214 protein-coding genes, 4 tRNA genes and 3 pseudogenes (1 of these 221 cut by a window edge) are annotated in these 228,104 nt (G+C 74.4%); 132 read left to right on the top strand and 89 right to left on the bottom strand.

Going from position 1 to position 228,104, the window contains the following annotated elements:
• The 4 genes in view from ACI79P_RS01410 to ACI79P_RS01395 are tightly spaced (each overlapping or abutting the next) and all read left to right on the top strand, a layout consistent with a single transcriptional unit that may run on beyond the window.
• A protein-coding gene (locus tag ACI79P_RS01410) for a TlpA family protein disulfide reductase (RefSeq protein ID WP_456579252.1) crosses the window boundary here: on the top strand, positions 1–397 show its 3' portion. 143 nt of this gene lie to the left of the window's left edge; 397 of the gene's 540 nt are visible here — the last part of the coding sequence; its start codon lies beyond the left edge, outside the window; its stop codon occupies positions 395–397.
• Positions 394–1,581, top strand: coding sequence for a cytochrome c-type biogenesis protein CcmH (locus ACI79P_RS01405; RefSeq protein ID WP_456579251.1), 1,188 nt, complete (start codon positions 394–396; stop codon positions 1,579–1,581). Before ACI79P_RS01410 ends, ACI79P_RS01405 begins: the two co-directional genes overlap by 4 nt.
• Positions 1,578–1,976 (top strand): hypothetical protein, encoded by a 399-nt coding sequence (locus ACI79P_RS01400; protein ID WP_456579250.1) that lies wholly within the window; start codon positions 1,578–1,580, stop codon positions 1,974–1,976. The genes ACI79P_RS01405 and ACI79P_RS01400 overlap by 4 nt, the downstream gene beginning before the upstream one ends.
• The gene (locus ACI79P_RS01395) at positions 1,973–2,872 is read left to right on the top strand and encodes a cytochrome c oxidase assembly protein (RefSeq protein WP_456579249.1); all 900 of its coding nucleotides are present in this window, start codon (positions 1,973–1,975) and stop codon (positions 2,870–2,872) included. Before ACI79P_RS01400 ends, ACI79P_RS01395 begins: the two co-directional genes overlap by 4 nt.
• Positions 2,873–2,886: 14 nt before the next feature.
• Here ACI79P_RS01395 and ACI79P_RS01390 read toward each other — a convergent pair whose 3' ends face one another.
• Both ACI79P_RS01390 and ACI79P_RS01385 read right to left on the bottom strand, forming a co-directional pair.
• Positions 2,887–3,294, bottom strand: a complete 408-nt coding sequence (locus ACI79P_RS01390) for a phage holin family protein (RefSeq protein ID WP_456579248.1) — start codon at positions 3,292–3,294, stop codon at positions 2,887–2,889.
• Positions 3,295–3,390: 96 nt separating this feature from the next.
• Complete coding sequence (locus tag ACI79P_RS01385) at positions 3,391–4,869, bottom strand: phytoene desaturase family protein (protein ID WP_456579247.1); 1,479 nt, start codon at positions 4,867–4,869, stop codon at positions 3,391–3,393.
• 182 nt (positions 4,870–5,051) lie between these two features.
• Between ACI79P_RS01385 and fdh the strand changes: the two are divergent.
• The 3 genes and pseudogenes from fdh to nrfD all read left to right on the top strand — a co-directional run bounded on the left by fdh (position 5,052) and on the right by nrfD (position 10,428).
• Positions 5,052–8,348, top strand: a pseudogene (gene fdh / locus ACI79P_RS01380) (formate dehydrogenase).
• The gene (locus ACI79P_RS01375) at positions 8,345–9,397 is read left to right on the top strand and encodes a 4Fe-4S dicluster domain-containing protein (protein ID WP_456579246.1); all 1,053 of its coding nucleotides are present in this window, start codon (positions 8,345–8,347) and stop codon (positions 9,395–9,397) included. The pseudogene fdh and the gene ACI79P_RS01375 overlap by 4 nt, the downstream one beginning before the upstream one ends.
• On the top strand, positions 9,394–10,428 hold the full coding sequence (gene nrfD, locus ACI79P_RS01370) for an NrfD/PsrC family molybdoenzyme membrane anchor subunit (RefSeq protein WP_456579245.1): 1,035 nt from the start codon (positions 9,394–9,396) through the stop codon (positions 10,426–10,428). Before ACI79P_RS01375 ends, nrfD begins: the two co-directional genes overlap by 4 nt.
• Before the next feature lie 34 nt (positions 10,429–10,462).
• On the opposite strand, the gene ACI79P_RS01365 is transcribed toward nrfD, so the two are convergent.
• The 4 genes and pseudogenes from ACI79P_RS01365 to ACI79P_RS01350 form a co-directional block, all read right to left on the bottom strand.
• Positions 10,463–10,846 (bottom strand): glycoside hydrolase family 15 protein, encoded by a 384-nt coding sequence (locus tag ACI79P_RS01365; RefSeq protein ID WP_456579244.1) that lies wholly within the window; start codon positions 10,844–10,846, stop codon positions 10,463–10,465.
• A gap of 55 nt (positions 10,847–10,901) precedes the next feature.
• A pseudogene (locus ACI79P_RS01360) lies at positions 10,902–12,272 on the bottom strand (glycoside hydrolase family 15 protein); the annotation flags it as partial.
• A 2-nt stretch (positions 12,273–12,274) separates the two neighbouring features.
• A complete protein-coding gene (locus ACI79P_RS01355; protein ID WP_456579243.1) occupies positions 12,275–13,300 on the bottom strand; it encodes an SDR family oxidoreductase in 1,026 nt (341 codons plus the stop codon).
• Positions 13,301–13,447: 147 nt separating this feature from the next.
• Positions 13,448–13,987 (bottom strand): hypothetical protein, encoded by a 540-nt coding sequence (locus ACI79P_RS01350; RefSeq protein WP_456579242.1) that lies wholly within the window; start codon positions 13,985–13,987, stop codon positions 13,448–13,450.
• 108 nt (positions 13,988–14,095) lie between these two features.
• On the opposite strand from ACI79P_RS01350, the gene ACI79P_RS01345 reads away from it, so the two are divergent.
• The 4 genes from ACI79P_RS01345 to ACI79P_RS01330 all read left to right on the top strand — a co-directional run bounded on the left by ACI79P_RS01345 (position 14,096) and on the right by ACI79P_RS01330 (position 16,137).
• Positions 14,096–14,172, top strand: a tRNA-Met gene (locus ACI79P_RS01345).
• A gap of 134 nt (positions 14,173–14,306) precedes the next feature.
• On the top strand, positions 14,307–15,623 hold the full coding sequence (locus ACI79P_RS01340; RefSeq protein ID WP_456579241.1) for a cytochrome P450: 1,317 nt from the start codon (positions 14,307–14,309) through the stop codon (positions 15,621–15,623).
• Complete coding sequence (locus ACI79P_RS01335; RefSeq protein WP_456579240.1) at positions 15,620–15,838, top strand: ferredoxin; 219 nt, start codon at positions 15,620–15,622, stop codon at positions 15,836–15,838. The genes ACI79P_RS01340 and ACI79P_RS01335 overlap by 4 nt, the downstream gene beginning before the upstream one ends.
• An 8-nt stretch (positions 15,839–15,846) precedes the next feature.
• Entirely contained in the window at positions 15,847–16,137 is a 291-nt protein-coding gene (locus tag ACI79P_RS01330; RefSeq protein ID WP_456579239.1) for a GNAT family N-acetyltransferase, read from the top strand.
• 59 nt (positions 16,138–16,196) lie between these two features.
• Here ACI79P_RS01330 and ACI79P_RS01325 read toward each other — a convergent pair whose 3' ends face one another.
• On the bottom strand, positions 16,197–16,706 hold the full coding sequence (locus ACI79P_RS01325; RefSeq protein ID WP_456579238.1) for a VOC family protein: 510 nt from the start codon (positions 16,704–16,706) through the stop codon (positions 16,197–16,199).
• A 101-nt stretch (positions 16,707–16,807) separates the two neighbouring features.
• Between ACI79P_RS01325 and ACI79P_RS01320 the strand changes: the two genes are divergently transcribed.
• Positions 16,808–17,677: a polysaccharide pyruvyl transferase family protein gene (locus ACI79P_RS01320; protein WP_456579237.1), complete on the top strand. Its 870-nt coding sequence runs from the start codon at positions 16,808–16,810 to the stop codon at positions 17,675–17,677.
• Here the strand turns inward: ACI79P_RS01320 and ACI79P_RS01315 are convergent.
• Entirely contained in the window at positions 17,655–18,536 is an 882-nt protein-coding gene (locus ACI79P_RS01315; RefSeq protein WP_456579236.1) for a glycosyltransferase family 2 protein, read from the bottom strand. The genes ACI79P_RS01320 and ACI79P_RS01315 overlap by 23 nt on opposite strands.
• 248 nt (positions 18,537–18,784) lie before the next feature.
• Between ACI79P_RS01315 and map the strand changes: the two genes are divergently transcribed.
• Both map and ACI79P_RS01305 read left to right on the top strand, forming a co-directional pair.
• Positions 18,785–19,555, top strand: a complete 771-nt coding sequence (gene map, locus ACI79P_RS01310; protein ID WP_456579235.1) for a type I methionyl aminopeptidase — start codon at positions 18,785–18,787, stop codon at positions 19,553–19,555.
• 43 nt (positions 19,556–19,598) lie between these two features.
• Positions 19,599–19,916 carry an antibiotic biosynthesis monooxygenase family protein gene (locus tag ACI79P_RS01305; RefSeq protein ID WP_456579234.1) on the top strand — a complete coding sequence of 106 codons (318 nt, stop codon included), beginning with the start codon at positions 19,599–19,601 and terminating at the stop codon, positions 19,914–19,916.
• A gap of 3 nt (positions 19,917–19,919) precedes the next feature.
• Here the strand turns inward: ACI79P_RS01305 and ACI79P_RS01300 are convergent, their stop codons facing one another.
• The 4 genes from ACI79P_RS01300 to ACI79P_RS01285 are packed head-to-tail and all read right to left on the bottom strand — an operon-like array spanning position 19,920 to position 24,691.
• The gene (locus ACI79P_RS01300) at positions 19,920–21,059 is read right to left on the bottom strand and encodes a cystathionine gamma-synthase (RefSeq protein WP_456579233.1); all 1,140 of its coding nucleotides are present in this window, start codon (positions 21,057–21,059) and stop codon (positions 19,920–19,922) included.
• The gene (locus ACI79P_RS01295; RefSeq protein WP_456579232.1) at positions 21,056–22,522 is read right to left on the bottom strand and encodes a cystathionine beta-synthase; all 1,467 of its coding nucleotides are present in this window, start codon (positions 22,520–22,522) and stop codon (positions 21,056–21,058) included. The genes ACI79P_RS01300 and ACI79P_RS01295 overlap by 4 nt, the downstream gene beginning before the upstream one ends.
• Before the next feature lie 19 nt (positions 22,523–22,541).
• Complete coding sequence (locus ACI79P_RS01290; RefSeq protein WP_456579231.1) at positions 22,542–23,714, bottom strand: zinc-dependent alcohol dehydrogenase; 1,173 nt, start codon at positions 23,712–23,714, stop codon at positions 22,542–22,544.
• A 29-nt stretch (positions 23,715–23,743) separates the two neighbouring features.
• The gene (locus ACI79P_RS01285; RefSeq protein WP_456579230.1) at positions 23,744–24,691 is read right to left on the bottom strand and encodes an SRPBCC family protein; all 948 of its coding nucleotides are present in this window, start codon (positions 24,689–24,691) and stop codon (positions 23,744–23,746) included.
• Between the two features lie 104 nt (positions 24,692–24,795).
• Here ACI79P_RS01285 and ACI79P_RS01280 point away from each other — a divergent pair, with 104 nt between their 5' ends.
• Entirely contained in the window at positions 24,796–25,812 is a 1,017-nt protein-coding gene (locus tag ACI79P_RS01280; RefSeq protein WP_456579229.1) for an aldo/keto reductase, read from the top strand.
• Between the two features lie 8 nt (positions 25,813–25,820).
• Positions 25,821–27,164, top strand: coding sequence for an FGGY family carbohydrate kinase (locus tag ACI79P_RS01275; protein WP_456579228.1), 1,344 nt, complete (start codon positions 25,821–25,823; stop codon positions 27,162–27,164).
• Here the strand turns inward: ACI79P_RS01275 and hisN are convergent, their stop codons facing one another.
• Entirely contained in the window at positions 27,165–28,004 is an 840-nt protein-coding gene (gene hisN, locus ACI79P_RS01270) for a histidinol-phosphatase (protein WP_456579227.1), read from the bottom strand.
• Positions 28,005–28,026: 22 nt separating this feature from the next.
• Entirely contained in the window at positions 28,027–28,209 is a 183-nt protein-coding gene (locus ACI79P_RS01265; protein ID WP_456579226.1) for a DUF2795 domain-containing protein, read from the bottom strand.
• Between the two features lie 53 nt (positions 28,210–28,262).
• Between ACI79P_RS01265 and ACI79P_RS01260 the strand changes: the two genes are divergently transcribed.
• Positions 28,263–28,799: a DUF2087 domain-containing protein gene (locus ACI79P_RS01260; RefSeq protein ID WP_456579225.1), complete on the top strand. Its 537-nt coding sequence runs from the start codon at positions 28,263–28,265 to the stop codon at positions 28,797–28,799.
• An 88-nt stretch (positions 28,800–28,887) separates the two neighbouring features.
• On the top strand, positions 28,888–29,601 hold the full coding sequence (locus ACI79P_RS01255; RefSeq protein WP_456579224.1) for a hypothetical protein: 714 nt from the start codon (positions 28,888–28,890) through the stop codon (positions 29,599–29,601).
• A gap of 113 nt (positions 29,602–29,714) precedes the next feature.
• Here the strand turns inward: ACI79P_RS01255 and rsgA are convergent, their stop codons facing one another.
• The 3 genes from rsgA to ACI79P_RS01240 all read right to left on the bottom strand — a co-directional run bounded on the left by rsgA (position 29,715) and on the right by ACI79P_RS01240 (position 33,585).
• Complete coding sequence (gene rsgA, locus ACI79P_RS01250; protein WP_456579223.1) at positions 29,715–30,707, bottom strand: ribosome small subunit-dependent GTPase A; 993 nt, start codon at positions 30,705–30,707, stop codon at positions 29,715–29,717.
• Between the two features lie 23 nt (positions 30,708–30,730).
• Positions 30,731–32,011 carry a 3-phosphoshikimate 1-carboxyvinyltransferase gene (gene aroA, locus ACI79P_RS01245; RefSeq protein WP_456579222.1) on the bottom strand — a complete coding sequence of 427 codons (1,281 nt, stop codon included), beginning with the start codon at positions 32,009–32,011 and terminating at the stop codon, positions 30,731–30,733.
• A gap of 110 nt (positions 32,012–32,121) precedes the next feature.
• Positions 32,122–33,585: an NAD-dependent succinate-semialdehyde dehydrogenase gene (locus tag ACI79P_RS01240; RefSeq protein WP_456579221.1), complete on the bottom strand. Its 1,464-nt coding sequence runs from the start codon at positions 33,583–33,585 to the stop codon at positions 32,122–32,124.
• Positions 33,586–33,723: 138 nt separating this feature from the next.
• Here ACI79P_RS01240 and ACI79P_RS01235 point away from each other — a divergent pair, with 138 nt between their 5' ends.
• Positions 33,724–34,470, top strand: a complete 747-nt coding sequence (locus ACI79P_RS01235) for an SOS response-associated peptidase (RefSeq protein WP_456579220.1) — start codon at positions 33,724–33,726, stop codon at positions 34,468–34,470.
• 1 nt (position 34,471) lies between these two features.
• Positions 34,472–36,025, top strand: a complete 1,554-nt coding sequence (locus ACI79P_RS01230) for a fused MFS/spermidine synthase (protein WP_456579219.1) — start codon at positions 34,472–34,474, stop codon at positions 36,023–36,025.
• A gap of 2 nt (positions 36,026–36,027) precedes the next feature.
• On the opposite strand, the gene ybaK is transcribed toward ACI79P_RS01230, so the two are convergent.
• Complete coding sequence (gene ybaK, locus ACI79P_RS01225) at positions 36,028–36,501, bottom strand: Cys-tRNA(Pro) deacylase (protein ID WP_456579218.1); 474 nt, start codon at positions 36,499–36,501, stop codon at positions 36,028–36,030.
• 196 nt (positions 36,502–36,697) lie between these two features.
• On the opposite strand from ybaK, the gene ACI79P_RS01220 reads away from it, so the two are divergent.
• Positions 36,698–37,393, top strand: coding sequence for a sigma-70 family RNA polymerase sigma factor (locus tag ACI79P_RS01220; RefSeq protein ID WP_456579217.1), 696 nt, complete (start codon positions 36,698–36,700; stop codon positions 37,391–37,393).
• Positions 37,390–37,728 (top strand): mycothiol system anti-sigma-R factor, encoded by a 339-nt coding sequence (rsrA, locus tag ACI79P_RS01215; RefSeq protein ID WP_456579216.1) that lies wholly within the window; start codon positions 37,390–37,392, stop codon positions 37,726–37,728. Before ACI79P_RS01220 ends, rsrA begins: the two co-directional genes overlap by 4 nt.
• A 110-nt stretch (positions 37,729–37,838) precedes the next feature.
• Here rsrA and ACI79P_RS01210 read toward each other — a convergent pair whose 3' ends face one another.
• Positions 37,839–37,913, bottom strand: coding sequence for a 50S ribosomal protein bL37 (locus tag ACI79P_RS01210; protein ID WP_014377707.1), 75 nt, complete (start codon positions 37,911–37,913; stop codon positions 37,839–37,841).
• 173 nt (positions 37,914–38,086) lie between these two features.
• Between ACI79P_RS01210 and ACI79P_RS01205 the strand changes: the two genes are divergently transcribed.
• A complete protein-coding gene (locus tag ACI79P_RS01205; protein WP_456579215.1) occupies positions 38,087–39,136 on the top strand; it encodes a biotin carboxylase N-terminal domain-containing protein in 1,050 nt (349 codons plus the stop codon).
• Between the two features lie 57 nt (positions 39,137–39,193).
• A complete protein-coding gene (locus ACI79P_RS01200; protein ID WP_456579214.1) occupies positions 39,194–39,424 on the top strand; it encodes a biotin/lipoyl-binding carrier protein in 231 nt (76 codons plus the stop codon).
• A gap of 58 nt (positions 39,425–39,482) precedes the next feature.
• On the opposite strand, the gene ACI79P_RS01195 is transcribed toward ACI79P_RS01200, so the two are convergent.
• Entirely contained in the window at positions 39,483–39,980 is a 498-nt protein-coding gene (locus ACI79P_RS01195; protein WP_456579213.1) for a GNAT family N-acetyltransferase, read from the bottom strand.
• 81 nt (positions 39,981–40,061) lie between these two features.
• On the opposite strand from ACI79P_RS01195, the gene ACI79P_RS01190 reads away from it, so the two are divergent.
• On the top strand, positions 40,062–41,543 hold the full coding sequence (locus ACI79P_RS01190) for a sensor histidine kinase (RefSeq protein WP_456579212.1): 1,482 nt from the start codon (positions 40,062–40,064) through the stop codon (positions 41,541–41,543).
• A 126-nt stretch (positions 41,544–41,669) separates the two neighbouring features.
• On the opposite strand, the gene ACI79P_RS01185 is transcribed toward ACI79P_RS01190, so the two are convergent.
• Together ACI79P_RS01185 and ACI79P_RS01180 are read right to left on the bottom strand one after the other, a co-directional pair.
• The gene (locus ACI79P_RS01185; protein ID WP_456579211.1) at positions 41,670–41,921 is read right to left on the bottom strand and encodes a WhiB family transcriptional regulator; all 252 of its coding nucleotides are present in this window, start codon (positions 41,919–41,921) and stop codon (positions 41,670–41,672) included.
• A 281-nt stretch (positions 41,922–42,202) separates the two neighbouring features.
• Positions 42,203–43,228, bottom strand: a complete 1,026-nt coding sequence (locus tag ACI79P_RS01180) for a diacylglycerol/lipid kinase family protein (RefSeq protein WP_456579210.1) — start codon at positions 43,226–43,228, stop codon at positions 42,203–42,205.
• Positions 43,229–43,316: 88 nt separating this feature from the next.
• On the opposite strand from ACI79P_RS01180, the gene ACI79P_RS01175 reads away from it, so the two are divergent.
• On the top strand, positions 43,317–43,799 hold the full coding sequence (locus tag ACI79P_RS01175) for a hypothetical protein (protein ID WP_456579209.1): 483 nt from the start codon (positions 43,317–43,319) through the stop codon (positions 43,797–43,799).
• A 16-nt stretch (positions 43,800–43,815) separates the two neighbouring features.
• Here the strand turns inward: ACI79P_RS01175 and ACI79P_RS01170 are convergent, their stop codons facing one another.
• The 6 genes from ACI79P_RS01170 to sodN form a co-directional block, all read right to left on the bottom strand.
• Positions 43,816–44,598 (bottom strand): HAD-IIA family hydrolase, encoded by a 783-nt coding sequence (locus ACI79P_RS01170; protein WP_456579208.1) that lies wholly within the window; start codon positions 44,596–44,598, stop codon positions 43,816–43,818.
• 10 nt (positions 44,599–44,608) lie between these two features.
• A complete protein-coding gene (locus tag ACI79P_RS01165; RefSeq protein WP_456579207.1) occupies positions 44,609–45,103 on the bottom strand; it encodes an N-acetyltransferase family protein in 495 nt (164 codons plus the stop codon).
• Between the two features lie 103 nt (positions 45,104–45,206).
• The gene (gene pssA, locus ACI79P_RS01160; protein WP_456579206.1) at positions 45,207–46,034 is read right to left on the bottom strand and encodes a CDP-diacylglycerol--serine O-phosphatidyltransferase; all 828 of its coding nucleotides are present in this window, start codon (positions 46,032–46,034) and stop codon (positions 45,207–45,209) included.
• 11 nt (positions 46,035–46,045) lie between these two features.
• Positions 46,046–46,690, bottom strand: a complete 645-nt coding sequence (locus tag ACI79P_RS01155; protein ID WP_456579205.1) for a phosphatidylserine decarboxylase — start codon at positions 46,688–46,690, stop codon at positions 46,046–46,048.
• 39 nt (positions 46,691–46,729) lie between these two features.
• The gene (locus ACI79P_RS01150; RefSeq protein ID WP_456579204.1) at positions 46,730–47,956 is read right to left on the bottom strand and encodes a PP2C family protein-serine/threonine phosphatase; all 1,227 of its coding nucleotides are present in this window, start codon (positions 47,954–47,956) and stop codon (positions 46,730–46,732) included.
• Between the two features lie 192 nt (positions 47,957–48,148).
• Positions 48,149–48,553: a superoxide dismutase, Ni gene (sodN, locus tag ACI79P_RS01145; protein WP_456579203.1), complete on the bottom strand. Its 405-nt coding sequence runs from the start codon at positions 48,551–48,553 to the stop codon at positions 48,149–48,151.
• Between the two features lie 50 nt (positions 48,554–48,603).
• Between sodN and ACI79P_RS01140 the strand changes: the two genes are divergently transcribed.
• Both ACI79P_RS01140 and ACI79P_RS01135 read left to right on the top strand, forming a co-directional pair.
• On the top strand, positions 48,604–48,984 hold the full coding sequence (locus ACI79P_RS01140; RefSeq protein ID WP_456579202.1) for a S26 family signal peptidase: 381 nt from the start codon (positions 48,604–48,606) through the stop codon (positions 48,982–48,984).
• Between the two features lie 122 nt (positions 48,985–49,106).
• Entirely contained in the window at positions 49,107–50,303 is a 1,197-nt protein-coding gene (locus ACI79P_RS01135) for an NAD(P)-dependent malic enzyme (RefSeq protein WP_456579201.1), read from the top strand.
• Here the strand turns inward: ACI79P_RS01135 and ACI79P_RS01130 are convergent.
• The 3 genes from ACI79P_RS01130 to ACI79P_RS01120 form a co-directional block, all read right to left on the bottom strand.
• Entirely contained in the window at positions 50,293–51,732 is a 1,440-nt protein-coding gene (locus tag ACI79P_RS01130; protein WP_456579200.1) for a pyridoxal phosphate-dependent decarboxylase family protein, read from the bottom strand. The two genes, ACI79P_RS01135 and ACI79P_RS01130, sit on opposite strands and share 11 nt — an antisense overlap.
• A complete protein-coding gene (locus tag ACI79P_RS01125) occupies positions 51,729–53,072 on the bottom strand; it encodes an MFS transporter (protein ID WP_456579199.1) in 1,344 nt (447 codons plus the stop codon). Before ACI79P_RS01125 ends, ACI79P_RS01130 begins: the two co-directional genes overlap by 4 nt.
• 138 nt (positions 53,073–53,210) lie before the next feature.
• Positions 53,211–54,032, bottom strand: a complete 822-nt coding sequence (locus ACI79P_RS01120) for an LAGLIDADG family homing endonuclease (RefSeq protein ID WP_456579198.1) — start codon at positions 54,030–54,032, stop codon at positions 53,211–53,213.
• 149 nt (positions 54,033–54,181) lie between these two features.
• Between ACI79P_RS01120 and ACI79P_RS01115 the strand changes: the two genes are divergently transcribed.
• Entirely contained in the window at positions 54,182–54,466 is a 285-nt protein-coding gene (locus ACI79P_RS01115; RefSeq protein WP_456579197.1) for a hypothetical protein, read from the top strand.
• Between the two features lie 9 nt (positions 54,467–54,475).
• Here the strand turns inward: ACI79P_RS01115 and ACI79P_RS01110 are convergent, their stop codons facing one another.
• The 6 genes from ACI79P_RS01110 to ACI79P_RS01085 all read right to left on the bottom strand — a co-directional run bounded on the left by ACI79P_RS01110 (position 54,476) and on the right by ACI79P_RS01085 (position 62,111).
• The gene (locus ACI79P_RS01110) at positions 54,476–55,189 is read right to left on the bottom strand and encodes a metal-dependent hydrolase (protein ID WP_456579196.1); all 714 of its coding nucleotides are present in this window, start codon (positions 55,187–55,189) and stop codon (positions 54,476–54,478) included.
• A 149-nt stretch (positions 55,190–55,338) separates the two neighbouring features.
• Positions 55,339–55,527 (bottom strand): DUF6104 family protein, encoded by a 189-nt coding sequence (locus ACI79P_RS01105; RefSeq protein ID WP_456579195.1) that lies wholly within the window; start codon positions 55,525–55,527, stop codon positions 55,339–55,341.
• A 76-nt stretch (positions 55,528–55,603) separates the two neighbouring features.
• Positions 55,604–59,386: a multifunctional oxoglutarate decarboxylase/oxoglutarate dehydrogenase thiamine pyrophosphate-binding subunit/dihydrolipoyllysine-residue succinyltransferase subunit gene (locus ACI79P_RS01100; protein WP_456579194.1), complete on the bottom strand. Its 3,783-nt coding sequence runs from the start codon at positions 59,384–59,386 to the stop codon at positions 55,604–55,606.
• Positions 59,387–59,527: 141 nt separating this feature from the next.
• Positions 59,528–60,337 carry an ankyrin repeat domain-containing protein gene (locus ACI79P_RS01095; protein ID WP_456579193.1) on the bottom strand — a complete coding sequence of 270 codons (810 nt, stop codon included), beginning with the start codon at positions 60,335–60,337 and terminating at the stop codon, positions 59,528–59,530.
• A gap of 80 nt (positions 60,338–60,417) precedes the next feature.
• Complete coding sequence (locus ACI79P_RS01090; protein WP_456579192.1) at positions 60,418–61,173, bottom strand: ABC transporter permease; 756 nt, start codon at positions 61,171–61,173, stop codon at positions 60,418–60,420.
• The gene (locus ACI79P_RS01085) at positions 61,170–62,111 is read right to left on the bottom strand and encodes an ABC transporter ATP-binding protein (RefSeq protein ID WP_456579191.1); all 942 of its coding nucleotides are present in this window, start codon (positions 62,109–62,111) and stop codon (positions 61,170–61,172) included. Before ACI79P_RS01085 ends, ACI79P_RS01090 begins: the two co-directional genes overlap by 4 nt.
• A 181-nt stretch (positions 62,112–62,292) precedes the next feature.
• On the opposite strand from ACI79P_RS01085, the gene ACI79P_RS01080 reads away from it, so the two are divergent.
• From ACI79P_RS01080 to ACI79P_RS01070, 3 genes are read left to right on the top strand one after another with little or no spacing between them, the layout of a single operon-like run.
• The gene (locus tag ACI79P_RS01080; protein ID WP_456579190.1) at positions 62,293–62,763 is read left to right on the top strand and encodes a universal stress protein; all 471 of its coding nucleotides are present in this window, start codon (positions 62,293–62,295) and stop codon (positions 62,761–62,763) included.
• 12 nt (positions 62,764–62,775) lie between these two features.
• Positions 62,776–63,846, top strand: coding sequence for an adenylate/guanylate cyclase domain-containing protein (locus ACI79P_RS01075; RefSeq protein WP_456579189.1), 1,071 nt, complete (start codon positions 62,776–62,778; stop codon positions 63,844–63,846).
• A 31-nt stretch (positions 63,847–63,877) separates the two neighbouring features.
• Positions 63,878–65,515, top strand: a complete 1,638-nt coding sequence (locus tag ACI79P_RS01070; RefSeq protein ID WP_456579188.1) for an ABC-F family ATP-binding cassette domain-containing protein — start codon at positions 63,878–63,880, stop codon at positions 65,513–65,515.
• 8 nt (positions 65,516–65,523) lie between these two features.
• On the opposite strand, the gene ACI79P_RS01065 is transcribed toward ACI79P_RS01070, so the two are convergent.
• The 4 genes from ACI79P_RS01065 to ACI79P_RS01050 are packed head-to-tail and all read right to left on the bottom strand — an operon-like array spanning position 65,524 to position 69,067.
• Positions 65,524–66,066 carry an N-acetyltransferase family protein gene (locus tag ACI79P_RS01065; protein ID WP_456579187.1) on the bottom strand — a complete coding sequence of 181 codons (543 nt, stop codon included), beginning with the start codon at positions 66,064–66,066 and terminating at the stop codon, positions 65,524–65,526.
• A 1-nt stretch (position 66,067) separates the two neighbouring features.
• Positions 66,068–67,192: an alpha/beta fold hydrolase gene (locus ACI79P_RS01060; RefSeq protein WP_456579186.1), complete on the bottom strand. Its 1,125-nt coding sequence runs from the start codon at positions 67,190–67,192 to the stop codon at positions 66,068–66,070.
• A complete protein-coding gene (locus ACI79P_RS01055; RefSeq protein ID WP_456579185.1) occupies positions 67,113–67,568 on the bottom strand; it encodes a hypothetical protein in 456 nt (151 codons plus the stop codon). The genes ACI79P_RS01060 and ACI79P_RS01055 overlap by 80 nt, the downstream gene beginning before the upstream one ends.
• Positions 67,565–69,067 (bottom strand): long-chain-fatty-acid--CoA ligase, encoded by a 1,503-nt coding sequence (locus ACI79P_RS01050; RefSeq protein ID WP_456579184.1) that lies wholly within the window; start codon positions 69,065–69,067, stop codon positions 67,565–67,567. The genes ACI79P_RS01055 and ACI79P_RS01050 overlap by 4 nt, the downstream gene beginning before the upstream one ends.
• Positions 69,068–69,188: 121 nt before the next feature.
• Here ACI79P_RS01050 and ACI79P_RS01045 point away from each other — a divergent pair, with 121 nt between their 5' ends.
• Entirely contained in the window at positions 69,189–69,959 is a 771-nt protein-coding gene (locus tag ACI79P_RS01045) for an SDR family NAD(P)-dependent oxidoreductase (protein ID WP_456579183.1), read from the top strand.
• Positions 69,960–70,239: 280 nt separating this feature from the next.
• On the opposite strand, the gene ACI79P_RS01040 is transcribed toward ACI79P_RS01045, so the two are convergent.
• From ACI79P_RS01040 to ACI79P_RS01020, 5 genes are all read right to left on the bottom strand, one after another.
• On the bottom strand, positions 70,240–70,374 hold the full coding sequence (locus tag ACI79P_RS01040) for a methionine/alanine import family NSS transporter small subunit (protein WP_456579182.1): 135 nt from the start codon (positions 70,372–70,374) through the stop codon (positions 70,240–70,242).
• Complete coding sequence (locus ACI79P_RS01035) at positions 70,371–71,996, bottom strand: sodium-dependent transporter (protein WP_456579181.1); 1,626 nt, start codon at positions 71,994–71,996, stop codon at positions 70,371–70,373. Before ACI79P_RS01035 ends, ACI79P_RS01040 begins: the two co-directional genes overlap by 4 nt.
• A 220-nt stretch (positions 71,997–72,216) precedes the next feature.
• Positions 72,217–72,291 (bottom strand) — tRNA-Arg (locus ACI79P_RS01030).
• Between the two features lie 70 nt (positions 72,292–72,361).
• On the bottom strand, positions 72,362–73,033 hold the full coding sequence (locus ACI79P_RS01025; protein ID WP_456579180.1) for a DUF305 domain-containing protein: 672 nt from the start codon (positions 73,031–73,033) through the stop codon (positions 72,362–72,364).
• Positions 73,034–73,058: 25 nt separating this feature from the next.
• Positions 73,059–73,778, bottom strand: coding sequence for a DUF3105 domain-containing protein (locus ACI79P_RS01020; protein ID WP_456579179.1), 720 nt, complete (start codon positions 73,776–73,778; stop codon positions 73,059–73,061).
• Positions 73,779–73,933: 155 nt separating this feature from the next.
• Here ACI79P_RS01020 and argS point away from each other — a divergent pair, with 155 nt between their 5' ends.
• The 24 genes from argS to ACI79P_RS00900 all read left to right on the top strand — a co-directional run bounded on the left by argS (position 73,934) and on the right by ACI79P_RS00900 (position 97,561).
• A complete protein-coding gene (gene argS / locus ACI79P_RS01015; RefSeq protein ID WP_456579178.1) occupies positions 73,934–75,595 on the top strand; it encodes an arginine--tRNA ligase in 1,662 nt (553 codons plus the stop codon).
• Positions 75,592–77,085: a diaminopimelate decarboxylase gene (gene lysA, locus ACI79P_RS01010; protein WP_456579177.1), complete on the top strand. Its 1,494-nt coding sequence runs from the start codon at positions 75,592–75,594 to the stop codon at positions 77,083–77,085. Before argS ends, lysA begins: the two co-directional genes overlap by 4 nt.
• Positions 77,082–78,377: a homoserine dehydrogenase gene (locus ACI79P_RS01005; protein WP_456579176.1), complete on the top strand. Its 1,296-nt coding sequence runs from the start codon at positions 77,082–77,084 to the stop codon at positions 78,375–78,377. Before lysA ends, ACI79P_RS01005 begins: the two co-directional genes overlap by 4 nt.
• A complete protein-coding gene (gene thrC / locus ACI79P_RS01000; protein ID WP_456579175.1) occupies positions 78,374–79,447 on the top strand; it encodes a threonine synthase in 1,074 nt (357 codons plus the stop codon). Before ACI79P_RS01005 ends, thrC begins: the two co-directional genes overlap by 4 nt.
• Entirely contained in the window at positions 79,444–80,391 is a 948-nt protein-coding gene (gene thrB, locus ACI79P_RS00995; protein WP_456579174.1) for a homoserine kinase, read from the top strand. Before thrC ends, thrB begins: the two co-directional genes overlap by 4 nt.
• 246 nt (positions 80,392–80,637) lie before the next feature.
• Positions 80,638–82,767 carry a transcription termination factor Rho gene (rho, locus tag ACI79P_RS00990; protein WP_456579173.1) on the top strand — a complete coding sequence of 710 codons (2,130 nt, stop codon included), beginning with the start codon at positions 80,638–80,640 and terminating at the stop codon, positions 82,765–82,767.
• 242 nt (positions 82,768–83,009) lie between these two features.
• Positions 83,010–83,243, top strand: coding sequence for a 50S ribosomal protein L31 (gene rpmE, locus ACI79P_RS00985; protein ID WP_456579172.1), 234 nt, complete (start codon positions 83,010–83,012; stop codon positions 83,241–83,243).
• 84 nt (positions 83,244–83,327) lie between these two features.
• On the top strand, positions 83,328–84,407 hold the full coding sequence (gene prfA, locus ACI79P_RS00980) for a peptide chain release factor 1 (RefSeq protein ID WP_456579171.1): 1,080 nt from the start codon (positions 83,328–83,330) through the stop codon (positions 84,405–84,407).
• Complete coding sequence (prmC, locus tag ACI79P_RS00975) at positions 84,404–85,261, top strand: peptide chain release factor N(5)-glutamine methyltransferase (protein ID WP_456579281.1); 858 nt, start codon at positions 84,404–84,406, stop codon at positions 85,259–85,261. The genes prfA and prmC overlap by 4 nt, the downstream gene beginning before the upstream one ends.
• 23 nt (positions 85,262–85,284) lie before the next feature.
• Positions 85,285–85,926 (top strand): L-threonylcarbamoyladenylate synthase, encoded by a 642-nt coding sequence (locus ACI79P_RS00970; protein ID WP_456579170.1) that lies wholly within the window; start codon positions 85,285–85,287, stop codon positions 85,924–85,926.
• A 168-nt stretch (positions 85,927–86,094) separates the two neighbouring features.
• Complete coding sequence (locus ACI79P_RS00965) at positions 86,095–87,399, top strand: serine hydroxymethyltransferase (protein WP_456579169.1); 1,305 nt, start codon at positions 86,095–86,097, stop codon at positions 87,397–87,399.
• A 4-nt stretch (positions 87,400–87,403) separates the two neighbouring features.
• The gene (locus ACI79P_RS00960) at positions 87,404–88,639 is read left to right on the top strand and encodes a glycosyltransferase family 4 protein (RefSeq protein ID WP_456579168.1); all 1,236 of its coding nucleotides are present in this window, start codon (positions 87,404–87,406) and stop codon (positions 88,637–88,639) included.
• 50 nt (positions 88,640–88,689) lie between these two features.
• Positions 88,690–89,136: a hypothetical protein gene (locus ACI79P_RS00955; protein WP_456579167.1), complete on the top strand. Its 447-nt coding sequence runs from the start codon at positions 88,690–88,692 to the stop codon at positions 89,134–89,136.
• The gene (locus tag ACI79P_RS00950) at positions 89,133–89,378 is read left to right on the top strand and encodes a hypothetical protein (RefSeq protein WP_456579166.1); all 246 of its coding nucleotides are present in this window, start codon (positions 89,133–89,135) and stop codon (positions 89,376–89,378) included. The genes ACI79P_RS00955 and ACI79P_RS00950 overlap by 4 nt, the downstream gene beginning before the upstream one ends.
• A gap of 83 nt (positions 89,379–89,461) precedes the next feature.
• Entirely contained in the window at positions 89,462–90,244 is a 783-nt protein-coding gene (gene atpB, locus ACI79P_RS00945) for a F0F1 ATP synthase subunit A (RefSeq protein WP_456579165.1), read from the top strand.
• Positions 90,245–90,329: 85 nt separating this feature from the next.
• Entirely contained in the window at positions 90,330–90,539 is a 210-nt protein-coding gene (locus tag ACI79P_RS00940) for a F0F1 ATP synthase subunit C (RefSeq protein ID WP_456579164.1), read from the top strand.
• A gap of 25 nt (positions 90,540–90,564) precedes the next feature.
• Positions 90,565–91,182 (top strand): F0F1 ATP synthase subunit B, encoded by a 618-nt coding sequence (locus tag ACI79P_RS00935; protein WP_456579163.1) that lies wholly within the window; start codon positions 90,565–90,567, stop codon positions 91,180–91,182.
• Positions 91,182–92,054, top strand: a complete 873-nt coding sequence (locus ACI79P_RS00930) for a F0F1 ATP synthase subunit delta (RefSeq protein WP_456579162.1) — start codon at positions 91,182–91,184, stop codon at positions 92,052–92,054. The genes ACI79P_RS00935 and ACI79P_RS00930 overlap by 1 nt, the downstream gene beginning before the upstream one ends.
• A gap of 50 nt (positions 92,055–92,104) precedes the next feature.
• Entirely contained in the window at positions 92,105–93,742 is a 1,638-nt protein-coding gene (gene atpA / locus ACI79P_RS00925) for a F0F1 ATP synthase subunit alpha (RefSeq protein WP_456579161.1), read from the top strand.
• Between the two features lie 4 nt (positions 93,743–93,746).
• Positions 93,747–94,718 (top strand): F0F1 ATP synthase subunit gamma, encoded by a 972-nt coding sequence (locus ACI79P_RS00920; RefSeq protein WP_456579160.1) that lies wholly within the window; start codon positions 93,747–93,749, stop codon positions 94,716–94,718.
• Positions 94,719–94,766: 48 nt separating this feature from the next.
• On the top strand, positions 94,767–96,209 hold the full coding sequence (atpD, locus tag ACI79P_RS00915; protein WP_456579159.1) for a F0F1 ATP synthase subunit beta: 1,443 nt from the start codon (positions 94,767–94,769) through the stop codon (positions 96,207–96,209).
• Between the two features lie 231 nt (positions 96,210–96,440).
• Complete coding sequence (locus ACI79P_RS00910; protein WP_456579158.1) at positions 96,441–96,626, top strand: hypothetical protein; 186 nt, start codon at positions 96,441–96,443, stop codon at positions 96,624–96,626.
• Positions 96,627–96,748: 122 nt separating this feature from the next.
• On the top strand, positions 96,749–97,138 hold the full coding sequence (locus ACI79P_RS00905) for a F0F1 ATP synthase subunit epsilon (RefSeq protein ID WP_456579157.1): 390 nt from the start codon (positions 96,749–96,751) through the stop codon (positions 97,136–97,138).
• Between the two features lie 21 nt (positions 97,139–97,159).
• Positions 97,160–97,561 carry a DUF2550 domain-containing protein gene (locus ACI79P_RS00900; protein WP_456579156.1) on the top strand — a complete coding sequence of 134 codons (402 nt, stop codon included), beginning with the start codon at positions 97,160–97,162 and terminating at the stop codon, positions 97,559–97,561.
• 12 nt (positions 97,562–97,573) lie between these two features.
• On the opposite strand, the gene ACI79P_RS00895 is transcribed toward ACI79P_RS00900, so the two are convergent.
• Entirely contained in the window at positions 97,574–98,185 is a 612-nt protein-coding gene (locus ACI79P_RS00895; protein ID WP_456579155.1) for a cob(I)yrinic acid a,c-diamide adenosyltransferase, read from the bottom strand.
• A gap of 298 nt (positions 98,186–98,483) precedes the next feature.
• Between ACI79P_RS00895 and murA the strand changes: the two genes are divergently transcribed.
• Positions 98,484–99,764, top strand: coding sequence for a UDP-N-acetylglucosamine 1-carboxyvinyltransferase (murA, locus tag ACI79P_RS00890; RefSeq protein WP_456579154.1), 1,281 nt, complete (start codon positions 98,484–98,486; stop codon positions 99,762–99,764).
• Here the strand turns inward: murA and ACI79P_RS00885 are convergent.
• A complete protein-coding gene (locus ACI79P_RS00885) occupies positions 99,761–100,090 on the bottom strand; it encodes a hypothetical protein (protein ID WP_456579153.1) in 330 nt (109 codons plus the stop codon). The genes murA and ACI79P_RS00885 overlap by 4 nt on opposite strands.
• Before the next feature lie 99 nt (positions 100,091–100,189).
• On the opposite strand from ACI79P_RS00885, the gene ACI79P_RS00880 reads away from it, so the two are divergent.
• Complete coding sequence (locus ACI79P_RS00880) at positions 100,190–102,208, top strand: protein meaA (RefSeq protein WP_456579152.1); 2,019 nt, start codon at positions 100,190–100,192, stop codon at positions 102,206–102,208.
• Here the strand turns inward: ACI79P_RS00880 and ACI79P_RS00875 are convergent.
• Positions 102,138–102,932 (bottom strand): YqjF family protein, encoded by a 795-nt coding sequence (locus tag ACI79P_RS00875; RefSeq protein WP_456579151.1) that lies wholly within the window; start codon positions 102,930–102,932, stop codon positions 102,138–102,140. The genes ACI79P_RS00880 and ACI79P_RS00875 overlap by 71 nt on opposite strands.
• 69 nt (positions 102,933–103,001) lie before the next feature.
• Between ACI79P_RS00875 and ACI79P_RS00870 the strand changes: the two genes are divergently transcribed.
• Together ACI79P_RS00870 and ACI79P_RS00865 are read left to right on the top strand one after the other, a co-directional pair.
• The gene (locus ACI79P_RS00870; RefSeq protein WP_456579150.1) at positions 103,002–103,772 is read left to right on the top strand and encodes an enoyl-CoA hydratase-related protein; all 771 of its coding nucleotides are present in this window, start codon (positions 103,002–103,004) and stop codon (positions 103,770–103,772) included.
• A gap of 190 nt (positions 103,773–103,962) precedes the next feature.
• Positions 103,963–105,309, top strand: coding sequence for a dicarboxylate/amino acid:cation symporter (locus ACI79P_RS00865; RefSeq protein ID WP_456579149.1), 1,347 nt, complete (start codon positions 103,963–103,965; stop codon positions 105,307–105,309).
• A 49-nt stretch (positions 105,310–105,358) separates the two neighbouring features.
• Here the strand turns inward: ACI79P_RS00865 and ACI79P_RS00860 are convergent, their stop codons facing one another.
• Together ACI79P_RS00860 and ACI79P_RS00855 are read right to left on the bottom strand one after the other, a co-directional pair.
• Complete coding sequence (locus tag ACI79P_RS00860) at positions 105,359–106,267, bottom strand: hypothetical protein (RefSeq protein WP_456579148.1); 909 nt, start codon at positions 106,265–106,267, stop codon at positions 105,359–105,361.
• 46 nt (positions 106,268–106,313) lie between these two features.
• A pseudogene (locus tag ACI79P_RS00855) lies at positions 106,314–106,625 on the bottom strand (EAL domain-containing protein); the annotation flags it as partial.
• Positions 106,626–106,660: 35 nt separating this feature from the next.
• Between ACI79P_RS00855 and nucS the strand changes: the two are divergent.
• The 3 genes from nucS to ACI79P_RS00840 all read left to right on the top strand — a co-directional run bounded on the left by nucS (position 106,661) and on the right by ACI79P_RS00840 (position 109,526).
• Positions 106,661–107,332, top strand: coding sequence for an endonuclease NucS (nucS, locus tag ACI79P_RS00850; protein WP_456579147.1), 672 nt, complete (start codon positions 106,661–106,663; stop codon positions 107,330–107,332).
• Positions 107,333–107,435: 103 nt separating this feature from the next.
• On the top strand, positions 107,436–109,217 hold the full coding sequence (locus tag ACI79P_RS00845; RefSeq protein ID WP_456579146.1) for a 3-hydroxyacyl-CoA dehydrogenase family protein: 1,782 nt from the start codon (positions 107,436–107,438) through the stop codon (positions 109,215–109,217).
• 3 nt (positions 109,218–109,220) lie between these two features.
• Positions 109,221–109,526, top strand: a complete 306-nt coding sequence (locus ACI79P_RS00840) for a hypothetical protein (RefSeq protein ID WP_456579145.1) — start codon at positions 109,221–109,223, stop codon at positions 109,524–109,526.
• Positions 109,527–109,592: 66 nt separating this feature from the next.
• On the opposite strand, the gene ACI79P_RS00835 is transcribed toward ACI79P_RS00840, so the two are convergent.
• The 4 genes from ACI79P_RS00835 to mce form a co-directional block, all read right to left on the bottom strand.
• Entirely contained in the window at positions 109,593–110,837 is a 1,245-nt protein-coding gene (locus ACI79P_RS00835; RefSeq protein WP_456579144.1) for a class F sortase, read from the bottom strand.
• Positions 110,838–110,869: 32 nt separating this feature from the next.
• A complete protein-coding gene (locus ACI79P_RS00830) occupies positions 110,870–112,120 on the bottom strand; it encodes a hypothetical protein (RefSeq protein WP_456579143.1) in 1,251 nt (416 codons plus the stop codon).
• A 203-nt stretch (positions 112,121–112,323) separates the two neighbouring features.
• Entirely contained in the window at positions 112,324–113,655 is a 1,332-nt protein-coding gene (ccrA, locus tag ACI79P_RS00825; RefSeq protein WP_456579142.1) for a crotonyl-CoA carboxylase/reductase, read from the bottom strand.
• 98 nt (positions 113,656–113,753) lie between these two features.
• Positions 113,754–114,224, bottom strand: coding sequence for a methylmalonyl-CoA epimerase (gene mce / locus ACI79P_RS00820; protein ID WP_456579141.1), 471 nt, complete (start codon positions 114,222–114,224; stop codon positions 113,754–113,756).
• A 203-nt stretch (positions 114,225–114,427) separates the two neighbouring features.
• Here mce and ACI79P_RS00815 point away from each other — a divergent pair, with 203 nt between their 5' ends.
• From ACI79P_RS00815 to ACI79P_RS00805, 3 genes are read left to right on the top strand one after another with little or no spacing between them, the layout of a single operon-like run.
• A complete protein-coding gene (locus ACI79P_RS00815) occupies positions 114,428–115,618 on the top strand; it encodes an acetyl-CoA C-acetyltransferase (protein WP_456579140.1) in 1,191 nt (396 codons plus the stop codon).
• On the top strand, positions 115,615–116,640 hold the full coding sequence (gene meaB / locus ACI79P_RS00810; protein WP_456579139.1) for a methylmalonyl Co-A mutase-associated GTPase MeaB: 1,026 nt from the start codon (positions 115,615–115,617) through the stop codon (positions 116,638–116,640). The genes ACI79P_RS00815 and meaB overlap by 4 nt, the downstream gene beginning before the upstream one ends.
• A gap of 44 nt (positions 116,641–116,684) precedes the next feature.
• Positions 116,685–118,154, top strand: a complete 1,470-nt coding sequence (locus ACI79P_RS00805; RefSeq protein ID WP_456579138.1) for a phytoene desaturase family protein — start codon at positions 116,685–116,687, stop codon at positions 118,152–118,154.
• A 96-nt stretch (positions 118,155–118,250) separates the two neighbouring features.
• On the opposite strand, the gene ACI79P_RS00800 is transcribed toward ACI79P_RS00805, so the two are convergent.
• On the bottom strand, positions 118,251–118,787 hold the full coding sequence (locus ACI79P_RS00800; protein WP_456579137.1) for a cupredoxin domain-containing protein: 537 nt from the start codon (positions 118,785–118,787) through the stop codon (positions 118,251–118,253).
• 236 nt (positions 118,788–119,023) lie between these two features.
• On the opposite strand from ACI79P_RS00800, the gene ACI79P_RS00795 reads away from it, so the two are divergent.
• From ACI79P_RS00795 to ACI79P_RS00785, 3 genes are all read left to right on the top strand, one after another.
• On the top strand, positions 119,024–119,539 hold the full coding sequence (locus tag ACI79P_RS00795; RefSeq protein WP_456579136.1) for a MarR family winged helix-turn-helix transcriptional regulator: 516 nt from the start codon (positions 119,024–119,026) through the stop codon (positions 119,537–119,539).
• Between the two features lie 39 nt (positions 119,540–119,578).
• Positions 119,579–121,258, top strand: coding sequence for an acyl-CoA mutase large subunit family protein (locus ACI79P_RS00790; protein ID WP_456579135.1), 1,680 nt, complete (start codon positions 119,579–119,581; stop codon positions 121,256–121,258).
• Between the two features lie 237 nt (positions 121,259–121,495).
• Entirely contained in the window at positions 121,496–122,458 is a 963-nt protein-coding gene (locus ACI79P_RS00785; RefSeq protein ID WP_456579134.1) for a tetratricopeptide repeat protein, read from the top strand.
• A gap of 9 nt (positions 122,459–122,467) precedes the next feature.
• Here ACI79P_RS00785 and ACI79P_RS00780 read toward each other — a convergent pair whose 3' ends face one another.
• The 5 genes from ACI79P_RS00780 to ACI79P_RS00760 form a co-directional block, all read right to left on the bottom strand.
• Positions 122,468–123,859, bottom strand: a complete 1,392-nt coding sequence (locus ACI79P_RS00780) for a neutral zinc metallopeptidase (RefSeq protein ID WP_456579133.1) — start codon at positions 123,857–123,859, stop codon at positions 122,468–122,470.
• 137 nt (positions 123,860–123,996) lie between these two features.
• On the bottom strand, positions 123,997–126,858 hold the full coding sequence (glgB, locus tag ACI79P_RS00775; RefSeq protein ID WP_456579132.1) for a 1,4-alpha-glucan branching protein GlgB: 2,862 nt from the start codon (positions 126,856–126,858) through the stop codon (positions 123,997–123,999).
• Positions 126,859–126,910: 52 nt separating this feature from the next.
• Entirely contained in the window at positions 126,911–128,278 is a 1,368-nt protein-coding gene (locus tag ACI79P_RS00770; RefSeq protein ID WP_456579131.1) for a maltokinase N-terminal cap-like domain-containing protein, read from the bottom strand.
• Positions 128,275–130,092 (bottom strand): maltose alpha-D-glucosyltransferase, encoded by a 1,818-nt coding sequence (gene treS, locus ACI79P_RS00765; RefSeq protein WP_456579130.1) that lies wholly within the window; start codon positions 130,090–130,092, stop codon positions 128,275–128,277. Before treS ends, ACI79P_RS00770 begins: the two co-directional genes overlap by 4 nt.
• 95 nt (positions 130,093–130,187) lie before the next feature.
• The gene (locus ACI79P_RS00760) at positions 130,188–132,221 is read right to left on the bottom strand and encodes an alpha-1,4-glucan--maltose-1-phosphate maltosyltransferase (protein ID WP_456579129.1); all 2,034 of its coding nucleotides are present in this window, start codon (positions 132,219–132,221) and stop codon (positions 130,188–130,190) included.
• Positions 132,222–132,366: 145 nt separating this feature from the next.
• Here ACI79P_RS00760 and glgP point away from each other — a divergent pair, with 145 nt between their 5' ends.
• Positions 132,367–134,916: an alpha-glucan family phosphorylase gene (glgP, locus tag ACI79P_RS00755; RefSeq protein WP_456579128.1), complete on the top strand. Its 2,550-nt coding sequence runs from the start codon at positions 132,367–132,369 to the stop codon at positions 134,914–134,916.
• 122 nt (positions 134,917–135,038) lie between these two features.
• A complete protein-coding gene (locus ACI79P_RS00750) occupies positions 135,039–135,989 on the top strand; it encodes an FHA domain-containing protein (protein WP_456579127.1) in 951 nt (316 codons plus the stop codon).
• A gap of 116 nt (positions 135,990–136,105) precedes the next feature.
• Here ACI79P_RS00750 and glgX read toward each other — a convergent pair whose 3' ends face one another.
• Complete coding sequence (gene glgX, locus ACI79P_RS00745; RefSeq protein WP_456579126.1) at positions 136,106–138,256, bottom strand: glycogen debranching protein GlgX; 2,151 nt, start codon at positions 138,254–138,256, stop codon at positions 136,106–136,108.
• 109 nt (positions 138,257–138,365) lie between these two features.
• Between glgX and ACI79P_RS00740 the strand changes: the two genes are divergently transcribed.
• From ACI79P_RS00740 to ligA, 10 genes are all read left to right on the top strand, one after another.
• On the top strand, positions 138,366–139,133 hold the full coding sequence (locus ACI79P_RS00740; RefSeq protein ID WP_456579125.1) for an ABC transporter ATP-binding protein: 768 nt from the start codon (positions 138,366–138,368) through the stop codon (positions 139,131–139,133).
• A 75-nt stretch (positions 139,134–139,208) separates the two neighbouring features.
• The gene (locus tag ACI79P_RS00735) at positions 139,209–139,997 is read left to right on the top strand and encodes an enoyl-CoA hydratase/isomerase family protein (protein WP_456579124.1); all 789 of its coding nucleotides are present in this window, start codon (positions 139,209–139,211) and stop codon (positions 139,995–139,997) included.
• A 14-nt stretch (positions 139,998–140,011) separates the two neighbouring features.
• A complete protein-coding gene (gene cds1 / locus ACI79P_RS00730) occupies positions 140,012–141,106 on the top strand; it encodes an L-cysteine desulfhydrase Cds1 (RefSeq protein WP_456579123.1) in 1,095 nt (364 codons plus the stop codon).
• A 116-nt stretch (positions 141,107–141,222) separates the two neighbouring features.
• Complete coding sequence (locus ACI79P_RS00725) at positions 141,223–142,002, top strand: electron transfer flavoprotein subunit beta/FixA family protein (protein ID WP_456579122.1); 780 nt, start codon at positions 141,223–141,225, stop codon at positions 142,000–142,002.
• A gap of 34 nt (positions 142,003–142,036) precedes the next feature.
• The gene (locus ACI79P_RS00720) at positions 142,037–142,999 is read left to right on the top strand and encodes an electron transfer flavoprotein subunit alpha/FixB family protein (RefSeq protein WP_456579121.1); all 963 of its coding nucleotides are present in this window, start codon (positions 142,037–142,039) and stop codon (positions 142,997–142,999) included.
• A gap of 97 nt (positions 143,000–143,096) precedes the next feature.
• Entirely contained in the window at positions 143,097–144,497 is a 1,401-nt protein-coding gene (locus tag ACI79P_RS00715) for an MFS transporter (protein ID WP_456579120.1), read from the top strand.
• A complete protein-coding gene (locus tag ACI79P_RS00710; RefSeq protein ID WP_456579119.1) occupies positions 144,494–145,699 on the top strand; it encodes a cysteine desulfurase family protein in 1,206 nt (401 codons plus the stop codon). The genes ACI79P_RS00715 and ACI79P_RS00710 overlap by 4 nt, the downstream gene beginning before the upstream one ends.
• Complete coding sequence (mnmA, locus tag ACI79P_RS00705) at positions 145,696–146,790, top strand: tRNA 2-thiouridine(34) synthase MnmA (protein ID WP_456579118.1); 1,095 nt, start codon at positions 145,696–145,698, stop codon at positions 146,788–146,790. Before ACI79P_RS00710 ends, mnmA begins: the two co-directional genes overlap by 4 nt.
• Positions 146,787–147,776 (top strand): methionine synthase, encoded by a 990-nt coding sequence (locus ACI79P_RS00700; RefSeq protein WP_456579117.1) that lies wholly within the window; start codon positions 146,787–146,789, stop codon positions 147,774–147,776. The genes mnmA and ACI79P_RS00700 overlap by 4 nt, the downstream gene beginning before the upstream one ends.
• Before the next feature lie 63 nt (positions 147,777–147,839).
• A complete protein-coding gene (ligA, locus tag ACI79P_RS00695; protein ID WP_456579116.1) occupies positions 147,840–149,981 on the top strand; it encodes an NAD-dependent DNA ligase LigA in 2,142 nt (713 codons plus the stop codon).
• A 4-nt stretch (positions 149,982–149,985) separates the two neighbouring features.
• Here ligA and ACI79P_RS00690 read toward each other — a convergent pair whose 3' ends face one another.
• The 3 genes from ACI79P_RS00690 to ACI79P_RS00680 all read right to left on the bottom strand — a co-directional run bounded on the left by ACI79P_RS00690 (position 149,986) and on the right by ACI79P_RS00680 (position 153,630).
• Positions 149,986–152,175 carry a DUF222 domain-containing protein gene (locus ACI79P_RS00690; RefSeq protein WP_456579115.1) on the bottom strand — a complete coding sequence of 730 codons (2,190 nt, stop codon included), beginning with the start codon at positions 152,173–152,175 and terminating at the stop codon, positions 149,986–149,988.
• Between the two features lie 263 nt (positions 152,176–152,438).
• Positions 152,439–152,951: an AAA family ATPase gene (locus tag ACI79P_RS00685; protein ID WP_456579114.1), complete on the bottom strand. Its 513-nt coding sequence runs from the start codon at positions 152,949–152,951 to the stop codon at positions 152,439–152,441.
• A gap of 4 nt (positions 152,952–152,955) precedes the next feature.
• The gene (locus ACI79P_RS00680) at positions 152,956–153,630 is read right to left on the bottom strand and encodes an ACT domain-containing protein (RefSeq protein WP_456579113.1); all 675 of its coding nucleotides are present in this window, start codon (positions 153,628–153,630) and stop codon (positions 152,956–152,958) included.
• A gap of 169 nt (positions 153,631–153,799) precedes the next feature.
• Here ACI79P_RS00680 and gatC point away from each other — a divergent pair, with 169 nt between their 5' ends.
• Genes gatC through gatB form a run of 3 tightly spaced genes read left to right on the top strand, consistent with a single transcriptional unit; the run spans position 153,800 to position 157,139 of the window.
• Positions 153,800–154,117: an Asp-tRNA(Asn)/Glu-tRNA(Gln) amidotransferase subunit GatC gene (gene gatC / locus ACI79P_RS00675; protein WP_456579112.1), complete on the top strand. Its 318-nt coding sequence runs from the start codon at positions 153,800–153,802 to the stop codon at positions 154,115–154,117.
• Positions 154,114–155,643: an Asp-tRNA(Asn)/Glu-tRNA(Gln) amidotransferase subunit GatA gene (gatA, locus tag ACI79P_RS00670; RefSeq protein ID WP_456579111.1), complete on the top strand. Its 1,530-nt coding sequence runs from the start codon at positions 154,114–154,116 to the stop codon at positions 155,641–155,643. Before gatC ends, gatA begins: the two co-directional genes overlap by 4 nt.
• Positions 155,640–157,139 (top strand): Asp-tRNA(Asn)/Glu-tRNA(Gln) amidotransferase subunit GatB, encoded by a 1,500-nt coding sequence (gene gatB, locus ACI79P_RS00665; RefSeq protein WP_456579110.1) that lies wholly within the window; start codon positions 155,640–155,642, stop codon positions 157,137–157,139. The genes gatA and gatB overlap by 4 nt, the downstream gene beginning before the upstream one ends.
• 86 nt (positions 157,140–157,225) lie before the next feature.
• On the opposite strand, the gene ACI79P_RS00660 is transcribed toward gatB, so the two are convergent.
• The gene (locus ACI79P_RS00660) at positions 157,226–158,356 is read right to left on the bottom strand and encodes a PQQ-dependent sugar dehydrogenase (RefSeq protein WP_456579109.1); all 1,131 of its coding nucleotides are present in this window, start codon (positions 158,354–158,356) and stop codon (positions 157,226–157,228) included.
• A 73-nt stretch (positions 158,357–158,429) separates the two neighbouring features.
• Here ACI79P_RS00660 and ACI79P_RS00655 point away from each other — a divergent pair, with 73 nt between their 5' ends.
• Positions 158,430–159,374 carry a 2-hydroxyacid dehydrogenase gene (locus ACI79P_RS00655; protein ID WP_456579108.1) on the top strand — a complete coding sequence of 315 codons (945 nt, stop codon included), beginning with the start codon at positions 158,430–158,432 and terminating at the stop codon, positions 159,372–159,374.
• On the opposite strand, the gene ACI79P_RS00650 is transcribed toward ACI79P_RS00655, so the two are convergent.
• Positions 159,368–159,754, bottom strand: coding sequence for a PH domain-containing protein (locus tag ACI79P_RS00650; RefSeq protein WP_456579107.1), 387 nt, complete (start codon positions 159,752–159,754; stop codon positions 159,368–159,370). The genes ACI79P_RS00655 and ACI79P_RS00650 overlap by 7 nt on opposite strands.
• A gap of 23 nt (positions 159,755–159,777) precedes the next feature.
• Positions 159,778–160,596: a helix-turn-helix transcriptional regulator gene (locus ACI79P_RS00645; protein WP_456579106.1), complete on the bottom strand. Its 819-nt coding sequence runs from the start codon at positions 160,594–160,596 to the stop codon at positions 159,778–159,780.
• Positions 160,597–160,690: 94 nt separating this feature from the next.
• Here ACI79P_RS00645 and ilvD point away from each other — a divergent pair, with 94 nt between their 5' ends.
• The 5 genes from ilvD (at position 160,691) to ilvC (ending at position 169,181) form a co-directional block, all read left to right on the top strand.
• On the top strand, positions 160,691–162,415 hold the full coding sequence (gene ilvD / locus ACI79P_RS00640) for a dihydroxy-acid dehydratase (RefSeq protein WP_456579105.1): 1,725 nt from the start codon (positions 160,691–160,693) through the stop codon (positions 162,413–162,415).
• 68 nt (positions 162,416–162,483) lie between these two features.
• Complete coding sequence (locus tag ACI79P_RS00635; protein WP_456579104.1) at positions 162,484–165,315, top strand: putative bifunctional diguanylate cyclase/phosphodiesterase; 2,832 nt, start codon at positions 162,484–162,486, stop codon at positions 165,313–165,315.
• A 234-nt stretch (positions 165,316–165,549) separates the two neighbouring features.
• Positions 165,550–167,433: an acetolactate synthase large subunit gene (locus ACI79P_RS00630; protein WP_456579103.1), complete on the top strand. Its 1,884-nt coding sequence runs from the start codon at positions 165,550–165,552 to the stop codon at positions 167,431–167,433.
• 93 nt (positions 167,434–167,526) lie between these two features.
• Positions 167,527–168,054 carry an acetolactate synthase small subunit gene (gene ilvN / locus ACI79P_RS00625; RefSeq protein WP_091933248.1) on the top strand — a complete coding sequence of 176 codons (528 nt, stop codon included), beginning with the start codon at positions 167,527–167,529 and terminating at the stop codon, positions 168,052–168,054.
• A 98-nt stretch (positions 168,055–168,152) separates the two neighbouring features.
• Positions 168,153–169,181, top strand: coding sequence for a ketol-acid reductoisomerase (gene ilvC / locus ACI79P_RS00620; RefSeq protein ID WP_456579102.1), 1,029 nt, complete (start codon positions 168,153–168,155; stop codon positions 169,179–169,181).
• Between the two features lie 125 nt (positions 169,182–169,306).
• Here ilvC and ACI79P_RS00615 read toward each other — a convergent pair whose 3' ends face one another.
• Positions 169,307–169,924 (bottom strand): hypothetical protein, encoded by a 618-nt coding sequence (locus ACI79P_RS00615; RefSeq protein ID WP_456579101.1) that lies wholly within the window; start codon positions 169,922–169,924, stop codon positions 169,307–169,309.
• Between the two features lie 120 nt (positions 169,925–170,044).
• Positions 170,045–170,800, bottom strand: coding sequence for a hypothetical protein (locus ACI79P_RS00610; protein ID WP_456579100.1), 756 nt, complete (start codon positions 170,798–170,800; stop codon positions 170,045–170,047).
• Positions 170,801–170,913: 113 nt separating this feature from the next.
• Between ACI79P_RS00610 and serA the strand changes: the two genes are divergently transcribed.
• The 3 genes from serA (at position 170,914) to cimA (ending at position 175,308) form a co-directional block, all read left to right on the top strand.
• Entirely contained in the window at positions 170,914–172,515 is a 1,602-nt protein-coding gene (gene serA, locus ACI79P_RS00605; RefSeq protein WP_456579099.1) for a phosphoglycerate dehydrogenase, read from the top strand.
• Positions 172,516–172,531: 16 nt separating this feature from the next.
• On the top strand, positions 172,532–173,554 hold the full coding sequence (locus tag ACI79P_RS00600; RefSeq protein WP_456579098.1) for a 3-isopropylmalate dehydrogenase: 1,023 nt from the start codon (positions 172,532–172,534) through the stop codon (positions 173,552–173,554).
• 173 nt (positions 173,555–173,727) lie between these two features.
• Entirely contained in the window at positions 173,728–175,308 is a 1,581-nt protein-coding gene (gene cimA / locus ACI79P_RS00595) for a citramalate synthase (RefSeq protein ID WP_456579097.1), read from the top strand.
• Between the two features lie 47 nt (positions 175,309–175,355).
• Here the strand turns inward: cimA and ACI79P_RS00590 are convergent, their stop codons facing one another.
• The 3 genes from ACI79P_RS00590 to ACI79P_RS00580 all read right to left on the bottom strand — a co-directional run bounded on the left by ACI79P_RS00590 (position 175,356) and on the right by ACI79P_RS00580 (position 176,955).
• Positions 175,356–176,078, bottom strand: a complete 723-nt coding sequence (locus ACI79P_RS00590) for a glutamine amidotransferase (RefSeq protein ID WP_456579096.1) — start codon at positions 176,076–176,078, stop codon at positions 175,356–175,358.
• A 4-nt stretch (positions 176,079–176,082) separates the two neighbouring features.
• Positions 176,083–176,409, bottom strand: coding sequence for a putative quinol monooxygenase (locus ACI79P_RS00585; protein ID WP_456579095.1), 327 nt, complete (start codon positions 176,407–176,409; stop codon positions 176,083–176,085).
• A gap of 165 nt (positions 176,410–176,574) precedes the next feature.
• Positions 176,575–176,955, bottom strand: coding sequence for a VOC family protein (locus ACI79P_RS00580; RefSeq protein ID WP_456579094.1), 381 nt, complete (start codon positions 176,953–176,955; stop codon positions 176,575–176,577).
• A 42-nt stretch (positions 176,956–176,997) separates the two neighbouring features.
• Between ACI79P_RS00580 and ACI79P_RS00575 the strand changes: the two genes are divergently transcribed.
• The 5 genes from ACI79P_RS00575 to ACI79P_RS00555 all read left to right on the top strand — a co-directional run bounded on the left by ACI79P_RS00575 (position 176,998) and on the right by ACI79P_RS00555 (position 180,751).
• The gene (locus tag ACI79P_RS00575) at positions 176,998–177,810 is read left to right on the top strand and encodes a fumarylacetoacetate hydrolase family protein (RefSeq protein WP_456579093.1); all 813 of its coding nucleotides are present in this window, start codon (positions 176,998–177,000) and stop codon (positions 177,808–177,810) included.
• Complete coding sequence (gene gltX, locus ACI79P_RS00570) at positions 177,807–179,318, top strand: glutamate--tRNA ligase (protein WP_456579092.1); 1,512 nt, start codon at positions 177,807–177,809, stop codon at positions 179,316–179,318. The genes ACI79P_RS00575 and gltX overlap by 4 nt, the downstream gene beginning before the upstream one ends.
• Positions 179,319–179,593: 275 nt before the next feature.
• The gene (locus tag ACI79P_RS00565; protein WP_456579091.1) at positions 179,594–180,487 is read left to right on the top strand and encodes a CPBP family intramembrane glutamic endopeptidase; all 894 of its coding nucleotides are present in this window, start codon (positions 179,594–179,596) and stop codon (positions 180,485–180,487) included.
• A gap of 78 nt (positions 180,488–180,565) precedes the next feature.
• Positions 180,566–180,637 (top strand) — tRNA-Gln (locus ACI79P_RS00560).
• Positions 180,638–180,678: 41 nt separating this feature from the next.
• Positions 180,679–180,751 (top strand) — tRNA-Glu (locus ACI79P_RS00555).
• A gap of 111 nt (positions 180,752–180,862) precedes the next feature.
• Here ACI79P_RS00555 and ACI79P_RS00550 read toward each other — a convergent pair.
• Complete coding sequence (locus tag ACI79P_RS00550; RefSeq protein WP_456579090.1) at positions 180,863–181,564, bottom strand: IclR family transcriptional regulator; 702 nt, start codon at positions 181,562–181,564, stop codon at positions 180,863–180,865.
• A gap of 73 nt (positions 181,565–181,637) precedes the next feature.
• Here ACI79P_RS00550 and leuC point away from each other — a divergent pair, with 73 nt between their 5' ends.
• Both leuC and leuD read left to right on the top strand, forming a co-directional pair.
• Positions 181,638–183,044, top strand: a complete 1,407-nt coding sequence (gene leuC / locus ACI79P_RS00545; protein ID WP_456579089.1) for a 3-isopropylmalate dehydratase large subunit — start codon at positions 181,638–181,640, stop codon at positions 183,042–183,044.
• Positions 183,045–183,048: 4 nt separating this feature from the next.
• On the top strand, positions 183,049–183,654 hold the full coding sequence (gene leuD / locus ACI79P_RS00540; protein ID WP_456579088.1) for a 3-isopropylmalate dehydratase small subunit: 606 nt from the start codon (positions 183,049–183,051) through the stop codon (positions 183,652–183,654).
• Here leuD and ACI79P_RS00535 read toward each other — a convergent pair.
• From ACI79P_RS00535 to cofC, 3 genes are read right to left on the bottom strand one after another with little or no spacing between them, the layout of a single operon-like run.
• Positions 183,651–184,580, bottom strand: coding sequence for an NUDIX hydrolase (locus ACI79P_RS00535; protein ID WP_456579087.1), 930 nt, complete (start codon positions 184,578–184,580; stop codon positions 183,651–183,653). The genes leuD and ACI79P_RS00535 overlap by 4 nt on opposite strands.
• Positions 184,564–186,636, bottom strand: coding sequence for an RNA degradosome polyphosphate kinase (locus ACI79P_RS00530; RefSeq protein ID WP_456579086.1), 2,073 nt, complete (start codon positions 186,634–186,636; stop codon positions 184,564–184,566). Before ACI79P_RS00530 ends, ACI79P_RS00535 begins: the two co-directional genes overlap by 17 nt.
• A 4-nt stretch (positions 186,637–186,640) precedes the next feature.
• Positions 186,641–187,288 (bottom strand): 2-phospho-L-lactate guanylyltransferase, encoded by a 648-nt coding sequence (gene cofC / locus ACI79P_RS00525; protein ID WP_456579085.1) that lies wholly within the window; start codon positions 187,286–187,288, stop codon positions 186,641–186,643.
• A 116-nt stretch (positions 187,289–187,404) separates the two neighbouring features.
• Here cofC and ACI79P_RS00520 point away from each other — a divergent pair, with 116 nt between their 5' ends.
• From ACI79P_RS00520 to ACI79P_RS00510, 3 genes are read left to right on the top strand one after another with little or no spacing between them, the layout of a single operon-like run.
• Positions 187,405–188,226 (top strand): lysophospholipid acyltransferase family protein, encoded by an 822-nt coding sequence (locus tag ACI79P_RS00520; protein ID WP_456579084.1) that lies wholly within the window; start codon positions 187,405–187,407, stop codon positions 188,224–188,226.
• On the top strand, positions 188,223–189,218 hold the full coding sequence (locus tag ACI79P_RS00515) for an NAD(P)H-dependent glycerol-3-phosphate dehydrogenase (protein WP_456579083.1): 996 nt from the start codon (positions 188,223–188,225) through the stop codon (positions 189,216–189,218). The genes ACI79P_RS00520 and ACI79P_RS00515 overlap by 4 nt, the downstream gene beginning before the upstream one ends.
• A complete protein-coding gene (locus ACI79P_RS00510) occupies positions 189,215–190,357 on the top strand; it encodes a cystathionine gamma-lyase (RefSeq protein ID WP_456579082.1) in 1,143 nt (380 codons plus the stop codon). The genes ACI79P_RS00515 and ACI79P_RS00510 overlap by 4 nt, the downstream gene beginning before the upstream one ends.
• Here ACI79P_RS00510 and ACI79P_RS00505 read toward each other — a convergent pair.
• Entirely contained in the window at positions 190,328–191,128 is an 801-nt protein-coding gene (locus tag ACI79P_RS00505) for a CDP-alcohol phosphatidyltransferase family protein (RefSeq protein ID WP_456579081.1), read from the bottom strand. The two genes, ACI79P_RS00510 and ACI79P_RS00505, sit on opposite strands and share 30 nt — an antisense overlap.
• Before the next feature lie 98 nt (positions 191,129–191,226).
• Here ACI79P_RS00505 and ACI79P_RS00500 point away from each other — a divergent pair, with 98 nt between their 5' ends.
• Positions 191,227–192,363: a D-alanine--D-alanine ligase family protein gene (locus tag ACI79P_RS00500; RefSeq protein ID WP_456579080.1), complete on the top strand. Its 1,137-nt coding sequence runs from the start codon at positions 191,227–191,229 to the stop codon at positions 192,361–192,363.
• A 71-nt stretch (positions 192,364–192,434) separates the two neighbouring features.
• Entirely contained in the window at positions 192,435–193,034 is a 600-nt protein-coding gene (locus ACI79P_RS00495) for a hypothetical protein (protein ID WP_456579079.1), read from the top strand.
• A gap of 14 nt (positions 193,035–193,048) precedes the next feature.
• Here the strand turns inward: ACI79P_RS00495 and ACI79P_RS00490 are convergent, their stop codons facing one another.
• On the bottom strand, positions 193,049–193,609 hold the full coding sequence (locus tag ACI79P_RS00490) for a DUF3515 domain-containing protein (RefSeq protein WP_456579078.1): 561 nt from the start codon (positions 193,607–193,609) through the stop codon (positions 193,049–193,051).
• Positions 193,610–193,620: 11 nt separating this feature from the next.
• Positions 193,621–193,854, bottom strand: coding sequence for an Lrp/AsnC ligand binding domain-containing protein (locus ACI79P_RS00485; protein WP_236824589.1), 234 nt, complete (start codon positions 193,852–193,854; stop codon positions 193,621–193,623).
• A gap of 92 nt (positions 193,855–193,946) precedes the next feature.
• Between ACI79P_RS00485 and ACI79P_RS00480 the strand changes: the two genes are divergently transcribed.
• The 3 genes from ACI79P_RS00480 to ACI79P_RS00470 are packed head-to-tail and all read left to right on the top strand — an operon-like array spanning position 193,947 to position 196,109.
• Positions 193,947–194,987: a thiamine-phosphate kinase gene (locus ACI79P_RS00480; protein ID WP_456579077.1), complete on the top strand. Its 1,041-nt coding sequence runs from the start codon at positions 193,947–193,949 to the stop codon at positions 194,985–194,987.
• Positions 194,971–195,495: a GNAT family N-acetyltransferase gene (locus tag ACI79P_RS00475; protein ID WP_456579076.1), complete on the top strand. Its 525-nt coding sequence runs from the start codon at positions 194,971–194,973 to the stop codon at positions 195,493–195,495. The genes ACI79P_RS00480 and ACI79P_RS00475 overlap by 17 nt, the downstream gene beginning before the upstream one ends.
• Entirely contained in the window at positions 195,483–196,109 is a 627-nt protein-coding gene (locus ACI79P_RS00470) for a cytidylate kinase-like family protein (RefSeq protein WP_456579075.1), read from the top strand. Before ACI79P_RS00475 ends, ACI79P_RS00470 begins: the two co-directional genes overlap by 13 nt.
• 78 nt (positions 196,110–196,187) lie before the next feature.
• On the opposite strand, the gene rpmB is transcribed toward ACI79P_RS00470, so the two are convergent.
• Positions 196,188–196,370, bottom strand: a complete 183-nt coding sequence (gene rpmB / locus ACI79P_RS00465; RefSeq protein WP_454970731.1) for a 50S ribosomal protein L28 — start codon at positions 196,368–196,370, stop codon at positions 196,188–196,190.
• Positions 196,371–196,563: 193 nt separating this feature from the next.
• Here rpmB and ACI79P_RS00460 point away from each other — a divergent pair, with 193 nt between their 5' ends.
• The 12 genes from ACI79P_RS00460 to smc all read left to right on the top strand — a co-directional run bounded on the left by ACI79P_RS00460 (position 196,564) and on the right by smc (position 209,047).
• Positions 196,564–198,162 carry a DAK2 domain-containing protein gene (locus ACI79P_RS00460; protein ID WP_456579074.1) on the top strand — a complete coding sequence of 533 codons (1,599 nt, stop codon included), beginning with the start codon at positions 196,564–196,566 and terminating at the stop codon, positions 198,160–198,162.
• Between the two features lie 7 nt (positions 198,163–198,169).
• Complete coding sequence (gene recG, locus ACI79P_RS00455; RefSeq protein ID WP_456579073.1) at positions 198,170–200,356, top strand: ATP-dependent DNA helicase RecG; 2,187 nt, start codon at positions 198,170–198,172, stop codon at positions 200,354–200,356.
• Complete coding sequence (gene rsmD / locus ACI79P_RS00450) at positions 200,353–200,907, top strand: 16S rRNA (guanine(966)-N(2))-methyltransferase RsmD (RefSeq protein WP_456579072.1); 555 nt, start codon at positions 200,353–200,355, stop codon at positions 200,905–200,907. Before recG ends, rsmD begins: the two co-directional genes overlap by 4 nt.
• Positions 200,904–201,389: a pantetheine-phosphate adenylyltransferase gene (coaD, locus tag ACI79P_RS00445; RefSeq protein WP_456579071.1), complete on the top strand. Its 486-nt coding sequence runs from the start codon at positions 200,904–200,906 to the stop codon at positions 201,387–201,389. The genes rsmD and coaD overlap by 4 nt, the downstream gene beginning before the upstream one ends.
• Complete coding sequence (locus tag ACI79P_RS00440) at positions 201,386–202,066, top strand: hypothetical protein (protein ID WP_456579070.1); 681 nt, start codon at positions 201,386–201,388, stop codon at positions 202,064–202,066. The genes coaD and ACI79P_RS00440 overlap by 4 nt, the downstream gene beginning before the upstream one ends.
• A 172-nt stretch (positions 202,067–202,238) precedes the next feature.
• Positions 202,239–202,865 carry a YceD family protein gene (locus ACI79P_RS00435; RefSeq protein WP_456579069.1) on the top strand — a complete coding sequence of 209 codons (627 nt, stop codon included), beginning with the start codon at positions 202,239–202,241 and terminating at the stop codon, positions 202,863–202,865.
• A gap of 1 nt (position 202,866) precedes the next feature.
• The gene (gene rpmF, locus ACI79P_RS00430) at positions 202,867–203,046 is read left to right on the top strand and encodes a 50S ribosomal protein L32 (RefSeq protein ID WP_014377519.1); all 180 of its coding nucleotides are present in this window, start codon (positions 202,867–202,869) and stop codon (positions 203,044–203,046) included.
• 62 nt (positions 203,047–203,108) lie between these two features.
• Positions 203,109–203,846, top strand: a complete 738-nt coding sequence (gene rnc / locus ACI79P_RS00425; protein ID WP_456579068.1) for a ribonuclease III — start codon at positions 203,109–203,111, stop codon at positions 203,844–203,846.
• 4 nt (positions 203,847–203,850) lie between these two features.
• Complete coding sequence (mutM, locus tag ACI79P_RS00420) at positions 203,851–204,729, top strand: bifunctional DNA-formamidopyrimidine glycosylase/DNA-(apurinic or apyrimidinic site) lyase (RefSeq protein ID WP_456579067.1); 879 nt, start codon at positions 203,851–203,853, stop codon at positions 204,727–204,729.
• Positions 204,726–204,995 (top strand): acylphosphatase, encoded by a 270-nt coding sequence (locus tag ACI79P_RS00415; protein ID WP_456579066.1) that lies wholly within the window; start codon positions 204,726–204,728, stop codon positions 204,993–204,995. The genes mutM and ACI79P_RS00415 overlap by 4 nt, the downstream gene beginning before the upstream one ends.
• Before the next feature lie 150 nt (positions 204,996–205,145).
• On the top strand, positions 205,146–205,337 hold the full coding sequence (locus ACI79P_RS00410) for a hypothetical protein (protein WP_091933638.1): 192 nt from the start codon (positions 205,146–205,148) through the stop codon (positions 205,335–205,337).
• Positions 205,338–205,480: 143 nt separating this feature from the next.
• Entirely contained in the window at positions 205,481–209,047 is a 3,567-nt protein-coding gene (gene smc, locus ACI79P_RS00405; protein WP_456579065.1) for a chromosome segregation protein SMC, read from the top strand.
• Here smc and ACI79P_RS00400 read toward each other — a convergent pair.
• From ACI79P_RS00400 to ACI79P_RS00390, 3 genes are read right to left on the bottom strand one after another with little or no spacing between them, the layout of a single operon-like run.
• Positions 209,044–210,078 carry a DUF2332 domain-containing protein gene (locus ACI79P_RS00400; protein WP_456579064.1) on the bottom strand — a complete coding sequence of 345 codons (1,035 nt, stop codon included), beginning with the start codon at positions 210,076–210,078 and terminating at the stop codon, positions 209,044–209,046. The two genes, smc and ACI79P_RS00400, sit on opposite strands and share 4 nt — an antisense overlap.
• Positions 210,079–210,104: 26 nt before the next feature.
• Positions 210,105–210,905: an endonuclease/exonuclease/phosphatase family protein gene (locus ACI79P_RS00395; protein WP_456579063.1), complete on the bottom strand. Its 801-nt coding sequence runs from the start codon at positions 210,903–210,905 to the stop codon at positions 210,105–210,107.
• A 12-nt stretch (positions 210,906–210,917) separates the two neighbouring features.
• Positions 210,918–212,594 (bottom strand): alkaline phosphatase D family protein, encoded by a 1,677-nt coding sequence (locus tag ACI79P_RS00390; protein ID WP_456579062.1) that lies wholly within the window; start codon positions 212,592–212,594, stop codon positions 210,918–210,920.
• A gap of 87 nt (positions 212,595–212,681) precedes the next feature.
• On the opposite strand from ACI79P_RS00390, the gene ftsY reads away from it, so the two are divergent.
• The 5 genes from ftsY to ACI79P_RS00365 all read left to right on the top strand — a co-directional run bounded on the left by ftsY (position 212,682) and on the right by ACI79P_RS00365 (position 218,578).
• On the top strand, positions 212,682–213,902 hold the full coding sequence (gene ftsY / locus ACI79P_RS00385) for a signal recognition particle-docking protein FtsY (RefSeq protein ID WP_456579061.1): 1,221 nt from the start codon (positions 212,682–212,684) through the stop codon (positions 213,900–213,902).
• A gap of 224 nt (positions 213,903–214,126) precedes the next feature.
• Positions 214,127–215,461 carry an ammonium transporter gene (locus tag ACI79P_RS00380; RefSeq protein ID WP_456579060.1) on the top strand — a complete coding sequence of 445 codons (1,335 nt, stop codon included), beginning with the start codon at positions 214,127–214,129 and terminating at the stop codon, positions 215,459–215,461.
• Positions 215,458–215,796 carry a P-II family nitrogen regulator gene (locus tag ACI79P_RS00375; protein ID WP_456579059.1) on the top strand — a complete coding sequence of 113 codons (339 nt, stop codon included), beginning with the start codon at positions 215,458–215,460 and terminating at the stop codon, positions 215,794–215,796. Before ACI79P_RS00380 ends, ACI79P_RS00375 begins: the two co-directional genes overlap by 4 nt.
• A 134-nt stretch (positions 215,797–215,930) precedes the next feature.
• Positions 215,931–218,303 (top strand): [protein-PII] uridylyltransferase, encoded by a 2,373-nt coding sequence (locus ACI79P_RS00370; protein ID WP_456579058.1) that lies wholly within the window; start codon positions 215,931–215,933, stop codon positions 218,301–218,303.
• 83 nt (positions 218,304–218,386) lie between these two features.
• Positions 218,387–218,578, top strand: coding sequence for a hypothetical protein (locus tag ACI79P_RS00365; protein ID WP_456579057.1), 192 nt, complete (start codon positions 218,387–218,389; stop codon positions 218,576–218,578).
• 6 nt (positions 218,579–218,584) lie between these two features.
• Here the strand turns inward: ACI79P_RS00365 and ACI79P_RS00360 are convergent, their stop codons facing one another.
• On the bottom strand, positions 218,585–219,613 hold the full coding sequence (locus tag ACI79P_RS00360) for a baeRF3 domain-containing protein (protein ID WP_456579056.1): 1,029 nt from the start codon (positions 219,611–219,613) through the stop codon (positions 218,585–218,587).
• A 292-nt stretch (positions 219,614–219,905) separates the two neighbouring features.
• Here ACI79P_RS00360 and ACI79P_RS00355 point away from each other — a divergent pair, with 292 nt between their 5' ends.
• Positions 219,906–220,247, top strand: coding sequence for a helix-turn-helix transcriptional regulator (locus ACI79P_RS00355; RefSeq protein WP_456579055.1), 342 nt, complete (start codon positions 219,906–219,908; stop codon positions 220,245–220,247).
• Positions 220,248–220,263: 16 nt separating this feature from the next.
• Here the strand turns inward: ACI79P_RS00355 and ACI79P_RS00350 are convergent, their stop codons facing one another.
• The gene (locus tag ACI79P_RS00350) at positions 220,264–220,443 is read right to left on the bottom strand and encodes a hypothetical protein (protein WP_456579054.1); all 180 of its coding nucleotides are present in this window, start codon (positions 220,441–220,443) and stop codon (positions 220,264–220,266) included.
• A 301-nt stretch (positions 220,444–220,744) separates the two neighbouring features.
• On the opposite strand from ACI79P_RS00350, the gene ffh reads away from it, so the two are divergent.
• From ffh to ACI79P_RS00335, 3 genes are read left to right on the top strand one after another with little or no spacing between them, the layout of a single operon-like run.
• Positions 220,745–222,319 carry a signal recognition particle protein gene (gene ffh / locus ACI79P_RS00345; protein ID WP_456579053.1) on the top strand — a complete coding sequence of 525 codons (1,575 nt, stop codon included), beginning with the start codon at positions 220,745–220,747 and terminating at the stop codon, positions 222,317–222,319.
• Positions 222,316–223,401 (top strand): amidohydrolase family protein, encoded by a 1,086-nt coding sequence (locus ACI79P_RS00340; protein WP_456579052.1) that lies wholly within the window; start codon positions 222,316–222,318, stop codon positions 223,399–223,401. Before ffh ends, ACI79P_RS00340 begins: the two co-directional genes overlap by 4 nt.
• A gap of 41 nt (positions 223,402–223,442) precedes the next feature.
• The gene (locus ACI79P_RS00335; protein ID WP_456579051.1) at positions 223,443–223,631 is read left to right on the top strand and encodes a hypothetical protein; all 189 of its coding nucleotides are present in this window, start codon (positions 223,443–223,445) and stop codon (positions 223,629–223,631) included.
• A 16-nt stretch (positions 223,632–223,647) separates the two neighbouring features.
• On the opposite strand, the gene ACI79P_RS00330 is transcribed toward ACI79P_RS00335, so the two are convergent.
• The gene (locus ACI79P_RS00330) at positions 223,648–225,186 is read right to left on the bottom strand and encodes an LCP family protein (protein ID WP_456579050.1); all 1,539 of its coding nucleotides are present in this window, start codon (positions 225,184–225,186) and stop codon (positions 223,648–223,650) included.
• A gap of 123 nt (positions 225,187–225,309) precedes the next feature.
• Between ACI79P_RS00330 and ACI79P_RS00325 the strand changes: the two genes are divergently transcribed.
• A complete protein-coding gene (locus ACI79P_RS00325; RefSeq protein ID WP_456579049.1) occupies positions 225,310–225,480 on the top strand; it encodes a hypothetical protein in 171 nt (56 codons plus the stop codon).
• Here ACI79P_RS00325 and ACI79P_RS00320 read toward each other — a convergent pair whose 3' ends face one another.
• Both ACI79P_RS00320 and ACI79P_RS00315 read right to left on the bottom strand, forming a co-directional pair.
• Positions 225,481–226,728, bottom strand: coding sequence for a sensor histidine kinase (locus tag ACI79P_RS00320; protein ID WP_456579048.1), 1,248 nt, complete (start codon positions 226,726–226,728; stop codon positions 225,481–225,483).
• The gene (locus tag ACI79P_RS00315) at positions 226,725–227,405 is read right to left on the bottom strand and encodes a response regulator transcription factor (protein WP_456579047.1); all 681 of its coding nucleotides are present in this window, start codon (positions 227,403–227,405) and stop codon (positions 226,725–226,727) included. The genes ACI79P_RS00320 and ACI79P_RS00315 overlap by 4 nt, the downstream gene beginning before the upstream one ends.
• Before the next feature lie 104 nt (positions 227,406–227,509).
• Between ACI79P_RS00315 and ACI79P_RS00310 the strand changes: the two genes are divergently transcribed.
• Entirely contained in the window at positions 227,510–228,061 is a 552-nt protein-coding gene (locus ACI79P_RS00310) for a hypothetical protein (RefSeq protein ID WP_456579046.1), read from the top strand.
• The last annotated feature ends 43 nt before the right edge of the window (positions 228,062–228,104 follow it).

Here is a 228,104-nt window from a genome sequence, read left to right as displayed (position 1 = left end):
GGGCGCCACGCTCGACGGCGGGCACCTCGACCTCGCGGAGCTGCGCGGCTCGGTCGTGCTCGTGAACGTGTGGGCGTCCTGGTGCGCCCCCTGCCGGGAGGAGATGCCCCTGCTGGTCGAGACGGCGCGGCAGTGGGGGCCGGAGGGCCTGCGGCTCGTCGGGATCGACGTGAACGACGACGGAGCCGCCGCGCGGGAGTTCCTCGCCGGTGTCGGGGGGACCTCCTTCCCGAGCGTGGCCGACCCGGACGGCCGGCTGGCGGTCGAGTGGGGGACGACGGGCGTGCCCGAGACCTTCGTGGTCGACCGCGAAGGCACGGTCGTCGCGCGGCGGGTGGGACCCGTCTCGCCCGAGTGGCTGGCGGAGGAAGTGCTGCCGCGGTTGGAGGAGGGGTGAGCGGCCGGCTGCGGGTCCTCGCCGTGGTGCTGGCCGCCCTCGCGCTGGTCGCCGCCCTGTGGTGGCGCCAGGAGCCGGCGGGGCGCGCCGACCCCGCGGCGACCGCGCGCGAGGTCGCGGCCGGGCTCCGCTGCCCCACCTGCGCCGGTGAGTCGGCGGCGGACTCGGCGGCTCCGGCGGCCCGCGGGATGCGCGCGGTCATCGCCGAGCAGGTCGCGGCCGGCCGGAGCCCCGAGGAGATCCGCGCGCACTTCGCGGCCCGCTACGGCGAGTGGATCCTGCTCGACCCGCCGCGGGAGGGGGTGGGCTGGGCGCTGGTCGTGCTTCCCGGGGCGGCCCTGCTCGGCGGGGCGGTCGCGGTCGGCGTCCTGGTCTCCCGCCGCCGGCCGGCCGGCCGGCCGGCGCTGACCGACGCGGAGCGCAGCGCGGCCGAGGCCGCGGTGGCGGCGGCCCTGGCCCGCCGTGACCGGCTGACCGGCTCCGGTGAGGACGAGCGGCTGGAGGCGGCCCTGCAGCTGCTCGACGACGTCCGGTCCGGGCCGCGGGGTGCGCATGCCCGCACCGCCGAGGACGAGCTGCTGGCGGAGGTGCTGCGGCTGGCCTCGCCCGGGCCTGAGCGGGCGCGTACCGCGGCCGCGGAGGACGACACGGCGCCCGGCCCGGCGCCGGATCGGCGGGCGTGGCTGCCGCGCCCCGCGGTCCTCGTCCCGGTGGTCGCCGTCGCGGCGGTGGCAGCGGTCGCCGTGGTCGCCGTCCCCCGGGTGCTCGCACCCGCCGCCGCCGGGCCGCAGCAGGCAGCCGTGCCGGCCGCCCAGGAGGGCGCGGTCGCCGCCGACCTCGCCGACGAGCTGCTCCGGCAGGCGCGGGCGCTGGACGACGCGGGCCGGTTCGCCGAGGCGGCGACCGCGTACCGGGCGGTGCTCGAGGAGCGCCCGCAGGACCTCGCGGTGGTGCTGTCGCTGGCGTTCGCCCTGCTCCGCGACGAGCGGCCGGACGAGGCCGTCCCCTTGGTGCGGACCGTCCTGGCCGCGGCGCCCGAGCACCCGGAGGCGCTCCTGATGCTCGGGTCCGCCGAGCACGCCCTCGGGGATCCGGCGGCGGGCACCACCCTGCGGCGCTTCCTGGAGCTGGCCCCCGAGCACCCGGCCGCCCACGCCGTGCGGGAACTGCTGGGGGAGCCGTGACCGCGCGCCCCGCACGAGCCCTGCTCCCGCTCGCGCTCCTGGCCGCCGTCACCGGGTGCACGGCCGACGCCCCGCCGGCGGCACCGGGTCCACCGGCGGCCGAGCAGCGGGTCGGGCTGACCGAGTGGGACGTCCTCACCGAGGGCCGCCCGCTGGCCGCGGGGGAGGTCCGGCTCGTCGTGACCAACGCCGGCGCCGCGCCGCACGACCTCGCCGTCCGCGTCGACGGCGACGAGCGGGCCGTCACCCCGGTGCTCGACCCCGGTGAGGCGCACGAGCTGGCCTTCGCGGTGTCGGCCGACGAGCGCGTCGAGCTCTGGTGCACGGTGACCGGGCACCACGCCGCAGGTATGCACACGGTCGTCGACGTCGTCGACACCGAGGGCGCGCGGTGAGCGGCGTCCCGCTCCCGGCGAGCACGCTCGCCCACCCGCTGGGCGGGGATGGCGGCTGGTCGTGGGCGACGATCGCGGTGCTGGGCCTGGCCGCCCTCGGCTACGCGTGCCTGCTCACCTGGTCGGCCCCCCGCCGCCGCTCCCCGTGGGCGGTCGCCGGCCCGGGTGCCGCCTGGTTGCTCGGGCTGGTCGCGCTCGGTGCCGCCCTGGCGTCACCGCTGGAGCAGCTCGCCGAGGACTCCCTCGCCGCGCACATGGTGCAGCACCTGCTGCTGACCATCGTGGCCGCGCCGCTGCTGGTGCTCGCCGACCCGGTCCCGCGCGTGCTCGCGGCGCTGCCGCCCCCGGCGCGCGGGGTCGTCGCGGCACCGTGGGCGGCGGTGGTCCGGTGGGCGCGCCGCCCGGCCGTGGTGCTCGGCGTTGCTGGTGGCTACCTCACCGTGGTCCTGCTGTGGCACCTGCCCGGGGCCTACGAGGCGGCCGTCCGCTCGGAGGTCCTCCACGTCGCCGAGCACCTGACGTTCCTCACCGCGGCCGCCGTCTTCTGGTGGTGCGTGCTCCGGGTTCCGCGCCGGCGGCTCGGCCAGCTGGTGGCCGGGCTGGTCGCCGTCCTGGTGCCGGCGTTCGGCGAGGCGGTGCTCGGCGGCGTCATGATGCTCTCGTCCACCCCCTGGTACGGGGTGTACGTGGGGACGGCGGCCGAGCACGGCTTCGACCCCGTCGCCGACCAGCAGGTCGCCGGCGCCGTCCTGTGGGCCGCCGGCACGCCGGTCTACCTGCTGGCCGCCGTCCTGCTGCTGCTGCGCCTGCTCCGCTCCGCACCGGAGGAGGACGCGCCGCCGGTCCCGCCCGTACCCGCCTGGTCCCGGCCGGCCCTGGACGCCGCGGACCGCTGAGGCGCCCCGGAGGCTCAATCGGCCGGGGGGCGCTCGGTGGCCGTGGCGGCGCGGAGGTCCTCGCGGAGGCTGTCCACCACCTCGTCGGGGACGAGCGGCCACGCCCGGCGGAGCTCCGCCAGGGCGCCGGCGGTCAGCGCGCCGGCGCCACCGGCGAGCAGCCCGGTCGTCAGCGCGGCGGAGGTCGTGGGGCTGACCGTCCGGTCCAGGAGGCGCAGCAGCAGGGCGGCCGAGCTGCCGACGGCCATCGCCCCGAGGACGCCGGCGGCCCCGAGGAGCGCGCCGGCGCGGCCGGCCTGCCGCGCCTTCCCGGCGAGTTCGGCCTGGGCGTGCTGCAGCTCCTGCCGGACGAGGGTCGAGAGTTCGGCGCTCAGGGACTGGAGCAGATCGCTGGTGGAGGTGTTCCGGTTCGGCTCGCTCATGGGGTGCTCCTCGCGCTCGGGCGGGTGGACCGGTGCGGCACCACGTCCGCTACCCGGCGGCCCCGGGCCCCGAACCCGGGGCACCGAGCCGGGCCGTCAGGCCGCGGGCGGTCGCAGCGGCGGGGCCGTCCGCACCCCGAAGACCTCCCGCAGCGCGACGCGGGCCGCGTTGTCCCCGCACGTGCCGTGCACGGCGGGCCCGGGCGGGGTGGCCGCCGACGCGAGGTAGGTGCCGGGGACCGGGGTCCGGTAGGGGTTCCAGCGGGGCACGGGGCGGGCGAGCATCTGCCACAGGGACGCCAGCCCGTTGGAGATGTCGCCGCCGACGTCGTTGGGGTTGTGCGCCTCCAGCTCCCGCGGGCTCGTGGTGTGCCGGTCGAGGACCGTGTCCCGGAAGCCGGGGGCGAAGCGTTCGACCTGCGCCTCGATGCGCTCGGTCATGTCGACCTCCGAGCCCGGGGGCACGTGCACGTAGGCCCACAGCACGTGCCTGCCGGCGGGTGCGCGCGTCGGGTCGACGACGGTGGGCTGGGCGGCCAGCACGAACGGTCGCTCGACGTGCCGCCCCTCGGCCGGCGCCGACTCGGCGGCGACCGTCTCCTCCAGGGTGCCCGCCAGGTGCACGGTGCCGGCGCGCCGGACGTCGGGGGCGGTCCAGGGCACCGGCTCCGACAGCGCCCAGTCCACCTTGAACACCCCGGGGCCGCCGCGGTACCTGCCGACCCACCGCCGGTAGCCCTCGTGCACGCGGTCCCCGGCCATGCGGACGAACGCCGACGGCGTGGTGTCGAGCAGGACGGCGGGCACGCCGTCGAACTCCCGCAGGTCGGTCACCTCGTGCCCGGTGACCAGCTCGCCGCCCTGCTCCTCCAGCGCGCTCACCATGGCGTCGGCGAGGCGCTGCGAGCCGCCCTCCACCAGCGGCCAGCCCCGGTGGTGGGCGAGCATGCCCAGCAGCAGCCCGAGCCCCCCGGTGATCATCCGGTCGAGCTCCAGCATCCCGTGGGCCGCGGCGCCGGCGAGCAGGGCCCGGGGCTCGTCCGTGCGGAACCACAGCCGCGTGAGCCGACCGATGTCCGGGAGCCCGTTGGCGGCGAACCAGGCCAGTGCCGGGATGCCCCGGGTGGGCACCCGGCGGAAGGCGCTGCCGAGGACGTAGTCGACGACGTCGTCCGCGTGCTCGACCAGAGGCTCCAGGAGGCGGCGGTAGGCGGGGCCGTCCGGTCCGAGACCCGCCGCGGTCTCCTGCAGCGACGGGTGGGCGACCGCGGCGCGCCCCCCGTCGAACGGGTGCGCGTAGGGGATCTCCGGCGAGAGCAGCCGCACTCCCCGGGCGGCGAGGTCGAACTCCCGGAAGAAGGGCGCCGCGGCGGCCATCGGGTGCACCGACGCGCACACGTCGTGGGCGAAACCCGGCCGGGTCAGCTCGGCCGTGCGGAGCCCGCCACCGGGTCGCGGGTTCCGCTCGACGACCTGCACGCGCAGACCGGCGGCGGCCAGCCGCAGCGCCGCCGCCAGCCCGTTGGGCCCCGAACCGACGACGACGGCATCCGGCTTCCCGCTCACCGACCCCATGCTGGGGGAGGGCCCCGCCACCGGCCAGCCGGCGACGGCGGGAGGGCGCGCGGACGTGCAGGTGCACGGGCCGGTGGCTAGGGTCGGGAGCGGCAGCCGAACGGGCCGAGGTGTGCGACCGGAGACCGTGCCTGCACGCCCCGGCACCCCGTCCGCCTCCGGCCGGACGGGCCCTGCAGGAGGTGCTCGTGAAGACCTGGCTCGACGCGTGGCCGGTGGTCCGGCAGCTCACCGGCGACGACCCCCTCGGTCGCGGGGACGCCGTGCGCAGCAGGCGGACCGACTCCCTCACCCCTCGCACGGCCACCGCGGACCGGGTCGTGCAGAGCGTCTGCCCCTACTGCGCGGTGGGCTGCAGCCAGCGGGTGTTCGTGGAGGACGAGAAGGTCACCCAGATCGAAGGCGACCCCGACTCGCCGATCAGCCGCGGCCGGCTCTGCCCCAAGGGCGCGGCCAGCAAGAGCCTGGTCACCAGCCCCACCCGCCAGACCACGGTCCGGTACCGCCGGCCGCACGGGACGGAGTGGGAGGACCTCGACCTCGACACGGCGATGGACATGATCGCCGACCGGGTGATCCGCACCCGCCGCGAGACCTGGCAGGACGAGGTCGACGGCAAGCGGGTCAACCGGACCATGGGGATAGCGAGCCTCGGAGGGGCGACCCTCGACAACGAGGAGAACTACCTCATGAAGAAGCTCTACACCGCGCTGGGCGCGGTGCAGGTCGAGAACCAGGCGCGCATATAGCACTCCTCCACGGTCCCCGGTCTGGGGACCACGTTCGGTCGCGGCGGGGCGACGATGCCGCAGCAGGACCTGGCCAACTCCGACTGCATCGTCATCCAGGGCTCCAACATGGCCGAGGCCCACCCGGTGGGCTTCCAGTGGGTGATGGAGGCCAAGGCGCGCGGCGCGACGGTCATCCACGTCGACCCGCGGTTCACCCGCACCAGCGCGCTGGCCGACCTGCACGTCCCCCTCCGGGCGGGCAGCGACATCGCCTTCCTCGGCGGGTTGATCAACCACGTCCTGCAGAACGGCCTGGAGTTCCGCGAGTACGTCGCCGCCTACACCAACGCGGCGGCCATCCTGCGGGAGGACTTCCAGGACACCGAGGACCTCGACGGGCTGTTCTCCGGCTACGACGCGGAGAACGGGCAGTACGACGAGACGACGTGGCAGTACGAGGGCACGTCCGTGACCGCTGCCGCGGGGCAGCGGCAGGCACCCAAGCCGGGGGCGTCGGGCACGTCGGGCGGCGGGCAGGCCGACGCGCCGGACGCCGAGGAGCACTCCGAGGGCGGCTCGGAGCAGGCGGGGAGCGGCGGGATCCCCGTGGGCGGGAAGCCCCGCCGGGACGAGACCCTGCAGCACCCGAGGTGCGTCTTCCAGGTGCTCAAGCGCCACTACGCGCGCTACACCCCGGAACTGGTCCACGAGGTGTGCGGCATCGAGCCGGCCGTCTTCCTGAAGGTCGCCGACGCGCTCACCAGCAACTCCGGGCGGGAGCGCACCAGCGCCTTCGTCTACTCGGTGGGCTGGACGCAGCACACCGTCGGCGTCCAGTACATCCGCGCGGCCGGCGTGCTGCAGGCGCTGCTGGGGAACATGGGCCGCCCGGGTGGCGGGATCCTGGCGCTGCGCGGGCACGCGAGCATCCAGGGGTCCACCGACATCCCCACCCTCTACAACATCCTCCCGGGCTACATCCCCATGCCCCACGCCCGCGAGGACCGCGACCTCGACGACTTCGTCGCGGAGGCCTCGGGCTCCGTCGGCTACTGGGGCAACATGCGGACGTACACGGTCAGCCTGCTGAAAGCCTGGTGGGGCGACGCCGCGCAGCCGGAGAACGACTTCTGCTTCGACCACCTGCCCCGGCTGACCGGCGACCACAGCAACTACACGACGATCGCCGAGCAGATCCAGGGCAGCGTGCCGGGCTACTTCCTGGTCGGGGAGAACCCCGTGGTCGGCAACGCCAACGGCAAGATGTCCCGCCTCGGCCTGGCCAACCTCGAGTGGCTCGTCGTCCGCGACCTGCAGATGATCGAGTCGGCGACGTTCTGGCAGAACGGCCCGGAGATCGAGACCGGTGAGCTGGTCACCGAGCAGATCCCGACCGAGGTCTTCTTCCTGCCCGCGGCGGCGCACGTGGAGAAGGACGGCTCGTTCACCAACACCCAGCGGCTGCTGCAGTGGCACTCCCAGGCCGTGGAGCCGCCGGGGGACTGCCGCAGCGACCTGTGGTTCTACTTCCACCTCGGCCGGATCATCCGCGAGAAGCTGGCCGGCTCCACCGACCCCCGGGACCGGCCGGTCCTCGAGCTCACCTGGGACTACCCGACCCACGGACCGCTGGACGAGCCCAGCGCGCAGGCGGTGCTCCGCGAGATCAGCGGGACCGGGCCGGACGGCACGGCGGTCTCCGGGTACACCGAGCTCGCGGACGACGGGTCGACCAGGTGCGGCTGCTGGATCTACTCCGGCGTCTTCGCCGACGAGGTGAACCAGGCCAACCGCAAGAAGCCGCACACGGAGCAGGACCTGGTGGCGCCGGAGTGGGGCTGGGCGTGGCCGATGAACCGCCGCGTGCTCTACAACCGCGCCTCCGCCGACCCCGAGGGCCGGCCCTGGAGCGAGCGCAAGAAGTACGTCTACTGGGACGAGGACGCGCAGGAGTGGACCGGCCCCGACGTCCCGGACTTCCAGGCCACCAAGCGGCCCGACTTCGTACCCGACGAGGGCGCCACGGCCGAGCACGCGCTGGCCGGCACCGACCCGTTCATCATGCAGGGCGACGGGAAGGCGTGGCTCTTCGTGCCGGCCGGGCTGGCCGACGGGCCGATGCCGACCCACTACGAGCCGGCCGAGTCGCCGGTGCCCAACCCCTTGTACGAGCAGCAGGCCAACCCGGCCCGCAAGGAGCTGCGGGGTGCCTGGAACCGGGCCAACCCGGCGCTGGACGAGACCTTCCCGTTCGTCGTCACCACCTACCGGCTCACCGAGCACCACACGGCGGGTGGGATGAGCCGCACGCTGCCCTACCTCGCCGAGCTGCAGCCCGAGTTCTTCTGCGAGGTCAGCCCCCAGCTGGCCGCGGAGCGCGGCCTCGAGCACATGGGGTGGGCGACGCTGGTGAGCGCGCGCAACGCCATCGAGGCGCGGGTGCTGGTCACCGAGCGGATGCGCCCGTTGCGGGTCGCCGGCCGCGAGGTCCACCAGATCGGGATCCCGTACCACTGGGGCCAGAACGGCATCACGACCGGCGACTCCGCCAACGAGCTGCTCGGCGTGGTGATGGACCCGAACGTGCACATCCAGGAGTCCAAGGTGGCCACCTGCGACATCCGGCCCGGCCGCCGGCCCCGCGGCCCCGCGCTGGTCGAGTTCGTCGAGGAGCACCGCCGCCGGGCCGGGGTGGCGAGCGGACGGCTCGGCCCCAACGGGCGGGCCCCGATCGAGGAGCGGTCATGACGACGATCAGCTCGGCCAGCACCGCGTTCTCCGGCGACGACCCGCACAACCGGCTGTTCGGGCCGGTGCCGGACGTCGCCGGCGAGCGCGGCTACGGCTCTGGTGACGGGGCCGACGACCACCCGCCGCGGGTCGGCTTCTTCACCGACACGTCGGTGTGCATCGGCTGCAAGGCCTGCGAGGTGGCGTGCAAGGAGTGGAACACGCTCCCGATGGACGACGCCGAGGGCAACCGCGCCGAGCTCGGGCTGACCGGGGCGTCGTACGACAACACCGGCATGCTGGGCGCCAACAGCTGGCGGCACGTCGCCTTCGTCGAGCAGAGCCGTGCGGTCGACCTCCCGATGCCGACGGTGGGGGCGCCGGGGACGGCCGGCGGTCAGCGGCCGCTGGAGGACCCACCCGTCGTCCACTCGCAGGTGCCCGCCTCGGCGACCACGGCCGAGCAGAGCGCACCGCAGCAGACGTCGTCGGCGGACCGGGAGATCCGGTGGCTGATGAGCTCCGACGTCTGCAAGCACTGCACCCACGCCGCCTGCCTGGACGTCTGCCCCACCGGCTCGCTGTTCCGCACCGAGTTCGGCACCGTGGTGGTGCAGGAGGACATCTGCAACGGCTGCGGCTACTGCGTGCCCGCCTGCCCCTACGGCGTCATCGACCAGCGGCACGACGACGGCCGGGTGTTCAAGTGCACCCTCTGCTACGACCGGCTGACCGACGGCCTGCAGCCCGCGTGCGCGAGCGCCTGCCCGACCGAGTCGATCCAGTTCGGCGACCTCGACCAGCTCCGGGCCCGTGCCGACGCCCGGCTGGCGGCGCTCCAGGACAAGGGCGTCGAGGGTGCCCGGCTGTACGGGCACGAGGACACCGACGGGGTCGGGGGAGCGGGCGCCTTCTTCCTGCTCCTCGACGAGCCCGAGGTCTACGGGCTGCCACCGGATCCGGTGGTGACCACGCGTGATCTGCCGTCCATGTGGCGGCACGTCGCCGCGGGCGCGGCGATGGTCGTGGGACTGGTGGCCTCGGCCTTCGCGGGGCGACGCCGGTGACCGCGGCCGAGGGCGTTCCGGGGGAGGGCTGGCGCCGGGCGGACGGCCCACCGGCGCAGGACCGGGAGCGGCGGCGCCGTGCGGGCGCCCGCCCGCCGCGGCCCGGTGAGTCGGTGGTGGGGGAAGCGGAGTTCACCTCCTACTACGGGCGCCCGGTGATCAAGCCGCCGGTGTGGAAGACCCCCGACGTGCCGCTGTACCTCTTCCTCGGGGGGGCGGCGGGGACCTCGGCGCTGCTGGGGACGATGGCCGAGCTGACCGGCCGGCCGGCCCTCTCGCGGGCCGCGCACCTGACCGCAGGCGGTGCGGCGCTCACCTCGGTGGGTTTCCTGATCCACGACCTCGGCCGACCCGCGCGCTTCCTCAACATGCTGCGGGTCTTCAAACCGACCTCGCCGCTGTCGGTGGGCTCCTGGGTGCTGGCGCCGTTCAGCGCGCTCGCCACGGCCACGGCCGGCGCGCACCTGCTGGACCGCTTCCCGCGTCTGCGGCTGCTCACCGGGGCGGGCGCGGCGGTGCTCGGCGGGCCGATGACGACCTACACCGCGGCGCTGCTCGCCGACACCGCGGTGCCCTCCTGGCACGAGGCGCACCGGGAGCTGCCGTTCGCGTTCGCCGGCTCGGCGATGGCTGCGGGGGGCGGGATCGCCGCCGCCCTCACCCCCGCGGAGGAGTCCGGGCCGGCCCGGCAGGTGGCCGTGACGGGGGCGGTGATCGAGCTGGCGGCGATGCACCGGGTGGAGCACGGGCACGGCGTGGTGAGCGAGCCGTACCGCACCGGCCGCGCGGGGCGGCTGCTGCAGGTCGCGCGCGCCTGCACGGTGACCGGGACGGCGCTGACGCTGGCCGCCGGCCGGCGGCGGGTGCCGGCGGTGCTCGGTGGGACCCTCCTGGCGGCCGGCTCGGCGCTCACCCGGTTCGGCGTCTTCGACGCAGGCATGGCCAGCGCGAAGGACCCCCGGTACACCGTCGAGCCCCAGCGGGCGCGCGCGGCCGCCCGGGACGCCGCGGCCGCCGACGCCCGGTCCTGAGCGGCGCGGTCGCCCCCCGGGGACGGCCGCCGGCCTACCCGATCCCGGTGGGGTGCCCGTCGGGCTCCTCGGCCGGGTGGGTGCCGCTGAGGTGGCGCGCGGCGTTGACCAGCCCGACGTGGCTGAACGCCTGCGGGGTGTTGCCCATGTGGCGGCCGCACCCCGTGTCGTACTCCTCGCTGAGCAGGCCCACGTCGTTGCGCAGCCCCAGCAGGCGCTCGAACAGCTGCTCGGCCTCCGCGCGGCGACCGATCCCGGCAAGGGCGTCGACGAGCCAGAAGCTGCAGGCGAGGAAGGTGCTCTCCGCGCCGGGCAGGCCGTCCACCCCGCCGTCGGTGCCGGTCCGGTAGCGCAGCAGGAGACCGTCCTCGGACAGTTCCCGCCGCACGGCCTCCACCGTGCCGACGACGGGGGTCACCCCAGTCCAGGAAACCGAACCGCGGGATGAGCAGCAGGGCCGCGTCGAGCCCGCGGGAGCCGTAGAACTGGGTGAACGTCCCCCGCTCGGCGTCGTACCCCCGGGCGCAGACGTCGGCGTGGATCTCCGCCCGGAGGGCCCGCCAGCGGTCCAGCGGCCCGTCGAGCCCGAGGTCCTGCACCGCGTGGACGGCCCGGTCGACACCTGCCCAGGCCATGACCTTGCTGTGCACGAAGTGGCGAGGCCGCCCCCGGACCTCCCAGAGGCTGTGGTCGGGCTCGTCCCAGTGGGACTCCAGGAAGTCCATCAGCCCGCGCTGCAGCGCCCAGGCGTCCTCCGTGCTGGGCAGCCCGGCCAACCGGCCGAGGTGCAGCCCGACGAGGACCTCCCCCCAGACGTCCAGCTGGAACTGGCCCGCGGCGGCGTTCCCGACGCGGACCGGCCGGGAGCCCTCGTACCCGGCCAGCCAGGTCAGCTCCTGCTCGGGCAGCCTCCGGGTGCCGTCCAGGGAGTACATGATGCGGAGTTCGGCGGGGTCGCCGGCCACGGCCCGCAGCAGCCAGTCGCGCCACGCCCTGGCCTCGGCGACGTACCCGGAGCCGAGGAGCGCCTGCAGCGTGAAGGTCGCGTCCCGGAGCCAGGTGAAGCGGTAGTCCCAGTTCCGCACGCCCCCGAGCTCCTCGGGCAGCGACGTGGTGGCCGCGGCCACGATGCCGCCGCTGGGTGCGTAGGTCAGCGCCTTGAGGGTGACCAGTGAACGGCGGACGGCCTCGCCCCAGCGGCCGGTGTAGTTCGAGCGGGCGACCCAGTCGGCCCAGAAGGCCTCGGTGTCGGCCAGGGCCCGGTCGGCCGCGACCGGACGGGGGCGCGGCCGGTACGAGGGGCCGTGGCTCAGGACGAACGGCACCCGGTCCCCGCCGGCGACCTCGAACTCGGCGATCGCCGTCCCGCTCCGCCGTTCCTGCGCGATCGGTGTCCGCAGCCACACCGCATCGGGCCCGGCGATCGCCACCAGGTCGCCGTCGTCGTCCTCGTGCACCCAGGGCCGCACGTGCCCGTAGTCGAACCGGGGGCGCAGCTCCGACCGCATGCGGACCCGGCCGGACCGCCCCTCGACGAGCCGGACGACCTCGGCCCCCTCGCCGCGGACAGGCATGAGGTCGACGACGCGGACCGTGCCCTCGGCGGTCTCCCACTCGGTCTCCAGGATCAGCGAGTCACCGCGGTAGCGCCGGTGGGTGCACGGTGCCCCGTCGGCCGGGCCGAGCTGCCAGCGCCCCGCCCGCTCGTCGTCGAGCATCGCGGCGAAGCAGGCGGGGGAGTCGAACCGGGGCAGGCACAACCAGTCCATCGACCCGTCGCGGCCCACGAGCGCAGCGGTCTGCAGATCACCGATGAGCGCGTAGTCCTCGATCCGTGGCGCCATCGTCAGCGGGTACGGCGCCACGCGGCCAGCCCCGTGGCTACTGCCCCGGTGCCGAGCGCGGCCAGCGTGCCGTGGTGCCGGCCGGCCCAGATCTGCGGGTCCCAGGAGCGGGTCCGGTTGCGGAAGCTGCCCTGCGCGCCGAAGTCCCGCCCGTCGCGCCCGTCGGCCGGCTCCCACAGGTTCACCGGGTCGTCGGGCGAGGCCTTCACGCCCCGCTGCTGCCCGTCGTAGCCGTTGCGGGCCAGGTAGCGGTCCAGGAACTGCGGCCAGACCTTGTTGCCCAGGATCGTCCACACCGTCGGGTTGCCGACCCACCACGCGCGCCGCCGCGGGTGCTCGCTGGCGTGGACGAGCGCCTCGGCCATCATGTCGACGGGGTAGATCGGCGGCACCGGCTGGGGACGCTCGGAGAGCTTGTTGAGCACCCAGTCGAACTGCGGGGTGTTGACGCCGGGCAGGTTCACCATCGTCACGTGCACGTTGCTGCCGTCGTGCCGGAGCTCGGTGAGCAGCGACTCGGTGAAGCCCTTGACGGCGTGCTTGGCGCCGCAGTAGACGCTCTGCAGGGGGATGCCGCGGTAGGCGAGCGCCGAGCCGGTCTGGACGATGACGCCGCGGTCGCGGGGCTTCATCCGCCGCAGCGCCGACATCGTCCCGTGCACGAAGCCCAGGTAGGTGACCTGGGTGACGCGCTCCCACTCGGCGGCGGTGATCTGCTCGAACGGCGCGAAGACCGTGCTGAACGCGACGTTGCACCAGACGTCGATCGGCCCGAACTCGTCCTCGACCCGGCTCGCCGCGGCGTCCACGGCGGCCGCGTCGGCGACGTCGACCGGGATCACCAGCGGGGTCCCGCCGGCGGCCCGGACGTCCGCCGCGGCTCCGGCCAGGCCGGTCTCGCCACGTGCCAGCAGGGCCACCCGGTCACCCCTCCGGGCGAAGGCGACCGCGGTGGCCCTGCCGATCCCACCGCTGGCCCCGGTCACGACGACGACCCGGCCGCTCCCGGCTGCTCCCGTTCCGCGCACGGCAGACACCTCCCGCGTTCGGCGCGGCGCGGGCCGGGCCCGGCCGCACGATGTCGGCGCAGCGCTCCGCGGCGCCGTCGGTCCCCCTCCGGTGTGTTCGACGGGCTCCGGCGGCAAACCCCGTTGCGGGGGCTCGGAGGACCTCCGTCAGTCGCCGGCGGCCTCGTCGGAGGCGTGGTCGTTCCCGCCGAAGACCCGGGCGGCGACCTCGCGCCGGGTCGTGGTGAGCCAGCTGTGCTGCCGGTTGGCCTGCTCCACCAGGCCGTCGAGCAGCTCCTTGTCCAGGCGCTCGTCGGCGTCGGCGACTTCCCGGAGGGTCTCGAAGCCGCTGCGCTTGGCCCGGACGGCGGAGGCGAGGAACTCGAACTCCACGAGGTCGCTGAGGGGGGACCGGGTGAGGAGCCGGCCGTTGAGCTTCAGGCGGGACACCTTCTCGCCGAGCCACAGCGCGACCTGCTTGTGCCGCTGGACCGGCAGCCCGAGGGTCTCCATGATCCCGCGCAGCGCGGCCTTCTCCTCGTGGAGCTCGGTGAGCAGCTGCTCCAGCCTCGGCGCGTACTCGGTCCCCTCGTGCACGCCCAGCATCCGCCGGACCAGTTCGATGCCCCCGGTGGAGGCGGCCAGGTGGTCGTTGCAGTAGATCGCCAGCAGATCGAGGTTGTGCAGGCCGGCGGGGGGTTGGGACACGGGACCTCCAGGGACGAGCGGCTCCCCACAGTGTCGTCGCCGACGTGGTGCCGCGCGCGAGGGTCGCCGCAGGCGGGACGCGGAGGGGTGTATGGTGGGAGCTACCGACGCGGGGTGGAGCAGCTCGGTAGCTCGCTGGGCTCATAACCCAGAGGTCGCAGGTTCGAATCCTGTCCCCGCTACCACGACGAAGGCCCGGTCACCCTGGTGACCGGGCCTTCGTGCATCTGCCCGGGGCGGCCCTCGCGGAGGTGTGTTGTGTGTCACCACGATTCTCTCTAACGTGCGGGGCACGAACGCCGCCCAGGGAGGACCGCTCGTGTCCGTCGACGCCGCACCAGCACCGGGAACCGCTCCGCAGCCGCGCAGGGTGGGCGCCGCCGACCTCGGCATCGACCTGTCCGACCGCGACTTCTGGTCGCGCCCGCCGACCGAGCGGCACGCCGTCTTCGACCGGCTCCGCGCCGAGCGGCCGTTCGCCTTCTTCGCCGAGCCGGAGATCCCGAACCTGGCCAGCGGCCCGGGCTACCACGCGATCACCCGCTACGCCGACCTGGAGGCGATCAGCTCCCAGCCCGCCGTCTTCTGCTCGGGCGAGGGGGCGGTGTCCATCCAGGACATCCCTGCCGACCTCAACGAGTTCTACGGCTCGCTGATCAGCATGGACGACCCGCGGCACGCCAAGATCCGCCGCATCGTGGCCAAGACGTTCACGCCGCGGATGCTGGAGCGGGTCGTCGACTCGGTGGCGGGCATCGTCGACGAGGTCCTGGCGCAGGTCCGGCGGAAGGCGGCCGCGGGCGACGGCACCTTCGACGTCGTCGCCGACCTCGCCGCACCCATCCCGCTGCGGGTCATCTGCGACATGATGGGCGTGCCCGAGCAGGACCGGGCGATGGTGCTGGCCAAGTCCAACGTCATCCTCTCCGGCGGCGACCCGGAGCTCGTGGAGGACGAGGACGACCCGCTCACCGGCGTCCTGATGGCCGGCATCGAGCTCGCCGCGCTCATGGAGCGGCTGGCCGCGGAACGGGTGGAGCAGCCCCGGGACGACCTCACGACGGCCCTGGTGACCACCGACGTCGACGGCGAGCGGCTGACCCACCAGGAGATCGCCTCGTTCTTCATCCTGCTGCTGGTGGCAGGCAACGAGACCACCCGCAACGCCATCTCGCAGGGGCTGCTGGCGCTGCAGGAGCACCCGGACCAGCGGGCCCGCTGGGTCGCCGACCCGGGCCTGACCCGCACCGCGGTCGAGGAGATCGTGCGCTGGACCAGCCCGATCACCTGGATGCGGCGCACCGCCACCCGCGACGGGGAGCTCGACGGCTACCGGTTCGCCGCGGGGGACAAGTTCCTCCTCTTCTACGCCGCCGCGAACCGCGACCCCGCGGTCTTCGCCGATCCGCACCGCTTCGACCTGGCACGCGACCCCAACCCGCACGTCGGGTTCGGGTCGAAGGGGCCGCACTTCTGCCTGGGCGCGCACCTGGCCCGGCGGGAGCTGGCGGTCACCTTCGCCCGGGTCTTCGAGCAGCTGCCCGACCTCGAGGTCACCGGACCGCCCGCCCAGCTCCGGTCGTCGTTCGTGAACGGGCTCAAGCGGCTCCCGGCCCGGCTCACGGAGCGCCCGTGAGCCGCCTGGAGGCCGACCTGGAGCGCTGCGTGGGGGCCGGCGCCTGCGAGGCGCTGGCGCCGGACCTCTTCGAGGTGGGCGACGAGGGGACGGTGACGGTCCTGCGCCCGCACCCGGAGGGCGGTGAGCTGCGCGACGCCGAGGAGGCGGTGCGGCAGTGCCCGACCCGCGCCCTGCAGCTGGTGGCGGAACAGCCGGCCCCCGCCCGAGGTTGACCGCGGGCATGGAGACCACCGTCACCGACGTCCCCGAGTCCGACCGCTTCGAGATCCGCGACGGCGACCGCGTGCTGGGCCTGGCCGCCTACGAGCGCCGCGGCGACACCCTGGTGTTCACCCACACCGAGGTGGACCCGGACGCCGGGGAGTCCGGCCTGGGCAGCACGCTGGTGCGGGCCGCCCTCGACGAGGTGCGCTCACGGGGCGGGTCGGTGGTGCCGCGCTGCTCGTTCGTCGCCGGCTGGATCGAGCGGCACCCCGACTACGCCGACCTCGTCGCCGATCCGGAGCGCTGACGGCCCCGTCCCGAGGCTCGCCGCGAGCGTGCGAGCGGTGAGGAGGACGGGGTCCTCCTTCACAGGACCTTGCTGCCGTACATCTCCCCGAGCGGGTCGGCGATGAGCTCGATGCGGGCGCCGTCGGGGTCGCGGAAGTAGACCGACACCCCGCTGTGCACCTCGTGCTCGACGCCGGCCTCGGTGAGCCGGCCGACGAGCTCCTCCCAGCGCTGCGGGTCGACGCTGATCGCCATGTGGTGCAGGCCGCCCAGCACCTCCGCGTAGGGCCCGACGTCGAGGCCGGGGAAGTCGAAGAACGCCAGCAGGTTGCCGTTCCCGATGTCGAAGAAGAAGTGCGAGGACCCCGGGTAGTCGCGGTTCTCGATCAGCTCCGTCAGCGGGAAGCCGAGCACGTCCTGGTAGAAGCGCACGGTCCGCTCGACGTCGCTGCTGATGAGCGCCGTGTGGTGCAGGCCGCGGGCGGTGGAGGCCGGGCGGGCTCCGGCCGGGCGCAGGTGTGCGGCGCGGATCCGGTCGCGCTCGGCCTCGAGGGCCGGCAGGTCGCGGTCGCGGTCGGTGGTGGTCACGGCGGCTCCTCGTGGGTCAGGGGTGACCGGCACAACCCCTCGGACCCGCTTCCCCTTCCCAGCGGGTGCCGGCCGGGCGCCCGGCTGCGAAGGTGGAGGTCGTGCGTGTTCTCGTGGCGGGTTGGTTCAGTTTCGACGAGGTGGTCGCCACCGTCGGCGACGAGCTGGGAGCCGATGCGGTCACCGGTTGGCTGACCGAGCTCGGCGTCGACCACGACGTGGCCTGGGCGCCCTACCTGGAGCGGGGGGTGCACTGGCGGGACGTCGACCCGGCCGACTACACCCACCTGGTCTTCACGACCGGCCCCATCGGCGACCTGCCGCCCCTGCCGGAGCTCACCGCGGCGTTCGCCGGCGTCCGGCGCTGGGCGGTCAACGTCTCCGTCGTCGACGACTCGGCCCGCGAGATGTTCGACGCCGTCTGGGAGCGCGACGCCGCGGGGGTGACCCGGCCGGACCTCGCGATCGAGGTCCCGGTGGCCGATGCCCCGGTGCTCGCGGTGGCGTTCGCCCCGGTGCAGGGGGAGTACGGCGAGCGCAGCCGGGCCGACCGGGTCCGCGGCGTGATCGAGGAGTGGCTCGCGGCCCGGGCCCTGCCGTGGTTCCCGATCGACACCGACCTGTACGACAAGCCGCATCCCCGCCGCCCCGCCCAGGTGGAGGCCCTGCTGCGGCGGTGCGACGCCGTCGTCAGCATGCGGCTGCACGGCATGGTCCTCGGGCTCAAGCACGACCGCCCGGTCGTCGCGTGCGACCCGATCGCCGGCGGTGCCAAGGTCACCGGCCAGGCGCGAGCGCTGGAGTGGCCGCTGGTGCTGGACGCCGAGGAGGTCACCGCCGAGGTCCTGGACGAGGCGCTGTCCCGCTGCCTGTCCGGCGAGCTCGCCGGAGCGGTGGCCCGGTCCCGGAGCCGGGGCGCCGCCGGGAGCGAGGACGCGCGGCGGTGGTTCACCGAGCGGCTGGGGCGCTGAGCGGCCGCTGCGCCAGGGCGAACCGCCGCTCCACCTCCGCCGGGACCGGCCGCCGCTGCCGCAGCGCAGCGGGCAGCCGGCGGGCCCAGCCGCGCAGCGCTGCCCGCGCCGCGGGATCCGACAGCGCCCGCCGCGCCAGCCGGCCCGTCGCGGTCAGCGCCACCGGCAGCGGGCGGCGCAGCCAGTCGACGAGCAGGTCGTTGCGGGTCTGCAGCGCCCACCGCTGCGGCGAGACGACCGGGGGACCGGCCGGGGCGTGCCAGGCGACGACGTCGTCGGCGTAGCTCTGCTGCCAGCCCGCCGCCGCGAGGTCCAGCGCCAGCAGGTGCTCCTCGCCGCCGAAGAACAGCAGCGGCGAGAACCCGCCGACCGACAGGTACGCCTCCCGGCGGACCACCGTGGCGAAGGCCGGGTAGCTCAGCACGTCGGGCCCCGGGCCGCCGGGCGTCGTCCCCAGCACCGCGGTCCGGTGCTTGCGGGTGACCGCGTCGAGCGACCCGTCGGCGGCCATCCGCACGCGGCCGGCGATCAGGGCAACCCGGGGGTGGTCGTCGAGCAGGTCGGCGGCGCGGTCGAGGGCGCCCGGCTCCCACCAGGAGTCGTCGTCGGCGAAGGCGACGTAGGGGCTGCCGGCCCGCTGGACGCCGACGGTGCGGGCCACCGCCCCGCGGTTCTCCGGCAGCTCGACCACGGTCACGCCCGGGTGCCCGGCGCGCACGGCCGCCGCCGTGCCGTCGGAGGAGCCGTTGTCGACGACGACCACCGGGTGGGCGTCGCCGTCGAGGCGGGCGAGCGACCGGAGCAGGGATCCCCGCCGGTTCCGGGTGGCGACGACGACGGTCAGGCGCGGGGAGGTCACCCGCTCCTCCGTACCGTGCCGGCGTCGTCCTCGAACGCCCCCGACGGCGCGGCTGCGAGGGCGGCCACCGGGCGCCCCGGGCCGGTCGGTCTCCGCCCCGCCGGCGTGGGCAGAGAGCGATCGCTCCGGACGGGGCTCTGGGCTGCCCGGCCCCGTCCGGTGGCTCGCGCGCAGCGTGCGAGGGGGACGAGCACGGGGTCCTCGCCATGCCGGGATAGCTTTGCCGGGAGCACCCGAGGAGGACCACCGTGATCGAACTCCGCACCCCCGGCGAGCTGGACGCGATGCGCGCCGCCGGCGCGGTCGTCGCCGACATGCACGCCGCGGTGCGGGCGATCGCGGCGCCGGGCGTGCGGCTGACCCAGCTCGACGCCGTGGCCCGCGACGTCCTGGCCGACGCCGGCGCCACGTCGCCCTTCCTGGGCTACGCACCGCTGTCGACCACCCCGCCGTTCCCCGGGGTGCTGTGCCTGTCGGTGAACGACGTCGCGCTGCACGGCATCCCGACCCCCGAGGTCCTCGAGGACGGCGACCTGCTCAGCGTGGACGCCGGTGCGGTGCTCGACGGCTGGGTCGGCGACGCCGCGATCACCTTCCCGGTGGGCACGCCGCGGCCCGAGGACCTCGCGCTGGTGGCCACGACCGAGCGGGCGCTGGAGGCCGGGATCGCGGCGGCCGTCGTCGGAAACCGCGTGGGCGACATCTCCGCCGCGATCGGCGCGGTCGGCCGGGCCGGCGGGTGCGGCATCAACACCGACCAGGGCGGGCACGGGGTGGGGCGCACCATGCACGAGGCGCCGTCGGTGCCCAACGAGGGCCGCGCCGGCCGGGGCGTGCCGCTGCGCGCGGGGCTGGTCATCGCGATCGAGCCCTGGTTCCTCGCCGGCGGCTCCGACGACTACACCGTGGACGCCGACGGCTGGACCCTGCGCAGCGCCGACGGCAGCCGGGCCGCGCACGTCGAGCACACGGTCGCGGTCACCGAGGACGGCCCCAGGATCCTCACCGCCCCGCGCTGAGGGCCGCCGCCGCGGCGCTCCAGCGGGCCGTACGGTGCAGGCCGTGATCCTCGAGCACGCAGAGCTGTCCGTGACCCCTGGCCGCGAGGACGAGTTCGAGGCGGCGTTCCGGTCCGCAGCCCCGATCATCTCCGCCGCACCGGGCTTCCGGCGGCTGATGCTGTCCCGGTGCGTGGAGCGGGAGAACGTCTTCCTCCTGCTCGTCGAGTGGAGCAGGATCGAGGACCACACCGAGGGCTTCCGCGGCTCGCCGGGGTACCAGGAGTGGCGGCGCCTGCTGCACTCCTTCTACGACCCGTTCCCCGTGGTCGAGCACTTCCACCCGCTGTTCATCGTCGGGCCGACCGCACCGGGGTCCTGAGGGTCAGCCCAGCGCCTGCTCCAGGTCGGCCAGGAGGTCGTCGGCGTCCTCGATGCCGACCGAGAGCCGCACGAGGTCGGCCGGCACCTCCAGCGGGGAGCCGGCGGCGCTGGCGTGGGTCATCCGGCCCGGGTGCTCGATCAGCGACTCCACGCCGCCCAAGGACTCGGCGAGCGTGAACAGCCCGGTCCGCTCGCAGACGGCCAGCGCCGCCTCCTCGCCGTCCCGCAGCCGGAACGACAGCATCCCGCCGAAGCCCGACATCTGCTTCGCCGCGATCGCGTGGCCGGGATGGTCGGGCAGGCCTGGGTAGAGCACGGAGGCGACCCTCGGATGCCCGAGCAGGAAGTCGGCGATCCGCGCGGCGTTGGCGCAGTGCCGGTCCATCCGGACGCCGAGCGTCTTGATGCCACGCATGAGCAGCCAGGCGTCGAAGGGGCCGTTGACCGCGCCCATCGCGTTCTGGTTGTAGGCCAGCCGCTCGCCGAGCTCCGCGTCGCCGGTGACCAGCGCCCCGCCGACGACGTCGGAGTGACCACCCAGGTACTTGGTGGTCGAGTGCACGACGACGTCGGCGCCGAGGGTGAGCGGCTGCTGCAGGTAGGGCGAGGCGAAGGTGTTGTCGACGACGAGCACGGTGCCGGTCTCGCGCGCGATCCCCGCCAGTGCGGCGACGTCGGCGATGTTGAGCAGCGGGTTGGTGGGCGTCTCGCACCAGATCACCCGGGTGGTCTGCGGCGCGCAGGCATCCCGGACGGCGTCGAGGTCGCCGAGGTCCATCGGCCGGTAGCCGACCCCCCACGGCTCCAGCACCCGGGAGATGAGCCGGAAGGTCCCGCCGTAGGCGTCCCCGCCCAGGACGATCGAGTCACCGGGCCGGCACACCGTGCGCAGCAGGGCGTCCTCGGCGGCGAGGCCGGAGGCGAACGCCAGCGCCGTGGTGCCCTGCTCGAGCGCCGCGAGCTGCGCCTGGAGCGCGTCGCGGGTCGGGTTGCCGCTACGGCTGTACTCGTAGCCGCCGCGCAGCCCGCCGACGCCGTCCTGCTTGTAGGTCGTCGTGAGGTGCAGCGGGGGGATGACCGCGCCGGTGGCCGGGTCGGGCTCCTGCCCGGCGTGGATGGCGCGGGTGTTGAAGCCGGTCATCGCTCGACCGTAGGCGCGCGGCCGGCCGACGACACGCCGGCGAGGTGCCCGAGCACGTCCTGCCGGGTGACCACGCCTGCCGGCTTGCCGTCGACGTGCACCAGCAGCGCGTCGGCCGACCCCAGCTGGGCCACCGCGGCGCTGACCGCCTCGCCCGAGCCGACGATCGGCAGCGGCGGGCTCATGTGCTTCTCCACCCGGTCGGCGAGCGAGGCGCGGCCGGCGAAGAGCGCGTCGAGCAGCGTCTTCTCGTCGATGGAGCCGACGACCTCACCGGCGGTCACCGGCGGCTCGGCCCGGACCACGGGCAGCTGGCTGACCCCGTACTCGCGCAGGATGTCGATGGCGTCGCGGACGGTCTCGTTCGGGTGCGTGTGCACCAGCGTCGGCGTCTCGCCGGACTTGGTGTGCAGCAGCTCCCCGACGGTCTCCCCGCCGGTGGCCTCGACGAAGCCGTAGTCGGCCATCCAGGCGTCGTTGAAGATCTTGCCCAGGTAGCCGCGGCCGCCGTCGGGCAGCAGCACCACGAGGACGTCGTCCTTCGTGAGCCGCTCGGCCACGCGCAGCGCGGCGACCACGGCCATGCCGCAGGAGCCGCCGACCAGCAGCCCCTCCTCGCGGGCGAGCCGGCGGGTCATGGCGAAGGAGTCGCCGTCGGAGACCGCGACGATCTCGTCGGCGACCTCCTGGTCGTAGGTGCTCGGCCAGAAGTCCTCGCCGACGCCCTCGACCAGGTACGGACGGCCGGTGCCGCCGGAGTAGACCGAGCCCTCGGGGTCGGCGCCGATGACCTGCACCCGGCCCGCCGAGGCCTCCTTGAGGTAGCGGCCGACGCCGCTGATCGTGCCGCCGGTGCCGGCCCCGGTGACGAAGTGGGTGATGCGGCCGTCGGTCTGCGCCCAGATCTCCGGCCCGGTCGTCTCGTAGTGCGAGCGCGGGTTGTTCGGGTTGGAGTACTGGTCGGGCTTCCAGGCTCCGGGGGTCTCCCGGCTGAGCCGGTCGGACACCGAGTAGTACGAGCGCGGGTCGGCGGGGTCGACGGCGGTCGGGCACACCACCACCTCGGCGCCGTAGGCCTTGAGCACGTTGATCTTCTCCTGCCCGACCTTGTCGGGGCAGACGAAGATGCAGCGGTAGCCGCGCTGCTGGGCGACCAGCGCCAGGCCGATGCCGGTGTTGCCGCTGGTCGGCTCCACGATCGTGCCGCCCGGCTTCAGCTCACCGCTGGCCTCGGCGGCGTCGACCATCCGCACGGCGATCCGGTCCTTCACCGAGCCGCCGGGGTTGAGGTACTCGACCTTGGCCAGCACCAGCGGCGCGTCGGGGCCCAGGTCGCGGGTCACCGACGACAGCCTGACCAGCGGGGTGTTGCCGACCAGGTCGACGACGGACTCGGCGTACTGCACGGTGGCGTCCTCCTCGGAGCCGGGCCGGCCGCGTCGCCGGCCCGGTCTGGCGTCCATCCCACCAGACGGGGCGGGGTCAGGGCTTGAGGACCACCTTGGTGCAGTCGTCCTCCTTGTCCCGGAACATCCGGTAGCCCCGCGGCGCCTGGTCCAGCGGCAGCGTGTGCGAGATGAGGAAGGTGGGGTCGATCTCGCCGTCGCGGATCTTCTCGTACAGCGGCTTCAGGTAGCGATGCACGTGGGCCTGGCCGGTGCGCACGGTCAGCGACCGGTTCATGAGCGAGCCGACCGGGAACTTGTCCATCAGCCCGCCGTAGACCCCGATGATCGAGACGGTGCCGCCGTTGCGGCAGGCCATGATCGCCTCGCGGAGCGCGTGCGGCCGCTCGGTCTCGGCCATCACCGCCGTCTTCGCCCGGTCGTAGGCGTCGACCGCGGCGGTGGGGTGGGTGGCCTCCAGCCCGGCCGCGTCGATGCAGCCGTCGGGCCCGCGGCCTGCGGTGAGCTCGTTCAGCGCATCCAGGACGTCGACCTCCTCGTAGTTCAGGACGTCGGTGGCGCCGGCCTCGCGCGCCTTGTCCAGCCGGTAGTCGAAGCGGTCGATGGCGATGATCCGCTCGGCGCCCAGCATCTTCGCGCTGGCCACCGCGAACAGGCCGACGGGCCCGGCGCCCCACACCGCGACGACGTCGCCGCCGGAGATGTCGCACATCTCCGCGCCCATGTAGCCGGTGGGGAAGATGTCGGTGAGGAAGAGGACCTGCTCGTCGGTCAGGTCGTCCTCGACCTTCAGCGGGCCGACGTCGGCGAACGGCACGCGCGCGTACTCGGCCTGGCCACCCGGGTAGCCGCCCACCAGGTGCGAGTAGCCGAAGATGCCGCAGGGGGAGTGGCCCCAGAGCTTCTCGGCCATGCCCGCGTTCGGGTTGGAGTTCTCGCAGACGGAGAACAGTCCGCGCTCGCAGGCGTTGCACGCGCCGCAGGCGATGGGGAACGGCACGACGACGCGGTCGCCGACGCGCAGGTTCGAGACGCCCTTGCCGACCTCGACGACCTCGCCCATGAACTCGTGGCCGAGGATGTCGCCCTTCTTCATCGTGGGGATGAACCCGTCGTACAGGTGCAGGTCGGAGCCGCAGATCGCGGTGGAGGTGACCTTCACGATCGCGTCGCGGTCGTTGAGCAGTACGGGGTCGGGGACCTCGTTGACCTCGACGTGGTTCTTGCCCATCCACTGGGTGGCGCGCACGGGGGTGGTCCTTCCGGGAGTCGGCGGGGTCAGGAGCGGGGCGCGGCGGGCTGCTGCTTCGCCAGCCGGCGGGCCAGCGGCCCCTCGGGGGTGCCCTCGGAGCGGACCACCTGCCCGGTCTCGAGGATCTGCTTGAAGCGCGCCAGGTCGTCGCGGATCTGCTGGTCGGGGGCCTCACCGAACAGCTTCGCCACGGCCTTGCCCGCCTTGCCGCCGGGCTGCGCGTAGGCCAGCCGCACGCGCACCTCGGTGCCCTGGTCCCCGGGTGCCGGGCGGAACTCGACGACGCCGGCGTTCTCGATGTCCGCGCCGGGCAGCGACCGCCAGCGGATCCGCTCGCCGGGGGACTCCTCGACCACCTCGGCCTCCCACTGCACGGTGCGCCGGCCCGGCGCCTCGGCCACCCAGCGCCAGCGCCCGACGCCGGTGGTGCTCACCTCGCGCACGTGCGCCATGAACTCGGGGAGCCGGGAGAAGTCGTGCCAGCGCGCGTAGACGTCGTGCGGCGGCTTGTTCACCGTGGTGGCCGCGGAGACGTCGATCGCGCTCTTCCACGGGGCCGAGGTCGGCAGCAGCTCGCGGGCGTCGCTGCGGCTGCCCCGCCGCTTCGCGCGCACGGCGGTGAGCAGGTCGAGGGCGGCGAGCCCGGCGACGGCGACCGTGGCGTTGCGGAGCCGGCGCCCGCGCTCCCCACCGCGGTGCGAGAGGGCCACCCCCATCGCGGTGAGGTCGACGGCGTCGCCGGCCACCCGGGTCCAGGCCCACCCCGGCCGGCCGGCGAGCAGCGGCAGGGCGTGCAGCAGCTCGCGGGCGCCGACGAGCGGGATCACCGAGAGCGCGGTGGCCGAGTCGTCGACCCCCGAGAACCGGGCGACGCCCTTCGGGTCGCGCAGCATGGCGACCCCCAGGCCGGTGCTGGCGAGGCCCAGGACGCGGGCGCTGCGGCGCGGACCGGGACGGGTGCGGCTGGAACTCATCGGGGTCCTCCGGTTCGATCGGTGCCCGCTCCGGCTACCCGTCGACCCGGCAAAGAAACGGCGGCGGTGGCGGGCGCGACCGCTGAGGGGCCAGGATGCGGGGCATGCCCGCCGCCCCGCTCTCCGCCGTCCCCACCCGCACGCTCGGCCGTGACGGGCTTCCCGTCTCCGCTGTCGGTCTGGGCTGCATGGGCATGAGCCAGATGTACGGCGCCGCCGACCGCGAGGAGTCGATCGCCACCGTGCACCGGGCCCTCGACCTCGGCGTGACCTTTCTCGACACCTCCGACGTCTACGGCAGCGGCCACAACGAGGAGCTGGTGGGCGAGGCGATCGCCGGGCGCCGGGACGAGGTCCAGCTGGCGACGAAGTTCTCCCTGTCGCGCACCCCGGACGGCGGAGTGCGGATCGACGGCCGCCCCGAGAACGTGCGGGCCTGCGCCGAGGCGAGCCTCCGCCGGCTCGGCGTCGAGGTGATCGACCTCTACTACCAGCACCGGGTGGACCCGCGGGTGCCGATCGAGGACACCGTCGGTGCGATGGCCGAGCTGGTGGCCGAGGGGAAGGTGCGCCACCTCGGGCTGTCGGAGGCCAGCGCCGCGTCGATCCGCCGGGCGGTCGCCGTGCACCCGATCGCGGCGCTGCAGAGCGAGTGGTCGCTGTGGACCCGCGACCTCGAGGAGGAGGTGCTCGGGGTCGCGCGGGAGCACGGCATCGGGATCGTGCCGTTCAGCCCGCTCGGCCGCGGCTTCCTGACCGGGGCGATCCGCAGCCCCGAGGACTTCGGCGCGGACGACTGGCGGCGCGGCCACCCGCGCTTCACCGGAGAGGCGTTCGCGGCGAACCTCCGGCTGGTCGACGCCGTCCGCGAGCTCGCCGCGGAGAAGGGGGTGACGGCCGGCCAGCTGGCGCTGGCCTGGGTCCTCGCGCAGGGCGACGACGTCGTGCCGATCCCCGGCACGAAGCGCCGGTCCTACCTGGAGGAGAACGTCGCCGCGGCCGCCGTCGAGCTCTCGGCCGAGGACCTCGCCCGGCTCGACGCGATAGCCCCGCCGGGGGCGGCCGTCGGCGGGCGGTACGTCGACAGCAGCTACGCCTACGGCGACAGCCCGGAGCGCTGACCGGCGCCGTGGGCGGGGTGTTCCTCGGCGCGGACCTCGGCACCAGCGGGCTGAAGCTCGTCGCGCTGGACGACGGCGGCGCGGTGGTGGCCGAGGCCGAGTCCCCGTACGGCTACGACCGGCCGGCCCCGGACCGCGCCGAGATCGACGTGGCGGTGTGGCGGCGCGCCCTGGACCGGGCGCTCGCCGACCTCGCCCCGGCGCTCGGGGGCGCGCGGGTGCGGGCGCTGGGGTTGTCGGGCCAGATGCACGGCACCGTGCTGGTCGACGCCGCCAGTGCGCCGGTGCGGCCGGCGGTGCTCTGGCCGGACGCCCGGGCGAGCGGTGAGCTGGCCGACTGGCGGGCGCTCCCCGCGGCCGACCGCGCCGCGCTGGCCAACCCCCTCGTACCGGGGATGACCGGGCCGGTGCTGGCCTGGCTCGCCCGCCACGAGCCGGAGGTCCTCGACCGCGCCGCAGCCGTGCTGCTGCCCAAGGACGCGCTGCGACTCACCCTCCTGCCGGGCAGCCCGCCGGTCACCGACCGCAGCGACGCCTCGGGGACGCTGCTCTGGGACGTCCCCGCGGACGGCTGGTCGCCCTCGGCGACCGCGGCCGCGGGGGTGCCGCCGCGGCTGCTCCCCGCGGTCCGGCCCGGCAGCGAGGTGGTGGGCGTCGCGGCGCTGCCGCTCGGGGAGGTGCCGGTCGTCGTCGGTGCGGCGGACACCCCGCTGGCCCTGCTCGCGGCGGGCACGGTCACGGGGCTCCAGGTGAACCTGGGCACCGGCGCGCAGGTGCTGCGCCCGGGCTGGTCCCCGCGTCCGGTCGAGGAGCCGGCGGTGCACGGCTACGCCGACGCGCAGGGCGGCTGGTACGCGATGGCGGCGCTGCGCAACGGGGGCTCGGCCTGGGCCTGGGTGTGCGGTGTCCTCGGCCTCTCCTGGCCCGAGCTGTTCGCGGCCGCGGCGTCGGTGCCGGATGCGGGAGGTGCGGTCTTCCGGCCCTTCCTCACCGGCGAGCGCGGCGGCGTGGCCGGGCCCGGGGACCGGGCCGGGTGGGACGGCCTGCACCCGGGGACCACGCGAGCGCACCTGGCGCGGGCGGCGGTCGAGGGCGTCGTCCGGGCGGTCGGCGCCGCGACGGCGCTGCTCGAGCCGCCCGACGACGGCGTCCCGGTGGTGGTCACCGGTGGCGGCGCCCGGACCGGGCTCGTGCAGCAGCTGCTCGCCGACGAGCTGCGGCGCCCGGTGCGCGTGCTGCACCTGCGCAGCGCGTCGGCCGTCGGCGCGGCGCTGCTGGCCGCCCGAGGTGCCGGCGCGGACGTCGTCCCCGCACGCGTGGCCGGCCCGGTGGTGGAGCCGTCCCGCGCCTGATCAGGACGGCGGGACCGGCGGGGACGAGGTCAGCTGGTGGACCGTCTCGGTCTGCCCCAGCCGCTCCAGGGCGGCGTCGTGCAGCCGGCCGTTGGTGGCCAGCGCGCTGCCGCCGGCGGGCCCGGGGACGCCGGTGACGTCGGTGAACCGGCCACCGGCCTCCCGGACGATCACGTCGAGCGCCGCGAGGTCCCACAGCGACACCTCGGGCTCGCAGGCGATGTCGACCGCACCCTCGGCCAGCAGCACGTAGCTCCAGAAGTCGCCGTAGGCGCGGGTGCGCCACACCGAGCGGGTGAGGTCGAGGAAGCCGTCGAACCCGCCGCGCTCCTCCCAGCCCGAGAGGCTGGAGTAGCTGAGGCTCGCGTCACCGAGCTGCGACACCTCCGACACCCGGCAGCGGGTGGCCGACTCCAGCCGGCGCCCGGTCCAGGCGCCGACGTCCTTGGCCGCCCACCACCGCTTGTTCAGCGCGGGCGCCGAGACCAGGCCGACCACCGCCTCGTCGCCGTCGAAGAGCGCGATGAGGGTGGCCCAGACCGGCACCCCGCGGACGAAGTTCTTCGTCCCGTCGATCGGGTCGAGCACCCACCGGCGCGATCCGTGGCCGGTCGTGCCGAACTCCTCGCCGAGGACGGCGTCCCGGGTGCGCGCGCGGCCGAGCGTGATGCGCAGCTGCTCCTCGACGGCCCGGTCGGCGTCGGTGACCGGCGTCAGGTCGGGCTTGGTGTCGACCGTGAGGTCCTGGGCCTTGAACCGGTCCATGCTGATCGAGTCGGCCTGGTCGGCCAGCACGTGTGCCAGCCGCATGTCCTCTGAGAAGCCCCGACCCGACGTCATGGGCACCCAACCTAGCGGTGCGTCAGTCGAAGACGGCGGAACTGACCCCGCTGGGTCCTTCGTACTCGCGGTCCTCGATCTTCTTGAGCGCGTCCACGACCTCGCCGTCGCCCCCGTGCTGCTCGGCGTGCTTGACGATGTCGTCCTTGCTCGCGGGGTAGTCCATGCCGGCCAGGGCCTTCTGGATGTCGATCGGGCTCACCATGCCCCGCTCCCTACCCGGCGGTCCGCCGCCGATGCACCGATTACCGTCGGGGTGTGGACGCGGCGACGATCGCGGGGCTGCTCGCGGACCCGGTGCGGCTCAAGGTGGTCGCGGCCCTGGCGCTCGGCGCCGGCACGATCGAGGAGGTCGCCGAGGCGACCGGGCTGGGGCTCAAGGACGTCGCGCTCGCGGCCCGTCGGCTGGCGCGCGCGGGGCTGGTGCACCGCGACGGCCACGCCTTGGCGCTGCGCACCGAGCGGTTCGGCGCCGCCGCGCGGGCCGCCGCCGAGGCCGCGCCCGCACCCCAGCCGCTGTCGGACGACCCGGCGGAGGACGCGGTGCTCTCGGCGTTCGTGCGCGACGGCCGACTGGTGTCGATCCCCTCGCAGCGGAGCAAGCGGCTGGTCGTCCTCGACCACCTGGTGCGGGTCTTCGAACCCGGGGTGCGCTACCCGGAGCGGGAGGTCAACGCGCTGCTCGCCGTCTGGCACCCGGACGTCGCGGCGCTGCGCCGGTACCTCGTCGACGAGCAGTTCCTCACCCGCGAGGCAGGGATCTACTGGCGCAGCGGCGGCCGGGTCGAGGTCTGACCCCGCGGTCGACACCTCGACGGGTCGACAGGCGGTGATGGTGACAAGTCGTTCGACGCCGGAGCCGATCGGGCCGCAGACTCCTCCGGTGCTCCGCCCGTCACCCGACACCTTCGCCGCCCTCGCGCGCTCCTCACCGTGGCGCTGGTCGACGCTGCGGTTCTCCGTCAGCTGGCCGGGGGACAGGTGGAAGCCCGGTGCCGTCCGGGCGTGGCTGCGCCGTCCGGACCTGCTCCGCGTCGAGACGGTCGACGGTGCGCCGCTGCAGCTGGTCCGGGAGCCGGCGCGGGAGGCGGAGCCGCGGCCCCGGCTCCGGCCGGACGGGCTGGTGGCGGAGCGGCGCGAGGCGTGGGACCACGCCCTCGACGACCCGATGCACCAGGACTACCACTGGGTGGCGATGCTCGACCCGGCGGAGCTCGCCGACGGCCGTGATCCGGACACCGACGCGCTGGTGGCTGCCCTGGACGTGCTGTCCCTGGCGGAGGTCGAGCACGCCGGGCGGGCGGCCTGGGAGGCCGTCGTCCGGCCGACCGACGCCTACGAGCCGCGCTGCGGCTGCTGCCCGTTGCTCCGCTCGCGGGAGGTGGACCTGGACGAGTACCGCGACCACCCGGAGCACATCCTGGACGAGTACCCGGACGCCTACCGGGTGCGGCTGGACGTGCAGACCGGCGTCTGCGTGCTGACCGAGGCCCTCGGCGGCGACAACGCGGGACGGGGCCACGACCTGCGGATCGAGGCGGTCGACGAGCCGATGGCCGACGACCTCTTCGTCGAGCCCCGCCGGCGGCGCTGGTGACGTGCTGGAACGGCCCCGTCCGGAGGCTCGCGCCGAGCGTGGTGACGTGCTGGAACGGCCCCGTCCAGAGGCTCGCCCCGAGCGGAGCGAGGGGTGAGGGGGACGGGGTCCTTTCAGTAGCCGGGGCCGACCTGGCCCACCGCGCCGAGCAGGACCCGCAGGGCGGCCAGCTGCTGCTCCCGGGCGGGCGGTCCCGCGGCCGCCCAGGCGTCGAGCGCGCAGTCCGGGTCCTCGGCGGTGTGCCCGCACCCGGGCGGGCACTCGGTCGCGGCCTCGGCGATGTCCTCGAAGGCGGCGAGGACGTCGTCGGCGGTGACGTGCGCCAGGCCGAAGGAGCGGATGCCGGGGGTGTCGATGACCGTCCCGCCGCCGGGCAGGTCGAACAGCACCGCCGACGACGACGTGTGCCGGCCCTTCCCGATCTTGCTGACGTCGCCGGTCGCCCGCAGCGCGTCGGGCACCAGCCGGTTGACCAGCGTGGACTTGCCGACACCGGACTGGCCGACGAAGACGCTCATCCGGTCGCGCAGCCGGCCGACGAGGTCCTCCAGCGGGAGCTCCCGGGACATCGGCACCGCGTCCAGGCTCAGCCCGGCGTAGCGGTCCAGCAGCGGCTCCGCTGACGCGAGGTCGGTCTTGGTGAGGCACAGCAGCGGCTCGAGCCCGCCGGCGTAGGCGGCCACCAGGCAGCGGTCGAGGAAGCCGTAAGCCGGCTCGGGGTCGGTGACCGAGGTGACGACGACCAGCAGGTCGGCGTTGGCCACGACCACGCGCTCGGTGGGATCGGTGTCGTCGGCGGTGCGGCGCAGCGACGTCGCCCGCTCCTCGATGACCACGATCCGGGCGAGGGTGTCCGTGCGCCCGCTGGTGTCGCCCACCACCCGCACCCGGTCGCCGACGACGACGCCGTGCCGGCCGAGCTCGCGGGCGCGCATCGCCGTGACGTCGACCGGCGCGCCGTCGGGCCCCTCGACCCGCACCGTCATCCGCCCGCGGTCGACCGCGATCACCAGGCCGGGGACGGCGTCGGCGTGCGTGGGCCGGGTGCGCGTGCGCGGGCGCGAGCCGCGAGGGCTGGGCCTGACCCGGACGTCGTCCTCGTCCATGCGCCGGGCCCCGCGCTGCGCGCTCAGGAGAGGGCCCCGATCGGCTCGCCCAGCAGGCCGGCCCAGCGCTCCCGGAAGTCGGGGAGGGTCTTGGTGACCGCGTCCGGGCCGGTGACCGCGACGCCCTCGATGGCCAGGCCGAGGACGGCGGCGGCCATGACCATGCGGTGGTCGGCGTAGGAGTCGAGCACCGCGGCCCGCGGGGGCCCGGGCTCGATCTCCAGCCCGTCGGGCAGTTGCCGCACCCGCGCGCCGACGGCGGTGAGGACCTCGTCGAGCGCCTGCAGGCGGTCGGTCTCGTGCCCCCGCAGGTGGGCGATCCCGGTGAGCCGGGACGGGCCGTCGGCGAGCGCGCACAGCGCCGCGATCACCGGGGTCAGCTCCCCGACCTCGCCGAGGTCGGCGACCAGCGGCCGGATCGCCCCGGTGCCGGTGACCCGCAGGCCCTCGGGGGTCCGGGTCACCTCGGCTCCCATCGCCGGGAGCAGCCGGTCCAGGTGGGCGCCCGGCTGGGTGGTGACGTCGGGCCAGTCGCGCACGGTCACCCGTCCGCCGGTGACCAGCGCCGCGGCGAGGAACGGGGCGGCGTTGGAGAGGTCGGGCTCGACGACGCGGTCGAGGGCGGCGACGGCCCCGGGCGCGACGCGCCACCCGCGGTCGGTGGCGGCGACGTCGACGCCGTGCTCGCGCAGCGTGGTCACCGTCATCTCGACGTGCGGCATCGAGGGCACGCCGCCGGTCAGCGCGAGGTCCAGGCCCTCGTCGAAGCGGGCCGCGGCGAGCAGCAGCCCCGAGACGATCTGCGAGGACTCCCCGGCGTCGACCTCGACCGGGCCGCCGCGCACCCGGCCGGTGCCGTGCACGGTGAACGGGGCGCGGCCGCGGCCGTCGTCGTCGACCCGCACCCCCAGGTCGCGCAGCGCGGTGATCAGCCCGCGGTTCGGCCGCTCGTGCAGCCGCGGGTCGCCGTCCACGCGGACCGCGCCGTCGGCCAGCGCCGCCACCGGCGGCAGGAACCGCAGGATCGTGCCGGCGAGCCCGGCGTCGACCGTGGCCGGGCCCCGCAGCGCGCCGGGGGTGACGACGACGTCCTCGCCGTCGTCGTCGACCCGGACCCCGAGGGCCCGCAGCGCCGCGGCCATGAGGTCGGTGTCGCGCGCCCGCAGCGGGCGCACCAGCCGGCTCGGGCCGTCGGCGAGCGCCGCCAGCACGAGCGCGCGGGCGGTCAGCGACTTCGACCCCGGCAGGGTGACGACGGCGTCGACGGGAGACGGGTGGTGCGGCGCCGCCCAGGCATCGGTCACGAGGACCATCCTGCCCGGTCGCCCGAAACGCACCACCCGGCCCCGTTCGACGGCCCCCTGCAGGGTCCCGCCGCGAGCTTGCGAGTGGCGGGGGGGCAGGGGGTCCTTTCTCAGCCGGCCTGCGGCTTCTCGGCCTTCTTCACCGGCACCGTGCGGACCAGCCGCCGGTTGGCGAACTCGAACATGGCCAGCTCGGAGAGCTCGCGGCCGTAGCCGGAGCGCTTCACGCCGCCGAAGGGCAGCTCGGGGGAGGAGCCGGTGGGCTGGTTGATCCACACCATCCCGGCCTCGAGGCGGTCGGCCACCGACCGGGCGCGGTCGAGGTCACCGCTCATGACGGTGGCGCCCAGCCCGTAGGCGCTGGAGTTGGCCAGCTCGACCGCCTCCTCGGCGTCCTTCACCTTGTAGACGACGGCGGCGGGGCCGAAGAGCTCCTCGTGGTAGGCCCGCATCTCCGGGGTGACGTCGGTGAGGATCGTTGCCTCGACGAACGCGCCGGGGTGCTCGGGCCGCTTCCCGCCGGCGACCACGGTGGCGCCCTTGTCGATCGCGTCCTGGATCTGCGCGTGCAGGTCCTGGGCGGCCCGCTCGCTGGACAGCGGGGCCAGGGACGTCGACGGGTCGGCGGGGTCGCCGGGGGAGAACGTGGAGAAGGCCTGCTTGAGGCCCTCGACGAAGGGCTCGTAGAGCTCCTCGGTGACGATGAGCCGCTTGGATGCGGTGCACGCCTGACCGGTGTTCTGCATCCGGCCCATGGTGGCGGCCTTGATCGTGGCGCCGAGGTCCTCGGCGTCGAGGACGATGAACGGGTCGCTGCCGCCGAGCTCGAGCACCGACTTCTTCAGGTGCTTGCCGGCCAGGGCGGCCACGGCGCTGCCGGCCCGCTCGCTGCCGGTCAGGGTCACGCCCTGGATGCGGGGGTCGGCGATGACCTGCTCGACGTCGGAGATGCGCAGGAAGGTGTTGGTGAAGACCCCTTCGGGGGCCCCGGCGTCGGCGAAGAGCTGCTCGATCGCCACCGCGCACTGCGGGGTGATCTCGGAGTGCTTCAGGATGACGGTGTTGCCCAGCACCAGGTTCGGACCGGCGACGCGGACCACCTGGTAGAAGGGGTAGTTCCACGGCTCGATGGCCAGCAGGACCCCGACCGGCTGGGTCTCCACGACCGCCTCGCCCTTGCCCATCAGCGGCGTGATGGACGTCGGCTCGAGGAAGCCGGGGCCGTTGTCGGCGTAGTACTTGAGGATCATCGAGCACAGGTAGAGCTCGCCGCTGGCCTCGTCCCGGCGCTTGCCCATCTCCTGCGTGATGAGCGCGGCGAGCTCGTCGCGGCGCTCGTCCATGAGCTCGGCGGCGCGCCGGACGACGGCGGCGCGCTCCTCGACCGGCCGCCCGCGCCACTCCTGGTAGGCGGCGTGGGCGCGCTCGACGATCCCGTCGATGGCCTCGGTCGGGGTGAAGTCGAACTCCTTCTCCGTCTCACCGGTGAAGGGGTTGACCGTGGCGTAGCGCCGGTCGGCGCTGTCGCTGGCGGTCTTCGGGTGGTCGGTCGGTGGGGTCTGCGTCGCGGTCACGCGGTGATCCTCGTCTCTCGTCGGGCGTTGCGACAGTGGGCCCTACCCGGGGACCGCGCCCGCACGCGCGCGCACCGGCCCGTCGGTGGGCGCACCTAGAGTGCGTGGGGAACAGCCCCGTGCCCTCGAGGAGGCGCCATGTGCGGTCGCTACGCGGCCAGCCGCAAGCCCGAGGACCTCGCCCTCGAGTTCGAGGCGGTCCCCGCCGGCGGGCAGCCCCCGCTGGCCGCCGACTACAACGTGGCGCCGACCAAGGACGTCTACGTGGTGCGGCACGCCCGGGAGCGCGACGCCGAGGGCGTGCCCACGGGCGGTGGCCACCGCGAGCTCCGGTCGGTGCGCTGGGGACTGGTCCCCTCGTGGGCCAAGGACGTGTCGGTCGGCAACCGGATGCTCAACGCGCGGGCGGAGTCGCTGACGGAGAAGCCCGCCTTCCGCAGCGCGGCGCGGTCCCGGCGGTGCCTGGTCCCGGCCGACGGCTGGTACGAGTGGGCCAAGCGCCTGGACTCCCCGGCCAAGCAGCCCTACTTCATCACCCCCGAGGACGGCTCGGTGCTGGCCATGGCCGGGCTCTGGGAGGTCTGGGGCACCGGCGAGGACCGGCTCTACACCTGCACCGTCGTCACCGCCCCGGCGACCGGTGCCCTCACGGAGATCCACGACCGGATGCCGCTGGTGCTGCCGCGGGAGCGCTGGGCCGAGTGGCTGGACCCGGCCCGCGAGGACGTCGCGGAGCTGGCCCGCCCCACGCCACCGGAGCTCGTCGAGGGCCTGGAGCTGCGGCCGGTGAGCCCGGCGGTGAACAGCGTCCGCAACAACGGCCCCGAGCTGCTGGCGCGTGCCGACGGCGTGGACGCGCCCGCCGATCAGCCCGCGCTCTTCTGACGTGGCAGCGGACGACGCCCGTACCACCGCCCCGGTCGACGCACCGCCGCCGGCCCCGCCGCCCGGCGGTGCGTTGCCGGCGTGGGTGGCCGCGGCGCTGACCTTTCTGAGCTCGGGCGCCGTCCTGGTGCTGGAGATCGTCGGCCTCCGGCTGATCGCGCCCTACGTCGGCGTCACGGTGCAGACGAGCACCGCGGTGATCGGGTTCGCGCTCGCGGCGATCGCCGTCGGCGCGTGGCTGGGCGGGGCGACGGCCGACCGCACCGACCCGCGCCGGCTGCTCGCGCCGCTGCTGGTCGCCGGCGGCGCGCTCATCGTGGCCGTGCTGCCGCTGGTCCGCTTCACCGGCTCGCTGCTCAGCGGCGCCGACGCGGGCGGGGTGCTGCTGCTGGCCGCGGTGGCGGTGGTCGTGCCGGCGGCGCTGCTGTCGGCCGTCCCGCCCATGGTGGTGAAGCTCCAGCTGGCCAGCCTCGACGAGACCGGCGCCGTCGTCGGCCGGCTCTCGGGCATCGGCACGCTGGGTGGCATCGCGGCGACGTTCGCCACCGGGTTCGTGCTGGTCGCGCTCCTGCCGAGCAGCGTCATCCTGGTGGCCACCGGTGCGGTCACCGTGCTCACCGGGCTGGCGGTGGGCGTGGTCCTGCGGCGCGGCGGCGGGCCCCGGACGGTTCCGGCCGGGCTGCTCGTCCTGACCGTGGTGGGGGGCGGCCTCGCCGCGCTCGCCCCCACGCCCTGCGAGGAGGAGACCGCCTACCACTGCGCGCGGGTGGTGGCCGATCCGGAGCGGCCCTCCGGCCGGGTGCTGATGCTGGACACGCTGCGGCACTCCTACGTCGACCTCGCCGACCCCACCCACCTGGAGTTCGCCTACGTGCGGGCGATCGCCGCGGTCGCCGACGCCGCCTTCCCCCCGGGCGAGCCGGTCTCGGCGCTGCACGTGGGCGGTGGTGGGCTCACCCTGCCGCGGTACCTGGCGGAGGTGCGTCCGGGGACGGAGAGCCTCGTGGTCGAGGTCGACCCCGAGGTGGTGGACATGGACCGCGAGCAGCTCGGGCTGGAGACCTCGGAGCAGCTGCAGGTGCGGGTGGCCGACGGCCGGGTGGGGCTCGCCGAGGAGCCGGTGGGGGAGCGCGACCTCGTCGTCGGGGACGCCTTCGGCGGGCTCTCGGTGCCCTGGCAGCTCACGACCCGGGAGGCGCTCGAGCTGGTGGACCGGGCGCTGGCCGACGACGGTGTCTACGCGGTCAACCTGATCGACCACCCGCCGCTGTCCTTCGTCCGCGCGGAGCTGGCCACGATGCGCGAGGTGTTCGGCCACGTGGCCCTGCTGGCCCGCGCGCCGGTGCTGGCCGGGGAGGACGGCGGCAACGTGATCGCGGTGGCGTCGCAGCAGCCCCTCCCGGTGGAGGAGATCGCCGCGTCGCTGAGCGACCGGGAGCTGGTCTGGCAGGTCGCCGAGGGGGAGGAGCTCACCCGCTTCATCGGTGACGCCCCCGTGCTGACCGACGACTTCGCCCCCGTCGACCAGCTCCTCACGCCGTACGGCGCGCCCTGAGCTCAGCGCCCGATCGCAGCCGTCCGGGCCCGGGTCAGGCGCACCAGCTCGGCCGGGGGCAGCTCCAGCTGCAGCCCGCGCTTGCCGGCGCTGACCAGCACGGTGGGGAAGCGCAGCGCGGAGGAGTCCACCACGGTGGGCAGCAGCTTGCGCTGGCCCAGCGGGCTGATGCCGCCCAGCACGTAGCCGGTGGCGCGCTCCGCGTCGGCCGGCTCGGCCATCGCTGCTCTCCGCCCGCCGGCGGCCGCCGCCAGCGCCTTGAGGTCCAGGGTGCCGCTGACCGGCACGACCGCCACGGTGAGCGCGCCGTCGACGCGGGTGACCAGCGTCTTGAACACCTGGTGGGGATCGGCGCCCAGCGCGGCCACCGCCGCCTCGCCGTGCCCCTGGTCCGACGGGTGCTCGGGGTCGTAGTGGTGCAGGGAGTGGGCCACCTTCGCCTGCTCGAGGACCCGCACCGCCGGGGTTGCCGCCACGGCGGGGGAGCCTAGCGAGATCCGTCGCCCGGGAATGCGTTCGGCGGGCGGCGCCGTTGGACCGGCCGTGAGCAGCACCCTCTCCCCCCCTCGCGCCAGGGCCGCGCACCGACGTCCCCCGGGCCGTCCGGACGCCGCGCGGCTAGGATCGACCGATGTGGCGCCCCGCGTCCGGGGGCCCCAGAGAGGACGGTCGGTGCCTGAGGAGTCCGCGGTCGAGAACACCGGTCAGCTGCCCGAGGTGACCCCGGCGGAGGTGCCGGAGGCGCGCGAGGGCGGCAGCCGCACCGAGCTCGCCGAGACCCGCGCCGAGCGGGACGCCCGGTTCGAGCGGGACGCGCTGCCCTTCCTGGACCAGCTCTACCCGGCGGCCCTGCGGATGACCCGCAACCCGGCCGACGCCGAGGACCTGGTGCAGGAGACGTTCGTCAAGGCCTACTCCGCGTTCCACCAGTTCGCCGAGGGCACGAACCTCAAGGCGTGGCTGTACCGGATCCTCACGAACACCTACATCAACAGCTACCGCAAGAAGCAGCGGCAGCCGCAGCAGTACCCCACCGACCAGGTGCAGGACTGGCAGCTGTACGCCGCCGAGGAGCACACCTCCTCCGGCCTGCGGTCGGCCGAGATCGAGGCGCTGGACCACCTGCCCGACTCCGACATCAAGGAAGCGCTGCAGCAGCTCCCGGAGGACTTCCGGCTGGCGGTCTACCTGGCCGACGTCGAGGGCTTCGCGTACAAGGAGATCGCCGAGATCATGGGCACGCCCATCGGCACGGTGATGTCCCGGCTGCACCGCGGACGACGCGGGCTGCAGAAGCTGCTGGCCGACTACGCCCGCGAGCGCGGATTCGTCCGCGCCGGGGCCGGTGAGGAGGCGACCCGCCCGTGAGCGACGAGCACGGGGCCGGCGAGCCCCTCGACATCAACTCGTGCGACGACGTCCTCACCCACGTCTTCGAGTTCCTCGACCACGAGACCTCCGACGAGCGCCGTGGCGTCATCGCCGAGCACCTCGACGAGTGCTCCCCCTGCCTGCGCCAGTTCGGCATCGAGCAGGAGTTCAAGGCGCTGGTGCGCCGGCGGTGCGGGGGCGACAAGCCGCCGACGGGCCTGCGGGACCGCATCAAGATGCAGCTGACCAGCGTCTCCTTCGAGGAGGACGGCACCCAGGTCAGCGTCGAGCGGCTGACGATCGAGCGCTCGGAGGAGCGCCCGATCGCCTAGCACCTGCAGACGCCAGAGGCCCAGAACCCGACGGGTTCTGGGCCTCTGGCGCATGGCCCCCTGCAGGGTCCCGGCGCGAGCGTGCGAGCGACGGGGGGCAGGGGGTCCTTTCAGGCGTTGGGGCGCTTGCCGTGGTTGGCCTTGTTCCCCTTGCGGGAGCGACGCTTGCGTCCGCGCTTGGACATCGCTGCCCTCCTCTCATACTGCTGGTGGGCCGGGTGGCCCAGGACCGGTGCGGGGCCCGTGACCGGCGCACGCGGGGTGCGCGGCGCCGACGGACCCGCCAAGCTGACCCGACAAGCCTCTCACGGGAGGTCCCGGCCGTGCGCCGGGCAGGGCGAGCGCAGGAGGAGCAGCAGTGCCGCAGCTGGGGATCGAGACCGTCCTCGTCGCCGGACGGGGGCCGGCGGGGTGCGCCGCGATCCGCGCGTGCCAGCGGCTCGGTCTCAAAGCCGTGGCGGTGCACAGCGAGACGGAGCGCTCGGCCCGGCACGTCCGCCTGGCCGACGACGGTGTGCTGCTGGGTCCCGCGCCGGCCGCGGAGTCCTACCTCGCCGTCGACCGCATCGTCGAGGCGGCCCGGCGCCGCGGCGCGGACACGGTGCTGCCCGTTCCGCCGGCGCTCGCCGGCAACGCCCGCCTGGCCGGCGCGGTCATCGGTGCGGGGCTGCGCTGGGCCGGCCCCGACCCGGAGGTTCTCGAGCGGCTGGGCGGGGACGGCGTGGAGCCGGCCAGCGAGCGCGGCTTCCTGGCCTGGGTGACCGCCGAAGGGTTGCGGTTCACCACCCCGGTGGCCCGGGACCGCGCCGCGGGCATCGCGCGGGTGTCCTGGACCCCCCGCGAGCCCGGCCGGCTCCCGGTGGCGGCGCACCGCCTCGCCGAGGTCGGCTGGCGGGGGCCGGTCACCGTCGGGATCGCGCCCGACGGCGAGCTGGCCGAGGTCGCCGCCGGCTTCTCGCTGGACATGGCGGTGCTCGAGCGGTCGCACGGCGTGGACGCCGTCGAGCTCGCCCTGCGCAGCGCGGCCGACCCCCGGGACGACGACCCGGGCCCCGACGCCCGCCCCGCGCCCCGGGCGGCGGTGGTCGCGCAGCTCCGGTCCACGCTGCCGCCGGGGACCGCCGGACGGGTCAGCGGTCGCCTCCCGGGATCCGGCCGAGCCCCGGCGGCCGAGGGCGGTGCTGATCTCGTCGCGGTCAGCGGCTACGACCCCGGTGACCGGCTGGACGGCTGGTACGACGCGTTGCTGGCCACCGTCAGCGCCGGGGCGCACGACGTGGCCGCGGCCGCCGGCCTCGTCCGGTCGGCGCTCTCCGGTCTGCCGGAGACCGGCGTGCCGCACGACGGGTCCGAGGTGTGCGCGGTGCTCAGCCGGCTCGCCGAGGGTCGTGCCGTCCCGGCGTCCTGACGTCCGCGCCGCGTGCTTGGATGGGCCCTCACGGTCGGACGGGCGCGGGAGGTACCGGTGGCGGTGGCGGTGGAGGAGATCCACGCGGAGATGGTCTCCAGTGTCTGGAAGGTGCTCGTGCAGCCCGGTGCGCAGGTGTCCGCCGGTGACACGCTGGTGATCCTGGAGTCCATGAAGATGGAGATCCCGGTGCTCAGCGAGCACGCGGGCACCGTGCAGGAGCTCCACGTGGTGGAGGGCGAGGTGCTGCAGGAGGGCGACCTCATCGCGATCGTCGCCCAGTCCTGAGGAAGGACCCCGTCCCTCCACCGCACGCAGGGTCGGGGCCGGTCCCCTGGACGGGGCCTCACACGTCGCGGGCGTAGACCAGCAGGTCGATGCCGGGGAGGGGCGTCCAATCCCGCTCCGGCAGGCGGGTGAAGCCCAGCCGCTCGTACAGCCGGTGCGCCGCGGTCATGCGGCTGCCGGTGGAGATGACCACGCGCCGCCGACCGGCCGCGCGGGCCCGGGCGAGGCACTCCTCCACCAGGGCCGCGCCGACCCCGCGCCCCTGCGCCCGCGGGTCGACCACCAGCATGCGGAACCCGGCCTCGTCGGGGGACTCGAGCACCTCGCCGAACTCGCCGCCCGGCACGAACGCCACGCTGCCGACCAGTCGGCCGGCCCCGTCCCGGGCGACCAGCAGGTCGGCCACCCGGGCGCGACCGGCGACGTCGGCCAGTTCGGCCGCGTAGCCCGCCGACGCCAGCCCGCCGTCGACGTAGACCTGCACGGTCAGCGCGGCGATCCGGTCGTGGTCGGCGGGCACGGCCGGCTCGATGCGCACGGCGGGGAGGGAGAGCACGGGCACCAGGCTAGGGACCGGACGGCGTCCCCCTCGCCCGCCGGGGGCGGGTCCCGGGCCGCGTCCTAGGCTCGGGCCACCATGAGCAGCCTCTCGGAGCGCCTCACCCGCGGAACGGCGTCGAGCCCCGCGAAGATCGACCACGCGCGGCGCCTGGTGGCCGACTGGCAACTGCTCGCCGACCTGGCCTTCGCCGACCTCACGCTGTGGGTGCCGCTGTCCTCGGGGTCGTGGTGGTGCGTGGCCCAGGTCAGGCCGCTGACCGCACCGACCAGCCGGCCGGAGGACATGGTCGGCGTCGAGGTGGACGCCGAGACCGCGGGCCCGTTCGTCGTGGCGCTCCGCGAGGGCCGGCCGGTCACCGACGGGGACCCCGACTGGTCGGGCCCGACGCCGCGCCGCCGCGAGGTCATCCCGGTGCGGCACGACGGCGTCGGCGTCGCGGTGCTGGCCAAGGAGACCAACCTCGCGGTGACGAGGTCGCCGTCCACGCTCGAGCTCACCTACCTCGACATCGCCGCCGACCTCTGCCTCATGGTGTCGGCGGGGACCTTCCCGCCGGCCAAGCTGCAGGACGCGGAGATGAGCCCGCGCGTCGGGGACGGGCTGGTCCGCCTGGACAAGGCCGGGCGGGTGACCTACGCCAGCCCGAACGCCCTCTCCGCGTACCGCCGCATCGGCGTGGTCGGCGACCTCGCCGGGGCCGTCCTCGCGGAGGTGACGTGCCGCGCGGTCACCGACCGCGTCGCGGGGGAGGCGGCGGCCGCGGGCATCACCGCGGCGCTCGGCGGGCGCCACCTCGACCCCGTGGACGTCGAGGGCGCCAGCGCGACGCTGCTGCTGCGGGCCCTGCCGCTGGAGCCACCCGGCGCCGAGCACGGCGCGCTGGTGCTGGTCCGCGACGTGACCGACGTGCGGCGGCGGGACCGGGCGCTGCTCACCAAGGACGCGACCATCCGGGAGATCCACCACCGGGTGAAGAACAACCTGCAGACGGTCGCGGCGCTGCTGCGTCTGCAGGCCCGCAGGATGACCGAGCCCGCGGCCCGGGCGGCGCTGGAGGAGTCGGTGCGCCGGGTGGCCTCGATCGCCGTGGTCCACGAGACCCTCGCGGGCAGCCGGGAGGACGTCGTCGACGTCGACGACGTCCTCGACCAGGTGCTCCCGATGCTCGGCGACCTGACGAGCGTGGGGCCGGCGGCCCGCACCCGGCGGACCGGCTCGTTCGGGGAGCTCCCCGCGGCGGCGGCGACCCCGCTGGTCCTCGCGGTGACCGAGCTGCTGCACAACGCGGCGGAGCACGCCTTCCCCGAGGGGGAGCCGGGCGTGATCGAGCTGGTCGCCGAGCGGGACGGGGACGACCTGCGGGTGCTGGTCCGCGACGACGGCCAGGGGCTGCCCCCGGACTTCGACCCCGCGGCGAGCGACGGGCTGGGCCTGCAGATCGTCCGCACGCTGGTCATCAGCGAGCTGGGCGGGAGCCTGGCGATGGGCCCGCTGGAGGGCCGGTCGGGTACCGAGGTCGTGCTGACGCTGCCCGGGAGCGGCTGGCCGCGGCGCTGAGCCGCACCGGCCCCGGACGCCGCCGAGGCCGGCCCGGGAGATCCCGGACCGGCCTCGTGGCGGTCGGTGCGACAGCGGTGGTGCGGTCGCCGCCGGGTGTGCCGGCGGCGCGGTCGTGCCCGGTCGTCAGGCGGTGGTGACCCGGGTGCGATCCTGGCGCCGCTTCAGCGCGCGCCGCTCGTCCTCGGAGAGCCCACCCCAGACACCGGAGTCCTGGCCGGAGCGCAGGGCCCAGTCCAGGCACGACGAGACCACCGGGCAGCGCTGGCACACGGCCTTGGCCTGCTCGATCTGGACGAGCGCGGGGCCGGTCGTCCCGATCGGGAAGAACAGCTCCGGGTCCTCGTCCCGGCAGAGCGCGCGGTGGCGCCAGTCCATGGCGTTGTACTCCTCGATGTCGTCTGCGGTCGGTACGTCAGTCGCATGTGCTCGGTCGGCCATCGCCGAGCCCCACACCGGTCACCCAGCGCCATGGCGGCAGCGACTATCTGCTTTGTTACCGGCAGGTTGCGTTCCAGCAGCGATGTTTTCACGTGCCGGACGCCTGTCAAGCGATTCGGGGTCGACGCCGACCCCCGCGTGAGCAACCTCACCACGGCCGTGCTAAGCCCGCCACCCGGCAGGAGGAAAACGTCGCGCGGATGCCCCAGAAACGTGCGTCAGGCGATGACGCGCAGCGCGTCGGGGACGTTCCGGATCCGGACCCCCGTGGCGGTGCCCAGGTGGTCGCCGTCGACCTGCCAGCCCTGCGGCCGGACGGCGGTCACGGTGAGCTCCTGGAGGTCGTGCCACCGGTGCAGGCCGCGCCCGCGCAGGTCGGGCTCCGGGCGCATGGTCTGACGCAGGGCGCGCAGCATCCGCGCGGTGCTGGTGCGGCCGAGGGCGAAGACGTCCAGCCCGCTGTCGAAGGACGCCTGCGGCGTCGGGTTCACCGGCCGGGCGCCCAGGTAGGTCCAGGGGCTGACGTTGGACACCAGGCAGAGGAACAGTTCTTCGACGGGCGGTTCTCCCGGTACGTGGACGGTCATGGCCGGGCGGCGCCGCTCCCGGCCGAAGAGGAACGCGTTCGTCCCCTCCCGGACGTACAGCGCGCCGGTCGACCGCCGCCCCCGGGACCGGTGGGCCTCGACCCGGGCGATCACCTCGGCGTCGAACCCGAAGCCGGCGGCGAACACGAACCACCGGGGGGCGCTCCACCCCGGGCCGTCGGCGTCGGCCTCGGCCCGGGCGACCGCCTCGGCCGCCGCCGGCGACACCCCGGTCACCGCCGCGGTGCTGGTGCCGGTGGCGCTCGCGGTGCCGAGCGACACCGAGCGGGTCCGCCCCGCGCGCAGGGAGGCGAGGATCTCCGCCGTCGCCTCCACCGGGTCCCGCGAGCGGCCCAGCGCCCGGGAGAAGACGTTGGTCGACCCGCCGGGCACGACGGCCAGCGCGGGCACACCCGGTCCGGGTCCGTCGGCGAGCAGGCCGTCGACCACCTCGTTGACCGTGCCGTCGCCGCCCAGCGCGACGACCACGTCGATGCCGTCGGCGGTGGCCCGGGCGCCGAGCTCCCGGCCGTGCCCGCGGTGCGTGGTCTCGGCGACGTCGACCTTGAGCTCGCTGGCCAGCGCGCCCACCAGCACGTTGCGCGTCTTGGCGGTGGTCGTCGTCGCCGCAGGGTTGACCACCACGAGCGCGCGCATGCCGCCAGGCTAACCAGCGGGTCGCAGCGCACGCGGGAGGGAGCCGGTGCGGACCGGGGGCGACGGCCGGCCGCGTAGTCTCGCCGTCGTGACCGAGGACCGCGGCACGCCCACCCCGCCGCCCCGTCGCCTCGCTGACCGGCTGTTCGGGGCCACGGCGGCGCAGCCCGCGCCGCGCCCCGCCGGGCCGGTGACGCAGGCGCCGCCGTCGCTGCGCCGGGCGGCGCTCGTGGTGACCCTGGAGGGGGCGATTCTCGGCGCCCTCGCGCTGGTGCTGCTCTACCTCACGCTGACCGGCGACCCGGACAGCGTCGCCCGGGCCCTCGCCGAGGTGGTGCTGGCGACGCTGGCCGCGGGGGTGCTCCTCGCCGGCGCGCGCGGGCTCTGGCGGGTGGCTGCCTGGGCCCGCGCGCCGGTGATCGCCCTGCAGCTGTTCCTGGGGCTGACCGGCTTCACCTTGGCCTTCTCGGCCCAGCAGCCGCTGATCGGGCTGCCGATCCTGGCGATGGTGGTCGCGGTGCTCTACCTGCTGGCCGCCCCCGACTCGCGGCTGGCCTACGAGGACAGCTGAGCGAGGACCGGCCCGCTCACACCAGGTCGATCACGTCGGCGATCGAGTCGCAGACCCGGCTCGGCCGGAACGGGAAGCGGCTGACCTCGCTCGCCGCGGTGGAGCCGGAGAGCACCAGCACCGTCTCCAGGCCGGCCTCGATGCCGGCGACGACGTCGGTGTCCATCCGGTCCCCGATCATCATCGTGGACTCCGAGTGGGCCTCGATCCGGTTCATCGCGCTCCGGAACATCATCGGGTTGGGCTTCCCGACGAAGTAGGGCTTCGCGCCGGTCGCCGCGGTGATCATCGCGGCCACCGAACCGGTCGCCGGGAGCGGGCCCTCGGGGGAGGGGCCGGTGACGTCGGGGTTGGTCGCGATGAACCGGGCGCCGTTGCCCACCAGCCGGATCGCCCGGGTGATCGCCTCGAAGGAGTACGTGCGCGTCTCGCCGAGGACGACGTAGTCGGGGTCGGTGTCGGTGAGGGTGTAGCCCGCCTCGTAGAGCGCCGTGGTGAGCCCCGCCTCACCGATGACGTACGCCGAGCCGCCCGGCAGCTGCGTGGTGAGGAAGTCCGCCGTCGCCAGCGCCGAGGTCCAGATCGCCTCCTCGGGGACCAGCAGGCCGCTGCGGCTCAGCCGGGCCGCCAGGTCGCGCGGCGTGAAGATGGAGTTGTTGGTCAGGACGAGGAACCGCCGCCGCCGCTCGACCAGCCGGTCGAGGAACTCCTTGGCCCCGGGCAGGGCGTTCCCCTCGTGGACGAGGACGCCGTCCATGTCGGTCAGCCAGCACTCGATCGGTCCGCGCTCGGTGGTCACGGGGAGAACGCTAGCGGCGCGGTCCCGATCGGTCATCCGAGGCGAACGACGCGAGCGCGTCGTCGGTCAGGCGGAAGACGGTCCACTCGTCCATGGGGACGGCGCCGGCGGCCTCGTAGAACGCGATCGACGGGGTGTTCCAGTCCAGGACCGACCACTCCAACCGCGAGTAGCCGCGGTCGACGCAGACCTGCGCGAGCGTCCGGAGCAGCTCCCTGCCGAGGCCCGTGCCCCGGTGCCGGGGCTGCACGTAGAGGTCCTCGAGGTAGACGCCGTGGGTGCCCCGCCAGGTCGAGAAGTTGAGGAACCACAGCGCCGTGCCGACCACCTCGCCCCCGACCTCGGCGACGTGGCCGAAGAGGGCGGGGGAGTCGCCGAAGAGGCAGGCGGTGAGCTGCTCCTCGGTGAGCCGCACCTCGTGCAGGGCCTTCTCGTACTCGGCGAGCTCCCGCACCAGGCCGACGACGGCGGGCACGTCCTCGGGTCGGATCGGCCGCACGCTCACGACGGCTCCCGTTCGCTACCGCGGGACGCTCCGCTCCTCGGTCGCTGTCCCCCGCAAGCGGGAGGTGCCCCCAGCCTGGGGCGATGCTCACGTCCCTGTCCGCTCACGACAGCGCCTCCTTCAGGCGGTCCGGCACCAGCCGGCTCAGCGGCGAGAGCACCGGCACCAGCACGGGGGCGAGCAGGTAGCCGTAGGCGAGCACGCAGCCGGTCACGACGGGGGCCACCGCGAAGCCGATCACCAGCAGCACGGCGGTGGCCACCAGCCCGTAGGGGCGCCCGCTCCTGGGGCTGACCAGCGACCGGAAGGAGCGGAACCGGATGTTGGTCACCATCAGCACCGCCGGGACGGCGACGACGAGCAGCACCCAGAGCCGGTCGCGGCCCTGCATGTCGTCGCCGAAGGCGAACACCGAGGCCAGCACGACCCCCGCCGCACCGGGGCTCGGCATGCCGGTGAAGTACCGCTTGTCGGCGGTCGGGTCGATCGTGGTGTTGAAGCGCGCCAGCCGGATCGCCGCGCACGCCACCCACAGGAAGCAGACGACCCAGCCCAGCGGGTCCCACTCGTCGCGGCCCTCGGAGAAGAGGGTGAAGGCCAGCAGCGCCGGGGCCAGGCCGAAGGAGACGAGGTCGGCCAGCGAGTCGAACTGCAGGCCGAAGGGCGTCACCGCCCCGACCAGGCGGGCGACGGCGCCGTCGGTGATGTCGAACAGCACCGACAGGCCGATCAGCACCGCGGCCAGGGTGTACTGGCCCCGGATGGACACGAGGATCGCGGCGAAGCCGCAGAGCATGTTGGCGAGCGTGAACAGGCTCGGCAGCGTCGCCAGCGCCCGGCGCCGGGAGCCCCGGACCGAGCCCCGGACGAACTCCACGGTGGCCGTGCGGCGGGTCTGGGGCGGGCGTTCACCGGATGCGGAGCTGGGCACGGTGCGCTCCCTCAGCGGGCCGAGGGCCAGCGGGCGATGACGGTCTCGCCGCCGCGCACGCGCTGCCCCTCGGTCACGGTGATCGTGCACTCGCGCGGCACGAACACGTCCATGCGGGAGCCGAACTTCATCAGACCCATCCGCTGGCCGGTGGCGAGGTGCTGCCCGGGGCCGGTCCGGGTGACGATCCGCCGCGCGAGCACGCCGACGATCTGGCGGAAGACGACCGTGCGCTCGCCGTTGCGCAGCCACAGCTCGCTGCGCTCGTTCCGGTGCGCCGACTCCTTGCGGTAGGCCGCGAGGAAGCTGCCCTTGGTGTAGGAGCTCTGCACGACCTCCCCGGAGTACGGCGAGCGGTTGACGTGCACGTCGACCACCGAGAGGAAGACGCTCACCTGCTGCCAGTCGCCCTCGGGGGCGACCCCCTCCTGCGGCTCGCCGGCGACCATCACCACGCCGTCGGCGGGCGAGAGGACCTCGTCGGGCGACGGCGGCGCGGTGTCGCAGCGCCGGTCGGGGTCGCGGAAGAACAGCGCCATGTACGCCGAGACGGCTAGGAACGGCCAGACGGCCCGTCGGCGTCCGGCCACGCCGAGGGCAGCGGCGGGAAGTAGGGGTCCGGTGATGAAAGGCCACCCGGCCCGGTCGATGCGCATCGTGTCCGAACGGTACCGGGCCGCCCTGGACCGCCCGGGTCAGGCGGGCGGGGAGGCGCGGTCGGGGTCGGCGCCGAAGGCGGTGGTGCGCACGCGGGGAGGGCCGCCGTACCAGTCCAGGCACACCATCGTGGCGTCGTCGCGCAGGTCACCGCCGGTGGCCCTCAGCACCGCGGCGCCCAGCTCCTGGACGACCTCGCGGGGGTGCAGGGCCGCACTGCCGGCCAGAGCGGCCGCGACGTCGAGGGAGGCGGCGTTGCGCTCCAGCATCCCGTCGGTCAGGAAGACGATCCGGTCGCCGGGCTCGAGCGGGAAGGACTGCACGGTGAAGGCCCTGCCCGGGACCACGCCGAACGGGGGCTCCACGGCCAGCTCGACCTCCGTCACCTGCCCGCCGCGGAGGCGCAGGGGGAGCGTGTGCCCGGCGTTGACGATCGCCGCGGCGCCCGTGTCCAGCTCCACCCGCAGGAGCTGCCCGGTGACGAACTGCCCCGGGTCGAAGCTCTCGGCGAGCGACTCGTTGGCGTACCGCGCCTGGCCCGCCAGGTCCAGGCCCTTGCGGCGCCCGTTCCGGAGCGCCCCGACCAGCAGGGTCGCCAGGAGCGCGGCCTCGACCTGGTGCCCGACCGCGTCGGTGATGGACAGCTGCAGGCAGTGCCGGTCCAGCGTGTAGTCGAAGGTGTCGCCACCCACCGAGCTGGCCGGCTCCAGCCACCCGGCGAGGGTGAACTGGCCCGCCTCGCAGGTGTAGGAGGCCGGCAGCAGCCGGCGCTGGATCTCCGCGGCGAGCGCGAAGGGCGTGGAGCGCTGTCCCCACTCGAAGACGTCGGTGTGCCGGCGCGCGGCGATGAGCACGTAGGCCAGGGCGTGGGCGGCGCTGCTGATGTCGGCGACCTCGTCGCTCGAGGGGTACCGCGGGACGTCGAGCTCCAGCAGCCCGATGGCGTCGCCCCGATCGGTCACCGGGACGATCAACCGGGCCCCGTCGTCCATCGGCTCGACGTCGGCCAGCTGGGTGCGCAGCACCCGCTCGTACCGCGTGCCGGGCAGCGGTAGCGTCTCGGCCTGCTCCGCGCCGTGGCTGCGGGCGCCCTCGACCCGGCCGGCCGCCGTGAGGCGGACGACGGCCCGCCCGCTGAAGTCGGCGAGGAGGAGCGTCACGGCGGTCGCGTCGACCATCTCGCCCAGCTCGGCGGCGACGACCTCGACAGCCTCGATGGGCGCTGCCGCCTCCACCTTCTGCAGCACCGCGCCGACGTCGATCACAGAACCTCCTGGTGTCGGCGGGGGACGAACCTGCTCGTCCACCGCTGGTCGTCTGTGCCCCGCGGCTCCCCGGAGCGAACGTGCTGCTCACCACGGGCGCCGGCCCGCCCGGCGACCCCGGCAGGGGCGCCCCGGACGACGGACGGCGCCGGCCGACGGGTGTCGACCGGCGCCGTCCGAGGCGGTGGGGGGTCAGGCAGCGGCCTTGGTCTCCCAGAAGATCTTGTCGATCTCGGCGATGTAGTCGAGCAGCTTCTGACCCTCGGCGGGGTCCATGCTGCCCTTGCCGCCGGCCGCGCCCGCCTGCTTGGTGGCCTTGTTGAACAGCTCGTGCAGGTGCGGGTACTTCTCGAAGTGCGGGGGCTTGAAGTAGTCGGTCCACAGCACCCACAGGTGGTGCTTGACCAGGTCGGCGCGCGCCTCCTTGATCAGGACGCACCGCTGGCGGAAGACCGGGTCCTCGTTGCCCTGGTACTTCTCCTGGATGGCCTTGACCGACTCGGCCTCGATCCGGGCCTGGGCCGGGTCGTACACGCCGCAGGGGAGGTCGCAGTGCGCGGTGGCCTCCACGGCGGAGAACATGCGGAACAGACGCATGGGGGTGCCTCCGGTGTCGTGGGGTGGTGTCGTCTGCGACCCTACTCGCGGTGATCGACGGCGACAGTTCGGGAGAGACCGCAGCTCCGCTACCCAGCGCCTGGATCCTGGTGCGGGTCAGCGGCCCCTCGATGTCGCCGACCCTCCGCGACGGCGACCGGCTGCTGGCCCGGCGGGTGCCGCCGGGCGGGCGCGTCCGCCCGGGTGACGTCGTCCTCGCGCGCTTCCCCGCGCGCCCGGAGCTCCTGACGGTCAAGCGGGCCCGGCGGGCGGTGGACGGCGGGCACTGGGTGGAGGGCGACAACCCGTTCCTGACCGACGACAGCCGCGCCTTCGGGGCCGCCGTCGTCGTGGGCCGGGTGCTGGGGCGGCTGTGGCCGCGCCCCGGCCGGCTGGCCCTTCCCCCGGACCTCGGCTCAGGCCCCGCGTAGCTGCGCGTACCGCTCCACGTGGGCGGCAGCGCGGGACCTGTCGTGGACGGCGAGCCAGGGGATCGCCACGTGCGCACCGCAGCGGCCGACCGGGGTCGGGCCGGGTTTACGCTGCTGTGCCCATGAACGGAAATGCGGCTACCGGGGACCACGTCGGCACCGACCGGTTCGCCTCCGACCCGGCGTTCGCGGTGCACGAGGGCGGCAAGCTCTCGATGTCCTCGACCCGCTCGATCGGCTCCACGGCCGATCTCGCCCTCACGTACACCCCGGGGGTCGCCCGGGTGTCGAGCGCGATCGCCGCCGAGCCGGAGCTCGCCCGGCGGTTCACCTGGGCGCCCCGCGTCGTCGCCGTCGTCTCCGACGGCACCGCCGTGCTCGGCCTGGGCGACATCGGTCCGGTCGCCTCGCTCCCGGTCATGGAGGGCAAGGCCTGCCTCTTCAGCGAGTTCGCCGGGCTCTCCTCGGTGCCGATCGTGCTCTCCACCACCGACGTCGACGAGATCGTCGAGACGGTGGCGGCGATCGCGCCGTCGTTCGGGGGGATCAACCTCGAGGACATCAGCGCGCCGCGCTGCTTCGAGATCGAGGCGCGGCTGCGCGAGCGCCTCGACATCCCCGTCATGCACGACGACCAGCACGGGACGGCGATCGTCGTCCTCGCCGCGCTGCGCAACGCCGCGACGGTGGTCGGCCGCGAGCTGGAGGATCTGCGGGTGGTCGTCTCCGGCGCGGGCGCCGCCGGCGTCGCCTGCACCAAGATCCTGCTCGAGGCGGGCGTCGCGGAGATCGCCGTCGCCGACTCCCGGGGGATCCTGCACACCGGTCGCGAGGGGCTGACCGGCACCAAGCGCTGGCTGGCGGAGAACACCAACGCCTCGGGCTTCGCCGGCTCGATGGTGTCGGCGCTGCGCGGGGCCGACGTCTACCTGGGGGTCTCCGGGGGATCGGTGCCCGAGGCGGCGATCGCGTCGATGGCCGAGAACTGCATCGTCTTCTCGCTCGCCAACCCGACGCCCGAGGTGGACCCGGAGATGGCCGCGAGGTACGCCGCGGTCGTCGCCACCGGCCGCAGCGACCTGCCCAACCAGATCAACAACGTGCTGGCGTTCCCCGGCGTCTTCCGCGGCGCCATCGACGCCGGCGCGAGGCGCATCACCGAGGAGATGAAGCTGGCCGCGGCGACCGCGATCGCCGGCGTCGTCGGTGACGAGGTGCGGGCCGACTACATCGTGCCCAGCCCCCTGGACCGCCGCGTCGCGACCGCCGTCGCCGAGGCCGTGGCCGCCTGCGCGAGGGAGCAGGGCGTCACTCGCTGAGCGTGGGCCGGTAGACCCGGCCCAGCACGCCGGAGAGCAGCCGCTCGGCGACCGGCCGGGGGAGCGCGGCGACGAGGGCGTGCACCGGCGCCATGCGCACGGGCAGCGATCCGCCGGAGACCCCCGCCAGCTCCAGCAGCGCCTCGACCTCGGCGACCGTCAGCGCCGCCGGGTCGATCGTGGCCGCCGCGGCCACCAACCCGGGGTCGGGCACCGGTGGGGGCAGCGCCGCGGCGGCGCGCGCGGCGTCGCGGAGGTCGGCGAGCAGGGCCTCCACCCGGTCGGCGGTGGCCGCCGTCACGGTGAGGTGCAGGGTGGCGGGCAGGTCGCCGCCGTCCTGGGCGAAGGGCGGCTGCGGCTGCAGCAGCCAGCCGCGCGCCGTCATCTCGTCGGCGAGGTGGAGCACGTCCACGCCGTCGGGGCCGTCCGCGGCCAGGGCGACCAGCGTCGCCACCGGTCGGCCGACCACCCGGAGCCCGTCGACGGCGGCGGCGCCGTCCGCGAGCCGCAGCGTGGCCTCCCGCGCCCGGCGGGCCAGCTCCCGGTACCCGTCGGTGCCCAGCCAGCGGTGCACCGCCCAGGCGGCCGCCATCGCCCCGGCGGGGCGGGTGCCGGCCAGCGTCGGGTTCACCACCGGGTAGCCCGGCCAGCCGGCGGTGCTGAACCAGTGCGCGTGCCGCAGCTCGGGGGTGGCGGTGAGCAGCACCGACACGCCCTTGGGCGCGTAGCCGTACTTGTGCAGGTCCACCGACAGCGACGTCACCCCCGGCACGGAGAGGTCGAAGGGCTCGGGGACGTCGTCGAGGTAGGGGAGCACCCACCCGCCGATGCAGGCGTCCACGTGGCACGGGACGCCTGCGGCTGCCGCGAGCCCCGCGATGGGGCCGACCGGGTCCAGCACGCCGTGCGGGTAGGACGGCGCGCTGACGACCACCAGCACCGTCCGCTCGTCCAGCTGCCGCTCCACCGCCCTGGGGTCCGCCCGGCAGGTCTCCGGATCGACGGGGAGGTCCACGACCTCGACGCCGAACAGGTGCGCGGCCTTGCGGAAGGCCGCGTGCGCGGTGACCGGCAGGAGGAGCCGCGGCCGCCCTGAACCGCCGCGGGCGCGCCACTGCTCGCGGGCGGCGAGGACGGCGAGCGCGCAGCTCTCGGTGCCGCCGCTGGTCAGCGTCCCCACGGCGTCCGGACCGCCGCCGAGCAGCCCGAGCGCGGCGCCGACGAGGTCGTTCTCGATGCGGGCCACGCTGGGGAAGGCGGTGGGGTCGAGGGCGTTGGTCCACTGGAACGCCGCCTGCGCGGCGGCGGCGAACTCGTCGACCTCGGCGCGGCCGGAGTCGTAGACGTAGGCCATGGTCGCGCCGCCGTGGGTGGGCACGTCCCCGGCCTGCAGCGCGGTGAGCTCGGCGAGCACCTCGGTCGGGTTCACGCGTGGACCTCCTGGGTCGGGACGGCGTCGAGCCGGTAGCGGGCGAGCACGGGGACGCTGGCCAGGACGAGCAGTGCCGGCACGACGGTGAAGCCGAGCCGGACGGCGAGGACGGCGCCGCTGGACTGCGCGACGACCTGGTCCCCGGTGGAGGAGACGTAGCCGGCGACCGCGAGCAGCCCCCCGAGCAGGCCGGGGCCGACGGCCAGGCCGAGGGTCTCGGCCGCGGTCCAGACGCCGGTGAACACCCCCGCCCGGCGCTCGCCCGAGGACGCCTCGTCGACGGCGATGACGTCGGGGAGCATCGCCAGCGGGAACATCTGCATCCCCGCGTAGCCGATGCCGACCAGCACCACCAGCGCGACCGCCGCGTCCGTGCCGCCCTCGGGGACGACGGCGAGCGCGGCCGCGGCGCAGGCGAACAGCAGCGACGCGGCCAGCAGCGCGGTGCGCTTGCCGACCCGGCGGCCGACCCGCAGCCACACCGGCATGACCAGGATCGCCGGGCCCACCAGCGCGGCGAACAGCAGCGTCCCGGCGGCGGGGTCGCCCAGCACCTGCTCGGAGAAGTAAGGGACGCCGGCCAGCATGACCCCGATGCCGAGCGCCTGGACGACGAAGCCGGTGAGCAGCAGCCGGAACGGTCGCGCCCGCCACGCCCGCCGGAGCGTGGCGAGCAGCCGGCCCTCGCTGCGCACCCGGGTCAGCGTCGGCGCGTTGCGGGTGCCGACGACGGCGCCGAGCATCCCCAGGGCGAGCAGGACGGCGACGAACACCGCCATGGCCAGGTAGCCGCCGCGGCCGTCGCCGAAGGCGTCGACGACGGCGGGCGCGCCCGCGCCGGCCAGCAGGATGCCGAACGCCAGCGCCGCGACGCGCCAGGACATCAGCGTCGACCGCTCATCGGGGTCATCGGTGATCTCGGCCGGCTGGGCCACGTAGGGCACCTGGAAGCAGCCGTAGGCGGTGGCGGCGAGCAGGAAGGTGACCGCCACCCACGCCGCTGCCGCCGCCGGCGGGGCGCCGGGCCCGGCGAAGACGAGCACGAAGAGCGGGGGCAGGGCGACCCCTCCGGCCAGCATCCACGGCCGGCGGGGGCCCCAGCGGCTGCTCGTCCGGTCCGAGCGGCTGCCGATCCAGGGGTTGAGCAGCACGTCCCAGGCCTTGGGTGCGAAGACCACGAGGCCGGCGATCCCGGCGGCCACGCCGAGCACGTCGGTCAGGTAGTACAGGAGCAGCAGCCCGGGCACGGTGCCGAACGCGGCCGTCGCGATCGAGCCCGTGGCGTAGCCCAGGTGGGTGCCCCGGGAGAGGCGGGGCCTCGATGAGACGGCGGTCACAAGATCGAGACCGTACCCGCTGGCGGGGCGCCGGGGAGGGCTTCCCCTGGGCCCCGCCGCAAGCATGCGCGCGATGACGACCAGACGCGGTCCTCGCTCGCTGCCGGCCGGGGCGTCCGCCCCTGTCGGCTGCGTCTCTCAGCTCGGTGGCCCGGTCGGCTGTTCGCCGTGTCGCCGTTCGATTCCTCCGGCGCTCGCTCGACGGAGACGACAGCGGCGCATGCTCACCGACTGCTCGCTCCTCCGCAGTCGACGTGCCACCTGTCGCACCGAACCGTTGAACACATCGGCGTCCTCCTGTGCTGTCCACCGACGAGCACCGGCTACCGGTCGTGCTCGCATCCCCGTCGGCCGTGTCCACGCCGCTACACGCCGGGCGGCCTCGCGCTTCCGGTCGACCGCGAGGCAACCGTCGGGGTAGAGCCACCCAGCCAGAGAGGCCGCCGGGTCGGCGGTCACCATGATGTTGAAGACGCCGTCACGCGCGTTCCGGTTGGCTGCCCGGTAGGCGCCGACGACTTCGAGGGCCTGGGTGCAGAAGAACTCGGCGAGCGGTTGACTTGCGGTCACGAATCCGACGAACGGTCGCCCGGTGCTGCTGAAGCCGACACACCCGTCGCCGTCAATCAATCCGCGCAGGTAATCCCGGACGCTGAACGGGCCCGGTGGTGGTGCCGCCGTCATCGACTTGCGTCCGGTCGGCAGCCCCAGCTCGACGAGCTCCTGGCGCAACGCCAGGTCGCACGCCGTCCAGGTCGCGGAGCGGTGCCTTCCGAAGTTCGTGGTGCGCTCCCGACAGGAAACCCGCGAGTAGACGTCGAACAGGGTGGTGAACGAATGCAGCACGGCCGCGTCCCGCTCGGACAACTCGATCGATAGGCGGCCCCGCTGACGGGTGCCGGCGTAGTGATTGCCGTCAGTCTGCGCGAATCCGAAGAAGTAGGCGTGGTCGGGGCGCATCAGATCTACCTGCGGCACACCAGCGAAGTTATCGGCGGGCGGTGACGATTTCGTGCGGGTCCGCCAGGACCGGGAGGGTTTCCGCGGGGACCCGCCCCGCCTCCGGCGACCTGTTTGCCGCACCCCCCGTCCGCGGGTACCTGCTCCCCATGGCGAGCGTTGCGGCGACGGGTCAGTGGGTCGACCCCGACGACGGCATCCGGTACCCCGCCGGGGAGGTCCACGCCTGGGAGCGCGGGCGCAACGAGACCGTGTGCGGGCTGGCGCTCAGCCGGTCGCGGCTCGCCCGCTTCCCGCACGTCGGTTGGCCCGACGTGCAGCCGGAGTCCGGCCGGCACGCCGAGGAGGTGCAGTCGGTGTGCCGCCGCTGCCGGGCCGGTCAGGGCGCCCGGCGCGACGACCGCGGCTGGACGCGGACGAACCCGCGCCCGTGAGGTCGCGGCTCAGCCGGCGGTGAGCAGCCGGTCGACCACCGGGGCGAGCGCCGTGTGCAGCTCGGTGTTGCTGTACGAGAACACCACCGTCGCGACGACGAACAGCGGCACGAGGGCGATCTTCTCGATCGTGGCCCCGGTGCGGATGGGGGAGAGGGCCAGCCGCCTGCGCTTGACCAGCCACAGGAGCGGCACGGGCACCCCCGCGGTGGTGATCGCGTCGCCCAGCACGTGGGTCAGCACGCCCGCCGCGACGGCCCACGGCAGCCAGGCCGGCGGTGCCATGTGCCCGAGCAGCAGCCAGGCGCCGCCCCAGGAGAGCAGCAGGTTGCCGAGGATGGTCGTCTCGGTGCGGCCCGGGATGACGAAGTGCAGCGCCCGCAGCGCCAGCCCGATCCCGAGCGCCATCAGCAGCAGGCTCGACCAGTAGGCGCCGGCCGCGGCGAGCGCCAGCGCCCCGAACGCCAGCGGCGCGAGGACCGCGTCGTGCGTGCCCCAGCGGTGGCCGCCGGCGAGCGCGCCGATCGCCCCCGCCGGCACGTCGGTGACCGGGCCCCACATGTCGGAGACGGTGGAGCTGCGGTGGTCGAGGTCGGGCAGCATCGCGAACCCGCCGACGGCGGCGATCCAGGCACCCTGGGCGACGGAGCCCTGCACGGGTGCCCAGGGCAGGGTGGCGGCACCGACGGCGAGGCCGGAGAGCGCGTGCGAGTGACCGAGCACCTACCGAGCGTGCCTGGCGAGAAGGGCGCAGCGGCGCAGGCACGCGGAGGGGCGGGCGGAACCGGCCCGCTGCGATGAACTCGTGGGATCAGCGGGTGATGGCCACGAGTTCGTCGTCCTGGGCGCGCGAGCTCCCCGTCCGTCGTCCCTCAGTCGTCCAGGTCGTCGTCGTCCGTGCCCCCGCGGGCCAGCCAGGTGGCCAGCCGTTCGACGGGGACCTCGAAGTCGGGGTGCTGGTCGACGAACGCCTGCATCTGGTCGGCCAGCCAGGCCAGGGTGACCTGCTCGGCGCCGCGCCGCTCGGCCAGCTCCTCCAGGCCCCGGTCGGTGAAGTACATGCCGGAGAACCTACGACGCCCGGCCCCCGTGGTGTTCGGGGGCCGGGCGCGGAAGGGGACGCGAGCGTCCGCGGGGTCAGTCGGCGAACGCCTCGGCGACCAGCTTGCGCTGCTCGACCTCGTGGACCTTGGCCGAGCCGACGGCGGGGCTGGCCGACGCGCGGCGGCTGACCCGCCGGAGCGTGCGGCCCTCGGGCAGCTCCTCGGGCAGGTTGACCGCCATGAACTGCCAGGCGCCCATGTTCGCCGGCTCCTCCTGCACCCAGACCACGTCCGTCGCCTCCGGGTAGCGCTCGAGCTCCGCCCGGATCTGCTCGGCCGGCAGCGGGTAGAGCTGCTCGACGCGGACGATCGCGGTGTCGGCGGTGCCCTCGTTCTCCCGCTGGGCCATCAGGTCGTAGGCCACCTTGCCGCTGCAGAGCAGCACCCGGCGCACCGCAGAGGCCTCCAGCGGCTCGCCGCCCACCCCGGTGTCGGGGAGCACCGGCCGGAAGTTCTCCTCGGTGAAGTCCTCGACGGGGCTGACCGCCGCCTTCGCCCGCAGGAGCGACTTCGGCGTGAACACCACCAGCGGGCGGTGCACGTCGGAGAGCGCCTGGCGCCGCAGCAGATGGAAGTAGTTGCCGGGGGTGGTGCAGTTGGCGACGGTCATGTTGTTCTCCGCCGACAGCTGCAGGAACCGCTCGATCCGACCGCTGGAGTGGTCGGGGCCCTGGCCCTCCATGCCGTGCGGCAGGAGCAGGACGACGCCGGAGCGCTGGCCCCACTTCGCCTCACCGGAGCTGATGAACTCGTCGATGACCATCTGCGCCCCGTCGACGAAGTCGCCGAACTGGGCCTCCCACAGCACGAGCGCCTTGGGGTTGGCCACGGAGTAGCCGTACTCGAAGCCGAGCGCGGCGTACTCGCTGAGCAGCGAGTCGTAGACGAAGAACTTCGCCTGCTCCTCGGTCAGGTTGGCCAGCGGCGTGTACTCGGCGCCGTTCTCCCGGTCGATGAGCACCGAGTGGCGCTGCACGAAGGTGCCGCGGCGGGAGTCCTGGCCGGCCAGCCGCACCGGCACCCCCTCCATGAGCAGCGACCCGAACGCCAGCAGCTCACCCATGGCCCAGTCGATGCCGCCCTCGCTGGCCATCGCGGCCCGCCGCTCGAGCATCTTCTGCAGCTTCGGGTGCGGCGTGAAGTCCGTCGGGAAGGAGACGTGCGCGTCGCCGATGGTCTTGAGGACCTCCTGCGTGATCGCCGTCTGCACCGTGGACTCCTGCGGCGTGCGCGGGTCCATGACCGGCTCGGGCTTGGAGGAGTCCTGCGCGTCGTGGGTCTCGGCGAAGGCGCGCTCGAGCTGGCCGCGGTAGTCCTTGAGGGCCTCCTCGGCCTCCTCGAGCGTGATGTCGCCGCGACCCACCAGCGCCTCGGTGTACAGCTTCCGCACCGAGCGCTTGCGGTCGATGATGTCGTACATCAGCGGCTGGGTCATCGAGGGGTCGTCGCCCTCGTTGTGGCCGCGGCGGCGGTAGCAGACGAGGTCGATGACGACGTCCTTCTTGAACGTCTGCCGGTACTCGACCGCCAGCCGGGCCACCCGGACGCAGGCCTCGGGGTCGTCGCCGTTGACGTGGAAGATCGGCGCGTTGACCATCCGCGCGACGTCGGTGGAGTACAGCGTCGAGCGCGCCGAACCGGGGCTGGTGGTGAAGCCGACCTGGTTGTTGATGACGACGTGCACGGTGCCGCCGGTGCGGTAGCCGCGCAGCTGGGAGAGGTTCAGCGTCTCCTGGACCACGCCCTGGCCGGCGAACGCCGAGTCCCCGTGCAGCAGGACGGGGAGGACGGTGAAGCCCTGCTCGCCCTTGTCGATCATGTCCTGCTTGGCGCGGACGATGCCCTCGAGGACGGGGTTGACCGTCTCCAGGTGGCTGGGGTTGCTGGCCAGGGAGACGGCGATCTCCGCGTCCTCGCGGAACGGGTTGCGGAACGTGCCCGTGGCCCCGAGGTGGTACTTCACGTCGCCGGAGCCCTGGACGGTGCCCGGGTCGATGTTGCCCTCGAACTCGCCGAAGATCTTGGCGTAGCTCTTGCCGAGCACGTTGGCCAGGACGTTGAGCCGGCCGCGGTGGGCCATGCCGATCGCGACCTCGTCCAGGCCGTGGTCCGTGCCGGCGATGAGCACCTCGTCGAGGATCGGGATGACCGACTCCCCGCCCTCGAGGCTGAACCGCTTCTGCCCGACGTACTTGGTCTGCAGGAAGGTCTCGAAAGCCTCCGCGGCGTTGAGCCGGCCGAGCACGTGCTTCTGCTTCTCACGGTCGGGCTGTGCGTGCTTGAGCTCGATCCGCTGCTGGAGCCACTCGCGCTCCTCGGGATCGGTGATGTGCATGTACTCCACGCCGACCGTGCGGCAGTAGGAGTTGCGCAGCACGCCGAGGATGTCCCGCAGCGGCATGAGGCGCTCACCGGCGAAGCCGCCGACCGGGAACTTCCGGTCGAGGTCCCACAGGGTCAGCCCGTGCTGGAGGATGTCGAGGTCGGGGTGGGTGCGGACCTTGAACTCGAGCGGGTCGGTGTCGGCCATGAGGTGGCCGTTGCGCCGGTAGGACTCGATGACCTCGATGACCCGGGCTTCCTTGTCGATCTGCCCCTCGCGCGTGACCCGCACGTCCGGCATCCAGCGCACCGGCTCGTAGGGGATCCGCAGCGAGCGGAAGACCTCGTCGTAGAAGCCGTCCTCGCCCAGCAGCAGCGAGTGCAGCTTCCGCAGGAAGTCGCCCGACTCCGCGCCCTGGATGATCCGGTGGTCGTAGGTGGAGGTGAGCGTGATGATCTTCGAGACGCCCATCTCGGTGAGCACCTCGGGGCTCATCCCCTGGAACTCGGCGGGGTACTCCATCGCGCCCACGCCGATGATCGCGCCCTGCCCGGCGGTCAGCCGCGGCACCGAGTGGTTGGTGCCGATGGTGCCGGGGTTGGTCAGGCTGATCGTGGTGCCGGAGAAGTCCTCCATCGTCAGCTTGTTGTTCCGGGCGCGGCGGATGATGTCCTCGTAGGCGGCCCAGAAGCCGGCGAAGTCCAGCTCCTCGGCGCCCTTGATGGAGGCCACGACCAGCGACCGCGAGCCGTCGGGCTTGGGCAGGTCGATCGCCAGCCCGAAGTTGACGTGCGCGGGCGCCACCAGCACCGGCTTGCCGTCGACCTCGGCGAAGGCGCTGTTCATGTTGGGGAACGAGTCCAGCGCCCGGATCAGCGCGTAGCCGATCAGGTGCGTGAAGGAGATCTTGCCGCCACGCGCGCGGGCCAGGTGGTTGTTGATGACGATCCGGTTGTCGACCAGCAGCTTGGCCGGCACCGCCCGCACGCTCGTCGCCGTCGGCACGGTCAGCGAGGCGTTCATGTTCTTGACCACCGCCGCGGCGGCGCCCCGCAGCGGGGACTGCTTGCCCTCGCCCGCCGGCGGCTTGGGCGCCGGGGGAGCGGCCTTGGCGGCGGGGGGAGCGGCCTTGACGGTGGCAGGAGCGGCGGGCTGGTCGGTCTTCTGCACGGGCGGGCTCCCCGTCGGCTGGGACCCGGCGGCCGGGCGCTGGACGTCGGGCTTCTTGGCGGCGGGGGCCGCGGGCGCGGGGGAGGCCGGAGCCTCGGCGGGGGCCGCCTCCTCCGCGGCCGGCGCCGCGTTCCCCGACGGCGCGTGCTCCCGGTCGCCACCGGCCGGCGGACCGGGACGGTAGTCGGCGAAGAACTCGTGCCACGCCTGATCGACGCTGGCCGGGTCGGCGAGGAACTGCTGGTACATCTCCTCGACCAGCCACTCGTTGGTGCCGAAACCGGCGACCGGGGACGAGTTGGACGACGGTCGGGATGAACTCACGCTTGACACGGGGTCGAGTGCCTTCTTCGTCTCGGGGCTGCGTCTGAGGGGCGCGTCGCTGGACCGGGTGTCGAGTCTACGCCCGTCCCCGGTCGCCGACCGGGTGCGGAGCCGGATCCGCGCGCCCGTCCCACGTCGGGGTCAGTGGGTGGCGCCGTGGGCGACCAGGAGATCGACCAGGGCGTCGTTGCCACTGGCCTGGTCGTCGTCCTCCTGCCGGTGCCTGGCCGCCGCCACGCGGCTGATGTCGAGCGCGCTGGCACCGTCGTGCGTGGTGGCGTTGACGTCGGCCCCCGCGTCCAGCAGCGCCCGGACGATCTCCGGTGCGTCCCCCGTCGCGCCCGTCGCCACGGCGGTGTGCAGCGGGGTGCGCCCGGTGTCGGGATCCCGGCGGTCCACGTCGGCGCCGGCGTCCAGGAGCAGGCGGACCAGCTCCGCGCTGCCGCCGGCGGCCGCGGCGTGCAATGCGCCCCCGTCGGCGTCGGCCCCACGCGCCAGCAGCAGCCGCGCGGCGCCCGCGGCGCCCCCGTACGCGGCCCAGGCCAGCAGGTCGACCCCCGTGGCGGGGTCGGTCAACGCCGCCCCGCCGTCCAGCTCCGCGGTGAGCCGGTCGACGTCGTCGAGGTAGGCGGCGCTGGGGGCGTCGACGACGGCCCCGAGCTCCACCAGCACCGGGACCAGATCGGGCGCGTGCTCCAGCGCCACGTGCAGCGGTGTGCGGTGCTGGTCCGTGCGCGCGGCGAGGTCCGCCCCGGCCGAGGCGAGGACGCGGACGACCTCGACCCGGTCGCAGGCGACCGCCAGGTGCAGGGGGGTCCAGCCGTCCTGGCCGTCCCGCTCGACGGAGCCCTCGAGCAGCTGGGGCGAGTCGGCGACCGCCGACCGGACGGCATCGGTCTCGCCGTCGACGATCAGCCGGCCGAGTCGTTGGACGGTCATGCGAGTGGTCACGCGTTCTCCGTTCTGCGTTCGCGGCTGCCCGGCGCGTGCTCTCGACCGGGGCGGGGGCGTGGGACGAGCCCCCGGCCGTCTCAGGCGATGTCGCGGCGGACGGCCAGGAAGGTGCCCAGCAGGGCCGCCACGAGACCGTAACCGAGCAGCAGCAGACCGCCCTGCCACGCCTCCAGGAGGTCGGGGCCCTGGAGGGTCGCGGTGAGCGCCTCCAACGCACCTCCCGGCATCCACTTGTACGCCCCCGAGGTGGCCGGGATCGACCGGATGATCGGCTCGATGACGAACAGGTAGACCAGCCCGCCGACGATCGCCCCGACCTGGTTGCGCAGCAGCGCACCGAGCCCCACGCCGATGACCGCGTAGATGATCAGCGCCAGCCCGGAGCTGCCCAGCGTGCCGAGGTTGTCGGCGTCCAGCGCCGGCGCCGCGCCGCGCGCTCCGGCGTGGATCGCGACGGTCGCGTAGTTGACGACCAGCACGACCAGCGCGAACAGCGTCGCCGCCAGCGCGTAGGCCAGCAGCTTGGCGATCACGACGCGGCCGCGGCGCGGGGTGGTCAGGAACGTCGGCGTCGCCGTCCGGTGCCGGTACTCCTGGGTCATCCCGATGATGCCGACGATGAGGAAGAGGACGTTGACGTTCACGGCGTTCGCCATCGCCAGCTCTTCGTAGATCGGCGTGCCCACGGCCGGGATGCCCGACTCGGGGTTGCCGGCGAAGGAGGTGAGCAGGACGGCGAAGCCGATCACCATGACGCAGGCGCCCAGCAGCAGGCCCAGCCACACCCTGGTCGTGAACAGCTTGGTCCACTCGGCGCGGATCAGGTGGGTCATCGCGAGAGCTCCGGGGTCGTCGCGCCGGCGGCGTACTGCTCCTGGCCGGCGGTGAGCTGGAAGTAGATCTCCTCCAGGCCGCTGGTGCGCGAGCGCAGCTCGTGCAGCTCCACCCCGGCGGTGAAGGCGCGGGCGCCGACCTCGGCGGTGGTGCGGCCGGTGACGGTCAGGGAGTCGCCGTCGAGCGTGACGGACGTGCCGTCGGCGCGCAGCGAGTCGGCCAGCCGGGTCGCCTCGGGGCTGCGCACCAGCACCGAGCCGGCGCCGTCGGCCCCGGCGCGCAGCTGCGCCATCGAGCCCTCGCGGACCAGCCGGCCGGCGCCGACGATGACGACGCGGTCGACGGTCTGCTCCACCTCCGAGAGCAGGTGGCTGGAGACCAGCACCGTGCGGCCCTGGTCGTGGGCGAGGTGGCGGAGGAAGCCTCGCAGCCACTGGATGCCCTCGGGGTCCAGGCCGTTGGCCGGCTCGTCGAGCACCAGCACGGCGGGGTCGCCGAGCAGTGCCGTGGCCAGCCCGAGCCGCTGGCGCATCCCGAGGGAGTAGCCGCCGGCGCGCCGTCGCCCGGCGTCGGTCAGCCCGACCTGGGCCAGCACCGCGTCGGCGCGCTCGACCGGCAGCCCGGCCGCGCGGCAGTAGACGCGCAGGTGGTTGCGGCCGGACCGGGCCGGGTGGAACGCGGTCTCCAGGACCGCGCCGACGGTGCGGACCGGCTCCCGCAGCGCCGTGTACGGGGTGCCGTCGAACGTGGCGGTGCCCGCGTCGGGGCGGACCAGCCCGAGCAGCATGCGCAGCGTGGTGGTCTTGCCCGCGCCGTTGGGGCCGAGGAACCCGGTGACCGTGCCCGGCTCGACGGTGAAGCCCAGGTCGCTCACCGCCCGGACGGAGCCGAAGGACTTGGTGAGCCCCCGGACCTCGACCCGCACGGGGTCGGTCACGGGGGAGTGGGGGGTGGCGATGTCGCTCCTCCTGATCTGGTGGCCCGTGTCCCGCCCATCCAAGCGCACCGGCACGATGTTCCGGCACCCCGCGGGCACGTTTTCACCGCTCCGTCGCCCGCGCGCCCGGTGCGCGTGACCCCGGGCACACGGCCGCGCGCCGTCCCTTAGAGTGCGCGCCGTGAGCGAGCCCGTGAACGCCTACACCACGGTCGTCGTCGGAACCGACGGGTCGGAGTCCTCGCTGCGCGCGGTCGCCCGGGCCGGGGCACTGGCCGGCGCCTGCGGCGCGACGCTGGTGGTCGCCTGCGCCTACCTCCCCACGGAGACCGACGACCGGGAGCTCGCCCGGGCGCAGGACGTGCTGGGGGACGAGGCCTACCAGGTGGTCGGGTCCCACCCCGCCGAGGAGACCGTGCGCACCGCCGCCGAGCGCGCCCTGGCCTCCGGCGCCCGCGACGTGCGCACCGTGGCGGTGATGGGATCACCGGTCGAGACGCTGCTGGAGGTCGTCCGCCGGGAGAAGGCGGACCTGCTCGTCGTCGGCAACCGGGGCCTCAGCAGCATCAAGGGTCGGCTGCTGGGCTCGGTCCCGGCCGACGCCACCCGCCGGTCGGGGTGCGACGTGCTGGTCGTCCACACCACGGACTGAGGTCCGGGGCGCATGGACGACGCCGGGGCGGGTCCTGAGCCGGGCGCCCGCGAGGCGCTGGAGCGGCTGCTGCTCGGCGGCCCCCGGCGCTACACCCGCCTGGACGTCGGCCGGATGGCCGGCATGCCACCGGAGCGGACGCAGCGGCTGTGGCGGGCGCTCGGCTTCCCCGACGCCGCCGACGACGACCCCGCTTTCACCGACGCCGACATCGCCGCGCTGGGCGTCCTCTCGACCCTGATCGACTCCGGCTTCGTCGACACGGAGAGCGAGGCCTCCATCGCCCGGGCGATGGGGCAGTCGCTCTCCCGGCTGGCCGACTGGCAGACCGACATGCTGGCCGACGCGCTGCTGCGCGGGGCGCGGGCCGACGAGGACCCGGCCGCGACCACGGAGCGGGCGGTGGCCGCCGCCCAGGCGCTCCTGCCCCGGCTGCGCGAGGTGCAGGACTACGTCTGGCGCCGGCACCTGGTGGCCAACGTCGACCGCCTGCTGGCCGCGACCGGGCCCGGCGACCGCCGGGAGCTGGCGGTGGGCTTCGCCGACCTCGTCGGCTACACCTCGCGCAGCCGGGGCATGGGTGGCCGCGAGCTCGGCGCGATGGTCGAGGACTTCGAGAGCACCGCCGCCGAGGTGATCGCCCGGCACCACGGCCGGGTGGTGAAGACCGTCGGCGACGGCGTCCTCTTCACCGCGTGGTCGGCGACGGACGCCGCGGACATCGGCCTGGAGCTCCCCGACGCCTGGGCGGCCGACGACCGCCCGCCCCTGCGGGTCGGCGCCGCCTACGGCGCGGTCCTCACCCGGCTCGGCGACGTCTACTCGCCGGTGGTCAACCTCGCCAGCCGGCTGACGTCGCTGGCCCGACCGGGCGCCCTGCTGGTCGACCGGGACCTCGCCGACCGGTTGCGCGCGGTGGGCGACTACCGGATCCGGCCGCTGCGGCGGGTGTCGGTGCGCGGCTACGACCACCTGCAGCCGTGGCTCGTGCGGCGGGCGAGGGTGGTCGCGGAGGACGCCGACAGCGGCTACGGGGAGGACGCCTTCGACGTCGACGACGACCCGTCGGCGAGCCGGGACTGAGCGCCTCGCGGGCGCTTGGCAGGCTGCAGGGGTGAGCGCCACCCTCGTCGCCCGCGGACTGGCAGCCGGTCACGGCGCCCGCGTGCTCTTCACCGACCTCGATCTCGTCGTCGCCCCGGGCGACGTCGTCGGCCTGGTCGGGGTGAACGGAGCGGGCAAGTCGACCCTGCTGCGCACGCTGGCCGGGGAGCTCCCGGCCGAGTCCGGGAGCATCTCCCTCAGCCCGCCGACGGCGACGCTCGGCTACCTGCCGCAGGAGCACGAGCGCCGCCCGGGGGAGACGGTCCTCGCCGCGCTGGCGCGCCGCACCGGTGTCGCCTCGGCGCAGGCGGAGCTCGACGCCGCCACCGAGGCGCTCGCGGCGGGGGAGGCCGGCGCCGACGACGCGTACGGCGAGGCCCTGGAGCGCTGGCTCGCCCTGGGCGGGGCCGACCTCGACGAGCGGGCCGCCGAGGTCGTCGCCGAGGTGGCGCCGGGGGTCGCGCTCCACGCGCCGACCACCGGGTTGTCCGGTGGCCAGGCCGCCCGCGTCGGGCTGGCCGCGCTGCTGCTGAGCCGCTACGACGTCCTGCTCCTCGACGAGCCGACCAACGACCTCGACCTCGCCGGCCTGGACCAGCTGGAGCGGTTCGTCGCCGGCTCCCGGTCCGGCGTGGTCGTGGTCAGCCACGACCGCGAGTTCCTCGCCCGCACGGCCACCCGGATCGTCGAGCTGGACCTGGCCCAGCAACTCGTGCGGGTGCACGACGGCGGTTACGAGGCCTACCTGGTGGAGCGCGAGATCGCCCGGCGGCACGCGCGCGAGGAGTTCGAGGAGTTCGCGGACACCAAGGCCGGGCTCGAGGCCCGCGCGCGGATGCAGCGCAACTGGATGGCCAAGGGCGTCCGCGACGCGATCAAGAAGCAGAAGGACCCTGACAAGCACCGGAAGAACTTCGCCCGCGCGTCGGCGGAGAAGCAGGCCGCGAAGGCGAAGCAGACCGAGCGGCTGATCGAGCGGCTCGACGTGGTCGAGGAGCCCCGCAAGGAGTGGGAGCTCCGCATGGAGATCGCCGCCGCGCCCCGCGCGGGCGCCGTCGTGGCGACCCTGCGCGGTGCGGTCGTGCGGAGGGGGCCCTTCACCCTCGGGCCGGTGGACCTCCAGGTGGACTGGGGCGACCGCATCGCGATCACCGGCGCCAACGGCTCCGGGAAGTCGACGCTGCTGGCGGCGCTCCTCGGCCGCCTGCCGCTGGACGAGGGCGCGGCGTCGCTGGGGCCGTCGGTCCGCACCGGCGAGATCGACCAGGCCCGCGGGCGGTTCCTCGGCACCGAGCAGCTGCTGGACGCCTTCGGCGCGGAGGTGCCCGACTGGCCGACGGCGGAGGTGCGCACCCTGCTGGCCAAGTTCGGGCTCACCGCCGACCACGTCACGCGCCCCGCGGTCACCCTCTCGCCGGGGGAGCGGACGCGCGCGGCGCTGGCCCTGCTGCAGGCGCGCGGGATCAACGTCCTCGTGCTCGACGAGCCGACCAACCACCTCGACCTGCCGGCGATCGAGCAGCTGGAGCAGGCGCTCGCCGGCTACTCCGGCACGCTGCTGCTGGTCACCCACGACCGGCGGATGCTCGCCGCCGTCGCCACCGACCGGCTGCTCGAGGTCGACGGCGGACGCGTCACCGAGCGCTGAGCGGGGGCTCAGCCGGCCGGTGCCCCCAGCTCGTCGGCGATGCCGACGGTGTCCATGCCCGACCAGGTGTCCGAGACGTGGTGGGCCAGCACCATGAGGTCACGCAGCTCGCCGTCGCGGTCGCGGATGTGGTCGCGCAGCAGCGCCTCCCCGGAGAAGCCGAGGTCGCTGAAGAGCGCCAGCGCCGACCCCTGCTCGGCGACGACCTCCACGACCAGCTTGGACAGCCCGGAGGAGACCGCGCCGACCAGTGCCTGCCGGGCCAGCGCGCGCCCCAGCCCGCTGCCCCGGCGGGACGGCGCCACGACCAGGCGTACCTCGCCCACGTGGTCCGACCACCCCGGGAGCGGCCGGACGGCGACGTAGCCGGTCACCTCGTTTCCCTCGACCGCCACCCAGCGACCGCCCGAGGACTCGCCGCTGGCCCAGGAGCGCACCGTCTCGGGGTCGGTGACCTCCTCCTTGATGAACGTCAGGTCACCGGCGGGCAGGTCGCCGAAGAAGCGGAGCAGCGCGTCGCAGCGCTCCGGTCCGAGTTCCACCACCGTCACGTCAGGCCTCCCGGCTGGTCTCGTCGGCGTCGAGCGCGTCGCTGCGCCGGCGGACGAAGTCGATGATCGTGGGCACCGTCGTCTTCGCCGCGGTGCGCCCCACCACGAGCCCCATGTGGCCGGCGTCGAGGCACAGCTCGTGCTTGTCGGGGGACCCGACCAGGTCGATCAGCGGCGCCGTCGCGTCCGGCGGCACGATGTGGTCGCGGTTGGCGCGCACGGTCAGGAACGGCACCTGGATGTCGGAGAGGTGCACCGGGTCCCCGCCCACGGAGAGCCGGTCGTTGACCATGCCGTTGGCCCGCACGAGCATCTCCGCCGTCTGCCGCGCCGCGACGCCGGGGAAGGGCACGTGGTCGTCCGACCAGCCGGTCATGGCCTGGTAGGACGCGACGTACTCGTCGTTCCAGAGCCGCTCCCAGAGGGTGACGTACCGGGTGACCTCCGCCGTCGGGGTCAGCGCGCGGAAGCCCTGGACGACGACCGAGGGCGGGACGTTGCCGTCCGGACCGAGGACCGAGCCGACGTCCATGCCCCCGACGGCGAAGATGTCGGCGAGCGGGCCCATGTGCCGGAAGTCCACGGGCGTGGCCAGCACGGTGAGGCTGCGCAGCGGCGCGTCGGGGTGGTGCGCGGCGTAGAGCAGGGCGAGGTTCCCGCCGAAGCAGTAGCCGAACAGGTTGACCTCGTCGGCGCCGGAGAGCTCCAGGACCCGGTCGACCCCGGCGGGGATGTAGTCGTCGGCGTAGTCCTCGAGCCCGTTGCCCGCATCGCGCTCGTCGGGCTCGCCCCAGTCGAGCATGTAGACGTCGAAGCCGGCCTCGAGCAGCTGCTCCACGAAGCTGTTGCCCGGCGTCAGGTCGAGGATGTAGCTCTTGCTCACGAGGCTGAAGACGATCAGCAGCGGCGGGCCGTAGCGGACGCCCCCGTAGGTGTCGGGGTCGTTGCGGTAGTGCCACAGCTGGGTGCGGCCGCGCTGCCAGACGACGTCCTTGGGGGTCTGCCCGACGCCGGGCCGGTCGACGCCGGCAACGAGCTTGATGCCGTTACGGGCGCGCAGGGTGTTGCGCTCGACGTCGCGCCGGACGCGGTCGAGCACCGTCTGCGGGCTGGGCACCGTCGGCATCGCTGTCCTCCGTGGTCGGGGCGGTGGTCGGTCGGGGGCGGTCCGGGCGGGACGCGGGGCTGCGTCGCCGCTCCTTCTCCAGCTGGATGGTCAGCCGGCGCACCTCGCGGTCGAGCGAGCCGATCTGCGCGCGCAGGCGGCTGACGTCGCTGCCGGCGGGCAGGTTGAGCAGGTGCCAGGCGCGGGCGCTGAGCCCCTGCGCCGAGCTGCCCGCCACGGTCTGCGCGCGCCGCAGCAGAGCGGTGGCCAGCGCGAAGTACTCGCTGCGCACCACGTCCTCGGCGCGGGGCGCGATCGCCCGCTCGGCGGCGTCGAAGGCCTGCCGCCACAGCGGCGGCGACGGCGGTGCCTTGCGGGGCGCGGAGGGCTGGCTCATCGGGCCCCCACCTCCTGCGGGATCTCCACGGCGCGGCGCAGGATCTTCCCGGTCGGGCCCTTCGGCAGGCTGTCCACCAGCCAGAGGTGGCGGGGGTACTTGTAGGCGGCCACCCGCGCCTTGACGAACTCGCGCAGCTCCTCGACCTCGGCGGTCATGCCGGGCTTGAGGGCGACCGCCGCGGCCACCTCCTCCCCGAGGTCGGGGTGCGCGATCCCCACGACGGCGGCCTCGGCCACCGCCGGGTGCTCGTACAGCGCCTCCTCGATCTCCCGCGGGTAGACGTTGTAGCCGCCGCGGATGATCATCTCCTTCTTGCGGTCGACGATGAAGAAGTAGCCGTCCTCGTCGGTGCGGGCGAGGTCGCCGGTGCGGAACCAGCCGTCGGGTATCGCCTTCGCCGTCTCCTCCGGCCGCTCCCAGTAACCGCGCATCACGTTCTCGCCGCGGATGGCGATCTCGCCGACCTCGCCGCCGCCCACCTCGTTGCCGTCGTCGTCGACCAGGCGCATCTCCACACCGCGGATCGGGGTCCCGATCGAGCCGGGCTTGCGCTCCGCGTGCGGGTGGTTGAACGAGGCGACCGGCGAGGTCTCCGACAGGCCGTAGCCCTCGAGGATCATGCAACCGAAGCGCTCCTCGAAGGAGCGCATGATCTCGACCGGCATCGCCGAGCCGCCGGAGACGCACAGCCGGAGGCTCGAGACGTCGTGCCGGTCGGCGTCGGGCTGGTGCAGCATCGCGGCGAACATCGTCGGGACGCCTTCGAAGATGGTGACCCGGTCGCGCTCGATGACCTCCAGCGCCTTCGCGCCGTCGAACCGGGGGATGAGCGTGAGCAGGGAGCCCCGCACGACGGCGGTGTTGAGGCCGCAGGTCAGACCGAAGACGTGGAACAGCGGCAGGCAGCCCATGATCACGTCGTCGGCGGTGTTCTCGGCAAGCGTCTCGGCCGTGGTGAGCGCGTTGCGGCCCATGTTCGCGTGGGTGAGCTCGGCGCCCTTGGGCTGCCCGGTCGTCCCCGAGGTGTAGAGGACGACGGCCAGGTCGTCGTCGGACCGCTCCACCGCCGCGCCGAGCGGCTCGGCGGTCATGAGCTCGTCGGGGGAGGCAGGCCCCACCACGACGGCCTCGACGCCGACCACGTCCGCCGCCTCGCGCACCGGCCCGGCCGTGCTCTCCAGCGTGACGACGACCCGCGCGCCGGAGTCCTCGAGGAAGTACTGCACCTCCCGCGCCTTGAGCAGCGGGTTCATCGGCACGACGGCGGCGCCGGCGAGCAGGGCCCCGTAGAAGACGACCGGGAACGAGAGGACGTTGGGCAGCACCAGCCCGACGCGGTCGCCCGGCCGCACGCCGCGGGCCTGCAGCGAGGCGGCGACGCGGAGCGCGGCGTCGCGGAACCCGCCGTAGGTCAGCTCGGCGTCGTCCATCCGCAGCGCGGGACGGTCGGCGCCCTCGTCGGCGGAGTCGAGCAGGTTCTGCGCGAGGTTGGTCACGGTCGTCCCCCTGGTGCCCGGTGGCTGGACCCGGGGCCCCTACCCGGCTCGATCGGTGATCTACCGCACAGGGCCGATACGGTGGCCCGACAGCCCGCCGAACCCGAGGAGACCCCCGCTCATGCCCGACCGCTCGATCCTCGACCTGTTCCGCCTCGACGACCGCGTCGCCATCGTCACCGGGGCCTCCTCCGGCCTGGGGGCCGTCTTCGCCCGCACCCTGGCCGAGGCCGGCTGCGACGTCGTCCTGGGTGCCCGCCGGGTCGACCGCCTGGCCGAGACCCAGCGTGCGGTGGAGGAGGCCGGGCGGCGGGCGATCAGCGTGGCCACCGACGTCTCCCGGCCCGAGGACTGCCAGGCGCTCGTCGACGCCGCCATGGCCGAGTTCGGCAAGGTCGACGTCCTGGTCAACAACGCCGGGGTCGGCACCGCCGCGCCGGCCACCCGGGAGACGCCCGAGCAGTTCCGGCAGGTCATCGACGTCAACCTCAACGGCTGCTACTGGATGGCGCAGGCCTGCGGCCGGGTCATGCAGCCGGGCAGCTCGATCGTCAACATCTCCAGCGTGCTCGGGCTGACGACGGCCGGCCTGCCGCAGGCCGCCTACGCCGCCAGCAAGGCTGGGCTGATCGGGCTGACCCGCGACCTCGCCCAGCAGTGGACCGGGCGCAAGGGGATCCGGGTCAACGCCCTGGCGCCCGGCTTCTTCACCTCCGAGATGACCGACCAGTACCCCGAGGGCTACCTGGAGTCGCAGCTGTCCCGGGTCCTCGTGGGGCGGAAGGGCGAGCCCGAGGAGCTCGCCGCCGCCCTGGTCTTCCTGGTCAGCGACGCGGGCGGCTACGTCACCGGCACGACCATCCCCGTCGAGGGCGGGATGCTCACCAGCTGAGCGGGCCCTCGACGGTGGCGCGGTTCGGTCCGGGCGAGGCGCAGCCGCACCGGGCCGGCCTCGTCCGGGACCGGCAGCGCCGCCGCGCCCCCGTCGCACAGCGGGTGCGGTCGACGGGGCTGCCGCTGCCGCGGTGCGGGTGGACCAGGACGCCGTTCACCGGGTCGGGGGCGGCGTCGGGCGCAGTCCGGAGGCCACGAGCGCCGGCCTGGCCCCGGAGGACCCGCCGGGGTGGCTGTGACGCTGGGCGTCCGGCCCTCTCGCTCCGTGGGCAACGGGGTCAGAGGTCCCGGCGCAGGTTCTCGCCACGGTCCTCGACCGCGCCGTGGCGCATCAGGCTGGCGACGGCCAGCGCGAGGCCGCCCCAGATGACGAGCATCGCCACCACCATCATCGCGATCGCCTCGGCGCTCATCGCCGGCCTCCCTCGTCGTTCCCGGTGACCGGACGGCCCCCGGGGGTCGGTCCCGCGGCGGCGGGGGCGTGCAGCGGTGCCGTCGGATCGGAGCCGGGTGGCGGCCCGTCCAGGTGGGTGCCGGCACGCCACGGCAGCCGGGCGAGCAGGAACCCGACGACGGGCAGCGCCACCACGAGCAGCCAGCCCAGCGACACCAGCAGCCAGGTGGGGTAGTCCCCGTAGGGCGCGGCCAGGTCGTCCCGCAACGCGAGGACGAGCACGATCGCCAGACCCGCCGGGGCGACGACGCTCGTCAGCACCCGCCAGCCCGTGCCCAGCCTCGGCCGGCCGTGGACGTTGAGGTGGTCGGCGAGCCGGGGCAGGGCCCGGAGACCCCACGCGACGACCAGCATGCTCAGCAGCGCCACGACGAGGATGCCGTACTGGTTGACGAAGTGGTCGACCACGTCGAGGACGTAGATGCCGCTGGTCGTGCTGAAGAGGACCAGGCTCAGCACCGCGGTGGGCACGACGACCGCGAGGGTCGCGGTGAGCCGGCCGGTGTCCAGCTTGTCGCGGACCGCGGAGATCACCACCTCGATCACGCTGATCAGCGAGGTGATCCCGGCGATCACCAGCGACCCGAAGAACAGGACGCCGAGGAGCGTGCCCCCCGGGGCCTGGCTGATGATCGTCGGGAAGGCGATGAACGCCAGGCCGATCCCGTCGCTGGCGACCTCGTCGACGGCGACCCCGCCGGCCTGGGCCATGAAGCCGAGAGCGGCGAAGACGCCGATGCCGGCGAGCAGTTCGAAGCTGGAGTTCGAGAAGCCGACGACGAGGCCGGAGCCGGTCATGTCCTCGCGGCGGCTCACGTACGAGGCGTAGGTGATCATGATGCCGAAGCCGATCGACAGCGAGAAGAAGATCTGGCCGAACGCGGCGGCCCACACCGAGGGCACGGCGAGGGCCGACCAGTCGGGCGTGAACAGCGCGTCGAGGCCGGCACCCGCTCCCGGCAGCAGCAGCGCCTGCACCACCAGGGCGGCGAAGGCGAGCACGAGCACCGGGATGAAGACCAGCGAGACCACGCCGATCCCGCGCTGCACGCCGAGCGCCATGACCGCCAGGACGGCCAGCCAGACGACCGCGAGCGGCACGAGCACCCCGGGCACCACGTCTGCGGTGACCTCGACGTCACCGGCCTGCAGGTACTCGCCGAAGAAGAAGCCCTCGGGGTCGGCGCCCCAGGCCTGGTCGAACGAGAAGAAGGTGTAGCTCAGCGCCCAGGCCAGCACCGCCGCGTAGTAGACGGCGATGACGAAGCAGATGGCCACCTGCCACCAGCCGAGCCCCTCGACCCCGCGGCGCAGGCGGGCGAAGGAGAGGGGTGCCGAGCCGCGGTGGCGGTGGCCGATCGCGTAGTCGAGCAGGAGGAAGGGGATGCCGGCGGTCAGCAGCGCGACCAGGTAGGGCACCACGAAGGCGCCGCCGCCGTTCTCGTACGCGACGTAGGGGAACCGCCAGATGTTGCCGAGGCCGACCGCCGAGCCGATGGCCGCCAGGATGAAGACGCGGCGGGAGCTGAAGCCGCCCCGCCGGCTCTCCGCGTGGGCCTGCGCGCCCTCTGCCGTGCTCATCCGACCTCCCGCGCCGTGGTCCGCCGGCCCCGCGAGCACCCCGAGCACCGGACCGCGACGGGCCGTCGATGGAAACGTGCCAGAACTCGCGCCATGTCGCACGCTCGGCGGGCACGCTGCGTCCCCCGGATGCGCGACAGGCCCCGTCGGCACCCGGTGAGGGGCCGCGGGGCCTGGCATGAGCCGGCGGTCCGCAGGCGGACCGGGACTCGGATCGTCGTGGTGCCCCCGGCAGGATTCGAACCTGCGCACCCGCCTCCGGAGGGCGGTGCTCTATCCCCTGAGCTACGGGGGCTCGGTGGTGGGGCAGGGAAGAAACTACCAGCCCCCCGTGGCGGCCCGGGATGCGGCTCCCGGGCCGCGGGTCACGGCTCCGGGAGCGGGGTCCCGCCCCGGGCGGCGAGCATCGCGGTCATCGTCTCGACCTCCGCGCCCTGCGACCGCACCATCGACCGCGCGAGGTCCCGCACGGCCTGCACCTCGGCGTTCTCGGCCGCGTAGGCGGCCATGTCGAAGCCGCCCTGGTGGTGCCGGATCATCAGCCGGAGGAACTCCACGTCGAAGGCGGTGCCCGAGAGGCTGCGCAGCTCCGCGAGCTCCTCCTCGGTGGCCATACCGGGCATCAGCGCGCCCGCGGCCATCTCCGCGCCGGCCATGTCGTGCCCGGCGTGGGCGTCCGCCCCGGCCATCCAGGCCATGGTCTCGCCGCCCGAGACGGGGATGTCCCAGAGCGCCAGCCAGCCCTGCATGCGCCCGGCCTGGTTGGTCTGGGTGGCCGAGATGTCGAAGGCCAGCTGCTCGACCTCCGGGTCGTCGCTGCGCTCGGCGACCAGGTTGGCCATCTCGACGCCCTGCAGGTGGTGGCGGGACATGTCCCGGGCGAAGCCGGCGTCGACGGAGTCGGCTGTGGGCTGGGCGTCCCGGCCGATGCCCAGCGCGACGGCCAGCCCCCCGCCGAGGAGGAGCAGCCCGACGCCGATCACCGCGAGCAGGGCGGTGCGCAGCGGGCTGTGCCGGGGCGCACCGCCTGCGGTCACGAGGTCACCTCCCGGGAGACGGTCCTCACTGCGTGACGGGCGCGTCGTCGCTCTCGAGCGGCGGGTCGGCCAGGAAGGTCGGGCTCTCGCACGTGGCGCCGGGCTCCGGGAAGCTGTCGGCCTTGTAGGTCATGAGGTCGGCGAACTGCTTGATCCGCTCGTCGTCCGCGCTATCCACCTTCAGCTGCTCGCCCCACGACTGGACGCTGATGGGGGAGTCCTGGCCCTCGTACGGGGAGAGCATCCGGCCGGAGACGCCCTCCACCAGCCCGGCGAGGGTCTCGACGTCGGCGTCGGAGACCTCGTCGGGGTTGTAGGTGATCCAGACGGCGCCGTGCTCCAGGCTGTGCACCGCGTTCTCGTGCCGGATGTCGACGTCGTACACCGTGCCGGTGCAGTCGGCCCACAGGTTGGCGTGCTCACCGCCGACCGGCGGGGACTCGGTGTACTCGATCGGGCCGTCGTCGTGCAGGCCGCCCTCGTACTCGAAGGTCTGCGCGCCGGCGATCTCGTCGATCGACTCCACCCGCGAGGCGTCGGCCGCCCGCACCTGCACCACGGCGTAGGTGATGACCGCCGCGGCGAAGACGACGACGGCCACGGCGGCGGCGATCAGGCCCCAGGGCCGCTGCTGCGCCACGACCTGCGTCGGAGGCCGGGTGCGCCCTCCCGCCGCCCGCCCGCCGGACCGGGTGGCCCCACCGCCGGTGGCTCGGCTCTTGTCGGGCTTGCGGTCCTTGGCCAAGGCCTCTCCTCGTTCACGGGGCGCGTCCGCGCCGCTGCGGTGGGGGCCGGGCGGGCCCCGCTCACCGGGAGCGAGTCTAGGTCGGCTCCCTGTACGGGAGCTGGGAGCCGGGCGGGGGCGGCGGGTGGCGGCACCGCGGTCAGTACGCTCGCCCGGTGACACCGGAGCAGCTCCAGGACCTCGTCCGCACCGCCGTGGCCGCGGTCGTCGAGCGAGGCGCGCTGCCCGTCGAGGTACCCGCGGACGTCGTCGTCGAACGGCCGAAGAACCCCGAGCACGGTGACTACGCGACCAACGTGGCCCTCCGCCTGGCCAAGCCCGCCGGCCGGCCGCCGCGCGAGGTGGCCGGGCTGCTGGCCGAGGAGCTGCGCGCCCACCCGGGGGTCGCGCGGGTCGACATCGCCGGGCCCGGCTTCCTCAACGTCACCCTCGCGCAGGGCGCGCTGGGCAAGATCGCCGTCGACGCCGTCACGGCGGCGGAGGCCTACGGGCGCACCGCCACCCTGGCCGGGCAGCGGCTCAACCTGGAGTTCGTCTCGGCCAACCCCACCGGCCCGGTGCACATCGGCGGCACCCGCTGGGCCGCTGTCGGCGACGCCATCGCCCGGCTGCTGCAGGCCAGCGGCGCCGACGTCACCCGCGAGTACTACCTGAACGACGCCGGGGCGCAGATCGACCGGTTCGCCCGGAGCCTGCTCGCCGCCGCGAACGGCCGCGAGGTGCCCGAGGACGGCTACGCCGGCAGCTACATCGGCGACATCGCGGCGCAGGTCGTGGCCGCCGAGCCGGGCCTGCTCGACCGCCCCGAGGACGAGCAGCTGCCGGTGTTCCGCGCCCGGGGCGTGGAGCTCATGGTCGACGAGATCCGCAGCACGATGGAGGCGTTCGGCGTCCACTTCGACGTCTGGTTCTCCGAGACGTCGCTGCACCGGGCCGGGGCCCTCGAGAAGGCCGTGGCCCGGCTGCGCGAGCAGGGGCACGTGTACGAGTCCGAGGGCGCGGTGTGGCTGCGCACGACGACCTTCGGCGACGACAAGGACCGGGTGCTGGTCAAGGCCGACGGCGAGCCCACCTACTTCGCCGCCGACTGCGCCTACTACCTGGACAAGCGCGAGCGCGGCTTCGACAAGGTCGTGATCATGCTCGGGGCCGACCACTCCGGCTACGTCGGGCGGTACAAGGCCCTGGTGGCCGCCGCCGGTGACGACCCCGCGGTGCACCTGCAGATCCTGCTCGGCCAGCTGGTGAACCTCCTGCGCGACGGCGAGCCGGTGCGGATGAGCAAGCGCGCCGGCACCGTGGTCAACCTGGAGGACCTCGTCGACGCGATCGGCGCGGACGCAGCCCGGTACGCCCTGGCCCGGGCCTCGGTCGACCAGCAGATCGACATCGACATCGACCTCTGGACGCGGAAGACCAACGACAACCCGGTCTTCTACGTCCAGTACGCGCACGCCCGCATCTCGTCGGTGCTGCGCAACGCCGCCGACCTCGGGATCGGGCTGGGCGAGGCCGCCGGCGTCGACGTCGGCGCGCTGGTGCACGAGCGCGAGAACGACCTGCTGCGGGCGATCGGGGAGTTCCCGCGGGTGCTCACCTCGGCCGCCGAGCTGCGCGCCCCGCACCGGGTGGCCCGCTACCTCGAGGAGCTGGCCGGGACCTACCACCGCTTCTACGACGCCTGCCGGGTGCTGCCCCGCGGCGACGAGGAGACCACGCCGCTCACCACCGCCCGGCTCTGGCTGTGCGCCGCGACCGCGGTGGTGCTCCGCAACGGCCTCGGGGTCCTCGGTGTGACCGCGCCGGAGCGGATGTGAGGGCGCACCCCGCGGGGCCGCTGCACGGCACGATCACCCCGCCCTCGGCCGCCGGAGCCCCGCCGGAGGAGCTCGGGGCGCTCGACCCGCACGTCTGGCCGCGTTCGGCCACCCGCGTGGACGGTGAGCTCCACCTGGGCGGCCGCGCGGTGACCGACCTGGCGCGCGCGCACGGCACCCCGTTGTTCGTGCTCGACGAGGAGGACTTCCGCGGACGGGCCGCGGAGTTCGCCCTGGCCTTCGCCGACGCCGACGTGCACTACGCCTCCAAGGCGTTCCTCTGCGGCCAGGTGGCCCGGTGGATCGCCGACGACGGCCTGCACCTGGACGCGTGCAGCGGAAACGAGCTGGCCCTCGCACTGGCGGCCGGGTTCCCGGCGGAGCGGATCGCGCTGCACGGCAACAACAAGTCGCTCGTCGAGCTGCAGCTGGCCGTCGACTCGGGCATCGGCCACGTCGTGCTGGACTCCTTCGACGAGATCGAGCGGCTCGTCCCGATGGCCGAGAAGCGGGTCGCCGACGGCGGGTCGCCGGTGCCGGTGCTCATCCGCGCGACCGTGGGCATCGAGGCGCACACCCACGAGTTCATCGCCACCGCGCACGAGGACCAGAAGTTCGGCTTCTCGCTGGCCACCGGCGACGCGCTCACCGCCGCCGTGCGGGTCATCCGCGAGCCCGCGTTGCGGCTGGCCGGGCTGCACAGCCACATCGGCTCGCAGATCTTCGACACGGCCGGCTTCGAGGCCGCCGCGCACCGCGTCGTCGGGCTCCTGGGCCAGGTGCACCAGGCCACCGGGGAGGTGCTGCCCGAGCTCAACCTGGGCGGCGGCTTCGGCATCGCCTACCTGTCCGAGGACGACCCGGTGAGCCCGGCGGACGTCGCCACGCGGCTGCGCGCCGTCGTCGCCGCCGAGTGCGCGCAGCTCGGCCTGCCCGTGCCGCGCCTGGCGGTCGAGCCCGGCCGCGCCATCGCCGGGCCGGGCACCGTGACGCTCTACGAGATCGGCACGATCAAGCCGGTGCGGTTGGGCGCCAGCGGTGCGCCCGGCACCCCGATGGTGCGCAACTACGTCTCGGTCGACGGCGGGATGAGCGACAACATCCGCACCGCCCTCTACGACGCCGCCTACACCTGCGTGCTGGCCAACCGCGTCTCCGAGGCCCCGCCGGCGCTGTGCCGGGTCGTCGGCAAGCACTGCGAGAGCGGCGACATCCTGGTGCGCGACCTGTGGCTGCCCTCGGACGTCCAGCCGGGCGACCTGCTGGCCGTCGCCGCCACCGGCGCCTACTGCTGGTCGATGGCGAGCAACTACAACTACCTGCTCAAGCCCCCGGTGGTCGCCGTCCGGGACGGCGCCGCCAGGGAGATCGTGCGACGGCAGACCCTGTCGGACGTGTTCGCCCTCGACGCGGTCCTCGCCGACCGACCCGCCCCCTCGCCGGCCATCGACCAGCCGGCGCCCGAGCACCCCGCGGGAGCGACCTCGTGAACCGACCCCTCAAGGTGGCGCTGCTCGGCTGCGGCACCGTCGGCAGCGCGGTGCTGCGCGCGCTGCAGGAGCAGGCCGACGACCTCGGCGCCCGCGTCGGCCGCGCCGTGGAGGTGGCGGGCGTCGCCGTCCGCCGCCCGGACCACCACCCGGACGTGCCCGCCGACCTGCTCACCACCGACGCGCACGCCCTGGTCGCCCGGGACGACGTCGACCTCGTCGTCGAGGTGATCGGCGGCATCGAGCCCGCACGGTCCCTGATGCTCGCCGCCTTCGAGACGGGCAAGTCGGTGGTCAGCGCCAACAAGGCGCTGCTCGCCGAGGACGGCGTGGCCCTGCACGCGGCGGCGGCCAAGGCCGGCGTGGACCTGTACTACGAGGCGGCCGTCGCCGGGGCGATCCCGATCCTGCGCCCGCTCCGCGAGTCGCTGGTCGGCGACCAGCTGTCCCGCATCGTGGGCATCGTCAACGGCACCACCAACTACATCCTGTCGCGGATGGCCGAGACCGGCGCCGGCTTCGGCGAGGCCCTGGCCGAGGCCACGGAGCTGGGGTACGCCGAGGCCGACCCCACCGCCGACGTCGACGGCTTCGACGCCGCCGCCAAGGCCGCCATCCTCGCCTCCCTGGCGTTCCACACGCCGGTCTCGGCTGCCGACGTGCACCGGGAGGGCATCTCCACGGTGACCGCCACCGACGTCGCCCGGGCCGCGGAGATCGGCTGCACCGTGAAGCTGCTGGCCATCTGCGAGCGGGTGGACGGGAACGGGGACGGCGACTCGGTCTCCGTGCGGGTGCACCCGGCGATGATCCCGACGACCCACCCGCTGGCGTCGGTCGGCGGGGCCTTCAACGCCGTCTTCGTCGAGGCCGAGGCCGCCGGGCAGCTGATGTTCTACGGCCAGGGCGCCGGGGGAGAGCCCACCGCGAGCGCCGTCCTGGGCGACCTGGTGGCCGTCGCCCGCAACCGGGTGGCCGGCGCCGCCGGGCAGGGCCCCACGGGCTACGCCGACCTCGCCGTCCGGCCCATGGCCGAGACCCCGACGCGGTACCACGTGAGCCTCGACGTCGCCGACAAGCCCGGTGTGCTCGCCGCCGTCGCGCAGGAGTTCGCGCAGCACGGCGTGAGCATCTCCACGGTCCGCCAGACCGGCCGCGGCGACGCCGCCACGCTGGTCATCGTGACCCACAGCGCCCCGGACGCGGCGCTGTCGGCCACCATTGCCGCACTGCGGGAGATGCCCGCCGTCCGGGGGGTCACCAGCGTGCTGCGCGTGGAGGGTCTGCAATGACGGTCTCGTCGGTCGTGTCCCCGGGCTGGCCCGGCCTCATCGAGGCCTACCGGTCCCGCCTGCCGGTCTCGGACACCACCCCGGTGGTCACGCTGCAGGAGGGCGCCACCCCGCTGGTGCCCGCGCGGGAGCTCTCCCGGCGCACCGGCTGCGAGGTCTACCTCAAGGTCGAGGGCGCCAACCCGACCGGGTCGTTCAAGGACCGCGGCATGACGATGGCCATCACCAAGGCCCTCGAGGAGGGTGCGCAGGCGGTCATCTGCGCCTCCACCGGCAACACCAGCGCCAGCGCCGCGGCCTACGCCGCCCGCGCCGGCATGACCTGCGCCGTCCTCGTCCCCCAGGGCAAGATCGCGATGGGCAAGCTGGCGCAGGCGCTGGTGCACGGCGCCAAGCTGCTGCAGGTCGACGGCAACTTCGACGACTGCCTCGCGCTGGCCAGCAAGCTGGCCATCGACTACCCGGTCAGCCTCGTCAACAGCGTGAACCAGTTCCGCATCGAGGGGCAGAAGACCGCCTCGTTCGAGATCGTCGACGTGCTCGGCGACGCCCCCGACGTGCACTGCCTCCCCGTGGGCAACGCCGGCAACATCACCGCCTACTGGCAGGGCTACCGCGAGTACGCCGCCGACGGCACCGCCTCGCGCACCCCGCGCATGTTCGGCTTCCAGGCCGCCGGCGCCGCCCCGATCGTCAGCGGTCAGGTGGTGGAGAACCCGAGCACGATCGCCACCGCGATCCGCATCGGCAACCCCGCGTCCTGGACCAAGGCGCTCGCCGCCCGCGACGAGTCGGGCGGGCGCATCGACGCCGTCACCGACCGGGCGATCCTCTCGGCCTACCGGCTGCTGGCCCGCAGCGAGGCGGTCTTCGTCGAGCCGGCCTCGGCGGCCTCGGTCGCCGGCCTGCTGCAGGTCGCCGACGCCGGCGAGCTCGAGCCCGGCCAGCGGATCGTCTGCACCGTCACGGGAAACGGCCTCAAGGACCCGGAGTGGGCGATCTCCGGCGCGCCGGCGCCGCTGACCATCCCGGTCGACGCGGCCGCGGCCGCAGCGCAGCTCGGCCTGTGACCGGGGTCGTCCGGGTCCGGGTCCCCGCCACGAGCGCCAACCTGGGCCCTGCCTTCGACTGCGCCGGGCTCGCGCTCGCGTGCCACGACGTCCTCGAGTTCTCGCTGGTCGAACGCGGGTCGACGGAGATCGTCGTGCGCGGGGAGGGCGCCGGCACGCTGGCCGCCGACGAGTCGCACCTGGTGGCGCGGGCCTTCCGCGCCGGGGCCGCGGAACTGGGGTGGGACGCTCCGGGCCTCCGCATCGAGGCGGACAACGGCATCCCCCAGGGGCGCGGGATGGGGTCCTCGGCGGCCGCGGTCATCGCCGGGCTCCTCGCCGCCTGGTCGCTGTGCCCCGACGTCGAGGCGATCGACGGCGACGCGGTCCTGCGGCTGGCCGACGCCCTGGAAGGGCATCCCGACAACGTCGCCCCGTGCCTCCTGGGCGGTGCCACCCTCTCGTGGTCGACGGCGGGTGGTGCCCGGGCCGACCGGCTGGACGTGTCCGACGAGGTGCTCGCGGTGGTGGTCGTGCCGGAGACCGTGCTCCCCACCCACGTGGCCCGGACCCTCCTGCCGGAGTCGGTGCCCCACGGCGACGCCGCCTTCAACGCCGGTCGCGCCGCTCTCCTGGTGCACGCGCTCACCCGGGAGCCGGGGCTGCTCCTCGAGGCCACCGAGGACCGGCTGCACCAGCGGCAGCGCGCCGCGGCGATGCCGGAGTCGCTGGCCCTGGTCGACCGGCTGCGCGACGCGGGCCACGCGGCCGTCGTCTCCGGGGCCGGTCCGAGCGTCCTCGTGCTGACGCGACGGCATCCCGACGACCCGTCCGGTGACCTCGCCGCCGCGGTGCGGGTGCGGGAGGTCGCTGCCTTCGTGCCGGCCGGCTGGCGCGTGCTCCCGCTGCCGATCGACCAGGGCGGGGCCCGGGTGCTGCCCGCCCGCCAGGTATCGTCTCGGTAACGGGGAACACGCCGAGATCATCCGGTGTTGTCGTGTCCGTGAGCTGCGACTAGGCTCACGGCGTAGCCGCCCACTCGGGCGAGCCTCGCGCGGGGCCGAAGCAGATGTCCGAACCTCTTCGCCGCTGATCCGCCTCGCACCTCTCGACCTGTCTCCTGACGCGCATCCGCCCTCCGGGCCGGTCCGCCGGGGACCGGGCACCCCCTGCGCTGAGACGCGCAGGTCACCGCAGGGAAGGACCTGTACGTGAGCGAAACCACCGACCTCGGCCGGAACGGCGCGCCCGATGCCGCCGCAACCGCCGAGGGCACTGCCGCTTCTGGGCAGGCTGGGCGTCCCCGCCGCCGCGGCAACGGGCTGTCGGGCATGCTCCTGCCCGAACTCCAGCGCCTGGCCGGCGAGCTGGGCATCCCCGGCACCGGCCGGATGCGCAAGAGCGACCTGGTCGCGGCCATCTCCGAACGCCAGGTGGGCGCCGGCTCCGAGGGCGGCGCACCCGCGCCGCGCGCGGAGAACGGCTCCACCGGGGGTGCCGAGGCCGCGCGCGGCGTGGCCGCGTCGGCCGCACCCCTCGAGGCGCCCGTCAGCGGGGGCGCGAACGGCGGCCCGCTGACCGGCGAGGCCCCCGTGCGCACCCGCCGGGCGGCGAGCCGACCGGCCGGCTCGCCGGGCGCCGCCACCGAGAGCACTCCGGCGGCGGCCGCCGCCCCGGCTGAGGCCCCCGCGCAGGAGCAGGCCCCCGCGCAGGAGCAGGCCCCCGCGCAGGACACCGCCCCCGCGGAGCCGCGCGAGGACGAGCAGCGCGGTGGCGACCGGCCGCAGCGCGGCCGCAACCGCAACCGCGGTGAGCGGGACGGCAACCGTGACGGCGGCGAGCGCGCCGAGCGGGGCACCCCGCGCGACGGCGGCGAGCGCACCGACCGCAGCGGGACCCAGGACGGCGGCGAACGCGCCGAGCGGGGGAACCGCGACGGCGGCGCCCGTGACGGGGCCGGCCGCGACGGCAACCGCGGTCCCGACCGGGACCGCAACGACCGCGGCGGCCGTCCGGACAACCGGAACGACAACCGGAACGACAACCGCACCGACGGCGGTCGGAACGACCGCCCCGCCGAGGACGACGACGACGACTTCGAGGGCGGCCGCGGCCGCCGGGGGCGTCGCTACCGCGACCGCAACAAGCGGGGCGGGAACACCCGGGACCGCTTCGAGCCGAGCGAGCCGACCGTCAGCGAGGACGACGTCCTGCTGCCCGTCGCCGGCATCCTCGACGTCCTGGACAACTACGCCTTCGTCCGCACCTCGGGTTACCTGACCGGGCCGAACGACGTCTACGTGTCGCTGTCGCAGGTGCGCCGCTACGGCCTGCGCCGCGGTGACGCCATCACGGGCGCCGTCCGGCAGCCGCGCGAGGGCGAGCGCAAGGACAAGTACAACGCACTCGTCCGCCTCGACACGGTCAACGGCCTGGACCCCGAGCAGGCGCGCAACCGGCCGGAGTTCACCAAGCTGACCCCGCTCTACCCGCAGGACCGCCTGCGGCTGGAGACCGAGTCGCACCTGCTGACCACCCGCGTCATCGACCTGGTCATGCCGATCGGCAAGGGGCAGCGCGCGCTCATCGTCAGCCCGCCCAAGGCCGGCAAGACGATGGTGCTGCAGTCGATCGCCAACGCGATCACGACGAACAACCCCGAGTGCCACCTCATGGTCGTCCTCGTCGACGAGCGCCCCGAAGAGGTCACCGACATGCAGCGCTCGGTGAAGGGCGAGGTCATCGCCTCGACCTTCGACCGGCCGCCGGCCGACCACACCACGGTCGCCGAGCTCTCCATCGAGCGGGCCAAGCGCCTGGTCGAGATGGGCCACGACGTCGTCGTCCTGCTGGACTCGATCACCCGCCTGGGCCGCGCCTACAACCTGGCGGCCCCCGCCAGCGGGCGCATCCTCTCCGGCGGTGTCGACTCCACGGCGCTGTACCCGCCCAAGCGCTTCCTCGGCGCGGCCCGCAACATCGAGAACGGGGGCTCGCTCACGATCATCGCCTCGGCGCTGGTCGAGACCGGCTCCACGATGGACACGGTGATCTTCGAGGAGTTCAAGGGCACCGGGAACGCGGAGATCAAGCTGGACCGCCGGCTGGCGGACAAGCGGGTCTTCCCGGCCGTCGACGTCAACGCGTCGGGCACGCGCAAGGAGGAGATCCTCATGTCGCCCGACGAGCTGGCCATCGTCATCAAGCTGCGCCGGGTGCTCGCCGCGCTCGAGCCGCAGCAGGCGCTGGAACTGCTGCTCGACAAGCTGAAGAAGACCCGCAACAACGTCGAGTTCCTCATGCAGATCCAGAAGACGACGCTGGGCCCCGGCCAGGACTAGGAGGACCCCGCTGCCCCCCCCCCCCCGGCCCTCGCTGTCCCCGCAAGCGGGAGGTGCCCCAGCTCGGGCCGGGATCCTGCAGCGGGGCCGTTCCAGCCCCTCACCGGGGGCCGTTCCCGCACCTGCCGACCGATCTGGGAGACTGGTCGGCCGAGGCTCGCTGGCGCGGCCGGAAATAGTCGTCCGGCCCCCGGCGTTCTGACCGACTGAACGACACAGACTTCGTAGAAGAGGCAGCAGCCATGAAGCCCGACATCCACCCGGCCTACAACGTCACCACCGTGACCTGCGGCTGCGGCAACACCTTCACGACCCGCAGCACCGCCCCGAACGGTCAGCTGACCGTCGAGACCTGCTCCGCCTGCCACCCCTTCTACACCGGCAAGCAGCGCATCCTCGACACCGGCGGCCGCGTCGCCCGCTTCGAGAAGCGGTTCGGCAAGCGCAGCACCGGCGCCTCGACCGACGCGCAGTAGCACCCCCGACGGCGCCCGTCCCACCCTCGCGGTGGGGCGGGCGCCGTCGTCATGTCCGGCCCCGAAGCCCCGCAGGAGAGAGCGATGAGCAGCACCGAGACGTCGGCGCCCGACCGGCTGGCCGGGCTGCTCGCCGAGCACGCCCGCCTGGAGCAGGAGCTGGCCGACCCCGCCGTGCATGCAGACCAGGCGCGCGCCCGCCGCATGGGTCGCCGCTACGCCCAGCTGGCGCCGCTGGTGGAGACCGCGCGGGCGCTCGACCAGGCCCGGGACGACCTCAGCGCCGCCCGGGAGCTCGCCGCGGAGGACGCCTCCTTCGCCGCGGAGGCCACCGCGCTCGAGCAGCGGATCGCCGAGCTGACCGACCGGCTCCGCGAGCAGCTGCTGCCCAAGGACCCCGACGACGACAAGGACGTCATCCTCGAGATCAAGGCCGGGGAGGGCGGCGCGGAATCCGCCCTCTTCGCCGGCGACCTGCTGCGCATGTACCTGCGCTACGCCGAGCGGCGCGGCTGGGCGACGGAGGTCCTCGACGCCGTCGACGCCGAGCTCGGTGGGTACAAGGACGTCGCCGTCGCGATCAAGTCGCGCACCGACGAGGGGATCTGGTCGCGGCTGAAGTTCGAGGGCGGCGTGCACCGGGTGCAGCGGGTGCCGGCGACGGAGAGCCAGGGCCGCATCCACACGTCGGCCGCCGGCGTCCTGGTGCTCCCCGAGGCCGAGGAGGTCGACGTCACCGTCGACCCGAACGACCTGCGGATCGACGTCTTCCGCTCGTCCGGGCCGGGCGGGCAGAGCGTCAACACGACCGACTCGGCCGTCCGCATCACCCACCTGCCCAGCGGCATCGTCGTCAGCTCGCAGAACGAGAAGAGCCAGCTGCAGAACCGCGAGTCGGCGCTGCGCGTGCTCCGTTCCCGGTTGCTGGCCGCCGCCCGCGAGGAGGCCGCGGCGACCGCGAGCGACCAGCGGCGCAGCCAGGTCCGCACGGTGGACCGCAGCGAGCGGGTGCGCACCTACAACTTCCCGGAGAACCGGATCTCCGACCACCGCGTCGGCTACAAGTCGCACAACCTCGACCAGGTGCTGGACGGCGAGCTCGACGGCGTCATCGACGCGCTGGTCGCCGCGCACACCGCCGAGCTGCTGGCGGCCGGCTCCTGATCGCGCGGCTCCTCCTGAGGGGGGCGGTCACCCGCCTCGCCGAGGCCGGCGTCGAGAGCCCGCGGGTGGACGCCGAGCTCCTGCTGGCCCACGCCCTCGGCGTCCCGCGCGCCCGGCTGCTCACCCTCGACGTGGTCGACGACGCGGCCGCCACCCGGTTCGAGCAGCTGGTCGCCCAGCGCGCCGACCGGGTGCCGCTGCAGCACCTCACCGGCCGCGCCCCCTTCCGGTACCTGGAGCTGGCGGTAGGCCCGGGGGTGTTCGTGCCCCGCCCGGAGACCGAGCAGCTGGCGGGCTGGGCCCTCGAGCGGCTGGCCGGCATCGCGGAGCCCGTCGTGGTCGACCTTGGCTCGGGCTCCGGGGCCATCGCGCTCTCCCTCGCGCACGAGCACCCCGGGGCGCGGGTGACGGCGGTGGAGCGCGATCCCGGCGCCATCGAGTGGACCCGGCACAACGCGGCCGCCCGCGCCGCCGCGGGGGACACCCCGGTCGACGTCGTCGCGGGGGACATGACCGACCCGGGGCTGCTGCGGGAGCTCGACGGCGACGTCGACCTCGTGGTGAGCAACCCGCCCTACGTGCCCGACGGCGCCCGGGTGCCCCGCGAGGTCGCCGACCACGACCCGCCGCTCGCGCTCTGGGGCGGACCGGACGGGCTGGACGTCGTGCGCGGGCTGCTGGTGACCGCCGCCCGGCTGCTGCGACCCGGCGGCGGGCTGGGCATCGAGCACGCCGACCAGCAGGGGGAGTCCCTGCCCGCCGTCGTCCGCGCGCACGGCGGGTTCACCGCTGTCGACGACCACCGGGACCTCGCCGGACGACCCCGGTACACCACCGCCCGCCGCTGCGGTTGAGCCCTGCGGAAGACTGCTCCTCCGTGGCCGACTTCTACGACTGCTCCGACGCCGAGACGCGCGCCGCCGGACTCGACGCCGCGGCGGCGGCGATCGGCCGGGGTGAGCTGGTGCTGCTCCCGACCGACACCGTCTACGGCGTGGCCGCCGACGCCTTCTCGCCCGCCGCGGTCGCCCGCCTGCTGGAGGCCAAGAACCGCGGCCGGGCGATGCCGGTGCCGGTGCTCGTCGGCGAGGCCTCGACGCTGGCCGGCCTCGTCCTGCAGACCCCTGCGGTCGCGACGAAACTCGCGCAGGAGTTCTGGCCCGGCGGCCTCACCCTCGTGGTCGAGCACGCGCCGTCGCTGGCCTGGGACCTCGGCGACGCCCAGGGCACGGTGGCCGTCCGGCTGCCCGACGACGAGCTGACCCGCGACCTGCTGCGCCGCACCGGGCCGCTGGCGGTCTCGAGCGCCAACCGATCCGGGCGGCCGGCGGCGACCACCGCGGAGCAGGCGGTGCAGCAGCTCGGTATGCATGCCGCCGTCGTCCTGGACGGCGGCCCGCGCACGAGCTCGGCGGCGAGCACCATCGTGGACTGCACCGGGCGCCCACCGCGAGTGCTCCGGGTGGGTGCCGTGCCGGTCGAGCGGCTCCGCGAGGTCGTCCCCGAGCTCAGCGACTGACGAAGGACCCCGTCCTCCCACCGTTCGCACGCTCAGGGCGGGCTCCGGGACGGGGCTGCTCCTCGGGTCCCCTCTCCGCCGGGCCCGGAGCGATACCGTGGGCCCCTGACCGCCGCGCGCCCGGACACGGGTACCGCGGGCGCCCGCACGGACCTGGAGCGCGACGAGATGAGCACGCCCTACTGGGGACCGGACTTCGCGGCCCTCGCCGCCTTCGATCCCGACATCGCCGGCGTGGTCACCGGGGAGCTCGACCGGCTGCGCGGCGGGCTGCAGCTGATCGCCAGCGAGAACTTCACCAGCCCCGCCGTCCTCGCGGCGCTGGGCAGCACGCTGTCGAACAAGTACGCCGAGGGGTACCCGGGCCGGCGCTACTACGGCGGCTGCGAGGTCGTCGACCGCGCCGAGGAGATCGGCATCGAGCGGGCCAAGGAGCTCTTCGGCGCGGAGCACGCCAACCTCCAGCCGCACTCCGGGGCCAACGCCAACCTGGCCGCCTACGGCGCGTTCCTCTCGCCGGGCGACACCTTCCTGGGCATGGCGCTGCCGCACGGCGGCCACCTCACGCACGGCACGAAGGTGAGCTTCAGCGGCAAGTGGTTCCAGGCCGTGCAGTACGGCGTCGACCCGCGGACCGAGCACATCGACTACGACCAGGTGCGCGACCTCGCCCGCGAGCACCGGCCCAAGCTGATCGTCGCGGGGGGGTCGGCCATCCCGCGGCTGATCGACTTCGCCGCCTTCCGCCAGATCGCCGACGAGGTGGGCGCGATCTTCATGGTCGACGCCGCGCACTTCATCGGCCTGGTCGCCGGCAAGGCGATCCCGAGCCCCGTGCCCCACGCCGACGTGGTCACCTTCACCACGCACAAGGTCCTGCGCGGCCCGCGCGGTGGGGCCATCGTCTGCAGGGCCGAGCACGCCAAGGCCATCGACAAGGCCACCTTCCCGATGATGCAGGGCGGCCCGCTCATGCACGCCGTCGCCGCCAAGGCGGTGAACTTCAAGGAGTGCCTCCAGCCGGAGTACCAGGACTACGCCCGCCAGGTCGTCGCCAACGCGCAGGCGCTGACCGAGGGGCTGGCCGCCGAGGGGCTGCGGCCGGTCGCCGGCGGCACGGACACCCACCTCGCCCTGCTCGACCTGCAGGGGACCGGCGTGACCGGTGCCGACGCCGAGAAGCGGTGCGACGCCGCGGGCATCGTGCTCAACAAGAACGCGATCCCGTTCGACCCCCGACCGGCCTCCGTGGCCTCCGGCATCCGGGTCGGCAGCCCCGCCGTCACCACCCAGGGCATGGCCGAGCCGGAGATGAGGTCGATCGCCTCGCTGATCGGCGCCGCCATCCGCGACGCCGACGGCAGCCGCACCGCCGAGGTCGCCGCGGCCGTCCGCGACCTGGTGTCCGCGCACCCCGCCTACCCCCACCCGACCCGGCCAACTGCCCACCCCCAGCCGGCGCGGACCGCCTGAGCCCGTGCGCGAGTACGTCGTCGTCCTGCTCACCGCGGCGCTGGTCACCTTCCTGGCCACGCCGGTGGTGCGGATGATGGCGATCCGGCTGCGCATGATGGCCGCGCCGCGGGAGCGCGACGTGCACGTCATCCCGACCCCGCGGGGCGGCGGCGTCGCCATGTACCTGGGGGTGGTCGCGGCCGTCCTGGTGGCCTCCCGGCTGCCCGCCCTGCAGCGGACGTTCGACGACACCCAGGTCTACGCGGTGCTGGTCGCCGGCGGGCTCATCTGCCTGCTGGGGGTGCTCGACGACAAGTGGGGCCTGGACGCGCTGACGAAGCTCACCGGGCAGATCGCCGCGGCCGGCGTCATGGTGCTGCTCGGGGTCCAGCTGGCGTTCCTGTTCCTCCCGGTCGCCGACATCGGGACGGTCTCGCTCGGCCCGGACGTCGGCGTGCCGCTGACCATCCTGCTGACCGTGTTCGCGGTCAACGCGCTCAACTTCATCGACGGGCTCGACGGGCTGGCCGCCGGCGTCTCGGCGATCGCCGCCCTGGCCTTCTTCGCCTACAGCTTCCACCTGGGGCTCACCGGCTACGTGGCGACCGCCAGCGCCCCGGCGCTGATCACCGCTGTGCTCGCCGGAGCCTGCCTGGGCTTCCTGCCGCACAACTTCAGCCCGGCGCGGATCTTCATGGGCGACTCGGGCTCCATGCTCGTCGGGCTCATGCTCTCGGCCGCCGCGGTGACCGCGACCGGGGGAGTGGACGCCCAGACCTTCGACTCGGCGGCCAGCCTGCTGCCGCTGACGCTGCCGCTGCTCGTGCCGATCGCGATCCTGTTCATCCCGTTCACCGACCTGGTGCTGGCCGTCGTCCGGCGGACGAGGAAGGGGCAGTCCCCGTTCTCACCGGACAAGATGCACCTGCACCACCGGCTGCTCTCCATCGGGCACTCGCACAAGCGCGCGGTCCTGGTCATGTACTTCTGGGCGGCGCTGCTCTCCTTCGGCGCGGTGGGGTTCTCGATCACCGGCGGGCGGGTCGAGCTCGTCGTGGCGGTCGGGGTGCTGCTCGTCGTCGGTGTGGTCGTGGTGCTCAGCCCGCGGGCACGCCGGGCGGCGCGGGAGGCGCGCGCCGCGGAGCTGGAGGCGCAGCGCCTGCGCAGCCGCGCCGACCACCCCACGGCGCGGGGGCACCGCACCGGGAGCCAGGAGCCGGCGCCGCCGCCTGCGGGTGCCGAGCGCGTCCCGCTCTGACCAGGCCCCGTGCCGGTAGGGCGGCAGGGTCCTTCCAGGTACCGTGAGGCGTGCATTCGCAAGGAGAACCGGCCACGAGACCCGATCCCTACGGCGCCATGCTCCGCGGTGGGCTGGTCCCCGCGACCGTCGTCGGAGTCGTCGCGTTCGCCGTCTTCACGGCGGTCGACGGCGCCCTCGGCGCGGCGGGCAGCGCCCTGGCCGTCGCCGTCGTCCTGGTGAGCACCGTCTCCACCCTGGTGCTCCTGCGCAAGATGGCCGGCCTCGACCCGCGCGTGGTCTTCATGGGTGCCCTCGTCGGCTACTTCTTCAAGGTCATGCTGCTCGGGGTCTTCCTCGTGCTGTTCCGCGACGCGGAGTGGCTCTCCCCGATCGCCTTCGCCGTCACCGCGATCGTCGTGTCGCTGGCCGGCACCATCGGCGAGGTCGTCGCCTTCACCCGGGTCAAGACCTACATCTACGACGAGCCGGGGGCGGCGTCCGGGGCGGCGCGTTGACCGAGCCCGGCGGCACCGAGCGGCCGGCGCCGGTCCACCACCAGATGGTGGCGGGCGCCCACCTGCGCGAGGCGTGGGACGCGCTCGGCATGCTCCTGTCCGGTGTGCTGGTCTTCGGGCTGCCGGCGTGGTGGCTCAGCGAGGCCATCGACCAGGTCTGGGTGCTGCCCGTGGCCCTCGTCCTGGGGATGGCCGCTTCGATCTCCGCGATCTGGGTCCGCTACGCTCACCACGGCCCGTGAGGCGTGCCACGCCGCAGATGCGGAAGGCGGCCCCCCGGGCCGCAGTACGAAACCACCCAGAAGTTCGTGACGGAGGCTGAGTAGTGACGACCGTGGTCTCGGCCGCCGAGGAGTTCGTACCGCCGAGTGCGCCGGACTTCTGGCAGCCGCTCGTCGGCGACGGCGCCTTCGCCATCACGCGTTCGATGATCGTGATGGTCCTGGTGACCATCGGTCTCGCGGTCGTCATGATGCTGGCCACGCGTCGCCTGTCGGTGGTCCCCGGGCGCGGGCAGTACCGGCTCGAGGGCGTGTACGGCCTGGTCCGCAACTCGATCGGCCGGGACATCATCGGCTCGGACCACTACCGGCCCTACGTCCCGCTGCTGTTCACCCTGTTCACGCTCATCCTGGTGAACAACCTGATGGGCATCATCCCGCCCGTCCAGTTCCCCACGATGAGCCGGATCGGCTTCCCCCTCGCCCTGGCGCTCGGGGTCTACGTCGTCTACCTGGTCGCCGGCGTCCGCCGTCGCGGGCTGGGGGGCTTCCTCAAGAACCTGGTGCCCAGCGGTCTGCCCTTCTGGGTGGTCCCGGTCGTCTTCGTCCTGGAGCTGGTGACGTTCCTCGTCACCCGCCCGGTCACGCTCACGCTGCGGCTCTTCGGCAACATGTTCGCCGGCCACATCCTGCTGCTGCTGTTCGCGCTGGGCGGGGAGTACCTGCTGCTCCACGGCGAGGGTCTGCTGAAGCTGGTCTCGATCCCGGCCTTCGTGATGTTCTTCCTGTTCAGCGCGTTCGAGATCCTGATCGCGTTCCTGCAGGCCTACGTCTTCATCCTGCTGGCCTCTGTCTACATCGCAGAGATCTACGCGGACGACCACTGACGTCCGCGGAGCACCGGCTCCGAGCTGTACCACCGATGTGCGCCACCCGGTAGCACAGACCGACTGAGAGGAACGGACACACCCAATGGAAGGCAATCTCGCGATCATCGGCTACGGCCTGTCGGCCATCGGGCCGGGTGTGGGCATCGGCCTGATCTTCGCTGCCTACGTGGCCGGCGTGGCCCGTCAGCCCGAGGTCCGCGGTGTGCTGCAGACCATCGCCATCCTCGGCTTCGTGCTCTGCGAGCAGCTGGCCATCTTCGGCATCGCCCTCGCCTTCGTCTTCTCGGGCTGACCGAGGACCGGAAGGAGCACACGTGATGGGCGCGATCGACAACGCGGCCGACGTCCTGGCCGCCGAGAGCGGCGAGGGCGGCTTCTGGGAGGACGCCTACCCGGTCATCCCGCACCCGGGTGAGCTGATCGTCGGCATCATCTCGTTCGCCATCCTGTACCTCCTCTACAAGCGCTTCGTCGTGCCGCGGCTCGAGGCGATGCTGGCCGAGCGCCAGCGCGCCATCGAGGGCGGCATCGAGCGCGCCGAGGCCATGCAGGCCGAGGCCAAGGCGGCGCTCGAGCAGTACCGCGCGCAGCTGGCCGAGGCCCGCAACGAGGCCGCGCAGATCCGTGACCAGGCCCGCGCCGAGGGCCAGCGGATCCTCGAGGACCTGCGGGCCCAGGCGCAGGAGGAGTCGGCGCGGATCGTCGCCCGGGGCGAGGAGCAGATCGCTGCTGCCCGCCAGCAGGTGGTCAACGAGCTGCGCGGGCAGGTCGGTGGCCTCGCCGTCGAGCTCGCGGGCCGGGTCGTCGGGGAGTCCCTGGCCGACGAGGCCCGCCGGCAGGGCACGGTGGACCGCTTCCTCGACGAGCTCGACCAGATGGCCGCCGGCGCCCCCGACGGCCGGAGCGGCAGCACCGTCGCCGGAGGCACCCGCTGATGGATGCCTCGAGCCGCGCGGCGCTCCTCGCCGCCCGGGAGCGGCTGGACGAGCTGACCCGGGACCCCTCCGGGTTCCTGGGCAAGGCCAAGGACAAGCTGACCGGTCAGGCCCGCGCCACCGCCGCCGAGGACCAGCTCGCGCTGGCCGAGGAGCTGTTCGCGGTGGCGCGGCTGCTGGACGCCCAGCCCTCGCTGCGCCGGGCGCTCACCGACCCGTCGGGCAAGCCCGAGGAGCGGGCGGCGCTGGCGCAGCGGCTGTTCGGCAGCCGCCTCTCCGCGGTCGCGCTCGACATCGTCGAGTTCAGCGTCCGGCAGCGCTGGTCGCGGCCGTTCGACCTGATCGAGGCCGCGACGTCCCTGGCCACCGAGGCGGCTCTCGACGCCGCGGGCGCCCGCGGTGAGCTGGACGGCGTGGAGGACGAGCTCTTCCGCTTCGGCCGGATCATCGAGGGCGACCGGGAGCTGTCCCGGATCCTCAGCGACCGCAAGGCCCCGGCCGCGGGCAAGGCGGCCCTGCTCGACCAGCTGCTGTCGGGCCGGGTCAGCCCGGTGACCGAACTCCTGCTGCGCAACGTGCTCACCACGTCCCACGCCGGTACGGCGGGGGTCGCGGTCGAGCGCCTCTCGGACGTCGCCAGCCGTCGCCGCGGCCAGTACGTGGCGCGGGTGACGACGGCGGCGCCGCTCACCGCCGCCCAGGAGCAGCGCCTGGTCGACGTGCTCACCCGCCTCTACGGGCGGACCATCGGGTTGCAGGTCACCGTCGACCCGGCGGTGCTCGGCGGCCTCCTCGTCCAGGTGGGCGACGAGGTCATCGACGGCAGCATCGCCCACCGGCTGGAAGCCGCCCGACGGCAGCTCGCCGGCTGACCCGCCCACCACCACAGATCACGACCCCGCAGGGAAGAGGACTCAGAGCCATGGCCGAGCTGACGATCTCCGCAGACGAGATCCGCAGTGCCATCCAGAACTACGTCACCGAGTACTCGCCTGACGTGTCCCGCGAAGAGGTCGGGATCGTCACCGAGTCCGGCGACGGCATCGCCCGGGTCGAGGGCCTGCCCTCGGTCATGACCAACGAGCTGCTCGAGTTCGAGAGCGGTGTCCGTGGTCTGGCGCTGAACCTGGACGTCCGCGAGGTCGGTGTCGTCGTCCTGGGTGACTACTCCGGCATCGAGGAGGGCCAGCAGGTCCGGCGCACCGGCGAGGTCCTCTCGGTCCCCGTCGGCGACGGCTACCTCGGCCGCGTCGTGGACCCGCTGGGCAACCCGATCGACGGCGCGGGCCCGATCGAGACCACCGGACGCCGCGCGCTCGAGCTGCAGGCGCCCACCGTGGTCCAGCGGCAGTCGGTGCACGAGCCGCTGCAGACCGGCATCAAGGCCATCGACGCCATGACCCCCATCGGCCGCGGCCAGCGCCAGCTGGTCATCGGTGACCGGCAGACCGGCAAGACCGCGATCGTGACCGACACGATCATCAACCAGAAGGAAGCCTGGGCGACCGGCGACCCGCAGCAGCAGGTGCGCTGCATCTACGTCGCCGTCGGCCAGAAGGGCTCGACGATCGCCGCGATCCGCTCCGCCCTCGAGGACGCCGGCGCGATGGAGTACACGACCATCGTCGCCGCCCCGGCCTCCGAGGCCGCCGGCTTCAAGTACATCGCCCCCTACACCGGCTCGGCCATCGGCCAGCACTGGATGTACGAGGGCAAGCACGTCCTCATCGTCTTCGACGACCTGTCCAAGCAGGCCGAGGCCTACCGCGCCGTCTCCCTGCTGCTGCGCCGCCCGCCGGGCCGCGAGGCCTACCCGGGCGACGTCTTCTACCTCCACTCCCGCCTGCTGGAGCGCTGCGCGAAGCTCTCCGACGAGCTCGGCGCGGGCTCGATGACCGGCCTGCCGCTCATCGAGACCAAGGGCAACGACGTGTCGGCCTACATCCCGACCAACGTCATCTCGATCACCGACGGGCAGATCTTCCTCGAGACGGGTCTGTTCAACTCCGGTGTCCGCCCCGCCATCAACGTCGGCATCTCGGTGTCCCGCGTGGGTGGGTCCGCCCAGATCAAGGCGATGAAGTCGGTCGCCGGCCGGCTGCGCCTGGACCTGGCGCAGTACCGCGAGCTCGAGGCGTTCGCCTCGTTCTCCTCCGACCTGGACGCCTCCAGCCGCGCGACCCTGGAGCGCGGTCAGCGCCTGGTCGAGCTGCTCAAGCAGGGCCAGTACTCGCCGTACTCGGTGGAGCGCGAGGTCGTCTCGCTGTGGCTCGGCACCACCGGCAAGCTCGACGTCGTCCCGGTGAGCGACGTGCGCCGTTTCGAGTCGGAGTTCCTCGACTACGTGTCCCGGGGCCACGGCGGCATCTTCGACACCATCCGGACGTCGAAGAAGCTCGAGGACGACACGGTGCGGAACCTGGAGCAGGCGGTCGACGCCTTCTACGGCCAGTTCACCACCGGCGAGGGCGAGTCGCTCAAGGTGAACGAGCCCGAGGTCGAGGCCATGGACGCCTCGGAGCGGGGTCAGGAGCGCGTCCAGGTCAAGAAGAAGGGCTGAGGCGATGGCTGCCTCTCTCCGCGCGCTGCGGCGCCGCATCCGCTCCACGCAGTCGACGAAGAAGATCTTCTCGGCGCAGGAGCTGATCGCGGGTGCCCGCATCGTGCGCGCCCAGGCCCGGGTGGAGGCGTCCAAGCCCTACGCCCGGGAGATCACCCGCGTCCTGTCGGCGCTGGCGTCCTCGGCGTCCCTGGACCACCCGCTCCTGACCGAGCGGGAGAGCGCGCGGCGGGCCGCCGTCCTGGTGATCACCTCCGACCGCGGTTTCGCCGGCTCGTACAACGTCAACGTGCTGCGGCGGACCGAGGAGCTGCTCTCCCTGCTCCGGCAGGAGGGCAAGGAGCCGGTCCTCTACGTGGTCGGCCGGAAGGGGGAGACCTACTACTCCTTCCGCAACCGCGAGATGGCTGACACCTTCACCGGCTTCTCCGAGCAGCCCAAGTACTCCGACGCCCAGAGCGTGGGCGAGGAGCTGATCGCGGCCTTCACCGCCGGTCAGGACGACGACGAGACCGGGTCGGGCGCCGACGGCGTCCTCGGGGTCGACGAGCTGCACATCGTCTACACCGAGTTCCGCTCGCTGCTCTCGCAGATCCCCGTCGCCAAGCGGATGGCTCCGCTGGAGGTCGAGGAGGTCGAGGAGTTCGACTACGAGCGGGAGGACCGGGAGCAGGGCACCGCTGCCGACAACGGCCTCCCGACCGCGTACGAGTTCGAGCCCTCGGCGGAGGGGCTGCTCGACGCGCTGCTGCCGAAGTACATCACCACGCGCATCTACGCGGCGATGCTCGAGGCGGCCGCGTCCGAGTCGGCCTCGCGCCGCAGGGCGATGAAGTCGGCGTCCGACAACGCCGAGGAGCTGGCGAAGAACCTCTCGCGGCAGGCCAACCAGGCCCGCCAGGCGGAGATCACCCAGGAGATCAGCGAGATCGTCGGTGGCGCCGACGCGCTGGTCTCGGCCGGCTCGAACGACTGATCCACCGAACAGCAGACCACCGAGCCCCAGGGCAGGAGAGCAGTACAGATGACCGTCACCGAGGACCGTCCGACCACCTCGCAGACCACCGGCTCCGGCCGCGTCGTGCGGGTCACCGGGCCGGTCGTCGACGTCGAGTTCCCGCGCGACGCGATGCCCGACCTGTTCAACGCCCTGAAGGTCGACGTCACGCTCGCCGACCTCGGCAAGACCCTCACCCTCGAGGTCGCCCAGCACCTGGGGGAGAACGTCGTGCGCACCATCTCGATGGCGCCGACCGACGGTCTCGTCCGCGGCGCCGAGGTCACCGACACCGGGAACCCGATCATGGTCCCCGTCGGCGACGTCACCAAGGGCCACGTCTTCAACGCCCTCGGGGAGTGCCTGGACACCCCCGGCTACGCCGAGGACGCCACCCGCTGGTCCATCCACCGGCACGCGCCGCGGTTCGACCAGCTCGAGGGCCGCACCGAGATGCTGGAGACCGGCATCAAGGTCATCGACCTGCTGACCCCCTACGTGGCCGGCGGGAAGATCGGTCTGTTCGGCGGTGCCGGCGTCGGCAAGACCGTGCTGATCCAGGAGATGATCCGCCGCGTCGCCCAGGAGTTCGGCGGTGTGTCGGTGTTCGCCGGTGTCGGCGAGCGCACCCGTGAGGGCAACGACCTCATCACGGAGATGACCGAGTCCGGCGTCATCGAGTCGACCGCGCTCGTCTTCGGCCAGATGGACGAGCCGCCGGGCACCCGCCTGCGCGTCGCCCTCTCGGCCCTGACGATGGCCGAGTACTTCCGCGACGAGCAGAACCAGGACGTGCTGCTCTTCATCGACAACATCTTCCGGTTCACGCAGGCCGGCTCCGAGGTCTCCACGCTGCTGGGCCGCATGCCCTCGGCCGTGGGGTACCAGCCGACCCTGGCCGACGAGATGGGCGAGCTGCAGGAGCGGATCACCTCGACCCGTGGCCGCTCGATCACCTCGCTGCAGGCGATCTACGTGCCCGCCGACGACATCACCGACCCGGCGCCGCACACCACGTTCGCCCACCTCGACGCGACGACCGTGCTCTCGCGGCCGATCTCGGAGAAGGGCATCTACCCGGCCGTGGACCCGCTGGACTCCACCAGCCGGATCCTCGACCCGCAGTACGTGGGCCAGGAGCACTACGACATCGCCCAGCGGGTGAAGCAGGTGCTGCAGCGCTACCAGGAGCTGCAGGACATCATCGCGATCCTCGGCATCGACGAGCTCTCCGAGGAGGACAAGGTCACGGTCAACCGGGCCCGGCGCGTCGAGCGCTTCCTCTCGCAGAACATGTTCGTCGCCGAGGCCTTCACCGGGCAGCCGGGGTCGTTCGTGCCCCTGGCGGAGACCCTCCAGGCGTTCAAGGCCATCACCGAGGGCGAGTACGACAACGTCCCGGAGCAGGCCTTCTTCATGTGCGGTGGCCTCGAGGACCTCGAGAAGAACGCCTCGAAGCTCAAGAAGTAGCGGAAGGACCCCGTCCTCCTCGCCCCTCGCACGCTCGGGGCGAGCCTCTGGACGGGGCCGTTCCAGCACGTTCCGTCGGCCGGGTCTCCGCGAGGAGGCCCGGCCTCCGGCGTTCCGGAGATCTCGTCCGATCGGGTGATCCGGGGCCGCCGGCTCTGCGGGCCGGGGGCGGAGCTGCCGACCATTGCTCCAGGCGCGCCCGAGAGACGGGTGCCGGCACGAGGGGCGAGCGTGGAACGGGACAGCGCGGCACCGCGGTCCGCAGACCGGGTCGCGGACTGGACGTGGCCGCCGCTGGCCCCCGTGGACGTGCGGGTCGCCGACTTCGACACCGAGCGCTGGGCGTCGGCCACCTGCGTGCGCCACCCCTGGGTCCGCGTGGGGCGCTGGACCCTGCTCTACCGCCGCGCGGCCTGACAGAGGATCACCCTTCCCCCCACGCCTGGCACGCCCGGCGCGGGCCCCTGAAGGGTGGCCGTTCCAGCTCGTCGCCGCGTGGCTAGAGTGAGAGCTCCGTTCCGTGGACCCCGAGGAGTGTCGTGGCGACCCTGCAGGTCGAGTTGGTGGCCGTCGAGCGCAAGATCTGGTCCGGCGAGGCCACGAGCGTCATCGCCCGCACCACGGAGGGCGAGCTCGGTGTCCTGCCGGGGCACACCCCCCTGCTGGGTCAGCTGGCCGACGGCGGCGTCGTGACGATCCACACCGAGTCCGGCGAGGACATGGTCATCGCCGCCCACGGCGGCTTCCTCTCCGTCACCGAGCGAGGCGTCTCGATCCTCGCCGAGACGGCGGAGATCTCCACGGAGATCGACGTCGAGCGGGCCCGTGAGGCTCTGCGCCGCGCCGAGAGCGAGGGCGACGACCCCGAGGCGGTCGCCGCCGCACGCCGCGCCCAGTCGCGGCTGAGGGCGGCCGGCGCGAGCGACTGACCGGGCCGGCGAGCGCGCGGGATGACCACCGCCCTGTGGGTGCTGATCGGCGTCCTGCTGCTGCTCGTCGTCGTGGTGTTCCTGCTGCGCCGCCGCTTCCTGCTCTCGGGGCTCGGCGCGGTGACGATGTGGTTGCGCCCGGAGGGCGCGCCCCGCTGGTCGGTGGGCGTCGCCTGGTACGGCGGTGACGTCCTGCTCTGGTACCGCGCGCTGTCGCTGTCGGTGCGCCCGCAGCAGCGGCTGACCCGCGCCGGGTTCCGCGTGCTGGCCCAGCGCCCGCCCGGGCGGGATGACCTCGCGCTGCCCGGTGACGTCCACGTCCTGGAGTGCAGCACCGCCCAGGGGCGGCGCGAGCTGGCCATGGACCGCTCGACGGTGACCGGTTTCCTGTCCTGGGTGGAGTCGGCGCCGCCGGGCAGCTGAGGACGCCGGGGCTCAGCCGTCCCGGCGAGCGGCCGCGCGCTGGGCGTGGACGCCGCTGTGCGCGCCGGGCTCCCAGAGGATGTCGCCGCCGGGGTTGGCGACCCGGCCGAGGATGAACACCAGGTCCGACAGGCGGTTCAGGTAGCGGGCCGTCTCCGGGTTGGTGCGCTCGGCGTCGCTCTCCAGCAGCGCCCAGACGCTGCGCTCGGCCCGTCGGACGATCACCCGCACCTGGTGCAGCAGCGCCGCGAGCGGGGTGCCGCCGGGGAGGATGAAGCTGTCGAGCTTGGGCAGCGTCTCGTTGTAGGCGTCGCAGGCCGCCTCGAGCCGCTCGGTGTAGGCGGCCGTCACCCGCAGCGGCGGGTACTCCGGCTCCGGGACGATCGGCGTGCACAGGTCGGCGCCCACGTCGAACAGGTCGTTCTGGATGCTGCGGAGCAGGTCGGTCAGCGACGGCTCGGGGGCGCCGAGGGCGATCGCGACGCCGATCGCGCTGTTGGCCTCGTCCACGTCGGCGTAGGCGACCAGCCGGGGGTCGGTCTTGGCCACCCGGCTCATGTCGCCCAGGTGGGTCTGACCGGCGTCGCCGGTCTTCGTGTAGATGCGGGTGAGCCGGACCGTCATGCCCGAAGCCTAGGAGAAGGACCCTCCTGCCCCCCACTCCTCGCTGCGCTCGGAGCGGGTCCCTGCAGGAGGGCCGTTCCAGTGCGTCACCGGGCGCTCGGAGCGGGGCCCTGCAGGAGGGCCGTTCCAGTGCGTCACCGGGCGCTCGGGGCGGGGCCCTGCAGCGGGGCCGTTCCAGCGCGTCACCGGGCGCTCGGAGCGGGTCCCTGCAGGAGGGCCGTTCCAGTGCGTCACCGGGCGCGCGGCGGGTCCGTGGAGCGGGGCCGTCGCCAGAGGCGGTCCGCCGTAGGCTGCCCCGGTGGAGTGCTTCGAGGTGGCCGGGGGAGCGAGGCTCGCGGGCCGGGTGCGGGTCACCGGTGCCAAGAACAGCGCGTTGAAGCTGATGGCGGCGACGCTGCTCGCCTCCGGGCGGTCGACCATCGACGAGGTCCCCGACATCCTCGACGTCGCCATCATGAGCGAGGTGCTCCGCCGGCTGGGCTGCGCCGTCTCCTACGAGCGGACCCCCGGCAGTGGGGGTGGCGGCCGGCTGACCATCGACGTCCCGGAGGCGCCCTCCACCGAGACCGACTACGACCTGGTCCGCCGCATGCGCGCCTCGATCAGCGTGCTGGGCCCGCTGGTCGCCCGCTGCGGCAGCGCGCGCGTGGCGCTCCCGGGCGGGGACGCCATCGGCTCGCGCGGACTGGACATGCACATCTCCGGCCTGGAGCGGCTGGGCGCCACCATCATCAGCGAGCACGGCTTCCTCGTCGCGACCGCCCCGCGGCTGACCGGCACCTCGATCTGGCTGGACTTCCCCTCGGTCGGCGCCACGGAGAACCTCGTCATGGCGGCGGTCCTCGCCAGGGGAACCACGGTCGTCGACAACGCGGCGCGCGAGCCCGAGATCGTCGACCTCTGCCGGATGCTGGGCGAGATGGGGGCCCGGATAGAGGGCGCCGGCACCTCCACCATCACCGTCGAGGGCGTGGACGCGCTGCAGCCGGTCGAGTACACGACGGTGCCCGACCGCATCGTGACCGGCACCTGGGCCATCGGCGCGGTGATGACCCGGGGGGACGTCGTCATCGAGCGGGGGGTCGCCGAGCACCTCACGGTGGCCCTGGACAAGCTGACCGACGCCGGGGCCGTCGTCGAGTCGCTGCCCGACGGCCTCCGGGTGGCGATGGAGGGCCGGCCGCGCTGCGTCGACGTCGTCACCCTGCCCTTCCCCGGGTTCCCGACCGACCTGCAGCCGATGGCGGTGGCGCTGGCCGCGGTCTCCACCGGGACCGCGCTGATCACGGAGAACGTGTTCGAGGGCCGGTTCATGTTCGTCAACGAGCTCGTGCGGCTGGGGGCCGACGTCCGCATCGACGGGCACCACGCCGTGGTCCGCGGCCGCGAGCGGCTCTCCAGCGCTCCCGTGCTGGCCACCGACATCCGCGCCGGAGCCGGGCTCGTGCTGGCCGGCCTGTGCTCCGACGGGGTGACCGAGGTGCAGGACGTGCACCACGTCGACCGCGGCTACCCCGACTTCGTCGACCAGCTCCGCGGCCTGGGCGCCGACGTCCGGCGCACCGAGCGCCCGGACTAGGGGAGCGGCCCGCCGCCGAACGACGCGGCCAGCTGCCGCGCACGGTCGGCGTCCTCCGGGAACACCAGCACCTCGGCGCGATAGGCCTCCGGGAAGCGCACCGTGGACCGGATCCCGGCGTCGGACAGCACCGCCCGCAGGGCCAGGGCCGACTCGCGGCGGCTCAGCGTGGCCACGTGGGTGAGCAGCCCGTCCTCGATCGGCCCGCCCCGCCGGTGCCCGCGGTCACTGCCGAAGGCCCAGCGGGTGAACAGCGCCAGCAGCGCGAACGCCGCCAGGGCCACCACCGGCCCCCCGGCGTGCAGCAGGCTGTCCGCGACCGCCACGGCTCTCCTCCTTCCGGGTTCACCCTTCGCGAGTGTCCCACCGCACACCTTCCCGGGCGGGGCTGCTACCGGCGGGTAACCGCCCTACACTCCGCCGGTATGCCGTTCCCGCAGAAGCCGACGGAGCGCGACCGACCCTGGGTCATGCGCACCTACGCCGGCCACTCCTCGCCGGCCGAGTCCAACGCCCTCTACCGCCGCAACCTGGCGAAGGGCCAGACCGGTCTCTCGGTGGCCTTCGACCTGCCGACGCAGACCGGCTACGACCCCGACGACGAGCTCGCCCGCGGGGAGGTCGGGAAGGTCGGCGTGCCGGTGACCCACATCGGTGACATGCGTGCCCTCTTCGACGGCATCCCGCTCGACGAGATGAACACGTCGATGACGATCAACGCCACCGCCATGTGGCTGCTCGCGCTCTACCAGGCGGTCGCCGAGGAGCAGGGGCACGACGTCTCCACGCTGGCCGGGACGACGCAGAACGACATCATCAAGGAGTACCTCTCGCGGGGGACCTACGTCTTCCCGCCGGCGCCCTCGATGCGGCTGATCACCGACATGGTCGCCTACACGGTGACGGCGATGCCCAAGTGGAACCCGATCAACATCTGCAGCTACCACCTGCAGGAGGCCGGGGCCACGCCGGTGCAGGAGATCGCCTACGCGATGAGCACGGCGATCGCGGTCCTGGACTCCGTGCGCGACTCCGGCCAGGTGCCGGAGGAGCGCTTCGGCGAGGTCGTCGCGCGCATCTCCTTCTTCGTCAACGCCGGGGTCCGGTTCGTCGAGGAGATGTGCAAGATGCGGGCCTTCACCCAGCTCTGGGACGAGCTGACCGAGGAGCGCTACGGCGTGCAGGACCCCAAGCACCGCCGCTTCCGCTACGGCGTCCAGGTCAACTCCCTGGGCCTCACCGAGGCGCAGCCGGAGAACAACGTCCAGCGCATCGTCCTCGAGATGCTCGCCGTGACCCTGTCCAAGGACGCCCGCGCCCGCGCCGTGCAGCTGCCGGCGTGGAACGAGGCCCTCGGGCTGCCCCGGCCGTGGGACCAGCAGTGGTCGCTGCGGCTGCAGCAGGTGCTCGCCTACGAGACCGACCTGCTCGAGTACGACGACCTGTTCACCGGCTCGGTCGTCGTCGAGAAGAAGGTGGCCGAGCTCGTCGATGGCGCCCGGGCCGAGATCGCCCGTGTGCAGGAGATGGGGGGGGCCGTCGCGGCCGTCGAGTCCGGCTACATGAAGGGCGAGCTGGTGGCCTCGCTGGCCGAGCGCCGGCGCCGGATGGAGAGCGGCGAGGACGTCGTCGTCGGCGTCAACAGGTTCGACACCACCGAGCCGAACCCGCTGACCGCCGACCTCGACGCCGCGATCATGGTCGTGGACCCGGCGGTCGAGAAGGCCGCGCAGGAGGCCGTCCGGAAGTGGCGGGCCGAGCGGGACCCGGAGGCGGTCGAGAAGGCCCTGGACGCCCTCCGTGAGGCCGCGTCCTCCGACGTGAACCTGATGCCGGCCACCCTCGACTGCGCCCGCGCCGGCGTGACCACCGGGGAGTGGGCCGGCGTGCTGCGCGAGGTCTTCGGGGAGTACCGGGCCCCCACCGGCGTCGCCGCCGCCAGCGGGGGCGGGGAGGCCGACGAGGCCCTCACCGAGGTCCGGGAGCGGGTGCGCGCCACCGGTGCGGAGCTCGGTGGCCGGCTGCGCTTCCTCGTCGGCAAGCCGGGGCTCGACGGCCACTCCAACGGCGCCGAGCAGATCGCCGTGCGCGCCCGCGACGCCGGGTTCGAGGTGATCTACCAGGGCATCCGGCTGACGCCGGCCCAGATCGTGAGCGCCGCCGTGGAGGAGGACGTGCACGTCGTCGGCCTGTCGGTGCTCTCCGGCTCCCACCTGCAGGTGGTGCCGGCGGTCCTGCAGGGGCTCCGCGAGGCCGGGCTGGACGACGTGCCGGTCGTGGTCGGCGGGATCATCCCCGACAGCGACGCCCGGCGGCTGCGCGAGCAGGGCGTGGCCCGCGTCTTCACCCCCAAGGACTTCGGGTTGAACGACATCATGGGGCAGGTCGTCGACGTGGTCCGCGAGGCCAACGGCCTCCCGGACCGGGTCCCCGCCCCGGCCTGACCACCGGGCCGAACCGGACGTCGACGCCCGGGGAGAACAGGACGCTGTCCGGCGGGCCCGGCAGGTCGGCCAGGCCGGCGGCGGCGAGCAGGGAGTCGTCGAGGTCGGCGACCTCCGCCCGGTGCAGCGGCCACTCCGGGTGCTCGTTGGGCCAGTACGCCGGACCGCCTCGTCCGGGCCGGTGCAGCCCCCACCGGGCGGTCAGGAAGACCTCCAGCGGGCCCGGCCGGTCCAGCCGGCGGCCCACGTCGACGGTGAGCGTGCTGCGCGCACCGACGGGGCCGGGCCAGCGCCGGCGGCAGCGGTAGGTGACGCGGTCGCCGGCGCGGTCGATCCGCATGTGCGACCACGCGTACGGCAGCCGTGCCGCCCAGCGCGCGGTCACCACGGGGAGCAGGCGCTCGGCGTCCAGCGACCGGAAGACGACGCCCCGCCGGCCCTGGGCGTCCACCGAGTAGAGCCGCACGTTCGTCTCGGCGAACGAGCCGAGGTAGGGGATGCCCGGCGTCCCGAACAGCCCGATCCGCACCATGCGGAACGGGATGAGCCCGACGTAGGTGGCGCCGTCCAGCACGTCGGGACGGGTCCCGGCCGGGAGCAGCGGAGCGACCCGCGCGGGGTCCACCGCCCAGTGGAGGAACGCGACGTCGCGCCAACCCTGGGTGAACACGGTGCGGCCGGCCGGTCGCGGCGCGGTCGGGCTGAGCGGTTCGACGTCGGGCACGGACCCAGCGTCCCCCCTCGCGCGGCGATCGTCGTTGCCGACCGGCGCCGGGCATGGTGGGGTCGGAGCATGGCTGACGGTGCACCCCGGGTCGAGCGCGACGGCGACGTCGTCCGCATCACGATGACGCGCGCGGGGAAGCGCAACGCGCTCTCCCGCGAGCACCTCACGCAGCTGCTCGCCGCGGTCACCGAGGCGGGCGAGAGCGACGCCGCGGCCGTCGTGCTCGGCGCCGAGGGGCCGGTGTTCAGCGCGGGTCACGACTTCGCCGACGTCGCCGGGGCCTCGCTGCCCGAGGTGCGCAGCCTGCTGCAGCTGTGCACCGAGCTGATGCAGACCGTCCAGGACGTGCCGCAGGTCGTCGTGGCGCGCGTGCACGCCCTCGCGACGGCGGCCGGCTGCCAGCTGGTGGCCTCCTGCGACCTCGCCGTCGCCGCAGACTCCGCGGGCTTCGCCGCACCCGGCGGCAAGGGCGGCTGGTTCTGCCACACGCCCATGGTGGCGATCGCCCGCAACGTCGGCCGCAAGCGCGCCATGGAGCTGGCGCTGACCGGCGACGTCATCGACGCCGCGACGGCGCTGGACTGGGGGCTGGTGAACCGCGTGGTGCCCGACGCCGAGCTGGACGCCGCCGTCGACGAGCTGGTGGAGCGGGCCACCCGTGGCTCGCGGGCGAGCAAGGCCTGGGGCAAGCAGACGATGTACGCCCAGCTGGACCGCCCCGAGCGCGACGCCTACGCGACCGCGATCGAGGTCATGGCGGCGGCGAGTCAGCTGCCCGGCGCGCGCGAGGGCATGGCCTCCTTCCTGGAGAAGCGCCGCCCCGTCTGGCCGGACTGAAGAAGGACCCACGGTGAAGCCGGCCACAGCGCGGAATGCGCGGGCGCCGGGAAGCCCTGACCCACGCGTGCAGAACATCTGGGGCCTGACGCGGCGGCGGACCGTCGACTTCGGCCGCGTGACGGTGGACCGCTGTCGGGGCTGACGCGCCCCCGCCCGGTCCTCCCTCATCCAGAACGGAAACACCCCCGTGCTCGCTCGTCTCCGCCGCGTGCCCTTCGCGGCGCAGGTCCTCCTCGCCCTGGTCCTTGGCGTCGCCCTCGGCTTCGTCGCCCGTGAGATCGGCCCCGTCGCCGACGGCTCGCCCAACTGGCTCACCAGCACCCTCCAGACCATCGGCGGCACCTTCGTCACGCTGCTGAAGACCCTCGTCCCGCCGCTGATCGTCACCGCGGTGATCGTCAGCATCGCGAACCTCAAGCAGGTCTCCAACGCCGCGAGACTCGCCGCCCAGACGCTGCTCTGGTTCGCGATCACCGCGCTGATCGCCGTCGCCATCGGGATCGGGCTCGGCCTGCTCACCCAGCCCGGCCGCAACAGCTCGGTCGACGCCGCGGCGCAGGCCGACCCCGGCCGCACCGGCTCCTGGTTCGACTTCCTCAACGGCATCGTCCCCGGCAACATCCTGGGCCTGCAGGGCTCCGCGGAGGGGGCCCTGTCGTTCAACGTCCTCCAGCTGATCGTCATCGCCGCCGTCATCGGCATCGCGGTGCTCAAGGTCGGCGAGGCGGCCGAGCCCTTCCTCGGCGTCGTCCGCTCGGCGCTCGCCGTCGTCCAGAAGGTGCTGTGGTGGGTCATCCTCCTGGCGCCGCTGGGCACCGTCGGCCTGATCGGCAACGCCGTCGCCAGCTACGGCTGGGAGTCCCTGGGCTCGCTCGGCGTCTTCGCCGGGGCCGTCTACGCGGGTCTGGCGATCGTGCTCTTCGTCGTCTACCCGGTGCTCCTGCGCGCCCACGGCCTCTCGCCGCTGCGCTGGTTCGCGGGCGCCTGGCCGGCGATCCAGCTGGCCTTCGTCTCGCGCTCCTCGATCGGCACGCTGCCGGTGACCGAGCGGGTGACCGAGCAGAACCTCGGCGTCCCGCGGTCCTACGCCTCGTTCGCCGTCCCGCTGGGCGCGACGACGAAGATGGACGGCTGCGCGGCGATCTACCCCGCGCTCGCGGCGATCTTCGTCGCCCAGTTCTTCGGGGTGGACCTGGGCCTCACCGACTACCTGCTCATCGCCCTGGTGTCGGTCATCGGCTCGGCCGCCACCGCGGGCGTCACCGGCGCGGTGGTCATGCTGACCCTCACGTTGTCCACCCTCGGCCTGCCGCTGGCCGGCGTGGGCCTGCTGCTGGCCGTCGACCCGATCCTCGACATGGGGCGCACCGCGGTCAACGTCGCCGGTCAGGCGCTGGTGCCCACGATCGTGGCCCGGCGGGAGGGCATCCTCGACCTCGAGCGCTACCGCTCGACGAGGACGGTCGACCCGCTGGCCCCGGTCGAGGACCGCGGCGGCGTCGACGCCGACCTGCGGGAGCCCGCGACCGCCTGAGAACACCCCTGCACGGGCCCGGACCTCCCAGGAGGTCCGGGCCCGTCGGTCATCCCTCGGTCAGGTCCGCGCAGCCGGACTCGTGCGGCAGCAGCGGCCGCAGCTGCGCCGACCACCGCGACCCGTCGTCCCCGACCCAGGGGGTGGCCGAGCTGCCCTCCGCCGCCGCCTCGAGCACCGCCTGCGCCTGCTCGCCGGTGGCCGTCACGCAGGTGATGCCCGGCCCGATCGGCTCGCCCGGGAGCTCCGGCCCCGGCCACGGCAGCTCCGGCTGGGCCGGGTCCACCTCGACGTAGGGGCTCACCACCGCCGCGACGGCGTCGGGCTGGTACGGCTCGGGGCCGGACACCCGGTCGGCACCCAGCGCGGCGACCGGGTCGCGCAGCGCCTCGGCGAGCTCCGCGAGCCGGGCGCGCGCGGCCGCCTGCTCCTCGGTGATCCCGGTGTCGAACCCGGTCGGCAGCCCGCCGTCCGGCTCCCGCTCGGGCCGCACGCCGAGGGCGTACACCTCGCGGGTGACCGTCTCCCCGCCGGTGCGGACGGTGAACCGGGTGCTGGTCACGTCCGCGACCGGCGGGCTGCCGAGGTCGCCGGTCTCGGTGACACCGGCGGCCACCGCCCGGTCGACGAGGTCGCGCACCCCGCCGTCCCCGAGCCGGTACACCTGCAGGTTGGGCAGCGCCGGGGCGGGCCAGATGGCGATGACCGGCCCGTCGGTGATGAGCCGGCCGTCGGCGTAGAGGGTCGCCGACGGCAGCCGGCCGGCCAGCATGGCCGGCGTGGTGAAGCCACCGACCTCGCTCACCTGCAGCACGACGGTGGCGTCCTCCTCCGCGGGGGACGGCGACGGATCGGCGGCGGGCGCACGGCCGGCGCCACCGCCCGCGGCGTCGGCGCAGGCGCTCAGGAGCAGGGCCAGGACCAGGAAGGTGACGGCGCGCAGGGGACGGGTGCTCATACCGCGTACGACGGGTGGGGGCGCCCGGGAGGTTCCGCGCGGGGGTTCACGCCGGGAGGCCCTGGAGGACCTCGGCCGCCGGCCGCGGCCGGCCGAACAGGTAGCCCTGCCCGTAGCGGACCCCGCGGGTGACCAGGGCATCGCGCTCGGCGGCCTGCTCGACGCCCTCGGCGACCAGCCGGGCGCCGGTCTCTCCCGCGAACGTCACCATGGCCGAGATCAGGGCCGAGATCAGGGCCGAGATCAGGGCCGAGATCATGGCAAGACGGGCGGGGTCGCCGTGCAGCCCCATGACCAGCCCGATGTCGAGCGTGATGACGTCGGGGCTCAGCCGCAGGATGTGCCGGAGGCTCGGGTCGGCGGCGCCGACGCGGGCCGGTACCGTCGGCGCCCGTGCGTCTGGTCATCGCCCGCTGCTCCGTCGACTACGTCGGCCGGCTCACCGCCCACCTGCCCATGGCGACCCGCCTCCTCCTGGTCAAGGCCGACGGCTCGGTGTCGGTGCACGCGGACGACCGCGCCTACAAGCCGCTGAACTGGATGAGCCCGCCGTGCCGGCTGGACGAGGCGCTCTCCGACGGCGCGGGCACCTGGACGGTGACGAACAAGGCGGGCGAGCAGCTGATCATCAGCATCGACGAGGTGCTGCACGACCACGCCCAGGAGCTCGGCGTCGACCCCGGGCTGCAGAAGGACGGCGTCGAGGCCGAGCTGCAGCGGCTGCTGGCCCTGCACGTGGAGACCTTCGGGCAGGGCTGGACCCTGGTGCGGCGGGAGTACCCGACGGCGATCGGCCCGGTGGACCTGCTCTGCCGGGACGCCGACGGCGGGGTCGTCGCGGTGGAGATCAAGCGGCGGGGCGAGATCGACGGCGTCGAGCAGCTCACCCGCTACCTCGACCTGCTCAACCGCGACCCGCTGCTGGCCCCGGTGAAGGGCGTCTTCGCCGCGCAGGAGATCAAGCCGCAGGCGCGCGTGCTGGCGCAGGACCGGGGGATCGACTGCGTCACCGTGGACTACGCCGTCCTCAAGGGCACCGACGACCCCTCCCAGCGGCTGTTCTGACCGGGGCCCCTCCGCCCCCACCGAGCCGGAGCGGAGGGGCCGGGGAGCGCTGGTCGTCGTGATGAGAGACTTCCCGCGATCACCGGCGATGGGAGACGGCAACGTGGCCAGGGAACTGAACGAGGTCGGCGTCGTGGGGCTGGGCACCATGGGTGCCGGCATCACCGAGGTGCTGGCGCGGGCGGGGCTGTCGGTCACCGCCGTCGAGGTCACCGACGAGGCGCTCGAGCGCGGTCGCGGGCACCTGGAGCAGTCGACCGACCGGGCGGTCGCCCGCGGCAAGCTCGACCCGGCCGACCGCGACGCCATCTTCGAGCGGATCCGCTTCTCCACCTCGCTGGAGGACCTCGCGACCGCGGAGCTGGTGATCGAGGCCATCCCCGAGCGCATGGAGCTCAAGGCCGACACCTTCGCCAAGCTGGACAAGATCTGCCCGCCGGACACGATCCTGGCGACCAACACCTCCAGCCTCTCCGTGACCGAGCTCTCGGTGGTCACCGGCCGGCCGAGCAAGGTCATCGGGATGCACTTCTTCAACCCCGCCCCGGTGATGAAGCTCGTCGAGGTCGTCCGCACCGTGGTCACCGAGCCCGAGGTCGTCGAGACCGTCGAGGCGCTGGCCGAGCGCCTGGGCAAGGTCGACGTCACCATCGGCGACAAGGCCGGGTTCATCGCCAACGCGCTGCTGTTCGGCTACCTCAACCACGCGGTCTCGATGTACGAGAACCGCTACGCCTCCCGCGAGGACATCGACGCCGCGATGCGCCTGGGCTGCGGGCTCCCCATGGGGCCGCTCTCGCTCATGGACCTGATCGGCATCGACACCGCCTACGAGATCCTCGACACGATGTACAAGCAGTCGCGGAACCGGCTGCACGCGCCCAGCCCGGTCATCAAGCAGATGATGACCGCGGGACTGCTGGGCCGGAAGTCCGGTCGCGGCTTCTACACCTACGCAGAGCCCGGTTCGGCCGAGGTCGTCGCGGACGCGCAGACCCCGATGCCGGGCGGCGCCGCTGCGGGCGCCCGCGACGTGCGGACCGTCGGCGTCGTCGGCTCGGGCACGATGGCCACGGGCATCATCGAGGTCGTCGCCAAGGGCGGGTACGACGTGCGCTTCGTCGCCCGCTCGCCCGAGAAGGTCGAGGGCGTCACGAAGGCGCTCACCAAGTCCCTGGACAAGCAGGTCGTGCGCGGCCGCCTCGAGGAGGCGGCCAAGGAGGAGATCCTCGGCCGGGTCGCCGGGACGACGTCGCTGGACGACCTCGCCGACCGCGACCTGGTCATCGAGGCCGTGATCGAGTCGCTGCCGGTGAAGGAGGCGCTCTTCGCCAACCTCGGCGAGATCGCCAAGCCCGGCGCGGTGCTCGCCACCACCACCTCGAGCCTGCCGGTCATCGAGTGCGCCAAGGCCAGCGGCCGCCCGGCCGACGTGGTGGGCATGCACTTCTTCAACCCCGCGCAGGTCATGAAGCTGGTCGAGGTGGTCTCGACGATCTCCACCGCTCCCGACGCGGCCGCGACGATCCACGCGGTCTCGGCGCAGCTCGGCAAGCACGCCGTCTCCTGCACCGACCGCGCCGGCTTCATCGTGAACGCGCTGCTCTTCCCGTACCTGAACGACGCGGTGAAGATGCTGGAGGCGCACTACGCCACCGCCGACGACATCGACGCCGCCATGAAGGTCGGCTGCGGTTACCCGATGGGCCCCTTCGAGCTGCTGGACGTCGTCGGCCTCGACGTCTCGCTCGCGATCGAACGGGAGCTCTACACCGAGTTCCGGGAGCCCGGGTTCGCGCCGGCGCCGCTGCTGGAGCACCTGGTCACCGCCGGATACCTCGGCCGCAAGACCGGTCGCGGGTTCCGGGACTACGCCGCCCGCTGACGGGTGCCCCGTCGCCGTCCACGGACCGGGTCGCGTCCTCCGGGACGCGACCCGGTCCGTCGTTCCGAGCAGGTCGAGGAGGCATCCGACGGCGACTGGGTCGTCCGGGCCATCACCGGCGCCGCCACCGGGAAGAGCTACCGCTGCCCGGGCTGCGACCAGGAGATCCGCCCCGGCACGCCGCACGTGGTGACCTGGCCCGCCTTCGTCCGGGACTCCGATCTCGAGCCCTGGGACGTCGACTCGGCGGCCGACCGGCGCCGGCACTGGCACACGGCCTGCTGGCGCTCCCGCACCCGCCGTCGCTGAAGAAGGACCCCGCTGCCCCTTACGCCTCGCGAGCTCGGCGCGGGCGCCTGCAGCGGGGCCGTTCCCTCAGGTCACGAGCTCGGCCGAGACCACCACGTTGTCGAGGTAGCTCCCCGCCGCCGCGTCGAACGCGCCGCCGCAGGTGATCAACCGGAGCTCCGCGGCCGGGGTCGGCGCGTAGACGGTCGTCCCCGGGAAGGCCGCCTTGGCGTACCGCTCGGTGGCGGTGACGCGGAAGCGGGCCACGCTGCCGTCGGCCCGGTCGACGAGCACCTCGTCGCCGGGGGAGAGCCCGGCGAGCGCGCCCAGCGCCCCCGCGCGCCCGCCGCCGTCCACGTGCCCGGCGAGGACCGCGGGACCGGGGGAGCCCGGGACGGGGCCGCCGGTGAACCAGCCGACCCTCGAGGGGTCCGCCGGCGGGACGAGGGCGCCCGCGTCGTCGAGGCCGGCGCCGACCACGGGCGCCTCGATGCCCGCGGCGGGAACGCGCAGGCGCACGGGAGCGGCGGTCGGCAGCCGCTCGACGGCGAGCCGCGGGGCCGCCGTCGCGACGGCGACCGCGCGGGGCAGCCAGCCGGTGAGGAGCCCGGCCGGGCCGCCCCCGGCCTCCACCGCACCCACGGGCCGGACGGCGGGCCCCGAGGCGTCGGCCACCACCCGCAGCTCCACGCCGCCCCCGGGGCGCTCCAGGGCGAGCACCGTGCGCACCGAGCTGGCGGGCAGGTCGAGCTCGGCCTCGTCGCCGGTCGTCGGCACGAGGGCCCGGTAGCGACCGCCGGGGACGGTCACGGCGGGGCCGGCGCCGGGCGAGGCGAGCCCGGCCGAGAGCCGCGGCCCACCGGGCACCAGGACGTCGAGCGGGCCGGCGGCGGGTGCGGCCGCGAGCACCCGGACGCGGGCCTCCCCGGCGGGTGGGGCGCTCAGGTCGTCCTCGACCGGTTGCAGGGCGAGGTCGGCGAAGGCGCCGGCGAGCACGACGGTCCGCGCCTGCCCGGGGGAGAGCTCGAGGCGCGTGGAGAGCACCGGCGGGGTGGACGACGGTGCGCCGGCGGCCCGGATGCTGACCGCGTAGGCGCCCGCGGGCAGCTCCGTGTACGCGTCCACCTCGCCGTACCGCAGCCCGGGCGCGACCACCGGGCCCGGGTCGGTGAGGACCTTCCCGGGCGGTGCCGCGGGGGTCAGCGCGACATCCACCGCGGGAGTGTCGGGGGAGAGGTGGGCGACCCGCAGCAGCCCCTCGCCGGGCTCCTCGGCCGCGGCGCGTACCGGCGCGGCGAGGAGGCCCAGCAGCAGCGCGAGGGTCAGCGCCACGACGGGCCAGAGCCCGCGCCGGGCCCCCGGGCTCAGGAGCGGCCCACCGGCTCGTCCACCGACTCCGTCGTCGACTCGTCCTGCGCGGCCGGGGTCCCGCCCGTGGTGGGCCGCGGCGGCAGCGGCAGCGCCCGGGTGGTCGGCTCGGCGCGCTGGACCGCCGGGAAGGTGGCGGTCACCGGGTCGATGCGGGTGGGCTGGCGGGCCGCCGCGGCCTCGCCCTCGCCCCGGGCGACGGCCGGCTGCTGCCCCGTCTGGGGGCCGGCGACCTGGGCGGGGGACTGATCAGCGGTCGCCTCCGGGCGGTCGGCCTGTGCGGCCGGAGCCGTCTGCGGGGCGGTCGTCGGCTGGGCCGGGGCCTGCTGCGGTGCCGCCTGCTGCGGCCGGTCGCCCTGCCGGGCGGGCTGCTGGGGAGCGGCCCCGGCGGTGCGCGCGGTCGGCTGCGGGCGGCGCTCGGCCTCGGCGTCGTCACGGGACTGCTGGGCCCGGTCGCCCAGGTCGGGCAGGCTGTCGAGCAGGCGGCGGGCCTGCACGAGCCGGCTGGTGAGCTCGTCGCGGACCTCGCGGATGGCCTCGGCGCGGGCCTCGGCGTCGGCGACCAGCTGCGCGGCGTGCTGCTCGGCGGCGGAGATCCGCTGGCGGGCGGCCTGGGTGGAGACGCGCTCGCGCTCCTCCTCGACCCGCGCGGCCTCGGCCCGGCGGGCGCGCTGCGCGATGTCGAAGTCCTCCTCGACCTTGGCGCGGCGGGCCTGGGACTCGGCGTCGAGCCGGGCGACCCGCTCCTGGGCCTTGGCGACCAGCTCGTCGGCCCGCTGCTGGGCCTTCTGCGCGATCTGCTCGGCGCTGTGCCGCGCCTCGGCGATCATCCGCTCGACCTCGGCCTGCCCGGCGGCGTGGCGCTCCAGCAGCGCCCGCTCCTCGGCGGCGGTCTGCTCGCGGACGGCCATCGCGTCGACCTCGGCGGCGCGGCGGATCTCGCCCGCCTCCTCCTCGGCCAGCTGCAGCATGTGCTGGATGCGCTCGCTGATGTTCTCGAACGTGGGAGCGGCGGCGCTGGCGGCCTTGCGGCGCAGCGACTCGATCTCGCCGTGGAGCGCCGAGAGCTGGCTGGCCAGGTCGCTGGAGCGGGCGACGGCGGCGTCGCGGTCGGCGAGCGCGATGCGGAAGTCTGCCTCCAGCCGCTCGATCGTGTCGGCGACCTGGCTGCGGTCGTACCCCCGCAGGACCACGTCGAACGAGTGCTGGGCCTCGTGCATCGGCATATCACGGCGGGGGTCGCTCATGGGTTCATCCTCGCAGAAGGGCAGGAGCACGTCATCGTCCTGGGCCCGGTGCGCCACAGCTGTCCCGGTGGTCCCGGGCGACACGCCGGGTGACGCGCAGGGGGCCGGGCCGCAGCGCGGCCCGGCCCCAGGCGACGAACGGGAACGGCCCCGTCCAGAGGCTCACCCCGAGCCTGCGGGGGTGAGGAGGACGGGGTCCTTCTTCAGATCCCGCGGAAGCGGTTGATCGCGTCGATGTGCTTGGCGCGCTTCTCGGCGTCCTTGACCCCGAGCCCTTCCTGGGGGGCGAGGGTCAGGACGCCGACCTTGCCCTGGTGGGCGTTGCGGTGGACGTCGAGAGCGGCCTGGCCGACCTCCTCCATCGGGTAGACCTTCGACAGGGTGGGGTGGATGAGGCCCTTGTCGATGAGCCGGTTGGCCTCCCACGCCTCCTTGTAGTTGGCGAAGTGCGAGCTCAGGATCTTCTTGAGGTTCATCCACAGGTACCGGTTGTCGTACTCGTGCATGTACCCCGTGGTCGAGGCGCAGGTGATGATCGTCCCGCCCTTCTTGGCCACGTAGACGCTGGCGCCGAAGGTCTCCCGGCCCGGGTGCTCGAAGACGATGTCGACGTCCTCACCACCGGTCAGCTCACGGATCCTCTTCCCGAAGCGCTGCCACTCCTTGGGGTCCTGGGTGTCGTCGTCCTTCCAGAACTGGTAGCCCTCGGCGGATCGGTCGATGACCAGCTCGGCGCCCATCTTCCGGACGATCTCGGCCTTCTCCGGGCTGCTGACCACGCACACCGGGATCGCGCCGCCGTTGAGCGCCATCTGGGTGGCGTAGGACCCCAGGCCGCCCGAGGCGCCCCAGATGAGCACGGTGTCGCCCTGCTTCATGTTGGCGCCGTTCTTGCTCACCAGCTGGCGGTAGGCGGTCGAGTTGACCAGGCCGGGGCTGGCGGCCTCCTCCCAGGAGAGGTGGGCGGGCTTGGGCATGAGCTGGTTGCTCTTGACCAGGGCCAGCTCGGCGAGACCGCCGAAGTTGGTCTCGAAGCCCCAGATGCGCTGCTGCGGGTCCATCATCGTGTCGTCGTGGCCGGCCGGGTCCTCGAGCTCCACGGAGAGGCAGTGCGCGACGACCTCGTCGCCCGGCTTCCACTTGTTCACGCCGGGGCCCACGCGCAGGACGACGCCGGCCAGGTCGGAGCCCACCACGTGGTAGGGCAGGTCGTGCCGCTTGGTGAGCTCGGAGACGCGGCCGTAGCGCTCGAGGAAGCCGAAGGTGGAGACCGGCTCGAAGATCGACGTCCAGACGGTGTTGTAGTTCACCGAGGACGCCATGACGGCCACGATCGCCTCGCCCGGGCCGAGCTCCGGGGTGGGGACCTCCTCGACGTGGAGGGACTTGCGCGGGTCCTTCTCCTTCGTGGTCAGGCCCACGAACATGTCCTGCTCGTCCTTGCGGACCAGCACGGCGCGGTAGGACTCCGGCACGGCCAGGCCGCCGAGGGCGTCCAGCTGGTCGGCGAGGATGGCGTCCCTGATCTCGTTCACGCGAACTCCTGGGTCATAGGTGGCCGTCGTCGGCCAGGCTCGGAGGGCGGTGCGGGTGCGGAGAGGTTACCGATGGGTAACCGGGCGGCTCGGGGTGGTCAGCGCGCGGAGGTCGGGGCCGGCTCGACGAGCTCGACGAGGACGCCGCCGGCGTCCTTGGGGTGGACGAAGTTCACGCGGCTGTCCGACGTGCCGCGCTTGGGCGTGTCGTAGAGCAGCCGCAGTCCGCGCTCGCGCAGCGTGGCGCTCACCGCCTCGACGTCGTCGACCCGGAAGGCGAGCTGCTGCAGGCCGGGGCCGGAGCGGCCGATGAACGTGGCGATGGTGGAGTCGGGGGTCAGCGGCGCGAGCAGCTGGATCCTGGTCTCGCCGGTGCCGACGGCGAGCATGGCCTCGCGCACGCCCTGCTCCTCGTTCGTCTCCTCGTGCACCGAGTGCACCCCGAAGGCGCGGGCGTAGAAGGCGATCGCCTCGTCCAGGTCGGGGACGGCGATGCCCACGTGGTCGATGGTCGTCAGCAGGCCCTCGGGCAGGCCGGGGCGGGCGGCGTCGTTGCTCACCCGACGCATATTGCCGCCAAGACGTCTGAGACGACAGGTCGATGTGGCGCGCCTCACCCCGGCGACGTGACCGCGGCCACTCGTCCGGCCCTGCCGCCGGTCCGGAGCCCGTCCTATCCTTCCCGGGAGGCCCGACGCCGCGCCGGTACCACCGTCGCGGTGCGTCCCGACAACGTGGTCGCCACCGGCGGCGGCCCGGCACTGGAGGCAGCATGTCCCGCTCGGTCATCGTCAGCGGCGCCCGCACCCCGATGGGGCGGCTCCTCGGCTCGCTCAAGGACTTCTCGGCGGCCGACCTCGGCGGTGTCGCCATCAAGGCCGCGCTCGAGCGCGCCGGCATCTCCGGCGACCAGGTCGACTACGTGATCATGGGTCAGGTCATCCAGGCCGGCGCCGGGCAGAACCCCGCCCGCCCGGCCGCGGTCGCCGGCGGCATCCCCATGTCGGTGCCGTCGCTGACCATCAACAAGGTCTGCCTCTCCGGCATGAACGCCATCGCGCTGGCCGACCAGCTCATCCGCGCCGGTGAGTACGACGTGGTCGTCGCCGGTGGCATGGAGTCGATGACGCAGGCGCCGCACCTGCTGGCGGGCTCCCGCACGGGCACCAAGTACGGCGACACGACGCTCATCGACTCGATGGCCCACGACGGCCTCTCGGACACCTTCGACCAGGTGGCGATGGGCGCGCTCACCGAGCAGGCGAACAGCCGCTACGACCTGACCCGCGAGGAGCAGGACGAGTTCGCCGCGGCGAGCCACCAGAAGGCCGCCCGCGCCGCGAAGGACGGCGTCTTCGACGAGGAGATCACCCCCGTCCTCATCCCGCAGCGCAAGGGCGACCCGATCGAGTTCCGCGAGGACGAGGGCATCCGCCCCGACACCACTGCGGAGAGCCTCTCCAAGCTCAAGCCGGCCTTCGCGAAGGACGGCACGATCACGGCCGGCACCGCCTCGCAGATCTCCGACGGCGCCTGCGCGGTCGTCGTCATGAGCGCCGAGAAGGCCGCCGAGCTCGGTTGCACCGTGATCGCCGAGATCGGTGCGCACGGCGTCGTCGCCGGGCCGGACGCCACGCTGCAGAGCCAGCCGTCGCGGGCGATCCAGAAGGCCTGCGAGCGCGAGGGCATCGACCCGAAGTCCCTCGACCTGGTCGAGCTGAACGAGGCCTTCGCCGCCGTCGGCATCGTCTCGACCCGCGAGCTCGGCATCGACCCGGAGAAGGTGAACCCCAACGGTGGTGCCATCGCCCTGGGCCACCCGATCGGCATGAGCGGCGCCCGGATCGTCCTGGACCTCGCGCTGGAGCTGCGCCGCCGCGGTGGCGGCGTCGGCGCGGCCGCGCTCTGCGGTGGCGGTGGCCAGGGCGACGCGCTGATCCTGCACGTGCCCGCGAAGGCGTGACGACAGAGGGGACCGCGGTCCAGACGCCGGCTCCGGGCGCCCCTCGCGGGCGCCGCTCCCGGCGGTCCACCGACGTCCCGACCCTGGTCGAGCGCGCCCGCGAGGGCGACGCCCGGTCGGTGGCCCGGCTCATCTCCCTGGTGGAGGACGCGAGCCCCGCGCTGCGCGAGGTGGCCGCCGCGCTGACCCCGCACACCGGCCACGCGCAGGTCATCGGGCTCACCGGGTCCCCGGGCGTCGGCAAGTCGACGTCGACCACCGCGCTGGTCCGCGCGCTGCGGCAGGCCGGCAAGCGGGTCGGGGTCCTCGCCGTCGATCCGTCGTCGCCCTTCTCCGGGGGCGCGCTGCTCGGTGACCGCGTGCGCATGCAGGACCACGCCGGCGACAGCGGCGTCTTCATCCGCTCGATGGCCTCCCGCGGCCACCTCGGCGGGCTGTCGTGGGCCACCCCGCAGGCGCTGCGGGTCCTCGACGCGGCCGGCTGCGACGTCGTGCTCGTCGAGACCGTGGGCGTCGGCCAGTCCGAGCTGGAGATCGCCTCGCTCGCCGACACCACCCTCGTGCTCGTCGCGCCGGGCATGGGCGACGGCATCCAGGCCGCGAAGGCCGGCATCCTCGAGGTCGCCGACGTCTTCGTGGTGAACAAGGCCGACCGGGACGGCGCGGACCAGACCGTCCGCGACCTGCGCTACATGCTCTCCCTCGGCGGGCGGCACTCCGAGGCCGGGCACTGGCGCCCGCCGATCTGCCGCACGGTGGCCGCCCGCGACACCGACAACGGCATCGACGAGGTCCTGGTGAGGATCGAGGAGCACCGGCAGTGGCTGGAGTCCTCGGGCGAGGGGCACCGCCGGCGCAGCGAGCGGGCCGCCCGCGAGATCGAGGCGATCGCGCTGGCCACCCTGCGGGAGCGGATGGGCGACGTGCGCGGCTCGGCGGCTCTCGGCGCCCTGGCCGACGCGGTGGTCGGCGGCGGGACCGACCCGTACCGCGCCGCGGACGAGCTGCTCGGCCAGCTGTAGCCGCTGACCGGGCGGGTCCGACGCGGGGCGGCCAGGATGGACGGGTGAACGGGAAGCCGGACGCCGTCGTCGTCGGAGCGGGACCCAACGGCCTGGCCGCGGCGCTCCGGCTGGCAGCCGCGGGCCTGCGGGTGCAGGTGGTGGACGCGGGCGAGCGCCCCGGCGGCGGCATGCGCACCGAGGAGCTCATGTGCCCGGGCTTCCACCACGACGTCTGCTCGACGGTGCAGCCGCTGGCCGTCGCGGCGCCCTTCTTCCGCGAGTTCGACCTGCCGTCGCGCGGGGTGCGCCTCGTGCACCCGGAGGTCAACTACGCCCACCCCCTGGACGGCGGGCGGGCGGCGGTCTCGCACCGCTCCCTGGAGGAGACCGCAGCCGGCCTGGGCGTGGACGCGGCGGCCTACCGGCGGCTGTTCGAGCCGCTGGTCGAGCACGGCACCGACGTCGTCGACTTCTTCCTCACCAGCCGGCTGCGGAGCCTGCCGACCCGCAGCGTGCCGCAGATCGCCCGGTTCGGGCTGACCGGCCTGCCGAACGTGAGCTGGCTGGCGCACCGGTACTTCGAGACCGACAAGGGGCGAGCGCTGCTCGGGGGCGCCGCCGCCCACGGCATGCTCGACCTCAGCCAGCCGCTCACCTCGGCCCTGGGCATGCTGCTGACGATGCTGTCCCACCACGTCGGCTGGCCGCTGATCGAGGGTGGGTCGCAGCGGCTCGCCGACGCCATGGTGACGGCGCTCGAGGAGCAGGGCGGCGAGGTGGTCACCGGGCACCTGGTCACCGACCTGCGCGAGTTCGAGGGCGTGCCCGCCGTCCTGCTCGACACCACCCCCGAGGCGTTCGTCCGCATGGCCGGCGACCGGGTGCACGAGGGCTACCGCCGCTGGGTGGGGCGCTACCGGCACGGGCCGGGGGTGTTCAAGATCGACTGGATCCTCTCGGAGCCGGTGCCGTGGACCAACCCAGACGTCCGGCGGGCCGGGACGATCCACGTCGCCGGCGACCTCGAGGAGACGATCGCGGGGGAGCGGGCGCCCAACGAGGGCCGGCTCACCGACCGCCCCTACGTGCTCGCCGTGCAGCCGACCGTGCCGGACCCCCGCCGTGCGCCCGAGGGCGGGCACATCTTCTGGGCCTACGTGCACGTGCCGCACGCGTCCGACGCCGACATGACGGACGCGATCGAGCGGCAGGTGGAGCGGTTCGCACCCGGGTTCCGGGACACCGTCGTCGAGCGCGCCACCAAGACCGCCGTCCAGATGGAGCAGTGGAACCCCACCTACCGGGGCGGCGACATCTCCAACGGCCAGGCCACCCTGCGCCAGATGCTGGCCCGCCCGGTGCCGCGCTGGAACACCTACAAGACGCCGGTGCGCGGGGTGTACCTCGCGTCGTCGGCCACCCCGCCCGGGCCCGCCGTCCACGGGGCCTGCGGCGACAACGCCGCCCGCGTGGCGCTGCGCGAGGTGTTCGGCGTGCGGCACGTCCCGCCGCTGCGCCCACCGCTGCGCTGATCGAGGCAGCGGTGGGCCACAGCCGCCGGACCCCGCCACCGCGGCCCCAGGGGCCCGCCGCGTGGCTGCCCGGTCGCCGACGGGTCCGTCGGGCGACTACTTGCGCACGGTGACCGTCGACTGCATCCACGGATGGATGAGGCACTCGAACTTGTGCACCCCGGGCTCCAGGTGCTCGACCACGTGGTGCCCGCCCGGTGGCACGCCGGTCTCGACGAAGCCGCGCGGAACGGACACCCCGGGCTGCACTTCCACGAGGTCGGCGCACTCGGCGACGGGGGTGAGTCCCAGCAGCGCGTTGACGTCGTCCACGCAGCCCCCGCCGAAGCGCGCGACCTCGGTGAACGTGTGGAACTCCCCGCCGACGCCCACGACGTGCAGCGGATCGCCGTGGCGCACCGTGGTCCGATCCGGGTGGAACCGCCACTTCCCGTGCTCGCCGTCGTCGAGCAGTTCCTCGACGAACTCGTCGAACGTGGTGTCGCCGTCACCGACGCAAGTGCCTGGTCCCACCGCCTCGTCGAAGCTGGTCGGGTCGCAGTCGTCCTGCGCTTCGATCACTTCCGCGTGGCCGCCGCCGTGGGCGCCTGCCGTCGCCGGTACCGCCAGCAGGCCCGCGGCGCTCAGAGCCACCGCGCCTGTCAACAGCCTGGACCTCATCGAAGCCTCCCGGGGTGGGTGTCCCCCCGCGGAGAGGCAACCTAGGGACCCGGGGTGCCCCTGGGCCGGGTCGCCGGCGCGGCGCGCGTCGCCGGTCTCGACGATGCGGAGGGTCGCCACCGTGCGCAACCCTCGTGCACCGGCGGCGGTGACGGGGAGCCGTCGGGCCACGCCGGGATCCCCGCCCACCGAGCGGTACCGTGCGCCGCATGGTCCGACCGCTGGGGCTGCCGTTCGACCCGATCGAACGCGCCGGGGAGAGGTGGGAGGAGCACTTCGGCCCGTCGTCGGCGATGCGGGCGGCGACGTCGGTGTTCCGCGTCCAGCAGATCCTGCTCGCCCGCTTCGACGCGGTCCTGCGACCGCTGGAGCTGACCTTCGCCCGCTACGAGGTGCTCGTCCTCCTCACCTTCAGCCGGTCGGGGGAGCTGCCGCTGAAGGTGATCGGCAGCCGGCTGATGGTCCACCCGACCAGCGTCACCAACGCCATCGACCGGCTGGTGGCCGCCGGGTACGTCGACCGCCGCCCCAACCCCGCCGACGGCCGCGGTGTCCTCGCGGCGATCACCGCACGCGGCCGCGCCGTCGTGGCGGAGGGGACGCGGGCGCTCACCGATCTCGACTTCGGGCTGGGGGACCTCGCGGAGGAGGAGCAGGAGGTGCTGTTCACGACGTTGCGCCGGGTCCGGCTCGGGGCCGGGGACGTCGCGGACGACGCGCCGTGACGCTCGACACACGATAGTTGGACGTCCTAGCATCTCGGCATGAGCGACGACGCCCGGCAGCGGTGGCAGCAGCGGTACGACGCGGCGCTCGCCGCGGGGCGGGTCCGGGAGGCGGACTTCACCACGCTCTCCGGCGTCGAGGTCGACCCGGTGTACGGCCCGGCCGACGAGAGCGCCGTCGAGGGGTTCGAGCGGATCGGCTACCCAGGGGAGTTCCCCTTCACCCGGGGGCTGCACGCCACCGGCTACCGCGGCCGGGCCTGGACCATCCGGCAGTTCGCGGGCTTCGGGAACGCCAAGCAGACCAACGAGCGCTACAAGATGATCCTGGCCGAGGGCGGCGGCGGCCTGTCCGTGGCCTTCGACATGCCCACGCTCATGGGCCGCGACTCCGACGACCCCCGCAGCCTCGGCGAGGTCGGGCACTGCGGCGTCGCCGTGGACTCCGCCGTCGACATGGACGCGCTCTTCGACGGCATCGACCTCGAGGCGACGACGACGTCGATGACCATCAGCGGCCCCGCCGTCCCGGTCTTCTGCATGTACCTGGTGGCCGCCGAGCGCCAGGGGGCCGACATCGGCCGGCTCAACGGCACGCTGCAGACCGACATCTTCAAGGAGTACATCGCGCAGAAGGAGTGGCTCTTCCCCCCGGAGCCGCACCTGCGCCTGATCGGCGACCTCATGGAGTACTGCGCCCAGCACATCCCGGCGTACAAGCCGATCAGCGTCTCGGGCTACCACATCCGCGAAGCCGGCTCGACCGCCGCGCAGGAGCTCGCCTACACGCTGGCCGACGGCTTCGCCTACGTGGAGCTGGGCCTGGACCGGGGGCTGGACATCGAGACCTTCGCGCCCGGCCTCTCCTTCTTCTTCGACGCGCACATCGACTTCTTCGAGGAGATCGCCAAGTTCCGGGCCGCCCGCCGCATCTGGGCGCGCTGGCTGCGCGACGTCTACGGCGCGCGGACGGAGAAGGCCCAGCAACTGCGCTTCCACACCCAGACGGCGGGGGTGAGCCTGACCGCGCAGCAGCCGGACAACAACATCACCCGGACGGCGGTGGAGGCGCTCGCGGCCGTCCTCGGCGGCACGCAGTCGCTGCACACCAACGCCCTCGACGAGGTGCTCGCGCTGCCCAGCGCCAAGGCGGCGCAGATCGCGCTGCGCACCCAGCAGGTGATCGCCGAGGAGACCGGCGTCATGAACGTCGCCGACCCGCTCGGCGGGTCCTGGTACGTCGAGGCGCTCACCGACGACCTCGAGCGGCAGGCCGAGGAGATCTTCGCCCGCATCCGCGACATGGGCACCGACGGCACGATCACCTCGGGCATCCTGCGCGGCATCGAGGACGGCTGGTTCACCGGCGAGATCGCCGAGGCGGCGTTCGTATACCAGCGGGCGCTGGAGAAGGGCGACAAGAAGGTGGTCGGCGTGAACACGCTCACCGGCTCCGTCGACGCCCACGACAAGCTGGACATCCTGCGGGTCAGCCACGAGGTGGAGGTCGAGCAGAAGGCCGAGCTGGCCGGCCGCCGGCGGCAGCGGGACGACGACGCCGCCCGCGCGGCCGTCGCGCGGATGGTCGAGGTGTCGCGGACGGAGGCGAACATGGTCCCCGCGATGCTCGACGCCGCGCGCGCGGAGGCGACGCTCGGCGAGATCTGCGACGCCCTGCGCGCCGAGTGGGGTGGCTACACCGAGCCCGCGCGATTCTGACCGTCGCGCTCCGCGCTCCGACCGCGGCCAGGTGCCGTCCCGGCGTGCGCTGAGCCCGTGCTCGGCACGCCTCGGGAGGACCTCCGGCCCTCCGCTCGGTGCACCGACCTCGCAGGGCGGCTCACCCGCCGAACCGCGACGGGGTGCCGTCCCTGATCTGTCGGCGCGGCTTCCCGGTGTCCCCCGCAGGGACCCTCCGGGCCCCGTGCCGGAACCACCGGTGGGATCATGGATCCCATGCAGCCCACCCGCCCAGGACGTCCCGACCCGCGCGCGCAGGCACAGCAGGCCCAGATGGCCGCCGCCATGGCCGGCGCCGTCGACCTCGCCGCCGTCAAGGCCCGCTCGGAGGCCGCGGCGCGCGCCCAGGCCGCCCCGCCGCCGAGCGCCGCCGCCCCGGCGGGCGCACCGGGTGGTGCGGTCGTCGACGTCACCGAGGCCACCTTCCAGGCCGAGGTGCTGGACCGGTCGTTCCAGGTGCCGGTCGTGCTCGACCTGTGGGCCGAGTGGTGCGGGCCGTGCAAGCAGCTCTCCCCGGTGCTCGAGCGGCTGGCCGTCGAGGGCGGCGGCTCGTGGGTGCTGGCGAAGGTCGACGTCGAGGCCAACCCGGCGCTGGCGCAGGGGCTGCGCGTCCAGGGGATCCCCGCCGTCAAGGCGGTGTGGCAGGGGCAGCTGGTCGCCGAGTTCACCGGCGCGATCCCCGAGGAGCAGGCCCGCCAGTTCGTCACCGAGCTGGTGCAGGCCACCACCGGGGGCGCGGTCCCCGGCGCCGACGCGCAGGAGGAGGCGGAGGACCCGCGACTGGACGCCGCCGAGGCCGCCCTCGAGCGCGGAGACCTCGCCGCGGCCGAGGCCGCCTACGAGGCGATCCTGGCCGAGGAGCCCGACCACCCCGACGCCGGCATCGCGCTGCGCCAGGTGCACCTGTTCCGCCGCGCCGAGGAAGCGGGCCCGGACGCGCTGGCCGCGGCGGACGCCGCGCCCGACGACGTCGCCGCGCAGACCCGGGCCGCCGACTTCCTCCTGGGCACCGGCAACATCGAGGCGGCCTTCGACCGGCTGCTCGACGTGGTCCGCCGCACCGGGGGCGAGGACCGGGACGCGGCGCGCAAGCACCTGGTCGAGCTCTTCGCCGTCGTCGGCGACGCCGACCCCCGCGTCGCGTCGGCCCGCCGTCAGCTCACCGCCGCGCTCTTCTGACGGCGGGGCTCAGCCCGCGATCCCGCAGGCCCCGCCGCCCTCCAGGAAGCCGGACCGGAAGGCACCGACCAGCTCGAACCCCGAGGCGTCGGCGTCGGGGAAGACCTGCTCCTCGACGCCGTACCGCAGCAGGAACTGGACGGCCTCGTCGAGGTCGCCGGGGCTGATCTCGGCCTCGACGACGTCGACGAACTCGGCGTTGTACCACTGCGCCTGGTACCAGCCGGTGAGGCAGACCGCCGACCGGGTCGCCTCGGCGTCGTCGACCGAGAGCCCGGCCTGCTCCCGCACCGCCATCGCGTAGGGCAGCGCCATGGCGGTGGCCAGGGCGAAGTCGCCGATCTCGTCGTAGGCCGGCACCGCCAGGTCGCTCTCGTCGATGTAGACGGTGAGCTCCTCGGCGCAATAGCCCAGGTCCCGGTCGCGGAGCCCGTCGCAGCCCGGGGCCCGGCCGTCGAACCCGGCGATCGCGGGCTCCTGGAACTCCTCGCCGAAGGCGGTGGGGAAGACCTCGCCCCAGAAGGCGGGCAGGGTGGCGCCGACCCAGTCGACGATGTCGGCGAACTCCGCGTTCCCCTGGTTGAGGTCGGTCGGGGTGAACTCGGCGGCGGTGAACAGCCGGTCCTCGCCGAAGGCGTCGCGGCAGACGCCCAGGCCGCTCTCGAACCCGTCGTAGAACGCCGAGACCCGGTCGAAGTACGAGCCGTGCGCCTCGACGTCGTCGGGGTCGCTGCCCACGTCGTCGCGGAGCAGGAGGAACCCCCGGACGACGTCATCCAGCTCCGGCTCGCGCAGCGAGAGGTGGTCCGCCTCGCCGTCGGCGACCCAGCGCGTCCACGCACCGGCCAGGCAGTCGGCCTGGGTCTCGTCCTGGATGCTCCGGCCGGACTCGGCGAACCCGAACCGCCCCTGCATCGCGTGCCCGAACTCGTGGGCCATGATCACCGGCACGAGGAAGCGGCCGTAGTCGTCGGAGAGCTCCTGCAGCAGCGCGCGGTCGTAGGCGATCACGTCGCAGACCGGGTCGTAGAAGGCGTTGCCGGCCACGTCCTCCGGCGCGGTGTACGAGCCTTCGCAGCCGATGCCGGTCTCCGGGTAGGCGCTCTCGTCGAGGTTCTCGGAGTCGACCGAGAAGTAGCCGCCCTCCAGCGGCGTGTACTCCCCGCCGAAGTACTCGGGGTAGGCCTGCGTCCAGAAGGTCTCGAGGTCGGCGAGGGCGTTGCGGGCGAACTGGTCGATCGGCTCCTCGCCCACCCCGGTGACCGGGAACTCGTCGGCGCCCGCGTCGGTCGGGGCACCGCCCGGGGGCATCGCCTGACCGCGCACCGTGCCGGTGGCGCAACCGGTGAGCACGAGCCCCGCGACGACCACAGGGGCCACCCGGTGCAGCAGCCGTCTCATCCGGTGCTTCCTCCAGGCGCCTGTGCTCGCGCGTCCGGGAGGCCGCGCGAGCACAGCATGCCCGGTGACGTTCTGGAACGGCCACCCTCCAGGGCCCCACGCCGAGCTTGCGAGGCGTGGGGGGAAGGGTGCTCCCTCTACTCGTGCAGGAACCAGACGGTGCCCAGCGGGGGAGCGGCGATCGTCGCCGAGTAGGGCTGGCCGTGCCACGGTTCCGGCTCGGCCTCCACGCCGCCGTAGTTGCCGACGCCGGAGCCGCCGTAGCCCTCGGCGTCGGTGTTGAGCACCTCGCGCCACTGGCCCGGGCGGGGCAGCCCGATGCGGTACTCGTGGTGCGGAGCGCCGGAGAAGTTGACGACGCAGGCCAGCGCCGACCCCTGCGCCGAGCTCCCCGCCGTCTCCTCGCCGCCGTCCCCGGCGGGGACGGTGCCCTGCGGAGCGGCCCCGTACCGCAGGAAGGAGAGCACGTTGCCCGACGCGTCGTTGGCGTCGATCCACTGGAACCCGGCCGGGTCGACGTCCTGCGACCAGAGGGCGTCGCACTCCTTGTACCGGCCGTTGAGGTCGGTGACCAGCTGCAGGATGCCGCGGTGCGCGGGGTCGTCGAGGTGCCACCAGTCCAGCGAGCGGCCCTCGGCCCACTCCGCGTCTTGCGCGAACTCCGACCCCATGAACAGCAGCTGCTTGCCCGGGTGGGCCCACATGTAGGCCAGGTAGGCGCGCAGGTTGGCCAGCTGCTGCCAGCGGTCGCCGGGCATCTTCCGCAGCATCGAGCCCTTGCCGTACACGACCTCGTCGTGGCTGATCGGCAGGACGTAGTTCTCGGTGTAGGCGTAGTGCATCGAGAACGTGAGCTGACCGTGGTGGTAGCTGCGGTAGATCGGCTCGCGCTCGACGTAGGCCAGCGAGTCGTGCATCCAGCCCATGTTCCACTTGAACCCGAAGCCCAGGCCGCCGAGATGGGTGGGCCGGGTGACCCCCGGCCAGGCGGTGGACTCCTCGGCGATCGTCATGACGCCGGGGACCTCGCGGTAGACCGTCGCGTTGAACTCCTGCAGGAAGGCGACGGCCTCCAGGTTCTCCCGCCCGCCGTACTTGTTGGGCAGCCACTCGCTGCGGGAGTAGTCCAGGTAGAGCATCGAGGCCACCGCGTCGACGCGGATGCCGTCGACGTGGAACTCCTTGCACCAGTACAGGGCGTTGGCGACCAGGAAGTTGCGGACCTCCGACCGGCCGAAGTCGAAGACGAGGGTGCCCCAGTCCAGCTGCTCGCCCCGGCGCGGGTCACCGTGCTCGTAGAGCGGCGTGCCGTCGAAGCGGGCCAGCGCCCACTCGTCCTTGGGGAAGTGGGCGGGCACCCAGTCGACGATGACGCCGATGCCGGCCTGGTGCGCCCGGTCGATCAGGTAGCGCAGGTCGTCCGGGCTCCCGTAGCGGGACGTCGGCGCGTAGTACGAGGTGACCTGGTAGCCCCAGGAGCCGCCGAACGGGTGCTCGGCCAGCGGCATGAACTCGATGTGGGTGAACCCGGCGTCGCGGACGTAGTCGACGAGCTCGTCGGCCATCTCGCGGTAGGACAGCCCTTGCCGCCAGGAGCCGGCGTGCACCTCGTAGACGCTCATCGGGCGCTGGTGCCAGCCGGCCTCCGCCCGCTGCTCGAGCCAGGTGTCGTCGGCCCACTCGTAGGTGGACTCGGTGACCACGGAGGCGTTCAGCGGCGGCACCTCGGTGGCGAAGGCGAGCGGGTCGGACTTCTCGCGCCAGGTGCCGTCCGCGCCGAGCACGTGGTACCGGTACCGCGTCCCGACCTGCACGCCCGGGATGAAGATCTCCCAGACGCCGGAGGACCCGAGCATGCGCATCGGGTAGGCCCGGGCCTGCCAGTAGTCGAAGTCGCCGGTGACCTTCACGCCCTGGGCGCTCGGTGCCCAGACGGCGAACGAGACGCCCTCGACGGTGCCGCGGGGCGTCTCGTAGCGGCGGACGTGCGCGCCGAGCACCTCCCACAGCCGCTCGTGGCGTCCCTCGCGGATGAGGTGCTCGTCCAGGGACCCGAGCGTGGGCAGCCAGCGGAAGGGGTCGTCGACGGTGTGCGTCGTCGTCCCGCCCTCGCCGCCGCCGTAGACGACCTCGATCCGGTAGTCCCCGGGCTGGCGGGGGAGCACCGCCTCGTAGATGCCGCCGGCGTGCAGGGGCGCGGCCTCGTACCGGCTGCCGTCCTCGTCGAGGACGGCGACGCTGACGGCGTCCGGGCGCAGCGTCCGCACGGCCCAGCCCTCGGCGGTGCGGTGCGCGCCGAGGATCCGGTGCGGGTCGCGCGACCAGCCCTCGACGATCGCCCGCAGCTCGTCCTCCGCGAACTCCTCGATCGCGGCGTCCTCCGCGGCGCCGGCGGTGGTGCCGCCCGCGGGGGAGCCGTGGTCGGAGGTTGCGCTGTCGGCAGGGGATGCGTCGGCCCTCGGGACCGGCGCCGCGGGCTCCGCGGAGCCGTCGGAGCCCGCCCGGTCCTCGGTCGGGGCCTGCGGGGTGGGCGGCGTCGCCGGGTCGGGGTCGGGCGCCTCCGGCTGACCGGCCGGCGCACCGGAGGGGGAGCCGGGCTCGGCGATCGGCGCGGGCGCGACCACCGGGTTGGCGGTCACCTCGGTCTCCTCGCTGCCCGGCTCCGGGGTGGCCTCGGTGGCCGTGGGCGCCGCGGCGACCTTCTTGGCGGTCGCCCGCTTCGCGGCGGCGGGCTTGCTGTCGCCGGAGGGCTTGCTGTCAGCGGCAGCCTTCGCCGGCGCCGCCTTCTTCGCCGGGGCGGCCTTCTTGGCGGCCGGGGCCTTCTTCGCCGGCGCGGCCTTCTTCGCCGCGGCCCGCTTGGTGCTCTTCCTGGCCGGCTCGGCGTTCACCGGCGGCTCGCTACCGGCGGCCGCCTCCGCCTGCGCCACCCGTTCCTCCACGGCGCGCTGCAGATCGTCCTTGCCGGCCACGGGGCTCTCGCCTCGGTCGTCGGTCGTCATGGTCTCGCCGTCCTCGTCCGTTCTCGGTGCTCTGGTCCGTCGGTTCGGGAGCTCAGTCGCGACCGGCGAGCCGGGCGATCGACTGGAGCGGGATCATCAGCCAGTGCGGACGGTTCCTCGCCTCGTAGACGCATTCGTAAACCGCCTTGTCGGCCTCGAACGCCCGAAGGAGTGGTGAGTCCCCGCACGGGTCCATCCCGCTGGCCTCGGAGTACCCGGCGCAGAAGGCGGCGCGGTTGCGCGCCGCCCACTCCTGAGCGCGGTACTCGCGCTGGGTGTCCTCGGGCTGCTCGACGAGCAGGTGCCGGGCGGCGTAGTCGAAGCTCCGCAGCATGCCGGCGACGTCCCGCAGCGGGCTGTCGAGCTCGCGACGGGCGGCCAGCGGGCGGGCCGGCTCGCCCTCGAAGTCGAGGATGATCCAGCCGGTGGCCGTGCGCAGCACCTGACCCAGGTGGAGGTCACCGTGCACCCGCTGGCGCACGACCGGCTCCTCGCTCTCGCTCACCGCGGCGTACACCTCCCGCAGCGCCTCGGCGTGCTCCTGCAGCTGCGGCACGATCTCGATGGCGGCGTCCAGACGTTCCGACATCTGCCGGGCGACGGTGGCCAGCCACCCGGGGTCGGCCTGTTCCGTGGGCAGGACCGCGGCCAGGTCGGCGTGCACCGACGCGGTCGCCGCCCCCAGCCGCTCGCTGTCGGCGGCGAAGTCGCCCCCGACCTCGTCGGCGTGCAGGTCGCCCTCGGCGTAGAGGTCGCGGACGCTGGCGGTGGCCAGCCGCCAGCCGTCGCTGGCGTTGGGGACGAAGGTCTGCAGCATCGCGACGGTGGCGGGGGCGTCGCCCTGCGGGTCGTCGATCTCGATGTGGCCGAGCAGCGCGGCGATGTGCGGGTTGTCCGCCCGGCGCAGCGCGTCGTGGATCTCGACGTCGGGGTTGAGCCCCGGCTCCAGCCGGCGGAAGAGCTTGAGGATCGCCTCCTGGCCGTAGACCAGGGAGGTGTTGCTCTGCTCGGTGGAGACGATGTCGCCGGGCAGCCCCTCGGGGATGTCCCCCTCGCCGGCGGGGGAGAAGCGCATCGGCCCGATCGACGAGCCCTGGGCCAGGTGGATCAACCAGGGCGCGGTGGACTCGCGGTCGCGCATCGCGTCGTAGGCGTAGGTCTCCCGGCCCTCGTTGGACACTGCGCCGACGAGCGCGGTCTCCAGGTCCTCGGCCGGGTGGTCCCGCCACGACAGCGGGACCAGGTAGGTCTCGGTCACGTCGTCGGCGTACCGGATGCGGACCCGGTGCACGGAGAGGACCGGGTTCCCGCGGTCCAGGAAGAAGCCGTCCTCGGTCACCTCGGCCCACTCGCGGCCCTTGCCGCCGAACCAGCGCTGGTGGGGGATCCAGTCGCGGAACAGCTCGGTCAGTGCGCTCATCGGGGGTCTCCGGACTCGTCGGACGGCTCGTCGGCGGCGCTGACCACGCCGGCGGCCAGCAGGGAGTCGGCCACGGCGCTGGATGTGGCGCTGGCCCAGTCCTCGTGCTCGTCGGGGGCCGGCTGGTTCGGCTTGGAGAGCTCGAACCAGTAGAAGCCGTGCCCGGCGAGCGTGAGCATGTACGGCAGGACGCCGATCTGCGGGAACTCGACCCGCCCGGTGAGCTCGATCGGCGTGTAGCCCTCGAACTCGCGCAGGTCCAGCTCCACCGGCTGCGGGAAGCGCGAGAGGTTGTTGACGCACAGCACGACGTCGTCCCCGAACCGGCGGACGAACGACAGCACCGTCGGGTTGCGGGAGCCGACCTCCTCGAAGGTGCCCAGGCCGAACGTCGGGTGCTGCCCGCGGACCTGGATCATCCGCCGCAGCCACTGCAGCAGCGAGTTGGTGTTGCGCAGCTGCGACTCCACGTTGGTGACCTGGTACCCGTAGACCGGGTCCTGGTTCAGCGGCAGGTACATGCGCTGCGGGTCGGCGGTGGAGAAGCCGCCGTTGCGGTCGGGGGTCCACTGCATCGGCGTGCGGACGCCATCCCGGTCACCGAGCCAGATGTTGTCGCCCATGCCGATCTCGTCGCCGTAGTACAGGACCGGCGAGCCCGGCAGCGACAGCAGCAGCGCGTTGAACAGCTCGAGGGTGTTGACGTCGTTGTCCAGCAGCGGGGCCAGCCGCCGGCGGATGCCGATGTTGGCCTTCATGCGGGGGTCCTTGGCGTACTCGCCCCACATGTAGTCGCGTTCCTCGTCGGTGACCATCTCGAGCGTCAGCTCGTCGTGGTTGCGGAGGAAGACCCCCCACTGGCAGTTGTCGGGGATGTCGGGCGTCTGCGCCATGATCTCCGAGATCGGGAACCGCTGCTCCCGGCGCACCGCCATGAACAGGCGCGGCATGACGGGGAAGTGGAACGCCATCTGGCACTCGTCGCCGTCCTCGCCGAAGTACTCCACGACGTCGGCCGGCCACTGGTTCGCCTCGCACAGCAGCACCCGGTCGGGGTAGCCCGCGTCGACGACCTTGCGCACCTCCTTGAGGAACTCGTGGGTGCGCGGCAGGTTCTCGCAGTTGGTGCCCTCCTCCTCGAAGAGGTAGGGCACCGCGTCGAGCCGGAAGCCGTCGATGCCCAGGTCCAGCCAGAAGCGGAGGGCGTCGATGATCGCCTCGCGCACCTTCGGGTTCTCGAAGTTGAGGTCCGGCTGGTGGGAGAAGAAGCGGTGCCAGAAGTACTGCTTGCGCACCGGGTCGAAGGTCCAGTTGGAGCTCTCGGTGTCGACGAAGATGATCCGCGCGTCGGCGTAGCCGGTATCGTCGTCGGCCCAGACGTAGAAGTCGCCGTACGGGCCCTCCGGGTCGCTGCGGCTGGCCTGGAACCAGGGGTGCTGGTCCGAGGTGTGGTTCATGACGAAGTCGATGATCACGCGCATGCCACGGGCGTGGGCCTCGTCGAGGAACTCCTTGAAGTCCTCGATCGTGCCGAACTCGGGCAGCACCGCGGTGTAGTCGCTGACGTCGTAGCCGCCGTCGCGCAGCGGGGAGGCGAAGAACGGCGGGAGCCAGAGGCAGTCGACGCCGAGCCACTGCAGGTAGTCGAGCTTGTCGCGCATACCGCGGAGGTCGCCGACGCCGTCGGCGTTGCTGTCCGCGAACCCGCGGACGAGGACCTCGTAGAAGACCGCGCGCTTGTACCACTCGGGATCGGTGCCCGGCGGCGGCAGGGCGGAGCGGTGCGCGGGTGCGTCGGGGACGGGAACGGTCATCGGGAGCGGGTTCCCCTCTCGGGAGAAGGACCCCGTCCTCCCCACCCTTCGCAGGCTCAGGGCGGGACCCGGGACGGGGCCGGAGATCGATCTCTTCAGGAGACGGGCGGGGGGAACTGCACGGATCGCGGGAAGCTCAGCGCGAACACGTGCGCCGGCTCCCGGTGGGGGTCGAGCTCCACGTAGTTGAACTGGCCCCAGTCGTAGCGGGCCCCGGTGAGCTCGTCGGTGACCCCGAAGCGCTCGTGCCAGTCCAGCCCGAGCGCGGGCAGGTCCAGCGCCGTCGTCCCGATCTGGGTGTCCCGGCTGGACAGGTTCACGACGACGAGGACGGCGTCGTCGGACCCCGGGTCGGTCTTGGTGAAGCAGAGCAGGTTCGGGTTGTCGACCTGGTGGAAGCGCAGCGTGCGCAGCTGCTGCAGCGCCGGGTGAGCGCGCCGCACCTCGTTCAGCCGCCGCAGGTAGGGCGCCAGGCTCCGCCCGGACGCCTCGGCGCCGGCCCAGTCGCGGGGGCGCAGCACGTACTTCTCGCTGTCCAGGTACTCCTCGCTGCCCGGCTTCACCGCCACGTGCTCGAACAGCTCGAAGCCGGAGTAGACGCCCCAGGTCGGGCTCATCATCGCGGCGAGCACGGCCCGGATCTTGAACATCGGCGGGCCGCCGAACTGCAGCGACTCGTGGAGGATGTCCGGGGTGTTCACGAAGAAGTTCGGCCGCATGTAGTGGCTGTTGGCGGCCAGCTCGCGGCCGTACTCCTCGAGCTCCTCGCGCCCGGTCCGCCAGGTGAAGTACGTGTAGGACTGGGTGAAGCCGAGCCGGGCGAGCTGGTGCATCATCGCCGGCCGGGTGAACGCCTCCGCGAGGAAGAGCACGTCCGGGTCGGTCTTCTTGACCTCCCAGATCAGCCAGTGCCAGAAGTTCAGCGGCTTGGTGTGCGGGTTGTCGACGCGGAAGATGCGGACGCCGGCGTCCATCCAGACCCGGACCACCCGCAGGCACTCGGCGTAGATGCCCTCGGGGTCGTTGTCGAAGTTGACCGGGTAGATGTCCTGGTACTTCTTCGGCGGGTTCTCCGCGTACGCGATCGTCCCGTCGGGCTTGGTGGTGAACCACTCCGGGTGCTCCTTCACCCACGGGTGGTCGGGGGCGGCCTGGAGCGCGAAGTCGAGGGCCACCTCCATGCCCAGCTCACGGGTGCGGGCGACGAAGGCCCGGAAGTCCTCCATCGTGCCCAGCTGCGGGTGGACGGCGTCGTGCCCGCCCTCGTCGCTTCCGATCGCCCACGGCGAGCCCACGTCGTCCGGCCCCACGTCGTGCGGGTTGCCGCCGGGGAACTGGCTCGAGTTCGGGCCCTTGCGGTTCACCTTGCCGATCGGGTGGATCGGCGGCAGGTAGACGACGTCGAAGCCCATGTCCGCGACGGCGGGCAGCCGGTCGGCGGCCGTGGTGAAGGTGCCGTGGGTGGGCGCCCCGGCGACCACCGGGCCCTCCGACCGCGGGAAGAACTCGTACCAGGAGCCGAACAGGGCCTCCTTGCGGTCGACCCACACCTCGTACCGCGGGGAACGGGTGACCAGCTCGCGCACCGGGTGCTCGTGCAGGTAGCGCTGCAGGCCGGCGGCCAGGGCCGGGGCGATCCGGACGGTGAGCTCCTGCGAGGTGTCCCGCAGGGCGGCGGCCGCGGCCTCGACGCGCCCGCGCCAGTCCTCCTCGGCCTCGGCGGCCACCCGGTCGAGCAGCCGGGCGCCCTCCTCCAGGTCGTTGGCGAGCTCGTCGGCCCCCTGGCCGGCCTCGACCTTGACCTCGACGTGGTGCCGCCAGGTGGCCAGCGGGTCGCTCCACGCCTCGACGCAGAAGGTCCACCGCCCCTCGCGGTCGGGCACGACCGTGGTCAGCCACCGGTCGGGCTCCGGTGGCAGCTTCGCCATGCGCAGGAAGGGCGCGCTCGCGTCGTCGCCGTCCGGGGGCGTCCAGACGACGTTCGCGGCGACGGCGTCGTGGCCCTCGCGGAAGACGGTGGCGGTGACGGGTACGTGCTCCCCGACCACCGCGCGGGCCGAGAAGGACCCGCAGGACACGACGGGGGCGACATCGGTGATGCCGAGGCGGAGATCAGGGCGGCCAGTCATCGCCGACCACGCTACTGAGCTGCCGCCTCACCAGCATCTCGGCAGGCGTTCCACCCCGCGCGGCTCACCCGTCCGGGCCGGGGCGCTCCCCGTGCCCACCGCGCGGAGCCCTGCCCGGGGGCCCCGGAGTCGATAGGCTCCCCGGGTGCGAGCACTCCGTCGGTTCACCGTCCGCGCGGCTCTGCCGGGGCCGCTCCTGCCCCTCTCCCAGCTGGTGATGAACCTCCGCTGGTCCTGGCACGCCGAGTCCCGCGACCTCTTCGAGGCGCTCGACCCCGATCTCTGGCAGCGCTGCGGAGGGGACCCGGTGCGCGCCCTCGGTGAGGTGTCGGCCGAGCGGCTGGCCACCCTCGCCAAGGACCGGCGCTTCGTCCGGCGGCTGACCGACGCCGTCGACGACCTGGAGGAGTACCTGGGCACCCCGCGCTGGTACCAGTCGCTGGGCGACGAGGCGCCGCGCAGCATCGCCTACTTCTCCGCCGAGTTCGGCATCAGCGAGGTCCTCCCGCAGTACTCCGGGGGCCTGGGCATCCTCGCCGGCGACCACCTGAAGGCCGCCTCCGACCTCGGCGTCCCGCTGATCGGCGTGGGGCTGCTCTACCGCGCCGGCTACTTCAGCCAGGGGCTGTCCGCCGACGGCTGGCAGCTCGAGCACTACCCCTCGCTCGACCCGCACGGCCTGCCCATCAAGCTGCTGCGCCAGTCCGACGGCTCCGCCGTGGTCGTCACCGTGCCGCTGCCCGAGGGGCGCAGCCTGCACGCCCACGTCTGGCGCGCCCAGGTGGGCCGGGTCTCGCTGCTGCTGCTCGACAGCGACATCGAGGAGAACGCCCCCGGCGAGCGGCTGGTCACCGACCGGCTGTACGGCGGCGACGAGGACCACCGCCTCCGCCAGGAGATGCTGCTGGGCATCGGCGGGGTGCGGGCCCTGCGCGCCTACTGCTCGCTCACCGGCACCCCCCAGCCGGAGGTCTTCCACGCCAACGAGGGGCACGCCGGCTTCCAGGGCGTCGAGCGCATGCGCGAGCTCGCCGAGGCGCACGGCCTCTCCTTCCCCGAGGCGCTGCAGGCGGTGCGCGCCGGCACCGTGTTCACCACGCACACCCCGGTGCCGGCCGGTATCGACCGGTTCCCCAAGGCGCTCATCGAGCGCTACTTCGCCGGCTTCGGCGTGCCGATGGACCAGCTGCTGCCGCTGGGCGCCGAGGAGGACCCGGCGAAGTTCAACATGGCCCACATGGGCCTGCGCCTCGGGCAGCGGGCCAACGGTGTGAGCCAGCTGCACGGGCACGTCAGCCGGGGGATGTTCAAGGGCCTGTGGCCGGGCTTCGACGAGGGCGACGTGCCCATCGGCTCGATCACCAACGGGGTGCACGCGCCGACCTGGACCGCCCGCGAGCTGGTCGAGATGGGCACCCAGTCCTCCAGCGAGGGCGACCCGGTCGAGGTCGACGGCGACGTCCACTTCGACGGCGTCGACCGCATCCCGGCCGCCGAGCTGTGGGGGACCAGGCGCGTGCTGCGCGCCCGCCTGGTCGAGGAGGTGCGCCGGCGGGTCCGCGAGACGGCGCTCTCGCGCGGGGCCACCGAGGCCGAGGTGGGCTGGACCGACAGCGTCTTCGACCCCGACGTCCTCACCATCGGTTTCGCCCGCCGCGTGCCCTCCTACAAGCGGCTCACCCTGATGTTGCGCGACCCGGAGCGGCTCAAGGCGCTGCTGCTGGACCCCGAGCGGCCGATCCAGCTGGTCATCGCCGGCAAGAGCCACCCGGCCGACGACGGCGGGAAGAAGCTGATCCAGCAGATGGTGGCTTTCGCGGACGACCCGGAGATCCGGCACCGCATCGCGTTCCTGCCCGGCTACGACATCGGCATGGCGCGCTACCTCTACTGGGGCTGCGACGTCTGGCTGAACAACCCCCTGCGCCCGCTGGAGGCCTGCGGCACGTCGGGGATGAAGGCGGCGCTCAACGGCGGGCTGAACCTCTCCATCCGGGACGGCTGGTGGGACGAGTGGTTCGACGGCCAGAACGGCTGGGCGATCCCGACCGCCGACGGCGTCGCCGACCCCGACCGCCGCGACGAGGTCGAGGCGCGGGCGATCTACGACCTCCTCGAGAACCAGGTGCTGCCGCGGTTCTACGAGACCGACCGCGACGGCATCCCGGGCCGGTGGGTGGAGATGGTGCGGCACACGCTGCGCGAGACCGGCCCCAAGGTTCTGGCCACCCGGATGGTCCGCGACTACGTCCGCGCCCTCTACGTCCCGGCCGCGGGGTCGGCCCGCGCGATGGCCGCCGACGGCTACACGCCGGCGCGCAGCGAGGCCTCCTGGCGCTCGCAGGTGCTGCACCACTGGCACGACGTCCGGGTGGCCCACGTCGAGGCGACCGGCGCCGGGGACACCCCGGAGATCGGGTCGACGCTGGCGCTGCGCGCCGAGGTGGAGCTGCCCGGGCTGCAGCCCGGTGACGTCGAGGTGCAGGCCGCCTACGGCCGGGTCGACGACGCCGACGGGCTGCACGAGGTGACCACCGTGCCGATGGCGCACGAGCACACCGACGGGTCGCGGCACTGGTTCACCGCCACCGTGCCGCTGGAGCGCACGGGCGCCTTCGGCTACACGGTGCGCGTGCTGCCGCACTCGGAGCACCTCGCCGATCCGGCGGAGCTCGGCGTGGTGAGCACGGCCTGACGGTGAACCAGCGGGCACTCGGGCCACGCCGGTCACAGTGACCTCGTGTGACGTCGTCGCGCCCCGGCGTGGCGGCGGCCCGCGGTCAGCCAGAACGCTCGCCCTTCACTAGGCTGGACGCCATGCCCGACCGCTGTGAAGTGCTCCCCGGAGATGCCGTCGTCGCCCGCCGTGGCGGCGGCCTGCTGTGGGTCGACGCTCCCGGCTCGCCCGTCCTCGTGTCGGCTCTGCACGCCTGCCTGGGCGTGACGGGCCCCGGCGCCGACCGCGTGCTGGCCGCCGTGGCCGGTGAGGTGAGCTCCCTGGCCTCCGGTGGCGTCTCGTTCGCCCTCGTCGTCACCGGCGACGCCGGTAACGGCGTCGCGCTCTGGGCGGGCAAGGGTCAGCCGGCCGTCGACGGCGTCCCGCTCTCCGGCTCATCCGTCGAGGGGGGCACGCTCGCCTCCGGCTTCTCGCTGGGGCAGTCGCTGTACGTGGGCCCCGGCCAGTCCGCGCCGCGCACCACGCCGGGCGTGAGCTACGACCTGGTCGAGGGCACCGTGCCCGGTGGCGGCGCCACGCTGCACCTGGCCGGGGCGGCCCCGGCCGCCGCGGCCCCGGTGGCGGCGGCGTCGTCCTTCTCGGCGAGCACGGACTCCGGCTTCGGCGCCGGCCGCGGCTCCTCCGCGTCGGCGGCCCAGCCCGACTCGGGCGAGCAGACCGCGTTCTGGCGCCCCGAGTCGACCGAGGCCACGCCGATCCTGCGCTTCGACGACGGCATGGTCGTCACCATCGACGAGGACCTGGTGCTCGGGCGGCGTCCCGACAACCACGAGATGGTCTCCAGCGGCTCGGCGCGCGCGGTCCCGATCGCCGACACCCAGAACGTGCTCTCCTCGGCCCACGCGGCGCTGACCCGCAACGGCCGCGAGGTCTCGCTGGTCGACCTGGGCTCGCTCAACGGCACCCACGTCGCCGGCCCCGAGGCCACCGAGTGGACCCAGCTCGAGCCGGGCGTGGCGCACCCGCTCTCCGACGGTGACCGCCTGCTCCTGGGCTGGACCGTCATCACCTTCGAGCAGCCGCAGGAGTAGCACTTCTGCCCTGTCACGCCGAGTGGGGCCCGGAGGGCTCCGCGCAGGCGTGACGCAGCGGCTCCGCACAGGTGGGGACGGCACCTGGCCGCGGTGCGATCCGGAGGATCGCGGTGTCACGGCCGGCGCTCGACCCGCAGCAGCCAGACGCAGCGGCCGGGCAGCTCCACCGGTCCGGGCGGCAGGAACGTGATCGCCGGCGGGGCGCCGCGGGCGTACTCGGTGGAGACCACCAGCTCGTAGCCGTCCGCCCACGGTGGCCCGGGCAGCTCGACGGTCACCGGGTCGGGGCCGGCGTGCAGCTGCACCAGGTAGGAGTCGTCGACGACGGGGTGGCCGTACTCGTCGCGGTGCCGGATGCCCCGGCCGTCGAGGTACATGCCCACGGTCTGCAGTCCGGTGTCGAACCAGTGCGCCGTGGTGAGCTGGCCGCCGCCCGGGGCGAACCAGGCGAGGTCGCGGGTGCCCTCGGTGCCCGGCAGCTCGTGGCCCTCGAAGAACGCCTCCTGCCGCAGCACCGGGGCGCCGCGGCGCAGCCGGACCAGCCGGGTGACGAAGGCGAGCAGGTCCTCGTCGGCGGCGGCCCAGTCCAGCCAGGAGATCTCGTTGTCCTGGCAGTAGGCGTTGTTGTTGCCCTGCTGGGTCCGGCACAGCTCGTCGCCGGCGGTCAGCATCGGCACCCCGGTGGAGAGCAGCAGGGTGGCCAGCAGGTTGCGCACCTGGCGCGCGCGCAGGGCCAGCACCTCGGGGTCGTCGGTGGGCCCCTCGACGCCGCAGTTCCAGTTCCGGTTGTGGCTCTCGCCGTCCCGGTTCTCCTCGCCGTTGGCCTCGTTGCGCTTCTGCTCGTAGGCGACCAGGTCGGCGAGGGGGAAGCCGTCGTGCGCGGTGACGAAGTTGATGCTGGCGAACGGGCGGCGGCCGTCGGAGCGGTAGAGGTCCGAGGAGCCGGTCAGCCGGTAGGCGAGGTCGCGCACGCCGACGTGCGCGCCCGACCAGACGTCGCGCACGGTGTCGCGGTACTTGCCGTTCCACTCCGTCCACGGCGGCGGGAAGTTGCCCACCTGGTAGCCCCCCGGACCGACGTCCCAGGGCTCGGCGATCAGCTTCACCTGGCTGACCACCGGGTCCTGGTGCACGACGTCGAAGAACGCCGACAGCCGGTCGACGTCGTGCATCGAGCGGGCCAGCGCCGAGGCGAGGTCGAAGCGGAAGCCGTCGACGTGCATCTCGGTGACCCAGTAGCGCAGCGAGTCCATGAGCAGGCCCAGCACCGCCGGCCGGCGCACGTCCAGAGTGTTCCCGCAGCCGGTGTAGTCGGTGTAGCGGGAGGGGTTGGCCCCGTCGAGCCGGTAGTAGCCGGGGTTGTCGATGCCCTTGAACGACAGCGTGGGCCCGGTGTGGTCGCCCTCGGCCGTGTGGTTGTAGACGACGTCGAGGATGACCTCGATGCCGGCGGCGTGCAGCTCCTTGACCATCGTCTTGAACTCGGTCACCTGCTGGCCGCCGCTGCCCGCGGCGCTGTAGGCGGCGTGCGGCGCGAAGTAGCCCAGCGTGTTGTAACCCCAGTAGTTGGTCAGCCCGCGGCGCAGCAGGTGCGGCTCGCTGACGAAGTGGTGCACCGGGAGCAGCTCGACCGCTGTCACGCCGAGCGCCAGCAGGTGCTCGACGAAGGCGGGGTGGGCCAGCCCCGCGTAGGTGCCCCGCAGGTGCGGCGGGACGCCGGGGTGCCGGGCGGTGGCCCCCTTGACGTGCACCTCGTAGATGACGGTGTCCGACCACGAACGGCGCAGCGGGCGGTCGCCGTCCCAGGGGAACGGGTCGTGGACGACGACGCCGCGGGGGACGTGGGGAGCGGAGTCCTGGCCGTCGGGGACGGCGGAGTCCGGGTGCTCGACGGGGTGGCCGAACAGCGCTTCGTGCAGCTCCAGCTCCCCGTCCACGGCCCGCGCGTAGGGGTCCAGCAGCAGCTTGGCCGGGTTGTACCGGGAACCGGAGAACGGGTCGTAGCCGCCGTGGACCCGGTAGCCGTAGCGCTGCCCCGGGCCGACGCCGGGCAGCCGGCCGTGCCACACCTGGTGGGTCGTCTCCTCCAGCCGGTGCCGGTGCTCGGTCCCGTCGGGGTCGAACAGACAGAGGTCGACGGCGGAGGCGCCGGCCGACCACAGCGCGAAGTTCGTCCCGCGGCCGTCCCAGACCGCACCCAGCGGTGCGGGGGCGCCGGGCAGCACGTCGAGGAGCGGGCGTCCGGCCGCAGTGTGTTCGGTCACCGGGCGATCGTGCCAAGCCGCCGACCGGAGCGGGCGCACCGACCGGCGCGACGGTTGGTTGGATGGGGGCGTGCCGAACCCTGACGCCCCCGGAGGGGCGGTCGTACGGATGACCGGAGTCGACGTCGTCCGGGGCGGGAACCACCTGCTCCGCGGCGTCGACTGGGCCGTGGAGGAGGACCACCGCTGGGTGGTGCTCGGCCCCAACGGGGCGGGCAAGACCACGCTCCTGCAGCTCGCGGCCGCGCAGCTGCACCCGACGCGGGGCGAGGTGCGGCTGCTCGGCGAGACGCTCGGCGCCGTCGACGTCTTCGAGCTGCGGCCCCGCATCGGGCTGACCAGCGCCTCGCTGGCCCAGCGGATCGGGCCCGCGGAGAAGACCGGGGACGTCGTCGTCTCGGCCGGGTACGCCGTCGTCGGCCGATGGCGGGAGCGGTACGACGTCCACGACCTCACCCGGGCCGGGATGCTCATGGCGCAGTGGGGCGTGGCCCAGTACGCGCACCGCCCTTTCGGCACCCTCAGCGAGGGCGAGCGCAAGCGCACCCAGATCGCCCGCGCGCTGATGCCCGACCCGGAGCTGCTGCTGCTCGACGAGCCCGGGGCCGGCCTCGACCTGGGCGGTCGCGAGGACCTCGTCGCCCGGCTCTCCGACCTGGCGAGGTACCACTACGCGCCCGCCCAGGTGCTGGTCACCCACCACGTCGAGGAGATCCCGCCGGGCTACACCCACGCGCTGCTGCTGCGCGAGGGGGAGGTCGTCGCCTCGGGCGCGGCCGACGACGTCCTCACCTCGGACCACCTCTCGGACACCTTCGGCCTGCCGCTGGACCTCGCCCGCACCGACGGCCGGTTCACCGCCAAGCGCGCTTCCTGAGGCGGCCCCCCTCCCGAGGCTCGGCCCGAGCGGAGCGAGGGTCGAGGGGGAGGGGGTCCTTATAAGGTGCCGTCCATGGCATCGACCCCCGAGTTCGTGACCCTGCAGGTGGACGACGGGGTGGGCACCATCCGCCTCGACCGGCCGAAGATGAACGCGATCGACGAGCAGCTGCACCTGGAGATCCGGGCGGCCGCGCTCGAGGCCGGTGCGCGGTCGGACGTGCGCGCCGTCGTCCTCTACGGCGGGGAGCGGGTCTTCGCCGCGGGCGCCGACATCAAGGCGATGTCGCAGCTGGACGGGCGGTCCATGGTCGCCTGGGGCCGCGAGCTGCAGAACTCCTTCCGCGCGGTCGCGCGGATCCCGAAGCCGGTCATCGCCGCCGTCACCGGCTACGCCCTCGGCGGCGGCTACGAGCTGGCGCTGTGCGCGGACTTCCGCGTGCTCGGCGCGGGCGCGAAGGTCGGCCAGCCCGAGATCCTGCTCGGGGTGATCCCGGGCGCCGGCGGGACCCAGCGGCTGGCCCGCCTCGTCGGCCCGGCCCGGGCCAAGGACCTGGTCTTCACCGGCCGGCACGTCGGCGCCGAGGAGGCCCTGGAGATGGGGCTGGCCGACGCCGTCGTCCCCGACGCCGAGGTGTACGACACCGCTCTCGCCATGGCGCGCAAGCTCGCCGGCGGCCCGCCGCTGGCGCTCGCGGCGGCCAAGCGGGCGATCGACGAGGGGCTGGACCTGCCCCTGGACCAGGGGCTGGACCTGGAGAGCCGGCTGTTCGCCGAGCTGTTCGACACCGAGGACCAGGCCGCCGGGATGCGCTCGTTCCTGGAGAGCGGCCCGGGCAAGGCCGAGTTCTCCGGCCGCTGAGCCCGGTGGAGGGTGTGGTCGACCGGTCGGGCCCCGGCGGCCGGGCGTGGGTGGACCGGGCCGTCGCCGCCGTCGAGGCCGACGCCCGGCGGAGCGCGGACACCCACCTGCTGGTCTACCCCCTGCCGCCGGAGTGGGGGGTGAACCTCTACCTCAAGGACGAGTCCACCCACCCCACCGGCAGCCTGAAGCACCGGCTCGCGCGGTCGCTCTTCCTGTACGGGCTGTGCTCCGGGCAGATCACCGAGGGCAGCACCGTCGTCGAGGCCTCGAGCGGGTCGACAGCGGTGAGCGAGGCCTACTTCGCCCGGATGCTGGGCCTGCCGTTCGTCGCCGTCATGCCGCGCTCGACCAGCCCCGAGAAGGTCGCGCTCATCGAGTTCCACGGCGGCCGCTGCCACTTCGTCGACCGGGTGGCGGAGATCTACGAGGAGGCCCGGCGGCTGGCCGCCGAGTGCGGCGGGCACTACCTGGACCAGTTCACCTACGCCGAGCGGGCCACGGACTGGCGCGGCAACAACAACATCGCAGAGTCGGTCTTCGAGCAGCTCGCCGCCGAGCGGTACCCGGTGCCGGAGTGGGTCGTGGTCGGCGCCGGCACCGGCGGCACGAGCGCGACGATCGGGCGGTACATCCGCTACCGGCGGCACCCCACGCGGCTGGCCGTCGTCGACCCGGAGAACTCCGCGTTCTTCCCCGGGTACGCGGCCGGGGACCCGGGGTGGACGACCGGGGCGCCGTCACGCATCGAGGGGATCGGGCGGCCGCGCGTGGAGCCCTCGTTCGTGCCGACCATCGTCGACCGGATGATCGCCGTCCCCGACGCCGCGTCGCTGGCCGCGATGCGGCACCTGGAGCAGGTCACCGGACGCCGGGCCGGCGGCTCCACCGGCACGAACCTGTGGGGGGCCTTCGGACTGGTCGCCGAGATGGTCGCGGCGGGCCGCACGGGGAGCGTGGTGACGCTGCTCTGCGACGGCGGAGAGCGGTACGCGCGGACGTACTACTCCGACGACTGGGTGGCCGCCCAGGGGCTGGACCTGGCGCCGTACACGGCGGTCCTGCGCCGGTTCGCCGCGACGGGGGAGTGGCCGGGCCCGCCGGCGTGACGTGCCTCACCCGCCCCTCGTACCGCGGCGGCGTTACTCCGCAGTAGCCTCCATGATCGGAGCCAGGCGGGCCTCGTGCCCGCATCCTGAACGCGTCCTGAGGAAGGTTCAGCGCGATGAACATCGTCGTTCTTGTCAAGCAGGTCCCGGACTCGGGAAGTGAGCGCAAGCTGGACCCGGCCGACAACACCGTCGACCGTGCGTCCGCCGACAACGTGATCAACGAGATGGACGAGTACGCCATCGAGGAGGCGCTCACCATCAAGGAGGCGCAGGGCGGCGAGGTCACCGTGCTGACCGTCGGGCCCGACTCCGCCACCGACGCCATCCGCAAGGCGCTCTCCATGGGCGCCGACAAGGCCGTGCACGTCGTCGACGACGCCATCCACGGCTCCTGCGCGGTGCAGACCTCCGCGGTCATCGCCGCGGCGCTGGGCCAGATGGAGTTCGACCTGGTCATGTGCGGCGCGGAGGCCACCGACGCTCAGCTGTCGGTCATGCCCGCCCTGCTCGCCGAGCGCCTGGGTCTCCCGCAGCTCTCCGGCGCCCGCAAGGTCACCATCGAGGGCGGCGTCGCCAAGGTGGAGCGGCAGACCGACGGCGGCTACTGGGCACTCGAGGCCCCGCTCCCGGCGATCATCTCCACCTGGGACACGATCAACGAGCCGCGGTACCCCTCGTTCAAGGGGATCATGGCCGCCAAGAAGAAGCCGGTGGAGACCAAGACCCTGGCCGACCTGGGCCTCGACGCCGGCAGCGTCGGCCTGGCCACCGCCACCAGCAAGGTGCTCGACTTCGCCGGCCGCCCGCCGAAGGGCGAGGGCGTCAAGGTGACCGACGAGGGCGACGGCGCGCAGAAGTTCGTCGACTACCTCGCCGCCCAGAAGATCGTCTGACCCCGCCCGGATCCAAGGAAGAGGAGAACATCCCATGGCAGAGGTCCTGGTCCTTGCCGAGCTCAACCCGGCCGGCGGCGGTGTTCGCAAGACCACGCTGGAAGCCCTGACCGCGGCGCGCGCGCTCGGTGAGCCGTCGGCCGTCGTCCTCGGTGCCCCGGGCACCGCCGCCGGCGTCAAGGACGCCCTCGCGGAGTACGGCGCCGCCACCGTCTACGTCGCCGAGTCCGAGGACGTCGACGCCTACCTGGTGGCCCCCAAGGCCGAGGTGCTGGCGCAGCTGGTGAGCGAGAAGTCGCCCGCCGCCGTCGTCATCCCCTCCTCGCCGGAGGGCAAGGAGATCGCCGCCCGCCTGGCCATCAAGACCGGCAGCGGTTTCCTCACCGACGTCACCGAGATCGCCCCCGACGGCACCGCCACGCAGGCGGCGTTCGCCGGGGCGACGATCGTGCACTCGCAGGTGACGGTCGGCACCCCGATCTACACGCTCCGCGGCAACTCGGTCACCCCCGAGCCGGCCCCCGCCGCCGGTGCCGAGCAGACCGTCGACGTCGCGGTGAGCGACGCGGCCAAGCAGGTCCGGGTCGTCGAGCGGGTCGTGGAGCAGAAGAGCAACCGCCCCGAGCTCACCGAGGCCTCCATCGTCGTCTCCGGTGGCCGCGGTGTGGCCAGCGCCGAGAACTTCTCGATCATCGAGGGCCTGGCCGACTCGCTCGGTGCGGCCGTGGGCGCCTCGCGCGCCGCGGTCGACTCCGGCTTCTACCCCCACAGCTTCCAGGTGGGGCAGACCGGCAAGACCGTCTCGCCGCAGCTCTACGTGGCCGTCGGCATCTCCGGCGCCATCCAGCACCGCGCCGGCATGCAGACCAGCAAGACGATCGTCGCCATCAACAAGGACCCCGAGGCGCCGATCTTCGAGCTGGCCGACTTCGGCGTGATCGGTGACCTGAACACCGTCGTGCCGGCCGCCACCGAGCAGATCAACGCCCGCAAGTAGCGGCACCCGTCGAGGGCCGGTTCCCGTGCAGGGGGTCGGCCCTCGACGCATGTCCGGGGACGGGAAGCAGGCGGGAAGTCCGGTGGTTGGGCACCGCGTGAGCACCGGAGCGCCGCCGACGCTGTTCGACCGGGCGCACCGGCTGACCACCGCGGGGCTGCTGATGCTGGTCACCTTCGTCGCCTTCGAGGCGATGGCGGTGGCGACCGCGATGCCGACCGCGGTCGCGGAGCTAGACGGCCTCGCCTGGTACGCCTGGCCCTTCAGCGCCTTCCTCGTCGCCTCGGTGGTCGGGATGGTCCTCGGCGGGGACCTCGGTGACCGCCGCGGGTCACGGGTCGCGCTCCTGACCGGGGTGGCCGTCTTCGCCGCGGGGCTGCTCGCCGCCGGCGTCTCGGGGAGCATGGCGCTGTTCGTCGCCGCCCGGGCGCTGCAGGGCATCGGCGGGGGCGCGATCGCCGTCTCCCTGTACGTGGTCGCCGGCCAGGCCTTCGCGCCCGGGCTGCGTCCGCGGCTCTTCGGCGCGTTCGCCGCCGCGTGGGTGCTCCCGGCGCTGATCGGCCCCGTCGTCGCCGGCCTGCTCACCACCCACCTCACCTGGCGGCTGGTCTTCCTCGCCCTCCTGCCGCTCATCCTGCTCGGCCTGGGCCTGGTCCTGCCCGCGGTCCGCGCGCTGCCCCGGCCCGCCCCGGACGCGGCCCCCGCCTCGACGCGGCGCTGGTGGGCGCTGCTGGCCGGCGGGGGCATCGCCGCCCTGCAGTACGCGGGGCAGCGCCTCGATCTCCTGGCGGCCGGGATCGCCGTCGCCGGGCTGCTGGCACTGGTCCTCGGCCTGCGCCCGCTGCTGCCGACCGGGACCGCCGTCGCCCGCCCGGGTCTGCCCGCCGTGGTCGCCGGCCGCGGGCTGCTGGCCGGTGCCTTCTTCGGCATGGACGCGCTGCTGCCGCTGGCCCTCACCGAGCTGCACGGCTACTCGGCCACCGCCGCGGGGATCCCGCTCACCGCCGGCGCCCTGGGCTGGGCGACCGCCTCCCAGCTGCAGGGCCGCCACCCGCACTGGTCGCGGGTGCGCCTGCTGCGCCTCGGGTTCGCCGTCCTCACCGCCGGGCTGCTGGCCACGGCCGCGATCGCCGTCCCCGGGGTCGGTGGGTGGCCGGCCTGCGTGAGCTGGGCGGTCGCCGGCCTCGGCATGGGCCTGGGCATGCCGAGCCTCAGCGTGCTGCTGGTGGACCGCTCGTCGGACGCGACCCGGGGCGCGGACTCCGCTGCCTTCCAGATCGCCGACGTCACCGGCGCGGCGGTCTGCATCGGGCTCGTCGGCGTGCTGGTGGCCGCCGCGGCGGGCGGAGCGCTCTCCCTCGAGGTCGCGGTGCTGGCCGGTGTGGTGCTGCTCTCCGCCGTCGCGGTCGGCGGCGCGGTGCTCGCCCCGCGTGCGGGTGGTCCTCCGGCGGCGGCGACCGGCCCGGCCGTGCCCGCGACTACCCTGAGCGCGTCATGACCTACTCGGATCCGGTCTACCTCGACCACGCGGCGACCACGCCGATGCTGCCCGAGGTGCTGGCCGCGATGACCGGCCAGCTCGGCCGCGTGGGCAACGCCTCCTCCTTGCACGCGAGCGGCCGGGCGGCCCGCCGCGCCGCGGAGCAGGCCCGCGAGCGGCTGGCCGAGGCGCTGGGCGCCCGGCCGTCGGAGGTGCTGTTCACCGGCGGCGGCACCGAGAGCGACAACCTGGCGATCAAGGGCCTGTTCTGGGCCCGGCGCGAGGCGGACTCCCGCCGTCGCCGCATCGTCGTGAGCCCCGCCGAGCACCACGCCGTCCTCGACAGCGTCGAGTGGCTGGCCAAGCACGAGGGCGCCGAGGTCACGTGGCTGCCGGTGGAGCCCTCGGGTCGGGTCACCCCGCGGGCGCTGGCCGAGGCGCTGGGCGACGGCACCGACGTCGCCGTCGCGAGCGTGATGTGGGCCAACAACGAAATCGGCACGGTGAGCGACGTCGCGGCGCTCGCGGCCACCGCGCACGACGTGGGGGTGCCCTTCCACACCGACGCGGTGCAGGCGGTCGGGCAGGTGCTGGTCGACTTCGGCGCCAGCGGGGTCGACGCGCTCACCATGACCGGCCACAAGCTCGGCGGACCGATGGGCGCCGGCGCGCTGCTGCTGCGCCGCGACGCCGAGTGCACGCCCCTGCTGCACGGTGGGGGCCAGGAGCGCGACGTCCGCTCCGGCACCCTGGACGTCGCCGCCATCGTCGGGCTGGCGGTCGCGGCGGCCGCGGCGGTGCGGGGCCGCGTCGAGCGGGCCGCCGAGCTGGCGCGGCTGCGCGACCGGCTGGTGGCCGGGGTCGTGGAGCAGGTGCCCGACGCCCAGCTCAACGGCGCCCCGCTCGACGACGTCGTCCGCTCGGGGCCCGGCCGGCTGCCCGGCAACGCCCACCTCTCCTTCCCCGGCGCCGAGGGCGACGCGCTCCTCATGCTGCTGGACGCCCGCGGCATCGAGTGCTCGACCGGATCGGCGTGCAGCGCCGGGGTGGCCCGCCCCAGCCACGTGCTGCTGGCGGTGGGCGCCGACCCCGACCGGGCCCGCAGCTCGTTGCGCTTCAGCCTCGGGCACACCAGCACCGACGCCGACGTCGACGCGCTGCTCGACGTCGTCGCACCGGTGGTCGAGCGGGCCCGGCGGGCCGGGACGGGGCGCCGATGAGGGTGCTGGCCGCCATGAGCGGGGGGGTCGACTCCGCCGTGGCCGCGGCCCTCGCCGTCGACGCCGGGCACGACGTCACCGGCGTCCACCTCGCGCTCTCGCAGAACCGGCAGACGCTGCGCAGCGGCTCCCGCGGGTGCTGCAGCGTCGAGGACTCCCACGACGCCCGGCGGGTGGCCGACGAGCTCGGCATCCCCTTCTACGTCTGGGACATGGCGGACCGGTTCACCGAGGACGTCGTCGAGGACTTCGTCGCCGAGTACGCGGCCGGCCGCACGCCCAACCCGTGCCTGCGCTGCAACGAGAAGATCAAGTTCTCCGCCGTCCTCGACCGGGCCGTCGGGTTGGGCTTCGACGCGGTCGTCACGGGGCACCACGCGCGCCTGGCCGGCGGCGAGCTGCGCCGCTCCGTCGACGCCGCCAAGGACCAGTCCTACGTGCTCGGCGTCCTCACCGCGCAGCAGCTGGCCGCGGCGGTGTTCCCGCTGGGCGGCATGACCAAGGAGCGGGTGCGGGAGATCGCCGCCGAGCGCGGGTTCGCCGTCGCCACGAAGCCCGACTCGCACGACATCTGCTTCATCCCGGACGGCGACACCCGCGGCTTCCTGGCCCGCCGGCTGGGCAGCCGCCCGGGACCGGTGGTCGACGCCGCCACCGGCGCGACCGTCGGCGAGCACGAGGGCACCTACGGCTTCACCGTCGGCCAGCGCCGAGGTCTCGGGGTCAGCGCCGGGGACTCGCGGCCTCGCTACGTGCTGGGCATCGAGCCGGTGACCCGGACGGTGACCATCGGCACCGCCGACCTCGCCGGCGTGGACCGGGTCGTCACCGCGGCTCCCACCTGGACCGGGGCGGCGCCGGAGCTGCCGTTCCGGGCGGAGGTGCAGCTGCGGGCGCACGGCACCCCGGTGCCGTGCGAGGTGACCGGCGACGACGCCGGTGGGCTGCACATCCTGCTCGACGAGGAGCAGCGCGGGGTGGCCGCCGGCCAGTCCGCCGTGCTCTACACCCCCGACCCGGAGCGCGGTGACCTGGTGCTCGGGCAGGCCGCGGTCCGGGCCACCGGCATCCGTGCCGGGATGCCCGCATGAGTGACGCCGGGGGTCTCTGGGGCCCCGCCTGCGGCGTCGGGTCGTTGCCGGGCACCGAGCCGGCGGAGGCGGTCCGCACCGTGGTCGGCGAGCTGCCGGGGTTCGCGCACCTGCCCGAGCTCCCCGGTCGCGGGGCGGGTGCGGACATGCTCGGGCGCAGCGCCGCCCTGCTGGTCGACCTCGCCGTCGACCTCACCCCGGCGGGCTGGCGGCTCGTCCCGCGGGCGGGGATCGACCAGCAGCGGGCCGAGGAGTTCCTCGCCCGCGACCTCGACGCCCTGCACGACGTCGCCGTCGACTGGACGGGACCGTTCAAGGTGCAGGCCACCGGCCCGTGGACCCTCGCTGCCGGGCTGGAGCGCACCCGGGGCGACCGCGCGGTCGTGGACGCGGGTGCCCGCCGCGATCTGGGGCAGTCGCTGGCCGAGGGGCTCGCCGCGCACGTGGCGGCCGTGCAGGCACGGGCGCCCGGGGCGCGGATCGTGGTGCAGCTCGACGAGCCCTCGGTCCCCGCCGTCCTGCAGGGCGCGCTGCCGACCGTGAGCGGGTTCGGCAAGCTGCCGGCGGTCGCCGAGGACGTCGTCGAGCGGGAGCTCGCGGCCGTCGTGCGGGCGCTGCCCGGACCGGTGGTCGTGCACTGCTGCGCGCCGCGCACGCCGCTGGGGCTGTTCCGTGCCGCCGGTGCGGCGGGGCTCTCCTTCGACCTCGGCCTGGTCCAGGACCTCGACGGGGTGGGGGAGGCGGTCGACGCGGGGGTGCACCTGCTACCCGGTGTCGTCCCCGGCACCGACGCCGCGCTCCCGGCTCCGGAGGCGACGGCGTCGCGGGTGCAGGCGTGGTGGCGCGAGCTCGGCTTCACCGCCGACCGGCTGCCGGAGGCGGTGACCCTCACCCCCGCCTGCGGTCTGGCGGGGGCGACGCCGTCCTACGCCCGGGCCGCGATGCGCCAGGTGCGCGAGGCCGCGAAGTACCTGCTCCCGGAGTGAGGCGCCCGGCCCCGACCGGGTGAGCGCCGGTTGACCGTCGTAGCCGCCGGATACCGTTCGACCGTGAGCACCGACGCCGACCTCGTCGAACCGTCCGTCACCCCGGTGGCCGACCGCGAGGACCTCACCGAGGTCCCCGACGACGTGCGCACCCGGCACCGCGACCTCTCCGAGGAGCTGGACCGGTACGCGTTCGCCTACTACGTGCGCGACGAGCCGCTCATCAGCGACGGCCAGTACGACGAGCTGATGGGTCAGCTCAAGGCACTGGAGGCCGCGCACCCGGCGCTGGTCACGCCCGACTCGCCCAGCCAGAAGGTCAACGGCGGGTTCACCGCCACCTTCGCGCCGGTCCAGCACCTCGAGCGGATGCAGAGCCTGGACAACGCCTTCACCAGCGACGAGCTGTCGGCCTGGGCGGCGCGGGCCGAGCGGGAGGGCGCGGCCGGGGGGAGCTACCTCTGCGAGCTGAAGGTCGACGGGGTCGCCGTCGACCTGGTCTACGAGCAGGGCCGCCTGGTGCGGGCCGCCACGCGGGGCGACGGCGTCACCGGCGAGGACGTCACCGCCAACGTCCGCACGATGCGCGACGTCCCGCAGCAGCTCACCGGCGACGACGTCCCCGAGCTGCTCGAGGTCCGCGGCGAGATCTACTTCCCGGTGGCGGCGTTCGCCGACGTGAACGCCGCCATGGTCGAGCAGGGGCGGCCGCCGTTCGCCAACCCGCGCAACGCGGCCGCCGGGTCGCTGCGCCAGAAGGACCCGAAGGTCACCGCCTCGCGGCCTCTACGGCTGGTGGTGCACGGCCTGGGCGCCCGGAGGGGGTTCGAGCCCGAGCGCCAGTCGGCCGCCTACGACGGGCTACGGGCGCTGGGGCTGCCGGTGAGCGACCGCTTCGAGGTCGTGCCCGACCTGGAGGGCGTGCGGGCCTACATCGAGCGCTACCGCGAGCAGCGCCACTCGGTGGAGCACGAGATCGACGGCGTCGTGGTGAAGGTCGACCAGGTGGCGCTGCAGCGGCGGCTGGGCTCGACCTCCCGGGCGCCACGGTGGGCCATCGCCTTCAAGTACCCGCCGGAGGAGGCGACGACGAAGCTCGTCGACATCCGGGTCAACGTGGGGCGCACCGGCCGGGTGACGCCGTTCGCCTTCATGGAGCCGGTCAAGGTCGCGGGCTCCACCGTGCAGCTGGCCACCCTGCACAACGCCAGCGAGGTGAAGCGGAAGGGCGTGCTGATCGGGGACACCGTCGTCATCCGCAAGGCGGGCGACGTGATCCCCGAGGTGCTCGGCCCGGTGGTGGCGGCCCGCACGGGCGACGAGCGCGAGTTCGTCATGCCGACCCACTGCCCCGAGTGCGGCACCGAGCTGCGACCGGAGAAGGAGGGCGACGCCGACATCCGCTGCCCCAACGCCCGGTCCTGCCCCGCGCAGCTGCGGGAGCGGGTCTTCCACGTGGCCGGTCGCGGCGCCTTCGACATCGAGAACCTGGGTTACGAGGCGGCGATCGCGCTGCTGCAGAGCGGTCTGCTCCAGGACGAGGGCGACCTCTTCTTCCTCGACGAGGAGGCGCTGTGCCGCAGCGCGTTCTTCACGAAGAAGGACGGCGCCCTGTCGGCCAACGGGCGCAAGCTGCTGACCAACCTCCAGACCCGCAAGGACGTCCCGCTCTGGCGGGTGCTGGTCGCGCTCTCCATCCGGCACGTGGGCCCGACCGCCGCCCAGGCGCTGGCGCGTGACTTCCGGTCGATGGACCGCATCATGGCCGCGACGGAGGAGGAGCTCGCTGCCGCCGACGGCGTCGGGCCGACGATCGCGGCGTCGATCCGCGACTGGTTCGCCGTCGACTGGCACCGCGAGGTGGTCGAGAAGTGGCGGCAGGCCGGGGTCTCGCTGGCCGATGCGGGCGAGGACGCCGGCCCGGGCCCGCTCACCGGGGTCACCGTCGTGGTCACCGGCTCGCTGCGCGACTTCAGCCGCGACCAGGCGATCGCGGCGATCCAGGAGCGCGGCGGCAAGGTGACCGGTTCGGTGTCGAAGAAGACCGGCTTCGTGGTCGTCGGCGCCGACCCGGGCAGCAAGTACGACAAGGCCGTCCAGGTGAAGGCGCCGATCCTGGACGACGACGGCTTCCGCGTGCTCCTCGAGCAGGGCCCGGACGCCGCCCGCGAGGTCGCGACGATCGGTGACGGCACCGAGGAGTAGCCGCTTAGAACGGTGGGGGAGTGGTCGTCGCGACCAGGCCGGTCGGGGTGGTCACGGTCAGTCGACCGTCGGGCGCCAGCTCGTACCGCCAACCGGGCGCCTGGTGCTTGCCGCGGTGGTGGCCGGTGCAGAAGCCGACGAGGTTCTCCGCGCTGGTCGGCCCCTCGGGCCAGGGACGGTCGTGGTCCAGCTCCCCGCCGAGCGGCACGCGGCGGCGACAGCCGGGGAAGCGGCAGCGGCGGTCGCGGGCACGGACGTACCGGTCGAGGGCCGTGCCGGGGCGGTACCCGTCGGTCGGACCGGGTGGGCCGAGCCCCGGGCGGCCGGTGAGGTCGTGCGTGCAGCGGGCCGGCGCGCGGCGGCAGGCGGCGTCGTCGCAGCGGGCCAGGCGGCGGAGCTCACGGCTGTCGGTCAGCGCGAGCAGGGCGCCGGAGAGTTCGTCGACGACCGCGATGCGCGGCCGGTCGACCAGCGTGCCGCCCCCGCTCACGTCGAGAAGTGCGGCGAGGGCCGCCCGGCGGGACTCCCCGGCCGCGGCGCACGCGTCCAGGTCGCTCGGCGCACCGGTGACCCGCCCAGCGACGCCGCGGCGCCAGGTGGCCTCGTCCGCACGGTCGGCCCGCTGGGCGTCGGCGACCATCCGTCGGGCGTGACCGATCGCCCGATCCAGGCCCAGCAGCGCATCCGCGGCGGCTTGCATCGAACCGTGAGCCGTTGCCCAGCGAGCGGATCGGTCGCCGTCGTCGTCATCCGTCGTGGGCGCTGGGCCTGCCGCGGGCCGGTGGTCGGGTGCTGTCCCGGGCTGGACGTGGGAGCCGTGTCCTGAACCCGGGCTGGCATCGGGGCCGCGTCCCGAGCCGGAGCCGGGATCAGGCTCGGAGGCCGGCGCCGGGTCGGCGAAAGCACCGGCGCGCTCCAGCCAGGCCTCGACGGGTGCCTCCTCGGCCCACCGGCGGAGCAGCTCGTCCTCCGGGGTGTAGTCCTCCCCGCCCCACTCACCTCGGAGGGCGCGGGCCTCGACCTCCGCCCACCACCGCTCGTCGGCCTCCTGCCACTCCCTGGGCCAGGTGTGGAGCGGCCAGGCGTCGGTGGGACCGAGGTCGTCCGGCCAGGAGTCCGTGGGGCAGAGGTCGTCCCGCCAGGCGTCGGTGGCACCGGCGTCCCGCGGCTGATCGTCGGCCCGGCGTTCCGCTGCGGGCGTGTGGTCGGCAGCGCGCTCGCTCGTGGTGCCCGCCTCGCCGGCATCCGGCGCCGACGCGGGCAGCAGGCCCAGGGCGCGGGCGAGGGCACGGACGACCTCGGCCGGCACCGGCTCACCCCCGATCTCGCCGGGTTGGTCGCCGCCGAGCAGGGCCCGCACGCCCGCCACCACGGTCAGCTGCGCCTGCACGGCGGGGAGCTCGTTCTCCTCCGGCCGCAGGACCAGGTCGAGCAGGCAGTCGGCCATCTTCTGACCGCGGGTCCTGGAGTCGTCCGGCTCGTCGAGCGCGTCGGCGTACCGGCCCAGCGCGTCGAGCAGCGCCTGGGCCTCGGGCACCGTGAGGAGAGCGCCGAAGGAGGCCATGCCCTCGCGCCGGTCGGAGCGGATCGAGATGCCCCGTTCCCGCAGCGACGCGGCCAGCCGAGCGGCCTCGTCGCGCGCGTCCCGGGCCAGACCGAGGCGGCGAGCCTTGGCGCCGAGCTGCGCCGGGGTGGTCACCCGGCCGGACATCCACGCGAGCAGATCGCGCTCCACGGCGGCTCGCCGCGCCGCGTCGGCGATGGGCGCCACCCGCTCGAGCACCGGCCACAGGTGCCCCGGGTGGATCTCCCCGCGCTCCAGCGCGGCCAACGTCGCGGGGAGCCGGTGCACCAGCGTCAGCGACCGGGCGAGCAGCTGCTCGGCGGCCTGGGCGGAGAGGGACAGCGCCACCACGAGTTCCTGCGCCGCCCACTCGCTGACGTCGACCAGCACCTCCGGGCGGGCGGCGCGGCGTGCCTCGCTCATCGCCCCGGGCTGACCGGCCGGCCGGTCAGCAGACGCGGGACGGGCCGCGGCGAACTCGGCCACCGCCCGGGTGCGCAGGGCCGTCTGGCGGGCGATCTCGCGGTCGGCCGCCTGCACGACGCCGAGCGGCCCGGTGGCCCACCCCGCCGCAGGAGCGACGGGCCCGACGGGGGACTCCGCCGTCTCCCGTTCCGCCACCTCCGCCACGTATTCGATCATACGTTCGAACAGGCATCGCAGCAACAGGTCTCGTGCGAACGCGCAGTTCAGTAGCGCGCCTGGCCGCGAGAGGGGAGGCGGCATCGGCTTCACCGGGCCGCCCGGGTTCAGTTCGCCGGCCCGTGGGGCGACGCTGGTCAAGCCCGGCGTGATCTCGGCACGAGGCGTCGACGAGGTGGGTGGAAGTCCGCTGCGGCCGGTCGACGCGGGCGTGCATGTGCGGCCCACTGGCGTGCCCGTCAGCCCACCTGTCACCCGCCGGCGAGCCGGTCCAGCAGTTCGCTCGCCAGCTCGTCGACCGGTCGCGCCGCGTCCATGCGCAGGACCGCAGCCTCCGCCCAGGGCGCGTACGCCGCCGCCCGTGCACGCACCTCGTCCCAGGAGGGCTCGGGTACGTGCGCCAGGCCCCGACGACGGCCCTCCAGTCGTCGGCGGTGCTCGACCTCGTCACGGAGCGTCAGCAGCACGAACGCGAGGTCGGCCCCGGCGTGGGCCGACGCGGCCCGCCACGTGTCGCGGGCCGGCTCGCTGTCGTTGACCGCATCCACCACCACGGATCCCCCGAGCGCGAGGTTCTGCTCGGCCACGACCCGCGCTGCCTCGTACGCGGCCACCCCGGTCTCCCAGGAGCGCGGCAGCCCTGCGCCCAAGAACGCGTCCTCGATCGGATCGACGGACAGGTGGACCGACCCCGACCGGGCGGCCAGTGCGGCAGCGACCGCGGTCTTCCCCGTGCCGGGCAGCCCCGAGACGACGACGAGCACCGTTTCAGGCGGGCGGGAGGTGGGCGACCGTCGTCGCGATGCCGGTCACGTGGGCCAGGCGGAGGAGCTCGGACCGGCGGAAGGCCGGGCCGCCAGAGCGCCCGAGCACGATCGCCCGGCCGGCGCCGTAGGGCACCGCCATCATCTCGATGGCCATCTCCTGCCACCGCTCGGGCAGCCACGGCTCGTCGCTGGGCAGCAGCCGCGGCCCCGCCAGCGGCAGCCACGGCAGGGTCAGCCCGAGGAAGGCGGGCGCGGCGTCCGACGCGGCGAGCACCGCCCGCTCGGCCAGGGGGGCGGGCTGGCCGGAGTCGTCGAGGACCACCGCCCAGCCGCTGTGGAACACGCGGGGGAGGGAGTCGGTGAGCAGCTCGGTCGGCGGCCGGTCACCGCGCGCCAGCGCGTCCAGCAGGTCGAGTTCCCGGTGGGTGTCCAGCGGCCCGGCGAAAGGGCGCAGCGACTCCACCTGCACCCCGGGCACGGTCTGGGCCGCGGTGATCAGGCTGTCGGGGAGCCGGTCACCGGGCAGGTCCACGACGACGTCGTCGACCGCGATGCCGTTGCCCCGTTCCAGCACGTCCAGCGACACGATGTCGATCCCCGCCGTGCCGAGCGCCGTGGCCACGGCCCCGAGGACGCCGGGGCGGTCGGGCACGACGAGGCGCAGGAGATAGGACACGGTTCCTCCGGGGGAGTGCTCGCCGGTTCGGGCCGATCTCCGTCGATCGCGGTCGGGGGCAGCCTCTCACGCTGACCAGCGCCGGGAGGGCTGCACGTACAGTGACCCGGTCACGTCCCGGGCCGAGAGCGGGCCGCCGGGCACTGCCGAAGTGGAGTTCCACCGCAGCATGAGCACCCCCTCCCCGAAGGGCCAACTGACCCGTGACGAGGTGGCGCACCTCGCCCACCTCTCCCGGCTCGCGGTGAGCGACGAGGAGCTGGACCTCTTCGCCGGTCAGCTCGCCGCCGTGCTGGACGCCGTCGCGCAGGTCGGCAAGGCCGACGTCGCCGACGTGCCGCCGACCACGCACGCGGTGCCGATGACCAACGTCATGCGCCCCGACGTCGCCCGGCCCAGCCTGCCCCGCGACGTCGTCCTCGCCGGGGCCCCGGCCGCGGAGGACGACCGCTTCCGGGTCCCGCGCATCCTGGGGGAGGAGGCGTGACCGCCACCGACCTCACCACCACCAGCGCCGCCGCGCTCATCGAGGCGCTGCAGTCCGGCGACCTCAGCTCCGTGGAGGTGACGCGCGCCTACCTCGACCGGATCGAGGCCGAGGACGCCACGATCGGCGCCTACCTGCACGTCGACGCCGACGCCGCGCTGGAGTCCGCCGGCGCCGTCGACGACGCCCGCGCGGCCGGCGCCGAGCTCGGCCCGCTGGCCGGCGTCCCGCTGGCGCTCAAGGACGTCGTCGTCACCGAGGGCGTGCCCACCACCAGCGGCTCGCGCATCCTCGAGGGCTGGCGACCGCCGTACGACGCCACCCTGGCCGCCCGGCTCAAGGCCGCCGGCACGGTGCTGCTCGGCAAGACCAACATGGACGAGTTCGCGATGGGCTCCTCCACCGAGAACTCGGCCTACCGGGTCACCCGCAACCCCTGGGACACCGACCGCATCCCGGGCGGCTCCTCGGGCGGCTCCTCGGCCGCGGTCGCCGCCGGCCTCGCCCCGTGGGCCATCGGCACCGACACCGGCGGGTCGATCCGCCAGCCGGCCGCCGTCACCGGGCTGGTCGGCCACAAGCCCACCTACGGGTCGGTCTCCCGGTACGGGCTCATCGCCTTCTCCTCCAGCCTCGACCAGGCCGGCCCCATGACGCGGACGGTCCTGGACGCCGCGCTGCTGCACGAGGCCATCGCCGGGCACGACCCGCTGGACTCCACCAGCATCGACGCGCCGGTGCCCGTGCTCGCCGAGGCCGCCCGCCGCGGCGCCGGGGGCGACCTGTCCGGCCTGCGGGTCGGCGTCGTCACCGAGCTCGGCGGGGACGGCCACACCGACGGGTACGACCCCGGTGTCCTGGCGCGCGTCGCCGAGGCGGTCGCCCTGCTCGAGGGCATGGGCGCCGAGGTCCGGCAGGTCTCCTGCCCCGCCTTCGACCTGGCCCTGCCGGCGTACTACCTGATCGCGCCGAGCGAGGCGTCGTCCAACCTGGCCCGCTTCGACGGCGTCCGGTACGGCGTGCGGGTCGGCGACGACGGCAGCCGCGACCTCGACGAGGTCATGGCGCTGACCCGTGAGCAGGGCTTCGGTCCCGAGGTGAAGCGCCGCATCATCCTCGGCACCTACGCGCTGTCCAGCGGCTACTACGACGCCTACTACGGGCAGGCGCAGAAGGTCCGCACGCTCATCACGCGTGCGTTCACCTCCGCCTGGGACGACGTCGACGTGCTGGTCAGCCCGACCAGCCCCACGGTCGCCTGGTCGATCGGCGCCCGCGTGGACGACCCGATCTCCATGTACGCCGCCGACCTCTGCACGCTGCCGGCGAGCCTCGCGGGTGTCCCGGCGATCTCGGTGCCGTGCGGCCTCTCCGAGGGGCTGCCCGTCGGCTTCCAGATCATGGCGCCGGCCCTCGCCGACGACCGCTGCTACCGCGTCGCCGCCGCGCTGGAGGCGGCTCAGGACGCCGCCCGCGGGCACGCGCTGCTGGCCGCGATCGGCTCGAAGGAGAACGCCCCCTCATGACCGACACCCTCGTGGACTTCGACGAGGTCCTGACCCGCTACGAGCCGGTCATCGGCCTGGAGACCCACGTCGAGCTGGGCACCGCGTCGAAGATGTTCTGCGGCTGCTCCACGACCTTCGGGGCCGAGCCCAACACCCAGACCTGCCCGGTCTGCCTGGGGCTGCCGGGTTCCCTGCCGGTGGTCAACGCCGACGCCATCGAGTCGACCATCCGCATCGGCCTGGCGCTGGGCTGCCGGATCGCGTCCTGGTCGCGGTTCGCCCGGAAGAACTACTTCTACCCGGACATCCCCAAGGGCTTCCAGACCAGCCAGTACGACGAGCCGCTGTGCACCGCCGGTCACCTCGACGTCGAGGTCGACGGCAAGACCTACCGCGTCGAGATCGAGCGGGTGCACATCGAGGAGGACACCGGCAAGAACCTGCACGTCGGTGGCGCCACCGGGCGCATCCACGGCGCCGACCACTCGCTCGTCGACTACAACCGCGCCGGCATCCCGCTCGTCGAGATCGTCACCCGCCCGATCCCGGGGACCGGCGCCAAGGCGCCGGAGGTCGCGAAGGCCTACGTCACCGAGCTGCGGGAGATCCTGCTCGCCCTCGGGGTCTCCGAGGTCCGGATGGAGCAGGGCAACCTGCGCTCGGACGTGAACACCTCGCTGGCGCCGATCGGCAGCCTGGAGTGGGGCACGCGCACCGAGACCAAGAACGTGAACTCGCTGCGCTCCGTGGAGCGGTCGGTGCGCTACGAGATGCGCCGGCAGGCCGCCGTCCTGGACGCCGGCGAGCGCGTGGTCCAGGAGACCCGGCACTTCCACGAGGACACCGGCTCGACGTCCGAGGGGCGCAGCAAGGAGGAGGCGACCGACTACCGGTACTTCCCCGAGCCCGACCTCGTGCCGATCGCGCCCGACGAGGAGTGGATCGAGAAGCTCCGCGCCGCCCTGCCCGAGCTCCCGGCGGCCCGCCGGGCGCGGCTCTCCGACGAGTGGGGCATCTCGCCGACGGAGATGGGCTGGCTGGTGAACGCCGGCGCGGTCGAGCTGGTCAGCGACACCGTCGCCGCCGGCGCCTCGCCGAGCGATGCCCGGAAGTGGTGGCTCGGTGAGCTGGCCCGCCGGGCCAACGACGCCGGGACGGAGCTGGGCGAGCTGGCCGTGACCCCGGCGCAGGTCGCCGAGCTGATCGGGCTGGTCTCCGCCGGCACCCTCAACGACCAGCTGGCGCGGCAGGCGCTGGACGGCGTGCTGGCCGGCGAGGGGGACCCGGCGGCGGTCGTGGAGTCCCGCGGGCTGGCGGTCATGGGGGAGTCCGACGAGCTCGTGGCGGCGGTCGACGCCGCCATCGAGGGCAACCCCGACGTCGCCGAGAAGGTGCGCGGCGGGAAGGTCCAGGCGATCGGCGCGCTGGTCGGGGCGGTCATGAAGACCACCCGTGGCAAGGCCGACGCCGCCACCGTCAAGCGCATGCTGGAGGAGCGCCTGGTCGGCTCCTAGCCTGGCCGGGTGGAGCTGCCCGCGGTGCGGCTGCGGGAGCTGAGCCGGCGGGCGCACGTCGTCCACCGGGTTCGTGCGCCGACGCCTCAGAGCGGGGAGTTCGGCTGACCGCCGGGCGGGCGGATCCGCAGCACCTTGTCGTCGTCCTCGGCGGGGGAGCCGGCGTCGTCACGGTTCGACGTCGTCACCCAGAGCGCGCCCTCGGCGTCCAGGACGACGGTGCGCAGCCGGCCGTACCGGTCGCCGAGCACCTCGTCGACGGCACCCTCGATCGGGACGCCGCTCTCGTCCAGCGTGACCACGTGCACCTGCTGCCCGTCCAGCGCGCCCAGGAACACCGTGCCGTTGGCGACCGCGCAGCCGCCGAGGCCGCCCTCCTCGGCGGGGATGGTCAGCAGGGGGACGCCCACGCCCTCCTCCTGCACGCGGTCGACCTCGTCGGGGCCCTGGCGCGCCTGGTCGGTCGCGTACACCCGTTCGCCGTCCTGGCAGAGCGCCGTGACGTCGCGGTAGCCCCAGCTGTGCACCGGGTCGCCCCCGTCGACCCCGCGGCCGAAGACGTCGATGCGGAGCACCTTGCCGGCCAGCGACGCCGGGTCGGCCGCGAGCGCGGGGTCCCCGGTGTCGCCGGTGCCGACGTAGAGGTGGCCGTCGGCGCCGGTCATCAGGCCGCCGCCGTTGCCGGTCGCGCCGCGCGGGACGCCGGTGAGCACCGGGTTCGGCGTCCCCCCGATCGGGAACCGCACGACCCGGTTGTCGGTCGCCGTGGTGACGTAGGCGAACAGCAGCCCGTCCTCCGCGAACGAGGGGGAGAGGGCCAGCCCCAGGAGCCCGCCGTCGCCGCTGGTGTCCAGCCCCGGCAGGGTCATGAGCTCCTTGGCCGGCGACCGGTCGGGGAAGACCTGCAGCAGGCGCCCGGTGTCCCGCTCGCCGACGATGGCCGTGCCGTCGGGCAGCAGCACCAGGCCGGTGGGCACGCTGAGGTCGGTGGCGACCACGTTCGGATCGCCCTCCTCCTCGCCCGAGCCCGGCTGCGCCGGGTCCGCGGGCGGCGGCAGGGTCTGCGTGGGCGGGCCCACCTGCGGCGGTGGGCCCTCGGGCAGCGGCCGGAACGGGCCGGCGGGCTCGTAGCCGCCGCCACCGCAGCCGGCGAGCAGCAGGGCGGCCAGCACGGCGGCGGCCGCCCGCGGTGCGCCCCCCGCCCTCGTCGGCCTCACCCGGCCCAGAGTACGTGCGGTGGACGGGCGGCCGGCCCGCGCGCGCGGAGGCGGGGCTGGCTAGCGTGAGACGGTGACCACCCTGGAGCTCGCGGCGGACGAGACGCTGCACGTGCTGGTCCCGTCCCGCCGGCTGGCCGACGCGGTCGAGGCGCTCTCCCCGCGGGTGCGGGCCCACCGGGTGCCGCCGGCGGAGGGGCCGCCCCGCGGGGAGCCCGCGCAGGCCCAGGTCTGGGTGGCCGGCGGTGGCTCGGCCGCGCCGCCCGACGGCTTCCTCGACGCGCTCCCGCGGCTGCGGCTGGTGCAGCTGACCAGCGCCGGCGCCGAGGGCTTCGCGGGGCGGATGCCCGACGGCGTCGTCCTCTGCAACGCCCGCGGCGCGCACACCCCGGCCACCGCCGAGTGGGTGATGGCGGCGGCGCTCGCGGCCCAGCGCGGGCTGCCGTTCTTCGTCCGCGAGCACGACGCCAACCGGTGGACCTTCAGCACCCAGCGCTCCCTGGTCGGCGCGCGGGTGCTGGTGATCGGCGCCGGCGACATCGCCGCCGCGGTGGGCCGGATGCTCGAGGGGTTCGACGTGCGGCTCACCTACGTGGCGCGCCGCCCGCGGGAGGGGGTGCGCACGGTGGCCGAGCTGCCCGAGCTGCTGCCCGAGGCCGACGTCGTCGTGCTCCTCGTGCCCCTGACGCCCGAGACCACGGGGATGGTGGACGCGCGCTTCCTGGCCGCCATGCCCGACGGCGCCCTGCTGGTGAACGCCGCCCGCGGGCCGGTCGTGGACACCGCGGCGCTGCTGGCCGAGCTCACCTCGGGGCGCCTGCGCGCCGCGGTCGACGTCACCGACCCCGAGCCGCTCCCCGAGGAGCACCCGCTCTGGCGCGCGCCGAACCTGCTGCTCACCCCGCACATCGGCGGGGAGGTGCCGGGGACCCGGGAGCGGGCGACGGCGGCGGTCACCGAGCAGATCGGCCGCGTCCTCGCGGGCCGGCCGCTGGAGAACGTCGTCGGCGACTACTGACCCGAGGGGCGGGCGGAGGGGTCGGCGAGACGGCCGCCCGAGGCGGCGGCCAGGCGCGGCAGGTCCCGCACCCGCAGCACGGGGAGGCGGACCTCGGTGCCGGCCGTCGTCACCAGCCACAGCCTGCCGCGCTCCCCGAGGCGGATGCCGGAGAGCTCCGGCCAGGCCACCGTGCGGGACCCGAGCAGCGAGCGGGCGGTGATCCCGTCCTCGCCGACGTCCACCCCGGCCCGCAGCACCCACGCGGTCACCACGGCGGGGATCAGCAGGAGCAGCAGCGTCCAGGCGCTGGCAAGGGCCGTGGGGAGGACGCAGAGGGCCAGCAGGACCACGGGGATGAGCGCGCTCCGGGTCATGCGGAAGCGGCTGGGAGGGCTCACGGACGTCGATCCTCCCAGACCGCTCAGCCGGCGAGCCGGGCCAACCGGGCGGCGCTGTCCGCCTGGGCCGCGGTGTAGACGACCAGCTGCAGACCCGGGGCGTCGGCCGGGGTGAGCTGGTGGTGCTCGAGGACCAACGTGCCCACCTCCGGGTGCTCGAACCGGCGCTCGGTGGACGTGAACCGGTCGACGTCGCGGCTCGCCCACCCCTCGCGGAACGTGGGGCTGGCCGCCTGCAGCCGCGTCACGAGGTCCGCCACCTCCGGGTCGGCCAGCCGGGGACCGACTTCCGCGCGGAACTGGGCGAGGAAGCGCCGGCTGTCGGTGGTCCAGTCGCCGAGGAGCCGGCGCACGGCCGGATCGGTGAAGACCAGCCACAGCAGGTTCCGGTCCCCGGCCGGCACCCGGGCCACTCCCGGGTAGAGGCGGGCGTAGGCCGCGTTCCAGCCGGCGATCGACCAGCGGGAGGTGATCGCGTACGCGGGGGAGGAGCCGAGGGAGTCCAGCAGCCGCTGCAGGTGGGCGGGCATGGCGTCGACCGCCTCGTGGGTGCGCACCGGGTCGTTGCCGGAGAGCCGCAGGATGTACTCGCGCTCGGCCGCCGACAGCTGCAGCGTGCGGGCGAGGGCATCGACCACCTGCGGGGACGGCCGGATGTCGCGCCCCTGCTCCAGCCACGTGTACCACGTGTGGCTCACCCCGGCGAGGAGTGCCACCTCCTCCCGGCGGAGGCCGGGAGTGCGCCGGTTCGCACCGGCGGGGAGGCCGACCGCCGCCGGGGCGAGCTGGCGCCGACGCGAGGTGAGGAACTCGCCCAGCTCACGGCGTGCGGCGACGGTCATGCGCTCCCCGTCCGATCGCGGCTCGGTGGTGGTGTCGGTACTAGTACCACGGCAGTCTCCGCGATGCTGGACCCGCGGCCTAGCATCGTTTCCCGTGACGATCGGCGAGGACCTCATTCCCGGAAACGAGCCCGCGGGCGCGACCCACAGCCCGCTCAAGCCCCGCAGCCACGAGGTGACCGACGGGCTGGCCAAGGCCCCGGCGCGCGCGATGCTGCGCGCGGTCGGCATGGGCGACGAGGACTTCGCCAAGCCGCAGATCGGCGTGGCGTCCTCGTGGAACGAGATCACCCCGTGCAACCTCTCGCTGGACCGGCTGGCCAAGCGGGCCAAGGAGGGCGTGCACGCCGCCGGTGGCTTCCCGCTGGAGTTCGGCACCATCTCCGTCTCCGACGGCATCTCCATGGGCCACGAGGGCATGCGGGCCTCGCTGGTCTCCCGCGAGGTGATCGCCGACTCGGTCGAGACGGTCATGTTCGCGGAGCGGCTGGACGGCTCGGTGCTGCTGGCCGGCTGCGACAAGTCGCTCCCCGGCATGCTCATGGCCGCCGCACGGCTGGACCTGGCCAGCGTCTTCCTCTACTCGGGCTCCACGCTGCCGGGCAAGCTCGGCGACCGTGACCTGACGATCATCGACGTCTTCGAGGGCGTCGGCGCGTGCGCCCGCGGGCTCATCACCCAGGACGAGCTCGACGCGATCGAGCGGGCTGCCTGCCCGGGCATGGGCTCGTGCGGCGGCATGTACACCGCGAACACGATGGCCAGCGTCGCCGAGGCGATCGGCATGGCCCTGCCGGGCAGCGCCGCGCCGCCCGCCCCCGACAGCCGCCGCGACGCCTACGCGGTCGCCTCCGGCGAGGCGGTGGTCAACCTGCTCCGCAAGGGCATCACCGCGCGGCAGATCATGACCCGCGAGGCGTTCGAGAACGCCATCACCGTCGTCATGGCGCTGGGCGGCTCGACCAACGCCGTCCTGCACCTGCTCGCCATCGCCCACGAGGCCCAGGTCGAGCTGACCCTCGACGACTTCAACCGCATCGGCGACCGCACCCCGCACCTGGCCGACGTGAAGCCCTTCGGCAAGTACGTCATGACCGACGTCGACCGGGTCGGCGGCGTGCCGGTCGTCCTGCGCGCGCTGCTCGACGCCGGGCTCCTGCACGGCGACACGCTCACCGTCACCGGGAAGACGATGGCCGAGAACCTGGCCGACATCGCCCCGCCCGACCTCGACGGCACGATCGTGCACGCCATGAACGACCCGATCCACCGGACCGGCGGCCTGAGCATCCTGCGCGGCTCGCTCGCCCCCGAGGGCGCGGTCGTGAAGTCCGCCGGCTTCGACGCCGACGTCTTCGAGGGCACCGCCCGGGTGTTCGACGGCGAGCAGGGCGCCATGGACGCCGTCACGGACGGCACGCTGCAGCCCGGCGACGTCGTCGTCATCCGCTACGAGGGCCCGCGGGGTGGCCCGGGCATGCGGGAGATGCTCGCCGTCACCGGCGCGATCAAGGGTGCGGGGCTCGGCAAGGACGTCCTGCTGCTGACCGACGGCCGGTTCTCCGGAGGCACCACGGGCCTGTGCATCGGGCACGTCGCACCCGAGGCGACCGACGGCGGCCCGATCGCCTTCGTGCGGGACGGCGACCGGGTCCGGCTGGACCTGACCACCCGGACCCTCGACCTGCTCGTCGACGCCGACGAGCTCGCCCGCCGGGCCGAGGGCTGGGAGCCGCTCCCGCCGCGCTACACCACCGGTGTGCTCGGCAAGTACGCCAAGCTGGTCGGGTCGGCGGCGCAGGGCGCCATCTGCGGCTGACACCCGATCGGGTGAGGCCGGGGTGGGGCGGAGTCCACCGCCCCGGCCGGGGTGCCGACCAGAGGGTCGTGGACCTGGCCGCGCAGCGACGGGACGACGAGGCTGCGGCCCCGGCCGTCCCGCTGCCCGCCGTCCCCCCGTTCGCCGCCCCGCCGCGCACCGGCTCGGCCCCCGGGCTCCCGCCGGCCGCGTCCCCGGCGGAGCGGCGCGAGTCGCGGCTCCTCCACGTCCTCCTCGCCGTCCTGGCCGTGTCCGGGGCGGCCGTGGGGCCTGCCCTGGGCGCGGCCGCCGCCGAGGGTCTGTTCAGCGTGCTGCTGGCGGTCGGTGCCCTCACCACCGCCGCTGTCGTCGTCCGGCACGCGGCCCGGCTCGACCGCACCGCGCGGCGGCCGTGGCAGGCGTTCTCGGCGGTCGCCGTGCTGCTCGCCGTGGGTCGCCTGGCGAGCGTCGTGGACGGCGGGGCGGGCACGGTCGCGCACGCCGCGCAGGTGCTGGCGCTGCCCCTGGGGCTCGCCGCGTGCTGGCTGCTCCTGCCGCCGCGGAGCGAGCGGGCCGGTGTGCGAGAACTCCTCGACGGCGCCATCGTGGTGATCGCGGGGCTGCTGCTCGCCGGCCTGGTGCTGTCGCGGTCGGGTGCCCCCAGCGGCGGCGGGTACGTCGCGGTGCTGCAGGCGATGGGCTACCCCGCCGGCGGCGCGCTGCTCTGCGCGGTGGCGCTCCTGACCGTCTCCCGTGCGCCGGCGTCCCGCCGCGAGCCCGCGGTGTGGCTCCTGGTGTCGATGCTCGCGACCGCGGTCATGGCCGTCGTCGGGGCGCTCATCCGGGTGCTGGGCGAGACCCCCTCCGAGTTGCTCGTCAGCATCGCCTGGTCGGCGATGCTGGCGGCCGCCGTCCGGGCCGTCGACACCGATCGCGGGCACCACCGGGAACCCCGCCAGGACGCCGACGGCCTGCCGCTCTTCGGGCTCGCCGTCAGCCACGCGACCGCCTACGGCGTCGCCGGTGTGGTCATCTGGTTCCTCGTCACCGGGCACTCGTTCACGACGCCCGAGCAGGTGGCGATCGGGGTGCTGGTCCTCTGCACCTCGCTGCGCAGCCTGGTCTGGGTCGTCGACGGCGGCCGGCTCACCCGCCGGCTCCAGCGGGCCGAGGCCTACTTCCGGGCGCTCGCCGCCAGTGCCGAGGACGTCACCGTGGTGCTGGACGGCGACGGTCGGGTGCGCTGGGTCTCCGGCGCGGCCGACGGCCAGCTCGGCTGGTCCGAGCGGGAGCTCACCGGCCGCCGGCTGGCCGACCTGGTCGACCCCGGCGACCGCGCGGTGCTCGAGGGCGTCCTGCGCGGGGGCGTGCCCGCGGGCCCTGCCGCGCTGCCGCCCACCGTCCGGCTGGCCACCCGCACCGGCGACCACCGTGACGTCGAGCTGTCGGGCGCCGCCCGCGCCGGCATCCCGGGGAGCGCGCTGGGCTCGGGTCTGGTGCTGCACCTGCGCGACGTCACCGCCCGCCGGTCCACCGAGCGCGAGCTCGAGCGGATGGCCTACACCGACTACCTCACCGGCCTGCCGAACCGGGCCCGGTTCCTCACCGCCCTCGAGGACGCGCGGGCAGCGGCCACCGAGGGCCGCCCGGGCTGCGTGCTGCTGGTCGACCTCGACGGCTTCAAGGCCGTGAACGACGTGGCCGGTCACGACGCCGGCGACGAGCTGCTGGTCCAGGTCGCCGACCAGCTGCGCTCCGGAGCGCGGGAGCAGGACCTGGTCGCCCGTCTCGGTGGCGACGAGTTCGCGCTGCTGGTGCCCGGCGGCCTGGAGGAGGCCACCGGCCTGGCCGAGCGGCTGGTCGTGGCCCTCGACCGGTCGTTCCAGGCGCCGTCCCCCGGCGGGGAGGGCGCCGGTCCGCGCTTCGTGGTCTCGGGCAGCATCGGCCTGGCCGAGCTGGACCCTGCCGCGGAGGCGTCCGCGACCGTCCGCCAGGCCGATCTCGCGCTGCGCGCCGCGAAGGCCGCGGGGAAGCGCTGCGTGCGCTCCTCGGGCGAGGCGATCGACGAGGCCGTGGGACGGCGCACCCGGCTGGCCCGCGACCTGCCCGCGGCGCTCGCCGAGGGGCAGCTGCGCGTGCTGTACCAGCCCGTCGTCGGCGTGCACGACCGCCGCGTGCTGGGCCTCGAGGCGCTGGTGCGCTGGGAGCACCCGCTGCTGGGCACCGTGCCCCCGGACGAGTTCATCGCGCTGGCCGAGGAGGACGGCCTGATCGTCCCGCTCCAGCGCTGGGTGCTCGGGGAGGCGACCGAGCGGGCGGCCGTGCTGCTGGCCGACGGCTGGGACGTGCAGATGGGCGTCAACGTGTCGGTGCGCCACCTGCAGGCCGGGTGCCTGGCCCCGGACGTGGCCGCCGCGCTCACCGCCGCCCGGCTGCCCGCGAGCAAGCTGATCCTGGAGATCACCGAGTCCGTCCTCCTGGACGTGCACGACGGGGTGCTCAGCGACCTGGAGACGCTCCGTGGCATGGGCGTCGTCCTCTCGCTCGACGACTTCGGCCAGGGGTGGTCGTCCCTGGCCTACCTGGCCCGGTTGCCGGTGCAGATCCTGAAGATGGACCGGGCCTTCGTCGCCGGCATCGACACCGACCCGCGCGGTCGCGCGCTCGTGGCCAGCGTCGTGGACCTCGGCCGCGCGCTCGGGATGGACGTCGTCGCCGAGGGCGTCGAGACTGAGGCCCAGCTGGCCGAGCTGCAGGCCATGGACTGCCGCTACCTGCAGGGCTACCTGTTCGGCAGGCCCATGCCGTTCACCGAGCTGCGGGCGCTGCTGGCGAGCTTCGACGACTCGGTCCTGGACGTCCCGCAGCCGAGCCGCTCGAAAATGGACCGGGGTGTCCACCTGGTGGGACGCGACGGTTGACGACGGGCCGCCTGCGGGCGCACAGTGTCCCCGTGCCTCGCACCAGCATGCTCGCCGACGCCCGCACCCACGGCGTCCTCGTAATCGCCTAGCGCGTCCGGTCACCGACCGACGCGCTGACCCTTCGTGCCTGCGGCACGAGGGGTTTTTTGTTGGCCGTGATCCGCCGCACAGCGAGCACGCCGCCCGTCGCACCAGCCCGTACCACGCCGCAAGGCACAGGAGACCCGCGCGATGACCAGCACCCCCCACGAGGCCCCCGACTCCGAGGCCACCACCCGCGAGGCCGCCGCGTCGCTGACCGGCGTCGAGACCACGGCCCGCTCGGTCGCCGACGCCGCCGCCCAGCCGGCCACCGGCATCACGGGCGCGCAGAGCCTCGTCCGGTCCCTGGAGGCAGTGGGCGTCGACGTGGTCTTCGGCATCCCCGGCGGCGCGATCCTCCCGGCCTACGACCCGCTCTTCGACTCCCACGTGCACCACGTGCTGGTCCGCCACGAGCAGGGCGCCGGCCACGCCGCCACCGGCTACGCCCAGGCCACCGGCCGCGTCGGGGTCTGCATGGCGACGTCGGGCCCGGGCGCGACCAACCTGGTCACCCCGCTGGCCGACGCCTACATGGACTCGGTCCCGATCGTCGCGATCACCGGGCAGGTGCCCAGCGCCGCCATCGGCACCGACGCCTTCCAGGAGGCCGACATCCGCGGCATCACGATGCCGGTCACCAAGCACAACTTCCTGGTCACCAGCGCCGCGGAGATCCCGCAGCGGATCGCGGAGGCGTTCCACCTGGCCGCCACCGGCCGGCCCGGCCCGGTCCTGGTCGACATCCCCAAGGACGTCCTGCAGGCGACCACCGACTTCTCCTGGCCGCCGCGGCTGGACCTCCCCGGCTACAAGCCGACCACCCGCCCGCACGGCAAGCAGGTGCGCGAGGCGGCGGCGCTCGTCGCCGGCGCCCGCCGGCCGGTCCTCTACGTCGGCGGTGGCGTGCTCAAGGCGCGGGCGACCGACGAGCTGGCCGCGCTCGCCGAGCTGACCGGGGCGCCGGTGGTCACCACGCTCATGGCCCGCGGCGCGTTCCCGGACAGCGACCCCCGGCACCTGGGCATGCCCGGGATGCACGGCACCGTCGCGGCGGTCACCGCGTTGCAGAAGGCCGACCTCATCGTCGCGCTGGGCGCGCGCTTCGACGACCGGGTGACCGGGGAGCTGTCCAGCTTCGCGCCCGAGGCACAGGTCATCCACGCCGACATCGACCCGGCCGAGATCGGGAAGAACCGCAAGGCCGACGTCCCGATCGTGGGCGACGCGAAGGAGACCATCGCCCAGCTGGTCGAGGCGCTGCGCGCGGAGCACGCGGCCGGCCGCACGCCGGACCTGGCGGCCTGGTGGGCCCAGCTGGACGACTGGCGCGAGCGCTACCCGCTCGGCTACGACTGGCCCGAGGACGGTGCGCTGTCGCCGCAGTACGTGATCGAGCGGCTCGGCGCCATCGCCGGGCCGGAGGCGATCTACACCTCCGGCGTCGGCCAGCACCAGATGTGGGCCGCGCAGTTCATCAAGTACGAGCTGCCGGGCACCTGGCTCAACAGCGGGGGCCTCGGGACCATGGGCTACGCCGTGCCCGCGGCGATGGGGGCCAAGTACGGCCGCCCCGAGGCCACCGTCTGGGCCATCGACGGCGACGGCTGCTTCCAGATGACCAACCAGGAGCTCGCCACCTGCGCGATCGAGGGGATCCCGGTCAAGATCGCCGTCATCAACAACGGCAACCTCGGCATGGTCCGGCAGTGGCAGACCCTCTTCTACGAGGGCCGCTACTCCAACACCAAGCTGCACGCGCGGAACGCCGACGGCACCCCGAAGCCGGTGCGCATCCCCGACTTCGTCGCGCTCGCCGAGGCGCTGGGCTGCGTGGGCCTGCGGTGCGAGACCAAGGAGGAGGTCGATGCGGTCATCCAGAAGGCGATGGAGATCGACGACGCCCCGGTGGTCATCGACTTCGTCGTGGGGGCCGACGCCCAGGTGTGGCCGATGGTGGCCGCGGGCGCCAGCAACGACGCGATCCTGGCCGCGCGCGACCTGCGCCCGGTCTTCGGCGACGGACAGGTGTAGGGACCCTCCCTCCCCACCACCTCGCTCCGCTCGGCGGTGGGCCCCTGGGAGGGGGCCGCCGCTGGTGACGACTTCCTGGAAAGGAACCGTGAGATGTCGCGCCACACCCTGTCGGTCCTGGTCGAGAACAAGTCCGGTGTCCTGGCCCGCGTCTCGGCGCTGTTCAGCCGCCGCGGGTTCAACATCGAGTCCCTCGCCGTCGGGCCGACCGAGAACCCCGACCTGTCCCGCATGACGATCGTCGTCGACGCGGAGAGCCAGCCGCTCGAGCAGATCACCAAGCAGCTGAACAAGCTCATCGAGATCATCAAGATCGTCGAGCTGGACGGCGAGGCCGCCGTGCAGCGCGAGCTCCTGCTCGTCAAGGTGCGCGCGCCGATGGCCGAGCGCACCCAGGTGCTGCAGACCGCGGAGCTCTTCCGGGCCCGCGTCGTCGACGTCAACCCGGACACGGTGACGCTCGAGGCGACCGGGACGCCCGACAAGCTGCAGGCGCTGCTGGCGGTGCTCGCACCGCTCGGCATCAAGGAGATGGCCCAGTCGGGCACCGTGGCCCTGGGCCGGGGCCCGCGCGCCATGAGCGGCGCCGGTACCTTGCGGCCGGTCGAGCGCACCGCCTGACGAAGGACCCCCTCGCCCCCCACGAGGCGCTCCGCACCCCGCGGGGCCCTGCGAGGGGGCCGTTCCAGCACCTCACCAATCGAAGGAGCACCTACCGCATGGCCGCCGAGATCTTCTACGACGACGACGCCGACCTCTCGATCATCCAGGGGCGGACCGTCGCCGTCCTGGGCTACGGCAGCCAGGGCCACGCCCACGCGCTGTCGCTGCGCGACTCCGGCGTCGACGTCCGCGTCGGCCTGCCCGAGGGCAGCAAGAGCCGGGCCAAGGCCGAGGCCGAGGGTCTGCGGGTGGTCACGCCCGCCGAGGCGGCCGCCGAGGCCGACCTGATCATGATCCTGGCGCCGGACCACGTCCAGCGGCACCTCTACGCCGAGTCGGTGGAGCCCAACCTGCAGGACGGCGACGCGCTGTTCTTCGGCCACGGCTTCAACATCCGCTTCGGCTACATCAAGCCCCCGGCCGGCGTCGACGTCGCGATGGTCGCCCCCAAGGGCCCGGGCCACCTGGTGCGCCGCGAGTTCGAGAACGGCAAGGGGGTGCCCTGCCTGGTCGCGGTCGAGCAGGACGCCAGCGGCAACGCCCTGCAGCTCGCGCTCTCCTACGCCAAGGGCATCGGCGGTGCCCGCGCCGGCGTCATCAAGACGACCTTCGCCGAGGAGACCGAGACCGACCTGTTCGGCGAGCAGGCCGTGCTCTGCGGTGGCGCGAGCGCGCTGATCACCGCCGGGTTCGAGACGCTGACCGAGGCCGGCTACCAGCCCGAGGTCGCCTACTTCGAGTGCCTGCACGAGCTGAAGCTGATCGTCGACCTCATGTACGAGGGCGGCATCGCCAAGCAGCGCTGGTCGGTGTCCGACACCGCCGAGTACGGCGACTACACCTCCGGCCCCAAGGTCATCGACGCCCGCGTCAAGGAGTCGATGAAGGAGGTCCTCGACGCGATCAAGGACGGCTCCTGGGCCGCCGCCTTCATCGCCGACCAGGACGCCGGGGCGCCGGACTTCAGGGCCAAGCGGGCCGCCGCCGAGGCGCACCCCATCGAGGAGACCGGGCGCAAGCTGCGCGGGCTCATGAGCTGGGTGTCGGCGTCCGACGACTACACCGGGACCGCCGCCCGGAACTGAGGAAGGACCACCCTTCCCCCCCACGCCTCGCAGGCTCGGCGCGGGACCCTGAAGGGTGGCCGTTCCACCACGTGGCACGGCCCCCGCTGCGCAGGCAGCGGGGGCCGTTCTCGTGCGGCGGGAGGTCAGACGGACTGACCGCGCGAGGCGAAGTACTGCCGGGACTGCTCGGTGCGCAGCAGCACGACGATGAGGATCGGCAGCACGAAGCCCAGCAGGCCGGTGAAGACGAAGCCCTCCTCCTGCACCAGGCTCCAGAGCAGGTACAGCAGCTGCAGCGCGATGGACGCGTAGCTGCCCAGCAGCAGCAGCTTGGGGTCCTGCCCGCGCAGCACCTGGATGCCGCCGAGGAGCAGCACGACGGCCGCCGCGAACGACAGCAGGGCCAGGATGCCGAGCAGCGCGTCGATCTCGAAGAGCGCGCCGATCGCGAAGAGGGTCAGCAGCCCGCCGAGCGTGCCCAGGCCGCCGATGATCACGCCGATGACGGCGGCCGCGGTGACCTGACCCGGGCGCTGACCGCCGGGCGCCTGACCGTAGCCGGGAGGGGCGCTGGGGTAGCCGCCCGGCTGCTGGCCGTAGCCCTGGCCGTACTGCGGGGCGGGCTGCTGGCCGTACCCCTGGCCGGGCTGCTGGCCGTAGCCCTGGCCGGGCTGCTGGCCGGGCGGCGGGCCCCAGCCCGGCTGGCCCTGCGGCGAACCCCCCTGCGGGTGGTCGGGATCGGAACCGGTAGGGCTGGACATGGTGGCTTCCTCCTGCTCGGGGTCCCCGGCGCGATAGCCGCGGACGTGTCGTAGGGATGGTCACACCGGCGCGGAAGTCGGGCACCCCCGAGCGGATCGCTCCGGCCGGAGGCACCCGGTTCAGCGACCGGTCCGGCGGTACCGGTGGGCGGCGAAGAACTGGCCGGCCGGCTTCAGCGACAGCAGGACGACGATCGCCAGCGCCGCCAGGAAGAAGAGCAGATTGACCACGACGTCCCCTGCGGTCCCGTCGACGAGGCTGCCGAGGAGGCCGATCGTCGTGAAGGTCAGGGCGATCGAGCCGCCCACCAGCAGGAGCACCCGGCTGCGGCCGGTCAGCGCCCAGATCGAGCCCCAGACCATGAGCACCGTCCACCCCAGCGCGAGCACGCCGAAGACGATCAGCGCCCCTCCGACGGCGCCGGTCATGGCACCGAAGCCGGGGATCTCCTCGTCCAGCCCGCCGCCGGCGCCGCTGGCGGCCGCGCCGATGATCAGGAGGAAGAAGGTGACGAGCAGACCGATCGCGCCGTAGACGAGACCGAGCACGGCCGCCGTGATCACCCCGCCCGGCTTCGCGGGGACACCCGGGTCGCCGTACTGCTGGGGGTAGCCGGGGGCGCCGTACTGCTGGGGGTAGCCGGGCTGCGCGTACTGCGGCTGCTGCCCGTACTGGTCCTGCCCGTAGCCGCCCTGGCCGTACTGCGGTTGCTGCCCGAACTGCGGCTGCCCGTACTGCGGCTGCTGGCCGTACTGCTGCCCGTACTCGCCCTGGCCGCCGTACTGCTGCTCGTAGGAGGGCCGGCCGGGCTCCGGACCGCTGCCGGCACCGTGCGGCTGGGACTCGGGACGACCCTCGTCGTCGGACTGGCTCACTGTTCTCCTCCGTCGCGGCGGGCGTGCACCGGCTTCGCAAGCCAGGATGTCGGTGCCGCCGGGCGGGGGCAAGGACCCCCGGGTGAGCCGCTGCGTCCCTAGGCTCTCCTCTCGTGACCACGACCGCACCCGTCGTCCTGATCGCCGAGGAGCTGGCGCCCTGCGCGCTCGGGGCGCTCGGGACCGACGTCGAGATCCGGCACGTCGACGGCGCCGACCGAGCGGAGCTGCTCCCTGCGCTGGCCGAGGCGGCGGCCGTCGTCATCCGCAGCGCCACCCGGATCGACGCCGAGGCGCTGGCCGCGGCCCCGCGCCTGCAGGTCGTCGCCCGGGCGGGCATCGGCCTGGACAACGTCGACGTCGCCGCCGCCACCGGGCGCGGCGTGCTGGTGGTGAACGCACCGACCGCGAACGTCGTCAGCGCCGCGGAGCACGCCGTCGCGCTGCTGCTGGCCGCCGCCCGGCACATCCCGGCCGCCGACGCGTCCCTGCGCGCGGGCAGGTGGGACCGGTCCGCCTTCACGGGGGTCGAGCTCGCCGGCAAGACCGTCGGCGTGGTCGGCCTCGGCCGCATCGGCCAGCTCGTCGCGCAGCGCCTCGCGGCCTTCGACGTCGAGCTGGTCGCGCACGACCCCTACATCCAGCCCGGCCGGGCCGCCCAGCTCGGCGTCCGCCTGGTCTCCCTCGAGGAGCTGCTGCGGGAGTCGGACGTCCTCACCATCCACCTGCCGAGGACGCCGGAGACCCTCGGCCTGATCGGAGCCGCGGAGCTCGCGGCGACGAAGCGCGGGGTGGTGGTCGTCAACGCCGCCCGCGGCGGCCTGGTCGACGAGGCGGCGCTGGCCGACGCGCTGCGGACCGGCCAGGTCGGCGCCGCCGGTCTCGACGTCTTCGCCGAGGAGCCGTGCACCGGCAGCCCGCTGTTCGATCTCCCGAACACGGTCGTCACGCCGCACCTCGGTGCGTCGACGGCCGAGGCGCAGGACAAGGCCGGGACCGCCGTCGCCCGCTCGGTGCGGCTGGCGCTGCGGGGCGAGTTCGTCCCCGATGCGGTGAACGTGCAGGCCGGCGGCGTCGTCGCCGAGGAGGTGCGGCCGGGCCTGCCGCTGGCCGAGAAGCTGGGCCGGGTCTTCACCTCCGTCGCCGACGGGCTCGCGCAGTCGGTCACCGTGGAGGTCCGGGGCACCCTGGCCGAGTTCGACGTCTCGGTGCTGCCGCTCGCGGTGCTCAAGGGGGTCTTCTCCGGCGTGGTGGAGGAGCAGGTCACCTACGTCAACGCGCCCCTGCTCGCCGAGCAGCGGGGCCTGGAGGTGGTCCTCACCAGCGACCCCGAGAGCCCGACGTTCCGCACCTACGTCCGGGTGTGCGGTGCCATGGCCGACGGCACGCAGGTCACCGTCGCCGGCACCCTCTTCGGCAAGAACCAGGCGCCGCGGCTGACCGAGGTCGCCGGCTTCGAGATCGACCTCGCCGCCTCCGGGCACCTGCTGTTCTTCGTCTACGCCGACCGCCCCGGGGTGGTCGGCGCGGTCGGCGCCGAGCTGGGGGAGGCCGGGGTCAACATCGCCGGCGCCCAGGTGAGCCCGTCCGACGAGGGCGGTGAGGCGCTCATGGCGGTGACCGTCGACAGCCCGGTCGGACCGGAGCTGCTCCAGCGGATCGCCGCCCGCATCGGGGCGTCGGCAGCCCGGGCCGCGGACCTGAGCACCCTCTGACCTAGGGTCCCTGACCATGCGCCTGGCAGTGATCCCCGGAGACGGCATCGGACCCGAGGTCGTGGAGGAGGGGCTCAAGGTCCTCCGCGCGGTCGCCCCCGACCTGGAGGCGACCCCCTACGACCTGGGCGCCGCGCGGTGGCAGCGCACCGGCGAGCTGCTGCCCGACGCCGTGCTCGACGAGCTCCGGCAGCACGACGCCATCCTGCTCGGCGCCATCGGCGACCCCAGCGTCCCGCCGGGCATCCTCGAGCGCGGGCTGCTGCTGCGGTTGCGCTTCGAGCTGGACCACCACGTCAACCTGCGCCCCGCGCGGCTGTTCGACGGCGTCCGCAGCCCGCTCGCCGACGCCGGCCCGATCGACATGCTCTGCGTCCGCGAGGGCACCGAGGGCCCCTACGTCGGCAACGGCGGAGTCCTGCGCAAGGACACCCCGCAGGAGGTCGCCACCGAGGTCAGCCTCAACACCGCCTTCGGTGTGGAGCGCGTCGTCCGCTACGCCTTCGAGCGGGCCGTCGCCCGCCCGCGCAAGCACCTGACCCTGATCCACAAGACCAACGTGCTCACCCACGCCGGCGGTCTCTGGTCGCGGATCGTGGAGGAGGTGTCGGTCGAGTTCCCGGAGGTGACCGTCGCCTACCAGCACGTCGACGCCGCCTCGATGTTCTTCATCACCGACCCGGGCCGCTACGACGTGATCGTCACCGACAACCTCTTCGGCGACATCGTCACCGACGTCGCGGCCGCGGTGACCGGCGGCATCGGCCTGGCGGCCAGCGGCAACCTCGACGCCTCGGGCACCAACCCGAGCATGTTCGAGCCGGTGCACGGCTCCGCCCCGGACATCGCCGGCCAGGGCATCGCCGACCCCACGGCCACCGTGCTCTCCGTGGGCCTCCTGCTGGAGCACCTGGGCCGCAGCGAGCAGGCGCGGAAGGTCGACGCCGCCGTCGCCTTCGACCTGTCCACACGCGACCCGGGCGCCACGATCCGAACCGCCGACGTCGGCGACCGGATCGCCGCCCTCGCCGGCGGCTGAGGGCGGCCGTCATCGTCGGGGCCGTCCCGTTGTGATTCACTGACCGGGATGCACCCCAGCGGCACGATCATCATCGCCTAGCGCGCAGTCACCTCCCCGACTGCGCGCAGACCTCCCGTACCCGGGGGGTCTTTTTCGTGTTCGGGCCGTCCACCACCGCCCCGGGAGACCCCATGACCAGCACCGACTTCCACGTCTTCGACACCACGCTGCGCGACGGCGCCCAGCGCGAGGGCATCAGCTACTCGGTCGCGGACAAGCTCGCGGTCGCCCGGCTGCTGGACGAGATCGGGGTCGGCTTCATCGAGGGCGGCTGGCCCGGCGCGCTGCCGAAGGACACCGAGTTCTTCTCCCGGGCCCGCACCGAGCTCCACCTCAAGCACGCGCAGCTGGTCGCCTTCGGCGCCACCCGCAAGGCCGGCGTCGCCGTCGAGGACGACCCGCAGGTCCGCGCGCTGCTCGACGCGCAGACGCCGGTGGTCTGCCTGGTCGCCAAGTCCGACGTCCGCCACGTGCGGGAGGCGCTGCGCACCACGCTGGAGGAGAACCTCGCGATGGTCGCCGACACCGTCGCCTACCTGGTGTCCGAGGGGCGCCGGGTGTTCCTCGACTGCGAGCACTTCTTCGACGGCTACGCGGCCGACCACGACTACGGGGTGCGGGTGCTGCAGGCGGCGTTCGAGGCCGGGGCCGAGGTCGGCGTCCTGTGCGACACCAACGGCGGCATGCTCCCGATGGACGTCGGCCGGGTGGTCGCCGAGGTGCGCTCCCGGGTCGAGGGGAAGCTCGGCATCCACTGCCAGGACGACACCGGGTGCGCCGTGGCCAACACCCTGGCCGCGGTCGAGGCCGGGGTCACCCACGTGCAGGGGACGGCGAACGGCTACGGGGAGCGGGCCGGTAACGCCGACACCTTCGCGCTGATCGGCAACCTGGTCACCAAGATGGGGATCCCCGCCGTGCCGGCCGAGTGCCTGCCCGAGCTGCAGCGGGTCAGCCACGCCATCGCCGAGCTCGCCAACATCGCCCCCGACGAGCACCAGCCCTTCGTGGGCGCCTCGGCGTTCGCGCACAAGGCCGGCCTGCACGCCAGCGCGATCAAGGTCAGCCCGGAGCTCTACAACCACCTCGACCCCGCGGTCGTCGGCAACGACATGCGCATCCTCGTCACCGAGATGGCCGGCCGGGCGTCGGTCGAGCTGAAGGGCCGCGAGCTCGGCGTGGACCTCGCCGGCCAGACCGACGCTATCGGCCGGGTGGTCGACCAGGTCAAGGTGCTCGAGGCCGACGGCTGGTCGTTCGAGGCCGCCGACGCCTCCTTCGAGCTGCTGCTGCGCTCCCAGCTGCCGGAGGCGCCGCCGCCGCTGTTCGAGCTGGAGAGCTACAGGACCTCCGTCGAGCACTGGGGCAACGGCGTGGTGGTCAGCGAGGCGACGGTCAAGGTGCACGTCGACGGCGAGCGGATCATCAGCACCGGAGAGGGCAACGGGCCGGTGAACGCCCTCGACAACGCGCTCCGCCAGGCGCTGGTGCACCGCTACCCGCAGCTGGCCGAGGTCTCCCTGGCCGACTACAAGGTCCGCATCCTCGGGTGGAAGGGTGGCACCAGCGCGACCACCCGCGTGCTCATCGACACCACCGACGGGGTGGGGGAGTGGACCACCGTCGGCGTCCACGCCAACATCGTCGAGGCCTCGTGGCACGCGCTGGTGGACGCGCTGACCTACGCGGTGCTGCGTCATCCTCAGCCGTAGCGGTCGCCCTCAGCCGTAGCGGTCGTCCTCAGCCGTAGCGGTCGGCCTCAGCCGTAGCGGGCGACGAAGTTCGCCAGCAGCCGGCCGGGCGCGGTCACCACCGCGGGGGTCAGGCGCCGCACGACCGCCTCCACCTCGCTGGGCGCGAAGTAGCCGGCGTGCTGGTAGATGCGCACCCGCGCGACGATCGCGGCGACGTCGAGCTCGGGGTGGAACTGGGTGGCGTAGACGTTCTGCTTCACCTTGAACATCTGCACCGGGCAGGTCGCCGAGGAGGCCAGCAGCACGGCGGTGGGCGGCAGCACGCGGCACGCCTCCTTGTGGCCGACGAAGGCGGTGAAGCGGTCGGGCACGCCGGCGAGCAGGGGGTCCTCCCGGCCGTCCGGGGTGAGGGCCACCTCCACCGCCGACACCGGCTCCCCGAACGTGCGGTCGACGACACCGCCCTGGTGGGTGCCGAGGGTGCCGATCCCGTAACAGGCGCCGAAGAAGGGCAGGTCCCGGTCGACGATCTCGTCCAGCAGGCGGCCGACGTCGCGCTCCACCCGCACCTGGACGGCGGACTTGTCCTCGTCGGAGGAGTTGAACGGCCCGCCGCCGAGGAAGACGCCGGCGTAGCCGTCGAGGTCGAGCGCCGGCAGCGGCCCGGCCTCGAGCCGGATCCGGTGCAGCCGCCCGGCGGGCAGCGCTGTGCAGCGGAGGAACGAGGCGAGCTCCCCGTCCGCGGCCTCGTCCTCGGGGCGGGAGGAGAGCAGCAGGAAGGGCTTCACCCGGTCAGCGCGGCTGGATCTCGCCCATCGGGCCCCAGCCGCTGACGTCGGGTGCGTCCACGTAGATGATCTGCGGCTGCGCGGAGACCAGGTCGGGCGCCTGCTCGACGAAGCGCTTGAAGGCGTCGGTGGACACGTGGGCGGCGCCCGCGTCGGCGTCCCGGAAACCCTCGACGCAGACGAAGGTGTGCGGCTCCTCCAGGCTGCGCGACCACTCGAAGAACAGCGAACCCTCCTCGGCGTTGACCGCGCGGGCGTAGTCGGCGGCCAGCCCGGTCCACTCGTCGGCGCGCTCGGGACGGACGGGGAACTTCACGACGATGAGGATCACGGGGTCATTGTCGGCCTCCGGCCGACGCCGCGGCCAGTTGCCGTTCCCCACGACCCGGGGAACCGTCCCCCTGGGGACGAGCTGCCGGCAGTAGCGCTCTGCCCACACCGGCGGGGCAGAGACCGACTGCCCTGCGGAAGACCTGGTGCCGCCGGCGGCCGCCCGTCACACGGGGTCCAGCCGGGTCCTCAGCAGGCAGAACTCGTTGCCCTCCGGGTCGGCGAGGACCTGCCAGGTCGCGTCGTCGGACTGGCCGACGTCGGCCGGCGTCGCGCCCAGCCCGAGCAGCCGCTGGAGCTCGGCGTCCTGGTCGCGGTCGGTCGGGCTGACGTCGATGTGCAGGCGCACCTTCCCCGGTGTCGGGTCGGTGACCGGCACGAAGACCAGCGTGGGCGCGGGCCCGCCGAAACCGGCCTCCGGGCCGATCTCGACGGCGCCGTCGTCCTCCCGCCCCACGACCCGGTAGTCCAGCACCGCCGCCCAGAAGGCGGCGAGGGACTCGGGGTCCCGGCTGTCGACGACGAGCTCGCTGAACCGGCAGGCCATGGGTGCACGGTAGGCAGGAGAGGGCGCGACTAACCTCGGCTCGTGCGCATCGTCCGTTTCGCCTCCCCCCAGGGCATGTCCTTCGGCGTCCTCGACGGAGACGGTCAGGTGGCCCAGATCGAGGGCCACCCCTTCGGCCAGATCTCCTTCACCGGCGCCCGCTTCGCCCAGGCCGACATCCGGCTGCTCTCGCCGATCCTCCCGAGCAAGGTGGTGTGCGTCGGCAAGAACTACGCCGAGCACGTCAAGGAGATGGGCACCGGCGACGCCCCGCGGCAGCCGCTGCTGTTCCTCAAGCCCTCCACCTCGGTCATCGGCCCCGGCGACGCGATCCGCATCCCGGCGGGCAGCACCAACGTGCACCACGAGGCCGAGCTCGCCGTGGTGATCGGCGCGCGCGGGGCCCGCAACGTGACGCCGGAGCAGGCGATGGGCAGCGTGTTCGGCTACACGATCGCCAACGACGTCACCGAGCGGGACATGCAGAGGAGCGACGGGCAGTGGACCCGCGCCAAGGGCTTCGACTCCTTCTGCCCGCTGGGGCCGTGGATCGAGACCGACCTGGCCGGCATCGGCCTGGACGCCGCGGACCTCGAGGTGACCTGCGACGTCGACGACGAGCGCCGCCAGACCGGGCGCACCAGCCAGCTGCTGTTCGACATCCCCACGCTGATCTCCTACATCTCGCAGGTGATGACCCTCCTGCCCGGCGACGTCGTCCTCACCGGCACGCCGTCCGGCGTCGGGCCGATCCGCCCGGGCCAGACCGTCACCTGCGCCGTCCAGGGCCTCGGCACGCTCACCAACTCGGTGACGGCGGCCGACGCCGTCTCCACCGCCGGTGGCGCCCGATGACGGCCACGGCTGTCCCACCCACCACCCCGACCGGAGCGGTCCGCACCCGCTTCTGCCCGTCGCCGACCGGGCTGGTGCACGTCGGGCTCATCCGCACGGCGCTGTTCAACTGGGCGCACGCCCGCCACCACGGCGGCACGTTCGTCTTCCGCATCGAGGACACCGACGCCGCCCGCGACTCCGAGGAGTCCTACCGGCACCTGCTCGACAGCCTGCGCTGGCTGGGCCTGGACTGGGACGAGGGCCCGGAGGTCGGTGGGCCCCACGGGCCGTACCGGCAGTCGGAGCGGCAGGACGTCTACCGCGAGGTGGCCGCCAAGCTGCTCGAGTCCGGGCACGCCTACGAATCCTTCTCCACCAACGAGGAGGTCGACGCCCGGCGCCGGGCGTCCGGCCAGGACCCGAAGCTCGGCTACGACAACTACGACCGCTTCCTCACCGACGCCCAGAAGGCGGCCTACCGCGACGAGGGCCGCCAGCCGGTGCTGCGCCTCCGGATGCCGGACGAGGACCTCACCTGGACCGACCTGGTGCGCGGCGAGGTGCGCTTCGCCGCCGGCGCGGTGCCCGACTTCGTGCTGGTGCGGGGCAACGGCGCGCCGCTCTACCCCTTCGTGAACCCGGTCGACGACGCCCTGATGGGCATCACCGACGTCCTCCGCGGCGAGGACCTGCTGCCCTCCACGCCGCGGCAGCTGGCGCTCTACGCGGCGCTCACCGACATCGGCGTCGCCGCCGGCACCCCGCGCTTCGGCCACCTGCCCCTGGTGACCGGCGAGGGCACCAAGAAGCTCTCCAAGCGCGACCCCACGTCCAACCTCGACGTCTACCGGGAGCGCGGCTTCCTCCCCGAGGGCCTGGTGAACTACCTGGCGCTGCTGGGCTGGTCGATCGCCGAGGACCGGGACATCTTCTCGGTGGCCGAGATGGTCGAGGCCTTCGACGTCACGAAGGTCAACGCGAACGCGGCGCGGTTCGACCTGAAGAAGGCCGAGGCGATCAACGCCACGCACCTGCGCGCCCTCCCGGTGGAGGAGTTCACCGCTCGGGTGGTCCCGCACCTGGCCGCCGCCGGACTGGTCACCGACCCGCCCAGCGCGGAGCAGGACGCGGTGCTGCGGGCGATCGCCCCGCTGGCGCAGGAGCGCATGGTGGTCCTCTCCGAGGCCGTCGGGCTGCTGGGCTTCCTCTTCGTCGACGAGGTGCAGATCGACCCGGCCGCCGCCGAGAAGCAGCTCTCCGGGGACGGCGCGGTCGAGGTGCTGGACGCGGCGTCGGCGGCGCTGGGCGAGCTGCCGGAGTGGACGACGCCGGCCATCGAGCAGGCCCTCAAGGCGGCGCTCGTCGACGGGCTGGGGCGCAAGCCGCGGCAGGCGTTCGGCCCGGTCCGGGTCGCCGTCAGCGGGCGCACTGTCTCCCCGCCGCTGTACGAGTCGATGGAGCTGCTGGGCCGCGACCGGACGCTGGCCCGGCTGGCCGCTGCGCGCACGGTGGCGTCGGCGGGATGACCTCGCCGGCGGCCGGCGGGGGTCCGGTCGAGGAGCCGTACGCCGGGCCGCCGCCCACGCTGCGCCCGGAGCCGGGGCGGTTCCCGGTCGCGCCGTGGCCCGGGCCGCCGGGTGGACCCCCGGCGGGTCCGTACCCCCCGGCACCGTTCCCGCCGGGGGCCCACCCGCCGTTCCCGGCGGGTGCGTGGGTCCCCCACCCGCCGGCGCCACCGGCCGGGTGGGCCCTCCCGCCGGGCACGCCGCCGCACGACGAGCCGACGTCGTTCCTGCGGGCGATGCGCTCGCGCGACTGGGCCTGGTGGCGGCCGTTGCTGGGGCTGCTCCTGCTCGGGGTGGTCTTCCTCGTGGCGGGGGCGCTGCTCGGCGTCCTCGGCATCCTCACCGGGATCAGCCCCGACCTGACCCTCATCGAGCTCACCGACCCCGGCACCCTGCTGGTCACGAACGCGACCCTGGTCGTGGGCATCCCGGTGGTGTGGCTGGCCTGGGCCGTGGCGCACGGCATGGGCACAGGCTGGTCGTCGTCGGTGCTGGCCCGGTTCCGGTGGCGGCTGCTGCCCCGCCTGACCGTGCTGGCACTGGCCTCGATCGGCGTCGTCATCGGGCTGTCGGTGCTCGTGGGCGTGACCGTGGGGGGCGCGGAGGTGACCGGGCCGGTCCCGTCGTGGGGCTGGCTGCTGGTGGTGGTCCTGTTCACCACACCGCTGCAGTCGGCGGCGGAGGAGTACCTCTTCCGCGGCTACCTCAGCCAGGCGGTCGCCGGCTGGATCAGCGCCCCCCGCACGGGGGCGGTGGTCGCCGCGGTGGTGACCGGCGCGCTCTTCTCCCTCGCCCACCTGCCGCCGGACCTCGCCACGTTCCTCGACCGCTTCGCCTTCGCCCTCGCCGCCTCGGCCGTGGTGTGGCTGACCGGCGGCATCGAGGCGGCCGTGGTGATGCACGCGGTCAACAACGTGGTGCTGTTCGTGCTGGTCGCCCTGCTGGGGGACGCGGTGACCACGGACGTGGTGCCGGCGGGGCTCGTCCCGGTGTCGCTCGCCCTGACCGTCGCCGGCTTCGGCGGTTTCGTCCTGCTCGTCGCCCGCTGGCGGCGGCGGGCGCAGCCCGAGCTGCGCACGCCCGCCCTGGACCTGCGGCACCCGCCCGCGGTCTCCGTCCCGGCCCGCTGACCCGCCGACCGGGGGGTGGTGCGACCCGCCTCCGCGGCGTCGGGTACAGTTCTTCCCGGCGCCGCGAGGTGCTACCCATGGGGTATGGGGTAATTGGCAGCCCGACGGTTTCTGGTTCCGTTAGTCTAGGTTCGAGTCCTGGTACCCCAGCGAGGAAGCCTGGTTCCTCTTGCAGTACCGCACCACAGCACGGCCCCGTCGTCTAGCGGCCCAGGACGCCGCCCTCTCACGGCGGTAGCGAGGGTTCGAATCCCTTCGGGGCTACGCGACCGAGAGCCCCCGACCACCCGGTCGGGGGCTCTCGCCGTTCCCGGGGCGGCCTCGAGGGGCTGGCGGGCGCGCCGACACGTGCTCGAACGCGGTGCTACCGAGGCGTCAGCGTGCGGAGCGGGAGATCGCCGTCGCGGCGTCCAGCACCGCGCCGACGACCTCCGGGCTGGGCCGGCGGCCCAGCCGCTCCACCGGGCCGGAGATGGAGACGGCGCCGAGCACCGACCCGCCGCCGTCGCGCACGGGCGCGGACAGGGAGGCGACGCCGGGCTCCCGCTCGGCCACGCTGTGGGCCCAGCCGCGGCGGCGGACGTCGAGCAGCGTGCGCGCGGTGAAGCTGGCCGAGGGCAGCAGCCGGGTCACCTCGTCGGCGGGCATGAAGGCCAGCAGCGCGTGGGCCGCGGATCCCGCCGTCATGGGCAGGCGCGCACCGACCGGGACGGTGTCCCGCAGCCCGCTGGTGCGCTCCGCCGCGGCGACGCACACGCGGGTCGCGCCGTCGCGCACGTAGAACTGCGCGCTCTCGCCGGTGACGTCGCGCAGGGTGACCAGGTGGCGGGAGGCGATCTCGCCGATGTCGGCCGTGCCGCGCCCCAGCTCGGCCAGCGCCGGGCCGGGCGCCCAGCTGCCGCTCTCGGTGCGCCGGACGAGGCGGTGCCCCTCCAGCGCGACGGCCAGCCGGTGGGCGGTCGCCCGGGGCAGACCGGTGCGCGCGACGAGCTCCGCGAGGGTGGCCGGCTCGTGCGCCACGGCGTGCAGGATCGACACCGCTTTGTCCAGAACCGCGACCGGGTTAGGCTGTCCCACACAGCAATACTCGCATCCCGCAGAGTGAGACAGTCAACTCGGGATCGACCAGTCACCCGAAGGGGACGCGCCCGTGCCGAAGACCCTGGCCGAGAAGGTCTACGACGCCCATGTCGTGCGCAGCACGTCGGGGGAGCCCGACCTGCTCTACATCGACCTCCACCTCGTGCACGAGGTGACCAGCCCGCAGGCCTTCGACGGCCTCCGGGCGGCCGGGCGCACGGTGCGGCGGCCCGACCTGACGATGGCGACCGAGGACCACAACGTCCCGACCCTGGACATCCTGAAGCCCATCGCCGACCCGGTCAGCCGGGCGCAGGTCGACGCGCTGCGCCGCAACGCCGCCGAGTTCGGCATCCGGCTGGCGCCCATGGGCGACCGCGACCAGGGCATCGTGCACGTCATCGGCCCGCAGCTGGGGCTGACCCAGCCCGGCATGACCATCGTCTGCGGCGACAGCCACACCTCCACGCACGGCGCGTTCGGTGCGCTGGCCTTCGGCATCGGCACCAGCGAGGTCGAGCACGTGCTGGCCACCCAGACGCTCCCGCAGTACCGCCCGAAGCAGATGGCGGTCACCGTGGACGGCGAGCTGGCGCCCGGCGTCTCGGCGAAGGACATCATCCTGGCCGTCATCGCGCAGATCGGCACCAACGGCGCCGCCGGCCACGTCATCGAGTACCGCGGCAGCGCCATCGAGGCGCTGTCGATGGAGGCCCGCATGACGATCTGCAACATGTCGATCGAGGCCGGTGCCCGCGCCGGGCTGATCGCCCCCGACCGGACCACCTTCGACTTCCTGCAGGGGCGGCCGCACGCCCCCCAGGGCGCGGACTGGGACGCCGCGGTGGAGTACTGGTCGACGCTGCGCACCGACGAAGCCGCGGTGTTCGACAGCGAGGTCGTCCTGGACGCCTCGACGCTGACGCCGTTCGTCACCTGGGGCACCAACCCCGGCCAGGGCCTGCCGATCAGCGAGCGCGTCCCCGACCCGGCGGAGATGGCCGACGAGGGGGAGCGGCGGGCCGCCGAGCAGGCGCTGGCCTACATGGGGCTGACCCCGGGCACCCCGCTCACCGAGATCGAGGTCGACACGGTCTTCCTCGGCTCCTGCACCAACGGGCGGATCGAGGACCTCCGCGTCGCCGCCGAGATGCTGCGGGGCAAGAAGATCGACCCGAGCACGCGGATGCTCGTCGTCCCCGGCTCGGTCGGCGTGAAGAACCAGGCCGAGGCCGAGGGGCTCGACCGGGTCTTCGTCGACGCGGGGGCGGAGTGGCGCGGCGCCGGCTGCTCGATGTGCCTGGGCATGAACCCCGACCAGCTCAAGCCGGGTGAGCGCTCCGCCTCGACGAGCAACCGCAACTTCCAGGGCCGGCAGGGCAAGGGCGGGCGCACCCACCTGGTCTCACCGTCCGTGGCCGCCGCCACCGCGCTCACCGGCCGCCTCACGGCCCCCGCCGACCTGATCGGAGCCTGACCCCGTGGACGCCTTCACCACCCACACCGGCACCGTCGCACCGCTGCGCCGCAGCGCCGTCGACACCGACCAGATCATCCCGGCCGAGTACCTCAAGCGGATCACCCGTACCGGGTTCGAGGACGGGCTGTTCGTCGCCTGGCGCACCAACGAGCCGGACTTCGTGCTCAACAAGCCCGAGTACGCCGACGCCTCGATCCTCGTCACCGGCCCCGACTTCGGCACCGGCTCCTCCCGCGAGCACGCCGTCTGGGCGCTGCTGGACGGCGGCTTCCGCGTGGTGATCAGCTCGCGCTTCGCCGACATCTTCAAGAACAACTCCACCAAGGCCGGGCTGCTCACCGTCGTGCTGCCGCAGGAGCAGGTGGAGGTGCTGTGGGCGGCCGCCGAGGCCGACCCCACCACCCAGGTGACCGTGGACCTGCAGGCCAAGCAGATCACCTACGGCGACACCGCGGTGCCGTTCGAGGCCGACGACTACACCCGCTGGCGGCTGCTGGAAGGGCTCGACGACGTCGGCCTCACCGAGCGGCACCTGGACGACGTCGAGGCCTACGAGGGGCGGCGCCCCGCCTGGTTGCCCAAGGCGCTGCCCGCGCTGCCGGCTTAACGGGGCGCGTCGGGGTCGGGCTCGAGGTCGCGGTAGTAGTCGGCCACCAGCGCGCCCGGCCGGCCGCCGAGGGCCCACACGCTGCCCTTGGCGGCCGGCGGCGCGAGGCCGGGGACGCCGTGCCCGTGCACCCCGAGCGCCTGCAGCAGCGACGGGATGGCCCCGCCCTGGCTGCACAGCACCGTCACCCCGGCCTCGGGGGCGTCCGCGAGCAGCCGCTCGAGCGCGGTGAGGGCGGCCTGCGGGTCCTCCGCGAAGCACTCCTCCCCGAACTCGGGCCGGTCGTGCACCCGGAGCCCCACCTGCTCGGCCAGGGGCGCCACCGTCGCGCGGCAGCGCAGCGGCGGTGCCGCGGCCACCGCGCGGGGGGAGAACAGCGGGAGCGCCTCGGCCAGCCGCCGCGCCTGGCGTTCCCCCTTGGCGTCCAGCGGCCGCAGGTCGTCGGGGCCGTCGAAGTCCTGCCTGCTCCCCGCGCGGCCGTGGCGCACCAGCAGCACGCCCACCTCGCGCGGGACGTCGGTGCGCGCGGCGTCGGCGACCACCAGCCGGTCGTGCTCGTGGGTGACCTGCGCGGCGGCGGCGTCGGGGGAGAGCCAGCGCAGCTCGTCGACCTCGTCGTTGGCCGTGAACTCGCCACCGGCGCAGCGCATCAGCCAGTAGTCGACGCGCTTGGGGGCGCCGTCGACGGCGTAGCGGGTGGTCGGGGCACGGCGTCCGGCCACCACGGCGAGCCCGGTCTCCTCGACCACCTCCCGGCAGGCCGCCTGCAGGGGGTGCTCGCCGGCGTCGAGCTTGCCCTTGGGCAGCGACCAGTCGTCGTAGCGCGGGCGGTGCACCACGGCGACCTCGATCCCGCCGTCCGCGGCCGGTCGCCAGAGCACCCCGCCCGCGGCGACGACGGTGCGGGGCTCAGCCGGCGAGCTCATGGACCCGCCGCATCAGCACCGCCTGGTGGTCCCGGCCCTCGAGCCGCTCCCAGCTGCCGTCGCTGCGCAGCTCCCAGCAGCGCACCCCGGGCCCCATCGCCGGCTCCAGGGCCTCCTGGAGCTGCGCCCGGGCCGCCTCGTCGCAGACCCGCAGCAGCACCTCCACGCGGCGGTCGAGGTTGCGGTGCATGAGGTCGGAGCTGCCGATCCACCACTCGGGGTCCCCGCCGTTGTGGAACGACATGACGCGGGAGTGCTCCAGGAAGCGGCCGACGATCGAGCGCACCCGGATGGTCTCCGAGAGGCCGGGCACCCCGGGCCGCAGCGCGCAGATGCCGCGGACGAAGAGCTCGACCGGGACGCCGGCGCGCGAGGCCTCGTAGAGCGCGTCGATGATCCGCTCGTCGACGATCGAGTTCGCCTTCATCCGGATGCCCGAGGGGCTGCCCTCGGCGGCGTGCCGGGCCTCGCGGCGGATCTTCTCGATCAGGCCGTTGCGGATGCCGTGCGGTGCCACCATGAGCGTGCGGTAGTTGGTCTGCCGCGAGTACCCGGTGAGCACGTTGAACAGGTCGGTCAGGTCCGCGCCCACCCGCGGGTCGGCGGTCAGGATGCCGAGGTCCTCGTAGATGCGGGCGGTCTTCGGGTTGTAGTTGCCCGTGCCGATGTGGCAGTAGCGCCGGATGACGCCCTGCTCGCGGCGGACGACGAGCGCCGTCTTGCAGTGGGTCTTGAGCCCCACCAGCCCGTAGACCACGTGGCAGCCGGCGCGCTCCAGCGAGCGGGCCCAGCTGATGTTGGCCTCCTCGTCGAAGCGGGCCTTGATCTCCACGAGGACGACGACCTGCTTGCCCGCCTCGGCCGCCTCGATGAGCGCGGTCACGATGGGCGAGTCACCGGAGGTGCGGTACAGCGTCTGCTTGATGGCGAGCACGTTCGGGTCGGCCGCGGCCTGCTCGATGAAGCGCTGTACGCTCGTGGCGAACGAGTGGTAGGGGTGGTGCACCAGCACGTCGCCCTCGCGGAGGGTGGCGAAGACGCTCTTGGGCGTCTCGCCCTCGGAGAGCCGCGGGTGCGTGGCGGGGACGAACGGGTCGTCCTTGAGCTCCGGCCGGTCCAGGTCGTAGAGCGCCATGAGCGAGGCGAGGTCCAGCAGCCCGGGCACGTGGACGACGTCGTCGGGGGAGACCTCCAGCTCCGAGATGAGCACCTCGAGGATCCGCGGATCCATCGGCTCGGCCACCTCGAGCCGGACGGCGGGGCCGAAGCGGCGCCGGGCCAGCTCGCGCTCCAGGGCCTGCAGCAGGTCCTCGTCGCGGTCCTCCTCCACCTCCAGGTCGGCGTTTCGCGTGACCCGGAAGAAGTGGTGGTCGATCACCTCCAGTCCCGGGAACAGCTGGGCGAGGTGGGCGGCGATGAGGTCCTCGAGCGGCAGGAAGGTGGCCGTGGAGTCCGCCGACTCGACCGGCACGAACCGCGGCACGTTGTTGGGCACCTTCAGCCGGGCGAACCGCGGGGCGCCGGTGTCGGGATCGCGCACCGACACCGCCAGGTTCAGCGAGAGCCCGCTGATGTAGGGGAAGGGGTGCGCCGGGTCGACCGCGAGCGGGGTGAGCACGGGGAACACCTGGTCGCGGAAGTAGTCGCGCAGCCGGCGGGTGTCCTGGTCGGCCAGGTCCTCCCAGTGCACGAGCCGGATGCCCGCCTCCTCCAGCCGCGGCAGCACGTCCTTGTTGAAGACGTCGGAATGGCGCTGCACCAGCTCCTGGGTGCGACCGGTGACCAGCTCGAGCTGCTCCCGGATGGTCAGCCCGTCGGGGGAGCGGACGGTGAGACCGGTGTTCTGCCGGCGCTTCAGGCCGGCGATGCGCACCATGTAGAACTCGTCGAGGTTGGTGGCGAAGATGGCGAGGAACTTGACCCGCTCCAGCAGCGGCAGGGACTCGTCCTCGGCGAGCTCCAGCACGCGCGCGTTGAAGTCGAGCCAGGACAGTTCCCGGTTCAGGTAGCGGTCGGCGGGCAGGGCATCGGTCCGGGGAGCGCTCTCTGGGGCCACGTCCTCATCGTGCCGTACCGACCCGGCGCGCGAGCACCGGTGAGGCCCGCACGAGCCCGCTCGTGCGCGGGCCGGCGCCGAGCTCCAGCGCGGCCCGGAGGTCGGCGGGGACGTCCACGTCGCGCTGCAGGCCGGGCCAGGCGCCGGGCAGCCGGACCGCGCCGTCGGCCTCGTGGGCGTGCGCGGAGCCGCGGCCGAACCGCGGGCGCAGCGGGGCCCCGGCGGCGGTCAGCAGGGTGGTGCCCGTCCCCTGGGCGTCGGCCACGAAGCACCGGGGTGCCGCCGCCGCGGCGGCCAGCGCGGCGTCGAGCTCCCCGGGGCGCAGGGCCGGGAGGTCGGAGGAGAGCGCGGCCACCTGCGCGCTCCCGGCCCACCGGGCCCCGTGCTCGAGCGCGGGGTTGAGGCCGCGGTCGGGCTCGTCGGGGACGACGGCGGCACCGAGGTCGCGCACCAGCTCCGCGGACGCCGCCTCGTCGGTGACGACGACGACAGAGCCCACCCGCGGGCAGGCCAGCGCCGCGGCGACCGTGTCGGCGAGCAGGGCGAGGACCAGGGCGCCGTGGTCACCGCCGGGGCCGGCGGTGAGCGGCCGCAGCCGGGTCTTGGCCGCCGCGAGCCGCTTCGCCGGGACGACGACCGACCACGTGGACACGGCCCCACAATGTCAGCACGCGGTCGCTCGGCGGCCCGCCGGACCGGGACCCGGTGGTCCGGGCCGGGTGGGGCGGGTCGATCATGGGCGGGCTCACACCAGAGGGAGGCGGGTCGGTGACGGAAGAGGCGTCCCCTCATGGCACGACCCCGTCCGGGCACGCGCGTGGCCGGCCGGAGAGCCGGTGGCGCACCCGCGGGCGGATCTCGTCCCACCTCTGGCTGTGCATCCTGGTGATCTACCCGGTCTCCGCCCTGATGTTCCGGCTGCGCTACCACCACATCGAGCGCATCCCGGTGCGCGGGCCGGTCCTGCTCGTGGTCAACCACGTCTCGGTGCTCGACCCGCTGGCCTGCGCCCGCCTGGTGTTCGACCGTGGGCGCATCCCGCACTTCCTGGCCAAGGAGGCGGTCTTCAAGGGGCCGGCGGGCACGATCCTGCGGGCCGCGGGGCAGATCCCGGTGGCCCGGTACTCGTCGGCCGCCCGGGGTTCGCTGGACGCGGCGCGCGCCGACCTGCAGGCCGGCAGCATCGTGGTGATCTACCCCGAGGGCTCGGTGACGCGGGACCCCGCGTGGTGGCCCATGCAGGCGCGCACGGGCGCGGCGTACCTGGCGCTCACCACCGACGCCGTCGTGGTTCCGGTGGCGCAGTGGGGGCCGCAGCGGGTGCACGACTACCACGCCAGGAAGCTGCACCTGCGGCTGCGCACGCCCGCCGACTACCTGGTCGGCGAGCCGATCGACCTCTCGGCCCTGCGCGCCGAGGTCCGGGCCGGCCGGCCGCTGGACGCCCCACTGCTGCGGGAGACGACCGACCTGATGATGACGAGGGTTCGCCACCAGCTCGCCGAGCTCCGGGGGGAGCCGGCCCCGGCCGCCGTCCACCCCGGTCCGCGGCGCTCGCGCCCCGGCGGCGCCGCGGGGAGCGCCGCGTGACGCGCGCGGCGGTGCTCGGTGCGGGTTCCTGGGGCACCACGTTCGCCAAGGTGCTCACCGACGCCGGGTGCGAGGTGCGGCTGCACGCGCGGCGGCCCGAGCTGGTGCGGGCCATCTGCGACCACCGGGAGAACCCCGACTACCTGCCGGGGGTGCGCCTGCCCGACCGGCTGCGGGCGACCGTCGACCCGGCCGAGGCGCTCGACGGCGCCGAGATCGTCGTGCTGGCGGTCCCCTCGCAGTCGCTGCGCGACAACCTCACGTCCTGGTCCGGCCTGCTGCCGCCGGACGCCACGCTGCTGTCGCTCATGAAGGGCATCGAGCTCGGCAGCACCATGCGCATGAGCGAGGTGATCTGCGAGATCACCGGCTCCGGGGCGGGGAGGGTCGCGGCGCTGTCCGGCCCCAACCTGGCCCGGGAGATCGCCGAGGAGCAGCCGGCGGCCACGGTCATCGCGTGCTCGGACCCGGACCGGGCCGCGGTCCTGCAGGCGGCCTGCCACACCCCCTACTTCCGGCCCTACACGAACCCGGACGTCGTCGGCTGCGAGCTGGGCGGAGCGGTCAAGAACGTCATCGCGCTGGCCGCCGGCATCGCCGAGGGGCTCGGCTTCGGCGACAACACCCGCGCCTCGCTGATCACCCGCGGGCTGGCCGAGACGGCGCGGCTGGGACTCGCGCTGGGCGCCGAGCTCACCACGTTCGCGGGGCTGGCGGGGCTGGGCGACCTGGTGGCGACCTGCAGCTCGCCGCTGTCGCGCAACCGCACCTTCGGCGAGAAGCTCGGCCGGGGCATGAGCGTCGAGGAGGTGCAGGCGAGCACCCGGCAGACCGCCGAGGGCGTGAAGAGCTGCCGCTCCGTGCTCGACCTCGCCCGAGCGCACCGCATCGACGTCCCGATCACCGAGGCCGTCGTCCGGGTGTGCCACGAGGGCGAGGCGCCGGCGCAGATGGTGCGGGAGATCATGTCGCGGGAGGCGAAGCCCGAATGAGCAGCGAGCTGGGCGGTCACGGGGACGGGACCCGGTCGGTCCGGGCGGGGGAGGACCCGGCGGTCCCGGGCGCGCCGCTGCGGCCCTCGCCGGTCTTCGCCGCACCCTTCCACCTCGGGGACCGGCCGCCGCGCGCCGGCGGGGCCGACGCGTACGCGCGGACCGAGCAGCCGACGCTCCGGCACTTCGAGGACGCCGTCGGGGAGCTCGACGGCGGCCGCTGCCTCTCCTTCGCCACCGGGATGGCCGCGCTCACCGCCGCGGTGCTGTCCTGCGTCGGCAGCGGTGACCGCGTCGTCCTGCCGTCGGACGGCTACTACACGACCCGCCTGCTGGCCGCCGAGGAGCTGGCCCGGTTCGGCGTCGAGGTGCGGTACGTACCGACGCCGGAGATCGAGCGGGTGGCCGCCGAGGGGGGCCTGGCCGGGGCCCGCATGGTCCTGCTGGAGACGCCGAGCAACCCGCAGCTCGACGTCTGCGACATCGCCGCGGTCGCGGCAGCCGCGCACGCGGCTGGTGCGCTGGTGGCCGTCGACAACACCACCGCCACCCCGCTGGGCCAGCGCCCCCTGGCGCTCGGCGCCGACCTCACCGTCGGCAGCGACACCAAGGCGCTCACCGGGCACAGCGACATCCTCCTCGGGCACGTGACCGTGGCCGACGACGCCCTGCACGCGGCGGTGAAGGGCTTCCGCGACCGCACCGGCAGCACGCCGGGGCCCTTCGAGGCGTGGCTCGGGCACCGCTCGATGAGCACCCTGGACCTGCGGCTGGCCCGCCAGGCGGAGAACGCGGCCGCGGTCGCCGAGCTCCTCGCGGGGCACCCGGCCGTGACCGGTCTGCGCTGGCCGTGGCGGCCGGAGGACCCGTCGTTCGCCCTCGCCTCCCGGCAGATGCTGCGCCCCAACGGCGTCGTCTCCGCCGAGCTGCCCGACGAGGCCGCCGTCGCCCGGCTGCTGGGCGCCAGCCGGCTGTGGGCGGCGGCGACCAGCTTCGGCGGGGTGCACAGCACCATCGACCGGCGGGCCCAGTGGGGCGGGGACGCCGTCCCGGAGGGCTTCGTGCGGCTCTCCTGCGGCATCGAGGACACCGCGGACCTGGTCGCCGACCTATCCCGCGCGCTCGACGCCCTCGGCTGACGCGGACCGGCGGCGGGTGCCGGCCACCGTGAGCCAGATGCTCACGCCGAAGTAGTAGGCGAGGTAGACCATGCTCACCGCGACGACCACCGGGTGCGGGTCGGGGTACTGGACGATCAGGACGGCGAAGGCGACCAGCCAGACCGCCGCCAGCCCCAGGTTCACCCCCCGCAGCAGCTTGGTGCGCGACGGGTAGACGTACTTGACCGGCACGAACACCAGGACGGTCAGGACGGCGAGCGCGATGCCGACGCCGGTCGGGCCGACGTCCAGGACGATCGCGTAGAAGGCCACCACGTTCCAGTAGCTCGGGAAGCCGAGGAAGTAGTGGTCCTCGGTCTTCGCGTCCACCCGGCAGAACTGGTAGCAGGAGGCGAGCAGCGGCAGCGCGGCCAGGACCCAGCCGAGCGCGCCGCCGGGCAGCCGGTCGGTCGTCCAGAGCAGCACGATCGGCGCGAAGACGTAGGTCAGGTAGTCGACGATGTCGTCCATCCGGGCGCCGTCGAACCAGGGGATCGTCTCCTTGACCCGGAACCGCCGGGCCAGCATCCCGTCGGTGCCGTCGATGAACAGCGTCGCGAGGATGAGCCACAGGGCCGTCTCCACGGCGCCGTCGAAGGCCGCGAGGACGATGAGCAGGCCGAGCACCGAGCCGCTGGCGGTGTACAGGTGCACCGCCGCACCGGCCAGGCGCAGTCCTGGGGAGTGCTGGGGCCCGTCGGTGGTGCGCGCGGCCCCGGGTGCGGTCTGGTGAGCTGGGTCGTCGGGCACGGCGACGAGGCTGCCACACCACGCCCGGCCCGGCGGACCGACGCGTGCACCGACGTCGCGGCGGGGGCGGCGTCGGGGCCTCGGTTAGGGTCGCGTCGATGAGCGGACAGCAGGGCAGGGTGCGTGTGGCCGTCGTCTTCGGCGGGCGGAGCGAGGAGCACGCCATCTCCTGCATCTCCGCCGGCAGCGTCATGGCCGCGCTGGACCCGGAGCGCTACGAGGTGGTCCCGGTCGGCATCGCGAAGGACGGGCGCTGGGTGCTGCCCGACCCCGGCCAGCGGCTGGCGCTCAGCGACGGCGCGCTGCCCGAGGTCACCGGGGGGACGGCGGTCTCCCTCGTCGGCGACCCCGAGGCCCGCGGACTGGCCGTCCTCGAGCCCGGCGCCGCGGTCGGGCGGGCGCTCACCGAGGTCGACGTCGTCTTCCCCGTCCTGCACGGGGCCTTCGGCGAGGACGGCACCGTCCAGGGCCTGCTGGAGATGACCGGGCTGCCGTACGTGGGCTCGGGGGTGTTCGCCAGCGCCGCCTCCATGGACAAGGAGTTCACCAAGAAGCTCCTCGCCGCGGCGGGCCTGCCCCAGGGTGACCACGTCGTCCTGCGCGACGGGCACGGGGCGGTCTGCGCGGACCCCGTCCTTCTCTCCGAGGCGCAGCGCGAGCGGCTCGGCCTGCCGGTCTTCGTGAAGCCCGCGCGCGCCGGCTCCAGCATCGGCATCAGCAAGGTCACCGACTGGGCGCAGTTCCCGGCGGCGGTCGCGGCGGCCGCCGCGGTGGACCCGAAGGTGATCGTCGAGGCCGCCGTCCCCGGCCGCGAGATCGAGTGCGGCGTGCTCGCCGCGCGCGGCTCGGGCCTGCCCGAGGCGAGCCTGCCCGCCGAGATCCGGCTGCGGCCGGGGGTGGACTGGTACGACTTCGCCGCGAAGTACCTCGACGACGCCGCGGAGTTCGACATCCCGGCCGACCTCACCGCCGAGCAGCTCGCCGCCGTCCAGGACACCGCGCGCCGCGCCTACCTGGCGCTGGACTGCCGCGGGCTGGCCCGCGTCGACTTCTTCCTCGGCGCCGGCCCCGACGGCGCGGACCGCCTGGTCGTCAACGAGGTCAACACCATGCCCGGGTTCACGCCGATCTCGATGTTCGCCCGCATGTGGGGCGCCACCGGGGTCGACTTCGGCGAGCTGGTGGACCGCCTGGTGAGCGGGGCGCTCGCCGGCGGCGCGCGGCCGGGCCGGTGAGAACCGGGCGGCCGGGCCGTGGCGGAGGCGCCACCGGTCACCGGATCGCCCCGGGTCTCCTCCTGGCCGTCTTGCTGCTCGCTGCCTGCGGGCGCGCGGTCGACGGCGTCGCCACCGCCGCCCCGGCCTCCGACCGACCCTCCGCACCGGGGGAGCTGGAGGAGCTCCTCGTCGAGGAGGTGCCCTCCGGGCTGCCGCGGCTCCCCGACGACGAGCTCGATCCGCCGGCCGGCGAGAAGCGGCTGGAGGACGTCGCCGCCTACGCGCCGGACCCGGAGCGCGAGCTCGCGGTGCTCGCCGACTACGGCTACCGGTACGGGTGGGAGCGCTTCTGGGGGCGGGAGTCCGGCCCCATGACCGGCCTGTTCGTCGACCAGTTCGAGCAGCGGGCCGGCGCCGGCGCCTACGCCGAGGCCCTGGCCCGCAACGACGCCGACCTGTACGGGGGCGTCCTCAGCGTGGACCCGCCCGAGCTGCCGGCGAACTGCCGCCTGCTCACCGTGGAGACCCCCGTGCCGGACGCCGGGCTGACCGACCCGGCGGCGTTCGCGTGGTGCTGGCACGGCGTGTTCAGCGTGTCGGTGACGTCCGTGGCCGGGTCGGTCCCCGAGGCGGTGCGGGAGGTCGGCGCCGTCCTCGAGGAGCAGCTGGCGCTGCTGCCGCCGGCGTGACCAGGCGCGGGCGCTCAGGGGCCGGGCGCGGGCTCCTGGTAGGGGAGGGCCTCGGCCAGCGGCACGGTGAGCGCCGTGACGGGGGCGCTGTCGACGCCGGGGGGCAGCCGCACCTCGACGTAGACGGGGCGGTCCACCGCCGTCCACACCGTCGCCTCGGGGTCGCTGGTGTCGACGTGCCACTGCACGCCGTTGATCTGGATGGCGGACGCTCCGACGGTCCACCCGGCCGGCCGCTCGACGCCGCAGGTCAGCACCACGGGCGGCTCGCCCCAGGCGTAGACGTTGGCGCGTTCGGAGCGCACCCGGCGCGAGGGCTCGCCGGCCAGCTCCAGCGGCAGGTTGCTCATCAGCGCGGTGCAGGACTCCTCGGCCTCGGGGCCGAGTTCCGGGCTGTCGAGTTCGAGCGTCGGGAGGTCCTCGGGGCGGACCGGCGTGACCCCGTCGACGGCGGCCGGGCCCTCGGGGTCCGGCGGGATCTCGCCGCCGCGCAGGTTGACCAGCACGACGAGCGCGATCACCACCGGGAGGGTGACCGCCGTGATCAGGATCGCGGCCCGGCGGAGCGGGTCCACGGGGGGAGCGCTCAGATGTTGACGACCGGGCAGGTCAGCGTCCGGGTGATGCCGTCGACCGACTGCACCCGGGCGACCACGAGGCGGCCGAGCTCGTCGACGGTGTCGGCCTCGGCGCGCACGATGACGTCGTACGGGCCGGTGACGTCCTCGGCCTTCGTGACGCCGCTGATCTCGCTGATCGTCTTGGCGACCTGGGCCGCCTTGCCGACTTCGGTCTGGATGAGGATGTAGGCGTGGACCACGGGAGATCCTTCCTCCGGCAACAGTGCCGAGACGTCGTCCCCGCCGGCTGGCGGACTGGTCGGCAACCTACCGCAGCGACTGGAGAGCATCGATGAGCCGACCCCGCCCCCTGGTCCCGCGCGGCGATCCGGCCGACACCGTGCGGGTGGTCGGCGAGTTCGGCGTCATCGCCCGGGTGCTGGCCCGGTCGGGCACCGCGGCGGCCGCCGAGGTCGGACCCGGCGACGACGCCGCCGTGGTGCGCACCCCGGACCGCCGGGTCGTGGCCACCACCGACGTGCTGGTGGAGGGCCGGCACTTCCGGCGGGACTGGTCCTCGGCCGAGGACATCGGGCACAAGGCGGCCGCGGCCAACCTGGCCGACGTCGCGGCGATGGGCGCCCGGACGACGGCGCTCGTGGTGGGGCTGGCCTGCCCGCCGGAGACGCCCACCAGCTGGCTCGAGGGGGTCGCCACCGGCCTGGCCGACGAGTGCGCACCGCAGGGGGCCGCCGTCGTCGGCGGGGACACCGTGGCGGCCGCCCCCGGCAGCACCGCCGTCGTCCTGTCGGTGACCGCCCTGGGCGACCTCGGTGGCCGGGCGCCGGTGCTGCGCTCGGGCGCCCGGCCGGGGGACGTCGTCGCGCTGGCCGGGCGGCTGGGGTGGTCGGCGGCCGGGCTGGCGGTGCTGCGCCGCGGGTTCAGCAGCCCGCTGGCGGTGGTGTCGGCGCACCGGCGCCCCACGCCGCCGTACGCGGCCGGGCAGGTGGCGGCCGATGCGGGCGCCACCGCGATGTGCGACGTGAGCGACGGCCTGCTCGCCGACGCCGGGCACATCGCGGAGGCCAGCGGAGTCGTCCTCGACCTGGACCGCGCGGCGCTGGTGCGGGCGTGCCTGGAGCCGGTGGGCCCGCTGCAGCAGGTCGGCTCGGCGCTGGGGGTGGACCCGATGGCGTGGGTGCTCACCGGCGGGGAGGACCACGCCCTGCTGGCCACGTTCCCGCGGAAGGTGGCGCTGCCCGCGGGGTGGACGCAGATCGGGGTGGTGCGGCCGGGCAAGCGCGGGCCGGACGTGCGGGTGGACGGGGTCACGGCCGCCGACGTGCTGGCCGCCGTGGGAGCGGAGAGGGCGGGGCATGCGCACTTCGGCTGAGCGGGTGCTGCGGGACGGCGCGGCGGTGCGCCTGCGGCCGCTGCCCTACGAGGACCCCCTGGCGCAGCTCCTGGTGGAACAGGTGCAGCAGGAGTACGTGACGCGGTACGGCGGCCGCGACGAGGCCGTCGTCGACCCGGGGGAGTTCCGGCCGCCGGCCGGGCTGTTCCTGGTCGCCGAGGTGGCGGGGGAGCCGGCCGGGTGCGGCGCGTGGCGGGCCTACCCGCCGGGTGGTGCGGAGATCAAGCGGGTCTACGTCGCGTCGGGGTTCCGCCGGCGGCGGCTGGCCCAGGTGCTGATGGCGGAGCTGGAGGCCTCGGCTGCCCGTGCCGGGCACCGCTCCGTGGTCCTCAACACCGGGCAGCGGCAGCCGGAGGCGGTCGCGCTCTACCTCGAGCTCGGCTACGCGCCCGTGCCCGGCTACGGGGTGTACGCCTGCTCGCCGGAGGCCGTCTTCCTCGGCAAGGAGCTGCCCGTGCACGAGGAGGAGCCGACGTGGGCGTCGTGACGATCTCGGCGCCCTACGGCGCCGCGGGGGCGGAGGTGGCGCCCGCGGTCGCCGCGCGGCTCGGGCTGCCGTTCCACGACCGCGCGATCCCCGCCCAGGTGGCCGGGCGGCTGGGGGTGCCGCTCGAGGAGGCCGAGGCCAACGACGAGACGGTGGTGCGCGGGCTGTGGCGGCTGGTGGCGTCGCTGGGCACCATGCCCGACCCGGTGGGCGGGGTGGTGCCGGGGGCGCCGCTGCCCGACACGCGGGCCTACCGCGACCAGACCGAGCGGATCCTGGCCGAGATCGCGGCCGGCGACGGCGGCGTGGTGCTCGGCCGGGCCGCGATGGTCGTGCTGGCCGACCGCGCCGACGCGCTGCACGTCCGGCTGGACGGGCCGCGGGAGCGGCGGCTGGCCGCGGCGGTGGCCCGGTCGTGGCGGCCCCGCGAGGAGGTGGCCCGGGAGATGGCGGCCAACGACCGCGCGCGCGAGGCCTACGTCCGGCACTTCTACCGCCGCGACCCGGCCGATCCCCGCCTCTACCACCTGGTGGTGGACGCGACCGCGTTCCCGGTGGAGACCGTCGTGGACCTCGTGGTGACCGCCGCGCGCGGGCGGGGCATCGGGGGCTGAGGCGCGCACGCGAGGAGCCCCGGAGGTCGGTGACCTCCGGGGCTCCTCGATGTCTCGCGCCCCCTCAGGGGGCCTGCGTCACGCGCGGGCGACCTTGCCGGCGCGGATGCACGAGGTGCACGCGTTGATCCGGCGACGGTTGCCGGGGGCGATCAGCGCCCGCACGGACTGGATGTTCGGGTTCCAACGGCGCGGCGTGCGGCGGTGCGAGTGCGACACCGACATACCGAAACCGGGGCCCTTGCCACACACATCGCACACGGCAGCCACGGTGGATCACTCCCAGAAGAATCGTTCACAGACGGCGGGGCAAGGCAGCACCCGCATCAAGACCGTCCAGCAGTCTAACCGCTCTCCGCGGCGGATGCCGCAGCCCCCTCCGGCGGGGCCCGCGCGGGCGGTCCCGGGGCTCGCGGAGCCGGGCGGTGTCGGTGCCGGTGGGTAGCCTGCTCCCGTGCTGACGGCGCTGGACGACGCCGCGGTCGGTCAGTGGTGCCGCGCCGCGGTCGAGGCGCTGTCCGACTTCCGGGGGCGGCTCGACGACCTCAACGTCTTCCCCGTGCCCGACGGGGACACCGGCACCAACCTCCTGCACACCGCCGAGGGCGCGCAGGCCGCGCTGGACGAGGCGGCGCCCGGCGAGTCGACGTGGGCCGTCGTGGCCCGCGGCGCGGTGCTCTCCGCCCGTGGCAACTCCGGCACCATCCTGGCCCAGTTGCTGCGCGGGCTGGCCGACCAGCTCGCCGACCAGCCCCCGGCCGACGGCCCGGTCCTCGCCTCCGCGCTGCGCAAGGCCGCCGAGAGCGCCTACACCGCCGTCGCCGACCCCGAGGAGGGCACCTTCCTCACGGTGGCCCGGGCCGCCGGGGAGGCCGCCGTGGCCGCCGTGGACGCGGGTCGCACGGCGCTCGCCGACGTCGTCGGGGCCGCCGCCGACGGCGCCCACCGCGCCCTGGAGGGCACCCCCGACCAGCTGGCCGCGCTGCGCGAGGCCGGCGTCGTCGACGCCGGCGGCGCCGGGCTGTCCCTCGTCCTGGACTCCCTCGTGCGCACGGTCACCGGCATCCAGCCGGTGCGGCCGGCCCTGGCCCGCCGCACGCACGGCCCGCACGACCACCTCCACACGCCGCACCAGCCGCCGCCCGGGCCGGGCAGCGAGGTGCAGTACCTCCTCGCCGACGCCGACGAGGGGTCGGTCGCCCGCCTCCACGAGCGGCTGGCCGAGCTCGGCGACAGCCTCGTCATCGTGGGCGTCGACACCTCGACCGGCCGGGAGTGGAACGTCCACGTGCACGTCTCCGACGTCGGCGCCGCCATCGAGGCGGGCATCGAGGCGGGCCGCCCGCACCGCATCACGGTCAGCCCGCTGGCGCCGGTGCCCCCGGCGGCGCCGGTGCACGGCGTGCGGGCGGTCGTCGCGGCGGTGCACAGCGACGGGCTGGCCGAGCTCTTCCGCGCCGAGGGGGTCCGCGTCGTCGTCTGCGACGTCGGCGGGATCACCGAGGACGAGGTCTACGACCAGATCGTCGCGGCCGCCGCCCAGGAGGTGGTGGTCCTCCCGAACGACGCCGGCCTGCACGCCGTCGCCTCCCTGGCGGCCGAGCGGGCGCGGGAGGCCGGCCGGGAGGTCGCCGTGGTGCCCACCCGCTCGCCGGTGCAGGGGCTGGCCGCGGTGGCCGTCGCCGATCCGCAGCGGCGCTTCGGCGACGACGTCATCGCCATGGCCGAGGCCGCCGCCGCGACCCGGTGGGCCGAGCTCTCCGTCGCCGACCAGGAGGCGCTCACCTCCGCGGGTCGCTGCCACCCCGGTGACGTGCTCGGCTCCGCGGAGGGTGACGTCGTCGTCATCGGCGCCGAGCTCGCCGCCGTCGCCTGCGACCTGCTGGACCGGCTGCTCTCCGCGGGCGGGGAGATGGCCACCCTGGTCGTCGGCCCCGACGAGGTGCTCGGCGACGCGGTCTGCGCCCACCTCTCGTCGGCGCACCCGACCGTCGAGGTGGTGCGGTACGGCGGCGGCCCCGGCTCGCTACCCCTGCAGATCGGGGTCGAGTGACGTGGCGGTGACGCTGGAGACCCCGCTGGCGAAGGTGCTCGGGCCGAAGACCGCCACCGGGATGGCCGAGCAGCTGGGCCTGCACACGGTGCGCCACCTGCTGCGCCACTACCCGCGCCGCTACGCCCGGCGCGGCGAGATGGCCCGGCTCGACGACCTGCAGCCCGGCGACCGGGTGACGGTGCTCGCCCAGGTGAAGACGGTCAGCACCCGGCCGATGCGGCAACGCCGCGGCACCCTCACCGAGGTCACCGTGGGCGACGGCGCCAGCACCATGAAGCTGGTCTTCTTCAGCCACCGGCACGCCCGCCTGGCGCCCGGGGTGTGGGGCATGTTCGCCGGCACCGTCGGCACCTACCAGGGCAAGCTGCAGTTCACCCACCCCGACATGCACCTGCTCAGCGGCGACGATGACGACGACGACTGGGCTCGCGAGCTGGTGCCGATCTACCCGGCGAGCAAGGACGTCTCGAGCTGGGTGATCCAGAAGTCGGTCAAGCTGCTGCTCGGCGGGGCGGGCAACCTCGCCGACCTGGTCACCGACCCGCTGCCCGACGAGATCCGCGCCCGGCACGGCCTGCTGTCGCTGCCGGCGGCGCTGCTCGACATCCACCGCCCCACCACCAGCCAGGACGTCGAGCGCGCCGAGCACCGGCTGAAGTGGGACGAGGCGCTCACCCTGCAGCTCACCCTCGCCGCCCGGCGCCGGGCCGCCGCGCTGGAGCCGGGCACCGCCCGTCCTCGCAAGGCCGGCGGGCTGCTCGACGCCGTCGACGCCGCCCTGCCGTTCGCGCTCACCGACGGCCAGCGGGCCGTGGGGGAGGAGCTGGCCGCCGAGCTGGACCGCGACCAGCCGATGCACCGGCTCCTCCAGGGCGAGGTGGGGTCGGGCAAGACCGTCGTCGCCCTCCGCGCGATGGCGCAGGTGGTGGACGCCGGGGGCCAGGCCGCACTGCTCGCGCCCACCGAGGTGCTCGCCGCCCAGCACGCCCGCGGCATCCGGGCCCTGCTCGGCCCGCTCGGCCGTGCCGGGGAGATCGACGGCGACCCCGCCGGCACCCGCGTCACCCTGCTCACCGGCTCGCTCAAGGCCGCGGCGCGCCGCGAGGCCCGCGCCGAGGTGGCCGAGGGGCGGGCCGGCATCGTCGTCGGCACGCACGCGCTGCTGCAGGAAGGCGTGGAGTTCGCCGACCTCGGCCTCGTCGTCGTCGACGAGCAGCACCGCTTCGGCGTCGAGCAGCGCGACGCGCTGCGGGCCAAGGGGAGCCGGCCCCCGCACGTGCTCGTCATGACGGCGACGCCCATCCCGCGCACCGTCGCCATGACCGTCTACGGCGACCTGGAGATCTCCACGCTGCGGCAGCTGCCCAGCGGGCGTGGCGGCGTCGCCAGCTCGGTGGTGCCGGTCGTGGAGAAGCCCGGCTGGCTCGACCGGGCCTGGGCGCGGCTGCGCGAGGAGGTCGCCGCCGGCCGGCAGGCCTACGTGGTCTGCCCCCGGATCGGTGACGTCCCCGGCGCCGACGACCAGCCCGGGGACGCCGACGGCGCGCCGCCCGAGGAGGAGGGGCGCAGCGACCGCCGGCCCCCGCTCGCCGTCCTCGACGTCGCCGAGGCGCTGCGCGCCGGTCCGCTGGCCGGCCTGCGGCTGGACGTGCTGCACGGGCGCATGACCCCCGAGGAGAAGGACGGCGTCATGCGCGCCTTCGCCGCGGGGGAGACCGACGTGCTGGTGGCGACCACCGTGGTCGAGGTCGGGGTCGACGTGCCCAACGCCACGGTCATGGTCGTGATGGACGCCGACCGCTTCGGCGTCAGCCAGCTGCACCAGCTGCGCGGCCGCGTCGCCCGCGGGAAGCACGCCGGGCTGTGCCTGCTGGTCAGCGACGCCCCGACGTCGTCGCCGACCGGGCAGCGGCTGGCCGCGGTCGCCTCGACCTCCGACGGCTTCGAGCTCGCCCGCCTGGACCTGGAGACCCGGCGGGAGGGCGACGTCCTCGGCGCCGCGCAGTCCGGCCGCCGCTCGACCATCAAGCTGCTCTCCCTCCTGGCGGACGAGGAGCTCATCGCCGAGGCGCGGGCGGAGGCGACGGCGCTGCTGGCGACCGAGCGCGGCCTCGCCGACCACCCGGGGCTCGCCGCCGAGGTCGCGGCCCTGGCCAGCGACGAGCGCGCCGAGTGGCTCGAGAAGGCGTGACCAGGATCATCGCGGGGCTGGCCGGCGGCCGGCGGCTCACCGTCCCGCAGACGGGTGTCCGGCCCACCGGGGACAAGGCGCGCGGGGCGCTCTTCAACTCCCTGGGCTCGCTGGTCGACCTGGAGGGGGCTGCGGTCCTCGACCTCTACGCGGGCTCCGGTGCCCTGGGCCTGGAGGCGCTCTCCCGCGGCGCGGCCACCGCGGTCTTCGTCGAGCAGGGCCCGAGGGTGCTGCCCGTGCTGCGGGCCAACCTGGCGGCGATCGGGCTGCCCGGGGGGCGGGTGGTCGCCGGCTCCGTGCCCGCCGTCGTCGCCGGGCCGGCGCCGCAGGCGTTCGACGTCGTCCTCGCCGACCCGCCCTACGAGACGCCGGCAGAGGAGGTCCACGAGGTGCTCCGGGCCCTGGTCGCGGGGGAGTGGCTGGCCCCCGGCGGGGTCGTCGTGGTCGAGCGGCCCAGCCGGGAGCGGGCGTGGGAGTGGCCGACACCCCTGCACGGTCTGCGCGAGCGGCGCTACGGCGAGGCCGTGCTCCGGTACGGTCGGCGTCCGTGAGGCGTGCCGTCTGCCCAGGTTCCTTCGACCCGGTGACCAACGGGCACGTCGACGTCATCAACCGGGCCGCCGGGCTCTACGACGAACTGGTCGTGGCGGTGCTGGTGAACCCGGGCAAGGCGGGGCTCTTCTCCGTCGACGAGCGGATGGACCTGCTCCGGGATGCGGTCGCCGACCTCCCCAACGTGCGCGTGGACAGCTTCCAGGGGCTGCTGGTCGACTACTGCCGCAGCCACGACATCCCGGTGATCGTCAAGGGGCTGCGGGCGGTCAGCGACTTCGAGTACGAGTTGCAGATGGCGCAGATGAACCGCGAGCTGGCCGCCGTCGAGACGCTGTTCGTGCCGACCGCCCCGCAGGTGGGGCACCTCTCCTCGAGTCTGGTCAAGCAGATCGCCACGTTCGGCGGGGACGTCTCCCGGCTGGTGCCCAAGGCCGTCGACGACCGGCTGCGCGAGCGGGCCCGGGAGGGGCGCTCGTGACCCGGCCCGGGCGCGGCCACACCACCGAGGTGGTCTACCGGCTCTACGAGACGGTGGACGAGCTCACCACGGTCATCGAGAACGCCCGCAGCGTGCCGATGTCGAGCTCCTGCATGGTGCCCCGCGACCTCGTGCTCGACCTGCTCGACGACCTGCGGGAGTCGCTGCCCGAGGACGTGCAGGCCGCCGGCGCGATCGTCGAGCAGCGGACCGAGATCCTGCAGCAGGCCCAGGCCGAGGCCGAGCGCCTCACCGGGCGGACCCGCGCGGACAGCGAGCAGCTCCTCGTGCAGGCCCGACGCCAGCGGGACGAGATCGTCGGCACGGCCCGGCGGCAGCGCGACGAGCTCCTGGCCCAGGCCCAGGCCGACGCCGAGCAGATCCTGCTGGAGGCCGAGGCCGAGGCCGAGGCTCTCGTCGCCGACGGCCGGCAGCACCGGGCCGCCCTCCTCGCCGAGGCCCAGGCCGAGCACGAGCGGCTCATCACCGAGACCGAGGTCTACCGCTCCGCGGTCACCCGCGCCGACGAGCTCGGCGAGCAGTCGCACGCCGAGGCAGCGCGGATGCGGGCGGAGGTCGACGAGTACGTCGACACCCGGCTCGCCGAGTTCGGGGCGACCCTGGAACGCATGCTCCGCTCGGTGGACAAGGCCCGCAGCACCCTGCGAGACGGCTAGAAGGACCGCCGTCCTCCCCACCCCTCGCACGCTCGGGGCGAGCCCCTGGACGGCAGCCGTTCCAGTCCCTCACCTCGGCGGGCGGTGGCGATCGGGTAGTCTCGACCACCGGCCCGACCGTCGGCTCCCGCCCGGTCGCCCACCCCTCCCGCACCCGACCGCGAGTACTGACATGCCTGCCGCTTCCCCGAACCGCCCCGGCGCCGCCTCCCCCGAGGACCGGCGCCCCTCGGCCAACCCCTGGAAGGTCGACCTGCGCGAGCTCGGCCGACGCCCGGGGAGCCTGCACGAGCTGGACCGCACGGCACCGGCCCCCGAGGGCTGGGGGCTGGAGCTGATCCGCGTCCCGGGCGGCGCCGAGGTGCACCTGCAGCTGCGGCTGGAGTCGGTCATGGAGGGCGTGCTGGTCTCCGGTGACCTGGAGGTCCCCGTCGTCGGCTCGTGCGCCCGCTGCCTCGAGCCGCTCGAGGACACCCTCACGCTGGACGTCCAGGAGCTGTACGCCTACGCGGGCAGCACCACCGAGGCCACCAGCGAGGAGGACGAGGTGCGCCGGGTCGAGGGGGACTTCCTCGACCTCGAGCCCCTGGCGCGGGACACCATCGTCCTGAGCCTGCCGCTCTCGCCGGTCTGCACCGAGGACTGCGGCGGCCTGTGCGTCGGCTGCGGCCAGCGGGTCGACGACCTGCCCGAGGACCACACCCACGAGGTGACCGACCCCCGGTGGGCGGCCCTCGCGGAGCGATTCGCTTCCTCGCCGGGCACCCCCGGCGAATCCACCACCCCAGAGGAGAACTGACGTGGCCGTTCCGAAGCGGAAGATGTCGCGGGCCAACACCCGCATGCGCCGGTCGCAGTGGAAGGCCACCGCGCCGACCCTGTCGCCGTGCCCCAACCGCGCCTGCGGTGAGCTCAAGCCCCCGCACCAGGCGTGCCCCACCTGCGGGCAGTACGACGGCCGCCAGGTCCTGTCGGTCTGACCTCCCGCACCCGTACCGCCATGGGGACGCCGGCCGCCGCTCCGCATCCTGACCGGGATGCCGTGGACGGTCGCGTCCCCGCGGCGCCTCCGGGCGGCGCCGAGCACGCCGAGCGGGCAGCCACCTGGCTGTTCGACGCCCTCGGCGTCGCGCTGCCCGGGGGCCTGCTGCCGCTGGCGCTGACCCACCGGTCCTTCGCCTACGAGAACGGCGGTCTCCCGACCAACGAGCGCCTGGAGTTCCTCGGCGACTCGGTGCTCGGGCTGGTGGTCACCGACGAGCTCTACCGCAGCCAGCCGGACCTCCCCGAGGGCCAGCTGGCCAAGCTGCGTGCCTCCGTGGTGAACATGACCTCGCTGGCCCGGGTCGCCCGGCGGCTGGGCGACGGCGGGCTCGGCCCGCACCTGCTGCTCGGCCGCGGCGAGGAGACCACCGGCGGCCGCGAGAAGGACTCGATCCTCGCCGACGCGCTCGAGGCCCTCATCGGGGCGCTGCACCTGGGCTGCGGGCTGGACACCGCCGCGGCGATCGTGCACCGGCTGTTCGACCCGCTGCTGGTCGAGTCGGCCACCCGGGGCGCCGGCCTGGACTGGAAGACGAGCCTGCAGGAGCTCGGTGCGGCGCAGGGGCTGGGCGCGCCGGTCTACCAGGTGGACGACGACGGTCCCGACCACGCCAAGACCTTCCGCGCCGCGGTGCTGCTGGCCGGGACCGTCCGCGGGGAGGGCACGGGCCGCACGAAGAAGGCCGCCGAGCAGGAGGCCGCCGAGGCCGCCTGGCGCTCGCTGTCGGAGGAGTAGGCCGGTGCCCGAGCTGCCCGAGGTCGAGGTGGTGCGCCGGGGTCTGGACCAGTGGGTGACCGGGCGGACCGTGGCCGCCGTCGAGGTGCACCACCCGCGGGCCGTCCGCCGGCACCTGGAGGGCGCCGACCACTTCGTGCAGGCGATCACCGGCCGCACCTTCACCGCCGCGCACCGCCGCGGGAAGTACCTGTGGCTGCCGCTGGCCGAGGCGGACGGGACCCCCTCGGGCCGGGCGCTGGTCGGCCACCTCGGCATGAGCGGGCAGCTCCTCGTCGAGAAGCCGTCGGCGCCCGACGAGACCCACCTGCGGGCCCGCTTCACCTTCACCGACCGCGGCCGCGAGCTGCGCTTCGTCGACCAGCGCACCTTCGGGGGCCTGGCGGTCGAGGACGCGCCGGCGGACGGCGGGGTGCCGCCGCGGCTGGCGCACATCGCCATCGACCCGCTGGACGGCTCCTTCGACGTCGACGCGTTCACCGCCGCGCTGCGCCGGCGCCGCACCGAGGTGAAGCGCGCCCTGCTGGACCAGACGCTCATCGGCGGGGTGGGCAACATCTACGCCGACGAGGCGCTGTGGCGGGCGCGCCTGCACGGCGCCCGCCCCACCGACCGGCTCACCCGGGCCCAGGTGGCCGACCTGCTCGACGGCGTGCGCGACGTGCTCGGGGAGGCCCTCGCGCAGGGCGGCACCTCGTTCGACTCCCTCTACGTCGACGTCAACGGGCAGAGCGGCTACTTCTCCCGCTTCCTCGCCGTCTACGGGCAGGAGGACCGGCCCTGCCCCCGCTGCGGGACCCCCATCCGCCGGGAGTCGTTCATGAACCGCTCGAGCTACAGCTGCCCCGCGTGCCAGCCCCGGCCGAGAGCGCGACGGGCGTGACCGTCCGGGTCGAGGTGCTGGTCTCCGGCCGCGTCCAGGGCGTCGGCTACCGCTGGTTCGTGCGCGGGCTGGCGCGCGAGGCCGGCCTCGCCGGGGTCGCGCGCAACCTGCCGGACGGCCGGGTCGAGGTCGTCGCCGAGGGCCCCGAGCAGGCCGTGCGCGACCTCGTCGCCGCCCTCGACGGGCCGGACGCCCCGGGGCGGGTGACCGACGTCGACGTCCGCACCGGGCCGGCGCGGGGGATGTCGGGCTTCACCACGGCGTGACGAAGACGACATCCCCCGACACGGGAGCCCTGCCCCCGCGCCGTTGACCTGCGTGTCGGGGGCTGTCACCCTGGGAACATCCAGCCCGCGCCGACCGTCCACCGGGGCGCCGGGCACACCCTCTCGCTCTCTCGAAAGGCCGTCACAGCCATGGCCAAGGCCCTGTTCGGTTCGGTCGTCACCCCCGTGGAACTCCGGGTAGCCGAGGAGAACGCCGCCCTGCGGGCCCGGGTGCAGCGGCTCGAGCACGAGCTCGCCGAGCTGCGTGCCCAGCGCGACGCCGCCATCGCGCACGAGCTGCTCTCGCTGGCGGGCGACACCGCCGAGCCCGCGCTCGCCTGAAGAAGGACTTCCTTCTCCCCACCCCTCGCACGCTCGGGGCGGTGCCCGGAAGGGGGCCGCATCCTGAACCGATCGTCCACAGGCGCACCACCGGCCCCGCGGCCCCCCTGTCCTGCGGAGATACGGGCTAGAGTCCACGTCCCGTGCACCTCTCCAGCCTGACGCTCAAGGGCTTCAAGTCCTTCGCGTCCGCCACCACGCTCCGGCTGGAGCCCGGCATCACCGCCGTCGTCGGCCCCAACGGGTCGGGCAAGTCCAACGTCGTCGACGCCATCTCCTGGGTCCTCGGCGAGCAGGGCGCGAAGAGCCTGCGGGGCGGCAAGATGGAGGACGTGATCTTCGCCGGCACCGCCGGCCGCCCGGCGCTCGGCCGGGCCGAGGTGACGCTCACGATCGACAACGCCGACGGAGCGCTGCCGATCGAGTACACCGAGGTGTCGATCACCCGCCGCATGTACCGCTCCGGCGAGAGCGAGTACGAGATCAACGGCGACAAGGTGCGGCTGCTCGACGTCCAGGAGCTGCTCAGCGACTCCGGCATCGGCCGCGAGATGCACGTCATCGTCGGCCAGGGACAGCTGGACGCGGTGCTCTCCGGCCGCCCCGAGGACCGGCGCGCGTTCATCGAGGAGGCCGCCGGCGTCCTCAAGCACCGCAAGCGCAAGGAGAAGGCGCTCCGCAAGCTCGACGGGATGCAGGCCAACCTCGACCGGCTGGCCGACCTCACCGCCGAGCTGCGGCGCCAGCTCAAGCCGCTGGGCCGGCAGGCCGAGGTCGCCCGGCGGGCCGCCGGCGTGCAGGCCGACCTGCGCGACGCCCGGCTCCGGCTGCTCGCCGACGACCTGGTGCAGCTGCGCGACGCCCTCGACCGGGACGTCGCCGACGAGACCGCGGCCCGCCAGCGGCGCGCCGTCGTCGAGCGCGAGCTCTCCGCCGTCTCCCGCCGGGAGGGCGAGCTGGAGAGCGCGCTCGCGGCGAGCGCACCGCGGCTGCAGGCCGCCTCGGACACGTGGTACCGGCTCTCCGCGCTCGGGGAGCGGTTCCGGAGCGTCGCCCAGCTCGCCGCCGAGCGACACCGGCACCTCTCCGCCGCGGCCCCCTCCGCCGCCACCGGGCGCGACCCCGACCAGCTCGACGCCGAGGCCGACCGGGTGGCCGCCACCGAGGCCGAGCTGGCCGCCGGGCTGGCGGCCGAGCGGGAGCGCCTCGCCGCGGTCGTGGCCGGCCGGGCGGAGCTGGAGACGGCGCTCGCCGCCGCCGAGAAGGCCTGGGTCGCCGCCGCCCGCGCGCTCGCCGACCGCCGCGAGGGCCTGGCCCGGCTCTCCGGGCAGGTCGCGGCCGCTCGGTCCCGGGTGCACGCCGGCGAGGCGGAGATCGAGCGGCTCTCCGTCGCCGCCGCCGAGGCCGCCGACCGCGCCGAGACCGCCGCCGACCGGCTGGCCGATCGGCGCGGGCAGGTCGCCGGCCAGGAGGACACCGACCTCGCGCTGGTCGCCGCGCACGAGGACGCCGTCGCCGCGCACACCGCCGCCGCCCGCCGGGTGACCGAGCTGGCCGAGGCCGAGCGTGCCGCCGAGCGCGACCGCGCGTCCTGGCAGGCCCGCCGCGACGCCCTGGCCCTCGGGCTCACGCCGGCCGACGGCGCGGCCGCGGTGCTCGGTGCCGGGCTGCCGGGCGTCCTGGGCCCGGTGACCGAGCAGCTCGCCGTCGCCCCCGGTGACGAGGTCGCCGTCGCGGCGGCGCTGGGCGGGATGGCGGAGGCCGTCGTCGTCGCGGGCGTCGCCGAGGCCGCCGCGGCGCTGGACCACCTGACGCGGACCGACGGCGGGCGGGCCGGGCTGCTGGTGACCGGGGGACTGCCGCCGGTCCCGCGGGACGGCTGGCCGGAGCTGCCGGCCGGCGCGCGGTGGGCCCTGGACGCCGTGCGCGCCCCCGAGGCGCTGCGCCCGGCCCTGGCCCGCGCGCTCGAGCGGGTGGCGCTCGTACCCGACCTGGACGCGGCCGTCGCCCTCGTGCGCACCCACCCCCGGGTGCGGGCGGTCACCGCCACCGGCGACCTGCTCGGCGCGGACTGGGCGCTGGGCGGGCAGACCGACGCGCCGTCGAACCTCGAGCTGCGGGCCCGCGTGGACGAGGCCGGGACCAAGCTCGCCGCCGCGTCGGCCCGGGCGGCCGAGCTCGCCGACCAGCTGGCCGCGGCACGGCAGGAGGCCCGGGCGCGCTCGGCCGCGGTCGAGGAGGCGCTGGCCGTGCGCCAGGCCGCCGACCGCACCCGCTCCGCCGAGGCGGCGGCGCTGGCCGAGCTCGGCGCCGCGGCGCGCTCCGCCGCCTCGGAGGCCGAGCGGTCGCTGGCCGCGCGGGTGCGGGCCGAGCAGGCCCTGGAGCAGGCGCAGGGCTCGCTGACCCGCCTGGAGCAGCAGCTCGCCGACGCCGGGGCCGCGCCCGTCGAGGAGGAGCCGCCGACGGAGGAGCGCGACCGGCTGCGCGTCGAGGTGGCCGCCGCCCGGCAGGCCGAGACCGAGGCCCGTCTCGCCGTCCGCACCGCCGAGGAGCGGGCGCGGGCGCTGCAGGGCCGGGCCGAGTCGCTGCGCCGGCAGGCGCGGCAGGAGCGGGCGGCCCGCGAGCGCGCCGCGGCGGCCCGGGTCGCCCGCCAGCGGGGGGCCGCGGTCGCCGACGCGGTGCGGCGGGACGCCGGGGTGGCGAGCGCTGCCCTGGAGCGCTCGCTGACCCGCGCGGCGGCGGAGCGGGATGCGCTGGCGACGTCGCGCAGCGGTGCCGAGGCCGAGCTGCTGGAGGTGCGCAGCCGGGTGCGTGCGGCGACCGCGGAGCTCGACCGGCTGACCGACGAGGTGCACCGCGACGAGGTGGCGCGCACCGAGCAGCGCTACCGCATCGAGTCGCTGGAGACCCGGGCCGCCGAGGAATTCGGCGTCGACCTGCCCACGCTGATCGGCGAGTACGGGCCCGCCGCGGCCGTGCCGCCCTCGCCGCAGCAGGTGGCCGAGGCCGAGGCGGCGGGGGAGCCGGCACCGGACCCGGTGCCCTACGACCGCGCCGTCCAGGAGCGGCGGGTGGCCCGGGCCGAGCGCGACCTCGCGACGCTGGGCAAGGTGAACCCGCTGGCCCTCGAGGAGTTCGCGGCGCTGGAGGAGCGCCACACCTTCCTCGCCACCCAGCTCGAGGACCTCAAGACCACCCGCAAGGACCTGCTGACCGTCGTGCGCGAGGTCGACGGCCGCATCCACGACGTCTTCGCCGCGGCGTTCGCCGACGTCGCGCGCGAGTTCGAGCAGGTCTTCGCCACCCTCTTCCCGGGCGGCTCGGGGCGGCTGGTGCTCACCGACCCGGAAAACATGCTCACGACCGGCGTCGAGGTGGAGGCGCGGCCGCCGGGCAAGAAGGTCAAGCGGCTGTCGCTGCTCTCGGGCGGGGAGCGGTCGCTGACGGCGGTCGCGATGCTCGTGGCGATCTTCCGCGCCCGCCCCTCGCCCTTCTACGTGCTCGACGAGGTCGAGGCGGCGCTCGACGACGTCAACCTCGGCCGGCTGCTGGTGCTCGTGGAGCAGCTCCGGTCGACGTCGCAGCTGATCATCATCACGCACCAGAAGCGGACGATGGAGATCGCGGACGCCCTCTACGGGGTGAGCATGCGCGGCGACGGGATCACCGGCGTCATCAGCCAGCGGCTGCGCGAGCTCGCGACCGCCTAGCCACCGGCCGGCCACGACAGCAGCCGGCCGCGCGACCAGCACCGGCCGAGGGCCTCGGCCTGCCGGGTCGCGCCGTCGAGCAGTGCCAGGCCGAGGATGCTGTGCCCGGAGGCGGGGCGGTCACCGAGGGTCGGGATGCCGGGCGCGACCCCGACCCCCTCGGCCGACACCCAGGCCACCGCCCGGCCGGCCGCCTCCTCGAGGCGGTGCACGAAGCGCCGGCGGCCCTCCGGCGGGAGGCGCGACAGCGCCCACGTCGTGGTGACGACGGGGAGCGCGCCGGCGGGCACGCGCGCCAGGGCCTCGGGCAGCAGGTCGACCGGGTTCCCCCGGAGCAGCAGGGGCGGGGCGCCGGCGGTCAGCGCGATCGCGGCGTCCAGGTGTGCGCGCGCCTCCCGGTCGTCCGGCGGCAGGCAGGCACGCAGCCACCGGGTGTCGTGGGGGTCGGTGACGTCGAGGGGATCGGGGTCGACGCCGACCCGGGCGACGACCTCGGGCACCGCCCGGTGGGGAACCGGCCGGTCACCCACGACCCGTACCCGCAGTCGCACGGGGGAGGCCGGTTCACCCAGCCACGGCCCGTCGCCGTAGCCGATCGCGACGCGGTCGACCCGGAGGCCGAAGCCGGCCGCGCAGCCGACGTCGACCAGCCCGACCGCGTCGGCCGCCGCCCGCCAGGCGGCCTCGGCGACCACGGGGTGCAGGACGGCGCAGCGTCCGACGTCGTCGCTCCTGATCCGGCGGTGCGCGGCGGCCGCCACCGCCGCGCCGGTCGTCCGCACGAGGACGTCGACCGCCGCACCGGCGGCCGCGTCGCCGTCCCCGGCGTCGTACGCGGCGGCGAGCGCCTGGGCGCGTCCGGCGAGGGCGAGGTCGTGCAGCGCGGCGAGGACCAGCGCCGGGCGGCGGCTCCGTGCCGGCACCGCGTCGAGGGCGCGCAGCGCCGCGTCGGAGCCGCTGACGGCGCGGGCCAGGTGCGCGTGGAGCGGTGAGGTCGCGGCGTCGGCGAAGCGCCGGTAGACCTCCCGCACCTCGGGGAGGCTAGTGCCGGGTCCGCTCAGACGCCCGAGCGGACTTCGAGGTCGACGACCACGGGCAGGTGGTCCGAGGCGCCCCCGCCGTCGAGGACGCGCGCCCCGGCGACGGCGACCCCCGGCGAGACCCACACCTGGTCGATGCGCCGGTGCGGCGACCGCGCCGGGTGGGTGTGGCCGGCGTCGGACTGCCAGAACCGCCAGCCGGCCTGGTCGTCACGGGCCCGCGCCAGCCGCCAGGCGTCGGTGAACCGCTGGCGCAGCGCGTCGAGCTCCGGGGCGTCGGGCGCGGCGTTGAAGTCGCCGACCAGCACGCCGGTCTCCATCGAGTCGGTGTGCAGCGCCGCCAGCGCCGCCACCTGTGCCCCGCGCTCTTCCGCCGAGCGCGTGGTGAGGTGCGTCGCGGTGATCCACAGCGCCCCGCCGTCGAGCTCGACCATGGTCCGCAGCGCGCTGCGCGGCTCACCGCTCCCCGGCAGTCGGTGGACGTCGCTGATCAGGATCGGCAGCCGCGAGAGCAGTGCGTTGCCGTACTGCCGAGGCGGCTGGTCGCCCGGCCGCTGCTCGTCGATGGCCGGCCCCCAGGCCAGCTGCATGTCCAGCGCCCGGGACAGCAGGAGGGCCTGGTCGACGTCCTCGCTGCGCGCGCCGAAGTGGCGGTCCACCTCCTGCAGGCAGATGACGTCGGCGTCCACCGAGGCCAGCAGCGTGGCCAGCCGGGGCAGGTCGTGGCGCTCGTCGGCGCCCACGCCGTGGTGGGTGTTGAAGGTGACCAGGCGGACCGGGATCGGCGGCTGGTCGGGACCGGGGGCCGGCTTCGTCACCTCCTCACCCTCTCAGGCGCTCGACAGCGGCGCGTCCAGGACCTGGCTCAGCGTGGTGGCGCCCCGCTCGCTCACCGACAGCACGAAGCGCGCCTCCCGGCCGTCGAGCACCAGCTCGCCGATCTGGTTGCCGAAGTAGGGGCCGGCCTGCTTCTCCCACTCGAGGCCGGTGGGTGCTGCCTTCACCAGTCGCGCCAGGCGTTCGGTCCACCGGCGCGCCGCCCGGCTCCAGCCGATCTTGAAACCGATGCGGACGGGGTGGGGCGCCTGGTTGTGCAGCGGGGAGACGGTGAGCTGGTGCACGCGGGCCCGGAGCCCGCCGGGGCGCACCAGCTCGGCCGCGTAGGCGTGGTGGACGTCACCGGAGAGGACCAGAGCGGTCGCGGGGGCCCGGCCGTGGTCGCCTCGGGCGACCGCGGTCAGCGCCGCACCGAGCCGCTCGAAGGAGTGCCCGAACGCCGACCAGTGCTCCAGGTCCGCGGCCTGCCGGATCACCTCGGCGATCCTTCCTCGCCAGCGGCCGTGGTGCCGCACGTTCAGCGTCTCGTTCCAGCGCTCCACGTTGTGGATCGCGTGCGGCAGCAACCAGGGCAGCGAGGTGCCGATGATCAGGTGCTCCACGCCCTCGTGCACGGCGCGGCGCATGGCGGCCTCGACCCAGGCGAACTCGTCCTCGTCGAGCATGCGGCGGTGCTGCTCCTCGAGGACCCGGCCGGCCCGGGTGTCGACCATGATCAGCCGGGCGTCGCCCCAGTGCCGCACGAAGCTCCACCGGATCGTCGCCGGTTCCGCGTCCGCCAGCTCGGCCATCTCGCGGAGCATCGGCTGGGCGTCCCGGGTGGGGTCGTCGGCGCTCAGGTCCTGGATCGCCTGCCAGGTCTTGTTCTCGGCCAGCTCTTGCGGGCTGAGGTTGCCCAGGTGCTGGTAGATCCAGTAGCTGACCAGACCGCCGGTGATCCGCCCGCGCCACCAGGGTTCCTGCGAGGCCGTGGCCCGCCAGGCCGCGGAGGTGTTCCAGTCGTCGATCATCTCGTGGTCGTCGAAGATCATCGAGGACGGGATCGTCGACAGCAGCCACCGCACCCGGGGGTCCTGCCAGGACTCGTAGTACAGCCGGGTGTACTCCTCGAAGTCCGCGACCTGGTCGTCCGGTCCGCGGCCGCCGGTGGTGCGCGCATCGCGCCGGCGGTGCAGCAGCGACTTCGTGTGCGTCGTGAGCTCGTCGGCGTACACCTGGTCGCCCAGGAGCACCAGCGCGTCGGGCCACCGGTCCTCCGGCAGGCCCGCCACCCGGCCGGCGTAGAGGTCGAGGGCGTCCGGTGGGATCCCTTCGGACGCCTCGACGGTGCCCGGGCTGGCGTAGCGGCAGGAGCCGAAGGCCAGCCGGAACGCACCCGGCCCGCCGGGCGTCCGGATCCGGCTGGCCGGGAACTCCGAGTCGGCCGGCGGCCAGACGAGGTCGCCGTCGAGGCGCACCTCGTAGGGGGTCGTGCTGCCCGGCTCGAGCTCCTCCACCAGCACCAGGGCGTAGTGGTGGCTGCCGACGCAGAAGGTGCGGGCCGTCCGGCCCAGGACGTCGACCTCGCACGGCCGGTCGGTCTCCACCCAGACGGTGGCCGAGACCGGGTCCACGTGCCGCAGGAGGGGGCCTAGCACGAGGGCGGGGGAGGACGAGGCGGGCGGCGGCATGGGCACAGCCTGGCGCATCGGCCCGTGCCTGCGGGGACCCGCCGTGCCGGAGGTGCTCCGCGGGCGGGTGCTGGGAGACTCGGGGGCATGGAATTCGTGCTGATCGCGATCGCGATCCTGGTCGTGGCACTGGTCCTCGGTGTCAGCCTCCTCGTCGGCCGCGGCCGGCGGACCACGCGCCTGGACGACGACGCCGTCAGCGGCACGACGCTGACCCGGCCCCGGCCTCCCGCGCCACCGGCCGACCAGCCGCGGCCGACGGGCGCCACCGCCTCCGGCCTGGGACTGCAGGACCAGCCCGACGCGGTCGTCCCCGACGCCCCGCCGACGGTGGAGCTGCCCCCGGCCGAGCCCGAGCCGGGGCTGGTCTTCGACACCCCGGCCCCCTCGGCCGGCCGGCTGGTGCGGCTGCGCTCGCGGCTGGCCCGCTCGCAGTCGTCGCTGGGCCGCGGCCTGCTCACCGTCCTGGCCCGCGAGAAGCTGACCGAGGACGACTGGGAGGAGATCGAGGAGACCCTGCTCGCCGCCGACGTGGGCATCTCCGCGACCACCCAGATCGTGGAGCGGCTGCGCACCCAGTCCATGGTGCTCGCCACCGCCACCGGCGCTGAACTGCGCGAGCTCCTGATCGACAACCTCGTCGCCGTCCTGGGTCCCGACCTCGACCGGTCGCTGGGCACCTCGCGGCACGAGGGGCGGCCCGGCGTCGTGCTGGTCGTGGGCGTCAACGGCGCCGGCAAGACCACCACCGTCGGCAAGCTCGCCCGCGTGCTGGTCGGCGACGGCAAGAGCGTGATCCTCGGCGCGGCCGACACCTTCCGGGCCGCCGCGGCCGACCAGCTGGAGACCTGGGGCGAGCGGGTGGGCGTGCTCACCGTCCGCGGTCGGGAGGGCGGCGACCCCGCGGCCGTGGCGTTCGAGGCGGTGCGCACCGGCGTCGAGGCCGAGGTGGACACGGTCGTCGTCGACACCGCGGGCCGGCTGCACACCAAGTCGGGGCTGATGGACGAGCTCGGCAAGGTGAAGCGGGTCGTGGAGAAGCAGTCGCCGGTCACCGAGGTGCTGCTGGTGCTCGACGCCACCACCGGCCAGAACGGCGTCGTGCAGGCACGGGTGTTCACCGAGGCGGTCGAGGTCACCGGCGTGGTGCTCACCAAGCTCGACGGCACCGCCAAGGGCGGCATCGTCGTCCGGGTGCAGCAGGAGCTGGGCATCCCGGTGAAGCTCATCGGTCTGGGGGAGGGTCCCGACGACCTCGCGCCGTTCGAGCCGCGGGCGTTCGCGGAGGGCCTCGTCGGAGAGGGGTGATCCCCGCGCTCGGTGGGTGAGGAGCCGGGTTCCTGGGGGCGCGCAACACGCCCGCAACGCGGGAGCGGGACACGCGGCGCGGAGTTCACGCCCGCGAAACGCGGCGCCGACGTCGCCGGAAACACGCGACCGGCACGGTGAACACCGCGTCGCCCCTCCTCGCACGGAGGGCCCGAGCCCACCGATACGGCCGCCCGGCCGACGACCCGACACAGGAGGTTGCCGTGGTCAACACCGGCGACACCGCCTGGATCCTCACCAGCGCGGCGCTCGTGCTGCTGATGACGCCAGGCCTCGCGCTCTTCTACGGCGGCATGGTCCGCGCGAAGAGCGTGCTGAACATGATGATGATGAGCTTCGGCGCCCTGGCCCTGGTCAGCGTGCTGTGGGTGCTCTACGGCTACTCGATCGCCTTCGGTGACAGCGTCGGGGGCAGCGGCCTGATCGGCGACCCGGCCGAGTACTTCGGCCTCGCCGGCCTGATGGAGGACACGACCAGCGAGGCCGGTGGCCTGCCCGCCATGGCCTTCGTCGGCTTCCAGGCCGTGTTCGCCATCATCACCGTCGCGCTGATCTCCGGTGCCATCGCCGACCGCGCCAGGTTCGGCGCGTGGATGGTCTTCGTCGGCATCTGGGCCACGATCGTCTACTTCCCTGTCGCGCACTGGGTGTTCGCCTTCGACGTCGACGACGTGATCGGCGGCTGGATCGCCAACGACCTCGCCGCGATCGACTTCGCCGGTGGCACCGCCGTCCACATCAACGCCGGTGCGGCGGGCCTCGCCCTCGCCCTGGTGCTCGGCAAGCGGCGCGGCTTCGGCCGGGACGCGATGCGCCCGCACAACCTGCCGCTGGTGATGATCGGCGCCGGGCTGCTGTGGTTCGGCTGGTTCGGCTTCAACGCCGGCTCCGCCGTCGCCGCGAACAACACCGCCGCGGTCGCCTGGGTGAACACGCTGGTCGCCACCGCGGCGGCGGTGCTGGGCTGGCTGCTCATCGAGAAGATCCGCGACGGCCACGCCACCTCGCTGGGCGCCGCGTCCGGCGTCGTCGCCGGCCTGGTCGCCATCACCCCCGCCTGCTCGGCGGTCTCGCCGGTCGGGGCGATCCTCGTCGGGGCCGTCGCCGGCGTGCTGTGCGCCCTGGCGGTGGGCCTGAAGTACAAGCTGGGCTACGACGACTCGCTCGACGTCGTCGGCGTCCACCTGGTCGGCGGCCTGTGGGGCACGATCGCCATCGGCTTCCTGGCCGACCCCGACGCCCCCGCGGGCGTGGAGAGCCTGCTCTTCGGCGGCAGCGTCGACCAGCTGTGGCGCCAGGTCGTCGGGGCGGTGGCCGTCCTCGTCTTCTCCTTCGTCCTTACGCTGGTCATCGGGTTCGTCATCCAGAAGACGATGGGCTTCCGCATCACCGAGGAGGACGAGGTCACCGGCATCGACAACGTCGCGCACGCCGAGTCGGCCTACGACTTCGCCTCGCTCGGCAGCAGCGGTTCCACCGCACCACTGGCCGGCCAGGCGCGTGCCGAGGCCCGCAACACGGAGAGGACGCTGGCATGAAGCTGGTCACCGCGATCGTCAAGCCGTTCAAGCTGGACGACGTCAAGAACGCGCTCGAGCTGATCGGCATCGCCGGGCTCACCGTCAGCGAGGTCCAGGGCTTCGGCCGCCAGCGGGGGCACACCGAGGTCTACCGCGGGGCGGAGTACCAGGTGGACTTCGTGCCCAAGGTCCGCATCGAGGTCGTCGTCGGCGAGCTCGACGCCGCGCGGGTGGTGGACGCCGTCGTCGAGGCGGCCTCCACCGGCCAGATCGGCGACGGGAAGGTGTGGGTCACCACGATCGACGAGATCGTCCGGGTCCGCACCGGGGAACGCGGGGACGACGCCATCTGAGGGACCCGGCCCCCGCCCCCGCGGCGAGCGTGCGAGCTGCGGGGGCAGGAGGTACTTCTTCCGTCGGCCGGGGTGGTGGTCTCGTCACCGCCCCGGCCGACGCCTTTCCATCCGGGCCGTACCGAGGGGGAGCCGTGCTGGACACCGAGGGGCTGCCGGGGCTGACCCGCGCTGGGCGGGTCGAGGCCCTGGACCGGTGGCTCGCCGGGCTGCTGGACGACGCCGTCGGTGGCACGCCGCCGGCCCGGGCTCGGCGGGGCGGGCCGCCGCCCCGCACGGGGACCGACGGCCTGGCCCTGGTCGCCGTCGGCAGCCTCGGCCGCCGGGAGCTCCCCCCGCACGGGGACCTGGACCTGGTGCTCGTGCACGAGGACCGGCCGGAGGTCGCCGCCGTCGCCGATGCGCTGTGGTACCCGGTCTGGGACGCCGGGCTGCGGCTGGACCACTCGGTGCGGTCGGTCGCCGAGGCGGTGGGCGTCGCCTCCACCGACGTCAAGGCCGGCCTCGGGCTCCTGGACGCCCGGCTGGTGGCCGGCGACGCCGGGCTGGCCGCCCGGCTGCGCACCGCGACCCTGGCCAGCTGGCGGCAGCACGCCGTCCGTCTGCTGCCGCAGCTGAGGGACCTGCGCCGCGACCGCGCCCGCCGGCTCGGCGAGCTCGCCTTCCTGCTCGAGCCGGACCTCAAGGAGGCCTACGGCGGGCTGCGCGAGGGGCAGGTGCTCCGTGCCGCGGCCGCCGCGCAGCTCGCCGACGAGCCCGCGTCCGAGGTCGAGCAGGCCTACGCCTTCCTCCTGGACGTGCGCGACGAGCTGCGCCGCCGGTCGGGGCGCGCCGCCGACGTCCTGGTCCGCCAGGAGCAGCGGGCGGTCGCCGCCGCGCTCGGCCTGGCCGACGAGGACGTGCTCCTGCGGGAGGTGAGCCTGGCCGGGCGGCGGCTGGCCTTCGTCGCCGACGAGACCTGGCGGCGGGTGGAGGCGGGGCTCGTCCGGCGTCCCCGCGGCCGCTACCGCCGGGTGCGCCGCGAGCCGCTGGCCGAGGGCGTCGTCCGGCAGGGCGACGAGGTGGTGCTCGCCCAGGGCGCGAAGCCCGCCGCCGACCCGGGCCTGCTGCTGCGCGCCGCGGCGGCCGCCGCCCGGGCCGACCTGCTGCTCTCCCCGTACACGCTCAAGGTGCTCGCGGTGCACAGCCCCCCCATGCCCGAGCCGTGGCCGGCCGAGGCGCGCTGGTCCTTCCTGCGGGTCCTGGCCAGCGGCCGGTCGGCGGTGCCGGTGCTGGAGCAGCTGGACCAGGAGGGGCTGCTGGCCAGGCTGCTGCCGGAGTGGGACCGGGTGCGCTCGCTGCCGCAGCGGCACCCGTGGCACCGGTTCACCGTCGACCGGCACCTGATCGAGGCGGCGGCCGCGGCCTCCGAGCTGACCCGCGACGTCGACCGCCCCGACCTCCTGCTGGTCGCCGCGTTGCTGCACGACATCGGCAAGGGCTGGCCGGGCGACCACAGCGTGGTGGGGGAGCCCGTCGCCGCAGCGATCGGTGCCCGCATGGGCTTCGCCGACGCCGACGTCGCCATCCTGGGCACCCTGGTGCGCCACCACCTCCTCCTCCCGGCGACGGCGACCCGGCGCGACATCGACGACCCCGCGACCATCGAGCGGGTGGCGGCCACCATCGGGCGCGACCCCTCGGTGCTGCAGCTGCTGCACGCGCTGGCGCAGGCCGACGGCGCCGCCACCAGCGCCTCCGCCTGGTCGCCGTGGAAAGCGCACCTGGTGGCGGCCCTCGTCGCGCGGGTGCAGGCCGTCCTCGGCGGCACCCCGCTGGTGGCGCCGGAACCCGTGCTGCACCCGGCCACGCGCGCGCAGGCCACGGTGCAGGTCCCCGGCATCCCCGGCGCGACGCGGGGCGTGACCGTCGCCATCGAGGAGGTGGCCGACGGCCAGCAGGTGACCATCGGGGCCCCCGACCGGCCGGGCCTGCTCAGCACCTGCGCCGGTGTGCTCGCACTCAACCAGCTCGACGTGCGGGCGGCGAAGATGACCGTGGCCGACGGGTACAGCACCGGCGTCTACTCGGTGCGGCCCCGGTTCGGCCGGGCGCCGGTGCCGGAGATCCTCGCCGACGGCGTGCGGGCCGCCCTCGAGGGCACGCTCCGGCTGCCGGAGCGGCTGCGCCAGCGGGAGGCCGACTACCACCAGGAGGCCCGGACCGCGCCCCCGCGGATCTCGTGGCACAACCACGAGGTCAGCGGGCAGGCGACCGGCATCGTGGAGGTGCGTGCCGGGGACCGGGCGGGGCTGCTCTACCGGCTGACCGCGGCGATCGCGGGGGAGGGGCTCGACGTCACGTCGGCCCGCATCGAGACCCTCGGGGGCGACGCCGTCGACTGCTTCTACGTCGCCAACCCCTCGGGCTCCCCGGTGGACCAGGGGCAGCGTGAACGGGTCGACGCGGCCCTGGTCGCCGCCACCCGTGGCCCCGCGGTGGCGGTGGGGCCCGACACGCCGGCCTGAGCTACCGGGTTCTGTCAGTGGTCCGTGCGAGCGTCGAGGCAGAACGGGACGGACCGGTCCCATCTGCCGAGAGGAGCTCGCTCGTGGAGAGCCGCCACTGGCCCTGCCCGTCCTGCGAGGACGACCGGGACTTCGTGCAGCCGCCGTGCGTCGACGGCCACACCGAGGACGGCGGCGAGTGCCCCGAGTGGGCCTGCGTCGACTGCGGCGCGGCCCTGGTCGTCGGGGCCGTGCCGGCCGGTGCTGTCGCGGCAGGGCTCTCCCGCGCGGCCTGACCCCGGTCAGCGGATGGTGAGCGCCACCCGTCCGTGCTCGGCCAGGGCGCCGTCGTCGACGAAGGCGATCCACCCGCCGCGCAGGAGCACCGTCTCGATCAGCTCGTCGACGACGTCGTCGACGACGTCCGGGTGCTCGACGTCGTCGGCGCGGGTGAGGAAGTCGCCGTCCGGGCTGAGCCGGGCGGCGTAGGTGAAGCCCTCCTCGACCGCGAGCATCTCCGGACGCTCCCGCCGGGCGGCGAGCCAGCAGGAGTCGATGCCCTCCACGACCGCGTTCCGCGACCGCCGCCGGTCCAGGTGCTCCAGCGCCTCGTCCTGGCGGGACCGGAGGTAGGCCTGCAGCACCTCTCTGATCCGCGGCACGAGGGTCGTCACGGGTGAGCGGGTGAGGTTGGCGTCCAGCGTCCCGGCCAGCCGGTGGGTGTTGCGCGACTGCCGGCGGAAGCGCCCGACGACGTGCTCGGCCCCGACCAGGACCAGCGGTGCCGGGTGCAGCTGGAGGTAGGTGCCCAGCGCCTCGTCCACCCGGCGCAGGAAGGCGTCGACCGGCGCCCCGTCCGCCGTGAGGGGGAAGGCGCTGCGCGGCGGTGGCCGCAGGTCGTCGGCCACCCCGACCATCAGCCTGGCCTCGTGCTCTCCGAGCAGCAGCGCGACGTGATGGGGCGTCCGGTGCAGCGCCCGCACGAGGTCGCGCGTGGCGAAGGAGGGGTCGACGACCACGCGGTCGGCGACGGGGACGGGCAGTCGCACGACCTCGCGCACGTGGGCGCTGACGTAGAGGCCGATCCCCGACCCGGTCGCCAGCGTGGAGGCGCCGGCGACCACCTCGTCGAGCGCGGTCCGGAGCAGGTGGACGTCGGGGTGGTCGCCCTCGGCCAGCCGGGCGACGGCGTCGTCGGCCAGCCGGCGAAGGCGCCGCACGTCCGTGTCGGTCATGCGCGGCGACGGGGTGGTCGCGGCGAGCACGCTGATGCACGGGTCCGCCCGGACCGACTGCAGCAGGAGCACCTGGCCGGGGGAGGGCCAGGTCACCCGGGGCCCGGTGGGGGTTATGAGGAGGACCGGCCGGCGGGAACGGGGGCGATCGCTCTCGCGGTCGGCGGGATGGCGGTGCGGCGCGACGTCACAGGGCGTCTCCCAGGGGCGGCGAGGTCTCCCCCGACCCCCGGTCAGGGCCGGTCGCGCCCGGGCCGGGGGCCGGGACTGGCGGGCAGCGACTGCGCTCGTGCGCATCGGGTACTCCCCTCGTGCGAAGCAGGTTACCCGAAATGCACTGCTTCGGACCAGGTGATGGCGTGGGAGGCGGTCGCGTAGGGTGCCCGGCATGACCGCGCCGGGGGGGAGCTGGACCTTCCTGTCCAACCACGGGCACGTCCTGGTCAGCCTCGCCGCCGATCCCGACGCCCGGATGCGCGACATCGCCACACGCGTCGGCATCACCGAGCGGGCCGTCCAGATGATCGTGGGCGACCTCGAGCAGGCCGGGTACGTCATCCGGGAGCGGGTCGGGCGGCGCAACCGCTACACCGTCGTGATGCAGGGGCGGTTCCGGCACGACCTGGAGCGGCACGTCCGGGTCGGGGACTTCCTCGCGCTCGTCCTGGACGGGGCCGGGGGTGGCCTCGCATCCGTGGACGCACCGGCAGCGGGCGCCCGGCAGTCCTGAGCCGGTCCGCGGCGGCTCAGCGACCCGCAGGTGCGAGCCGGCGCTCCTCCCCGCGGGCGGGCGCGGCGGCCGGGGGCCCCGCGGGCGAGGCGTGCCGGAGGCCTCGCGGCGCCCAGCACCGGGTGCGGGGGTGGGCGCGCAGACCGAGCAGGCCGAGTGCCAGGACGAGCGCCGTCAGGTCGAGGATGTCGGACACGGGGAGCACCTCTCCGTCCGGCCGCTCACGGTCGGCCGGGACTGATTAGCGCAACGATACTCACGAAAACGCTTTCGGCCAATGCTTGTTCGTGGTGCGCGCCGCCGTGGGAGGTCGGTGAGCCGGCCCCTGTCCGGGTGGACGCCTCGCCGCCGTCGCTCGTTCGCAGTGGCGCCCGCGTGAGAGCCGGGTGGATACGCTGGGGCCAGGAGGCGCGAGGGTCCGGCACGCCCGGACCCGTCGCCGTGTCGCCGGCCGTCGGGCCGGCGGGCCGCGCCACGAGCTGTGACGAGGACGTGCTGTGTTCGAGACCCTCTCCGACCGCCTCGACAAGGTCTTCACCGGCCTGCGGGGCAAGGGTCGGCTCTCCGACGCCGACATCGACGCGACCGCGCGCGAGATCCGCATCGCGCTGCTGGAGGCCGACGTCGCGCTGCCGGCGGTGCGGGCCTTCATCACCGCCGTCAAGGAGCGGGCCCGGGGCGCGGACGTCTCGCAGGCGCTGAACCCGGCGCAGCAGGTCATCAAGATCGTCAACGAGGAGCTCATCCAGATCCTCGGTGGCGAGACCCGCCGGATCCGGCTGGCCAAGACCTCGCCGACGGTGATCATGCTGGCCGGTCTGCAGGGTGCCGGTAAGACAACCCTCGCCGGCAAGCTCGGCCGCTGGCTGAAGTCCCAGGGCCACACCCCGCTGCTCGTGGCCGCCGACCTGCAGCGCCCCAACGCGGTCAACCAGCTGTCGATCGTGGCCGGGCAGGCGGGCGTCGACGTCTTCGCGCCCGAGCCGGGCAACGGCGTCGGCGACCCCGTGCAGGTGGCCCGCGACTCCATCGACCACGCCCGCCGCACGATGCACGACGTCGTCGTCGTCGACACCGCCGGCCGGCTGGGCATCGACGCCGAGCTGATGCAGCAGGCGGCCGACATCCGCGACGCCGTGCGCCCGGACGAGACGCTGTTCGTCGTCGACGCGATGATCGGTCAGGACGCGGTCACGACGGCGCAGGCGTTCCAGGAGGGCGTCGGGTTCTCCGGCGTCGTCCTCACCAAGCTCGACGGCGACGCCCGCGGTGGTGCGGCCCTCTCGGTGCGGTACGTGACCGGCCAGCCGATCATGTTCGCCTCCACCGGCGAGAAGCTCACCGACTTCGACGTCTTCCACCCCGAGCGGATGGCGTCCCGCATCCTCGGCATGGGTGACGTGCTCACCCTCATCGAGCAGGCCGAGCAGGCCTTCGACGCCGACCAGGCCGAGAAGATGGCCGGCAAGCTCACCTCCCGCGAGGGCTTCACTCTCGAGGACTTCCTCGAGCAGATGGTGGCCATCCGCAAGATGGGGCCGATCGCCAACCTGCTGGGCATGCTCCCGGGCGCGAACCAGATGAAGGAGCAGCTCAAGCAGGTCGACGACCGCGACCTCGACCGCACCGCCGCGATCATCCGGTCGATGACGCCGCAGGAGCGGGTCAACTCGAAGATCATCAACGCGTCGCGCCGGGTGCGCATCGCGAACGGCTCCGGGGTCAGCGTCACCGAGGTCAACCAGCTGCTGGAGCGCTTCGCCCAGGCGCAGAAGATGATGGGCCAGATGGCCGGGAGCATGGGCCTTCAGGGCATGGGGCCCATGTCGAAGAAGGCCCGCGGCCGGCAGATGCAGGCGCAGTCGAAGAAGGGCAAGGGCAAGAAGGGCAAGGGCAAGGGCGGTCCGGCCCGCCGCCCCGCCGGCGCCCCGGGCCTGCCCCCGGGCGCGGGCCTCCCGGGCGGGGCCAACCCCTTCGGCGGCGCCGGGATGCCGGGCCTCCCGCCCGGTCAGGGCCTGCCCGACCTGACCAAGCTGAACTTCGACCAGTTCAAGGACGGCAACGGGCGGTGACCGCCCCGACCCTCCACCTCTCCGGTGTGGTGCTGCCCGAGGGGGAGCACCGCGACCTCTGGATCCGCGACGGGCGGTTCACCTTCGAACCGGTGCCGGGTGCCGAGACGGTCAGCCGCGGCGGCTGGCTGCTGCCCGGCCTGGTCGACGCGCACTGCCACGTCGGCATCGCACGCGGCGGCGGGCACGTCGAGGACCTCGCCCACGCCCGGCGGCAGGCGCTGACCGAACGGGCCGCCGGTGTGCTGGCGCTGCGCGACTGCGGCTCGCCCGTCGACACCCGGGAGCTCGACGGCGACCCCGAGCTGCCCACGATCATCCGCGCCGGGCGGCACATCGCCCGCACCCGCCGGTACATCCCCGGGCTGGGCGTCGAGATCGAGCCGGAGGACCTGGTCGAGCAGACCCGCGTCCAGGCCCGGCGCGGCGACGGCTGGGTGAAGCTGGTGGGTGACTGGATCGACCGCTCGGTCGGCGACCTCGCCCCCGAGTGGCCGGCCGACGTCGTCGCGGCGGCGATCGAGGCCGCGCACGAGGAGGGCGCGCGGGTCACCGCGCACACCTTCGGCACCGACGCGCTGCCCGCGCTCATCGAGGCGGGCATCGACTGCATCGAGCACGGCACGGGGCTGACCGAGGAGCTCATCGGCGAGATGGCCCGCCGCGGCACCGCCGTCGTCCCCACGCTGGTCAACGTCGAGAACTTCCCCGGGTTCGCGGCGGCGGGGGAGAAGAAGTTCCCCACCTACGCCAGCACGATGCGGCGGCTGTACGCGAACTCGGGCGCCGTCGTGCGGGCCGCGTACGAGGCGGGCGTGCCGGTGTTCGCCGGGACCGACGCCGGTGGCGGGATCGACCACGGGGTGATCGCCGACGAGATCCGGGCGCTGTGCCGGGCCGGCATCCCCGCCGAGGCGGCGCTGGCCGCGGGGTCGTGGAAGGCGCGCGAGTGGCTGGGGCTGCGCGGCATCGAGGAGGGCGCGACGGCGGACGTCGTCGTGTACGAGACCGACCCCCGGGCCGACCTCGACGCGCTGCAGCGACCGCAGCGGACGGTCCTGCGCGGCCGCGTCGTCGCCTGAGCCGGCCGGCCCGTCCGTGACCGCGTCAGGCGGGCGCTGAGGTGCAGGCGCTCTCGTTCCTGGCCCTGACGGCGCTGATCCTGGCCGGCGCGGCGGTCAACTGGGTCCTCAGGGTCCCTCCGGGGCGCATCTCGCCGGTGCTGCGCGGGAGCGTGCTGGCGGCCGGCGCGCTGGTGGCGGTGCTGTCCACCTGGTTCCTCGTCCTGACCGCCGCACCGGGCGTGCGGTGAGAGCCGCCGGGCGCGGTCAGTTGATGCAGCCGGTGTCGGCGGCGGTGCGGGCGTCCTCGCCCTCGACCGGCGCCGCCGGCGGCTGGGCGTCGGTCGCCTGCCCGACGCCGTCGTAGTCCGAGCCCAGGACGAGCTGCACGGTGCCCGACGTGGCGTCGTCGACGACCCGGGTGACGGCGCCGGGGACGGCGGCGGCGACCGCGGCGGCGAGGGACTCGTCCCCGGCGGCGTGGCGGATCTCGCTCTGCGCGTAGTCGGAGGAGTCGGCGTTCCCCGTGGAGACCACCGTGAACCCGGCGTCCTCGAGCTCGCCCTGGGCCGTGGCGGCCAGCCCGCTCGTCCCCGAGCCGTTGAAGACGGCCACCGAGACGTCCGCGGGGTCGGCGGCCTCCGGCGGGGCGGCCTCCTCCGGTGCGGGCTCGGGCTCGGCGGAGAGCTGCGAGAAGAACTGGCGGAGGGTGGCCTCGTCCTCGAGGCGGACGATCGACGCGTCGCCCTCCCGGTCGACGCCGAGGTTGGGCACGGTCTGGAACTCGATGCTGCCCGTGGTGACCGACTGCATCTGCTCGGCCAGCTGCAGCAGGTCCAGGTCCTCGTCCACCGTGAGCGACTCCGCGGCGGCCTGCACCAGCTCGCGCTGCTTGCCGAGGTCCAGCAGCACCTCCTCGGAGAGCATCTTGCGCAGCACGCCGGCGATGAACACCTGCTGGCGGACGATGCGGTCGAAGTCGCCGCGGCCGTCCGGGCCGAAGTTGTGCCGCTGCCGCACGAACTTCAGCGCGTCCGCGCCGCTGATCGTCTGCGGGCCGGCCGGGAAGAAGGCGCCGGACCACTCGCGGTCGTCCACGGCGTTGCAGAGGTTGACCTCGACGCCGCCGACGACGCTCGACAGCTCGAAGAAGCCGAGCAGGTCGACCTCGGCGTAGTGGTCGATCTCCAGCCCGGTGAGCCGGCTGATGGTCCGCACCAGCAGCTGCGCGCCGGCCGCCTGGCGGGCTGCCTCGGTCGCGGCGTCGTCGGCGCCGGTGTAGCCGTAGGCGTAGGCGGCGTTCAGCTTGTCCTCGCCGTGGCCGGGGATCTCGACCCACGAGTCGCGCGGGAAGGAGACGAACGAGGCGCGGGACCCGTCGGCGGGCACGTGCACCAGGATGATCGTGTCGGTGTTGATGCCGGAGTCCGTCCCGGCGTTGAGCTCGACCAGCTGCTCCTCGGTCAGGTTGCTGCGGCTGTCGTTGCCCACCAGCAGGAGGTTCATCGCCTCGCCGTCGCCGTCGTTGCCGTCGGCGGGGATGGCGTCGGTGCGGTTCACCGTCGCGTCGGCGACCTGGCCGAGGTACCAGCCCCAGCCGGACCCCACGAGCAGCAGCACCGAGAGCAGCCCGGCGACCACGCGGCTGCCGACGACGAGGCGACGGCGACCGTCCCGCTCGCGCAGGCCGGCGGCGCTCGACCCGGTCCGGGCGCGGGGGCGCCCGCCGGCGCGCGGGTCGAGGCGCGGAGGGAGCGGCCGGGCGCCCTGCTGGTCGCGGTCTCGGCCCACTGGTCCCTCGCTCACGCCGGTCGGCCCCGCGGCGGGGGCGTGGATGCGCCTCTGACCGGCCCGATCGTAGCCAGGACGCGTCCGTCGCGGAGCGCTCGCGACATGCCGGTGGGGTGACCGTGCTGGTTGACTCGTCGCATGGTCACGCCGATCCCGGAGCCCGACCGTCCGATCGACCCGAGCGAGCCCGTGCCCGACGATCCGGGCGAGCTCCTGCCCGACACCCCCGACACGCTGCCACCCGCGCCGGTCGAGCCCTCGCCCGACGACCCGGGCGGAGACCCCGGCGGGGTGCCCGAACCCGCCTGATCAGGCGGGCGGGCCCAGTTCGACGGTCACCCGTGTCCCGGCCGACGACGAGGAGAGGTGCAGCCGGCCACGGGAGGCCTCGGCCGTCCGCCGGACGATGTCCAGGCCGAGCCCGGTGGACCCGCCGCCGCTCCGGCCTCGCTCGAGCGCCGTGGCATCCAGGCCAGGTCCACCGTCGGCGACCGTGAGGAGGGCGCCGCCGCCGTCTCGCGGCCGGACCTCCACGGCGACGTGGGTGCCGTCCGGCGTGTGCTGGAAGACGTTGCCGAGCAGTGCGTCGACGGTGGCGGCGAGGTCGTCGGCGGGCACCCGCACCGGGAGCGCGTCGGGACAGGCGGTGAACCGGAGCACCCGGCCCTCGTCCTCGGCGAGCGCCGACCAGAAGGTCACCCGCTCGGTCACCACGGCGGAGGCGTCGCAGCCCGTCCCGAGCCCCTCGCGCAGCGGGCGGCGGGCTTCGGCGATCACCGCGTCCACCGTGCGGCTCAGCGCGTCGACGTCTTCGCGGATCCGCTCCCGATCGGCCGGGGCGAGCCCCTCGGCGTCCAGGCGCAGGGCCGTCAACGGCGTGCGCAGCCGGTGCGCCAGGTCGGCCGCTGCCTCCCGCTCGGCCTGCAGCAGCTCGCCGATCCGCCCGGCCAGCCGGTTGACCGCCTCCCCGACCTCCCGCACCTCCGGTGGTCCGGCGGGGACGGCGCGCGCGGACAGCTCGCCGCTGCCGAGCCGGTGTGCCGTCGCGGCCAGGTCGATCACCGGGCGGGTGAGTGAGCGCGCCAGCCGATCGGCGACGACGAGGGCCACCAGCAGGAGGACGACGCCCAACCCGGTGAGCACCGCCCAGGTGCGGGCGACGCCGGCGCGCAGCTGCTCCGCCGGCACGAGCACCTCGACGACCGCCGTGCCGCCGGGACGGCCCACCGGCTGGACGAGGCGTGTGCCCTCGGCCGACTCCTCGACCACGGGGCTCCCCGGTGCGGTGGTCGTGGTCCCGCGCTCGCCGAGCCACGTCGTCCCGTCGGTCCAGAGCACCCCCGCCCGCGGCCCCCCGGAGAGGGCTGCCAGATCCGCGGCGACCTGGTCCTGGTCCCCGAGGCCGACCGACGGCAGCAGGAACTGCAGCTGCGCCTGGCCCACGTCCAGGGCTCGGGCCTCGGCCACGCGGCTGACCAGCGACGCGGCGGGGAGCAGGAAGGCGAGCAGGACGACCGACGTCGTCGCCGCCACCAGCAGCGTGATGCGGCCTCTCACGGCTCGGGCTCGGTCAGGCGGACGCCGACGCCGCGCACCGTCTGCACCATGCGGGCGCCGTCGTCCCCCAGCTTGCGGCGCAGCCAGGACAGGTGGACGTCGACGGTCTTGTCCGAGCCGCCGTACGGGAGCTGCCACACCTCCGCCAGCAGCTCCCGCTTCGGGACCACCGCGCCGGGCCGCGCGGCCAGGTACGCCAGCAGGTCGAACTCCCTGGGCGCGAGCTCGACCGGCCGGCCGGCGTAGCTCACCCGGCGGCCGCGCGGGTCCACGGTCAGTGCTCCCACGGTGAGTTCGGCCGCGCCGCTGCCCGCGGGGCTGCTCCGGCGCAGCACCGCGCGGATGCGTGCGTCGAGCTGCTCCGCGCTGAACGGCTTGCGCACGTAGTCGTCGGCGCCGGCGTCCAGGACCCGCACGATGCTCCCGTCGTCGTCCCGGGCCGTCGCGACGATGACCGGTACGGACGAGACCGCGCGGAGCATGCGCAGCAGCTCGCCGCCGTCGAGATCGGGGAGCCCGAGGTCGAGCACGACGAGGTCCGGCCGCCCGTCGACGGCTTGTCGCAACCCCTCGAGCGCGGTGGCCGCCGAGCTGACCGCGTGCCCCCGGTCGCGCAGCGCGCGGATGAGCGCGGAGCGGATGCGCTCGTCGTCCTCGACGACCAGGAGCTGGGCCACGCCGCGGACGCTAGCGGTCCCTCGGTCCTGGGGATGGGAACCGGCGCGCTTCCTTGATGTCCTCTTGGGGTGCTCTTAACCCGCTCCGCCGGAGGGTCTGCGCCATGACACGAACCAGCATGAGACGACCGGTCCTCCTCGGAGCCGCCTGGACCGCGTCGGCGGCCGCAGCCGTCGGCCTGGGCTTCCTCGCGGTGTCGTTCGTGGACGCCTCGGCGTCGCCGGGCACGGCGCCGGTGGCGGCCAGCAGCTCCGCGTCGGCGCCGCCGGCGCCGACGGCGTCCGTGCCGCACGGGTCGGCCCCCGGCCCGTCGGCGCCCGCCGCGTCGGCCACCGGTGAGTACGCCACCGCCGGCGGCACCGTGTTCGCCGACTGCAGCAGCGGCTCACCCGTCCTGGCCGGGGTCCCCGCGGCCGGCTGGTGGGTCGACCCCTCCGACGACCTCGGCAAGATGGAGTTCGAGAACGACGACGACGACATCGACGTGCACGTCGCGTGCATCGACGGCGCACCGCGGTTCGCCCTGGACGACTCGGCGTTCCGGTCCTCGTCCTCGTCCCCGTCGGCGTCCTCGTCCTCGGGCGCGGCGAGCCCCACCTCCGGCCACGACGACTCCGACGGACGGGTCGGCGGCGGCCACGGTCGCGACGACTGATCTCCTCCGCGAGCCCGGCGGGGGAGGTCCCCCGCCGGGCCTG

This window comes from Blastococcus sp. SYSU DS0510 (assembly GCF_054050835.1).
The sequence above is the reverse complement of the archived record's forward strand: the minus strand, read 5'-3'. Positions and strand labels throughout refer to the sequence as shown.

What these genes read in the sequence shown, in the direction of transcription:
- ACI79P_RS01390 (WP_456579248.1), bottom strand. Translation starts at nt 3,294, where the DNA reads ATGAGCGAGCCGAACCGGAACACCTCCACCAGCGATCTGCTCCAGTCC.
- ACI79P_RS01385 (WP_456579247.1), bottom strand. Translation starts at nt 4,869, where the DNA reads ATGGGGTCGGTGAGCGGGAAGCCGGATGCCGTCGTCGTCGGTTCGGGG.
- ACI79P_RS01375 (WP_456579246.1), top strand. Translation starts at nt 8,345, where the DNA reads ATGACGACGATCAGCTCGGCCAGCACCGCGTTCTCCGGCGACGACCCG.
- ACI79P_RS01330 (WP_456579239.1), top strand. Translation starts at nt 15,847, where the DNA reads ATGGAGACCACCGTCACCGACGTCCCCGAGTCCGACCGCTTCGAGATC.
- ACI79P_RS01300 (WP_456579233.1), bottom strand. Translation starts at nt 21,059, where the DNA reads ATGACCGGCTTCAACACCCGCGCCATCCACGCCGGGCAGGAGCCCGAC.
- ACI79P_RS01295 (WP_456579232.1), bottom strand. Translation starts at nt 22,522, where the DNA reads ATGGACGCCAGACCGGGCCGGCGACGCGGCCGGCCCGGCTCCGAGGAG.
- ACI79P_RS01285 (WP_456579230.1), bottom strand. Translation starts at nt 24,691, where the DNA reads ATGAGTTCCAGCCGCACCCGTCCCGGTCCGCGCCGCAGCGCCCGCGTC.
- ACI79P_RS01280 (WP_456579229.1), top strand. Translation starts at nt 24,796, where the DNA reads ATGCCCGCCGCCCCGCTCTCCGCCGTCCCCACCCGCACGCTCGGCCGT.
- hisN (WP_456579227.1), bottom strand. Translation starts at nt 28,004, where the DNA reads ATGACGTCGGGTCGGGGCTTCTCAGAGGACATGCGGCTGGCACACGTG.
- ACI79P_RS01265 (WP_456579226.1), bottom strand. Translation starts at nt 28,209, where the DNA reads ATGGTGAGCCCGATCGACATCCAGAAGGCCCTGGCCGGCATGGACTAC.
- rsgA (WP_456579223.1), bottom strand. Translation starts at nt 30,707, where the DNA reads ATGGACGAGGACGACGTCCGGGTCAGGCCCAGCCCTCGCGGCTCGCGC.
- ACI79P_RS01235 (WP_456579220.1), top strand. Translation starts at nt 33,724, where the DNA reads ATGTGCGGTCGCTACGCGGCCAGCCGCAAGCCCGAGGACCTCGCCCTC.
- ACI79P_RS01190 (WP_456579212.1), top strand. Translation starts at nt 40,062, where the DNA reads ATGAGCAGCCTCTCGGAGCGCCTCACCCGCGGAACGGCGTCGAGCCCC.
- ACI79P_RS01185 (WP_456579211.1), bottom strand. Translation starts at nt 41,921, where the DNA reads ATGGACTGGCGCCACCGCGCGCTCTGCCGGGACGAGGACCCGGAGCTG.
- ACI79P_RS01180 (WP_456579210.1), bottom strand. Translation starts at nt 43,228, where the DNA reads ATGCGCGCGCTCGTGGTGGTCAACCCTGCGGCGACGACGACCACCGCC.
- ACI79P_RS01155 (WP_456579205.1), bottom strand. Translation starts at nt 46,690, where the DNA reads ATGCGCATCGACCGGGCCGGGTGGCCTTTCATCACCGGACCCCTACTT.
- sodN (WP_456579203.1), bottom strand. Translation starts at nt 48,553, where the DNA reads ATGCGTCTGTTCCGCATGTTCTCCGCCGTGGAGGCCACCGCGCACTGC.
- ACI79P_RS01135 (WP_456579201.1), top strand. Translation starts at nt 49,107, where the DNA reads ATGAACGGAAATGCGGCTACCGGGGACCACGTCGGCACCGACCGGTTC.
- ACI79P_RS01120 (WP_456579198.1), bottom strand. Translation starts at nt 54,032, where the DNA reads ATGCGCCCCGACCACGCCTACTTCTTCGGATTCGCGCAGACTGACGGC.
- ACI79P_RS01115 (WP_456579197.1), top strand. Translation starts at nt 54,182, where the DNA reads ATGGCGAGCGTTGCGGCGACGGGTCAGTGGGTCGACCCCGACGACGGC.
- ACI79P_RS01105 (WP_456579195.1), bottom strand. Translation starts at nt 55,527, where the DNA reads ATGTACTTCACCGACCGGGGCCTGGAGGAGCTGGCCGAGCGGCGCGGC.
- ACI79P_RS01090 (WP_456579192.1), bottom strand. Translation starts at nt 61,173, where the DNA reads ATGACCCACCTGATCCGCGCCGAGTGGACCAAGCTGTTCACGACCAGG.
- ACI79P_RS01075 (WP_456579189.1), top strand. Translation starts at nt 62,776, where the DNA reads ATGGACGACGCCGGGGCGGGTCCTGAGCCGGGCGCCCGCGAGGCGCTG.
- ACI79P_RS01060 (WP_456579186.1), bottom strand. Translation starts at nt 67,192, where the DNA reads ATGCCGACGGTGCCCAGCCCGCAGACGGTGCTCGACCGCGTCCGGCGC.
- ACI79P_RS01055 (WP_456579185.1), bottom strand. Translation starts at nt 67,568, where the DNA reads ATGAGCCAGCCCTCCGCGCCCCGCAAGGCACCGCCGTCGCCGCCGCTG.
- ACI79P_RS01045 (WP_456579183.1), top strand. Translation starts at nt 69,189, where the DNA reads ATGCCCGACCGCTCGATCCTCGACCTGTTCCGCCTCGACGACCGCGTC.
- ACI79P_RS01040 (WP_456579182.1), bottom strand. Translation starts at nt 70,374, where the DNA reads ATGAGCGCCGAGGCGATCGCGATGATGGTGGTGGCGATGCTCGTCATC.
- ACI79P_RS01035 (WP_456579181.1), bottom strand. Translation starts at nt 71,996, where the DNA reads ATGAGCACGGCAGAGGGCGCGCAGGCCCACGCGGAGAGCCGGCGGGGC.
- thrC (WP_456579175.1), top strand. Translation starts at nt 78,374, where the DNA reads ATGACGGTCTCGTCGGTCGTGTCCCCGGGCTGGCCCGGCCTCATCGAG.
- rpmE (WP_456579172.1), top strand. Translation starts at nt 83,010, where the DNA reads ATGAAGCCCGACATCCACCCGGCCTACAACGTCACCACCGTGACCTGC.
- prfA (WP_456579171.1), top strand. Translation starts at nt 83,328, where the DNA reads ATGAGCAGCACCGAGACGTCGGCGCCCGACCGGCTGGCCGGGCTGCTC.
- ACI79P_RS00965 (WP_456579169.1), top strand. Translation starts at nt 86,095, where the DNA reads ATGAGCACGCCCTACTGGGGACCGGACTTCGCGGCCCTCGCCGCCTTC.
- ACI79P_RS00940 (WP_456579164.1), top strand. Translation starts at nt 90,330, where the DNA reads ATGGAAGGCAATCTCGCGATCATCGGCTACGGCCTGTCGGCCATCGGG.
- ACI79P_RS00935 (WP_456579163.1), top strand. Translation starts at nt 90,565, where the DNA reads ATGGGCGCGATCGACAACGCGGCCGACGTCCTGGCCGCCGAGAGCGGC.
- ACI79P_RS00930 (WP_456579162.1), top strand. Translation starts at nt 91,182, where the DNA reads ATGGATGCCTCGAGCCGCGCGGCGCTCCTCGCCGCCCGGGAGCGGCTG.
- atpA (WP_456579161.1), top strand. Translation starts at nt 92,105, where the DNA reads ATGGCCGAGCTGACGATCTCCGCAGACGAGATCCGCAGTGCCATCCAG.
- ACI79P_RS00920 (WP_456579160.1), top strand. Translation starts at nt 93,747, where the DNA reads ATGGCTGCCTCTCTCCGCGCGCTGCGGCGCCGCATCCGCTCCACGCAG.
- atpD (WP_456579159.1), top strand. Translation starts at nt 94,767, where the DNA reads ATGACCGTCACCGAGGACCGTCCGACCACCTCGCAGACCACCGGCTCC.
- ACI79P_RS00900 (WP_456579156.1), top strand. Translation starts at nt 97,160, where the DNA reads ATGACCACCGCCCTGTGGGTGCTGATCGGCGTCCTGCTGCTGCTCGTC.
- ACI79P_RS00895 (WP_456579155.1), bottom strand. Translation starts at nt 98,185, where the DNA reads ATGACGGTCCGGCTCACCCGCATCTACACGAAGACCGGCGACGCCGGT.
- ACI79P_RS00880 (WP_456579152.1), top strand. Translation starts at nt 100,190, where the DNA reads ATGCCGTTCCCGCAGAAGCCGACGGAGCGCGACCGACCCTGGGTCATG.
- ACI79P_RS00870 (WP_456579150.1), top strand. Translation starts at nt 103,002, where the DNA reads ATGGCTGACGGTGCACCCCGGGTCGAGCGCGACGGCGACGTCGTCCGC.
- ACI79P_RS00860 (WP_456579148.1), bottom strand. Translation starts at nt 106,267, where the DNA reads ATGAGCACCCGTCCCCTGCGCGCCGTCACCTTCCTGGTCCTGGCCCTG.
- ACI79P_RS00830 (WP_456579143.1), bottom strand. Translation starts at nt 112,120, where the DNA reads ATGAGCGACCCCCGCCGTGATATGCCGATGCACGAGGCCCAGCACTCG.
- mce (WP_456579141.1), bottom strand. Translation starts at nt 114,224, where the DNA reads ATGCGTCGGGTGAGCAACGACGCCGCCCGCCCCGGCCTGCCCGAGGGC.
- ACI79P_RS00815 (WP_456579140.1), top strand. Translation starts at nt 114,428, where the DNA reads ATGTCCCGCTCGGTCATCGTCAGCGGCGCCCGCACCCCGATGGGGCGG.
- ACI79P_RS00795 (WP_456579136.1), top strand. Translation starts at nt 119,024, where the DNA reads ATGGTCCGACCGCTGGGGCTGCCGTTCGACCCGATCGAACGCGCCGGG.
- ACI79P_RS00790 (WP_456579135.1), top strand. Translation starts at nt 119,579, where the DNA reads ATGAGCGACGACGCCCGGCAGCGGTGGCAGCAGCGGTACGACGCGGCG.
- ACI79P_RS00785 (WP_456579134.1), top strand. Translation starts at nt 121,496, where the DNA reads ATGCAGCCCACCCGCCCAGGACGTCCCGACCCGCGCGCGCAGGCACAG.
- ACI79P_RS00780 (WP_456579133.1), bottom strand. Translation starts at nt 123,859, where the DNA reads ATGAGACGGCTGCTGCACCGGGTGGCCCCTGTGGTCGTCGCGGGGCTC.
- glgB (WP_456579132.1), bottom strand. Translation starts at nt 126,858, where the DNA reads ATGACGACCGACGACCGAGGCGAGAGCCCCGTGGCCGGCAAGGACGAT.
- ACI79P_RS00770 (WP_456579131.1), bottom strand. Translation starts at nt 128,278, where the DNA reads ATGAGCGCACTGACCGAGCTGTTCCGCGACTGGATCCCCCACCAGCGC.
- treS (WP_456579130.1), bottom strand. Translation starts at nt 130,092, where the DNA reads ATGACCGTTCCCGTCCCCGACGCACCCGCGCACCGCTCCGCCCTGCCG.
- ACI79P_RS00760 (WP_456579129.1), bottom strand. Translation starts at nt 132,221, where the DNA reads ATGACTGGCCGCCCTGATCTCCGCCTCGGCATCACCGATGTCGCCCCC.
- ACI79P_RS00750 (WP_456579127.1), top strand. Translation starts at nt 135,039, where the DNA reads ATGCCCGACCGCTGTGAAGTGCTCCCCGGAGATGCCGTCGTCGCCCGC.
- ACI79P_RS00740 (WP_456579125.1), top strand. Translation starts at nt 138,366, where the DNA reads ATGACCGGAGTCGACGTCGTCCGGGGCGGGAACCACCTGCTCCGCGGC.
- ACI79P_RS00735 (WP_456579124.1), top strand. Translation starts at nt 139,209, where the DNA reads ATGGCATCGACCCCCGAGTTCGTGACCCTGCAGGTGGACGACGGGGTG.
- ACI79P_RS00725 (WP_456579122.1), top strand. Translation starts at nt 141,223, where the DNA reads ATGAACATCGTCGTTCTTGTCAAGCAGGTCCCGGACTCGGGAAGTGAG.
- ACI79P_RS00720 (WP_456579121.1), top strand. Translation starts at nt 142,037, where the DNA reads ATGGCAGAGGTCCTGGTCCTTGCCGAGCTCAACCCGGCCGGCGGCGGT.
- ACI79P_RS00710 (WP_456579119.1), top strand. Translation starts at nt 144,494, where the DNA reads ATGACCTACTCGGATCCGGTCTACCTCGACCACGCGGCGACCACGCCG.
- mnmA (WP_456579118.1), top strand. Translation starts at nt 145,696, where the DNA reads ATGAGGGTGCTGGCCGCCATGAGCGGGGGGGTCGACTCCGCCGTGGCC.
- ACI79P_RS00700 (WP_456579117.1), top strand. Translation starts at nt 146,787, where the DNA reads ATGAGTGACGCCGGGGGTCTCTGGGGCCCCGCCTGCGGCGTCGGGTCG.
- gatC (WP_456579112.1), top strand. Translation starts at nt 153,800, where the DNA reads ATGAGCACCCCCTCCCCGAAGGGCCAACTGACCCGTGACGAGGTGGCG.
- gatB (WP_456579110.1), top strand. Translation starts at nt 155,640, where the DNA reads ATGACCGACACCCTCGTGGACTTCGACGAGGTCCTGACCCGCTACGAG.
- ACI79P_RS00645 (WP_456579106.1), bottom strand. Translation starts at nt 160,596, where the DNA reads ATGACCGTCGCCGCACGCCGTGAGCTGGGCGAGTTCCTCACCTCGCGT.
- ACI79P_RS00630 (WP_456579103.1), top strand. Translation starts at nt 165,550, where the DNA reads ATGACCAGCACCCCCCACGAGGCCCCCGACTCCGAGGCCACCACCCGC.
- ilvN (WP_091933248.1), top strand. Translation starts at nt 167,527, where the DNA reads ATGTCGCGCCACACCCTGTCGGTCCTGGTCGAGAACAAGTCCGGTGTC.
- ilvC (WP_456579102.1), top strand. Translation starts at nt 168,153, where the DNA reads ATGGCCGCCGAGATCTTCTACGACGACGACGCCGACCTCTCGATCATC.
- ACI79P_RS00615 (WP_456579101.1), bottom strand. Translation starts at nt 169,924, where the DNA reads ATGTCCAGCCCTACCGGTTCCGATCCCGACCACCCGCAGGGGGGTTCG.
- ACI79P_RS00600 (WP_456579098.1), top strand. Translation starts at nt 172,532, where the DNA reads ATGCGCCTGGCAGTGATCCCCGGAGACGGCATCGGACCCGAGGTCGTG.
- cimA (WP_456579097.1), top strand. Translation starts at nt 173,728, where the DNA reads ATGACCAGCACCGACTTCCACGTCTTCGACACCACGCTGCGCGACGGC.
- ACI79P_RS00580 (WP_456579094.1), bottom strand. Translation starts at nt 176,955, where the DNA reads ATGGCCTGCCGGTTCAGCGAGCTCGTCGTCGACAGCCGGGACCCCGAG.
- gltX (WP_456579092.1), top strand. Translation starts at nt 177,807, where the DNA reads ATGACGGCCACGGCTGTCCCACCCACCACCCCGACCGGAGCGGTCCGC.
- ACI79P_RS00565 (WP_456579091.1), top strand. Translation starts at nt 179,594, where the DNA reads ATGCGCTCGCGCGACTGGGCCTGGTGGCGGCCGTTGCTGGGGCTGCTC.
- ACI79P_RS00535 (WP_456579087.1), bottom strand. Translation starts at nt 184,580, where the DNA reads ATGAGCTCGCCGGCTGAGCCCCGCACCGTCGTCGCCGCGGGCGGGGTG.
- ACI79P_RS00510 (WP_456579082.1), top strand. Translation starts at nt 189,215, where the DNA reads ATGAGCAGCGAGCTGGGCGGTCACGGGGACGGGACCCGGTCGGTCCGG.
- ACI79P_RS00500 (WP_456579080.1), top strand. Translation starts at nt 191,227, where the DNA reads ATGAGCGGACAGCAGGGCAGGGTGCGTGTGGCCGTCGTCTTCGGCGGG.
- ACI79P_RS00480 (WP_456579077.1), top strand. Translation starts at nt 193,947, where the DNA reads ATGAGCCGACCCCGCCCCCTGGTCCCGCGCGGCGATCCGGCCGACACC.
- ACI79P_RS00475 (WP_456579076.1), top strand. Translation starts at nt 194,971, where the DNA reads ATGCGCACTTCGGCTGAGCGGGTGCTGCGGGACGGCGCGGCGGTGCGC.
- ACI79P_RS00435 (WP_456579069.1), top strand. Translation starts at nt 202,239, where the DNA reads ATGCCTGCCGCTTCCCCGAACCGCCCCGGCGCCGCCTCCCCCGAGGAC.
- ACI79P_RS00410 (WP_091933638.1), top strand. Translation starts at nt 205,146, where the DNA reads ATGGCCAAGGCCCTGTTCGGTTCGGTCGTCACCCCCGTGGAACTCCGG.
- ACI79P_RS00390 (WP_456579062.1), bottom strand. Translation starts at nt 212,594, where the DNA reads ATGCCGCCGCCCGCCTCGTCCTCCCCCGCCCTCGTGCTAGGCCCCCTC.
- ftsY (WP_456579061.1), top strand. Translation starts at nt 212,682, where the DNA reads ATGGAATTCGTGCTGATCGCGATCGCGATCCTGGTCGTGGCACTGGTC.
- ACI79P_RS00375 (WP_456579059.1), top strand. Translation starts at nt 215,458, where the DNA reads ATGAAGCTGGTCACCGCGATCGTCAAGCCGTTCAAGCTGGACGACGTC.
- ACI79P_RS00355 (WP_456579055.1), top strand. Translation starts at nt 219,906, where the DNA reads ATGACCGCGCCGGGGGGGAGCTGGACCTTCCTGTCCAACCACGGGCAC.
- ACI79P_RS00325 (WP_456579049.1), top strand. Translation starts at nt 225,310, where the DNA reads ATGGTCACGCCGATCCCGGAGCCCGACCGTCCGATCGACCCGAGCGAG.
- ACI79P_RS00310 (WP_456579046.1), top strand. Translation starts at nt 227,510, where the DNA reads ATGACACGAACCAGCATGAGACGACCGGTCCTCCTCGGAGCCGCCTGG.